We start from the raw sequence: 177,746 nt of genomic DNA, 5'->3' as shown, positions 1-177,746 counted from the left end.
TGGTCCCCGCCGGGGCCGTGGTTGTGGGGCGGGGGCCCGCGCGGGGGCGCGCCCGGCCCCCCCAACACCCGGGGGGGGGGCCTTCGGCCCCGCCCCCGGTCGATTCCGCGTGAGGCCGGCGCCGCGAAGGCGCCGGCTCCGACTCAGATCAGGCCCAGCTCGCGCACCGCGTCGCGCTCCTCGGCCAGCTCCTGCACCGAGGCGTCGATCCGCGCCCGGGAGAACTCGTTGACGTCCAGGCCCTGGACGATCTCCCACTTGCCGTCCTTGCAGACGACCGGGAAGGACGAGATCAGGCCCTCGGGCACACCGTAGGAGCCGTCCGAGACGACACCCATCGAGGTCCAGTCACCGTCGGCGGTGCCGTTGACCCAGGTGTGCACGTGGTCGATCGCCGCGTTGGCCGCGGACGCCGCCGAGGACGCGCCGCGCGCCTCGATGATCGCCGCGCCGCGCTTGGCGACGGTGGGGATGAAGGTGTCGGCGAGCCAGGTGCGGTCGTCGACCACCTCGGCGGCGTTCTTGCCGGCGATCTGCGCGTGGAAGATGTCCGGGTACTGGGTGGCCGAGTGGTTGCCCCAGATGGTCAGCTTCGCGATGTCGGTGACCGCGACGCCGGCCTTCTTCGCGAGCTGGGTCAGCGCGCGGTTGTGGTCCAGGCGGGTCATCGCGGTGAAGCGCTCGGCCGGTACGTCGGGCGCGTGCTGCTGCGCGATCAGCGCGTTGGTGTTGGCCGGGTTGCCGACCACGAGCACCTTGATGTCGTCCGCCGCGCCGGCGTTGATCGCCTCGCCCTGCGGCTTGAAGATGCCGCCGTTGGCGGCCAGCAGGTCGCCGCGCTCCATGCCCTTGGTGCGGGGGCGGGCGCCGACCAGCAGAGCCACGTTGGCGCCGGCGAAACCGTCGGTCGGGTTGTCGAAGATGTCGATCCCGGCGAGCAGCGGGAACGCGCAGTCGTCGAGCTCCATCGCGGTGCCCTCGGCGGCCTTGACCGCCTGGGGGATCTCCAGGAGGCGCAGGCGGACCGGGGTGTCGGGGCCGAGCAGGTGACCGGAGGCGATGCGGAACAGCAGCGCGTAGCCGATCTGACCGGCCGCGCCCGTGACGGTGACGTTGACGGGGGTACGGGACATTGCGCGCGGGTCTCCTCTGCTGCGGCGGGATCCGACGCCGATGGCAGTCCGCCGGTAGCTCGGCATCGAGATACTTTTCGCGGCCACACTACCCCCGCCTCCGGGGCGGCTCGGCCACCCACCGGTGTGAGGTTCGCCCCGGCCGCGCATCCGGGCTCACCCGCTCCGCCGGGGTGCGTCGGGTTCGCCGGTTTCCGTTTCGGCGGAATCGGCCGGTAGGTTCGTGACGGATCGAAGTCGCACGGCCTCGAAGGGTGATCCCGATGTGCATGTCACCGGACCGCGTCGCGTCGATCCCGGCGGCGGTGCCGGAACCCGCGCTCGCGCCGATCGCACCTGTGGTCGAGGGCGCGTCGGTCGACCCGATCGACGCGGTGGCGCTCGGCTGGGTCGACAACGCGGGCATCACCCGGGTCAAGACCGTCCCGTACTCCCGCCTGGACGCGGTCGCCGTGCACGGCGTGGGCTTCTCCCCCGTGTTCGACGTGTTCCTCGCCGACGACTCGATCACCGCGGGCAACCTGGTCGGCGGTCCGGCGGGCGATCTGCGCCTGGTCCCCGACCTGACGGCGCTGCGCCCGCTGGCCGCGCAGCCGGGCTGGGCCTGGGCGCCCGGCGACCGCTACACCCAGGACGGCGTGCCGTACGCGGGCTGCCAGCGCACCTTCGCCCGGCGGATGGCCGCCCGCGCCGGGTTGCGCGGGTTGTCGCTGCGGATGGGCTTCGAGGTCGAGTGGGTCACCGGCACCGAGGACGCGGCCGGCCGCTTCGTGCCCGCCTTCCACAAGGCCGCGTACGGGATGACCCGGGTGGTGCGGGTGTCCGCCCAGCTGCGCGAGCTGATCCGCGCGCTCGCCGCGCAGGACGTGCGCGTGTTGCAGGTGCATCCGGAATACGCGGCCGGCCAGCTGGAGGTGTCCGTCGCCCCGGAGGACCCGGTCGGCGCGGCGGACACCACGGTCCTGGTGCGCGAGACGATCCGGGCGGTGGCCGCCCGGCACGGGCACGCGGTCAGCTTCGCCCCGTGCGTGGTGCCCGGCGAGGTGGGCAACGGCGCGCATCTGCACTTCTCGCCGTGGCGCGACGGGACGAACCTGTGCCACGGGGGTGAGGGGCCGCAGGGGCTGACCCGCGAGGGCGAGGCGTTCCTGGCCGGTGTGCTGCGCGAGTTGCCCGCGCTGCTCGCGATCGGCGCGCCCGGCGCGGCCAGTCATCTGCGTCTGGTCCCGGCCCAGTGGGCGGGGGTGTACCGCTGCTGGGGCCTGGAGAACCGCGAGGCCGCGATGCGGCTGGTCACCGGGATGGCGGGCGAGCGGCAGCACACCGCGAACGCCGAACTCAAGTGTTTCGACGCGACCGCCAATCCGTATCTGGTGGTCGGCACGGTGATCGCGGCCGGTCTGGCCGGGCTCGAGGACGGACTGCGGCTGCCGGTGGAGGTGCCGGGCGACCCCTCGACGGCCGGCGACGTACCGCGCCTGCCCGGCTCCCCCGCGGCGGCGTTGGCCGCCCTGGAGGCGAGCACGGTGCTGCGCGAGGCCCTGGGCGAAACCCTGTTCGACGCGATCACCGCGGTCCGCCGAGCCGAGATCACCCGCTCCGCCGGGATGACCCCGAGCGAGATCGCCGCCGAGGCGCGCCGGTTGTATTAGACCCGACCCGGCCGCGCCCGGGTCCGACCCGGGCGCGCCGGTACGGCCGGCCCTAGCCGGTGCGCTTGGGCACCCACGGCAGGTCGACCAGCGGTTCCGGGATGCTCAGCCCCAGGAGCAGGACCGCGCCGCCGAAGAACAGCATCATGGCCACGTCGGTGAACCGGCTGCGGACCGCCAGTACCCCCACGTCGGACACGAACACCCGCAACAGCGCGGCGACCAGGAAGGTCCCGGCGACCATCATCGCGGCGGGACGGAACCCGCTCAGCGCCGCGGTCAGCAGCGCGGCGAACAGGCAGCCGAAGACCACCGTCGCGGGCCACTCGCGCAGCCGCCCGGGGCCGGTCGGCGAGCCGCCGCCCTCGGGCGGGAAGGTGCCCGGATCCTTCCTCCTGCCGTCCCTGCGTCGCCCCCGAGTCGTTGCCACCACGTCCACCTCTCATCGACAGGGCGAGCGATGCCGCGACCGGCCCGAAGCAGTGCGGCCCCGGGCCGGTCGCGGCCGGGTCACAGACCGGTGACCTGCCGCTCGGCGGCCTCGACGACGTTGGTGAGCAACATCGCGCGGGTCATCGGACCCACCCCGCCGGGCATCGGCGCGACCCACGCGGCCTTCTCGTACGCCTCCGGGTGCACGTCGCCGACCAGGCCGTGCTCGGTGCGGGTGATGCCCACGTCGAGCAGCACCGCGCCGGGCTTGACCATGTCGGCGCTGATCAGTCCGGGCACCCCGGCGGCGGCGATCACGATGTCGGCCTGGAGCACGTGGAACGGCAGCTCCTTGGTGCCGGTGTGGCACAGGGTCACCGTGGCGTTCTCGGTCCGGCGGGTGAGCAGCAGGCCGATCGGGCGGCCGACGGTGACCCCCCGGCCGATCACGCACACCTCGGCGCCGTTGATCTCGATGTCGTGCCGGCGCAGCAGTTCCACGATGCCGCGCGGCGTGCACGGCAGCGGCGCCTCCTGGCCGAGCACCAGCCGGCCGAGGTTGGTCGGGTGCAGGCCGTCGGCGTCCTTGTCCGGGTCCATCAGCTCCAGGACCCGGTTGGCGTCCAGGTGCCGGGGCAGCGGCAGCTGCACGATGTAGCCGGTACAGGCGGGGTCCGCGTTGAGTTCGCGGACCACGTCCTCGACCTGGTCCTGCGTCGCGTCGGCGGGCAGGTTGCGCTGGATGCTCGCGATGCCGACCTGGGCACAGTCGCGGTGCTTGCCGCGCACGTACGAGTGGCTGCCGGGGTCGTCGCCCACGAGCACGGTGCCCAGACCCGGCGTGATGCCGCGGGCCTTCAGGGCCTCGGCCCGTACGGCCAGTTCGGCTTTGATGGCGGCGGCGGTGGCCTTGCCGTCGAGGATCTGCGCCTTCAAGTTGTCTCTCCTGGTCCACGGTTCCGGGCCGGTCGTTGCGATTGTCCCGTATCCGGGCCGGCCGTGCGGCGGACCCCGTACAGCAGCCGCGCCGGCGGGGCCAGGATGCGCCGCCGGACGAACGCGGGCAGGGGTCGGGCCGCCACCGGTTCGTTCGCACGGGTGATCACCCGGCCGAGCCGCTTGAGGTGTTGCCGCAATACCGGATACCCCCACAGATCCGGGAGTTCGGGCAGGGTCGGGGGGCGGCGCTCCTCGGCGGCCGAGGCCAGTTCCTCGACGTAGGCGTCGAGTCGGGCCAGGTCGTCCTCGGGGATCGGCTCGGGCGGATCCGTGCGGTAGGTCTCGGGCGCGGTCATCAGCCGGTAGCCCAGCCGCTGGGCGGTGACGATGGCGGGCCACAGGCGTTCCGCGTCCAGGTGCCGGCCGGTGATCTCGCCGAGCGCGGACTCGTACACGCTCCACAGGTCGATCAGTTCGCGGCGCGCCGCCCGGCGGGTACTGCCCCAGGCCGGATCGTCGACGATCTGCCCGGTGACGGTGGCGCGCAGCAACATCGCCTCGGCGCGGATGGCCCGGCCCAGCTGCCGGGGCAGCCGGGTGGCCGAGGCGCGCGGCCACAACACCAGGCTCGCGACCAGGCCGACCGTCAGGCCGAGCACGGTGTCGATCATCCGGGTGGCGGCCAGGTCGCCCACGTGTGCGCCGGGGCTGCCGGCGGCGGCCAGGAACAGGCCGACGGGGGTCACACAGGCGGCGCCCACGGCGAGGTTGCGGGCGATCACCGTCTGGGTGGCGCCGAACAGCAGGGCGACGACGATCACCACCAGCCACTGGTCGGGCCGCAGGTCGTGGAAGAACAGCGCGATCACCGCGACGCCGAGCAGGGTCCCGATCGCCCGTTGCAGCACCCGGCCGAAGTCGAGCACGACATTGCCGCCCTGGAGCGCTGCACCGGCCGCGATGGCCACCCACACGGGGTGCACCACCGGCAGCAGCGCGGCGGCGAGCGCGGCCGAGCCGACGCCGAGTCCGGTGCGCAGCGCGGTCGGCGGCACCAGCGATGACCGGTCGAACGCGGCGCGCAGCCGCTCGCAGGCGCTGGGCCGCCGGCCGGGGATGATCTCGCCCTCCTTGACCGCGGGTTGCCCGGCCGCCGCGGCGGCGGCCCGCAGCGCGGTGCGCAGCGTGCGCTCGGCGTCGGTCTCGGTGTCGGCGAGCACCGCGGGCAGCACCGGGACGAGGGTGGGCCGCCCGACGGCGCCGGCCAGCGCGCGCACGGTCTCGGTGATCTCCGCCGGCAGCGGCCGGTCCCGCTCGACGGCGAGCAGTTGGGCGGCCTGGAACAGGTCGAGCGCGCGTCGGCACAACACCCGCAGGCGGCGGGCCTCACCGGTGCGCCGGTTGTGTCTGGTGTCGGCGCGCAGCACGGTCACCCACGCGCTGTGCACGGTCTCGGAGGCGCGGTGCCGGGCGGCGTCGCTCGGCTGGTCGCCGATCGCGGCGAAGAAGTCGGCCAGCGCCTCGAAGCAGGCGGCGAGCGCCAGGTGCTCGGGGTGGCGCGGGCGCACCAGCCAGCCGGACATCGACACCAGCCAGGCCCCGGCGGCGCCCGCGAGCACGAGGGCGCCGCGTTCGAGCACCCGGTCGGGCTGGTGCGGCAGGAACGCGCCCATCGCGCAGACCAGGGTGAACATGTACCCGCCGGGACGGTCCACCTGGAGCGCGCCGCACAGGAAGGTGGCGACGCCGGCCACCACGGTGATCACCGGGACGTACAACAGCGGCGTGCCGGCCGCGAGCGAGCCCAGCATCAGCGACACGGCCAGGCCCAGGCCGACCAGCGCGAGGGTGATACCGCGACGCGCGTAGGGCTCCTTGGCCGCGTACAGGACGGTGTAGCCGCCGAGCGCGGCGAAGGTGGCGTCGCCGAGGCCGAGGGTGGCGGTGACGATCGCGAAGGGGATGCCGACGCCGAGCGCGGCGCGGATCCCGGCGGCCCAGGTGAAACCCTTCCCGGTGAGCGTGACCAGCGGCCTGATCTGGTTCTGCGGGCCCAGCTCCGGCGGATGCACCGCCGGGAACGGAGGCAACGTCGGCGGCCCGTTCGGGTCCGCCGAGGGCCCGGGCGGCAACGCGAGGGGTGCACGTTCCGGATGGGGTCCCGGGGTCGCCTGATCCTGCATGCTCCCATGCAACGCACGTTTCGCCGGGAATGCCAAGTCCCACTCGCGCATGATCCCGCTCACCGAACCGGCGGGGACCTACCCGGCGCCAACCACTTCGGTATAAGGTGCCGCCTCCAATGGACTCTCGGGTCGTGGGGGCGACGCCGGGCTCGGATACGGCGCTCGCGCGTCGACATGCCCGGGGGTCACCGGCGTCGCGCACGGGTGTGCGCGCGTTCTCAGGGGAGAGTTCCACATGTCCCAACCTCCGGGTCCGTACGGCCCGCCGCCCGGGTACGGCGCCGAGGGCCAAGGCGCGGGCTACGGCCAACAGCCCGGTTACGGTCAACCTGCCTACGGCCAGCCCGGCTACGGCCAACCGGCCTACGGCCAGCCGGATTACGGTCAGCAGGCCGGCTACGCCCAGCCGTACGGCTACGGGCCGCCGCAGAATCTCGGCGACTACTGCGCGAGCTGGGGTCGGCGCGTCGGTGGGGCGCTCCTGGACTGGCTCGTCATGTTGCCGGTGATGATCCCGTACTACATCGGGTTCGGGATGTACATGGACAAGACCGAGACCACCAGCAACCTCGACGGCAGCGAGACGACCACCTACGACGGTGGGTCCGGGCCGATCGTGCTGATGGTCGTCGGCGGTGTGCTCTCGTTCCTGTTCGGTCTCTTCCAGCTCTACCGCCAGGGCAAGACCGGTCAGACGATCGGCAAGAAGGCGGTCGGGATCAAGGTGTTGCGCGAGCGGGACGGCATGCCGGTCGGCTTCGGGATGGCCATCGTCCGCGCCATCTCGCACTTCCTCGACATCATCACGTGTTTCCTCGGCTTGTTGTGGCCGCTGTGGGACGACAAGAAGCAGACCTTCGCCGACAAGGTCTGCTCGACGGTCGTGGTCAAGGTCTGAGCCCCCCACCGACGCGCGCGAGGCGCGGCCCCGTTCGGGGTCGCGCCTCGCGTGTGTCCGGGGCCGCCGGTCGATCGGACCGGATCAGTGGAAGAAGTGCCGGGTCCCGGTGAAGTACATGGTGATGCCGGCCGCGCGCGCGGCCTCGACCACCTGCTCGTCGCGGACCGAACCACCCGGCTGCACGACCGCCTTGACGCCGCCCTCGATCAGCACCTCCAGGCCGTCGGGGAACGGGAAGAACGCGTCGGACGCGCCCACCGAGCCGGCCGCCCGCTCACCGGCGCGCTGCACCGCGAGCCGGGCCGAGTCGACCCGGTTGACCTGGCCCATGCCCACCCCGACGGTCGCGCCGCCGGTCGCGAGCAGGATCGCGTTGGACTTGACCGCGCGTACCGCCCGCCAGGCGAACACCAGGTCGCGCAGCGTCTCGGCGTCGGCCGGCTCGCCGGTGGCCAGCGTCCAGGTGGCCGCGTCGTCGCCGGGCGCCTGGTAGCGGTCGGCGTTCTGAAGCAGCAGCCCGCCGTCGATCTGGCGGAACTCGACCGGCGTGGCGGGCGCCTCGGGCGCGCGCAGCACCCGGATGTTCTTCTTCCGGGCCAGCACCTCGACCGCGCCGTCCTCGTAGCCCGGCGCCACGATGACCTCGGTGAAGATCTCCGCGACCTGCTCGGCCATCGCCACGCTCACCGGCCGGTTGACCGCGATCACGCCGCCGAAGGCGGACAGCGGGTCGCTCGCGTGCGCCCGCAGGTGCGCCTCGGCGACGGTCTCGCCGATCGCGATGCCGCACGGGTTGGCGTGCTTGATGATCGCCACGCACGGCTGCTCGTGGTCGTAGGCGGCGCGGCGGGCCGCGTCGGTGTCCTGGTAGTTGTTGTAGGACATCTCCTTGCCGTGCAGCTGCTCGGCGCCGGCCAGGCCGCCGGTGCCGTCCACGTAGAGCGCGGCGGCCTGATGCGGGTTCTCGCCGTAGCGGAGCACGTTCTCGCGGCGCCGCACCGAGCCGAGGAAGGCCGGGAAGCCCTCGTCGTCGGCCGGGGCGTAGCTGCTCGAGAACCAGGACGCGACCGCGACGTCGTACGCGGCGGTGTGGCCGAACGCCTCGCCCGCGAGCCGCTTGCGCTGCGCGAGGTCGAAGCCGCCGGCCTCGATCGCGGCGAGCACGTCGGCGTAGCGGTCCGGGCTGGTCACCACGGCCACGGACGGGTGGTTCTTGGCCGCGGCACGCACCATCGAGGGCCCGCCGATGTCGATCTGCTCGACACACTCGTCCGGCGTGGCGCCCGACTCGACGGTCGCGGTGAACGGGTACAGGTTGACCACGACCAGGTCGAACGGCCGGATCTCCAGCTCGTCGAGCTGCGCGCGGTGCGACTCCAGGCGCAGGTCGGCGAGGATGCCGGCGTGCACACGCGGGTGCAGCGTCTTGACCCGGCCGTCCAGGCACTCGGGGAAGCCGGTCAGCTCCTCGACCTTGGTCACGGGCACGCCCGCGGCGGCGATCCGGCCGGCGGTGGAGCCGGTGGAGACCAGTTCGACCCCGGCGGCGTGCAGGCCGCGGGCCAGCTCCTCCAGGCCGGTCTTGTCGTACACGCTGATCAGCGCGCGACGGATCGGGCGCAGCCCGTCCTGGTCGGCGGGGGTGGGGGTGGGGGCGGCGGAAGTCATGCGGGGATCCGGACCTTTCTTCCTTCGATGCGGTAGCCCTCGCGGGCCAGCCGGCCCACGACCTCGACGAGCAGGGTGCGCTCGACAGTCTTGATGCGCTCGTGCAACGCCTCGCCGCCGTCGGCGTGATCGCCGTCCTCGACCGCGACGACGCCCTGAGCGATGATCGGCCCGGTGTCCACGCCGGCGTCCACGAGGTGCACCGTGCAGCCGGTCACCTTGGCGCCGTACGCGAGCGCGTCCCGGACGCCGTGCGCGCCGGGGAACGAGGGCAGCAGTGCGGGGTGGGTGTTGACGGTGCGTCCCTCGAAGCGGGCCAGAAAGCGCGGGCCCAGGATCTTCATGAAGCCGGCCGAGACGACCAGGTCGGGCTCGTACGCGGCGACCGCGGCGGCGAGCGCCGCGTCCCAGTCGGCCCGGGTGGGGTGGTCGGACACCCGCTCGACGAAGGTGGGTACACCGGCGCGTTCGGCGCGGGCCGGCCCCGCGATGTTGTCGCGGTCGGCGCCCACGGCCACCACGCGCGCCCCGTACGCGGGATCCGCGCACGCGTCGAGCAGGGCCTGCAGGTTGGTGCCGGAGCCGGAGACGAGGACGACGAGCCGGGCCGGCCCGGGGGTGCGCGGGGCGTGAACGGCCACTGCTTTCAAGCTCTTTCCGGAAGGGAAGGGCGGGAGGGGCACCCAAGGGATTCGGGCTCTCGCCGGGATCTCGCACGGGTCCGGCGGGCGTTCCCCGACAAGAGGCGGGAACACGGAGCGGCGCCCGTACGTCGGCAACGATAGCGTCAGGGGGTAGGCAGTACCGAACCGGCGGGGTGGGATGCCATCGGCGGTGCCGGCGTGATCCGGTCGACGGGCCCACGGGCCGCGGTCGACGGGGGCCTCCGGGCCCCGCGGACGCCGCCGCCCGGCTACGGTGCACCCCGCACACGTACGATCCTGGGAAGGGAATCCCGCGATCCGGCACGACGAGGGCAGGCAGAGGATGAGTACCGGCAACGAGACCGACGAGCGGGATCCCTACGCCCCGCCGCCGGAGGGTACGCCCGACCGCCCGCCGGCCGCCCCGTGGAACGTGCCCGGCAACGGGCGAGGGGACGGCAACGGAGGCAACCGGCAGGGCCGCGAGGACCGGCCGCAGCGGGCGCCGCGCGAGCCGCGCGAGCAGCCCGACCCGAAGGACGTCCGGGTCCGCAACGCGCGCCTGGCGCTGTGGGCGGGGGTGTGGGCGGTGTTCTTCGCCCTGTTCTTCCCGTCCGACCTGGGCCTGGTGCTCGGCGTGGTGCTGGGTGTGGTCGCTCTGGCACTCGGCATTCGCACCGTCCGCGGCACCACCCCGGCCACCGCCGGGCCGCGGATCGAGGAGGGCCCGGGCGGTACCGCCCGACACCCGGGGCACGCCCCCGGCGGCCCGGCCCACCGGCCGCGCGTGCGCCGGCCGGCCCGCGCCCGCTCGGGCGCCGCGCTCGCGGGTTTGGTCACCGGCGCGATCGCGGTGGTCTACGTGCTGGGCGTGTGGACCTTCGAGGCGGTCAACAAGGACTACTACGACTGCATGGACAGCGCGCTCACCAAGACGGGCGAGCAGCGCTGCCTGGACAAGCTGCCGGACCGGTACCACTGGGTCGTGGACGGCACGTTCTAGGGCTCCTGCCGGGTTCGGGGCTCGGCCCTTCGGGGGTCGGAGTCTCGGGGCTCGGAGTTGCGGGGCTCGGAGTTGCGAGGCTCGGCGTTTCGGGGCTTTGTGTTTCGGGGTTCCGCGGATTCGAGGAGCGGGTGCGCTCCCGCGTCGGTCGGGTCGGGATGGAACGAGGCGAGGGCCGTCTCCGCTGTGGCGGGGGCGGCCTTCGGGCTTTCCGGGGTCTGCGGGTTTGCCGGGCTCCCTGGGCTCCCTGGGCTCCCTGGGGTCGTCGCGTCGTCCGGGCCGGGCCGGTCCGCCGGGCCTCTCCGGGGCTCCCGGCCGCGCCACCACGTGGCGGCCAGGGCGGCGGGGGCGCCGACCAGGGCGATCTCGACGGTGAGCGCGGCGGCGGTGCGCCATACGTTCGGGCCCAGGTCGGCGAGGTTGGCCAGGCCGGCCGTGCCGGTGGCCAGGCGGGTCGAGGCGAGGGCGAGCAGGCCGACGCCCACACCGGCGCCGACCGCGTGCGCGGTGACCGGGAGCCAGGACCGGGGCGGCTCGGCACGGGCCGCGAAGCAGCCCGCCACGACGCCCGCGAGCACCGGAAGCACCGCGGGCGCCCATGCGGTGGAGGGCACCGTCGCGGGGCCCGGGAGGGCGGCGAGCAGCGGCAGCGTGGGCAGCGTGCCGAACGTGCTGCCGGTGGGCGCGATGGTGGTGGCCGCGCCCAGCACGAAGCCGGTGCCGGCCGCGTAGCACACCGCCCACACGATCGCGTTGGGCACCAGGGCCGCGCACAACACGGCCAGCGCCGCGAAGCCGACCGCGTCGTTCGTGGTCAGCTTCAGGGCCAGGCGGATCTGCCCCGCGTGGGCGAACAGACAGACCAGGACCAGCAGCGCCCCGCCCGCCGCGAGCACCGCGGCCGAGGCCAGACTCGCGCGGACCGCGGGCACCCGGACCAGGATCGGGCCGAACGCGCCCAGCACACCCGCCACCAGGACACCGATCCCGGCGACCGCGACCGTGTCCTGGACCGGCCGCACGCTCGCGGTGCCGACACCCGCGGCCACCGCGTACATCAGGCCCGTGTACACCGGCACCTGCGCCGCGAGCACGAGCACCGTCCCGGCGACGCCGTCGGCGAGCCGTCGGCCCATCCGACACAGCAGCCAGATCAGCGGGACGGTCAGGCCGAGCGGGGCGAGCCGCAGCGGCACCACGGTCACGATCGGCGCGACGGAGCCGGTGGCGGCGTGGCTGGTCTCCACGACCTCGAAGCCGACGTGATGCGCGGCGAGCCAGATCCCGCCGACCACGCGCAACAGCGCCTGGGGGTGGTCGAAGCTGCCCGAGCCGACGCCGCAGGTGGCCACGATCAGGACCAGCAGGGCGACCGTGCCGAGCCCGGCCGCGGCCACGAGCAGCGCGGACACCACGCCTCGGGCCAGCGCCTGGGCGATCCGGGCGGTGTCCGGACGGTACGCGGCGAGGGCGCTCAGGGCCGCCGCGCCGGGCAGCGTGGACCACGCGGGCAGCGTCGAACCGGTGGGCGCGGGCGGGCCCCAGGGGCGGGCGGGCGGCGGTTCGCAGGCGTCGGGGGTCTCGACCGGGGCGAGCGCGGGGAGGACGTCCGGAGGACGGTCGGGCCTGGGCGGAACGACCGGGGGCGGGGCGTCGGGGCGCGGGGGCGCCGCCGGGGGTTCGTAGGCCGTTTCCGGTGCCTCGGGTGCCGCCGAAGGCGCGTGCGCCGTGTCCGGTGCCGCCGAGGGTTGCCGAGGCGTCGGGGCCGGCGTGTCGTGGGTGTGTACCGCGTCGGCTGCGCGAGCCGGCTCCGCCGTCTCGTCGAGCGAGGTGGGGGGCGTGCTCGACGGCGCGGGCGGCTGCTCGAAGGCATGCTCGAAGGGCCCGGAGCGGCGCCCCAGCAGGCTCTCCACGCCGGCCCACGGGCCGGCTCGGACCACCGCCCAGGGCGCCGACGAGCCACGCTCGGTTTCCGGCATTTCGGTCACGATCCCCATGGTGCCCGCGCGACTGCGATCCGGGCCGCATATGCCTGCCGAGCGGGGCAAGACACCCCATTTGCTCGACCATAAGCATTTAATATGCATTTTCGGTCGACCCTCGGGTACCTCAGCCCCTCATGGGCATCGACGACGAGCACACGGTCCCGCGCGCGAGCGCCCCGGGGTTCGACGCCCTGGTCGCGGCGACCGCCCCCGACATCGCGCGCTACACGTTCTTGTTGACCGCGAGCCCCACACGAGCCGCGCACGTGACCCGGCACGCCTTCGCCCGGGTCTGGCGCGACCTGCCGGACGCGGCGGACACCCCGGCCGACGCCGCCTACGTACGCACGGTCGCCGGCGACCTCGCGCTGGGCCGCCGGTTCCTGGTCCGCCGGGCGCTGTGGCGGCTCGTACCGCACCCCGACCGCACCGCCCGGGTGGTTCCGCACGCCTACGACGACACGCGGCGCGACCAGGACATCGCGCTCCTGCGCGCGCTCCAGCGGGTGCCCGCGCACCGGCGCCGGGTCTTCGTCCTGCGGCACCTGTTCGGGTTGTCCCCGGAGCAGGTGGCGGCCGAGACCGAGGCGACCACCGAGGTGACCCGGATCCGGCTGATACACGCCCACGAGGACCTCGCCGACCGGATCCCGGCGATCACCGGCCCGTCGCCGAACTGCGCCGAGGCACACGCGTTCCTGAGCACGCTCACCCGCGACCTGGCCGCCCGCCACGCGCCGCAGGTCCCCCGGGCCCACGCCGCGCGCGTGGGCAGCCGGGCGCGGACCGCGACGCTGGTCACCGTGGTGGTCGCGGCGATCCTGGCGCTCTTCGTGGCCGCGCTTCCCCGGCTGCTCACCCCGGGCACCTCCCGCGACTCGCGCGCGGGCGACCGGGTACGGCCGCTCACCGGCCCGGGGGTGGCCCGCCCGGTGCCGCCGATGCCCGCGAAGGCCCCCGCGGCGGCGGACGAGACCCCGCCGGCGCCCGCCGCGGCCCCGCCCGCGCCCGCGGAGCGCACGGAGGCGCCGACCGCGGCACCGGCCACGCCCGAGGCTCCTGCGCCGCCGTCCCCCGCGCCGCCCGCGGACGGGCAACCGGCCCTCGGCGTGACGCCCGCCCCCGCCGCCCCGGAGCGGCTCGCGCCGCTGCTCCGACCGGCAACGCCCACCGGTGCCCGGACCACGGCCGACCTGCGGGCGGGCACGGGGGCCGCGGCGACCGGGCCGGGCCGGCTGCTGGCCCCGGAGCGGGCCTTCGTCCTCGACACGAGTTGCGTGAACAACGGGCTGCGCCGGCCGGCGTCGCCCTGACCGGCCGGGGAAGGCACGACGCCCCGCATCCCACCGGAAACGGCGGGGTGCGGGGCGTCGTCGGTGACCGGGTGGGTCAGCCGGCCATGATCTCGCGCATCAGGCGCGCCGTCTCGGACGGCGTCTTGCCGACCTTGACGCCGACGGCCTCGAGCGCGTCCTGCTTGGCCTGCGCGGTGCCCGAGGAGCCCGAGACGATGGCGCCGGCGTGGCCCATGGTCTTGCCCTCGGGGGCGGTGAAGCCCGCGACGTAGCCGACGACCGGCTTGGTGATGTGCTCGGCGATGTAGGCCGCGGCACGCTCCTCGGCGTCGCCGCCGATCTCGCCGATCATCACGATCGCGTCGGTGTCCGGGTCGTCCTGGAACGCCTGGAGGCAGTCGATGTGCGTGGTGCCGATGATCGGGTCGCCACCGATACCGACGGCGGTCGAGAAGCCGATGTCGGCCAGCTCGTACATCATCTGGTAGGTCAGCGTGCCCGACTTGGACACCAGACCGATCCGGCCCGGCTTGGTGATGCTGGCCGGGATGATGCCCGCGTTGGACTGACCGGGGGTGATCAGGCCGGGACAGTTCGGGCCGATGATCCGGGTCTTGTTGCCCTTGGCGCCGGCGAGCGCCCAGAACTGCGCGGTGTCGTGCACCGGCACGCCCTCGGTGATCACCACGGCGAGACCGATGCCGGCCTCGATCGCCTCGACCACGGCGTCCTTGGTGAACTTCGGCGGCACGAAGACCACGGTGACGTCGGCGCCGGTGGCCTCCATGGCCTCGGCCACGGTGCCGAATACCGGTACCTCGGTGCCGTCCACGTCGACCGTGGTGCCGGCCTTGCGCGGGTTCACGCCACCGACGATGTTCGTCCCGGAGGCGAGCATCCGGTGGGTGTGCTTCATCCCCTCGGAGCCGGTCATGCCCTGGACGATGACCTTGCTGTCCTTGGTCAGGAAGATAGCCATGCTGGGTCGGTCTCCCTTACTTCGCGGCAGCGAGCTCGGCGGCCCGCTCGGCCGCGCCATCCATGGTGTCCACCTGCTGGACCAGCGGGTGGTTCGCGTCGGTCAGGATCTGCCGACCCAGCTCCGCGTTGTTGCCGTCCAGTCGCACGACGAGCGGCTTGGTGACCGCCTCGCCCTTCTGCTTCAGCAGTTCGAGCGCCTGCACGATGCCGTTCGCGACCGCGTCACACGCGGTGATGCCGCCGAAGACGTTGACGAAGACCGACTTGACGTCGGCGTCGCCCAGGATGATCTCCAGGCCGTTCGCCATCACCTCGGCGGACGCGCCGCCGCCGATGTCGAGGAAGTTGGCGGGCTTGACTCCGCCGTGGTTCTCCCCGGCGTACGCGACCACGTCGAGCGTGGACATGACCAGGCCCGCGCCGTTGCCGATGATGCCGACCGAACCGTCGAGCTTGACGTAGTTCAGACCCTTGGCCTTGGCCGCCGCCTCCAGCGGGTCGGCCGCGTCCTTGTCCTCGAGCGCCTCGTGGTCGGGGTGGCGGAAGTCGGCGTTCTCGTCGAGCGAGACCTTGCCGTCCAGCGCGATGATCTTGCCCTCTTCGGACTTGATCAGCGGGTTCACCTCGACGAGCGTGGCGTCCTCTTCGACGAAGACGGTCCACAGCGTCTTGAGGGTCGCGACGATCTGGTCGTGCAGCTCGGCCGGGAACTTCGCCGCCTCGACGATCTCGCGGGCCTTGGCCTCGGTCACGCCCTCGATCGCGTCGACCGGGATCTTGGCGAGCGCGTCGGGGTTCTCCTCGGCGACGACCTCGATCTCGACGCCGCCCTCGACGGACGCCATCGCGAGGAAGGTGCGGTTGGTGCGGTCGAGCAGGAACGAGACGTAGTACTCGTCCACCGGCTTGGCCAGCCCGGCCAGCATGACCTTCTTGACGATGTGGCCCTTGATGTCGAGGCCGAGGATCTGCTCGGTCTTCTCGACGACCTCGTCGGTGCTGAAGGCCAGCTTCACGCCGCCGGCCTTGCCGCGGCCACCGACCTTCACCTGAGCCTTGACGACGGCCTTGCCGCCCATACGCTCGGCGGCGGCCCGTGCCTCCTCCGGCGTGAAGACGACTTCACCGGGCAGAACCGGCACACCGTGCTTAGCGAAGAGATCCCTCGCCTGGTACTCGAACAGGTCCACGCGGGTCCGTCCTTGTGATCGCGATCGGATATGCGGAACATGCGCAGCCGCGTCCGTCGTCGCGCAGGTCCGGCAGGCTCGCCCCCGGTTCCGGTGGACGGCGTCCGCACGCGTAGCTGATCCGCCTTGCAGGCTATCGGGCACGGGTACCAGGCCCGAATCAGGGTCTGGGTCCCGCTCCCGGTCTCTTCTCGACGACGGCGGCACCGCGCGTCGAGATCCGCCTGTTTGCGCCTGTTCCACCGTGACACAGGGAACACACCAAAACGGACAGTGACCACGCAATGTGGCCGACGCCACGCCGAACGCCGCGGCTGCCGATCACCCCCGGCCGAAACCCCGACGCCCGAGCGCACGGACGGTCGGACTTCCTACGGCTTCGGGATCGGGAGGGGCAGGCCCTGGATCGCGGCGGCCATCACCTCCGGGAACAGGTCGGGGGTGCAGGCGAAGGCGGGACTGCCGATCGCGGACAGGGCCGCGGCGTTGGTGTGGTCGTAGGCCGGGGCGCCCTCGTCGGACAGGGCCAGCAGGGTGACGAAGGTGGTGCCGGCGGCCTGCATGCTCGCCGCGCGGCGGACCATCTCGTCCCGCACACCGCCCTCGTACAGGTCGCTGATCAGCACGACGACCGTCTCCGTCGGCCGGGTGATCAGCGACTGGCAGTAGGTCAGCGCGCGGTTGATGTCGGTGCCGCCGCCGAGTCGGGTGCCGAAGAGTACGTCGACCGGGTCGCTCAGCCGGTCGGTCAGGTCGACCACGCTCGTGTCGAAGACCACCAGGGAGGTCCGCAGCGCGTGCATCGAGCCGAGCACGGCGCCGAACACCGACGCGTAGACCACCGAGGCCGCCATCGAGCCGGACTGGTCGACGCACAGGATCACGTCCTTGTGCACCCCGTGCCGCCGACGCCCGTAGCCGACCAGGCGCTCCGGCACGATCGTGCGGTGCTCGGGCTGGTAGTGGCCGAGGTTGGCCCGGATCGTGGCGTTCCAGTCGATGTCCCGCGGGCGCGGGCGGTGCACCCGGGTCGAGCGGTCGAGCGCGCCTCGGACCAGGCTCGTGGTGCGTTGCGCGACCCGGCGCTCCAGGTCGTCGACGACGCGGCGGACCACCGCGCGGGCGGCCTCCTTCGTCGCCTCGGGCATCAGCGCGGTGAGCGCGAGCAGGGTGGCGACCAGGTGCACGTCGGGTTCGACGGCGGCCAGCATCTCCGGCTCCAGGAGCAGCCGGGTCAGGTCGAGCCGCTCGATCGCGTCGTGCTGGAGGATGCTCACCACGCCCGCCGGGAAGTAGGCGCGGATGTCGCCGAGCCAGCGGGCCACCGACGGCGCGGAGGCGCCGAGGCCGGCGGCGCGCGGCCCGGTCGCCCGACGGCTGCCGCGCGGGGCCTGGGTCTCGGGGCGGTACAGCGCGCTCAGCGCCTGATCGATTCGGGCGTCGTCGCCGGTGAGCCCGTGGCCGGTGCCGTCGGGTTCGCCGCCGAGTATCAGGCGCCAGCGGCGCAGCCGTTCGTCGTCGGCCTTGCTCGTCACGGGGTCACCTCCCGGTGCTCCAGGCCCAGGATCCCGGCCAGCAGTGGCAGTACGGCGTCGGCGCGCGCGCCGTCGAAGTGCTCGGCGGTGGCGATCGGGACGGCGGCCCGCGCCGGGGTGCGGATGCGCTCGCCGAGCAGCCGGCGCTCGGGCGCGGCGAAGCCGGCGAAGGTGCGGCGCAGCAGCGGCAGGATCTCCACGAACAGGTCGTCGGGGGTGCCGGTGATCCAGGCGTCGACCAGGTCGAGGAGTCCTTCGTCGTGGATCAGCAGCATGCCGCCGCCGGCCAGGAATCCCTCGATCCAGGCCGCCGATTCGCGATGCGGGATGCCTCGGGTGAGGGCGCGGGCCAGGCGGGGCGCGGCGTCCTCCGGCGCGAGGCGGCCCCGGTCGAGCAGCAGGCGGGTGGCCCGTCCGGTGAGCAGGCCGGGCAGGTTCTCCCGGTCGGCGAGCCGCCGCAGGGTGGCGTACCACTCGTCCTGTCGGCGCTCCGGCAGCAGTTGTACGGCGGCGTGCACGTCGTCGAGGCGACGGCGCATCGCGGCGGCGCCGTCATGGTCCAGTCCGGCGCAGGCCGCGGGCAGCCCGACGCAGATCCGGACCACCAGGCCGGCCACGACGGTGTCGAGCGCCGAGGTGTCGGTGCCCCGGACGTCGCCGTAGCGCAGTGCCCGCACCAGTCCCGGCAGCGCTTCGGCGAGTCGGCCGACGTCGGCGTCCAGGGCGGCGCGCCGGTCGAGCACCCGCATGATCACCGGCAGCGCGTCGGGCAGGTCGGCGCGCAGGCAGCGTTCGGCGACCTCGGTGACGTCGGCGAGCGATTCGGCCCGGATCGCCAGGTCGCTCGCGCGCGCCTCGGCCGCGGCGACCACGGTGGTCCCCCACACGCCGGCCTCGGCCACCCGGATCGCCAACTCCGGCTGCCAGTCCAGGCGCCAGGTCTCGCGGAAGGTGCCCCGGCTCTCCCGGCCCGGGACCGGCACGCCCCACGGGACGTCGAGCAGGGCGAGCCGGTTGAGCAGTCGGCTGCGGTCGGCATGCGAGTCCTTGCGCAGGTCGAGTTCCAGTTCGCGGGCGGCGGGCTCGGGCCGGAGCCGCAGTCGGCGCTGCTCGCGGGTGAGGTCGCGCTGGAGCGGTACGGCGGGCACCGTCGGCGGCACCTCGCCGATCACGTCGCCGACCACGAGAGCGTCGTGCACCAGCGCGAGCGGCCCGGTGACGCCGTCGCACATCACCGCGCGGACCGCTTCGAGGGTCTCGTCCAGACCGGCCAGCGGTCGTCCGCGCAGCGCGGCGAGCGCGTCGGCGTGCCGGGTCGCCTCGATCACATGCGCGGAGGAGACCGGGTGGCCCGCCTCGCGAAGCAGCGTGGCGATCCGGACGAACCAGCGGGGCAGCGGGTCGGGCTCGGCGGCGGTGTCGAACAGGTGCCGGTACCAGCCCGGGGACGCGACGCCGGCCCCGTAGCCGGAGCTCTGCGCGAGGCGGTGGTGGGTCCACGGCACCCACGTGGTCTCGACCTTGACCGCTGCCCGGTGCGGCGCGAGCAGCGCGCGGTCGGCGGCGGCGGAGGGCGGGTCGGCGAGCGCGGGCACGTGCCAGGCGCCGCACACCACGGCGATCCGGCTGTGTCCGGCCCGGCGCGCGGAGCGGATGCACTGGCGCATGTACGCCTCGCGCAGTCGTTCGATGTCGGGTTCGGCGCTCGGGCCCGGGTCGACGGCGGGCCGCTCGTCCTCGCGCAGCGCGGCCATCGCCTCGGCGAGCGCCGCAAAGGGCCGCAGCGGGTCGTCGGCGGGCGGGCGGTGCTCGATCACGTCCTCCCACCAGTGCTCGGCGTCGTCCCGACCGGCCAGTCGGGCCAGCGCGGCGATCGGGTCCACCGGGGGCGGGACGGGCTCGCCCGGCTCGTCGCCCTCGCGGCGGGCCCGGTCGAGGGTGAAGGACACCGCGACCGGCAGGTCGATGAACCGGACCGGGACGCCGTGCCCGCTCGCGTGGGTGATGGCCACCCACTCGGGGCTGAAGTCGGCGTACGGCCAAAAGCCGGCCTGCGCCGGATCGTCGACCGCGTGCGCGAGCAGCGCGACGGGCGGACGCAGGCCCGGCTCGGCGGCGAAGGACAGCAGTGGGTCGGCCTCGGGCGGACCCTCGATCAGCACGATGTCGGGCCGCAGCCGGGCCAGCGCGGCGCCGACCGCGCGGGCCGAGCCGGGGCCGTGGTGCCGCACGCCGAGCAGGGTCGGTCGCGCGGCCGGGGTCCGCGCCATCAGGCCGGGTCCGCGTCGCGGCAGGCCCGGTAGAAGTCCTGCCAGTCGGCGCGCGGGCGCACCGCGGTCTCCAGGTATTCGCGCCAGACCAGGGTGTCGGCGGCCGGGTCCTTGACCACCGCGCCCAGGATCCCCGCCGCCACGTCGGCCGAGCGCAGCACACCGTCGCCGAAGTGCGCGGCGAGCGCGAGGCCGCCGGTGACCACGGAGATCGCCTCGGCGGTGGACAGCGGCCCGGACGGGGTCTTCAGCCTGGTCCGTCCGTCTTCGGTGAGGCCGGCGCGCAGTTCGCGAAACACCGTGACCACACGCCGCAGTTCGGCCTCGGCGCCGGCCACCGGCGGCAGTTCCAGGCCCGAGCCGAGCTGGGCCACCCGGCGGCTGACGATCTCCACCTCCGCGTCGGCGGTCGCGGGCAGCGGGAGCACCACGGTGTTGAATCGGCGGCGCAGGGCCGAGGAGAGTTCGTTGACCCCACGGTCGCGGTCGTTGGCGGTGGCGATCAGGTTGAACCCGCGCACCGCCTGCACCTCGTCGTTCAACTCCGGTACGGGCAGGGTCTTCTCGGACAAGATGGTGATCAGCGAGTCCTGCACGTCGGCCGGGATGCGGGTCAACTCCTCGACCCGGGCGAGCAATCCGCGGCTCATCGCGCGCATCACGGGGCCGGCCACCATGGCCGCGCGACTGGGCCCGTGCGCGAGCAGTCGGGCGTAGTTCCAGCCGTAGCGGATGGCCTCCTCGGGGGTGCCGGCGGTGCCCTGGACGAGCAGCGTGGAGTCACCGCACACGGCGGCGGCCAGATGCTCCGACACCCACGTCTTGGCCGTGCCCGGCACGCCGAGCAGCAGCAGCGCGCGGTCGGTGGCCAGCGTGGTGACGGCGACCTCGACGATCCGGCGCGGCCCGATGTACTTGGGCGAGATCACCGTGCCGTCGGGCAACGTGCCGCCGAGCAGGTAGGTGGCCACCGCCCACGGCGACAACCTCCACCGCGGCGGCCGGGGCCGCTCGTCGGCGGCGGCGAGCGCGGCCAACTCCCCGGCGAACGCGTCCTCCGCGTGCGCCCGAAGCACACCCTGATCGACCCGCGCACCCGATTCGGCAGACACGCCCACCACGGCTCCCCCAGCGCTCGAACAAACCCGAACAGGGACAAGTCTGCCGCCCGGGTCCGACACGCCGACGCGCCGAACGGGTCAGAGGTGATCGAGCAAAAACCCGGTCTCGACGGTCGCGTCGAACGGCTCGGGCAACATCCCGGTCGCCCCGGCCTTCACCCGTTCCGTGAAGGTGTAACGCCCGTCGACCGGCCCGAAGCGCACGATGACGTCGTGCTCCCGCCGGTCGACCGTCAGCATCACCGGCACGTCGGCCCGCGCGAACTCATGGGGCTTTCCCGCAGGTCGACACAACGTGTGCTGTTCGAGGTCACCTCGACGAACATCCAGACTTCTGGCGCGTCGAGCAGGACATGGGGGACCCGACCATCCACGTCCACCGGCTCGATCCCGCGACGCGTACCTCTGTCCCGACCGGCGTGCATCGTGCCGCCGTGAAACTCGATGTGCCGTTCACGGTCGTGGTGAATGTGGCCGCGTTGGCTCACTGAGCGGAACGGGGCTCACCATCAAGGATTTCCCGGCGCATCCGGGCGCGATAGCGGAGGGTTTCGGCGAGGGTGCGGAAGGCCTTGGGCCATTCGCCCTCGCCTTGGGCGAGGGTGTCGACGCGGGTGACCAGGGATGGGTCGAGGGCGCGGCCGGCCACGTCTCGGGCGCCGCTGAAGCTCCAGGGGTACGCGCCGGACTCGGCCGCCGTGGCGAAGGCGTCCAGGACCGCGTCGCCCAGGGGGAGCGGCCACGGGGTCGGGCAGTTGGTGAGCAGTTGCAGGGCCTCGGACAGGCCGTGCGCGGCGATGTGGCGGGCCACGTGATCGGCGCACTCGGCCGGCGGCAGCACGGTGAGCAGGCGGGTGGGCGCACCGCGGCCGGCCAGCGCCCGGGCCCAGTCGACGTCGCGCTGGAGCACCGCCGCGCGGGCCCACCCCTCGCGGACGTCCTCGGCGAACCGGCGTGGCAGCGCACGGGCCGCGATCTCCTCGGGGCTCGCCCCGAACACCTCCCGCCACACCGACAGCGGCGTGGCCGCGACGACCTCGCCCAGCCACCACGAGTGGTCCTCGCGTCCGGTCGGCGAGGACCGGTCGATGCCGTCCCGCACCATCGCCTCGTCGCACTCGCCCGGCGGCACCACCAGGATCCGCCCCGCGCCGTCGGGCCGCAGGCAGGCCCGGCCCCGTGCGCTCATCCGGGCCACGAACGCCGATCCGGGCAGCGCGCCGAGGCGTCGTGCCGCGGCCACCCGGACCACCTTGGCCCGATCATCCAACGCCGCCTCCAGGAACGCCTCGTCGCCCGCCGTCGCCCCGGTGGCCAGCGCCTCGACGAACACCGCGCGGTCCTCGGCCGGTTCGGCCCGCCAGGTCCGGGCCAGCAACTCCCTGGCGCCGTCCGGGTCCGCCGCCCGTAGCACCGCGAACGCGGCCAGCCGCTCGCCGAACCGGCCGTGCCGCCACAGGTCGATCGGGTCGTCGGGATCCCCGGCCGCGATCCGGGTCAGCCAGGCCCACTCCGGGTTGAGCCCGGCCAGCCAACGCCCCCTCGGACCGGCGAGTTCGGCCACGATCGGCCGCAGGTCGGTGCGCGAGCGGGCCGCGGTCAACAGGCCCGGCAGTTCGGACTCGGGCGCCCGCAGGCCGGCCGTCCGGGCCAGGGCGAGCCATTCCGGCAGGAAGTCCATCCCGTCGCCTTCGAGCAGGATCCGCAACCGCACCCGGGCCGGCTCCGGCACGGACGGTCGCGGGTCCACCTCTGCGCACGGCTCCGGCGGCGCGCCCGCGGGGGCGCGTCGGCCCGCCCGCCGATGCACCATCACGATCGCCGCCAAGTCGAGCAGGCGCACCGCCTCGTCGGTCCGGTCCACGCGCGCGGCCAACTCGCCCAGCGCGCCCTCGGCGGGCCATTCCGCGGCCCTGCGCCGCCCGGTGCCCACCAGTGCCGCCGACACCAGGTCGTCCCACACCGGATCCGCGACCCGCATCCGAACTCCCCTTCCACACATGGCGATCAGCCCGCCGAAGGTCGGCGACGGCGACGATCCTCCCGCCCGATCGGGCCGGTTGGCGGCGGACCGATGACAGCAAGGCGGCTACAGCGAGCCGTCGACAGCGGACCGGCTACCGCGGTCCGACTACAGCGGCACGGCTTGGCCCTCGTGCCACGCGGTCACCGGGACGAATCCGCGCGCGCCGTACTCGCCGAACACGGTCAGCCCCGTGCCACCGGACATCGCGGACAACCGCCACAGCGCCTGTTCGCCGGTCCGGGCCCGGTCCACCGGCAACCAGAACCCGTCCGCGCCGGCGATCCGCCACCCCATCGGCTCCGGCACCGCGACCACGTCGGCGAGCACCACCGGCCACGCCTCCAGCCAGGGCTCGCGGCGCAGCGCCTCGGCGTAGGCCAGGGTCGCCTCCTCGGGCCCCACGCCGGCCGGCTCCGCACCGGCGGCCGGCTCACCGGTCCGCTCGCCCAGTGCCACCCGCAGCGGCACCGCGTCGTCGTGGAAGGCCGCGTCGGCCTCGATGGTGCGCCCCACGGGCAGGGCCAACTGCGGCGCGCGCCCCTGCGGCCCGAAGGCCAGCACCAGTGCGGGCCGGCCCGACCCGGTGCCGCGCAACCAGATCCGCCGCTCGGTCAGTCCGCCGTCGACGCTGTCCCGACTGCCGAGCACCAGCCACCGATCGTGCACCGCGGTGCCCTGGGCCCGCGCCGCCCGCAGCACGTCCTCCGCGTCGACGGTCCAGCCGATGCGCGCCCGCAGTCCGGACACCAGGGACGGATCCAGGTCGTCGGCGTGTTCGTGGGCGCGCAGGAGCAGCCACAACTCGGCGTAGTCCTCCAGCAGTCGGCCCGGCCAGCCCTCCGCCCCGGACGCGGGTATCGCGCCCGCCGCGCGCAACCGGGCGGCCAGGCCCGGAGCCTTGGCGTCGACCATACGCTCCGCGATGCCGTCCCACATCGCGTATCCCTCACGCTCGGTGCCCGCCAGGCCCTGATGCACCCGATCGGCCAACCAACGGCGCAACCGCTCGGTGCCCTCGGCGACTTCGGCCGCCCGCCGCTCGGCCCGCCGTCGGGCCGCGGCGGGATCGGCCAGGCCGGCCCGCTCCCGCCGCCCGGCCGCCGGGGCGTCGACCCAGTCGGGCACGCTCGCCCCGACCGGCACCGCGGCCGGATCGTTCGCCCACAGGAGCAGCAGGCCGAGGGCGTGTACGCAGGGAAAGCCCGGTCCGGGACACGAACATCGCCCCGTGGGACCGGCGGGATCGACCACCGTGCGGTAGGCCGTCGTGCCGCCGCCCGACCCCCAGATCGGGCCGCCCGCGGCCGTCGAGGCACCGGTGGCCGACCACGACTCCGGTCTCGCGAGGGCGCTCCCGGCCGTGCGTGCTGCGGCGTCGGGGGCCAGTGCCAACACCCGTTCCGCGGTCCACCGTTGCTGCATGACGGCCACGGTACGGGCCCGCACCGACACGTGTGTGCGAGCCCGTCGAACCCGCGGAGAGCGGCGGGCCGAATGTCCGGATCCGAGCGAAGTACCCGGTCAGGCGGCGGTGGTCGCCACGTGTGCGCGTACCCAGTCGACGATGTCGGTGGTCGGCGCGCCCGGGGTGAACACCGCCGCGACACCGATCCGCCGCAGCTCGGGGACGTCCTCCTCCGGGATGATCCCGCCGCCGAACACCAGGATGTCCTCGGCCTCGCGCTCCTTGAGCAGTTCGATCACCTTGGCGAAGAGCGTCATGTGCGCGCCGGAGAGCACCGACAGACCGATCGCGTCGGCGTCCTCCTGGATGGCCGTCTCGACGATCTGCACCGGGGTCTGGTGCAGCCCGGTGTACACCACCTCGAAGCCCGCGTCGCGCAGTGCGCGCGCGACCACCTTGACCCCACGATCGTGTCCGTCGAGCCCGGGCTTGGCCACGACGATCCTGATCGGTCCGGGAACACCCATCACTGCCTCCATGTACATAGCGAAGCCCTCGCCCGGAGCGTAACCCCCGCTCGGTCGGCGCACGGGCGGCGGTCGACGGCGTCCGCCCGGACGGGTGCCGCCGAGGCGGACCGCATCACCCGCCCGGCCGTCTGACCTGCGGTTCCGATCGCGAGGATTGTCCTGTGAACGTCAAGAGAGCTACAGTCCGTTTCCGACCGGCCCCCGAGACGTAAGGCGACGTAGGTGACGGACGTTCGCTACCCGAGTGCGGAGCAGCAGGCTCGCCACGGGTCGGACACCGAGGGTGCGTATTCCCCCTACGGCTCGTCCGACCCGGCCCACGGCGGCTACGACCAGGGCTACGGGTACGGCGCGAACGCCTACTCGGCCGACCCGAGCGGCGGTTGGCCCGCGGTCGACGCATCGGGTGGCTGGGGTGTACCGGCACCCTCGTACGACGGATACGACACCGGCACCGGCTACCCCGCCGCGGCCGACTACGCATCCGGCGGGTACGCCGCCGTCGACCACTCCGGCACGCAGTACTCCGCCGTCGGCTACGACACGACGGGCCAGGCCTCGGGCGGCTACGACGCCTCGGGGTACCAACCCGCCTACGACGCCTCGGGATACGTCCAGGTGCCGGGCCACGACGGCTACGGCTCGTCGGACGGCTACACCGGGTCCTACGACGCCTCCGGTGACCATGCCGCGACCGGCGCCTACGGCTACCCCGCGGTCCAGGACACCGGCTACGGCACGCAGACGCAGACCTGGGCGGTCACCGACACCGCGGTGCAGGATCCGGCGCCGGCCCCGTACGTCGACCCCGCGTGGGACGGCGGCTCGAACACCGGTATGTGGTACGCCGCTTCGGACACCGCCGCGTGGGAGTCCGACACCTGGTACTCCCCCGTCCCGGTGCGCGACGACGCCGACAAGTGGTCGGGCGGCAATCGCTCGACGACGGACCTGTTCGACGACGGCGGCACGCGTGCGCCGGTCGAGCCCGCGTTCGATGTCGACGACCATGACCTCAGCGTGCCGGCCCGCACCGACACCGAGGCCGACGCGGACGACGCGCGCGACGAGCGGCGGGTCGAGTCGGCCGGGAAGCCGAAGGCCAAGGCTGCCAAGGAGGCCAAGGAGTCCGCCGACAAGGCCCGGGTGAAGCGCAAACGCGCGTTCCCGCTCACCGCCGGCGCCCCGCTCGCGGTGATGGGCGCGGCGGCGATGGCCGTCGCGGCGGTCGGCGGCCTGCACACCGCGGGCGCCGAGACCAAGGACGCGGACCCGGTGGCCGGCGGCGAGGACCTGCCGCTGATGTCGCCGATGGACAAACAACTGGTGGATCTCCAGGTCGGCGCCGAGGACTTCGCCGAGCGCGCCAGTCGCGCGCAGACCCGGGTCTCGCTCCAGGAGCGCCAGGAACAGGCCCAGCAGGACCAGGAAGCCGAGCGCAAGCGCCGGGAGTCCCTCAGGCCCAAGTACGTGCTCCCGGTCGCCCAGAAGGGCCTCAGCGCCTATTTCGGCTCCTCCGGCTCGCGCTGGGCGCACACCCACACCGGCATCGACTTCCCGGTGGACCTGGGCACCCCGGTGCTCGCGGTGATGGACGGCGTGGTGCGCACGCAGGTGAACACGGCGTACGGGAACATGGTGATCCTGACCGGCAAGGACGGCACCGAGACCTGGTACTGCCACCTGACCCGGGCCAAGATCCGCTCCGGTCCGGTCAAGGCGGGCGACGTGATCGCCTACAGCGGCGACACCGGCAACAGCACCGGCCCCCACCTGCACTTCGAGGTCCGCCCCGGCGGCGGCGCCCCGATCAACCCGCTGCCCTGGCTGCGGGCGAACGGCCTCGACCCGACCTGAGCCCGACGCGCGTCGCGGATCCGGGACCTATCGTGGACGGATGAGCTCATCCGAGGCGCAGTTCACCGCCGAGACCGGCAACCGTGGCGAATTCGTGCGACAGGCCAACCGGTTCACCGGGCAGCCGGAGCCGGAGCGCGGGCGATATCAGCTGGTGGTGTCCCTGGCCTGCCCGTGGGCGCATCGGGCGATCATCGTCCGTCGACTGCTCGGGCTCGACGACGCACTGGGCCTGTCCGTGGTGGACCCGATCCGGGACGAGCGCGGGTGGCGGTTCACCAACCACCCCGACGGACGCGACCCGGCGACGGGGCTGGCGTTCCTCGCCGACGCCTATCGGGCCAGTGACCCCACGTACGCCGGTCGGGTGACCGTACCCGCGATCATCGACCTGACCACCGGGCACGTGGTCACCAACGACTATCCGCAGATCACCCTCGACCTCTCCACCCGCTGGACCGCGCTGCACCGGGCCGGCGCGCCCGACCTGTACCCCGAGCACCTGCGCGCGGAGATCGACGCGATCAACGCGGACGTGTTCCGGGACGTGAACAACGGCGTGTACCGGTGCGGGTTCGCCACCTCGCAGGACGCCTACGAGGAGGCGTTCGACGCGTTGTTCGCCCGGCTGGACCTGCTGGAGAAGCGGCTCGGCGGGCAACGCTTCCTGGTCGGCGAGTCGATCACCGAGGCGGACATCCGGCTGTTCACCACGCTGGTCCGGTTCGACGCGGTCTACCACGGCCACTTCAAGACCAACCTGCGCAAGCTGACCGAGTACCCGGTCCTGTGGGCCTACGCCCGCGACCTGTTCCAGACCGAAGGCTTCGGGGACACGGTCGACTTCGACCACATCAAGCGCCACTACTACGTCACACACGACGCGATCAACCCGACCGGAATCGTCCCGAAGGGCCCCGACCCGGACCTGTGGCACACCCCACACGACCGCGGCTGAGCACACCCACGGACGCGGCGCGGCGCGGGCGCGTACGCGCGAGGGGGCGGGTGGGTTGACAGCCCACCCGCCCCCTTCGTCGTATCGGCCAACCGCGTCGGCTACTTGGCCGGGTCGACGGCCGGCGGGGTGTCGTCCGGGTCGTCGTCGGATGCGTCCGAGAAGGCAGCCGCCGGCGCGGCCGAGGATCCGGCCGGTGAGTCCGGCTCGGCCGGCGCTTCGATCACGGCCATGATCTCTGTCTCGTTTTCCGCCTCGACCTCGGCACGGCTCCCGGCCCCGGTACGGGACGTGGCCTCGACGCCGGTTCCGGTCTCGACGCCGGTCTCGACGTTGGACTCGATATCCGTCCCGAGGGCGGCCCCGGCCGCGATGTCGGAGTCGGCGTCGGTCCCGGACCGGGGGCCGATCTCGGCGCCGGTCCCGAGGTCGGCCCTGGTCTCGGCGTCGGTCACGGAGGCGGTTCCGGCCTTGGCGCCGGGCTCGACGTCCGTCCCCGGCACCGTGGCGGCCCCGGGGTCGGCTGCCGGCCCGGGCTCGGATCCGGTTTTCGGGGTCGGGTTCGTCCCGGTGTTCTCGCCGCGTGCGCCGACGTGTTCCTCGTGCCCGGCTCGGCCCACGAACGCCATGTCGCCCGACTCCGGCGGCGCCACCGGCGCGAAGAACCCGGCCGGCGGCGCGGGCGCGGGCGCAGCGGAGCGGCCGGTCGGCAACATCGACCACAGGGCCCCGGCGAGGCCCGCCAGGCCCACCCCGATCGCCGCGGTGGCCAGCGACCATTCGGGGCTCATCAGCGCGTGACCGCCCGCCCGCAGCAGATACGCGATCGCGATGCCGGTGAACACCACACCCGCGATCAGGGCCATCGGGTCGAAGCGCTGCCTGTTCGTCCTCATCGGGATTCGCCCTCCATCCGGGTCACGCCGTTCCTCGGTGTCGTGCTCATCGCGGCAGCCGTCCGTGGTCGTCGTACAGCAGTTCCACCTGGCCCACGCCGACCTTCAGGTCCAGCGTGATCGTGCCGCGCTCCGGCTGGGAGATCGGCTCCAGCGTCTCGCTCCGGTCCGGCCGCCAGCCGTCGTCGCGACCGCTCATCGTGCGCACGTCGCCGACGTCGGAGCGGCCCTTGAACACCACCCTGACGTCCTTGGGCACCCACACCTGGATCTGCCCGGCACCCACCGTGGCCTTGACCGTCGCCGCGCGGGCCGGCCCCAGGTCCAGGGTGCGCAGGTCCAGGTCCATGTCGCCGCCGCCGAGGTGGTACGACGCGGGCAGCGCCGCGACCGAGGTCGGGGTGTACGTGCGCTCCCCCCACGGCCCGGTCAGCGGCACGGTGATCGCGGTCAGCCCGGCAAGCAGCGCGGTGAGCGCGAGGGCGGGCAGGATCAGCAGCCGCGCCCGGCCGAACCAGGTACCCGCGAGCAGGCCCAGACCGACGACGCCGAGCACGATGGCCACCGCGACGGTGAACGTCACGTCGACCGCGTCGGTGCGGTTGAGCACCCACAGCAGGCCGCCGACCATCGTGGCCACGGACAGCGTGGCCAGCGCCACGTACGAGCGCGGACGCTTCACGGGCCTGCCCGGCTCGGCCGCGACCGGCTTCGCGGGCGGCCGCCCACCCTCCGGCGCCGAGCCGCCACCGGGCACCTGCCACCACATCGGCGGTCCCGGCGCGGTGTCGCCGGCGGGGGCGGTGTCGACCGGCGCGGGAGCGCTCGCCGTCGCCGCGACCCCCGCCGTCCGCGCGGCGGCCTCGGACCTGCGTTTCGTGTCGGTCCAGACCATGAACAGGACCACGGCGGTGATCATCATCAGCGGGACCGACGGGCCGAAGCCCGAGTCCAGGTACGTGAAGAACAAGGCGACCCCCATCACGGCGACCACGGTGGCGGCCGTCGCCCCGCGGTCGAACTTCCCGGAGAGCACCCGGCGCAGCACCGGCTGCTCCTCTCCACGGGCCGGGATCAACAGCCAGCCCAGGCTGTACACCAGTACGCCCACCCCGCCGAAGAGCGACAGCACCGCGAAGACGATGCGGAAGATCACCGGATCGAGGCCGAAATGCTCGCCGAGCCCGCCGCACACGCCGGAGACCATGCGGTCGTCGACGCTGCGCAGGAGCTGGGGTCGAGTGGTCGTCGTCGTGGGCGCCGCGGACGACCCCGGAGGGCCGCCCGGGACGTCGCCGGCCCGGTCGCCGGCCGAGACACCGGGTTTCATGTCGTCGTTCATGGGTCCATCGTGGCGTGCACGCGGCCCCGTTCCCATCGGGCTCCGCCCTGGTCGACCCCTGGTCCGACCCTGAGGGGGAATCAGGGTCGGGCCCTGATGCGCCCGGACTTGCCGGCGTGTGACGATCGGTCGTGTGACCGCCGTATATCCGCCCCCCGCCGCGCCGAACCGGCCCGCGTACCCGACGCCGAAGCTCCGCCGCGCCGCGTCCCACCGGTTCGCCGGCGGCGTCGCGCGCGGCCTGGCCGAGCACCTCGGCGTCGAGGTGGTGGTGCTGCGCGTCGCCTTCGTCGCGCTCGCGTTCTTCGCGGGCCTGGGCGTGGTCCTGTACGCGGCCTTTTGGATCTTCGTACCGCAGAGCGTGACCGACGCCGCCCCGCCGAGCCGCGAGCGCGGCCGGGAGCGGCATCAAGCGCTCGCGCTGATCATCGTGCTGATCGCGGCGACCATGCTCACCGGGCTCGGGACCGACACCGACACCGGTTCCGGCGACTGGTTGTGGCCGCTGCTCGTGGCCGGGCCCGGGGTGATCCTGCTGTGGCGTCAGGCCGACGAGTCGCAGCGGCAGCGCTGGTTCTCGCTGGACGGGCGCAGCCGGGTGGGGGGTTGGCTGCGCGCCCTGATCGGCGCCACGCTGGTGGTCGCGGGCCTGATCTTCTTCTCGCTCGGCCGCGGCGGTATCGGCGACGCGCTGGCCGCGATGCGCGGGGCGGGCCTGCTCCTGGTCGGCCTGCTGGTCATCTTCGGCCCGTATCTGCTGCGGCAGACCCGCGAGCTGGGCGCCGAGCGCCGGGCCCGCATCCGGGCCCAGGAGCGGGCGGAGGTGGCCGCGCACGTGCACGACTCGGTGCTGCACACGCTGACCCTGATCCAGCGCCAGGTGGAGGACCCGCGCGAGGTGGCCCGGCTGGCCCGGGCGCAGGAGCGCGAGTTGCGGGCCTGGTTGTACCGCCCCGACGGCGAGGAGCCGGACCGCACCTTCGCCGCCGCACTGCGCGGGGTCGCCGCCGAGGTGGAGGACGCGCACGGGGTGTCGATCGAGATCGTGTGCGTGGGCGACTGCCCGGTCGACGACCGGCTCTCCGCACTGATCGCCGCCGCGCGCGAGGCGATGGTGAACGCGGCGAAGTACGCGGGCGGCGCGGCGATCTCGGTGTTCGGCGAGGCCGACGAGGACACGGTCACGGTGTTCGTCCGCGACCGCGGACCCGGTTTCGACCCCGACTCCGTACCCGCCGACCGGCTGGGTGTGCGAGAGTCCGTGCTCGGGCGCATGCGCCGCAACGGGGGCGCCGCGAACATCCGCAGCGAACCCGGCGAGGGCACCGAGGTCGAGCTGGAGATGCGCCGCGCCGACGCCGGCCGGTCCGCTGTGGGAAGGACGAACACGTGAACACCACCGAGACGAGTAGCGCACCCGTCGAGGGCACGCCCCGCACCCGGGTGGTCCTCGTCGACGACCACCGGATGTTCCGCACCGGCGTGCGAGCCGAGATCGGCGAGGCGGTCGAGGTGGTCGGCGAGGCCGACGACGTGGCGAGCGCGGTGGCCGTGGTCACCGAGACCCGCCCCGAGGTGGTCCTGCTCGACGTGCACCTGCCCGGCGGCGGCGGGGTCGAGGTGTTGCGCCGGTGCGCGTCGCTGATCCCGGCGGTGCGCTTCCTGGCGCTGTCCGTGTCCGACGCCGCGGAGGACGTGATCGGGGTGATCCGGGGCGGCGCCCGGGGCTATGTGACCAAGTCGATCACCGGCGACGAACTGATCCGCGCGATCGGCCGGGTCGGCGAGGGCGACGCGGTGTTCTCGCCGCGCCTGGCGGGCTTCGTACTGGACGCGTTCGCGGCCACCGACGTGCCGCCGATCGACGAGGACCTGGACCGGCTCACCCAGCGCGAGCGCGAGGTGCTGCGGTTGATCGCGCGCGGCTACGCCTACAAGGAGATCGCCCGCCGATTGGTCATCTCGGTCAAGACGGTGGAGACCCATGTCTCCGCGGTGCTGCGCAAGTTGCAGTTGTCCAACCGGCACGAGCTGACCCGCTGGGCGACGGACCGGCGACTGGTCTGAGCCGGGCGACCGGCGACACGCGCGAAGGCGCCCTCCCGCGACGGGAGGGCGCCTTCGTACGTGTGACGGGGTCCGCCGGGCCTAGCCGGGTCGGATGGCCGCGTAGAACGGCATCGAGTCGACCGGCGCCTCGGTCACGGTCTTGCCGGGACGCGGGGCGTGGATGATCTTGCCGTTGCCGATGTACAGGCCCACGTGCCGGTTGTCCGAGTAGAAGAACACCAGGTCGCCCGGCTGGAGCGAGCCCTTGGCGACGCGCGGACCGTCGTTGACCTGGGTCCAGGTCGTCCGGGTCAGGCGCACGCCCGCGGCCTTCCAGGACGCCTGGGTCAGGCCCGAGCAGTCGTAGGAGCCGGGGCCCTCGGCGCCGGAGACGTACGGCTTGCCGATCTGGGACCGCGCGAACGCGATCGCCGCCGCGGCCCGGCCGGAGGCCGGCACGTTGGTCGTCGGCGTGGTGTCCTGCTTGTCCCGCGAACTGCGGTCGTTGGCACGCGTGTCGTTCGCGTGCTCGTCCGAGTCGAGGACTTCCTTCTGCTGCTGCGCGGTGAGCGTGTTCAGCAGGCGCTGTGCCTCGGTGAGCTTGGCCTGGATGTCGGTCTTGTTCTTGTTCAGGTCGGTGCGCAGCTTCTCCAGTTCCGCGAGCTGCGAGGAGGCCTCGGTGCGGTCCTGCTGGAGAACTCGGGCCTGCGCCGCGATCTGCTTCAGCTTGGCGGCCTGCTGGCCGTCGAGCTGGGACATCATCTGCGACTTCTGCAGGTATCCCTCGGGGTCGCCGCTGAGCGCGAGCGAGAGGGACGGCGGGAGGCCGCCGCTGCGGTACTGGTTGGCCGCCAGGACGCCGATCTGGTCGCGCAGGGCGTTCAGCGCGGCCTGTTCCTCGGTGATCCGGGCCTGGGTCTGGTTCGCGGTGCCCTGCTGCTTCTCGATCTGTTCCTCGACGCCGTTGGCGGCTTCGGTGGCCTTGATCACGTCGCTGTGCAGCTGGTTGACGCGGTCCTTGGTCTGCTGGAACGACTGCGCGGGGTCCGCGCTCGCGGTGCCGGCGAAGGTCATCACACCGGTCATCGTCGCGGCGGCCGTGACCACGGTCGCGGCGGTACGCACGGCGGTACGCGGCTTGGGCTTGCGGTGTTGCCCGGGTCGACGTTGGGACGCCACTGGTGGCGGGTCTCCTTCCTCGGCCGCCTACCGGGTTAGCTGACGGGTTCGGGCGGAAGAAGGCGCCCTACGGTGCCGGAGCACCGATTCACCCCAAGGGACTGCGAGGGTCCCCGGTTCCGGCTTCGCGTCGCGACGACCGTGGTTGCCCACCGTCACCGAAACCCGTCACCGAATTCGGCGGAGGCGATCGTGTCGACCGGGTGGCCGACCTCGAGCCGATCGCCTGCCGCAGAACACTAGTCACACGCGTGTCAGGACCATCACCATCGGCCTTCACATTGCCAAAACTTTACCAATGTCACCGTTTCCATCTCCGCGTATCACGGGAAAAGCGCCCGGATTCCCTAAAGTCGATCTTGATCCCTTTTGGCGATCTTTAATGGCATTCGACCGATGGAGAGGCGTGGATCGCCGCCGGCTAGGCTGCCGGACGGCGGCGGGGGTCCGGCATGGGCGCCGAGAACGCCGGCCGGGTGCCCGCCGGGGCGATGATCGACGAGGGGTTGTACGACGTGGACGTTCTGCGGCAGATCCTGCTGGTGCTGCACATCGTGGGCATCGCGGCCCTGCTCGGCGGCTTCCTCACCCAGATGTCCGCGCTGCGCACCGGCGACGTGCGGATCGTGCCGGCGATGACGCACGGCGCGCTGACCATGCTCGTCACCGGCCTGGCCCTGGTGGGCGTGGTGCAGTCCGGCCTGGACCGCGACGTGGACACCGCCAAGATCGGCACCAAGCTCGGGATCCTGCTGGTCATCCTGTTGCTGGTGTGGGGCAACCGCGCCGCGGACCGGGTGTCCGCACGCGTCCTCGGCGCGATCGGCCTGCTGACCGTGGCGAACATCGCCATCGCCGTGATGTGGACCTGAGCCGCCGGTCCCGCCGCTAGCGGGTGTCCACCACCCGGAACACCTCGGCCATACGCCCGGCGCCCAGTTCGAACCGCGCCGCGTTGCCCTCCAGCATCGACACCACGTGCTCGCGCAGCTCCGGCAGATGGCCCGTCTGGCTCTCGTGCGACAGCAGCGCCGCGATCTTGCGCTCGAACACCTCCGTCACGTCCACCGCGTGGTTCGGCGCCGCGGTCGGCGACAGCCAGGTCTCCGGCACCGTCCACTCCTTCAGCCCCTCCGCCTCCAGCAGCTCGGGGTGGGCGAACGGGTTGCGCGCGTCCGGATAGATCGCCCGCATCGCCGCCTCGCCGGCCTCCAGGTGATCGGGGTGGCTGGGCGCCAGCCGGGCCCAGTCCCGCTCCGGACTCGGGATCACCATGCGCTGCGGGCGTACCTGTCGGATCACCCGGCTGATGTCGCGCCGCAGTTCCATGGAGGCTGCCACGCGCCCGTCCGGATACCCCAGCCAGTACAGCTGCCGCACCCCCACATGCGCCGCCGCCGCGCTCTGCTCGGCCCGCCGGATCCCGCCGATCTCCGACCGGGGCACCGCCGGATCGAACCCGCCCGCGTCCCCGTCGGTGACCAGGCAGTAGCTCACCTCGATGCCCGCCTCGGTCCACGTGGCGACCGTCCCCGCCGCCCCGAAGTCGATGTCGTCCGGGTGCGCGGCCAGCACCAGGATCCGCTCCACGTCGCGATCGTCCAGCACGATGTACTCCCTTGACGGTCGACCCGATGTCCGACGGGGCGAAGATGGTTGTCGGCGCAATGATCCCTGCCCGCGACAACGGCCCGGGCACGACCCGCCCGACACCCACCTAGACTCGGGGAACGATGAGCAGCCTCTTCGACGACATCCCCCTGCCCGGTTTCGACACCGCGGCCAAGAAGTCCCCCGCCGGCTCCGCGGACGAGATCCCGCTGCCGCCCGAGCCGGACGAGAACCACGTGTACGGCCTGCCGGAGGACTATCCGGACGACCTGTACGAGGGGCAGTACGCACCGCCGCCCGAGCCACGCGACGCCTACTACCGCAACGGCGCCCCGCGCCCCGTGGTGGACCCGGCCCGGCTGCTCGACGGGATGAACCCGCAACAGCGCGCCGCGGTCGTGCACGAGGGGTCCCCGCTGCTCATCGTGGCGGGCGCGGGCTCCGGCAAGACCCGCGTGCTGACCCACCGCATCGCCCACCTGCTCGCCTCCCGCCACGTACACCCCGGCGAGATCCTGGCGATCACCTTCACCAACAAGGCCGCCGCCGAGATGCGCGAGCGGGTCGAGGCGCTGGTCGGGCCGCGCACCAAGGCGATGTGGGTGTCCACCTTCCACTCGGCCTGCGTACGCATCCTGCGGCAGCAGTACAAGAAGCTCGGCATGAGCTCCTCGTTCTCCATCTACGACTCCGCCGACCAGCAGCGGCTGATGGCAATGGTCTGCCGCGACCTGGATCTGGACCCGAAGAAGTTCCCGCCGCGCAAGTTCAACGCGCAGGTGTCCAACCTCAAGAACGAACTGATCGACCACGAGGACTTCGCGGCCAAGGCGATCAACGAGTCCGAGCGCATACTGGCGCAGGCCTACACGATGTACCAGGAGCGGCTGCGCCAGGCCAACGCGCTCGACTTCGACGACCTGATCATGACCACGGTGCACCTGCTCCAGGCGTTCCCGGACGTCGCGGAGCACTACCGGCGACGCTTCCGGCACGTGCTGGTGGACGAGTACCAGGACACCAACCACGCGCAGTACACGCTGGTGCGCGAACTGGTCGGCGGCGCGGCCGGCAGCGGCCCGCGCCTGACGGTGGACGGCGAGTTGGTCAACCCCGCCGAGGCCGGGCTCGTCGGGCTCGAACCGGCCGAGTTGTGCGTGGTCGGCGACGCGGACCAGTCGATCTACGCGTTCCGCGGCGCGACCATCCGCAACATCCTCGACTTCGAGGCCGACTACCCGAACGCCACCACGATCCTGCTGGAGCAGAACTACCGCTCCACGCAGACCATCCTGAGCGCGGCCAACGCGGTGATCGAGCGCAACAGCAACCGACGCGCGAAGAACCTGTGGACCGACGCCGGCGCCGGCACCCCCATCGTCGGCTACGTCGCGGACGACGAGCACGACGAGGCGCAGTTCGTCGCCGACGAGGTGGACCGCCTCACCGACGCGGGCCACACCAAGCCGGGACAGGTCGCGGTGTTCTACCGGACCAACGCCCAGTCCCGCGTCTTCGAGGAAGTCTTCATCCGGGTCGGCCTGCCGTACAAGGTCGTCGGCGGCGTGCGCTTCTACGAGCGCCGCGAGGTCCGCGACGTGCTCGCCTACCTGCGCCTGCTGGCCAACCCCGACGACACCGTCTCGCTGCGTCGGATCCTGAACGTGCCCAAGCGCGGCATCGGCGACCGGGCCGAAGCGTGCCTGGACGTGCTCGCGACCCGCGACCGCATCCCGTTCGCCCAGGCGCTGCGCCGCGCCGACGACGCGCCGGGCCTGGCCAAGCGCTCGGCCAACGCGGTCAAGGGATTCGTCCGGCTCCTGGACGACCTCACCGCGGTGGTGGACGGCGGCGCGGGTCCCGCGACCGTCCTGGAGGCGATCCTGGAACAAAGCGGCTACCTCGCCGAGTTGCAGGCATCCAGCGACCCGCAGGACGAGACCCGGATCGAGAACCTTCAGGAACTCGCGGCGGTGGCACTGGAGTTCGAGCAGGCCCAGGCGCAGGAGGGCGGCTCGGGCACGCTCGCCGACTTCCTGGAGCGGGTCTCGCTCGTGGCCGACTCCGACCAGATCCCCACCGACGCCGAGGACGGCGGCGTGGTCACCCTGATGACCCTGCACACCGCCAAGGGCCTGGAGTTCCCCACGGTGTTCCTCACCGGCCTGGAGGACGGCGTCTTCCCGCACATGCGCTCGCTCGGCGACGCAAAGGAGCTGGAGGAGGAGCGCCGGCTGGCCTACGTGGGCATCACCCGCGCCCGCGAGCGGCTCTACGTCACGCTGGCGAAGATGCGCAGCGCGTGGGGCGCGCCGTCGTACAACCCGCCGTCGCGCTTCCTGACCGAACTGCCGGAGAAGCTGGTCGACTGGCGCGGCACCTCGCCGTCGGCGGCCAAGGCGATGTCGGCGACGAAGTCGACGGTCGGCTCGCGCGGCGGCTTCGGCAAGGGCGCGCAGATCAAGGAACGCCCGGCCATCGCGCTGTCCCCGGGCGATCGGGTCACCCACGACAAGTTCGGCCTGGGCACGGTGGTGTCCACCGCCGAGACCGGTGACAAGGCGAAGGCCACCATCGATTTCGGCGCCGGCGGCGAGAAGACCCTGCTGCTGCGCTACGCGCCGGTGCAGAAGTTGTAGCGCCGCTCGCGTCCGGACGAGAGCGGGCCGGGTCGATTCCCTCGACCCGGCCCGCTTGCGTGTTCCGCTCCGCTCAGCCCGCGATCTGGATCTCGTACGGTGCCGACTCCACGCCGGAGGCGGACACCACGCACAACTCCACCCGGCCCGGCTCCACGTCGACCGGGACCGGGACGACCACGCACGCGTCGGAGGGGTTGGCGAAGCCGGTCTCGGCCGGGATCAGCGGGGCGTGCACGTGGACCGCGCCGAACTTGACCACCACGCGCGCCAGCAGGTCCGCCTCGTGCGAGCCGCCCGCCGCCAGGTTGATCCCGCGCACCTCGATGTCGTCGCCCTGGCGGACCGCGGAGTCCAGGTCGCCGCGTGTGCGCACGCGCACCACGGACAGGATCACCGGGCGGTCGTTCTCCGCCAGCTTGCCGGCGAGGTAGGTGACCACCGAGACCACCGCGAGCGCGACCAGCGTGGCCGGGATGTCCGGGAGCCGATCGGGGTCGCGGGCCAGACCGACCACGACGAAGCCGACCGCGACCAGGTTGACCAGGACGTACTGGGCGTCCACGAACGAGGCTCGGCCCGCGTCGTCGGTGACCAGGTCGCGCAGCGCCGCCTGGTCCGCGCGGAGCTTTTGCAGCACCCGACGGCCGACCTTGTCGCCGACGATCCGGCGTACCGCCACCGCGGCGAGCAGCGGCGCGGCCACCAGCGTGATCTGGTCGAGCGCGACGTCACCCAGCCGATCGAGCAGCCGGTCCCGCTGTCCGTCCCCGGAAGCCGCGGCGAGCCGCATGCCCAGGAAGGCGAAGCAGTACATCAGCGCCACCATCCACAACGCGGCGACCGCCTTGGAGGTGGACAGGCGCCCGTCCAGGCCCCGTACGGGCGCGAACACGCCGCCCTGCGCCCGGGCGGCCCAGCCGACCACGCTGAGCGCTCCGGCGACCACCACGGCCGCCACGATCCCGGCGGTGCGCGAGCCGGTCCAGCCCGCGCCGATCGCGGTCAGCGCCTGCACCAGGACGAGCACGGCGACCAGCAACCACAGCACGATCAGCGCACGACCGCCGAGCACCTGCAGCCAGGCCCGTCCCTGGGCCCGCCGTATGCCGGCCAAGTCCTGGGCCTTGCCCCGCAGTTCGTCGGAGATCCACTGGCGCGCGCCGCCGTCGGAGTGGGCGACCGCCGAGGGCACGCCCTCCTTGCGGGCGAGCGCCCGCCGCAGCGTCTCGAAATCGGCGACGGTCCTGCGGTATTCCTCCCGGACCACGCAATGACAGTCCGGTCCGTGCACACCGACACCGTGCGCCACTTCGCCACGCCCTCCCCACCACCACATACGAACGTGCTCGTTCAGCGGCACATTGTGCCGCATCCGAGAGGGCCGTACCGGCCCGGTCCGGCGATCGCGCGCAATCTCGATCGAAGACCCGCCGCGAGGCCAACCCCCGTGTCCCGCAAGGCGTCCCGCCGGCTCGTCGACCCGGCCGCGGCGGGCTCCGGGAACGCCGCCGGCCCCCGTCCGAAATCGGGCGGAGGCCGGCGAAAGCACGTGCGATCGAGGGGGTCGACCCGGATCGAGCGCGCCGAGCGGAAGGACGCGGGAGGCTACTCCCACTCGATGGTGCCCGGGGGCTTGCTCGTCACGTCGAGGGTGACCCGGTTGATCTCCCGGACCTCGTTGGTGATCCGGTTGGAGATCCGGGCCAGCAGGTCGTAGGGCAGGCGCGACCAGTCGGCGGTCATGGCGTCCTCCGAGGACACCGGACGCAGCACGATCGGGTGGCCGTAGGTGCGGCCGTCGCCCTGGACGCCGACCGAGCGCACGTCGGCGAGCAGCACCACGGGGCACTGCCAGATCTCCCGGTCGAGCCCGGCGCGGGACAACTCCTCGCGGGCGATCGCGTCCGCCTCGCGCAGGATCTCCAGCCGGTCGGCGGTGACCTCGCCGATGATCCGGATCCCCAGGCCGGGGCCCGGGAACGGCTGCCGCCACACGATCTGCGACGGCAGGCCCAACTGCTCGCCGACCGCGCGCACCTCGTCCTTGAACAACTTGCGCAGCGGCTCGATCAGCTTGAACTGGAGGTCTTCGGGCAGCCCGCCGACGTTGTGGTGCGACTTGATGTTCGCCGTGCCGGTGCCGCCGCCGGACTCGACCACGTCCGGGTAGAGCGTGCCCTGGACCAGGAACTCGACCTCCTCGCCGTGCGCGCCCGCCTCGGCGACCACCTCGGCGGCGGCCTGCTCGAAGACCCGGATGAACTCGCGCCCGATGATCTTCCGCTTCTCCTCGGGGTCGGTCACCCCGGCGAGCGCGGTCAGGAACCGTTCCTGGGCATTGACCACCTTCAGCGAGACCCCGGTGGCCGCCACGTAGTCCCGCTCGACCTGCTCGGGCTCGTCCTTGCGCAGCAGACCGTGGTCGACGAACACGCAGGTGAGCTTGTCGCCCACGGCGCGCTGGACCAGGGCCGCGGCGACCGCGGAGTCGACCCCGCCGGACAGGCCGCAGATCACGTGTTTGTCGCCGACCTGCTCACGGATCAGCTCGACCTGCTCCTCGACGATGTTGACCATCGTCCAGTTCGCCGCGAGCTTCGCGCCCACCTTCAGGAAGCGCTCCAGGATGGCCTGGCCGTGCTCGCTGTGCATCACCTCGGGGTGGTACTGCACGCCGTACAGCCGCGCCTCGTCGTTCTCGATCGCGGCGACCGGCGCGCCCGCGCTGGTCGCGGTGACCGCGAAGCCGGCCGGCGCGGCGGAGACCGAGTCGCCGTGCGACATCCACACCGACAGGTCGGTGGGCAGTCCGTCGAACAGGGTGCTTCCGGTGCCGGTCACAGTCAGCGGGGTGGCGCCGAACTCGGCGAGACCGGTCTTCTCGACCACCCCGCCCAGGGTCTGCGCCATGGCCTGGAAGCCGTAGCAGATGCCGAGCACCGGGACGCCGGCCGTGAACAGCGCCGGGTCGATGCTGGGCGCCTCGTCCGCGTACACCGAGGAGGGGCCGCCGGACAGGATGATCGCGGCCGGGCGCTTCGCGAGCATCTCCGGCACGGACATGCTGTGCGGCACGATCTCGCTGTATACGCGCGCCTCGCGCACCCGGCGGGCGATGAGCTGGGCGTACTGGGCGCCGAAGTCGACGACGAGGACGGTTTCGGTGCCGCCTCCGTCCGGGCTGGCAAAGGTCACGAGGGGCCTTCCGGCGAAGCGAAAAAGGGGTGTACGCCGATTCTACCGGCGTCGCGCGGGTGACCCCGGCTGGTGTCCGCTCCCGCCGTCGCGGCATACTGACGCCATGTCCTCGTTCGGCGTGACGCGCAGCTTTACCTATGGCACCGGGATCCCCGGCGCCGCCGTCACCGCCTGAACGCAGCACACCACAGGCAGACGAAGACGCCCCGGGTCCGGTACCCGGGGCGTCTTCGCGTTCGTGTCGAGGCCCCGGATCCGACCCCTTCCGGAGAGCAGGCCGCATGGACGACACCACCACCCCGCCGCAGGCACCCGAGGACGTGATCGGCGCGGGCCGCGCCCGCATCGACGACCTCGACCGGCGGATCATCGCGCTGATCACCGAGCGGGTGGACATCTCCGCCGAGATCCAGCGGGTCCGCGTCGCGTCGGGCGGCGCCCGCGTGCAACTGTCCCGCGAGATGGAGGTCATCGCCCGGTACCGCGAGGGACTGGGCAAGCCGGGCACCACCGTTGCGCTGACCCTTCTGGAGTTGTGCCGCGGTCGGGTCGGCCCCCGGGCGTAACCTCATCGCGCCGGCGGTCGTTGTGACTGATGGCCGGCCCGCTTCATGCGCGGGCCGGGCACCGCAAGGCCGCCGACGCGATGAGGCGCGCTCACCAGTGCGCCGTGGGACCTCGCGTTGGTGCCGTGACCGGGACGCAGGGGACAGCAACCGGTCACAACCCCGCCGGCGGCCGGTGTCGGGGACGCCCGACACCGGCCGCCGCGCCTTGGGTCGATCCACGGATCGACCCCGGCGCGTCGGGCCTCGGCGTGCCCCATTCACCACGAATCCCACGCACCGCGAAAGCTGCGCAACGCGGATCTTTCACACCAAAGCCGCCGGCAGCGCCAAGAGTAGCGGGATTCGGTGCCCCCATCGGTGGTTCCGGCGAAGTGCGCGACCGGCTCGGGGACGTCCGGTTAGCGCAAATGATGATCATTAACCGGTCGATAAATGTCATTTTGCCCCGACTTGGCAGCCCCTCGCTCGGCCGTGCCCGAGCAACGGAATTCACCCTTCCGCCGTCTCGCGCCCCGCGAGCCGCACACACGCCTGCCGATACCCGGCGCGCGCCGGGTGTCGGCAGGCGTGTGCCGGCCGTGGGCACCGGCCGCACGCGCGGGGTCAGCGCACGCGCAGGGTCTTCATGATGCGCAGGGACAACGTCAACGAGCGGGCCCACTGCTCGTCGGTCATGCCGAACGGGGCGGCGATCGGGAGGAGGCGCTGGGTGGCCACGGTCTGCGCCTCGGTGAACTTCATGATCCCCTCCGCGCCGTGCCGCCGACCCAGACCCGAGTCGCCCATGCCGCCCATCGGTGCGCCCGCGCTGCCGTACGCCGCCGCGTAGCCCTCGTTGACGTTCACCGTGCCCGCGCGCAACCGGCGCGCGAGCGCGCCGCCGTGCCGGGTGTCGCGGGTCCATACGCTGGCGTTGAGGCCGTACGCGGTCTCGTTGGCGCGGGTGACGACCTCTTCCTCCTCGGTGTAGCGGTACACCGACACCACCGGGCCGAACGTCTCCTCCGCGCACACCGCCATGTCGGGGGTGACGTCGGCGAGGACGGTGGGCTCGTAGAACAGCGGGCCCAGGTCGGGTCGGGCCTTGCCGCCGACCAGCACCGTCGCGCCCGCCTCGCGGGCCTCGTCCACGTGCCGGGTGACCGCGTCCAGCTGTCGGCGCGAGACCAGCGAGCCCATGTCGGTGTCCCACCCGTATCCGGGCGCGAGCCGCATCGCCTGGATCCGGCCCAGGAACCGGTCCACGAACGCGTCGTACACGGCCGCGTGCACATACATCCGCTCGATCGAGATGCACAGCTGGCCGGCGGAGGAGAAGCAGGCGCGCACCGCCCCCTCGGCGGCCCGGTCCAGGTCCGCGTCGGGCAGCACGATCATCGCGTTCTTGCCGCCCAACTCCAGCGACGCGCCGACCAGTCGCTCGGCCGCCCGCCGGGCCACCTCGCGGCCGGTGCGGGTGGAGCCGGTGAACCCGACGTAGTCCGCGCCCTCCACCACCGCCGTGCCGACCACCGGGCCGTCGCCGAGCACGATCTGCCACAGGTCCTCGGGCAGGCCGCACTCGATCAGTACGTCCTGGGCCCACAGCGCGGTCAGCGCGGTCTGCGTGTCGGGCTTCATCACCACCGCGTTGCCCGCGATGAACGCCGGGATCGCGTCGCCGATGGACAGCGCCAGCGGGTAGTTCCACGGCGACACCAGGCCGACCACTCCCTTGGGGTGGCGGACCTCGATCGCCTTGGTGAGCACCGGCAGCGCACCGGCCCGGCGGCGCTCGCGCAGGTAGCCCGCCGCCCGCCGGCCGTAGTGCCGCGAGCACAGCGCGACGTCCAGGACCTCCTCGAAGGCGTGCTTGCGCGCCTTGCCGGTCTCGGTCTGGACGATGTCCAGGATCTCCGACTGGCGCTCCAGCACCCGGTCGTGGAAACGCAGGAACACCGCGGCCCGCTCACGCACCGAACGCTTCGCCCACGCGGTCTGCGCGAGCCGCGCGCGGGCGAAGGCGGAGGTGACGTTCTCCGGGGTGGACTCGGGGAGTTCGGCGATCGGCGACCCGTCGAACGGACTACGGGTCGTCACCTTCGTCGGCACGGTGCCGGTCACCACGCGCCGCGCCAGTCGCTCGGCGGGCAGGTGGGGCACGGCGATGGAGGCTGCTGCGGGCGCTGCGATGTCCGTCATGGCACCAGCCTAGACAGCGCTACTTTCGGGTAACAAGAACCGTCCGGCGCGCGGACGGACCCGACCCGCCCGCACGCCGTTCCCGGGCCCGAATCAGTCCGTGTCGAGGTCGGCCAGCGCCGACTCGATGGTGCGGTGATACGTGGGATACGCGTACATCATGTCCCGCAGCGTGGCCACCGGGACCGCCGCGCGCACGGCCACCACGAGCGCACCCAGGATCTCGCCGCCGGCCGGGCCGGCGGTGGTCGCGCCGACCAGCACGCCCCGGTCGACATCCTCGATCACCTTCACGAAGCCGCGCGCGCCGGTGATGTGTCCGCGCGAGGAGGCGGCCAGGTCCGCGTGGCCGATCCGCACGGAGAGCCCGGCGGCGCGGGCCTGGTGCTCGGTCAGGCCGACCGCGCCGATCTCCGGGTCGACGAACGTCACCCGCGGCAGCGCGCTGTGGTCCGCGTCGGGTCCGGCGGTGCCCCGACCGGCCGCGTGCAGGACCGCCTTGGTCACGATGGCCGACTGGTACATCGCCACGTGGGTGAACGCGCCCTGCCCGGTCACGTCGCCGACCGCCCAGACCGCGGGGGCCGTGCCGCCGGGCTGCACCCGCAACTGCCCGTCCACCGGCAGCGCGTGCGCGTGCGGGTCGACGCCCAGCGCCTCGGCGCCCAGGCCCGGCAGGTCCACCCGGCGGCCGGTGGCCACCAGCAGCTTCTCCGCCTCGATCGAGCGCCCGTCGGAGAGTTCGACGGTGAACGTCTTGCCGTCGTGCGCGACCCGCTCGGCCCGCGCGCCCAGGTGGATCTCGACGCCGTCCTCGCCCAGCGCCCACGCGGCCAGGTCGGAGGATTCCGGTTCCTCGACGGCCAACACCCGCTCGCCGTTCTCCACGATCGTCACCCGGGTGCCGAACCGGGTGAACACCTGGGCGAGTTCGAGGCCGATCGCGCCGCCGCCGAGCACCGCGAGCGAAGCCGGCGCCTCGGCGGCCTCGATCGCCTCGCGGTTGGTCCACAGCGGGGTGCCCGCCAAGCCCTCGATCGGCGGGACGAATGCCTTGGTACCGGTGCCGACCACGATCGCGTGCCGGGCCCGGAAACGCCGCGGCCCGTCGGGGCCGGGCACCTCGACGGTGTCCACGCCGGTGATCCGGCCGGCGCCGCGTACGAACGTCATGCCCTTGTCGACCAGCCGGTCCACGGCCGCCGTGTCGTCCCAGTCGGCGGTCAACTCGCGGACCCGCGCGGCGAGCGGCGCCCAGTCGGGGTGCTCCTCGGTCCGGGCGCGGGCCGCCGCGTACACCATCGCCTTCGACGGGATGCAGCCCCAGTACGGACACTCGCCGCCGACGAGGCCGTCCTCGATGCCCACCACGTCCAGCCCGGCGGAGGCCAGGTTGCCGGCGACGGCCTCGCCGCCGACGCCGAGGCCGAGGACGATCACGTCGACGGTCGCGACGTCTTGGGGGTGCTGCGTGCTCACTGGTGTACCTCCGGGGATGGCTGGGCTCCCTCGGACCGTACCCCGGGACGGACTCGGACTCGCGCGTCACTTGCCCTGGAAGGACTCCGTCATCTTGTCGAAGCGCTCCCGCGAGAGCGGTTCCCAGTCGCTCTGGTACGACGCCACGTACAGCGCGTAGTCCACGTTGCCGGTGGTCACGACACCCAGATTCATCACGTGGCTGGGCACCCGATTGCCCGAGCCGTCACCGTTGATCGGGTCGCCGTCGAAGGTGTACTCCCACATTGCGGCCTTGCGCGCTCCCGGCGGAAGCGGGGTGTAGTCCCGGAGTTGGAGCCGCTTGTAGGCGGGCTTCGTCTTCGCGGTCGCCTCGACGACCTGCTCGAAGTTGCCCAGGGGGTCGTGGCCGACCGGCGTCGCGCCGATCAGATAGGCGGTCTTCCGATCCGCGGTCACGTACTTGATCTGGTCCTTGTTGACGCCGAAGACCGTACGGGTCCTGGCGCCCTTGGGCATGAACAGCGAGAACCCCAGCGGGTCCTTGACCAGTTCGTAGCCGGCGGGCGGGACGGACCCGTTCGGCGCGGAGGCGGACGGCGGCGTGGTGGGGGGAACGGCGGTCGCCGGCGGCGGGGTCTGCGGCTGCGTGCCCTGCCCGGATGTGGTCGGGTTCGGGCCCGCCTTGTCGCCCTTGTCGTCGTCCCGGGTGACCAGGAACCCCACCGCGGCGCCGCCCGCGATCAGCGCGACCACGAGCGCCACGACCGCGACGATCCGGCCGCGGCGGCGCGGCTCGGGGGTCGGCCCATGCGGCGGCGCGGGGATGTGCGGCGGTTGCGGGGGTACGCCCGTGCGGGTCGGCGACGCCTCGGCGGGCGAATACGCCGGTTGCGGCCAGGAGTTCGGCGGCGTGTTGCCGCCCGGGTGTCCGGTCGCGCCCGTGTCGTGGCCGGCCTGTGCGCGCCCGTGCGGGTCGTACGGCTGGGCCGGGGTGGTCGGCGCGCCGGGGTCGGCGACCGGGGTCGGTGGCGGCGGGACCGCGCCGTACTGCCGCGACGGCGTCGAGTTCGCCACCTCGCGCAGGATCCGGGCGCCGTCCTCCACGCCCATCCGCAGGTCGACGTCCTTGACCAGCCAGCCCGCGATCACCGGCTCCAGGCCACCCGCGTGCCGGGGCGGGTCGGCCTCGTCGTTCAGGATCGCGTTCAGCGTGCTGATCATGGTGCCCCGGCGGAACGGGTTGCGTCCCTCGACCGCCATGTACAGCACCACGGCGAGCGACCACAGGTCCGCGGCGAGCAGCGGACGTTTGCCCTCGGCCCGCTCCGGCGACAGGAAGTCCGGCGACCCGACCAGCATGCCGGTGGTGGTGAGCGTCGCGGTGCCGGTCGCGGTGGCGATCCCGAAGTCGGTCAGCACCACCCGCCCGTGCGGGGTGACGAGGATGTTCGCGGGTTTGACGTCGCGATGCAGCACACCCTTCTGGTCGGCGGCGATCAGCGCGTCGAGCACCTTCAGGCCCAGTTCGGCGGCGTCGGCCGGGGTCAGCGTGCCCTGCGTCTCCAGGATCTCGGCGAGCGACTGGGCCTCGACCAGCTCCATCACGATCCACGGGATGCCGCCGTCCTCGACCACGTCGTGGATGGTGACCACGTTCGGATGCCCGATCCGGGCCGCCGTGCGGGCCTCGCGCATCGTGCGCTCGCGGGCCAGCTCCTTCTCCTCGTCGTCGAGGTGGTCGGGCAGCCGCAGCTCCTTGATCGCGACGTCGCGGTGCAGCATCTCGTCCACGGCACGCCACACCGTGCCCATGCCGCCGCGGCCGAGCATGGTGCCCAACCGGTAACGCCCGCCGACCACCCGACCGCGCGTGCCCCCGGTCTGTGCCACGTACCCTCCCCGCATCGGCCGGCTGTACCGCCGGCCATCTTCGGTCTGCAACCCGCCACATTAGATGCGAGGCCCCGGGGTTCGGCGAGCGGATCCGCCGACCGGACCGTTCCGGGCCCGCCTCTCGCACCCCGCCGGCGGGCACGCCGACGGTCCACGTCACGGCCGTGACGTGGGGTTTCCGGCCTCGGGCGACCCGCGGCCGGTGCTCGATCGGGCGGGAGCGAACCCGATCAGGTCGACTTGCCCGCGCTGCCGGTCGACGGGGGGTCGGTGATCGGCGGGCGGGTGGTCGTGGTGGTCGTCGGCGGCCTGCTCGTGGTCGGCGGCCTCGTGGTGGGCGGGCGCGTCGTGGGCGGGCGGGTGGTCCAGGTCTCCGTGTTCGTCGGCCGCGAGGTGCGAGTCGAACCGGATCCCTGGCTGCCGCTGCCCGAGGTGCCGCTGTCGTTGTTCCCGGAGCCGGTGGAGGAACCGGTGGTGTGCAACATGTCGTTGCGGGTCCCGCTTCCCGGCGAGTTCGCGGCGCCCGAGCCGGCGGGCTGCGTGTTGGCGACCTTCTCGTTGCCCGAGCCGCCGTCGCCACCACCGCCACCGCCCTGTCCGCCCAGCGCGTTCGGCACGAAGATCGCCAGCGCGGCCACCGCGGCGGCGACCATGGTGCCGAAGACGACGGCCTTGCGGCGCTTCTTCTTCGTGGCGGCGTCGGCCGCGGCCGACGGGCCGCCGGAGGGGCCGCCGGCCGGGCCGATCAGCACCGGGTTGACCCGGTCGTCGGCGGTGGCCGAGCCGTGCACCGCGTCGGTGGGCGACCAGGCGTGCGCGCCGGTCGCCGGGTAGCCGCCGCCGGGGCTGTCCGGATCGGCGGAACCGGCCGCGCCGAACGGCGGCGCGGCGGCGGTCGGCGGCTGCTGCCGCCAGTCCGGCTCGGGTCCGGGCTGCGGCGTCGGCACCGGCGTCGACGGGGTCTGCGGGGTCGGCGGCGATGGGGCCGGCTGCCAGGACGAGCGGGTGGCGCCGCGGACGCCGCCCGGATCCTCGACGGTCGCGGTGCCCGGCGGGATCGGGCCGGCCGCGTTCCACGGGTCCTCGGGAAGCGGTTCGACGCCGACCAGCGCGGCGGTCAAGAGTCGTTCGGTGGTGTCCTCGTCGGCCCGCTCCAACGGGTCCTTGCGCAGCAGCGCCTCGATGGCCGGCCACAACGCGCCGGACTGCCGCGGCGGCGCGGGCTCGTCGGTGAGCACCGCGCTGAGCGTGTCCATCGCGCCCGACCGGCGAAACGGCGAGAACCCCTCCACCGCCTGGTACAGGGTCACCCCGAGCGACCACAGGTCGGAGGCCGGACCGGGCCGACGCCCGAGCACCCGCTCCGGCGCCAGGTATTCGGGAGAGCCGACCAGCATCCCGGTCGCGGTGAGGGTGACGGAGCCGGCCACGGTGGCGATGCCGAAGTCGGTCAGCACGATCCGGCCGCCGGGCGCCATCAGGATGTTGCTGGGCTTCACGTCGCGGTGCAGAACGTCGGCCGCGCGGGCGGCGCGCAGCGCGGCGAGCACCGCCAGGCCGACCTCGGCCGCCTCGTGCGGGGCCATCCGGCCCTCGTCGAGCACGTCGGTGAGCGAGGGCGCGCGGACCAGCTCCATCACGATCCACGGGCGCCCGTCGTCCTCGGCGACATCGAAGATGGTGACCACGTTGGGGTGGGTGATCCGGGCCGCCGCGCGGGCCTCGCGCAGCGCCCGCTCGCAGCGGCCCTGGGTCTCCATCTCGTCCAGGTCGTCCGGGATCCGGACCTCCTTGACCGCGACGTCGCGGCGCAGCAGCTCGTCGAAGGCGAGCCACACCGTGCCCATGCCACCTCGACCGAGCGGCTCGCCCAGGCGATAGCGCCCATCCACCAGGCGGCCGTGCGAGCCGCTGTCGTGTGCCACGTGGTCCTCCCCAAGACCGTGGACACCACCCGATCCGCCCCGTCGGCGCGTCTTTGGCGTCACGTATAGGACGTCCGGCGAGTGCCGAAGGTTCCGCTCCGGGCCGGGCTCAGCCGCCCGGCGTGAAACTCTCCCGCGCCGCGTCGAACGCCGAACGCACCAGCGCCGCGCCACCGTCGGGGCCGGAGACCCAGAAGTCCCAGGTCCGGCCGTCCTCGACGAAGCGCATGTTGATCGATCGGCGCACCGTGCCCCGGTCGTTCCAGGTGAACTCCCATAGCCCGGCGACCTGTCCGTGCACGCTCGTGCAGAGCAGCCGGATCAGGTGGTAGTCCGTGCCGTTTCCGATGAAGCTGCCCGGTCCCAGGCCCTTGGATGCCTGTACGGCCAATTCGCCGCACGGATCACCGTGCGCGTCGGACGCGTCGGGGCGCACGCCGAGGCGGTACAGGTCGTCCGTCGACCGGTAGTAGACCCGCTCGCCGGCCGCGTCGCGCACGGTCCAGCCGGCGGGCACGAGCACGGTGAACGCACCGCGCGCGGTCACCCGCCGAAACCCGCCCGCCGGATCGGCCGGGCCTGGGCCGCCGCTCGGGACCACGACGGCACCACTCGCCCGTACGTCGACCCCCGGCGGGCCGGAAGCGGTCGCCGAGGCCGCGCCCCGACGATCGGCCCGCTCCACCAACACCCCGACGACCACCCCGGCCACCACAAGCACCACCCCCACCACCGCACCCACCACGACCGGCACCCGCCGCGACGCCCAAGCAAACGCGGGCCGCCCCGAGCCCGAGGGCAGCGCGGCCGGGGTGGGCGACCCGGGCGGGGTCGCCGGCTCGGGCGGTTCGGGTGAGCCGAACGCGCCGGGCGGCCCCGGCGGCGTGGGCGACGCGAGCGCGACGGGCGGTCCGGGGGGCGTCGGCGGCGCGGGCGGCCCGGCCGGGGTGGCGGGCGCGAGCGGGGCAGCCGGTTCCGGGGGTGTGCGCGGGCCCGGCGGGTCGGGTGTCGGCGCCGGCTCGATGCCGGGGAGGGAGGTCGCGGACGGGGCCGGGTCGGGATGACCGGGCGCGTCGGGGGAAGCGAGGTGGGGACGCGCAAGGGGCGTGCCGGGCCCGCGCCGCTCCCCCGCTCCTCCCGCGCTCGCCGCGGCCAGCAGCGGGGCCGCGTCCGCCGCCGTCATCCGCGCCGCCGGATCCGGCGTGAGCAGCCCGAGCACCGCCTCGGCCAGCGGCCCGGCATGCGTGGGCGGCGGGCACCTGCCCAGCGCCACCGCCTGCAGCGTGGCCAGCGGATTGTCCCGGCGAAACGGCGAGAATCCCTCGACCATCTCGTACAACGTCACACCCAGCGACCACAGGTCGGCCGGCGCCCCGGACGGCCGCCCGCTCGCCCGCTCCGGCGCCATGTACTCCGGGGTGCCCGCGGTCGCGCCGGTCTCGGTGACCGCGGGCGCGTCCGGGTGCGTCGCGATGCCGAAGTCGGTGAGCACCACGCCGTCGTCCTCGTCCACGATCACGTTGGCGGGCTTCACGTCCCGGTGCTCGATGCAGACCCGGTGCACGGCGGCCAGCCCCGCGAGCATGCGCGCGCCGATCCGCGCCACCCGCTCCGGCGCCATCGCGCCCTCGGCGATCAGCGCGGTGAGCGGCCGGCCCGGCAGCAGCTGCATCACGATCCACGGCCGGCCGTCCTCGACCACGATGTCGAACACGGTGACCACGTTCGGGTGCCGCACCCGCCCCGCGGCCCGCACCTCGCGCTGCATCCGCGCCGAGCGCCGGGCCACCTCGTCGGCGTCGAGCCAGTCGGGCAGCCGCAACTCCTTGATCGCCACGTCCCGCCCGATCTCCGGGTCGTGGGACCGCCACACCACGCCCATGCCGCCCTGCCCCAGCACCTCCGTCAACAGGTACCGCCCCGCGAGTACGCGCCCACTCATCGCCGCCCCCGACCGGATCGTCTTCCGGGCCCGGTCAGCCGGCGATCGACAGGTGACGGCGGGCGTGCTCGTAATAGGCGCCGGCCGTGCCCCACAGGTCGTCGCGACCGCGCACGGTCAGCCAGTAGCGCAGGCCGGACGTGGTGCGCACGACCAGGTCCTTGCCGTGGTACGTGGTCAGGTCCTGGCCGCGCCAGACGTACTCCCACTCCGCGGCCTCGTGGCCCCGGTAGTCGATGGCCTGCAGGAGCAGCCGCTCGTAGTCCTCGCCGTCCAGCCGCTCCCGGCCGCCGACGCTGCCGTGCTCGCGGTGCGCGACCGACTCCTCGGGGGCCATCACGATGCCCCGGTCGACGGTGACGGTGACCGAGATCAGCCGGTCCGGGTCGGTCACCGTCAGCCCGCTCTGGCTGTCCGTACAGGTCCAGCCCTCCGGCACGGGCAGCGCGAAGCCCAGATCGGTGCGGCGCCGCCGGCGCAGTCGCGGTATCACCTTGTTGTCCACGAGCGGGCCGACCACCAGGCAGCCGCCGATCAGCGCGCCGACGATGATCGGATTCGGATTGATCTTCGCCACCTCCAGCGCGCCGCCGGCGATCACCCCGAGCAACATCGCGATCGGCACCGACCGGGGGATCCGCCGGTGCGGCAACACCAGCCACACGCTCAGCGCCAGCGCGAGCAGCACGATCGTGTACATCCCGGTCCAGTTGCCGAACGCGGCCAGCCAGCGCGCGCCGGCGGCGGTGGCGATGCCGACCGAGGTCAGGATGGTCGTCCAGTGCCGGAACCACCAGCGCGGCCAGCGCCGGTAGCGGGCCCGGAACGCGCCGCCCTCGCGGGGCAGGCGCACGTTGGTGAAGGTCTCGTCCAGGCTCCCCCGGGCGCCGCCCCGGCTGCCCGCGCCCGCCCGGGCCGGCGGACGCGGCGTGCCCGGCGCCCGCGGCGTGCCGGGGCGCAGCGGCGTGCCCGGGCGCAGCGGGGTGTGCGAATGGCCGGTCACCCGCACACCGTGCCGCCGCACCGCGCCGGGCCGGGTCCGGTCCGGCACAAAACGCTCGGAGGTCGATCCGCCGGCCGCGGTCGGCATGCGCTCGACGATCTCCAGGAGCAACTCGCGCACCTGGGTCACCGAGCCGCGCCGGGCCGGGTCCTTGACCAGCAGCGCCTTCAGTACCGGGGTCAGCGGGCCGGCCAAAAAGATCTCCGGGAAGCGGCCCGCGGCCACCGCGGCGAGGGTGGCCGCGTGGGTGTTGCGGCGAAACGCCGGTCGGCCCTCGACCGCCTCGAACAACGTCGCGCCGAGCGACCACAGGTCGGCGGGCGGCCCGGGCGGCTCGCCCGCGATCTGCTCCGGCGCCAGGTATTCGGGCGAGCCGACCATCGCGCCGGCCTGGGTGAGCGTGGCGCTGTCCTCGACCGAGGCGACCCCGAAGTCGGTGAGCACCACCCGGCCGTTGCGGGCCAAGAGCACGTTGGCGGGCTTGACGTCGCGGTGCAGCACGCCGACCTCGTGCGCGGCCTCCAGCGCGGCGAGCAGGCGCAGGCCCAATTCGGCGACCTGCTCGGGCGGGATCGGCCCCTCCTTGTCCAACTCCTGGGCCAGGGAGAGCCCGCGGACCAGTTCCATCACGATCCAGGGCCGCTCGTCCTGCTCGGCAACGTCGAAGATGGTCACCACGTTCGGGTGGTCGATCCGGGCCGCCGCCCGCGCCTCGCGCAACATCCGCGCGCTCAGCGTGCCGCGCTCGTCGTCGTCCTCGTAGCGGGGCAGCCGCATCTCCTTGACCGCCACGTCGCGATCCAACATGGTGTCCACCGCCCGCCACACGGTGCCCATCCCGCCCCGGCCCAGGTGATCACCCAGGCGGTATCGCCCCGCCAGCAGACGCTCGGGCGCTTCCGGGTCGGTCAAGTCTCTCGCTCCCCATACAGCCGCGGCCCCGCCGCGCGATCGGGTGGTTGCCTTCCCATACTCCTGTCCGGCGGCGCGCGGGGTCCACCGGTTCGCGGACGAACCTCGCCGACGACACCTGACCGGCCTATCGATGGAACGTGACGACGCCCGGGAAGGTGCCCACGACACTCCGGATCAACCGCCGGGATCGGGTGCCGCCGCCGGGCCGCGGCCGGAGACGATGTCCTCCGCCCCGAGCCGCATCGCGTCCGCCGTGTGATCGTCCATCTGCTCCTGCGAGGACCGCTCCGCCTCGATCCGCTTCAGGTAGTAGTCCACCTCCCGCCGCGACCGCTCCTCCTCCCATCCCAGCACCCGGGCCATCAAGGCGCCGCAGGCCCGGGCCGCCCGCGCACCCCGGTCGAACGTCTCGATCGACACCCGGGTGCGGCGATCCAGCACGTCGCCCAGGTGCAACGCGCCCTCGTGGGTGCACGCGTACACCACCTCGGCGGCCAGGTAGTCGTCCGCGCCGTCCAGCGGATACGCCAACTCCGGCTCCGCCGCGATCAGCGCCAGCGGCTCCTCGATCAGCGACCCGTACCGGTTCAACAGGTGCTCCACCCGGGCCACGTGCAGGCCGGTGCGCGCCGCCGTCGAGGCCCGCGCGTTCCACAGCGCCCGATACCCCTCCGCGCCCACCAGCGGCACCGTCGCGGTGCAACTCGGCGGCACCTTGCGATCCAGGCCGTGCACCGCGGCGTCCACCGCGTCCGCGGCCATCACCCGATACGTCGTGTACTTGCCACCCGCGACCACCACCAGGCCGGGCACCGGGTGCGCCACGGTGTGCTCGCGGGACAACTGCGAGGTGGCGTCCGACTCGCCCGCGAGCAGCGGACGCAGGCCCGCGTACACCCCCTCGACGTCCTCGCGGGTGAGCGGCACCGCGAGCACCTCGTTGACGTGGTCGAGCAGATACTCGATGTCCGCCCGACTCGCCGCGGGATGCACCTTGTCCAGATCCCAGCGGGTGTCGGTGGTGCCCACGATCCAGTGCCGGCCCCACGGGATCACGAACAGCACGCTCTTCTCGGTGCGCAGGATCAGCCCGGTCGAGGAGTGGATCCGATCCCTGGGCACCACCAGGTGGATGCCCTTGGAGGCGCGCACGTGGAACTGTCCGCGCTCGCCGACCATGGCCTGGGTCTCGTCCGTCCACACCCCGGTCGCGTTGACCACCTGCCCGGCCCGCACGTCGTACGTCGCGCCGGTCTCCACGTCGCGCACGTGCACCCCGACCACTCGCTCACCCTCGCGCAGGAAGCCGGTCACCGCCGCCCGCGAGGCCACGTGTGCGCCGTAGCCGGCCGCGGTGCGCACCAGGGTCATCGTGTATCGCGCGTCGTCCACCTGCGCGTCGTGGTACTGCACCGCACCCACCAGCGCGTCCTTGCGCAACGCCGGTGCCAGGCGCAGCGCCTGACGCCGCGTCAGCTGCCGATGCCGGGGCAGCCCCGGGTCCCGGCCGGCCGACATCGCCATCGTGTCGTAGAGCGTCACCCCGGCGGTGACGTAGGGCCGCTCCCAGCCGCGGTGGCGCAGCGGGTACAGGAACGGCACCGGCTTGACCAGGTGCGGCGCCAGCGTGCGCAGCAGCAGCCCGCGCTCGCGCAGCGCCTCACGCACCAGCGCGAAGTCCAGCATCTCCAGATAGCGCAGCCCGCCGTGGATCAGCTTGCTGGAGCGGCTGGAGGTGCCCGACGCCCAGTCGCGCGCCTCCACCAGACCCACCGACAGACCCCGGGTGACCGCGTCCAGGGCGGTGCCCGCGCCGACCACGCCGCCGCCCACCACGACGATGTCCAGTTCGCGCTCGGCCATCCGCCGCAGCGCCCGCGCGCGCTCCGCGGGCCCCATCGCCGTGGTCCGCATCCGCCACCTCCGACCTCGATCATCACGCAACGGACCACACGGACGGCGACGACGCGCCCCTCCTGCGTGTACCCATTGCCCCGCCGCCCGGACCCCGCATGCGCCGCACGACCCGCGCGCACCCCGCGGACGAGGTGCCCGAGCACCGCCCGCGAGCCACCCTTGAACCGCCCGGAAACGACGAACGGCCCCGAACACCAGGGTGTTCGGGGCCGGACGGGGGTTCGGGTCAGTGCGCGGGCGAGACCGTGACCTCGACCTGCTGGAACTTCTTCAGCTCCGAGTAGCCCGTGGTGGCCATCGCCCGACGCAGCGCGCCGAACAGGTTCATCGAACCGTCGGACACGTGCGAGGGGCCGAGCAGAATCTCCTCCAGGGTGCCCACCGCGCCCAGGTTCATCCGCCGGCCGCGCGGCAGTTCGGGGTGGTGCGCCTCCGAACCCCAGTGGTGGCCAGCGCCGGGGGCATCGCTCGCCCGGGCCAGCGCAGAGCCGATCATCACCGCGTCCGCACCGCACGCCACCGCCTTGGCGATGTCGCCGCTGCGGCCCACGCTGCCGTCGGCGACCACGTGCACGTAGCGGCCGCCCGACTCGTCGAGGTAGTCCCGCCGCGCCTCGGCCACGTCGGCCACCGCGGTCGCCATCGGCACCGCGACGCCGAGCACGCCGCGCGTGGTGTGCGCCGCGCCGCCGCCGAAGCCGACCAGGACGCCGGCCGCACCCGCCCGCATCAGGTGCAGCGCGCCCTGGTAGGTCGCGCACCCGCCGACGATCACCGGCACGTCGAGGTCGTAGATGAACTGCTTGAGGTTCAGCGGTTCGGCCCGACCGGACACGTGCTCCGCCGAGACGGTGGTGCCGCGGATGACGAACACGTCGACACCGGCGTCGATCACGGCCTTGTGGTACTGCGCGGTGCGCTGCGGCGACAGTGCCGCGGCGGTGACCACGCCCGAGTCGCGGATCTGCTTGATCCGCGCGCCGATCAGCTCCTCCTTGATCGGCTCGGCGTAGATCTCCTGCATCCGCCGGGTCGCCGCGTCCTCGTCGAGCGCGCCGATCTCCTCGATCAGCGGCGTCGGGTCCTCGTAGCGGGTCCACAACCCTTCGAGGTTGAGCACGCCGAGGCCGCCCATCCGGCCGACCTCGATCGCGGTCTGCGGCGACACGACGCTGTCCATCGGCGCGGTCAGGAACGGCAGCTCGAACCGGTACGCGTCGATCTGCCACGCGATCGAGACCTCTTCGGGGTCCCGGGTCCGCCGGCTGGGGACGATGGCGACGTCGTCGAAGTGATAGGCACGCCGGCCACGCTTGCCCCGGCCGATTTCGACCTCAGTCACGTTGCGCCTCTCCTGCTGGAATCGGTGGCTGGGAAAATCCCCGTATCCCAGGGTACGGGGCGAGTACGCAGGCGAGGGGCCCCGCCCGGCGTACGGACGGGGCCCCTCGGTGTAGTACGGATACCACGGCGCCCGCTAGCGCGAGTGGTAGTTCGGCGCTTCCTGCGTCATGTGGATGTCGTGCGGGTGCGACTCCTTGAGCCCGGCCGAGGTGATCCGCACGAAGCGGCCCTTGTCCTGGAGCTCGGCCACGGTCGCGGCGCCGGCGTAGCCCATCGACGCGCGCAGGCCGCCGATCAGCTGGTGCGCAACCGCGGACAGCGGGCCACGGTAGGGCACCTGGCCCTCGATGCCCTCGGGGACGAGCTTGTCCTCGGAGAGCACGTCGTCCTGGAAGTAGCGGTCCTTGGAGAAGGACTTGGCCTGGCCGCGCGACTGCATCGCGCCCAGTGAGCCCATGCCCCGGTAGGACTTGAACTGCTTGCCGTTGATGAAGATCAGGTCGCCGGGGCTCTCCTCGCAACCCGCGAGCAGGCTGCCCAGCATCACCGTGTCCGCGCCCGCCGCGATCGCCTTGGCGATGTCGCCGGAGTACTGCAGGCCACCGTCGCCGATCACCGGCACGCCCGCCGCCCGCGCCGCCTGCGCCGCCTCGTAGATCGCGGTGACCTGGGGCGCGCCGACGCCGGCGATCACCCGGGTGGTGCAGATCGAGCCGGGGCCCACGCCGACCTTGACGCCGTCCACGCCCGCGTCGATCAGCGCTTGGGCGCCGTCGCGGGTGGCCACGTTGCCGCCGATGACGTCGACCTTGGTGTTCGCCTTGACCTTGGCGATCATCTCCAGCACGTTGCGCGAGTGGCCGTGCGCGCTGTCCACCACGATGAAGTCGACGCCCGCCTCGACCAGCGCCTGGGCGCGGCGGTAGCTGTCGTCGCCGGTGCCGATCGCGGCGCCGACCACGAGCCGACCGTCGGCGTCCTTGGTCGCGTTCGGATACTGCTCGCTCTTGACGAAGTCCTTGACCGTGATCAGGCCGTGCAGCTTGCCGGCGTCGTCGATCAGCGGCAGCTTTTCCACCTTGTGCCGGCGCAGCAGCTCCATCGCCTGGTCGCCGGTGGTGCCGACCTTGCCGGTGACCAGCGGCATCGGGGTCATGATGTCGCGCACACGGCGCGAGTGGTCGACCTCGAAGCGCAGGTCGCGGTTGGTGACGATGCCGAGCAGTCGGCCCTTGTCGTCGGTGACCGGGACACCGCTGATCCGGAACCGCGCGCACAGCGCGTCGACTTCCTGCAGCGTGGCGTCGGCGCCGATGGTGATCGGGTCGAGCACCATGCCGGCCTCGGACCGCTTGACCGTGTCCGCCTGCGCGGCCTGGTCCTCCACCGACAGGTTGCGGTGCAGCACACCGACACCGCCCTGGCGGGCCATGGCGATCGCCATCCGCGCCTCGGTGACGGTGTCCATCGCCGACGACAGCAGCGGGATGCGGACGCGGATGTTGCGGGTGACCCGGGCGGAGGTGTCCACCTCGCTCGGCACGACGTCGGACGCGCCCGGCAGCAGCAGGACATCGTCGTACGTCAGCCCGAGCATCGCGAACTTCTCGGGTACGCCGTCGGCCGTGAGACTCATGACACCTTCCGAAGGTATTCCGATGGACCGCTCCGCCGGCCCCGCGAGGAACGGGGTCCCCGGGTAGCCGGGTAGGACGAGAACGCGCTCTCGGCAAGCGGATGGGTGGGTTGAGGGTTCATGCTACTGGCCCCGCGCGGTGCTTCGAGCCCGCTTGCCGACGGTGAGCACAACGGCACACTCGACCCCGACCATTCCCGGCCGGAATCGGCACCGGCCTCAGCACCGGTCCGGCACCACTCGACGGCGGTTCGCGGCGGTGCCGTCCACCTCGGCGAGCAGCGCGTCGAACAAGCCGACGATCCGGTCCTGGACGGGGAGCGGGCGCCGCCGGCGCAGCTGCTCCACGAGTTCGTCGTCCTGGCGCAGCAGACCCAGGTCGGCGGTGCCGGATCGGCCGCCGAACCGCACACCACCGCCGCTCACGCGGTCTTCTCCTCGCCCGCCAACGCCCGCAGGCGGGTCAACGCGCGATGTTGGGCGACCCGCACCGCGCCGGGCGACATGCCCATCGCCCGCCCGGTCTCCTCGGCGGACAACCCGACCGCGACCCGCAACACGAGCAGTTCGCGCAGGTTGTCGGGCAGCCTGCCGAGCAGGGCGCGCGCGTGTGCGGCGTCGCTGCGCCGCACCACTTGGTCCTCGGGCCCGGGGTGGTCGTCCACCGCCTCGGGCAGATCGCAGGTGGGCACCGCGCCGCGCATCGCGGCACGCTGCACGTCGACCACCTTGTGTGCCGCGATACCGAACACGAACGCCTCGAACGGGCGCCCCTCGTCGCGATATCGCGGCAGCGCGGAGAGCACCGCCAGGCACACCTCCTGCGCGGCGTCGTCGGCCGCGTGCTCGGCGCCGGAGACCCGGCCGAGCCGGGCCCGGCAGTAGCGCAACACCAGTGGTCGGACGTAGGCGAGCAGTTCGTCGGTCGCCTGCACATCCCCCTGGACCGCGCGGACCACGACGGCACGCATGCCGTCGTCGGCGTGCGCGTGTGCTTCGTACGACTCGTCCGGCATTCGCTCGGGGGTCCCACCCATGCCATTCAGTATGCAGGGATCGACGACCGAATCACGGCCATGCCGACCCGGGGGACTCATCCGGCCCCCCGGGCAACGGCATTCACCGCACGGACCCTCGCCCGTCGGGGGCCGTCGGCACCCGCCTCATCGCACAAGTCCCCACCGACCGTGGTCGCCCGGACGAACCCCCGGGCCCTCGCGGTCGGGGAGGTCCTCGCGGACGTTCGTCATCGCACGAGTCCCCACCGAAATCCCAGCGCGACCGCGTGCGCCCGGTCGGACGCGCCCAGCTTCTTGAACAGGCGTCGGGCGTGGGTCTTGACCGTGTCCTCCGACAGGAACAGCTCGCGCCCGATCTCGGCGTTGCTGCGCCCGTGGCTCATGCCCTCGAGCACCTGGATCTCACGTGCCGTCAGGGTCGGCGCCACGCCCATGTCGGGCGAGCGCAACCGCCGGGGCGCCAGCCGCCACGTCGGGTCGGCAAGCGCCTGGGAGACGGTCGCGCGCAATTCCGCGCGCGACGCGTCCTTGTGCAGATATCCCCGAGCCCCGGCGGCGACCGCGAGGGCCACCCCGTCCAGGTCCTCGGCCATCGTCAGCATGATCACCCGTGCGCCGGGGTCGCCGGCCAGGAGGCGGCGCACCGCCTCGACGCCGCCGAGCCCGGGCATCCGCACGTCCATGAGGACGAGGTCGGACCGCTCCGCGCCCCAGCGCCGCAGTACCTCCTCGCCACTCGTGGCCGTCGTCACCCTCTCGACGCCGGGGACCGTGGCCACCGCCCGCCGCAGGGTCTCCCGAACCAGCGGGGAATCGTCGCAGACCAGGACGGTCGTCATCGCCGGCCTCCGCAGTGGATCCGCGTCACGTTGAGCCTCCACGCCTGTACGTACCGTTTCCTTTGCGGCGGCCCCGAGGGTCGGTGGCTCGGGATCCAGCCCCGACCGCCCTCGTCGCCAACCGCTTCACCCACCCCAACGAGCATCACTCGAAAGGGTTACGGGGGGAGTTCCGCTCCGCCGCCACCACAACGAGGCGACCGTCCCGAAGGACACGCAAGGGTGAAGCCCGGCCGACCCACCCCACCCGGCAGCCGCCCCGCACACCCCCACTCCCCACTGCCCGAACCCCCGAACGCCCCTCCACCCACACCACACCCATTCGCACCACATCATCACGATTCACCCGATACCCCCGCCGCAGACCCCACCCTGGGTAATTTTTTCGGGATTCGATGCATAAGTGGGAATTAGGATTGGAACTGATCATTTCGTGACACAGTCGCACCTACTTCTGATCGCTTGATCACGACTGTTCTGCACGGTCCGCACCAGAGGTGGCATCCCTGCTCACCGATCACTCGTACGCGATAAGCAGAGGGACGAGTCATGGCTGATTTCTCGCGACTCCCCGGCCCCAACGCCGATCTGTGGGACTGGCAGCTGTCGGCAGCCTGTCGCGGAGTCGACAGCGCACTGTTCTTCCATCCCGAAGGCGAGCGAGGCGCCGCCAGGGTCGCCCGGGAGGCTTCGGCCAAGGAAGTCTGCATGCGGTGCCCGGTCCGTCGCCAGTGCGCCACGCACGCGCTCAAGGTGCGCGAGCCGTATGGCGTATGGGGCGGGCTCACCGAGGACGAACGGGTCGAACTCGACAGCGACCGCCGGCACGGGGTCGCCGCGGAACGGGCGGCCGCGGCGAGCGGCGCGCGTCCGTGACGCCCCGACCTCCACGATCTCCCACGCATCGACCCCCACGGGCGTCCACGCCTCGCCTCCCGCACCCATGGCGGAGCCCGACAACACCATCGTGAAACGTTCGGCGGCCCGCCCCCAAGCCAGGAGGCGGGCCGCCGAACGTCGACACGGGCGGGTCGCGCGACACGTGTCGGCACGGGACGTGAGGGAGGGTTCGGCCCGTTATTGGAAGGCGGACACGTCCATCTCCCACACCTTCGGCCAGTCCTTGCCCCGGAAGGAGGCGTCGGTGCCGCCGTCGCAGAAGACCACGGAGCCGACGAAGAAGCTCGACTCACCGCCGAGCAGGAACGCCACCAGCGCGGCGATCTCCTCGGGCCGGCCGCCGCGACCGGCCGGGATGGTGTTCAGGAACATCTCCATGCCCTCGGCGGTCAGCGGGTCGGTGCGCCCCTCGGCCGTCATCGGGGTCTCGATCAGGCCCGGCGCGATGGCGTTGAGCCGGATACCGTCGGCGATGTACTCGGCGCACCGGGTGCGGGCGTACCAGGCGAGCGCCGCCTTGGTCGCGGGGTAGGCCTGCAGCGCCGCGAACTCGCCGAACGCCTCGGCGGCCGCGCTCGCCCCCGCCTCGTCCCCGGACAGGCACAAGTCGGCCACCTCGACCGGCCAGTTCGGCTGCGCCGTCGTGGAGTTCGAGCTGATCAGCACGACCGAGGCGCCGTCGCCTGCGGCGAGCAGCGGACGCAGCCCCTCCAGGAGCACGATCGCGCCGAAGTAGTTCACCGACACCAGCAGGCCGCCCGACCGACCGGTGGCCGCGGCCAGGCCCGCGAACGGCACGAAGCCGTCGAGCACGCCGCCGGACAGCTCGGTGACCCGCGTGATCGCCTCGGCCCGACCCGCGGCCGTGCCCAGGTCCACGGTGACGTCGGCGTCGCGCAGATCGACGCCGATCACCCGGTGCCCGTCCGCCTCCAGCCGGGCCTTGGTCGCGGCGCCCAGGCCGGAGGCCGCGCCGGTGATCGCGTAGGTACCCATGTGTCTCCTTCGTGCTGCTCGACGGGATCGGCCGCACCCGGCGGCTGACGGTCCGTCAGTTATCGGGCTCGGGGCACTCTCGCAGATCGGGCCGGCGGCGAAAAGGCCGACGGGCCCGACCGCGGGGATGCGGTCGGGCCCGTCGGGGACGTGCGGGGTGGAACCGGTGCGCGGGGAGCCCGGGCACGCGGAACCGATGCGCGTGGAACTAGTGCGCGTGGCCGTGGCCGCCGTGGCTGTGCCCGGCGGGCTCTTCCTCGGCCGGCTTCTCGACGACCAGGGTCTCGGTCGTGAGCAGCAGCGACGCGATCGACGCGGCGTTCTGCAGCGCGGAGCGGGTCACCTTGACCGGGTCGATGACGCCCGAGTCGACCAGGTTGCCGTACTCGCCGGTCGCGGCGTTGAAGCCGTGCCCGACACCGAGCTCCTGCACCTTGTTGACGATCACGTAGCCCTCGAGGCCCGCGTTCTCGGCGATCCAGCGCAGCGGCTCGACCACGGCGCGACGCACGACCGCGACACCGGTCGCGATGTCGCCGGTCTGGCCCAGGTTCTCCGCGAGCACCGAGGCCGCGTGCACCAGGGCGGTGCCGCCGCCGGCGACGATGCCCTCCTCGATGGCCGCGCGGGTCGCGGAGACCGCGTCCTCGAGACGGTGCTTCTTCTCCTTGAGCTCGACCTCGGTGGCCGCGCCCACGCGGATCACGCACACGCCGCCGGCCAGCTTCGCGAGCCGCTCCTGCAGCTTCTCGCGGTCCCAGTCGGAGTCCGTGGACTCGATCTCACGCTTGATCTGCTTGACCCGGTCGGCGATCGCGGCACCGTCGCCGGCGCCGTCCACCAGGGTGGTGGCGTCCTTGGTGATGGTGATGCGACGGGCGCTGCCCAGCACCTCCAGGCCGACCTGGTCGAGCTTGAGGCCGACCTCGGGGGCGATGACCTGACCGCCGGTCAGGATCGCCATGTCCTCCAGCATCGCCTTGCGGCGGTCGCCGAAGCCCGGGGCCTTGACCGCGACCGCGTTGAAGGTGCCGCGGATCTTGTTCACGACCAGGGTGGACAGCGCCTCGCCGTCCACGTCCTCGGCCACGATCAGCAGCGGCTTCGACGCGCCGGCCTGGATGATCTTCTCCAGCAGCGGCAGCAGCTCGGCGATGGCCGAGATCTTGCCCTGGTGGATCAGGATGTACGGGTCGTCGAGGACGGCCTCCATACGCTCCTGGTCGGTGACCATGTACGGCGACAGGTAGCCCTTGTCGAACTGAAGGCCCTCGGCGAACTCCAGCTCCAGACCCATGGTCTGGGACTCCTCGACGGTGATCACACCGTCCTTGCCGACCTTGTCCATGGCCTCGGCGATCAGCTCGCCGATCTGCTTGTCCTGGGCGGACAGCGCGGCGACGGCGGCGATGTCCTCCTTGCCGTCGATCGCGCGGGCGGTGCCGAGCAGCTGCTCGGACACGGCGGCGACGGCCAGGTCGATGCCCTTCTTCAGGTCCATCGGGGCCGCGCCGGCGGCCACGTTGCGCAGACCCTCGCGCACCAGCGCCTGGGCGAGCACCGTCGCGGTGGTGGTGCCGTCACCCGCGATGTCGTTGGTCTTGGTCGCGACCTCCTTGGCGAGCTGCGCGCCAAGGTTCTCGTACGCGTCCTCGAGCTCCACCTCACGGGCGATGGTCACGCCGTCGTTGGTGATGGTCGGGGCACCGAACTTCTTGTCGATCACGACGTTGCGGCCCTTGGGGCCGAGCGTGACCTTGACGGTGTCGGCCAGCGCGTTGACGCCGCGCTCCAGCGACCGCCGGGCCTTCTCGTCGAACTGGAGGATCTTCGCCATGAGGGTCTTCGTCCTTAAAGGTTGCTTTTCGACGTCGTACAACCGACTCCGCCCCGGGTCCACCGGCCGCGAGGGCAGGGCGATCCGGGGCGGGGTCGTCGAACCGTCACCGGTTCCGGCGCGTCAGCGCGATGTCACTTCTCGATGATCGCGAGCACGTCGCGGGCCGAGAGAACGAGGTATTCCTCGCCGTTGTACTTCACCTCGGTGCCGCCGTACTTGCTGTACAGCACGGTGTCACCGACGGCGACGTCGAGCGGCAGACGCTGACCGTCCTCGAAACGACCCGGGCCCACGGCCAGGACGACGCCCTCCTGGGGCTTCTCCTTGGCGGTGTCCGGGATCACGAGACCCGACGCGGTGGTCTGCTCGGCCTCAAGCGTCTGAACCACGATGCGGTCCTCGAGCGGCTTGATGGCAACCTTGGTGTTGGCGGTCGTCACGATGCGACCTCCCCCTTCGGAGATCTCACGGAAAAATGTCTGTCGGCGAATGGGACAGATCCGTCGTCGCGGGTGCCGGACCTGCTCGTATCGCACTGGCACACTCATGGGGAGAGTGCCAGCACAGACACTAGGTGGCGGTTAGCACTCCGTCAACCAGAGTGCCAGATTCAGCGCGTCGCGAGCGTTCTTCATACCGATGGGCCACGGATCGATGGGGCCGGCTTCATGCCGATGGGCCACGGATCGAGGGGGCCGGCTTCATGCCGATGGGCCACGGATCGAGGGGGGCCGGGCGCTCGGCGAGAATGGCCGGGTGCACACCGACGCCATCGAAGCCCTCACCGCGCTGCGGACCGACGAGGGCCGCGCCCTGCTCGACCTGCTGGCCGAACACGACGCCGCGGACGAGTTGTCGCTGGCCACCCGGTTGCGTCGGGAACATCCGCCGGAGTTGATCGCCGCCGCGCTCACCCAGTCCCGGTTGCGGCAGCGTGGCCGGGCCAAGTTCGGGGCGGACGCGGACCGGATGTTCTTCACGGCCAACGGCCTGGAGCAGTCCACCCGGACCTCGGTGGCCGACCACCGGGCCGTCCGGCTGGCCGCGGCCGGCGTCCGCCGGGCGATCGACCTGTGCTGCGGCATCGGCGGCGACGCGCTCGCGCTGGCCCGCGCCGGGATCGCGGTGCACGCGGTCGACCTCGATCCGCCGACCTGCGCGGTGGCGCGGGCCAATGCGGAGGCGCTGGGCCTGGCCGACCTGATCACGGTCGAGTGCGCGGACGCGACCGCGGTGGATCCGTCCGGCTACGACGCGGCGTTGATCGACCCGGCCCGGCGCACCGCCCGCGGCCGCACCTTCGACCCCGAGTCGTACGCGCCGCCCTTCTCGTTCCTGACCACCCTCGCCGCCCGCGTCCCCGCCGGCGCGGCCAAGGTCGCCCCCGGCATCCCACACGAGATCGTGCCCGCCGGCATGGAGGCGGAGTGGGTCTCCGACCGCGGCGACGTCAAGGAGGCGGTGTTGTGGTGGGGCGGGCTCGCCCGGGCCGGCCTGCGTGCCACCCTGCTGCCCGGCGGCGCCGAGCTGACCTCGGGGGTCGTCCGGCAGGCGCCGGTGGGCCCGATGCGCCGCTACCTCTACGAGCCGGACGGCGCGGTGATCCGGGCCCATCTGGTGTCCGAGGTCGGCGAGTTGGTGGACGGCAACCTGGTGGACGAGACGATCGCCTACCTGACCTCGGACCGGCTGGTGCACACCGCGTTCGCGAGCGTGTACGAGATCACCGACGTGTTGCCGTTCAACCTCAAGCGGCTCAAGGCCCTGCTGCGCGAGCGCGGCGTCGGCACCCTGACGGTCAAGAAGCGCGGCTCGGCGGTCGAGCCGGAGGAGGTCCGCCGCCGGGTCCGCCCCACCGGCCCGAACGCGGCCACGGTGCTGCTGACCCGGGTGGCGGGCGCGCCCACGATGCTGATCGGTCACCCGGTGTCCGGCAGCGGGTGACCGGGGCCGAGGCGGTCCTCAGCCGATGTAGTCCTCCAGGCGCGCGATCGTGAAGCCCTGGGCCTGGATCTTGCGCAGCATGTTGCCGAACATCTCGGTCATCGTGGTGCCCTTGAGCTCACCGGGGCCGCGGAAGTGGGCCAGGATGATGTCGCCCGGGTGCAGCTTCTTCTCCCCCACGTACTGCATGTCGTTGATCTGCATCGACTCCTGCCACTTGACGATCGCGCCGATCCCGCCGCAACCGCCGGCCACCGTCTGCGTGGTCGCGTTCCAGTTGCCGTAGGGCGGGCGGAACAACGTCGGGCGTTTGCCGTACAGCTCGCCGAGCCGGTCCTGTTGGCCACAGATCTGGTGCTTTTGCGCGTCGGCGCCCAGGGTCTTCAGGTCGGGGTGGGAGAGCGTGTGGTTCTGCACGGTGGCGCCGAGGTCCTGGAGCTTGCGGAAGTATTCCGGGTCCTGGCGCACGTAGGTGTCGTTGAGGAACATCGCCACCGGGATGCGCAGGTCCCGCATCATGTCCAGGAACTTGGGATCCTTCTCCGCGCCGTCGTCGATCGTGATGAACACGATCTTCTCCTGCGTGGGGATCTTCTCCACCACCGGCGGCTTGGGCCCGCCCCCCTTGATCGGCTTGTCCGCGGGCGGGGCCGGCGGCGCGGCGAACGGCTTCAGGTTCCACTTCGCGGCGAGCGTGGCGGGGTCGGCGCCGGGGGTGTCCGGCTTGGCCGCGGGCGCCGGTTTGGCGGCTGCGGTCGAGGTGCCGCCGGAGGGTGCCCGGGTCGCCTTCACCGACGACGTGCCGTCGGATCCGCCGCCGCAGCCGGTCAGCGCGAGCAGCAGTACGCCGGCCAGGCCGACGCCGACCGAGGCGAATACGCCTCGCCGCTTTTGTACCGTTCCATGCACCACTGTCGCCGGCCCTTCCGTCGCCTGGACCGTTCGCCCGATCCACCCGCGCCCACGCTACGCGGCGCGGCGGCCTGTCACGGTCCGGACAAGCCCTGTTCAAGGGACTGTCGAAGGACTGTTGAGCGGCCGATGCGCTGGGCACACTCCCGGCAAGGCCAATGGCACGTGCGGCGGCACGCCGCCATCAGCCAAGGCACTCGACCCGCGTCCGGCTTGCGAATGGCCTCCTCGTCGGACGCGGGTCGAGTGTTGCGCCGACTCGGGCGGGGCGGGGGCAGGGGCGGCGCCGGGGCCTCAGGGGCCGACGCTGAGCCGTTCGAAGTTCCAGGTGTGCGGCGGCCTGGCGACCAGGGCGGCCGGCGGCTCGGGCAGCGCCACCGGCGGGCCGGTCCACAGCGCGATCACCACCACGCGGTCCCCGTCGGGTGCGTCCGGGGCGGCGAACACCTCGATCCGCTCCAGGCCGGGCGCGCCGGCCACGACGGGCAGCGCCACCTCGTGCACCCACGCGGCCAGCGCCGCACCGTCGCCGGACTCGGTCCTGGCCTCCCACATCGCCGCGATCGCCACGGTCAGGACACCGCCTGCGAGATCGTGACCGGCATCGACGAGTCGGCCGGGATGGACAACGTGGAGGGGGCCCGGTCGCGAGCGACCATCTCGGCGCCCAGCGCGGCGACCATCGCGCCGTTGTCGGTGCACAGGCCCGGCCGCGGCACGCGCAGCACGATCCCCGCCGCGTCGCAGCGCTCCTGCGCCAGCGCCCGCAGGCGGGTGTTGGCGGACACGCCACCGCCCATCATCAGGTGCCCGACGCCGTTCTCCTTGCAGGCCCGGATGGCCTTGCGGGTCAGCACGTCGACCACCGCCTCCTGGAAGGAGGCCGCCACGTCCGCCACCGGCACGCTCTCCCCGGCCCGCTGCCGGGCCTCGACCCAGCGCGCGACCGAGGTCTTGAGGCCGGAGAAGGAGAAGTCGAACGGCGCGTCGCGCGGACCGGTCAGCCCGCGCGGGAAGGCGATCGCGGCGCGGTCGCCCTCGCGTGCCCACCGGTCGATCACCGGTCCGCCCGGGAAGCCGAGTCCGAGCACGCGCGCGACCTTGTCGAACGCCTCGCCCGCCGCGTCGTCGATGGTCGACCCCAGCGGGCGCACATCGGAGGTGATGTCGGGCACGAGCAGCAGCGAGGAGTGCCCGCCGGAGACCAGCAACGCCATGCACGGCTCGGGCAGTTTGCCGTGCTCCAGCTGGTCAACGCACACGTGCGAGGCCAGGTGGTTGACGCCGTACAGCGGCTTGTCGAGGGCGACCGAGTAGCCCTTGGCCGCGGCGACGCCGACCAGCAGCGCGCCCGCCAGGCCCGGTCCCGAGGTGACCGCGATCGCGTCGATGTCGCGCATCGTGACACCCGCGTCGGCGAGCGCGCGCCGCACCGTCGGCACCATCGCCTCCAGGTGCGCGCGGCTGGCGACCTCGGGCACCACACCGCCGAACCGGGCGTGTTCGTCGACGCTGGAGGCGACCGCGTCGGCAAGCAGCGTGGTGCCGCGCACGATGCCGATGCCGGTCTCGTCGCACGAGGTCTCGATGCCCAGGACGAGTGGTTCGTCAGCCACCGGTGGCCGTTCCTTCCCGACGTTCCTTCAAATCGCAGCGCATCACCAACGCGTCCACGTTGGCGGGCTGGTAGTAGCCCCGGCGCACGCCGATCCCCTTGAAGCCGAAGCGCTCGTACAGCGCCTGCGCGCGGGCGTTGTCCACCCGCACCTCGAGCAGTACGTCCCGGCAGTCGCGTGCCACCGCCAGGTCGAGCAGTTCGGTCAACAGCAGCGCGCCCAGGCCCGTGCCCCAACGATCGCGGCGCACCCCGATGGTCTGCACGTCGCCCTCGTCGCCGATCACCGCGAGCCCGGCGTATCCCGCCAGGGCGCCGGTCTCGTCCTCGGCGACCACGTAGTGCCGCATCTCCGGTTCCGACAACTCGGACCAGAACATCCCCGCCGACCACGCGTCCTCGGCGAACAACTCGTGCTCGAGTCGCATCACGGCCTCGATGTCCCACCACCGCATCCGCCGCAGGCGAGACCCGAATTCCATGCCGGAAGTCTAGAGCCTGCCCGGTGTGGCCCGGCCGGGCTACGCCCCGGGCGGGGGCCCCGCGGGGGTGACGGCCTTGTAGCCGGCGGGGACCTGGGCGTCGGGGCGGCGCAGGTAGAGGGGCTCCGGCGGGAGCAGGTCGAGGCCGGCGGTCAGGCGTTCGACGGCGAACGCCGCTAGCGCGGCGGCGTCCGGGTGTTCGGGGCCGCGCACGTCCGCGAACGAGTCCGGGTACAGCGCGGCGCCCGCGCCGACGGCGGGCAGCGCGGTGACGCTCGCGGCCAGGTCGCCGGCGCGGTCCACCGACGGTCCCTCGACGCGCGTGTGGGCGTCGTCGTACCGCGCCCAGTAGACCTCCTTGCGGCGCGCGTCGGTCGCGGCCGTGAACGGCCCGGCGACCGTGGCCTCGCGCCCGGCCGCGTACGCGAGCGCGTCCAGGGTGCATACGCCGTGCACGGGGATGCCGAGCGCGTCGCCCAGCGCGAGCGCGGTCACGATGCCCACCCGCAGGCCGGTGTACGGCCCGGGGCCGACGCCGACCGCGATGTCGGTGAGCTCGGCGCGGGTGCGTCCCGCCGCCCGGAGCACGTCGACGATGCCGGGCGCGAGCAACTCGCCCTGCCGGCGCGCGTCGATGCGGGTGGAACCGGCGAGCACGCGGGAATCGTCGTGGAGGGCGACCGTGACGGCCGGGGTGGCGGTGTCGAAGGCGAGCAGCAGCACGGCACCAGGCTACCGACCGCGGAGCGCGGGCCCGCCCGCCGGCGCCTCCCGGGACGCGTTCGCGAGGAAAAGCCGACCCGGCTCCGACGCGGGGACACCGGCTGCCGGCACCATGGAGGCCGACACACGGCGGAAGAGGGACCCAAGGCAATGGCGAAGCGGCTCAACCCGGGCGTGGCCGTCGCGGGCATCACCATCGCCGCGCTGGTCGGCGTCGGCTTCCTCGCGGCCCAGGCCGCGAACTCCGCGCCGGACAATCGGGGGATAGCGCGGACGAGCACGCCGACCCCCTCCGGCGCCTCCGGCGCGCCCGTGGCGCCGGTCTACGTCCCACCGGCCGTGCCCGCCAACTCCGGCACCGGCAAGCGGGTCGTGTATTCGCTCAAGGACAACCACGTCTGGCTGGTCGACGAGGCCGAGCGCATGTTGCGCGAGTATCCGGTGGCCGCCGCGCCGATCAGGCCGCAGCCGGGCACGTTCCAGGTGACGCTGAAGAAGGAGGAGGCGCAGACCGGCAGCGACGGCCTGCGGATCACCTACTCCGTGCGCTTCGGCGCGGTCCAGGGCGTGCCGCTCGGCTTCGCGGCCACGGACACCCCGCTGGACCAGATCGACAGTGGCGGCAAAACCGGCCCCTCCCCCACCGGCACCGCCCGCCCGCGCACCTCGGCGCCGCCCGCCAAGCAGAGCGCGGGCATCCGCTCGAAGCCGGACGACGGCGTCGCGCTGTGGAACTTCGCCCCGGTCGGCACACCCGTCATCGTGGTGCCGTGAGCCCGGTCGCGATCCGCTGAGCCCCGGTCGCGACGCGCCGAGCGCCGCCGCGAGGCCCTGAGCCGATCGGGTCCGCCGCGCCACGCCCACCATTGTCCGATTCGGCAGCCTTTCTTTGGCTTTGCCCACATATCATCGGAATGATGATCCCTCTGGTCACACCGGCCCCACCGGGCACACGCGGGCGACCGGCAGGGCCCGTCAGGGCAATGGCACCGAGGAACAGGTGGGCGGCGTGGCGCACGACTCCTCCGGTCCGAGCGGTCCCGGCGACGTCCAAGGGCCGACTCCCCGGCGCAGGCTGTTCGACTATCCCCGGAGCAATCGCCGGGGTCCGCGCCGTTGGCTGCCCTCGTTCAAGCACCTGCTCACCCTGCTGCTCCTGGCCCTCTCCGGTCTGTTCGCCGCCGTGGGCCTGGTCTACGCGATCACCCCGGTTCCCGAGACGGTCAACGCGCAGGCCCGGCAGGAGAGCAACGTCTGGAACTGGAGCGACGGCACCGAGATCACCCGCACCGGCGCCACCAACCGGCAGGCGGTGCCGCTGGCCGCGATCCCGATCGACGTGCAACACGCGGTGCTCGCCGCCGAGGACCGCTCCTTCTACTCGAACTCCGGGGTCTCGATCACCGGCACCGTCCGCGCCCTGCTGAGCAATCTCGCGGGCGGCGGAGGCGGCCTCCAGGGCGGCTCGACGATCACCCAGCAGTACGTCAAGAACGTCTACCTCACCCAGGAACAGACCCTGGGCCGCAAGTTCAAGGAAGCCATCATCGCGGTCAAGCTCGACCGCACCGTGGCCAAGGACGACATCCTCACCGGCTACCTCAACAGCGTGTACTTCGGGCGCGGCGCCTACGGCGTCGAGGCCGCCGCACAGGCGTACTACGGCGTCGACGTCGGGCAACTCACCGTCGAACAGGGCGCCTACCTCGCGGTGTTGCTCAACGCGCCGAGCGCCAACGACGTGCGCAACGCGGGCGAGGCGGGGCGGCGGCGGATCCTCGCCCGGTGGAACTACGTGCTCGACGGCATGGTCAAGGAGAAGTGGCTGACCCCCGAGCGGCGCGCCGGCATGGTCTTCCCGGAGCCGGTCGATCCGCGCCCGGCGGCCAACCTGGCCGGGGTCAACGGCTATCTGGTCGAGATGGCCAAGCGCTACCTGCTCGACCACAAGGTGGTCGACGAGGACCGGCTCGACGCGGGCGGCTACGCGATCACCACCACGTTCGACAAGCGCAAGACCGAGACGCTGTACAAGACCGTGCAGGACCAACTCGCCCAGTCGCTCGACCCCACCGACCGCTCCGTCGACGTCGGGGTGCGGGTGGGCGCCGCGTCCGTGGAGCCCGGCACCGGGCGCATCGTCGCGGTCTACGGCGGCCCGAACTACGTCAAACAGTTCGTCAACGACGCCACCCGCCGCGACGTGCAGGTCGGCTCCACGTTCAAGCCGTTCGTACTCGCCGCCGGACTGCGCGACGGCGCCCAGGACCCGGACGGCAAACGGGTGCGGATCACCCCGGCCACGGTCTACAACGGCAACGACAACGTGGTGATCCACTACCCGAACGGCAAGCCGGTGATCCAGGACGGGGTGCCGTGGCAGCCCGGCAACGAGGACGGGGTGAGCTACGGGCAGATCACCCTGGCCCGGGCGATGGACCGGTCCGTCAACACCGCCTACGCCCAACTCGGCATGGACGTGGGCACCGATCGGGTGGTGCGGGCCGCGGTGGACGCGGGACTGCCCGCGACCACGCCTGGGCTGCGCCCCGTACCGTCCGTCTCGCTGGGCACCTCCACGCCCAGCGCCCTGGACATGGCCGCGGCCTACGCCACCTTCGCCGCCGAGGGCAAGCAGCGCGACGCGTACCCCGTGGACAAGCTCAGCCGCGGCGGCGACACGATCGACCTGCCGGACCACGACGCCAAGGACGCCTACGACAGCCGGCAGGCGGACGCGGTCACCCGGGTGTTGCGCGGCGTCGTGGACGACGGCACCGGATTTCGCGCGCAGGCGCTGAACCGCCCGGCGGCGGGCAAGACCGGCACCACCGACGACAACCGTTCGGCCTGGTTCGTCGGGTACACCCCGGACCTGGCCACCTCGATGGGCATGTTCCGCGAGGACGCCGACACGCACGCGTTCCTGTCCCTGTCCGGGGTCGCCGGGCTGGCCCGGGTGGACGGCGGCAACCTGCCGACCCGGATGTGGACGACCTACATGCGCGCCGCGCTCGCCGGCACCGGCGTCGCCGACTTCCCGGAGGACACCGAGGGTGGTCTCGGCGGTCCCGACACCGGTCTGGTGCCGCCGAGCACCGGTACGCCGCCGCCCGGCACGGCGCCCCCGACGACGGCGCCCGCGAGCAGCACGCCGCCGAACACCACCCCGCCGACCACGACGGCGCCGAGCGGCACCTCCTCGCCGGGTACGCCCACCGGCGGCGGAGCGAGCACCCGCCCGCCGAGCCGGTCCCCGAGCCCGCCCGAGACACCCGCCTCCCAGGCCCCGGCGGCGGGCACCTGACCGGCGCCCGTCCCGGCGGATCCCGATGGATCCGCCGAACCGGCCCGGGGCGTCAGCCCGCCAACCCGTCCAGGTCGGCGCCGGCCCAGCGGGCCCCGATCCCGGTCACCCGGATCGTGCGCACCTCGTCGCCGGCGAAGTCGCCCGCACTCGCGGCGAGCGGGTCCGCATCGGCGTGGTCGCGGTCGATGGCCACCTCCAGGCGGTCCTCGGTCAGGTCCTCGACCATGCCCTCGCCCCACTCCACGACGGTCACCGACTCGTCGAGCGAGGCTTCGAGGTCGAGGCCGTCGATCTCCGCGGTGACGTCGGCGGAGCCGCCGAGTCGATAGGCGTCGACGTGCACCAGGGCCGGACCGCCGACCTCGGACGGATGTACGCGGGCGATCACGAACGTCGGCGAGGTCACCGCGCCCCGCACGCCCAGGCCCACCCCGATGCCCTGGGTCAGCGTCGTCTTGCCCGCGCCCAGACCGCCGGACAACACGAGCAGGTCGCCCGCCCGCAACACCTTCGCCAACCGGGCGCCCAGCGCGCGCGTGTCCGCGCCGCCGGCGACCGTCACGGTCACACTTCGCACCACTTCAGCACTCCCACCACGCCGGTCCCGTCGGCCCGAACCGCCTTCGGACCCCACCGTCGTCCCGAATCCGCCCGCGGTCTCGGGACCCCTGCACGGGATCACTGTCCGTCAGGATCCCGACCCGCGTCGAATCCGACCTGTGCGGAGGATTCGCCGCGCCCGTGCCCACCGGATTTCCCGCCGGATTTCCCACCGCGCCGACCGGGCGCGCGCACGGCACGCGCGAGCAACCCGCGCAGCGCCGCGTTCACCACCTCCGGATGCTCCAGCGGGGTCAGGTGTCCGGAGTTCGGCACGATCAGCAACTCGGCGCCGGGCAGCGCCTCCTTGATCGCCTCGCTGTGCGAGGCGGGCGCGATCAGGTCGCCCTCCCCGGCCACCACCAGCGTCTCCACCGTCTCCAGCGCCGGCAGCGCGGCCAGCTTGTCGTGCGTCTCGAAGGCGGGGAAGAACTCGGCGATCACGTCGATCGGCGTGCCCGAGATCATCCGGTCGGTGAACCGCACCAGGGTGGGGTCCACCTCCGAGTCGAAGGCGTATCGCTCGGTGAACAGGTACACCAGGTCGCGGGCCGCGCGCCGCCCCGCCTCCACCAGCGCGGCGCGCCGGCCGAGGGTACGCAGCAGCCCCGGCGCTATCCGGTGCACCAGTCGGGCCCCGGCCGCCGGGATGCCCAGCGTCACCGTCGCCCAGCGGCCCGCCGACGTGTTCATCAGCGCGACGCCGATCACCCGCTCCCCGAACAGCTCGGGGTGCTGGTCGGCGAGCGCCATGATGGTCATCCCGCCCATCGAGTGGCCGAGCAGCACCAGCGGTCCCTCGGGCGCGAGTTCGCCGAGCACGGTGTACAGGTCCGCGCCGAGGTGGTCGATCGTCGAGGTCTCCGGCGCGCCGCGACCGGAGCGGCCGTGGCTGCGCTGGTCGTAGAGCACCAGCCGGTATTCCTCGCGCAACGCGGCCCGCTGGTAGTGCCAGCAGTCCATGTCGAGGCAGTAGCCGTGGCACAACACCACGGTCACCGGTGCGTCCCGGTCGCCGTCCACCTCGGCGTACAACTCGACGCCGTCCTCGGCGGTGATCAGGTGCGGCTCGCCGCGCAGCGTGCCGAACTCGGCGAGCGCGTCCAGTTGGGCCTCGGTACGGCGGCGGAAGGCGCGGCCGACCGTCATGCGCTCGATCGCCACGCCCGCGGCGGCGCCCGCCGCGAGCACGCCGACCGCGGCGCCGACGATGCCGGCCCGGCGGCCGAGCGCGCGGCCGGCGCCGGAGGAGGCGGGCACGGGGGTGGTCACGACGCGCCCGTCCCGGTGTACACCCTGGGCACGCGGGCACCGATGCGGGTGACGATCTCGTAGGAGATGGTGCCGATCGCCGCCGCCCAGTCCTCGGCGGTGGGCTCGCCCCGGTCGCCGGGGCCGAACAGGATCGCCTCGTCGCCCGCGCTCGCCTCGTCGTCGCCGAGGTCGACCACGAACTGGTCCATCGCGACGCGGCCCACGATCGTGCGCCGCCGTCCCGCCACCAGGACCGGGCCGACGTTGCTCGCGTGGCGGGGGATGCCGTCGGCGTAACCGGTGGGGATCAGCGCGAGGTTGGTGTCCCTCGGCGCGATCCAGGCGTGCCCGTACGAGACACCGTGGCCGGCCGGCACCCGCTTGACCCCGGCCAGGTTCGCCGCCAGCGTCATCGCGGGGCGCAGGCCGAAGTCGGCCGGGCCGCCGACCTCGGGCACGGGCGAGAGGCCGTAGCCGGCCACGCCGACCCGGACCAGGTCGAAGTGGGTGTCGGGCAGCAGCAGCGTGGCCGGCGAGTTGGCCATGTGCCGCACCTCGGGGGTGACCCCGCGGCCCTCGGCGTGGGCAAGCATCGCCACGAACTCGCCCAACTGGGCCGGTACGGACGGATGCCCGGGCTCGTCGGCGCATGCGAAGTGCGACCACAGGCCGACCACCTCGACCGTGCCGTCGGCCTGGGCCTTGAGCGCGGCGTCGACCAGGGCCGGCCAGTCGGCGGGCGTGCAGCCGTTGCGCCCCAGGCCGGTGTCCGCCTTCAGGTGCACGCGCGCCGGTCGCTCGGCCGCCCGGGCGGCCGCCACCACCTCGTGCAGCGCCCACGATCCGCTCACCGAGATGTCCACGTCGGCGCGCACCGCTTCCTCGAAGGCGTCGCCGGGGGCCCACAGCCAGGCGAGTACCCGGCCGGTGTCGCCCGCCGCGCGCAGCGCCAGCGCCTCCTCGACCACGGCGGTGCCCAGCCAGGTCGCGCCGCCCGCGCGGGCCGCCCGCGCGGAGGGGATCATGCCGTGTCCGTAGGCGTTCGACTTGACCACGCTCATCACCGCCGCCGATCCCACCCGGGCTCGAATGGCCGCGATGTTGTCCCGAATCGCATCCAGATCGATCCGCGCTTCGGCACGCATGGGGCAGGTGGTCCTTCCGACGACGATCATCGAACGCGAGTCCGGGGCGCGGTCCCGGCCGGCCGCCGGGCCCGGAGGATCCCCGAACTCAAGACTCCCAGTGTGGCAGGCCCGGGCCCGGGCGGCGTCCTCCTCATGTGCCGGCGACGTCCGCCCACACCCCGGGCAGCGCCCGGACCAGGTCCGGCGCGGTCACCGGGCCGGGCAGCGTCCGGGCGGCCAGTCCGTGCAGCCAGGCGGCCGCGGAGGCGGCGTCCAGCGCGTCCAGGCCGGCCGCGAGCAGCGCGCCGGCCAGGCCGGAGAGCACGTCGCCGCTGCCCGCGGTGGCCAGGCGCGGGGTGCCGGTGGGATTGACCCGGGTCCGGCCGTCGGGCGCGGCGATCACCGTGGTGGAGCCCTTGAGCAACACCACGCAGCGGTACAGCGCGGCGAGCCGGCGCGCGTGCTCCAGCCGCCCCGCCTCGATCCGCTCGCGGGTGACCTCGACGCCCGCGGCGGCGAACAGGCGCACCGCCTCGCCCGTGTGCGGGGTCAGCAGCGCCGGGGCGGGCCACGTGCCGGGGGCGGAGCGGGCGAGCAGGGTCAGGCCGTCCGCATCCACCAGTACGGGCACCTCCGCGTCCAGCACGCTCGCGAAGCGCGCCTCGGCATCCGGGTCGGTGTCCAGGCCGGGGCCCACCACCCACGCCTGCACCCGGCCCGCCTCGGCCGGAAGCGCCCGGCTCGCCAGCGCCTCGGGGTGGGCCGCGAGCACCGGGCCGAGCACGGCGGCCGGCCCCGTGCAGCGGACCGCGCCGACCCCGCCGCGCACCGCCGCGCCGACCACCAGGACCGCCGCGCCCGGGTAGCGGGGGGAGCCCGCGGCCACGCCCAGCACACCGCGCGAATACTTGTCGCTCTCGCCCGAGGGGGCGGGCAACAAGCGGGCCACGTCGTCGTGTTGCAGCACGGTCGAGTCCGGCTCCGGCAGGTGCGGGCCGAGGCCGATGTCGACGAGGTGCACCACTCCCGCGTGGGCGGCGCCGGGGTCGATCAGCAGGCCCGGTTTGTGCGTGCCGAAGGTGACCGTCACATCGGCGCGCACCGCCGCGCCCGCGACCTCGCCGGTGTCCGCGTCCACCCCGCTGGGCACGTCGACGGCGACCACGGTCGCCCCCGACACCCGGGCGAGCAGCGCGGCGGGGGTCGGGCGCAGTGCGCCCCGGCCGCCGATCCCGACGATCCCGTCCAGGACCAGGTCGGCCCGCCCGAGCAGGTCGGCGAGGCCGGGGCCCTCCGGGTCGACCGCGTCCCGTGCCCGGACGCCGGCCGCGCGGGCCCAGGCGAGGCCGGCCGGATGGGCCCGGTCCGGGGCGAGCAGCAGGGCGTCCACGCGCGCGCCGCGCCGGGCCAGCATGCCGCCCGCGTACAGCGCGTCGCCGCCGTTGTCGCCGCTGCCCACCAGGAGCACCACGCGCGCCCCGTAGACCCGGTCGAGCAGGCGCACGCAGGTGCCGGCCAGCCCGGCCGCGGCGCGGCGCATCAAGGTGCCCTCGGGCAGCGTCGCGAGCAGCGCGGCCTCCGCGGCGCGTACCTGCTCGACCGTGTGTGCGGCGCGCATGGGCGGCCCCCTAGCCCTCGGCGATGACGACAGCGGAAGCGATGCCCGCGTCGTGGCTGAGCGACACATGCCAGTGCGTCACACCCAACACGGCGGCGCGCGCGGCTACCGTGCCGGTGACGGCCAGCAGCGGGCGGCCGGAGTCCTCGGTGGTCACCTCGGCGTCCAGCCAGTGCAGTCCGCCGGGCGCGCCGAGCGCCTTGGCCAGCGCCTCCTTGGCGGCGAAGCGCGCGGCCAGCGAGGCGACTCCGCGGGGCTGTCCGGGGCGCACGTTCCGCTCCGCGTCGGTGAACAGCCGATCGGCCAGTCCGGGCGTGCGCTCCAGCGACTGCCCGAAGCGCGCGATGTCCGCCACGTCGATACCCACACCGATGATCACGGCCCGAGCCTATTGCCGGGCGCGGCGCCGAAGAACACACACCGGCCGCCCGCGCCGACCCACCCACCGACGACGCGCCGACAACGCGGCCGGGCCGCATCCCCGGTGGGGATGCGGCCCGATCGGCTCGCGAAACGGTCCTGCGCGGTGCTCGTGGCGGTGTGCTCCCGTCCGCTCAGGAGGCTTCGACGACCTCCGACCGACGGGTCTGCTTCGTGATGGTGACCGGCGCCTCGACCCGCACCTCGGGGGCGCGCCGGGGGGCCCGCTGGCCGAGCACCATCGCGCCCAGGGCGATCACCAGGCCGAGCACCTGGAGCGGGGTCAGCGTCTGGCCCAGCACGATCAGGCCGGCGAGCGTGGCGATCACCGGGTTGACCAGGCCGAGGAAGGAGGCCACCCCGGCGCCGAGCCGCTCGATGCCGCGGAACCACAGGACGTAGGCGAGCGCGGTGCCGATCAGCACGAGGTATCCGAAGCCGAGCAGGTTGCGGCCGGTGGGCACCGGCGGCATGCCCTCGACCGCGAACATCAGCGGGACGATGACCATGCCGCCGACGGTGAGCTGCCAACCGGTGGTGGCCAGGAGCGAGACACCCTCGGGACGACCCCAGCGGGCCGACATCACCACGCCGGTCGCCATCAGGGTGGTGGCCAGGAGCATCAGGCCGACCCCGATCGGGTCGATCCTCGCCTGCGAGCTGAGCACCAGCAGGCCGACCCCGATCACCCCGCCGACGCCGGCGAACAGCACCCGGGGCTGCGTGCGCACCTTCAGGATCAGGAAGGACAGGCCCGCGACGATCAGCGGCGACACCGCGCCGATCGTGGCGGCGACACCGCCGGGCAGGCGGTAGGCGCCGGCGAAGATCAGCGGGAAGAACAGTCCGACGTTGAGCATCCCCAGGACGAACGAGCGCCACCACCACACGCCGGTGGGCAGTCGGCGCGACAGGGCGACCAGGATCAGACCCGCGGGCAGCGCCCGCACGCCCGCCGCGAGCAGCGGCCGGTCCGCCGGAAGCATCTCCGTGGTCACGAGGTAGGTGGTCCCCCACGTGGCCGGGGCGACGGCCGTCGCCAGGAGCATCCCCAGGCGACCGAGTCCCTTGCTACCGCCCTGAACCGCCATGACTTTCACCTCAACGCTAGTTTTGCGAGCACTGACTATCTGAACGTTGAGATAAGTAAATACCTCGAATCTGCGAGCGTCAAGTAGATGAGCGTTGAGATAAATTGGAGCCATGACCGGACGTGACGCAATTGATGACGTATGGGACCAATGGCACCGTGAACGCCCCGAGATCGACACCGACCTGCTGGATGTGATGGCCGCCGTCGGACGCATGAACCGACTGCGCCGGTACATCGACCAGACGTTGCGGACCTACTTCGCCCGGTACGGGCTCGACTTCTCCGAGTTCGACGTGCTGGCCACGCTGCGCCGCTCCGGCGGCGTCGAGGGGGTCAGCGCGGGCACGCTGCTGCGCTCGGCGATGGTGACGTCGGGCGCGATCACCAACCGGGTGGACAAGCTCACCGCCAAGGGCCTGGTCGAGCGCTCGGTCAGCACCGAGGACCGCCGCTCGGTCCGGGTCAGGCTGACCCCGGAGGGCATCCGGCTCGTGGACGACATCCTGCTCGGCCACATCGAGAACGAGGCGCGCTTTTTGGCCGTGCTCGACGACGGCGAGCGCGACCTGCTCAACGGCCTGCTGCGCAAGCTCCTGATCGCCCAGGGAGACACCCACCTGGGCTGACCACACACCGCGCCGACGGCGCACACCCGACCGGAAAACCGTGCCGAAACCGCGAAAGGCCGCCCCTCGCCCCCTCGTTCGAGGAGGGCGCGGGGCGGCCGAAGAGCGGGACGGACTACTCGACCGTGACCGACTTCGCCAGGTTGCGCGGCTGGTCCACCTCGTGGCCCTTGGCCGTGGCCAGCTCACAGGCGAACACCTGGAGCGGCACCGTGGAAACCAGCGGCTGCAGCAGCACCGGCGTGGCCGGGATGCGCACCAGGTGGTCGGCGTACGGCACGACCGCCTCGTCGCCCTCCTCGGCGATCACGATGGTGCGCGCGCCCCGGGCCCGGATCTCCTGGATGTTGGACACGATCTTGTCGTGCAGCACCGAGCGCCCGCGGGGCGACGGGACCACCACGACCACCGGCAGGCCCTCCTCGATCAGCGCGATCGGGCCGTGCTTGAGCTCGCCCGCGGCGAAGCCCTCGGCGTGCATGTACGCCAGTTCCTTGAGCTTGAGCGCGCCTTCGAGGGCCACGGGGTAGCCCACGTGCCGGCCCAGGAACAACACCGAGCCCGCGTCCTTGAGCGATCGCGCCAGCTCGCGCACCGGCTCCATGGTGTCCAGGACCTTGTCCACCATCTCGGGCATCGCCGCGAGCTGCTCGATCACCTCGGTGATCTCGTCGCCCCACTTGGTGCCGCGCACCTGGCCCAGGTACAGCGCGACCAGGTAGCACGCGACCAGCTGGGTCAAGAACGCCTTCGTCGAGGCCACCGCGACCTCGGGGCCGGCGTGCGTGTACAGCACGGCGTCCGCCTCGCGCGGCATCGTCGAGCCGTTGGTGTTGCAGATCACCAGTACCTTGGCGCCCTGCTCGCGGGCGTGCCGCTGGGCCATCAGGGTGTCCATCGTCTCGCCGGACTGCGAGATGGTCACCACCAGCGTCTGCCGGTCCAGGATCGGGTCGCGGTAGCGGAACTCGCTGGCCAGCTCGACCTCGCAGGGCACCCGGGTCCAGTGCTCGATCGCGTACTTGGCGATCAGGCCCGCGTGGAACGAGGTACCGCAGGCGATGATCACCACCTTGTCGATCTCGCGCAGCACCTCGTCGGCGATCCGCACCTCGTCGAGCACCAGGCGCCCGTCGGTGCCGATCCGGCCGAGCAGGGTGTCGCCGACCGCCTTGGGCTGTTCGGCGATCTCCTTGAGCATGAAGTAGTCGTAGCCGTCCTTCTCCGCGGCCGACACGTCCCAGTCGACGTGGTACTCGCGAAAGGCCGCCGGCGCGCCGTGGAAGTCGGTCACCGTGACGCTGTCCCGGCGCAGCTCCACGACCTGGTCCTGGCCCAGCTCGATCGCCTCGCGCGTGTGCTCGATGAACGCGGCCACGTCCGAGGCGAGGAAGTTCTCGCCGACGCCGCGACCGACCACCAGCGGGGAGTTGCGGCGCGCGCCGACCACCACGTCGGGGGCGTCGGCATGCGTCGCGACCAGGGTGAACGCACCCTCCAGGCGGCGGCAGACCCGGCGCATCGCCTCGGCCAGGTCCTGCCCCGCGCCCGCGAACTCCTCGGCCAGCAGGTGCGCGACGACCTCGGTGTCCGTCTCGGAGGCCAGCTTGTGCCCGCGCTCGGCCAGCTCGGCCCGCAGCGCCGCGAAGTTCTCGATGATCCCGTTGTGCACGACGGCGACCCGACCCGCGTTGTCCAGGTGCGGATGCGCGTTCACGTCGTTGGGCGCGCCGTGTGTGGCCCACCGCGTATGACCGATGCCGCACGTCCCCACCGGAAGCGGCGACTGCGTCAGCGCGTCCACGAGGTTGGCCAGTTTCCCGGCCCGCTTCTCGCTTACCAGCGCACCGTCGACGAGCACGGCCACCCCGGCCGAGTCGTAGCCGCGATACTCCAGCCGCCTGAGCCCGCCGATGACCACATCCAGCGCCGATTGAGCGCCCACATATCCCACAATCCCGCACATGGGGGCCAGCCTACGGGGTCCGCATCGAGCCGGCGGAAACACGTTCGACGGCCCGGCGACGGGCGGCCCGCGCCCACTGGCGACAATGAGCGGGTGCATTCCTTCGCGGCTCAGGGACCGGCTCGCGACCTGTCCCCCTTCGTCGAACTCGACCGCGCCGCCTGGACCCGACTGCGGGCTGGGACGCCGCTGCCGCTGACCGCGGACGAACTCGAGCGCCTGCGCGGCCTGGGCGACGTGGTGGACCTGGACGAGGTCTCCGACGTCTACCTGCCGCTGTCGCGCCTGCTCAACCTCTACGTCGGCGCCACCCGGGGCCTGGGTCGCGCGCTGACCACGTTCCTGGGCAACGGCGAGAACCCGGGGATACCGTTCGTGATCGGCGTCGCCGGCAGCGTCGCCGTCGGCAAGAGCACCACCGCGCGCATCCTGCGCGAACTGCTCGCCCGCTGGCCCGACCACCCGCACGTGGAACTGCTGACCACCGACGGCTTCCTGTACCCCAACGAGGTGCTGGAACGCCGCGGCATCATGCACCGCAAGGGATTCCCCGAGTCCTACGACCGGCGGGCCCTGGTGCGCTTCGTGGCCGACGTCAAGGCGGGCAAGCCCGAGGTCACCGCGCCGGTCTACTCGCACCTGACCTACGACATCGTGCCGAACGAGCGGTTGACCATCCACCGGCCCGACATCCTGATCGTCGAAGGCCTCAACGTGCTGCAACCGGCGTCGCCGACCGCCGACGGGCGCCCCCGGCTCGCGCTGTCCGACTTCTTCGACTTCAGCGTGTACGTGGACGCGCGCACCCAGGACATCCGCCGCTGGTACCTGGAGCGCTTCCTCAAGCTGCGCCAGACCGCGTTCCGCGACCCGGCCTCGTACTTCCGCAAGTACGCGGTGATGACGCCCGACGACGCGCTGCGCTACGCGGAGAACACGTGGGCGACGATCAACGAGGTCAACCTCGTGCAGAACATCCGCCCCACCCGCGGGCGCGCCACGCTGGTGCTGCAAAAGGACGCGGAGCACGCGGTGAGCCGACTGCGGCTGCGCAAGTTGTGAACCCGGGTACCTTCACGGGATGTTTCATCTTCGTCTGATCGTCCCCGTGGAGCGCAGCGCCGCCGTGCGCGACCTGCTGCTCACCGAGCCCGGAGCCACCCACCTGGTGATCTGGCCGGGCGCCGCGGTGCAGCCCGCGGGCGACGTGATCTCCTGCGACCTCGCCCGTGAGGCCACCAGTTCGGTGCTCGCCGAACTGCGCGCGCTGGACCTGCACCGGGACGGCTCGATCGCGCTCGAGGACCTGGACGTGATGTTGTCCCGCTCCGCCGACGAGGCGGAGCGGGACGCGCCGGGCGAGAGCGCCGACTCCGTAGTCTGGGAGGAGATCGAGGAGGCCACCTCCGAGGAGTCGACCCTCTCGGTGACGTTCCTGGCCTTTTTGACGGTGGCCACCATGATCGCGGCGTGCGGTGTGCTGCTGGACAACGCGATCCTGATCGTCGGCGCGATGGTGGTCGGCCCCGAGTTCGGCCCGCTGGCCGGACTGTGCGTGGCGGCGGTACAACGTCGGCCCCGGCTCGCCGCCCGTTCCGGACTCGCCCTGCTGATCGGCTTCCCGGTCGCGATGCTGGCCACCATGGCCTTCACCGGGCTCCTGGGCGCGCTCGACCTGTTCGACCGGGACATGCTGGAGCGCCCGCGCCCGCTCACCGAGTTCATCTATCAACCGGACTGGTTGTCCTTCTGGGTCGCGCTGTTGGCCGGTGTCGCGGGCATGCTCTCGTTGACCAGCGCCAAATCCGGCGCGCTGATCGGTGTGCTGATCTCGGTCACCACCGTGCCCGCCGCCGCGAACGCCTCGGTCGCGATCTGGTACACCGACTACGCGCAGGCGGGCGGCTCGCTGGGCCAACTCGGCCTGAACCTGGGCGCCATCGTCATAGCCGGCACCCTGACCCTGCTCGTCCAGCGCGGCCTGTGGAACCTCCAGGCCGCACGCAGCAAGCGGCGGCCCCCGGCCATCGCGCCGGGAGCCGCCGAGTCGTCGTGAACTCGCGCGAGTTCGACCGCCGGACAGGACCTAGTCCAGCGCGAGCAACGTGCGTACCACCTCGGCCAGATGCGCGGCCTCCTCGTGCGCCTGGTCGTGGGTCTCGGCCTCGACCATCACCCGAACCAGCGGCTCGGTGCCCGACGGACGCAGCAGCACCCGGCCGGTGGCGCCCAGCCGCTCCTCCACCAGCGCGACGGCGCGGGCGAGTTCGGGGGTGGTGTGCACCCGGGTGCGGTCCACGCCGGCGACGTTGACCAACTGCTGCGGCAGGCGGGTCATCACCGACGCCAACTCGTGCAGCGGCTTGCCGGTCTCCGCGACGCGCGCGAGCAGGCGCAGCGCGGTCAGCGTGCCGTCGCCGGTGGTCGCGTGCTCCAACAGCACCACGTGGCCCGACTGTTCGCCGCCCAGCGAAAGCCCCGAGGCCTGCATGGCCTCCAGTACGTAGCGGTCGCCGACCGCGGTCTCGACCATCTTGATGCCCGCGGCCTGCATGGCCAGCCTGAGCCCGAGGTTGGACATGACGGTGGCCACCAACGTGTTGTCCACGAGATGCCCGCCGTCGCGCATGGCCAGCGCGAGCACCGCCAGGATCGCGTCGCCGTCGACCAACTCGCCGCGCGCGTCCACCGCCAGGCACCGGTCGGCGTCGCCGTCGTGTGCGATGCCCGCGTCGGCGCCGTGCTCGACCACGGCCGCCGCGAGCGCGTCCATGTGCGTGGAGCCGCAATTGTCGTTGATGTTCAGGCCGTCGGGCTCGGCGTGGATCGCGATCACCTCGGCGCCGGCCCGGCGCAGCGCGTCCGGCGCGACCGCCGAGGAGGCGCCGTTGGCGCAGTCCACGACCACCTTGAGCCCGTCCAGGCGGTGCGGCAGGGACGACAGCAGGTGCTCGACGTAGCGCTCGTGGCCCTCGGGGTGGTCCTGTACCCGGCCGACCGCGGAGCCGGTCGGCCGCTCCCACTCGGTGCCGAGCAGCGCCTCGATCCGGTCCTCCACCTCGTCGGGCAGCTTGTGCCCGCCGCGCGCGAAGAACTTGATCCCGTTGTCCGGCATCGCGTTGTGGCTCGCGGAGAGCATCACGCCCAGGTCCGCGCCGAGCAGTCCGGTCAGGTAGGCGATCGCCGGCGTCGGCAACACGCCGGCACGGTAGACGTCCACACCCGCGCCCGCGAGCCCGGCGACCACGGCGGCCTCCAGGAACTCCCCGGACGCCCGCGGGTCACGACCGACCACGGCGAACGGCCTGCGGCCGTGCCCTGATTGCGGAATCCCGTCCCGGCCGCGTGATCCGAGCACCCGCGCGGCGGCGACCGCCAAGTCGAGCGCCAGTTCCGCGGTCAGCCGGCCATTCGCCAGGCCACGCACGCCGTCCGTACCGAAGAGTCGTCCCACAGTTGGATCTCCCGCATACATTCCGGATGTCTCGGACACTACCTCTCGGCGCCGCTCCTCCAGGAGGGGCGCCGGAAAAAAGCATCAGGCCCCGGGGGCACGAACCGTGCCCCCGGGGCCTGAATGACGCTGCGAACAGCCGCAGAGGGTGCTGCGGGCTGTTTAGCGCTTGCTGTACTGAGGCGCCTTGCGCGCCTTCTTCAGACCGTACTTCTTGCGCTCCGTGGCACGCGGGTCACGGGTCAGGAAGCCGGCCTTCTTGAGCGCCGGGCGGTTCGCCTCGACGTCGGCCTCGTTCAGCGAACGGGCCACACCCAGACGCAGCGCGCCTGCCTGGCCGGAGACGCCGCCACCGTGGATGCGGGCGTGCACGTCGTAGCGGTCGTCCAGCTCGAGCACCTTGAAGGGCTCGTTGACCAGCTGCTGGTGCACCTTGTTCGGGAAGTATTCCTCGAGCGAACGCCCGTTGATCTTCCACTTGCCGGTGCCGGGCACGATGCGAACGCGCGCGACGGCCTCCTTGCGGCGGCCGGTGGCCGCGCCCGCCTGCGGCTCGCTGAAGCGCGACGCGAGCGACTCGGAGGTGTAGCTCTCGAGCGGAAGACCCTCGGTCTCCTCGATCGGGGTTTCTGCAATGGTCTCGGCCACTGTTCTCCTCAAACTATTCGTTCGTCAGGCGGTGGCCGTGACTACTGCGCGACCTGGGTGATCTCGAACGGAACCGGCTGCTGCGCCGAGTGCGGGTGCTCGGAACCGCGGTACACCTTGAGCTTCGACAACATCTGCCGACCCAGGGTGTTCTTCGGGAGCATGCCCTTGATGGCCTTTTCCACGGCCTTCTCGGGGTTCTTCTCCAGCAGCTCGTCGTAGCGGACGGCGCGGAGGCCACCCGGGTAGCCGGAGTGGCGGTACGCCATCTTCTGGCTGCGCTTGTTGCCCGACAGGTGAACCTTGTCGGCGTTCACAATGATGACGAAATCGCCGGTGTCGACGTGCGGCGCGTACACCGGCTTGTGCTTACCCCGGAGCAGGGCAGCAGCCTGGGTGGACAGACGGCCGAGCACGACATCGGTCGCGTCGATGACGTGCCACTGACGCTGGACGTCGCCGGGCTTGGGGCTGTACGTGCGCACGGTCGATAGCCTTCGCTTCTTCGTGAGTGTGTGCTGACGGATGCCGACTGGCTGTCCGGGAGATGATTCCGAACCATGCGGACTCCGGTGGCCGGCGGCCCGGCGTACCGACTCCACTCAAGCAAGCCAATACGCACAACGAACCGGCACAATACCGGGTCAAGGGGGTGCCGGTCAAAACGAGCAATGGGGCGATGATTTGCTCATGCCCCTCTCCAGCGTAAGCCATCGCCGGGGGTGCTCCGACCGTGCCACGCCGACGCTCATCACATCGATGGGTGGGTACGATGCGCCGAACGGCCGGGGCGTCGGCACATGGGGAGCCGGGGCGGGTCATTTCCTTGCAGGGGGCGGATGTGTCGGGGGTCGGAACACCCGGGGACGACGGGCAACGCCCATGGAGCGTACGCCCGGGCGGGCCCGGTACGCCGGGGCAGCCGCAACACGCGTGGGACCCGTTTCCCTCGCACGCGCACGGATCCCAGGGGCAACCCCCGCAACAGCAGCCCCAGCAGCCCTTCGCGCAACCCCCGTCGCAGGCCCAACAGCCCGCGGGACAACAGCAGTTCGGCGGGTCGAGCGGCCCGGACTGGAGCCGGTTGGCGGAGGAACGAGACTCGGCCGCCCGGCGCCGCAGGCTGCTGTTCGCCGTGGGCGGCACCGTGCTCGGACTTGCCCTGGTCGGCGGTGTGGTCGCCGCCGCGATGACGCTTTCCGGCGGTGACGACGACAAGAAGGCCGGCCCCGGCGCCTCCGGCGGCCCGTCCGCCGCGACGTTCGCCCCGGAGAAGCCGACGTTTCGCCCGGCGCCGACCGTACCCGCGCCGCCGGCCGCCCGCGCGGTGCTCGCCGACCCCACCCTGGACACCGCGCCCTTCACCGTCGAATCGTTGTTCCCCAACCAGAAGTTCACCGTCAACGGACGGCAGTACTCGGTGGCCGCGGGCAAGCTGGACAACACGTGCTCCGACGGCACCGACGCCAAGCTCGGCGCGGCGGCCCGCGACCAGCAGTGCACGCAGCTGATCCGACTCGCCGTGATCGGCCCGAACGGGGTGCTCTCCACCGCGGCGGTCGCCTCGTTCCCGTCCGAGGACAAGGCGAACGCGGTCAAGAACGGCAAGGACGGCGGCGAACTGCTGCCGCTGGCCGGTCCCGGGGTCAAGGTGTTGGACGCCAAGAAGCAAAAGCACGGCAAGCTGCGCAACTCGGTGGGCCGCTACGGCCTGTTCACCCTCGACTGGTACGCCGACGGCAAGGACCCGGTCGGCGACGACAAGACCATGGCACAGGCCCAGGACGACGTGGACAAGTTCCTGTGGAACTCGTTGACCGCGCGCGGCGAGGCGATCTCCAAGCAGATCGACGACGAGAACCGGCGCAAGGCGCTGGAGCAGATCCAGGGCTGAGCGACCTCGGGGGCGGCGCCGGGCCGCCCCCGCGCTCAGCTGCCGTCGCGGCGCCGCCGGGTGGCGTTCACCCGGTCCGCGAGCAGTGCGTCGGCCGGATACGCCACCTCCTCCAGGGTGAGCCCGTGCGCGGGCGCGACGTGCACGCCCGAATCGCGCACCGCGCGCCCCAGGACCTCCAGCGGCCAGGTCGGCGGCTTGCGCCCGGTGCCCACCGCGAACATCGCGCCGACCAGCGAGCGCACCATGTTGTGGCAGAACGCGTCGGCCCGCACGGTCGCCACGATCACCGGGCGGTACGCCGGACCCACGTCCGCACCGGTCGGCGTCTCGCGGGCCCAGGAGAAGTCCTGGAGGCAGCGCACCGTCGTGGCCCCCTCGCGCCGGCGGCAGAACGACGCGAAGTCGTGCTCGCCGATCAGCCGCCCGGCCGCCTCGTTCATCCGGTCCTCGTCCAGCGGCCGGTCGTGCCACACCACGTCGCCCCGGCGCAGCGGGTCCACCCCGCCCGGCGCGTCGCACACCCGGTACGCGTAGCGCCGCCAGATCGCGCCGAACCGCGCGTCGAACCCGGCCGGCGCCACGGTGATGTCGCGCACCCGCAGATCCCGCGGCAGCCGCCCCGTGACCCGACGCAGCGCCACCTCGCCCAGATCGGCCCACACCTCGTCGGGCACGTCCAGGTGCGCCACCTGGCCCCGCGCGTGCACCCCCGCGTCGGTCCGCCCGGCCACGGTCAGCTGCGCGGGCTCCGCCAGCCGCAGCACCGTGGTCAGCGCGCTCTCCAACGTCCCCTGCACGGTGCGCAGTTCGCGCTGACGGGCCCACCCGGCGAACTCGGCGCCGTCGTACGACAGATCGATGCGCAAGCGCACCACGTCATCCACCTCCGGACATGGCGCGAGCCCGCCCTCCGTACGGATACGGAGAACGGGCTCGCACGGTGATTCGGAACGCCTGGAGCGTCCGACCCGGCCTCAGGCCTTGTCGGCGTCCTTGCTCTCCGCGGCCTCGGCGGCCTCGGCGGCGGGCGCCTCCTCGGTCGGGGCGGCCTTCGCCGTCTCGACCTTGGCGGTCTCCTGCTCCTTGACCGAGCGCTTGGTGGCGGCCTCGGCCTCGCCGACCGCGGTCTGCGCCACGGTCAGCGCCTCGACCAGCTCGATGACCGCCATGGGCGCGTTGTCGCCCTTGCGGGTGCCGATCTTGGTGATGCGGGTGTAGCCGCCGGGACGGTTCGCGTAGCGCGGACCGATCTCCTCGAACAGCGTGTGCACGACGCCCTTGTCACGAACGACGGTGAGCACCTGGCGACGGTTGTGCAGGTCGCCCTTCTTCGCCTTGGTGATCAGTCGCTCGGCGACGGGACGCAGCCGGCGCGCCTTGGCCTCGGTCGTGGTGATGCGACCGTGCTCGAACAGCGCCGTCGCGAGACCGGCCAGGATCAGCCGCTCGTGGGACGGGCCGCCGCCGAGGCGCGGACCCTTGGTGGGCCTGGGCATGTTCTCTCCTTGATATTCCTGCGCCGGCCGTATCAGGTACCGGCGTCAGTCCACCCGGGCCGGTCGGCCCGGGTGGCGGCAGCTCCCGAAGGGGCTGCTCAGTACTGCTCGATCAGTACTGCTCGGTCTCCGCGAAGCCGTGGTCGTCCTCGTCGCCGAAGCTGTCCGCGGCGGCGGTCGGGTCGAACCCGGGCGGGCTGTCCTTGAGGGCCAGACCCATCCCGTTGAGCTTCGCCTTGACCTCGTCGATGGACTTCGCACCGAAGTTGCGGATGTCCAGCAGGTCGGCCTCGCTGCGCGCGACCAGTTCACCCACGGTGTGGATGCCCTCGCGCTTGAGGCAGTTGTAGGAGCGGACCGTGAGCTCGAGCTCCTCGATCGGCAGCGCCAGGTCGGCCGCGAGCGCGGCGTCGGTCGGCGACGGGCCCATGTCGATGCCCTCGGCGTCGATGTTCAGCTCGCGCGCGAGACCGAACAGCTCGACCAGGGTCTTGCCCGCGGAGGCCATCGCGTCACGCGGACGCATGGACTGCTTGGTCTCGACGTCGACGATCAGCTTGTCGAAGTCGGTGCGCTGCTCGACACGGGTCGCCTCGACCTTGTAGGTGACCTTGAGCACCGGCGAGTAGATCGAGTCGACCGGCACGCGGCCGATCTCCTGGCCCGCCTGCTTGTTCTGCACCGCGGAGACGTAGCCGCGACCGCGCTCGACGGTCAGCTCCATCTCCAGCTTGCCCTTGGCGTTCAGCGTGGCCAGGACCAGGTCGGGGTTGTGCACCTCGACACCGGCCGGCGGCGCGATGTCGCCGGCGGTGACCACACCCGGGCCCTGCTTGCGCAGGTACATCACGACCGGCTCGTCGTGCTCCGAGGAGACGACCAGCTGCTTGATGTTCAGGATGAGGTCGGTGACGTCCTCCTTGACGCCCGGCACGGTGGTGAACTCGTGCAGGACACCGTCGATCCGGATGCTGGTGACCGCAGCGCCCGGGATCGAGGAGAGGAGGGTACGACGGAGCGAGTTGCCGAGCGTGTAGCCGAAGCCGGGCTCGAGGGGCTCGATGACGAACCGCGAGCGGTATTCGTCGACGACGTCCTCGGTGAGGGTCGGCCGCTGGGCGATAAGCATGGGGTGCCTCCATGTCATTGGCGTCCGCTATATGACGCCAGTGAGAACAAGGATACGGGCGGACCGGCGTGTGCCCGGTCCGCCCGTTCCGAAGAGCCGCTACTTGGAGTAGAGCTCGACGATCAACTGCTCCTGCACCTGCGTGTCGATGACCTGACGCGCCGGGAGGGAGTGCACGAGGATGCGCATCTTGCCCGGGATGACCTCGAGCCAGGCCGGGACGGTGCGCTCGCCGGCCTCGGCACGGGCGACCACGAACGGGGTCAGCTCGACCGAGTCCTTGCGGACCTCGATGATGTCGTTGTCGGAGACCCGGAACGACGGGATGTCCGTCTTGACGCCGTTGACCACGATGTGGCCGTGGCGCACGAGCTGACGGGCGTGGTCACGCGACTTGGCGAAGCCCGCGCGGTAGACCACGTTGTCCAGGCGCGACTCGAGGATGCGAAGCAGGTTCTCGCCGGTCTTGCCCTGGCGACGGTTCGCTTCCTCGTAGTAGCCCTTGAACTGCTTCTCGAGAACGCCGTAGATGCGCGCGCACTTCTGCTTCTCGCGCATCTGCAGCAGGTACTCGCTGTCCTTGGTACGGCCACGACCGTGCTCGCCCGGCGGGTAGGGGCGGATCTCGATCGGGCACTTCGGGCCCTCGCACTTGCTGCCCTTGAGGAACAGCTTCATCTTCTCGCGACGGCAGCGCTTGCAGTCCGCGCCGGTGTAACGCGCCATTGTTCTTTAACTCCTAGTCAGCTGCTGGTCAGACGCGGCGGCGCTTGGGGGGGCGGCAGCCGTTGTGCGGCACGGGGGTGACGTCCTGAATGGAGCCCACCTCCAGGCCGGTGGCCTGCAGCGAACGAATGGCGGTCTCCCGACCGGAGCCCGGGCCCTTGACGAAAACGTCGACCTTGCGCATGCCGTGCTCCTGCGCACGACGCGCGGCGGACTCGGCGGCCATCTGCGCGGCGAAGGGGGTCGACTTGCGCGAGCCCTTGAAGCCGACGTGGCCCGCGGAGGCCCACGAGATCACGTTGCCGCTGGGGTCCGTGATCGAAACGATGGTGTTGTTGAACGTGCTCTTGATGTGGGCGTGCCCGTGAGCGACGTTCTTCTTTTCCTTGCGGCGCACCTTCTTGGCGCCCGCGCGGCTCTTGGGAGGCATCTGCTGAAAACTCCTGAGGTCGTCGGTCCGCTACGAATTGAGGACCGCGTGATCCGTCGTACGCGGACTACTTCTTGCCCGGCTTCTTCTTGCCGGCGATCGCGCGGCGCGGGCCCTTGCGGGTACGCGCGTTGGTGTGGGTGCGCTGACCGCGGACGGGAAGACCGCGACGGTGACGCAGACCTTCGTAGCAACCGATCTCGACCTTGCGGCGGATGTCGGCGGCGACTTCGCGGCGGAGGTCACCCTCGACGCGGTAGTTGCCCTCGATCCAGTCGCGAAGCTTGATCAGGTCGTCCTCGGCGAGATCGCGGACGCGGGTGTCGGGGTTGACACCGGTGTTCTTCAGCGTGTCCAGCGCACGAGTGCGCCCGACGCCGAAGATGTAGGTCAGAGCGACCTCGACCCGCTTGTCACGGGGGAGGTCGACGCCGACGAGGCGTGCCATATGTGTGGCTCCTGGTTTCAGTCGGAGGTCTGGCCCAGCACCGGTCCGGCAGATCCACGGGGGATGTGCTCGGTCCTCGGCCTCCGGCCGAGGGTGGCGTCCCGCACGGGGCGGGGGTCGGGTGCTGCGGCTCTTACGGGGTGCGTCGCGCGTCGATCGCTCGTTGTGCGAAGGGGGGTGGTGCCGCTCAGCCCTGGCGCTGCTTGTGGCGCAGGTTCTCGCAGATCACCATGACCCGGCCGTGACGGCGGATCACCTTGCACTTGTCGCAGATCTTCTTGACGCTCGGCTTGACCTTCATGATTTCTCCGGTACGTGTGACGAAGGCGTGCGGGCACGCCGCCGTCGCCGAGTCGGTTGTCGGTTTGCTGCCGGGCCCCACACACCACGCGTGGCGTGGGCGGGACCGGGGCTCGCCTACTTGTAGCGGTAGACGATCCGGCCGCGGGTCAGGTCGTAAGGGCTCAGCTCCACGACGACCCGGTCGTCCGGAAGAATCCGGATGTAGTGCATCCGCATCTTCCCACTGATGTGCGCGAGGACCTTGTGCCCGTTCTGAAGCTCGACGCGAAACATGGCGTTCGGGAGCGACTCGATGACGGTGCCCTCGATTTCGATGGCCCCTTGCTTCTTGGGCATGTCCTCCGCGCTTCGTGTCTCGGGATCAACTACCGTTACCCGGCGCACATGACGAAGCTCAAATTTTTGGCGCCCGTATGACGGGCGCGCCAAACCTGGCTACATGTGAGCCGACGAGTCAGTCTAAGCCACTGGACGGGTGAAAGCGAAACCGGCCCCGGAACCGCGGATTCCGCGCCCGGCGCCCCTACGGACACCCGCACCGGCGCACCGCCCGCGCACGAGCCGGCGCGTGGGTCAGCGCACGAAGTAGATCAGCGCCCACACCAGCACGCCGAGGGTCATCACGACCAACCACACCTTGTTCAACGTCGCGTTGGACACCCGCGACCGACGCTCCTCGGCCGGACCGTAGGCACCCGCGCGAAACGGCGCCTCGACGGGGCGGTCGTATCCCGGCGGCGGCGTCGTGCCCGCCGTCTCGGCCCGATCCTCGCGACCCGGCAGGTTCGCCGCGAGCGCGTCCAGCTCCCCCACCGTGACCGCCCGGCGCACCCCGTCCAGGCCGGCCCGGTAGTCGGACAGCGCCAGGCGACCCGACGCCAGATGCTCTCGCAGCTCGGCGGTCACACGTTCGCGGTCCGCCGGCGTCGCGGGGGCGTTCGGATCACGGTCCATGCTCCGAGCGTAGTCCCGGTCGGCCCACCGGCGCCCGGGTCACGGCGCGGCGCGGCCGTGTCGCCACACGATCATCTGGATCGAGCCCAGCACCGCGGCCGCCGGCCCGTAGACCCACACCGGCCAGAAGTACACGACGCCCGTGCCCGCGACCGCGACCAGCAGCCAGATCACCACGTTCAGCGCGGTGATCGCGTTCAACACCGTCCAGGCCGCGCGCAGGCCCCGCGCCGCGGTGGCCCACCCGTCGCCCGGGCGCCGCGCCGGGGCGGCCGACCACCGCACCTCGGCCGGCACCGGCGGCAGCGGCCGCGGCGGCGTGAGCGGCATCGCGGGCAGCACCGACGTCGCCGGCTCCGCACCCGACACCGCCGGCCGGGCGAGCGCCGCCCGGGTACGCGCCTCCTCGTAGGCCATCCGCGCGCGGATCACCTCGACGTCGGCCTCCAGATGCTCCGGGGGCGGCAGATCGGCGATCAACCGGGCCAGGTCCCCCAGGGTGACCGCCGCGAAGGCGGCGCCCATACGCTCGTTGAACTCTGCCAGCGTCAGCCGTCCGACCAGATGGTGCTCGCGCAGGAGCGTCACCGCCGCCTCGCGGTCCACGTCGGATGCCCGCATCGTCGGATGCCTCACCATGCCTTCGACACTAGGCAGGCACCGCGGTCTCGTACATGGGGCCAGCCCCACCATCGGCGGGGGTCTGTCCTCAGGGTGCGGTGAGCACCACGGGTCCGTCCGCGGTGATCGCGATCGAGTGCTCCCAGTGCGCCGCGTGGCCGCCGGCGGTGGTCTTGACCGTCCACTCGTCGGGCAGCGTGTACGTGTCCGGCTTGCCGAGGGTGACCATCGGCTCGATCGCCAGGCACACCCCGACCTCCAGGCGCGGACCCCGGCCGCCCGGGCCGTAGTTGAGCACGTGCGGGTCCTGGTGCATCTCGGTGCCGATGCCGTGGCCGCCGTAGTCCTCGACGATCCCGTACTTCGCGCCGCCCGGCAGCCGGTGCGACCGGATGGACTTCTCCACCGCGTGGCTGATGTCGGTCAGCCGACCGCCCGCCACCGCCGCCTCGATGCCCGCCCACATCGACTGCTCGCACACCCGGCTCAGTTCCAGCACCTCGGGCACCACCGTGCCGATCGGCACCGTGATCGCCGAGTCGCCGTGCCAGCCGTCCAGGATCGCGCCGCAGTCGATCGAGACGATGTCCCCGTCCCGCAGCGGCGTCTCGTCCGGGATCCCGTGCACCACCACGTCGTTGACCGACGCGCAGATCGACGCCGGGAAGCCGTGGTAGCCCTTGAACGAAGGGATCGCCCCGGCGCCGCGGATCGAGCGCTCGGCGAGCGTGTCCAGATCGGCGGTGGTCACCCCGGGCACCGCCGCCTCGCGCAGCAGGGCCAGCGTGTTCGCCACCACCGCGCCGGCACGACGCATCTTCTCGATCTGCTCGGGCGTCTTGCGTTCGATCCGCATGTGCCGCTTCCTGAACACCGGCATGGCCGTCCTCACCTGTCATCCACTGAAAGCACGATGGGCGATCCGGGGTTTCCCCGGATCGCCCATGTGTGATGTCTGTCGCGGCCGACGCCGATCAGGCGCCGAACTCCCGAAGCGCGGTCATCGCGCGCTCGGTGACCTCCTTGACCGGACCGGTCGCCTGGATCGGCAGCAGGAGGTTGCGCTCCGAGTAGTAGCCGACCAGGGGTTCGGTCTGCTCCTTGTAGACGTCCAGACGGTGCCGGACGGTCTCCTCACGGTCGTCGTCGCGCTGGTACAGCTCACTGCCGCACTCGTCGCAGATGCCGGCGACCTTCGGCGGGTCGGTCAGGATGTGACAGACGTGTCCGTTGGCCCGGCACTGCCGACGGCCCGAGATCCGCTGAATGATCTCCGAGTCGTCGACCTTGAGTTCGAGCACCACGTCCAGCTCGGTGTCGTTCTCGGCCAGGATCTCGTCGAGCACCTTGGCCTGCGCCGTGTTGCGCGGGAACCCGTCCAGGAGGAAACCTCCGGCGACGTCCGGCTGCGCCAAGCGCTCCCGGACCATGCCTATGGTCACCTCATCGGGTACGAGGTTGCCCGCGTCCATGTAGGTCTTCGCCTCGCGGCCGAGCGGAGTGCCCTGGCTCACGTTGGCGCGGAAGATGTCACCTGTCGAGACGGCGGGAATCGACAGGTTGGCGGCGATGTACTGGGCCTGGGTTCCCTTACCCGCGCCGGGAGGCCCCACGAGAACGATACGCATTTAGCGGAGGAAGCCTTCGTAGTTGCGCTGCTGGAGCTGACTCTCGATCTGCTTCACGGTTTCCAGACCCACTCCCACGATGATCAGGATGCTCGTGCCGCCGAACGGGAAGTTCTGGTTGGCGTTGAAGAGCACGAGCGCGATGCTGGGTACCAGCGCGATCATGCCCAGGTACAACGATCCGGGCCACGTGATCCTGGTGAGGATGTAGTTCAGGTATTCCGCGGTCGGTCTGCCGGCGCGGATCCCCGGAATGAAGCCACCATACTTCTTCATGTTGTCGGCTACTTCTTCGGGGTTGAACGTGATGGCCACGTAGAAGAACGCGAAGAAGACGATCAGCAGGAAGTACGTGATCATGTACAGCGGGTGGTCGCCCTTGACGAAGTGTCGTTCGATCCACACCGCCCAGTCCGACTTGCCACCGCTGAACTGCGCGATCAGAGCCGGAATGTAGAGCAGCGACGAGGCGAAGATGACGGGGATGATGCCCGCCTGGTTCACCTTGAGCGGGATGTAGGTCGAGGTCCCGCCGTAGGCGCGACGCCCGATCATGCGCTTGGCGTACTGCACCGGGATCCGGCGCTGCGCCTGTTCCACGAAGACCACCAGGCCGACCATCACGAGGCCGATGGCGATCACGGTGAAGAACGGGATCCAACCGTCGCCGATGGTGCCCTGCTCCTTGATCGTCCACAGCGCGGCCGGGAAGCCGGCGGCGACCGAGACGAACATCAGGATCGACATGCCGTTGCCGATGCCGCGGTCGGTGATCAGCTCACCGAGCCACATGATCGTCGAGGTGCCGGCCGTCATCACGACGACCATCACGATCACCCGGAAGAGCGAGTCGTCCGGAACGATGCCCTGCGGGTCGCAGGTGGCACTGCGGGCGCTGGAGAACAGCGCGCCGCTGCGGGCGGTGGCGATCAGCGCGGTCGCCTGGAGCACGGACAGCGCAATGGTGAGGTAGCGGGTGTACTGCGTGATCTTCGCGGTACCGGCCTGACCCTCCTTCTTGAGGGCCTCCAATCGCGGGATCACGACGGTGAGCAGCTGGAGGATGATGCTCGCCGTGATGTACGGCATGATCCCCAGCGCGAAGATCGTGAGTTGCAGCAGCGCACCACCGCTGAACATGTTCACGAGCCCGAACAGGCTGTTCTTGTTGGAGTCCTCTACGCAAGAGCGCACCATCTCGAACGAGACGCCGGGTACCGGGATGTGCGACCCGATCCGGAAAAGGACGATGATCGCCAACGTGAACAGCAGCTTCTTGCGCAGGTCGGGCGTGCGGAACGCCCTGGCGAACGCGGTGAGCACACTGCCTCCTGCGCCCCGCCCGTCTCAGGGGCGAGTCGATCGAGTCGTCGGTCCGGGAAGAGGACCACTGGTCAGGTCCCTCACAGGAACCTCACGGACAATAACAGCGCCGACGGCCCGGAAGTATCGCCCGGGGCCGACGTTCCTGCGTCATGACACAACACAAGTGAAATACGGAGCAAGTCATGTGAGGGGGTGGCGCAATGAACCCACCCCCACGGCACAGCAAACCACAGGGGCGCCACCACCTTACCGGCGTGACGCCCCTGAGCTATAGCCTCCAACGACGTCAAGGCCCGTTCGGTACCGATCCGAACGGGCCATGACGGTCATTCCTTGTCCGCGAGGGGTCAGACCGACAGTTCGTCGGCCGAACCACCCGCGGCGGCGATCTTGGTCTTGGCGGAGCCGGAGAAGGCGTGCGCCTTCACCTGAACGGCCACCGAGATCTCGCCGGTGCCCAGGACCTTGACGGGCAGGTTCTTGCGAACCGCGCCCTTCTCGATCAGACCCTCGACGGTGACCTCGCCACCGTTGGGGTACAGGGACTCGATCCTGTCCAGGTTCACGACCTGGAACTCGACCCGGAACGGGTTCTTGAAGCCCTTGAGCTTGGGCAGCCGCATGTGCAGCGGCATCTGCCCACCCTCGAAGCGGGCCGGCACCTGGTAACGAGCCTTGGTGCCCTTGGTACCACGACCGGCGGTCTTGCCCTTGGAGCCCTCACCACGACCCACGCGGGTCTTGGCGGTCTTGGCGCCCGGGGCGGGCCGCAGGTGGTGCACCTTCAGCGGGTTGTCAGCACCCATGTCAGTCGACCTCCTCGACGGTGACGAGGTGCGACACCGTCGCGATCATGCCGCGGATCTCCGGGCGGTCTTCCTTGACGACCACGTCGTGGACGCGCTTGAGACCGAGCGAACGGAGAGTGTCCCGCTGGTTCTGCCTGCCACCGATCTTGGATCGGGTCTGCGTGACCTTGAGACGTGCCATTACGCACCAACCCCCGCGCGGGCCCGCAGGAGCGCGGCCGGGGCCACGTCCTCCAGGGGCAGGCCACGACGAGCCGCGATCTCCTCGGGGCGAACGAGCCCCTGGAGCGCCGCGACGGTCGCGTGCACGATGTTGATCGGGTTCGACGAACCGAGCGACTTGCTCAGCACGTCGTGGATGCCGGCGCACTCGAGCACGGCGCGCACGGGGCCACCGGCGATGACACCGGTACCCGGCGAGGCCGGCTTCAGGAGCACGACGCCGGCAGCCTTCTCACCCTGGATCGGGTGCGGAATGGTGCCCTGGATACGGGGGACCTTGAAGAAGTGCTTCTTGGCCTCTTCAACACCCTTGGCGATCGCGGCCGGCACCTCCTTGGCCTTGCCGTAACCGACACCTACGGTGCCGTCGCCATCGCCCACCACGACCAGCGCGGTGAAGCTGAAGCGACGTCCACCCTTCACGACCTTGGCGACGCGATTGATCGCGACGACGCGCTCGACGTAAGCGGTCTTCTCGGCGGCTGCGCCACCATCACGTCGATCCCGCCGGTCCCGCCGCTCGCCGCCGCCGGCGCCGCCACCGCGGCGCTGGGGTCCAGCCATCAGAATGTCCTCATCTGTCGTTCGAAGCTTGTCCGGAGCAGCGGGCTCAGAAGGTGAGCCCGTTTCCGCGTGCGGCATCCGCGAGAGCGGCGATGCGACCGTGGTACCTGTTGCCACCGCGGTCGAACACGACGGCCTCGACACCAGCGGCCTTCGCGCGCTCGGCGACCAATTCGCCGACCTTGCGAGCCTGGGCGGTCTTGTCGCCCTCACCACCACGGATGGACGGGTCCATCGTGGAGGCGGACGCGAGAGTGTGGCCGGCGATGTCGTCGATAACCTGCGCCACCATGTGACGGGTGGAGCGGCTCACGACGAGACGGGGCCGCAGCGGGGTGCCGGAAACCTTCTTCCGCACCCGGATGTGCCGGCGCTTGCGTGCGACAGACTTCTTCGCAACGCCCTTGCCGGTCTTCACGCCGACAGCCATGCCTACTTACCAGCCTTTCCGACCTTGCGGCGGATGACCTCGCCCGCGTACTTGACGCCCTTGGCCTTGTACGGGTCGGGCTTCCGCAGCTTGCGGATGTTCGCGGCGATTTCACCGACCTTCTGCTTGTCGATGCCCTCGACCGAAAAACGGGTGGGGGCCTCGACCGCGAAGGTGATGCCTTCCGGGGCCTCGACGACCACGGGGTGGCTGAATCCGAGCGCGAACTCCAGCGAGGAGCCCTTCTGCTGGACACGGTAGCCGACACCGCTGATCTCGAGCTTCTTGATGTATCCCTGGGTCACACCAGTGATCATGTTCGCCACCAGCGTCCGGGACAGCCCGTGCAGGGCCTTCGAGCGACGCTCGTCGTCGGGGCGGGTCACCGCGAGGGTGCCGTCGTCCGACTTGGCGATCTCGATCGGGGCGGCGATGGTGTGCGACAGGGAACCCTTGGGGCCCTTCACGACAACCTCGCGGCCATTGATGGTGACGTCCACACCGGTGGGAACCGGGATGGGGAGACGTCCGATGCGCGACATTGCTCTCCTTCCCTTCCCTTACCAGACGAAGGCGAGGACTTCCCCGCCCACGCCCTTCTTGGCCGCCTGCTTGTCGGTGAGGAGACCGGTCGACGTCGAGATGATCGCGACGCCGAGGCCACCGAGTACCTTCGGCAGGTTCGTGGACTTTGCGTACACCCGCAGACCGGGCTTCGACACGCGGCGGACGCCGGCGATCGAGCGCTCGCGGTTCGGGCCGTACTTGAGGACGACGGTGAGCTTCTTGCCCACCTCCGCGTCCTCGACGCGCCAGCCCTGGATGTAACCCTCCTGCTGGAGGATCTCCGCGATGTGCGACTTGATCTTGCTGAACGGCATCACGACATCGTCGTGGTATGCCGAGTTGGCGTTCCGCAGACGGGTCAGCATGTCTGCGATGGGGTCGGTCATGGTCATGACGGCCTCAAGGCCTTTCTCGCCGTGGTTTCCCGGCGTGCGATCCCTCGTCCGCCGCCGACCCGAAGGACGGCGGCGGACGGCGACTGCGGTGCGGGACCTACGACGTCGTTACTGTTCTCGCTCGGCCCAGCGGGCGAACGATTTGTTGCGGTAGCGGTAGCTCTCGGCCGCCGGGGCGGCCGCGGACTACCAGCTGCTCTTGGTGACGCCCGGCAGCTCGCCGGCGTGCGCCATGGTGCGCAGGCACACACGGCACAGACCGAACTTGCGGTACACCGAGTGAGGACGGCCACAGCGCTGGCAGCGCGTGTAGCCGCGAACCTCGAACTTCGGCTTGCGGGCGGCCTTTGCGATCAGGGCCTTCTTCGCCACGTCTCAGTCTCCTTGTTGCGTTCCTCAGCCGCCGAGGCGACTGCTCACGCTTCCTTGAACGGGAAGCCGAGGAGACGCAGCAGAGCGCGGCCCTCGTCGTCGTTCTTGGCGGTGGTCACCACAGTGATGTCCATGCCACGAACGCGGTCGATCTTGTCCTGGTCGATCTCGTGGAACATCGACTGCTCCGTGAGACCGAAGGTGTAGTTGCCGCGCCCGTCGAACTGCTTGGGCGAAAGCCCGCGGAAGTCGCGGATACGCGGCAGGGCGATCGACAGCAGACGGTCCAGGAACTCCCACATGCGGTCGCCGCGCAGTGTAACGTGCGCGCCGATCGGCTGACCCTCGCGCAGCTTGAACTGCGCGATGGACTTGCGGGCCTTGGTGACCTGGGGCTTCTGGCCGGTGATGGCCATCAGGTCCTTGATCGCGCCGTCGATCAGCTTGGAGTCGCGGGCGGCGTCGCCCACACCCATGTTGACCACGATCTTGGTGACACCGGGAACCTGCATGATGTTCTCGAACGAGAACTCCTCACGCAGCTTGCCCAGGATCTCCTCGCGGTAACGCTGCTTCAGACGCGGCAGTTCACGCGCCTCGGTGGTGACCGTCATCAGATGTCCTCACCGGTCCGCTTGGCGTACCGGATCTTGTTGCCCTCGTCGTCGAACCGGAAGCCGGTCCGGGTCGGGACCTTCTTACCGTCCTTCTCCACGACCAGCATCACGTTGCTGATGTGGACGGACGCTTCCTGGGTGATGATGCCGCCGGTCTTGGCACCCTTGGCGGACTGACCCACCTTGGTGTGCTTCTTGATCCGGTTGACACCCTCGACCAGGACGCGCTCCTGCGTCGGGTAGGCCGCGATGACCTTGCCCTGCTTGCCCTTGTCCTTGCCGGTGATGACCTGTACCAGGTCACCCTTCTTGATCTTCATCGCCTTCGCCATTGGTTAGAGCACCTCCGGCGCGAGCGAGATGATCTTCATGAACTTCTTCTCGCGAAGCTCACGGCCGACCGGGCCGAAAATACGGGTGCCACGGGGTTCGCCATCGTTCTTCAGGACGACGGCGGCGTTCTCGTCGAAGCGGATGTAGGAGCCGTCGACACGCCGGCGCTCCTTGACCGTCCGCACGACGACCGCCTTGATGACGTCGCCCTTCTTCACGTTGCCACCGGGGATCGCGTCCTTGACGGTGGCAACGATGACGTCCCCGATGCCCGCGTAGCGCCGGCCGGAGCCACCGAGCACACGGATGCAGAGAATCTCCTTCGCACCCGTGTTGTCGGCGACTCGCAGTCGCGACTCCTGCTGGATCACGTCTAACTCCTGATCGTCACGTCGCGGTCACGACCCACGGATGGTGGGGCGACCGGCGCTCGCTACTTGGCCTTTTCGAGGATCTCGACGATGCGCCAGCGCTTGCTGGCGGACAGCGGCCGAGTCTCCATGAGGACGACACGGTCACCGACGCCACAGGCGTTCTGCTCGTCGTGAGCCTTCAGCTTGTTCGTGCGGCGGATGACCTTGCCGTACATCGGGTGCTTCACGCGGTCCTCGACGGCGACGACGACGGTCTTGTCCATCTTGTCGCTGACGACGAGGCCCTCACGGGTCTTGCGGAATCCCCGGGCTGCTTCAGTCATCTCAGTCTTCTCGCTCACGCCGCGCCTCCGGTCTCCTGCACGTCGATGCCCAGCTCGCGCTCGCGCATCAGCGTGTAGATCCGGGCGATGTCCTTACGGACAGCCTTGAGCCGCCCGTGGTTTTCGAGCTGCCCGGTCGCCGCCTGGAAACGGAGGTTGAACAGCTCCTCCTTGGCTTCGCGGAGCTTGGCGACGATCTCCTCGTCACCGAGTTCGCGGAGCTCGGACGCCTTGGTAACGGCCGCCATCACGCCTCACCAGCCTCGCGCCGGACGATCCGGCACTTCATCGGCAGCTTGTGCACGGCGCGGGTGAGCGCCTCACGAGCCACCTTCTCGTTCGGGTACGACAGTTCGAACATCACCCGACCGGGCTTGACGTTCGCGACCCACCACTCGGGCGAGCCCTTACCGGAACCCATGCGGGTCTCGGCAGGCTTCTTGGTCAGCGGACGGTCGGGGTAGATGTTGATCCACACCTTGCCACCACGGCGGATGTGCCGGGTGATGGCGATACGAGCGGACTCGATCTGACGGTTGGTGACGTACGCCTGGCCGAGGGCCTGGATGCCGTACTCGCCGAACGCCAGTTCCGTACCGCCCTTGGCGCGGCCACCACGCTTGGGGTGGTGCTGCTTGCGGTGCTTGACCCTGCGGGGGATCAGCATCGGGGTCAGGCCTCCGATCCGGATTCGGGCGCCGAGTTCACAGCCTCGGCCGCCGGCGCGGAACCGGTGTCCGAGGAACCGGTGGCCTGCGCGTCGTTCTGCTGCGGACGTCCGCCGCGGCCACCACGGCCACCGCGCTCGCCACCACGACCGCCGCCGCCACCCTCGCCGCGGCGGGGACGCTCGGGAGCGCCACCACGGGCGGGACGGTTGCTGGCACGCGCCGCGGCGTTCTCGGCACGGACCTCGGCGATGTTCTTCACGTCGCCCTTGTAGATCCACACCTTCACACCGATGCGACCGAACGTCGTACGGGCCTCGAAGAAGCCGTAGTCGACGTTGGCGCGCAGCGTGTGCAGCGGCACACGACCCTCGCGGTAGAACTCCGAGCGGGACATCTCTGCCCCACCCAGGCGACCACCGCACTGGATCTTGATGCCCTTGGCCCCGGCCTTCATGGAGCTCTGCATCGCCTTGCGCATCGCGCGGCGGAAGGACACGCGGCTCGAAAGCTGCTCGGCCACACCCTGCGCGACCAGCTGGGCGTCCACCTCGGGGTTCTTGACCTCAAGGATGTTCAGCTGGACCTGCTTGCCGGTGAGCTTCTCCAGCTCACCGCGGATGCGGTCGGCCTCCGCACCACGACGGCCGATGACGATGCCCGGCCGGGCGGTGTGGATGTCGACGCGGACGCGCTCACGGGTGCGCTCGATCTCGACCTTCGAGATCCCGGCGCGCTCCATGCCCTTCGTCATCATCTGACGAATCTTGACGTCCTCGCCGACGTAGTCCTTGTACAGCTTGTCGGCGTACCACCGGGACTTGAAGTCCGTGGTGATGCCGAGACGGAACCCGTGCGGGTTAACCTTCTGGCCCACTAGCGGGTCCTCTCCTTCTCGGCGACAACCACGGTGATGTGGCTGGTGCGCTTGCGGATGCGGTACGCCCGGCCCTGTGCCCGCGGACGGAAACGCTTGAGGGTCGGACCCTCGTCCACGTAGGCGGAGGACACGTACAGGTTGTTCGTGTCCAGGTTGTGGTTGTGACCGGCGTTGGCAATGGCGCTGTCCAGCACCTTGCCGACCGGCTCACTCGCGGCCTGCGGGGCGAATCGCAGGACCGCCTGGGCCTCCGCGGCGTTCATGCCACGGATGAGGTCCACCACACGGCGGGCCTTCATGGGCGTGACGCGGATGTACCGCGCCTGAGCCCTGGCTTCCATCGACGTCCCCTTGCTCATCTCGATATCCATGCGATTCGCCGCGTCAGCGACGACGCGACTTCCGGTCGTCCTTCTCGTGACCGCGGAAGGTCCGAGTCGGCGCGAACTCGCCGAGCTTGTGGCCGACCATCGACTCGGTCACGAACACCGGGACGTGCTTGCGGCCGTCGTGCACCGCGATCGTGTGGCCCAACATCGCCGGGACGATCATCGAGCGGCGGGACCAGGTCTTGATGACGTTCTTGGTTCCCTTGTCGTTCTGTACGTCCACCTTCTTGATGAGGTGGCCGTCGACGAAGGGTCCCTTCTTCAGACTGCGCGGCATCGAGACTGCTCCTAGCGCTTCTTGTTCGTCTTGCGGCGGCGGATGATGAGCTTGTCGCTGGCCTTCTTCGGCCGACGAGTACGACCCTCGGGCTTGCCCCAGGGGCTCACCGGGTGGCGACCACCGGAGGTCTTGCCCTCACCACCACCGTGCGGGTGGTCGATGGGGTTCATCGCCACACCGCGGACGGTCGGGCGCTTGCCCTTCCAGCGCATGCGACCGGCCTTGCCCCAGTTGATGTTCGACTGCTCGGCATTGCCGATCTCGCCGACCGTCGCCCGGCAGCGCACGTCCACCAGGCGAATCTCGCCCGAGGGCATGCGGAGGGTCGCGTGGGCGCCCTCCTTCGCCAGCAGCTGCACGCTGACACCCGCGGAACGGGCGATCTTCGCGCCGCCACCGGGCCGGAGCTCGATGGCGTGGATGACCGTACCGACCGGGATGTTCCGGAGCGGCATGTTGTTGCCCGGCTTGATGTCGGCGCCCGGACCGTTCTCGATCCGGTCGCCCTGCTTCAGCTTGTTCGGGCACAGGATGTAGCGCTTCTCGCCGTCCGCGTAGTGCAGCAGAGCGATGCGCGCGGTGCGGTTCGGGTCGTACTCGATGTGCGCGACCTTGGCCGGAACGCCGTCCTTGTCGTTGCGCCGGAAGTCGATCAGTCGGTACGCGCGCTTGTGTCCGCCACCCTGGTGGCGAGCGGTCACGCGGCCGTGGTTGTTACGACCACCCTTGCTGTGCAGAGGGCGGACCAGCGACTTCTCCGGCTCGGACCGCGTGATCTCGACGAAGTCGGCGACGCTGGCGCCACGACGGCCCGGCGTCGTCGGCTTGTACTTGCGGATGCCCATGGCTTCTCTTAGTCCTCGTCCGTATCAGCGGCCGTCAGCCGACGGGTCCACCGAAGATGTCGATCCGCTCGCCCTCTGCAAGGGTGACGATCGCGCGCTTCGTGTCCTTGCGCTTGCCGAAACCGGTCTTGGTGCGCTTGCGCTTACCGACGCGGTTGATCGTGTTGACGCTCTCGACCTTGACCCCGAAGACCGCGATGACGGCCTGCTTGATCTGGGTCTTGTTGGCGTCGGGGTGCACGATGAACGTGTACTTGTTCTCGTCGATGAGCCCGTAGCTCTTCTCCGAGATCACCGGCTTCAGCAGCACGTCGCGCGGGTCGGTGTAGGTCTTGCTGGTGACCTTCGTCGTGCTCTCGACGGTGTCGGTGCTCACGCGATGCTCCCTTCGAGCTCGTCGGAGCCCGCGACCGCCGAGGCGGCCTTCGCCGGTCCGGCGATGAAGCGCTCCAGAGCGGCCTTCGTGAAGACCACGTCGTCGGAGACGAGCACGTCGTAGGTGTTCAGCTGCCCGACCTCGAGCACGTGCACCTGCGGGAGGTTGCGAGCGCTCAGCCAGGCGGCGGTGTCGGACTTCTCGACGACCAGGAGCAGGTTCTTGCGCTCGCTGATCTTGCCGAGGAGGGTCTTCGCGGCCTTGACCGAAGGCGTCTCGCCCTCGACCAGCGCGGAGACGCAGTGGATGCGCTCGTGCCGAGCCCGGTCCGAGAGAGCGCCGCGCAGGGCGGACGCCTTCATCTTCTTCGGGGTCCGCTGCTCGTAGTCGCGCGGCACGGGACCGTGCACGACGCCACCACCGGCGAACTGCGGCGCGCGGGTCGAGCCCTGACGGGCGCGACCGGTGCCCTTCTGGCGGTACGGCTTGCGCCCACCGCCGCGGACCTCGCCACGAGTCTTGGTCTTGTGCGTGCCCTGACGGGCGGCGGCGAGCTGCGCCACGACGACCTGGTGGATCGTCGGGATGCTCACCTGGACGTCGAAGATCCCCGCGGGGAGCTCGATCGTCCCGGACTTGTCGCCGGCGGGCGAAAGAACGTCAATGCTGGTCATGAGATTCACACACCCTTCGCCGCAGTGCGCACCAGAACCAGGCCGCCGTTCGGACCGGGGACCGCACCCTTGATCAGGAGCAGGCCCTTCTCCGCGTCCACGGCGTGAACGGTCAGGTTCTGGGTGGAAACGCGCTCGTTGCCCATGCGGCCCGCCATGCGCACACCCTTGAACACACGACCCGGGGTGGCGCAGCCACCGATCGAGCCGGGCGAACGGTGCTTGCGCTGCGTACCGTGCGAGCTGCCGAGACCCTTGAAGCCGTGTCGCTTCATGACACCGGCCGTGCCCTTGCCCTTCGAGGTGCCCATGACGTCGACCTTCTGGCCGGCCTCGAACACATCGGCGGTGATCTCCTGGGCCGGCGTGTACTCGCCGGCGTCGGAGGTCCGGAGCTCGACCAGGTGGCGACGCGGGGTCACACCGGCCTTGGCGAAGTGGCCGGCGAGCGGCTTGTTCACCTTGCGCGGGTCGATCGCGCCGAACGCGATCTGGACGGCGGAGTAGCCGTCGACCTCGGCGGTGCGGACCTGGGTCACGACGCAGGGCCCGGCCTCGACCACAGTCACTGGAACGACGCGGTTGTTCTCGTCCCAGACCTGGGTCATGCCGAGCTTCTTGCCCAGGATGCCCTTCATCTGCTTCGTCATCGTCGGTGCGTCCTCAGAGCTTGATCTCGATGTCGACGCCGGCCGGCAGGTCGAGACGCATGAGCGAGTCGACCGTCTTCGGCGTGGGGTCGAGGATGTCGATGAGCCGCTTGTGAGTGCGCATCTCGAAGTGCTCGCGCGAGTCCTTGTACTTGTGCGGCGAGCGGATGACGCAGTACACGTTCTTCTCGGTCGGCAGCGGCACCGGTCCCGCAACCTGCGCACCAGTACGCGTCACCGTCTCGACGATCTTCTTCGCCGAGCTGTCGATGACCTCGTGGTCGTAGGCCTTGAGCCTGATGCGGATCTTCTGTCCCGCCATGGCTGCTTCGAATTCCTTCTCTCGTACCGCTGCGGATCACCCCCGCTGACACGGGGAGAAGACTTGGGCTGAAAACCCCTCGGGGTTTCCCTTCCCCGCCGACCCCCGCGGTCGGGCGTGTCGCCTTGTTGCTCACAAGCGCCCCTTGGAAACCCTTACGGGCGGCCTGGGGGCCTGGGCAACGTACGCTCGGCGTCACCTTCGCTGCGGCAAGCGAAAGGACGGCACGAGGTCACTAAGCGACGACGCCGGCTGCATGGGTGGCAGGACAGAAGTCCACCGATTGTTCGGAGCCAACGGGGGCCGCGCTACGTACCGTCTTCGCGACAGGCACGGCGCAGCCCGTTGTCCATCCGAGCAACTTGGCTAGTATGCCCCACCGATGGCGGGCTTGGCCAATCGAGCGGCTCCCCCGGGTTGGAGAGAGCCCCCGAGCAATGGATATCCGGTCCCACCTAGGGGGTGGAATCGATCCGGACAAAGCCCCGCCCGCCGACCCAGGTGGACCGGCGGGCGGGATTTCATCACTTCTTGATCTTGACGACCTGGCCGGCGCCCACGGTGCGACCACCCTCGCGGATGGCGAAACGCAGGCCCTCTTCCATGGCGATCGGCTGGATCAGCGCGACGTCCATGCCGGTGTTGTCACCCGGCATGACCATCTCGGTGCCCTCGGGGAGGGTCACCACGCCGGTCACGTCCGTCGTACGGAAGTAGAACTGCGGCCGGTAGTTGTTGAAGAAGGGGGTGTGACGGCCACCCTCGTCCTTCGACAGGATGTAGACCTGGGCCTCGAAGTCGGTGTGCGGCGTGACCGAACCCGGCTTGATGATGACCTGGCCGCGCTCGACGTCCTCGCGCTTGATGCCGCGGAGGAGCAGACCGACGTTCTCGCCCGCCTGGCCCTCGTCGAGCAGCTTGCGGAACATCTCGATGCCGGTGACCGTGGTGGTGGTCTTGGTCTCCTTGATGCCGACGATGTCGACAGTCTCGTTGACCTTGACGATGCCACGCTCGATGCGACCGGTGACGACGGTGCCACGACCGGTGATCGTGAAGACGTCCTCGACGGGCATGAGGAACGGCTTGTCGGTGTCACGCGGCGGGGTCGGGATCGCCTCGTCGACGGCGGCCATCAGCTCCAGGAGCTTGCCACCCCACTCCTTGTCGCCCTCGAGCGCCTTGAGCGCCGAGACCCGCACGACCGGAAGGTCGTCGCCCGGGAACTCGTACTCGGAGAGGAGCTCGCGCACCTCGAGCTCGACGAGCTCCAGGATCTCCTCGTCGTCCACCATGTCGGCCTTGTTCAGCGCGACCACGATGTACGGAACGCCGACCTGGCGGGCCAGGAGCACGTGCTCCTTGGTCTGCGGCATCGGGCCGTCGGTGGCGGCGACCACGAGGATCGCGCCGTCCATCTGCGCGGCACCGGTGATCATGTTCTTGATGTAGTCGGCGTGCCCGGGGCAGTCGACGTGCGCGTAGTGACGGTTCTCCGTCTGGTACTCGACGTGCGCGATCGAGATCGTGATACCGCGCTGCCGCTCCTCCGGCGCCTTGTCGATCTGGTCGAACGGCGTGAAGGGGTTCAGGTCCGGGTACGCGTCGTGCAGCACCTTGGTAATCGCCGCGGTCAGCGTCGTCTTACCGTGGTCGATGTGACCAATGGTGCCGATGTTGACGTGCGGCTTAGTCCGCTCGAACTTAGCCTTCGCCACTGGGGTCCTCCTGTGGACTGGTTCTTTACGCCGTACGACGTCGGGTATCGGGGGTGAGCCGGGGCGGAGGCCCCGGAGTCCGGTTTCGGACCCCGGGTCCCCCAGGTATCGCTGGTGCCGCGCCTGCGGTGATTACTCGCCGCGCGACTTGGCGATGATCTCCTCGGCGACGTTCCTCGGAACCTCGGCGTAGGAGTCGAACTGCATGGAGTAGCTCGCGCGACCCGAGGTCTTGCTGCGGAGGTCGCCGACATAGCCGAACATCTCCGACAGCGGGACCAAAGCCTTGACGACACGCGCACCGAAGCGCTCGTCCATGGCCTGGATCTGGCCGCGACGCGAGTTGAGGTCGCCGATCACATCGCCCATGTAGTCCTCGGGCGTGGTGACCTCGACGGCCATCATCGGCTCGAGAAGAGCCGGCGACGCCTGCCGAGCCGCTTCCTTGAACGCCTGCGAACCGGCGATCTTGAAGGCGAGTTCGGACGAGTCGACCTCGTGGTAGCCACCGTCGATCAGCGTCAGACGCACGCCGACCATCGGGTAGCCCGCGAGTACGCCGTACTGCATGGCCTCCTGCGCGCCCGCGTCGACCGAGGGGATGTACTCCCTCGGGATGCGGCCACCGGTGACCTTGTTGACGAACTCGTACGCGTCGCCCTCGAGCGGCTCGAGCGCGATCTGCACCTTGGCGAACTGACCGGTACCACCGGTCTGCTTCTTGTGCGTGTAGTCCACGCGCTCGACGACCTTGCGGATCGTCTCGCGGTAGGCCACCTGCGGCTTGCCGACGTTGGCCTCCACGCGGAACTCGCGCTTCATCCGGTCGACGAGCACTTCGAGGTGCAGCTCGCCCATGCCACCGATGATGGTCTGGCCGGTCTCCTCCTCGGTGTGCACCTGGAAGGAGGGGTCCTCGGCGGCGAGGGACTGGATGGCGACACCCAGCTTCTCCTGGTCGCCCTTGGACTTCGGCTCGATCGCGACCTCGATGACCGGGGCCGGGAACGTCATCGACTCCAGGATCACCGCGTTGGACGGGTCGCAGAGCGTCTCGCCGGTGGTGGTGTCCTTCAGACCCATCACCGCGATGATGTCGCCCGCGCCGACCGACGGGATCTCCTCACGCTTGTTCGCGTGCATCCGGTAGATCTTGCCGATGCGCTCCTTCTTGCCCTTCACCGAGTTCAGCACGGAGCTGCCGGCTTCCAGGACACCCGAGTAGACCCGGACGAAGGTGAGCTTGCCGAGGTGCGGGTCACGCATGATCTTGAACGCGAGGCCCGCGAAGGGCTCGTCGTCGCTCGGCTGGCGAACGATGACTTCCTCTTCGTTGTTGACCGCGTGACCCTGGATGCCCTCGATGTCGAGCGGCGACGGCAGGTAGCGCACGACCGCGTCGAGCAGGGGCTGGACGCCCTTGTTCTTGAACGCGGTGCCGCAGAACACGGGGGTGAACGTGGGCTTGCCCTTGTTCTCACCCTTGGTCGAGGCGATGGTCGCGCGACGGATCGCGGCGATCAGCTGCTCCGTGTCGGGCTCCTGGCCCTCCAGGTACAGCTCCATCATCTGGTCGTCGTATTCGGCGATCGTCTCGAGCAGCTTGCCGCGGTATTCGGCGGCCGCCTCGACGTGCGTGGCCGGGATGTCGACGACGTCGTACATCTCGCCCTTGGCCGCCTCGGCGGACCAGACCAGCGCCTTCATGGCGACCAGGTCGACAACGCCCTGGAAGTCCATCTCGGTGCCGATCGGCAGCTGCATGACCAGCGGAACCGCGCCCAGGCGCGCGTCGATCATGTCGACGCAGCGGTGGAACTCGGCGCCGGTGCGGTCGAGCTTGTTCACGAAGCAGATGCGCGGCACGCCGTACCGGTCGGCCTGACGCCAAACGGTCTCGGACTGCGGCTCCACGCCGGCGACACCGTCGAAGACGGTGACGGCGCCGTCGAGCACGCGCAGCGAACGCTCCACCTCGACGGTGAAGTCGACGTGGCCCGGGGTGTCGATGATGTTGATCGTGTGATCGACGTCGTCGAGCGTCCAGTGACAGGTCGTCGCGGCAGACGTGATGGTGATGCCGCGCTCCTGCTCCTGTTCCATCCAGTCCATGGTGGCAGCGCCCTCATGAACCTCACCGATCTTGTAGTTGACCCCGGTGTAGAACAGGATCCGCTCGGTGGTGGTGGTCTTGCCCGCGTCGATGTGGGCCATGATGCCGATGTTTCGGACCTTGGCCAGATCAAGAGCAGTGGTAGCCATCGTGGCTTGTCTTCTCTCGGCTTCTCGTCGTTGCGGGTGGAACTACCAGCGGTAGTGCGCGAAGGCCTTGTTGGACTCGGCCATCTTGTGGGTGTCCTCGCGGCGCTTGACCGCGGCACCCAGACCGTTGCTCGCGTCCAGCAGCTCGTTCATCAAACGCTCGGTCATCGTCTTCTCGCGACGGGCGCGGGAGTAGCCGACGAGCCAGCGGAGAGCGAGGGTCGTGGAGCGGCCCGGACGGACCTCGACCGGCACCTGGTAGGTCGCGCCACCGACACGGCGGCTGCGGACCTCGAGGGTCGGCTTCACGTTCTCGAGCGCGCGCTTGAGCGTGATGACCGGGTCGGTACCGGTCTTCTCGCGGCAGCCTTCGAGCGCGCCATAGACGATCTTCTCGGCGACGGAGCGCTTGCCGCTCATCAGGACCTTGTTCACCAGCGAGGTGACCAGCGGCGAGTTGTAAACCGGGTCGATGATGACCGGTCGCTTGGGGGCAGGGCCCTTACGCGGCATTAGCTCTTCTCCTTCTTCGCGCCGTAGCGGCTGCGCGCCTGCTTGCGGTTCTTGACACCCTGGGTGTCGAGCGAACCGCGGATGATCTTGTAGCGGACACCGGGGAGGTCCTTCACACGACCACCGCGAACGAGCACGATGGAGTGCTCCTGGAGGTTGTGACCCTCGCCGGGAATGTAGGCCGTCACCTCGATGCCACTCGTGAGGCGCACACGCGCGACCTTGCGAAGCGCAGAGTTCGGCTTCTTCGGCGTCGTCGTGTAAACACGGGTGCACACGCCGCGACGCTGCGGGCTCCCCTTGAGCGCCGGAGTCTTGGCCTTGTCGACCTTGTCCTGGCGGCCCTTTCGGACCAGCTGCTGGATCGTGGGCACCGCGTCTCCGTCTTCTTCGTGCCGAGCGGTCTTTTTGAAGCGACTGCAATGTCTGAATCGGCCTGCATCCCGGTCGACGCCGGAACCACCGGCAAGCCCGACCCCCGCGGTCGGGCGTGTCGCCCGGTCTTGGGAGTGTGCTTGCTCAGGAGGCTGCGGGTCGGTCTCCCGCGCCCTCTCACGCACGCATCCCGAGGGGATTGCGGTGAGCGCAGGCACAAGAGCCCGGGGACACCCCAGGCACAAGGAGAGAGACTACCTACCACAGCAGCAGAGGTCAAAGCGAAAAGAAAGACCCCCACCACGACACGGAATCCGGGGCTCTCACGCTGGTGGAGCACCGATTCGCTCGGGCCGATATGTCACTCTCCGGGCCCCACCGTACCCGGCATCGCGGAAAGAGGCGAACGAGCACCCGGGGCCGCTCCCCCGGGCGGGCCGGGCCTCGGGTCAGCGCACGCCGCACCCTCCGACGAGCAGGCCGAGGTAGTCGGAATACCCGTGGTCGTGCCCGGAATCCACGATGAGCGCCACGACCACCAGCGCGAGCACCGCCATGCCGATCCAGCCGAGCACCACACCGGCGATCGCCATGCCGCGGCCCTCCTGGCCGGTGCGGGCGGTCTGGGCCAGGGCTATGTGCCCGAAGATCACCGCGAGCAGGCTGCCGATCCAGTAGATCCAGACGATGCCCAGGATCATCGACGCGATGGCCAGGCCGTTGGTGCCCGGCTGGGGCAGGTAACCGCCGTAGCCGGGTTGTGGGTAGTAGCCGTAGCCGTAGGGCGGTTGGCCGTAGGGGGCGTTCGGGTCGTAGGGCTGCCCGTACGCCGCCTGGCCGTAGCCGTACGGCGCGGCGGGGTCGCCATACGACGGCTGCCCGCCGGGGGCGCCGTAGGGGCCCTCGGAGTCGTCGGCGGGTCGTTCGCCGAAGGGGCCGTACGGGCCGGGCCCGCCGGGGGTGCTCATGGGGTCCTCCCGGGGTACGACGGAGCGTTGGAAGCATCGTCGCACCCCCGGGGCCCTCGTGGAGAGTCCTTCGGGCACCCGGCCTCGAACACGCGACAGGGCCGCCACCCCGAAGGATGGCGGCCCTGTCCGGTACCGGGACGGATCAGCCCTGGTAGCCGCCGAAGTCGTACTCCTCCAGCGGGACGGCCTGGCCGGAGCCGGAACCGAACGCGGAGTAGTCGGCCTCGTCGTACCCGGACATCGAGTACATGGCGGCCTTGGCCTCCTCGGTCGGCTCGACCCGGATGTTGCGGTAGCGGGGCATGCCCGTACCGGCCGGGATGAGCTTGCCCAGGATCACGTTCTCCTTCAGGCCAAGGAGCGGGTCCGACTTGGCGTGGATCGCCGCGTCGGTGAGCACCCGGGTGGTCTCCTGGAAGGAGGCCGCCGACAGCCACGATTCGGTGGCCAGCGACGCCTTGGTGATGCCCATGAGCTGCGGACGGCCCGAGGCCGGGTGCCCGCTCTCCGACATGACCCGACGGTTCTCCGTCTCGAAGCGACCGCGCTCGACCAGCTCGCCCGGAAGCAGCTCGGCGTCGCCCGACTCGATGATCGTCACGCGGCGGAGCATCTGCCGAATGATGATCTCGATGTGCTTGTCGTGGATCGACACACCCTGCGAGCGGTAGACCTGCTGGACCTCCGCCACGAGGTGGATCTGCACCGCGCGCTGACCGAGGATGCGCAGCACGTCGTGCGGGTTGACCGCGCCGACGAGCATCTTCTGGCCGACGTCGACGTGGTCGCCCTCCTCGACCAGCAGGCGCGAGCGCTTGCTGACCGCGTACGCCAGTTCCTCGGAACCGTCGTCCGGCACCACGACGACCTTGCGGGTCTTCTCGGTGTCCTCGATGCGGACCCGACCGGCCGCCTCGCTGATCGGGGCGACACCCTTGGGGGTGCGCGCCTCGAACAGCTCGACGACACGGGGCAGACCCTGGGTGATGTCGTCACCGGCCACACCACCGGTGTGGAAGGTACGCATCGTCAGCTGGGTGCCGGGCTCACCGATCGACTGGGCGGCGATGATGCCGACCGCCTCGCCGATGTCCACCAGCTTGCCGGTGGCCAGCGAACGGCCGTAGCACATCGCGCAGGTGCCGACCTTGGACTCGCAGGTCAGCACCGACCGCGTCTTCACCGACTCGACGCCTTCGGCGACGAGGTGGTTGATGATCACGTCGCCGAGGTCGGCGTTGGCCGGGGCCAGCACCTTGCCGTCGACGACGACGTCCTCGGCCAGGTTGCGGGCGTAGACGCTGGTCTCGACGTCGTCGTCCTTGCGGAGCACGCCGTCGGCACCACGCGTGGCGATCGACAACACCAGACCGCGGTCGGTGCCGCAGTCCTCCTCGCGCACGATGACGTCCTGCGAGACGTCCACCAGACGACGGGTCAGGTAACCCGAGTCGGCGGTACGCAGCGCGGTGTCGGCCAGACCCTTACGGGCACCGTGCGTCGAGATGAAGTACTCGAGCACGGACAGGCCCTCGCGGAAGGACGCCTTGATGGGACGGGGGATCGTCTCGTTCTTGGCGTTCGACACCAGACCGCGCATACCCGCGATCTGCCGCATCTGCATCATGTTTCCGCGAGCACCCGAGTCGACCATCATGAAGATGGGGTTCGTCTTGGGGAAGTTCAGGTTCATCGCCTCGGCGACCTCGTTGGTCGCCTTGGTCCAGATCTGAATCTGCTCCTGCTGACGCTCGTCCTTGGTGATCAGGCCGCGCTCGTACTGCTTCTGGACCTTCTCGGCCTGGGCCTCGAAGCGCTCCAGGATCTCCTTCTTCGCCGGCGGGACGACGACGTCGGAGATCGAGACGGTGACACCGGAACGGGTGGCCCAGTGGAAGCCGGCCTCCTTCAGGTTGTCGAGCGTCGCCGCCACGACCACCTTCGGGTACCGCTCCGCCAGGTCGTTCACGATGACCGACAGCGTCTTCTTGCCGATCTCCTCGTCGACGAACGGGTAGTCCGCCGGCAGGAGCTCGTTGAACAACGCGCGACCGAGCGAGGTGCGCACGCGCAGCGGCGAACCGGGCTCCCAGCCCTCGGGCGCGACCCAGCCGCGCGACGGGACGGTGCCCGCCGGCAGCCGCAGCTCGATCTTCGCCTGCAGGTCGAGCTCACGGGCGTCGAACGCCATGATCGCCTCGGCCGTGGACGCGAAGACGCGCCCGTCACCCTTGGTGTTCTCCCGCTCGGAGGTCAGGAAGAACAGCCCGAGCACCATGTCCTGGGTCGGCATGGTGACGGGGCGACCGTCGGCCGGCTTCAGGATGTTGTTGCTGGACAACATCAGGATGCGGGCCTCGGCCTGCGCCTCCGCGGACAGCGGCAGGTGCACGGCCATCTGGTCACCGTCGAAGTCCGCGTTGAACGCGGTGCACACGAGCGGGTGAATCTGGATGGCCTTGCCCTCGACGAGCTGCGGCTCGAACGCCTGGATGCCCAGACGGTGCAGCGTCGGCGCGCGGTTGAGCAGCACCGGGTGCTCGGCGATGACCTCTTCGAGCACGTCCCACACCACCGGGCGGGCACGCTCGACCATGCGCTTGGCCGACTTGATGTTCTGCGCGTGGTTGAGGTCCACCAGGCGCTTCATCACGAACGGCTTGAACAGCTCGAGCGCCATGGCCTTCGGCAGACCGCACTGGTGCAGCTTGAGCTGCGGGCCGACGACGATGACCGAACGCGCGGAGTAGTCCACGCGCTTGCCGAGCAGGTTCTGCCGGAAACGACCCTGCTTGCCCTTGAGCATGTCGGACAGGGACTTCAGCGGCCGGTTGCCCGGACCCGTCACCGGACGACCGCGGCGGCCGTTGTCGAACAGCGCGTCGACGGCCTCCTGGAGCATGCGCTTCTCGTTGTTCACGATGATCTCGGGGGCACCGAGGTCGAGCAGGCGCTTCAGGCGGTTGTTGCGGTTGATCACGCGGCGGTACAGGTCGTTCAGGTCGGAGGTCGCGAAGCGGCCACCGTCCAGCTGCACCATCGGACGCAGGTCCGGCGGGATCACCGGGACGCAGTCCAGGACCATGCCGTTGGGGCTGTTCCGGGTCTGCTGGAACGCGGAGACGACCTTGAGGCGCTTGAGCGCGCGGGTCTTCTTCTGGCCCTTGCCGGTGCGGATGATCTCGCGCAGCTTCTCGGCCTCGGCGTCGAGGTCGAACGACTCCAGCCGACGCTGGAGCGCCTGCGCGCCCATGCCGCCCATGAAGTAGGTGCCGAAGCGGTCCCGCATCTCGCGGAACAGGATCTCGTCGCCTTCGAGGTCCTGGACCTTGAGGTTCTTGAACCGGGTCCACACGTCGTCGAGCCGGTCCAGCTCGCGCTGGTTGCGGTCGCGCAGCTGCTTCATCTCGCGCTCGGCGCCTTCGCGCACCTTGCGGCGCACGTCGGACTTGGCGCCCTCGGCCTCCAGCTCGGCGAGGTCGGCTTCGAGCTTCTTCTGCCGCTCCTCGACGCTGGCGTCACGGCGCTGCTCGATCTGCTGACGCTCGACCGAGATCTTGGCGTCGAGGGACGGCAGGTCGCGCTGGCGACGCTCGTCGTCGACGTACGTGATCATGTACGCCGCGAAGTAGATGACCTTTTCCAGGTCCTTCGGGGCGAGGTCGAGCAGGTAGCCGAGGCGGCTGGGCACACCCTTGAAGTACCAGATGTGCGTGACCGGCGCGGCGAGCTCGATGTGGCCCATGCGCTCACGACGCACCTTGGCGCGAGTGACCTCGACGCCGCAGCGCTCACAGATGATGCCCTTGAAGCGGACACGCTTGTACTTGCCGCAGTAGCACTCCCAGTCCCGGGTCGGACCGAAGATCTTCTCGCAGAAGAGCCCGTCCTTTTCCGGCTTCAGGGTGCGGTAGTTGATGGTCTCGGGCTTCTTGACCTCGCCGTGCGACCACTGGCGGATGTCGTCTGCGGTAGCGAGGCCGATACGCAGCTCGTCGAAGAAGTTGACGTCGAGCACTGTTTCGTCAATCCCTCTTTCGGGGTTTGGTCCCGGCGGTCACGGCGGGGGCTGTGCCGTGTCCACCAGTGTGTGTCTTCATCAGGACTGGGGTCGAAATCCCGGGTCCGGCCTCGCGGCCGGACCCGGGAGGGAGCCTCAGACCTCTTCGACGCTGCTCGGCTCGCGCCGCGACAGGTCGATTCCAAGCTCCTCCGCAGCGCGGAAGACGTCCTCGTCGGTGTCGCGCATCTCGATCGACATACCGTCGCTGGAGAGGACCTCCACGTTGAGGCAGAGCGACTGCATCTCCTTGATGAGCACCTTGAAGGACTCGGGGATGCCCGGCTCCGGGATGTTCTCGCCCTTGACGATCGCCTCGTACACCTTCACGCGGCCGAGGACGTCGTCGGACTTGATGGTCAGCAGTTCCTGGAGGGCGTAGGCGGCACCGTATGCCTCGAGCGCCCACACCTCCATCTCACCGAAGCGCTGGCCACCGAACTGGGCCTTACCACCCAGCGGCTGCTGGGTGATCATCGAGTAGGGACCGGTCGACCGGGCGTGCAGCTTGTCGTCGACCAGGTGGTGCAGCTTGAGGATGTACATGTAACCGACCGAGACCGGGTGCGGGAACGGCTCGCCGGAGCGGCCGTCGTACATCTTCGCCTTGCCGGTGCCGTCGATCAGCCGGACACCGTCACGGGTCTTGTTGGTCGAGTCGAGGAGACCGGTGATCTCCTCCTCGCGCGCGCCGTCGAAGACCGGGGTGGCGACGTTGGTGCCGGGGGCACCCTGGTCGGCCGCGATCGCCCGGAGGCGACCCTTCCAGTCCTCGTCGTCGCCCTCGACGCTCCAGCCGGTCTTGGCGATCCAGCCGAGGTGCGTCTCCAGGACCTGTCCCGGGTTCATCCGGGACGGGACACCGAGCGGGTTGAGGATGATGTCGACCGGGGTGCCGTCCTCCAGGAACGGCATGTCCTCGACCGGCAGGATCTTCGAGATGACGCCCTTGTTGCCGTGCCGGCCGGCGAGCTTGTCACCGTCGGTGATCTTGCGCTTCTGCGCGACGTAGACGCGGACCAGCTGGTTCACGCCCGGCGGCAGCTCGTCGCCGGCCTCGCGGTCGAACACGCGCACACCGATGACCTTGCCGGACTCGCCGTGCGGGACCTTGAGCGAGGTGTCGCGCACCTCGCGCGCCTTCTCGCCGAAGATCGCGCGGAGCAGGCGCTCCTCCGGGGTCAGCTCGGTCTCGCCCTTGGGCGTGACCTTGCCGACCAGGATGTCGCCCGGGACGACGTCGGCGCCGATCCGGATGATGCCGCGCTCGTCCAGGTCGGCGAGGACCTCTTCGGAGACGTTCGGGATGTCCCGGGTGATCTCCTCCGGGCCGAGCTTGGTGTCACGGGCGTCGACCTCGTGCTCCTCGATGTGGATCGAGGAGAGGACGTCGTCCTGCACCAGACGCTGCGACAGGATGATCGCGTCTTCGTAGTTGTGGCCCTCCCACGGCATGAACGCCACGAGGAGGTTCTTGCCGAGGGCCATCTCGCCCTCTTCGGTGCACGGACCGTCGGCCAGCACCTGGCCGGCCTCGACCCGCGCGCCCTCGTCGACGACGACCTTCTGGTTGAAGGACGTGCCCTGGTTGGAGCGCATGAACTTCTGCACGCGGTACGTGGTGTACGTCGCGTCGTCGTTCATCACGGTGATGTAGTCGGCCGAGACGTCCTGCACCACGCCGGGCTTCTCGGCGGTGATCACGTCGGCGGCGTCGACCGCGGCGCGGTACTCCATGCCGGTGCCCACCAGCGGCGACTCCGCCTTCAGCAGCGGCACCGCCTGGCGCATCATGTTCGAGCCCATCAGCGCGCGGTTCGCGTCGTCGTGCTCGAGGAACGGGATCATCGCGGTCGCGACCGACACCATCTGGCGCGGCGAGACGTCCATGTAGTCGACTTCGTCGCCGGGGATGTAGTCGATCTCGCCGCCGCGGCGACGCACGAGCACACGGGCCTCGGCGAACGAGTCGTCCTCGTTCAGCGGGGCGTTGGCCTGCGCGATGACGAAGCGGTCCTCTTCGTCGGCCGTCAGGTAGTCGATGCCGTCGGTGACCCGGCCCTCGACGACCTTGCGGTACGGCGTCTCGACGAAGCCGAATGCGTTGACCCGGCCGTAGGAGGCGAGCGAGCCGATCAGGCCGATGTTCGGGCCTTCGGGGGTCTCGATCGGGCACATGCGGCCGTAGTGCGAGGGGTGCACGTCGCGGACCTCGAAGCCGGCCCGCTCACGCGAGAGGCCACCGGGGCCGAGCGCGGACAGACGACGCTTGTGGGTCAGGCCCGACAGCGGGTTCGTCTGGTCCATGAACTGCGACAGCTGGCTGGTGCCGAAGAACTCCTTGATGGAGGCGACGACCGGCCGGATGTTGATCAGCGTCTGCGGCGTGATCGCCTCGACGTCCTGGGTGGTCATGCGCTCGCGGACGACGCGCTCCATCCGGGCCAGGCCGGTACGGACCTGGTTCTGGATGAGCTCGCCGACGTTGCGCAGGCGACGGTTGCCGAAGTGGTCGATGTCGTCGACCTCGACCACGATCTCCTGGCCCGACGCGCCTTCCATGGCCTCTTCGCCGGCGTGCAGCTTGACCAGGTACTTGATGGTCGCGATGACGTCTTCGACGGTCATGACGCCGGCGTCCAGCGCCTGCTCGACCCCGAGCTTCTTGTTCACCTTGTAGCGGCCGACCTTGGCGAGGTCGTAGCGCTTCGGGTTGAAGTAGAGGTTCTCGAGCAGGGTCTGCGCGGCCTCGCGGGTCGGCGGCTCCCCCGGACGCAGCTTGCGGTAGATGTCGAGCAGCGCGTCGTCCTGGCCCTGGGTGTGGTCCTTCTCCAGGGTCTGGCGCATCGACTCGTACTGGCCGAACTCCTCCAGGATCTGGGAGTCGGTCCAGCCGAGCGCCTTGAGCAGCACGGTGACGCTCTGCTTGCGCTTGCGGTCGATGCGGACACCGACGGTGTCGCGCTTGTCGATCTCCAGCTCCAACCAGGCACCACGCGAGGGGATGACCTTCGCGCTGAAGATGTCCTTGTCGGACGTCTTGTCGACCTGGCTGTCGAAGTAGACACCCGGCGAGCGGACCAGCTGGGACACCACGACACGCTCGGTGCCGTTGATGATGAAGGTGCCCTTGTTGGTCATGAGCGGGAAGTCGCCCATGAAGACCGTCTGGCTCTTGATCTCGCCGGTCTCGTTGTTGGTGAACTCGGCCGTGACGAACAGCGGCGCCGAGTAGGTGAAGTCGCGCTCCTTGCACTCCTCGATGGAGTTCTTCGGAGGCTCGAACCGGTGGTCCCGGAACGTCAGGGACATCGAACCGGAGAAGTCCTCGATCGGCGAGATCTCTTCGAAGATCTCTTCGAGTCCGGACTTGGTGGGCACATCCTGTCCGCCCGCGAGGGCGGCCTCGACCCGTGCCTTCCACGCACTGTTGCCGAGCAGCCAGTCGAAGCTCTCGGTCTGCAACGCGAGAAGGTTCGGAACCTCCAGGGGTTCCCTGATCTTGGCGAAGGAGATGCGGAGCGGGGCAGTGGCGGCGCCGGGGTTGGTAGCGGAGGCGGTGCGCGAGGCGGCCAAGAGGGGTCCTTCCGAGGGCTCGGACTCACTATGCGCATACTGGACGGCCCGGGTTCATACACCGGGGTAAGTCAATAGGCAGCGCAAAGGGTCAGTGTAGCCACAAGGCACACCGCTGTCCAGCCCCTATGAAGGGCCGGTCCACCACCCGGATTCGCGAACCATCCGGCAACCGTGCTTCAGGGGTGCGTCCGAAGAATTGCGCGCCCCGATCCGTTCGTCAAGGGGTTGCTTTCCCCCTGACAGCCGACGGAACCCTTCCGAGCGCCGAGAAAACCGGACCTCCGTCCCGAACTCGCGGCCTGCGGCGAGAGTCTCGTCACAGTGGCCGACCGAGTCGTCGAGAAGCCTCGGTAGGCCGGAAAAACACGGTAGACCGCCGGTCCGACAACGCCCGGACGGCGCGCTTCGAACCGGCCGCGCGCGCCGTGGCGCACGCCCTCGGCGAGGACACGACGACGCTGGTGCGCGGGGGTTCGGCAGCTGCTCAGGGTGTTGGGAGTATCACCCTTTCGGGCGAGGCCGATCGGGGCGGATCGGGCGCCGCGCGACCCCTTCCGATGACCCGTCGACGTCGGCGGACCGGGTGCGGGCGAGCCCGAAACCGGCCCCGAAAAGCCCGAAGGCGACCGCCCTGACGGACGATCGCCTTCGGTGATGCCGCCCGGGTGGGCGGCGTCGAATTACTTGACCTCGACCGAGGCGCCGGCGCCTTCGAGGGCGGCCTTCGCCTTCTCGGCGGCCTCCTTCGAGACCTTCTCCAGGAGCGCCTTGGGGGCGGAGTCCACGAGGTCCTTGGCCTCCTTCAGGCCGAGGCTCGTGAGCGCGCGCACCTCCTTGATGACCTGGATCTTCTTGTCGCCGGCACCCGTGAGGATGACGTCGAACTCGTCCTGCTCCTCGACGGCCTCGGCAGCGGCGCCGCCGCCGGCGGGGCCGGCGATGACGGCGGCCGGGGCGGCGGCCTTGACGTCGAAGGTGTCCTCGAACAGCTTCACGAAGTCCGCGAGCTGGATGAGGGGCATGGCCTTGAACTCTTCGATGAGCTCTTCGTGCGTGAGCGCCATGGTCGGCGTTCCTTCCTGATCAATTCGGCGGGTGCCGGGTGGTGTGGATGGGCGGGGGCGCTGCCCCCGGCGACGTCGGTCGCGACTGCCGAGCTACTCGGCGGTCTCGGCCTCCGCGGCGGGAGCCGGCTCGCCGGCACCGCCCTGCTCGACCTTGGCCCGGAGCGCGTCCGCGGTGCGGGCGAACTGCGAGAGCGGAGCCTGGAAGGTCGCCGCGGCCTTGGCCATGGAACCCTTCATGGCACCCGCCAGCTTGGCGAGCAGCACCTCGCGGGACTCGAGGTCCGCGAGCTTCTTGATCTCGTCGGCGCTGAGCGCCTTGCCCTCAAGGACGCCGCCCTTGATGACGAGAAGGGGGTTCGCCTTGGCGAAGTCACGCAGGCTCTTCGCGGCCTCCACGGGGTCACCCGTGACGAACGCGATCGCGGACGGGCCCTCGAGGAGGTCGTCCAGCTGATCGATGCCCGCCTCGTTGGCGGCGATCTTGGTCAGCGTGTTCTTCACCACGGCGTACTGCGCGTTCTCACCGAGCGAACGACGCAGCTCCTTGAGCTGCGCGACGGTGAGCCCGCGGTACTCGGTCAGCACTGCGGCGTTCGAGTCACGGAACTGGTCCGTGAGCTCGGCGACCGCGGCCGCCTTGTCGGGCCTCGCCATAGGGCTGGCCTCCTTCCGCGATGCGATTGCCGGTCGACCGTGGCGGTCGACCTGTGCCGGATGAATTCGCCGGTCCGCGGGGCGGAAGGGGTCCACACACGAAAAACGCCCCGGCGCAGGCGCACGGGGCGTACATCCTCGATCCACACGGCATCCGTATGTATCGGGGGTAACGTCTCACGTTCACACCTGCGCAGGCCGTCCGCGATGCGGAACCTTCGTTTGTCGACCCGCCTTGCGGCACGACGACAACGACCGACGGTCTTTGGCTTGAGGCAAAGGTACGCGACGGCACTCGTTCGGAGCAAATCGCTTCCGTCGGGCGGGCGGGGCGGGCTTCGCCGGCGCCCGGCGGCGCTTGGCAGAGCTTGGCGGCGCCGGGGCCGGACGTGCCGAGGCCCGGCACACCGTGTGGGGTGCCGGGCCTCGTTCGCGTGCGGGGCGGATCAGACCGCCTCTTCCTCCACCAGGAGGTTGCGGGTGCGGTTGGGGTCGACCTGGATGCCGGGGCCCATCGTGGTCGAGACGCCGACCTTCTTGATGTAGCGACCCTTGGCGGCCGACGGCTTCGCGCGGAGCACCTCTTCGAGGGCGGCGGCGTAGTTCTCGACGAGCTGGGCGTCGTCGAACGTCGTCTTGCCGATGATGAAGTGCAGGTTCGAGTGCTTGTCGACGCGGAACTCGATCTTGCCGCCCTTGATCTCGTTCACGGCCTTCGCCACGTCGGGCGTGACCGTGCCGGTCTTCGGGTTGGGCATCAGACCACGCGGGCCGAGCACGCGGCCCAGGCGGCCGACCTTGCCCATGAGGTCCGGGGTGGCGACGACGGCGTCGAAGTCGAGCCGACCCTTGGCGACCTCGTCGATGAGTTCGTCGGAGCCGACGATGTCGGCGCCGGCGGCCTTGGCAGCCTCGGCACGGTCACCGGTCGCGAAGACCAGGACCCGGGCGGTCTTGCCGGTGCCGTGCGGGAGGATGACCGTGCTGCGGACCATCTGGTCGGCCTTGCGCGGGTCGACGCCCAGGCGCATGGCCACCTCGACGGTGCCGGCGAACTTGGTGGGCGAGGTCTCCTTGGCCAGGCGAACGGCCTCGAGCGGCGAGTAGAGACGCTCGTGGTCGACCTTGGTGTCGGCCTCGCGGTAGGACTTGCTGCGCTTCACTGAAAGCTCCTGGAATTCTGAAAGGAGTTGTGGTGGGAGCGGGTCGCGCGGACCCTTCCACTCCGCGAGTCGGTGGGCGTACGCACACCTTCTCGCGCTGTTTCGGTACTGCCGGAGTGCTGCGGGGGCTGGATCAGCCCTCGACCGTGATGCCCATCGAACGCGCGGTGCCGGAGATGATCTTCTCGGCGGCGTCGAGGTCGTTGGCGTTCAGGTCGGCCATCTTGGTCTGCGCGATGCCGCGGACCTGCTCGCGAGAGATCTTCGCGACCTTGGTCTTGTGCGGCTCGCCCGAGCCCTTCTCGACACCGGCGGCCTTGAGGATCAGGCGCGCGGCCGGCGGCGTCTTCGTCACGAAGGTGAAGGAGCGGTCTTCGTAGACCGAGATCTCCACCGGGACGATGTCGCCACGCTGCGACTCGGTCGCCGCGTTGTAGGCCTTGCAGAACTCCATGATGTTGACGCCGTGCTGACCCAGCGCGGGGCCGACCGGCGGGGCCGGCGTGGCTGCGCCGGCCTTGATCTGCAGCTTGATGATCGCTGACAGCTTCTTCTTCTTGGGAGGCATTTTTTCCGGGTCCTTCGACGAGATGTACGTCCCGATCACCACGCGGAGCGCGGACGTGTTCGGGCCCGCCACGCGGTGCGGCGCCCACTCAACGATAACCACCGTTGTGAGGGCGCCTTGTCCACCACCCGGATGCGGCCCCGGCGAACCGGGGCCCCACCAGGGGGAAGTATCAGTTCTTCTGGATCTGGTTGAACGAGAGCTCGACCGGCGTCTCGCGCCCGAAGATCTCCACCAGGCCCTTGACCTTCTGCGAGTCGGCGTTGATCTCGTTGATCGTCGCCTGGAGCGTCGCGAAGGGGCCGTCGATAACGGTGACCGAGTCGCCGACCTCGAAGTCGAGCACCTTGACCTCGGTGGTGCTCTTGGCGCCGCTGCCGCCGCCGGTCGCCTTCTCCTCCTCGGGGGCGAGGATCTTGACGACCTCGTCGAGGGTGAGCGGGAAGGGCTCGTGCGCGTTGCCGACGAAGCCGGTGACACCGGGGGTGTTGCGCACGGCGCCCCACGACTCGTTGGTCAGGTCCATCCGGACCAGCACGTAGCCGGGGAACTTGTTGCGCTTGACGGTCTTGCGCTGACCGTTCTTGATCTCGACGACCTCTTCCTGCGGCACCTCGACCTGGAAGATGTAGTCCTCCATGTTGAGCGAGGTGGTGCGGGACTCGAGGTTGGCCTTCACCCGGTTCTCGTAGCCGGCGTACGAGTGGATGACGTACCACTCGCCCGGGGCGCGACGGAGGACTTCCTTGAAGTCCTCGACGGGGTCGCCCTCGGGGACGTCCTCGGCTGCCTCGGCGTCGTCGTCGGACTCGGACGCGTCGGCGAACTCGTCGTCGTCCTCGTCTTCGTCGTCGGCGAACTCGGCTTCCGCGCCCTCGGCGTCTTCCTCGCCGGCCTCGGCGTCTTCCACGTCGTCATCGGTGGAGACGGCCGGGGCCTCGGCCGCGTCCTCGAGGGCGATGTCCTCGAGAGCCGCGGCCTCCGCCTGCTCCGACAGGGTCCCCGTCTCATCGGCGGAGTTGTCGGCGGACAGGTTCGGGTCAGACACGTTGGGTGCTTCTTCCTGGCTGGGGGTCGAACGGTCGTTGCAGGCGCGCTGCGAGGGACGGGGCTCAGCCGAAGACGGCGAGCGCGGCCTTCGCGAAGGCGAGGTCGAGTCCGTAGACGATTCCGATGATCATCAGGCAGAACACGATGACCACGGTCGTGTACGTGCTCAGCTCGTTGCGGGTCGGCCAGACGACCTTGCGCAGCTCGGCAATGATCTGCCGGTAGAAGAGAGCCGCCCGCGCGAACAGGTTTTTCTTCTTCTGCTCCGGCTTGCCCGAGGAGCCCTTCGGGCGATTCGCCCGGCGACCGCCGGGGGGCACGTCGTCGGAGCCGTGGCCATCAGAGCTGCTGTGCTCAGGCGTAGCCGTGGAGCCGTGGGCCTCCGTCAACTCGTCCTCACCTGATCCGGTCCGACCGTGGATCACCGACGGGGTTGTCGGCGCCGACAGTTTGCGCTGACTGCGTGCACGTCACGGTCGATCCGAGGATCGACCGCTCTCGCACATCGCAGGGCACGAGGGACTTGAACCCCCAACCCCCGGTTTTGGAGACCGGTGCTCTGCCAATTGAGCTAGTGCCCTTCGTTTGGTCATCAACCTAGCGGAGTCACCGGCCCGAGAACACAGGATTTCGGGCGCGGCAGCACGCAGGTTGGGACCGCCAAGCGTCGAGTGTACGGGGTCGGGTGCGTCAGGTCGAACCCGTGCCGTGACGGTACCGAAGTTCGGGTGTGCTCGCGGCGCGGAATCGGCGTGCTCTCGGCGGGGGCGAATGCGACGATGGCCGGCATGACGGCTTCCACCCCCAGCTCCCCGTCCGCCGCGTCCGGGTCCGGGTCCGCCGCCGGGCGACGGGTCTCGGTCCGCGTCGGTGCCATCGCCGAGTCGGCGACGCTCGCGGTCGACGCCAAGGCCAAGGCGCTCAAGGCCGCCGGGCGTCCCGTGGTCGGCTTCGGCGCCGGCGAGCCGGACTTCCCGACGCCGGACTACATCGTGGACGCCGCGGTCGCGGCCTGTCGCGAACCGCGCTTCCACCGCTACACCCCGGCCGGCGGGCTGCCGGAGTTGAAGGCCGCGATCGTGGCCAAGACGCTGCGCGACTCGGGTCCGGCCGTGGATCCGGCACAGGTCCTGGTGACCAACGGCGGCAAGCAGGCCATCTACGAAGCCTTCGCGGCGCTGCTCGACCCGGGCGACGAGGTGTTGGTGCCGGCGCCGTACTGGACCACCTACCCCGAGTCGATCAAGCTCGCGGGCGGCGTCCCGGTGGCCGTGGTCGCCGACGAGACCACCGGCTACCTGGTGTCGGTCGAGCAGTTGGAGGCGGCCCGGACCGAGCGCACCAAGGTGCTGGTGTTCGTCTCGCCGTCGAACCCGACCGGCGCGGTGTACTCGCGGGCGCAGACCGAGGTGATCGGGCGCTGGGCGGTCGAGCACGGGTTGTGGGTGCTGACCGACGAGATCTATGAACACCTGGTCTACGACGACGCCGAGTTCGTCTCGATGCCGGTGGTGGTGCCGGAGCTGGCGGACCGCTGCGTGATCGTCAACGGGGTGGCCAAGACCTACGCGATGACGGGCTGGCGGGTCGGGTGGATCATCGGCCCCCGGGACGTGGTGTCGGCCGCCGCGAACCTGCAGTCGCACGCCACCTCCAACGTCTGCAACATCGCCCAGGCCGCCGCGCTGGCCGCGCTGAGCGGGGATCTGTCGGCGGTGGACACGATGCGGACGGCGTTCGACCGGCGCCGGCGCACCATCGTGCGGATGCTGAACGAGATCCCGGGCGTCGAGTGCCCCGAGCCCAAGGGCGCCTTCTACGCCTATCCGTCGGTGAAGGGGGTGCTCGGCCGGGAGATCCGGGGCGCGCGCCCCGCGACGTCGGCCGCGTTGGCGGGGCTGATCCTGGACGAGGTCGAGGTGGCGGTGGTACCGGGCGAGGCCTTCGGAACTCCGGGCTACCTGCGCCTGTCGTACGCGCTCGGCGACGAGGACCTGGTCGAGGGCGTACGCCGGATCGCGGAATTGCTGGCCGAGGCGAAGTAGCCGCACGTCGTCGTTCGTGTCGTCGTTCACGTCGGCGCCGCCGAAGTTTCCGCTCTCCTTCAGAGGGATCATCGGCGGTACCCCTCACGCGTGCGGGGCCGGTGGTCCATGATCTGTGGATGGATCGTCCCGCACGCGATGTCCGCACCCTCCCGAAGGCTCATCTCCACCTGCACTTCACGGGATCCATGCGGTCGGAAACCCTGTTGGAACTGGCGGACCTGCACGGTGTGCGGCTGCCCGACTCGCTGACCTCGGGCCGGCCGCCACGATTGCGGGCGACCGACGAACGCGGCTGGTTCCGCTTCCAGCGGCTGTACGACATCGCGCGCTCGTGCGTGCGCTCCGAGGACGACATGCATCGGCTGGTCCGCGAGGCGGCCGAGGACGATCGGGCCGAGGGGTCCGGGTGGCTGGAGATCCAGGTCGATCCGACCTCGTACGCGCCGCGGCTGGGTGGGCTGACCCCGGCGGTGGAGATCGTGCTGGACGCGGTGGAGGCGGCGCGGAAGGCTACCGGGATCGGGATCGCCGTGGTGATCGCGGCGAATCGGACCAAGCACCAGTTGGAGGCGCGTACGCTCGCGCGGCTCGCGGCGCAGTACACCGATCGTGGCGTGGTCGGGTTCGGGCTGTCCAACGACGAGCGGCGCGGGCGGGCGCCGGCGTTCGAGCGGGCCTTCGAAATCGCCCGGCACGCGGGGCTGTTCGCGAATCCGCACGGTGGCGAGTTGGACGGGCCGCGCAGCATCCGGGACTGCGTGGACGTGTTGGGGGCGCGGCGGCTCGGGCACGGGATCCGGGTGGTGGAGGATCCCGAGTTGATGGCGGTGTTGGCTCGGCGGCGGATCGTATGCGAGGTGTGTCCGGCCTCCAATGTCGCGCTCGGCGTCTACGACAAGGCGGCGGATGTGCCGTTGCGGACGTTGTTCGAGGCGGGAGTGCCGATTGCGCTGGGCGCGGACGACCCGCTGCTGTTCGGATCGCGGTTGGCCGCGCAGTATGAGCTGGCCCGGGACGAACACGAGTTCACCGACGCGGAGTTGGCGGAGTTGGCGCGGCAGTCGATCCTGGGCTCGGTGGCGCCGGCGGAGGTGCAGCGGGCGTTGCTGGACGGGGTGGAGGGGTGGCTGGCGGGGTCCGGTGCGGTGGTGGGGGCGGGGGTTGTGCCCACCCGCCCACCCGTTGCGTGAGGTGAAAGGCTGCGGGATTCGGGCAGGCGGCGAGCGAATCGGGCCCCGCGGCCGAGAGCATCGGGGTCGGGTCGAGCGCCGACGGCCGGGTGTGGGGTGTGGGTGGGCTGTGGGGTTTGGTGGGCGCGCCGGGGGTGGGGGCTCGTGGGGGTGGGTTAGAGCTTGGCGTTGATCAGGACCGGTTCGTTCGTGAGGGTGATGCCGAAGGTTGTTGCCACGCCGTCGCGGACCTCTCGGGCCAGGGTGAGGAGGTCTTCCGTGGTGGCTTTGCCGCGGTTGGTCAGGGCCAAAGTGTGTTTGGTGGAGATCCGGGCTCTGCCCTCGCCGTAGCCCTTGGTGAAGCCTGCCCGTTCGATCAGCCAGGCCGCGGAGGTCTTCACGTGGTCGGCGCCGGACGGGTAGCGGGGCGGGGTGACGTCGGGGCCCAGGTGTCGGGCGACGCGCGCGGTGAGGTCGGCGAAGGCGTCGTGGGTCAGGATCGGGTTGGTGAAGAAGGAGCCCGCGCTCCAGGTGTCGTGGTCGGCGGCGTCCAGGACCATGCCCTTGCCGCGGCGCACTTCGAGTACGGCGGCGCGGGCGGCGGCCGGCGCGACCCGCTCCCCCGGCTCGACGCCGAGCACGCGGGCCAGTTCGGCGTAGCGGATCGGGGCCGAGCGGCCGTCGTCGTCGTGCAGCCGGAAGTGCACCCGCAGCACCACGAAGCGGTCGTCGCCCTTGAACACGCTGTGCCGGTAGGTGAAGCGGCAGTCGGCGGCGGTGAGGGTGCGCGGGCGGCGTTCGGTGCGGTCGTAGACCTCGACGGAGGTGATCGTCTCGGCGACCTCCTGGCCGTACGCCCCGACGTTTTGCACCGGGGTGGCGCCCGCGCTGCCGGGGATGCCCGCGAGGCATTCGATGCCGGACAGGCCCGCGTCGACCGCGGCGGTGACCACGTCGTCCCACGGCACGCCGGCGTCCACGCTCAGCTCGGTGCCGTCGATGCGCAGGCCCGTGGTGGCGATCCGCAGCACGTCGCCGGCGAAGCCGTCGTCGCCGACGACCAGGTTGCTGCCGCCGCCGAGCACGAGCAGCGGGATGCCCTGCTCGTCGGTGGCGCGGACGATCGCCAGGACCGCATCGGTGGTCGTGGCCGTGTGGAGCCGACGGGCCGGTCCGCCGAGGCGGAGGGTGGTCAGGGCGGCGAGGGGCGCGTCGATTTCAGGCTGCACCGTTGGATTCTCGCATCACCCGCCCGGCACCGGGCTCGGGCCGGCCGCGCGGGGGGTCCGGGCACACCCGGCGCCTCGGGCCGAGGCCGGCCGCATCACGGCTGCCGGCACGCTCGGAGTCCGGGGCCGGGGCGGAGCGGGCCGCGGCTCCGGGCGCGCCCCGGCGCCTGGGCTCAGGCCAGTTGCACGATGGCTCTGGGTACGCCCAGGACCTTGGCGCCGGCGGCGGTGACCACGAGGTCCACGCGGGCCCGGCGGTCGTCCAGGAGCACCGCGACCTTGCCGGTGACCTCGATGGTCGCGCCCTCGACGGTGTCCGGGACCACGACCGGCTTGGTGAAGCGCACGCCGAATTCGACCAGCGCGCCCGGGTCGCCGAGCCAGTCGGTGACCACGCGGGCGGCCTCGGCCATGGTGAACATCCCGTGCGCGATCACGTCGGGCAGGCCGACGTCGGTCGCGAATCGGCCGTTCCAGTGGATCGGGTTGAAGTCGCCCGACGCGCCCGCGTAGCGGACCAGGGTCTCCCGGGTGACCGGGAAGCTGCGCGTGGGCAGTTGGGTGCCGACCGCGACGTCGTCGAAGGAGATCTTGGCGGTCATGGTCAGCCCTCCGATTCGTCGGCGGCGCGGGCCACCAGGCTCGACAGCGCGGTGACGATGTGCTCGCCCTCCACGGTCCTGACTTCGGCGCGGGTGGTGAGGACGTCGTTGCCCGCGAGGGACTTGATGTCGTCCACGGTGGTCACCACGGTCAGTCGGTCACCGGCGCGCACCGGTCGGGTGTACGTGAACTTCTGGTCGCGGTGCACCACACGCGAGTAGTCCAGGCCCAGTTCGGGGTCGTACACGACCTGGTCCGCGGCGCGCATCGTGACCACGATCGCGAAGGTCGGCGGCGCGATCACGTCGGGGTGGCCGAGCGCCTTGGCCGCCTCGGGGTCGTTGTACGCGGGATCGGGGTCACCGATCGCGGCGGCGAACTCGCGGATCTTCTCCCGACCCACCTCGTACGGCTCGGTGGGCGGGTAGGTCCGCCCGATGAACTTCGCGTCCAGCGGCATAAAAGCGGTTCTCCCTGGTGGAGGCGGCGGTGGCCGGCGAGCCGGCGGGGCAACGCTGCGGAGAATACGACAACGAGGCCACCCCCCTCGTGGGGAGTGGCCTCGTCGGTGTCGGAGTGCGAAACGCCTAGCGGGTTTCGCGGTGCGCGGTGTGCGCGTTGCAGCGGGGGCAGTGCTTCTTCATCTCAAGACGGTCCGGGTCGTTGCGCCGGTTCTTCTTGGTGATGTAGTTCCGCTCCTTGCACTCCACGCAGGCCAGCGTGATCTTCGGGCGGACGTCGGTGGCAGCCACTGGAGTGCCTTCCTTGCGGTCAGGGGTGAATACAGCAAAAGCAGCCGATGCGGAGTCTCCCCCGAATCGGCTCGCTTGGTAGCGGCGACCGGACTTGAACCGGTGACACAGCGATTATGAGCCGCTTGCTCTACCGTCTGAGCTACGCCGCCTCGACGAGGCCCCCACCTGTTGCCAGGTGGGGATCCCATCGTCTGAGCCCCAATACGGAATCGAACCGTAGACCTTCTCCTTACCATGGAGACGCTCTACCGACTGAGCTATTGGGGCGAGCAGGAAAACCATACACGCTGCCCGACACCGATCGGAAATCGATTGGCGCAACGCCCCCTGCCTCAGCCCTCGGTGGACCAAACAGCCCTGGTCAGAGCCCCTTCGACGGTTTGCGCGTACACGGCAGCGGCCAGCCACGCAGTGGACAAAAGGTCGTTGTCGCCCGCGCGAAGACGCCCGAAAACATCCCGTTCGCGGCCCGCCGCGACGTGCGTCAGACGCTCCACGAGCACGGCCCCCGTGGCCAGCCCCACCCGGCGCAGTCGGGCGGTGTCGCCGGCGGTGGAGCCGGCCAGGACCAGGACGGGACGGCCGCCGCTGATCGCGCGTTCCACGTGACGGTGCATCAGGTAGAGCGGGGCGGGCGGGGGTTCCTCGGCCGCGCCGAGTATGGACGGGGTCGGGTCGGCGGCGGGCAGGTCGGCGCGGTGCAGACGCTCCAGGCCCAGGTCGATCCGGCCCAGGCGGTCCTCGGCGAGGCGCAGGGTCGGGCCCTCGCCGGGCGCGACGCCGACCGCGAGCGCCCGGATCGCCCGGTCGGCGCCGGGTTCGAGGCGGCCGATCACGCGCAGGCGCAGTCCGGGACGGTCGGCGAGCAGGCGCAGGTTGTCCCGGTAGGCGAAGACGGGGTCGGCGTGCGCGACGAGCAGGTGTACGGACTGCCCGGCGCATTCGGCGAGCAGGCGGTCCCGGGCGCCGGGGGTGGTGCCGAGCACGGTGACGTCGAGGAAGAGCAGGTCGGCGCCTGCGGGGCGGTCGTCGGGGGGCAGGTCGCGGTGGCCCACGATCCGGTCGATCTGGGCGGACAGCGGCGTCTCCCACAGGGCGCGCAGCGGTTCGTCGGTCCAGGCCGCGCCGCTCGCGCGCGCGGCGCGGACGGCCTGGCCGGCGCCGAGCCGACCGTTGGCGGAGACGGTGGCACCGGAGACGACGAGGCCGGCGCGGGTGAGCGCGACCGGGTCGATCGAGGTGTCGCCGAGCCGGATCGCGCGGGTGGCGGCGCCGATCGCCCGGTCGGCGCCGCCGGGGGCGACGTCGCCGATGGTGCGCAGGGTGCCGGTGGGGTCGACCGTGGTGGTGACCGCGCCGGCGAACCCCCGGGCGGTCAGGACGGGTTCGGTGAACAGGCCGTACAGGCGCAGCGAGCCGGCCGGGGCGTAGGCGCGGCGGGAGGTGCCGCGCAGGAGGTCGAGGGACTGCGGGTAGGTCGCCGCCGGGGTGCGCAACGCGTGGGCCACGTCGAGCAGTTCGCGCATGGCGGCGACGAGGTCGGCGAGCCGGTACGCGGGGTCGCGGTCGCGGGCGGCGCGCAGGCCGGTGGCCACCGTGACGGCCGCGGCGGCGGCGCGGTGCAGGCCGGCAAGGCGGGCGGTGTGCGCGGCGCGCAGCAGGCCGGCCTGGAGTACGGCGCCGGCGCCGTCGACTCCGGCGTCGACGATCGCGGCGCCGGCGGTCCAGAGGGCGTCGGCGGCGGTGCGTTCGGCGGGGGTGGGCTCGGTGGGGGTGGCGGACTCGGCGGTTGCTTCCGCCGGTTGCGTGGGCTCGGTTGTGGTGGGCGCGTCGGGTGTGGCGGTTTCGTCGGGGGCTTGGGGCTCGGCCACCGGGGCCGCGGCGGCTGCTGCGGCGCGGTGTACGCAGGCGGGGGCCAGCAGGCAGCTGCAGCGCAGGTCGGCGGTGGTGGTGACGGCTCCGGTCGGGATGTACAGGGTCAGTTCGGCGTCCTCGCCGACGGTGATCCGCACCGTGTCGCCGTCGTGTTCGATCGGGCAGGCGGCGAGTTTGCCGATCGCGGCGTCGAGGCGTTTGCGCAGGCGCGGGGTGAGTGCCTCGACGATGTCGGCGGTGACGTCGGGGGCGACCGGTGGGAGGCCCTGCGTGCTCATCGGACCTTCTCTCCGACCCAGCGGGCCAGTTCGGTGGGGCTCAGCGCGGCGACCGGCATGCCGGCGGCGACCAGTCGGCCGGCGACGGCGGTCGAGTAGCGCGGTCGTCCGGCGTCGTCCAGGCTCGCGCAGCCGAGGATGTGGCAGCCCGAGGAGGCGAGCGCGCGGACCTCGGCGAGCAGGCCGCCGATCGGATAACCCTCCTCGAAGTCGCTGACCACGGCGATCAGGGTGCGCGAGGGCACGGTGACGAGGTCGCGGGCGGCGCGCAGGCCGGCGGCGATGTGGGTGCCGCCGCCGACCTTGACCTCCAGGAGCAGGCCGAGGGGGTCCTGGACGTGTCCGGTGAGGTCGATGACCTCGGTGGAGAAGGTCAGGAAGTGGGTGCTCAGGGACGGGACGCCGGCCATGATCGAGGCGGTGAGCGCGGACCAGATGGTCGACGCCTCCATCGAGCCGGACACGTCGACCACCAGGATCAGCCGCCAGTCGTTGCTGCGGCTCGCACGGGTGCGGAAGATCGGCTTCTCCGGCACCACGAGCACCGAGCCGTCGGCGGCGCGGCGGGCGGTGGTGAGGTTGGCCCGCAGGGTGCGCGGCAGGTCGAGCGCGCCGCCGGGGCGACGGGTGGGCCTGGGGGTGGTGATGCCGGTGAGCGCGGGGCGCAGCCGGGTGGCGAGTTCGCGGGCGAGTTCGGCGACGATGCGGGCGATCAGCGGGCGGAGGAGGGCGAGTTTGCTCTCCGGGAGGCCGCCGGCGTGGGTCAGGACGGTCTTGAGCAGGTCGACGGAGGGGCGGGCGGCGGCGGGGTCGAGGTGGGTGAGCACATCGGTGCGGCCCGCTGACGCGGCGGCGGCCAGGACCTCCTCGCGGACGGCCGGGCCGAAGAGGGCGATCAGGTCCTCGGACCATTCGCGGACGCCGGGGTAGGGGGCTTCGCGGCCGGCGCCCGGGGCGTCGCCGAGGTCGCTGCGGGAGCCTTCGCCGTGGCCGGTGCCGTATAGCTCGTCGAGCGCGCGGGCCATGCCGGATGCCTTTGGGGGGAGGCGGTCGGATTGGCGGCCGAGGATGAGTTTCCAGCGTTGGGCGGGGGGGAGGTCGTGGGTTTGTTCCCACCCGCCCACCCGTTCCGCGAGACCCGCAGGCTGCGGATTTACGGCATCGGCCGAGCCGGATTGGCCTCGCGGCCGCCCGTCGGGAGCGGAAAGCACGGCGACGGGCACGGGGTTCGCGGGCTGCGGAGCCACGGTGTTGGCCTGGGCGGATTGGTCCTGCGGGGCTCCGGTGGTGGGAGACGGGGCTAGGCCGGGGTTCGGAGGCTGCGGAAGGGTGGCGGCGGGGGTCGGGGGTTGCAGGTTTGGTGTGTCGGGCTGGGTTTGTGGGCTGCCGGTGGTGGGGGTGGGATGCGAGGGCTGGGGATTTGTGGCGTCGGCGAGGGGCGATGGGGCTCGTGCGCCGCTGGAAGCGGCTGGGGTGGGGTTCGTGGGCTGCGGGTTCGTCGTGCTCGTGGTTGGGACGGGGGGTGGGAGGAGGGCTCGTTGGAGTAGGGCTGATTTGGCTGTCAGGTCGGTGCTGGTCCATAGGGCCAGGGTGATGGGGTCCGCGTCGGTGTCGACTCGGTCGCCCAGGTGGTCGGCCAGGGTGGCCAGGACTCGGTCTCGGGCGGCGGGGGTCAAGGTGTCGAAGCCGCCTCTCAGGGCTGGGAGGCGGTCCAGGAAGGGGCGGTCGGGGAGGGTGTCGACGCGGTCCAGGAGGGGGGTGAGGATCGGGCCGCCCGCCTGGAGGAGGGGGCCGGCCGCGGTGAGCAGGCCGGTGAGGCGGCGGGTCAGTTCGGCTCGGGTCGCCGGGGTGGTCGCGGTGTCGATCCAGGAGCCGATCCGGTCGCCGAGGGTGGTCGGGTCCTCGTGCCCGAGCAGGACTCGGACGGCGCCCGCGGCGGCGGACATCAGCGGCGAGCCGTCGGCGGCCAGGCGGGCCAGCCCGGCGGTCAGCCGGACTCCGCCGAACACGTCGGCGCGTCCGGCGAGGTCGGCCAGCGCGCGGGCGTCGGCCGGGTCGTCGGATCCGGTCAGGCCGTCGAGGTGGCGGACGGCGGCGGTGAGGAGGATGCGGGTGATCTCCTCGCCCGATCCCAACCCCGATCCCAACGCCGATCCCGATCCCGATCCCGATCCCGATCCCGACTCCGGTCCCGAGGCCGTGGGGGCCTTTGGGTCGCCGGGCTCCGTGTACTCGTCGGCCGTGCCGTGGGGTGCCTCGTCGACCGTGGCCTTCGCCGAGGCGGTGTCGGGTACGGGGAGGCCCAGGTGGCCCTGGTGGATGCGGTCGGTGAGGGTCAGGGCCGCGAGGAGGTCGGGGAGGCCGGCGATCGTGGGGAGGGACTCGGCGGTTTCGGCCAGGCGGGTCGCGGTGAGGTCCGGCAGGCCGCAGGCCGCGGCGCGTTCGAGGCCGGTGAGGATCTGGGCGGCCGTGGGGCCGCCTTCGGCGAGTTCCTGGTGGTGTTGGGCGCGGAGGGTGCCCTCGGCGGCCTGTTCCGGGGTGACGCCACGCGTGCCGGCCGCGTCGAGCAGGGCCGCCACCGACGGCGTCCAGCGCACCCGCCAGCGGGTGGTGACCGCGTCCGCGCCGCCGGTGCCGACCACCGCGGTCGGCTCGGCGTAGGGGATGCGACAGGTCGTCAGCTGTTGCAGGAGCAGTTCCCGGCGCCGGTCGCGGTCGCTGCGCAGCGGGTCCAGGCGCAGGTCGCGCTCCGCCGGGTCGGTCGGTCCGGGCAGGCCCAGTTCGGTGATCCGGCGCTCCACCTCGGGCCCCAGGCCGCTGCGCGGCGCGGCCGGTGACGGGCGTCCGGCCCGCGTGCCGACCAGCACCCGTTCCAGGGCGCGGGCGACCGAGCGGCCCCGGCCCAGCGGCTCGCCGTGGGTGAGCACGGTCTGCGTCGCTTCGAGCAGTTCGCCGCGCCCCGCCGCCGGCAGGCCGCGCAGGTTCGCGAGGTCGCCGGCGATCCGGACGATCTCGCGCGCGTCGACCGGACCACTGGGGTGTCCCTGGCCGCGCAGATCGGTGCAGATCCGTACCGCCGCGCCGATCAGCGCCTCGCGCAGCGCGGCGGGGTCGCCGGCCGATTCCAGGACGGACTGCTGCCACTCGGGGTCGCGGATGCCGGCGGGGTAGCCGGAACGGGAGTCCAGGAGCGGGTAGGTGTACGGGATCAACGACATCGTCACGTCGGCGATGTCGCCGGCGGGCGGTTCCGCGTCGCCGTCGAGCAGGGCCGGTGCGTGGAACGCGCCGAGCACCACGGTGACCCGCGTCGCCCCGGCTTCCTCGGCCGCGCGCAGCGTGGACCGCATCCACGCCTCGCGACGCAGGTCGACCGGGTCGATGCCGCCCGTGTCGCGGCGCAGCGCCCAGCCGACGGTGAGCGCGGCGCGGCGGATCGCCTCGGCGGACGAGCCGGGCGCGGTGGCCTCGACCAGCCGGTCCCACAGGTCGTCCCCGGCCCGGCCGGTGAGCCGGTCGCGCAGCGCCGCGTGCAGCCCGCCGCCCCGCGCGTCGGTGTCGCCCGCGTCCGCCCCCGGGCCGGCCGCCCGGTCCCACCCGGGGTGGCCCAGCGGGAGGTCGCACGGGATCGCCGGCACGCCGTTGCGCGCGGCCCAGCGCAGCGCGGCCAGTTCCGGCGAGAAGTCGGCGAAGGGGTAGAAGCCGAGCCCGTGCGGTCCGGTCCCGGCCAGCGCGATCGGCGCCCGGGTGTCCTCGTGCGCGAGCCATTCCAACCAGGGCGCGGCCTCGTGCGGCAGTTCGACGAGCAGCACGTCGGGCCGGGCCTCGTCGAGCAGCGCGGGCACCGCGGCAGCGAGCGAGGGCGCGTGGTGGCGCACGCCGATCAGGTGGGGCCGCCGGGACGCGGCAAGGCGCGCGGCGGCCGGACGGGCCTCGTCGTTGGGCCCGTCCGTACGTATGGTCGACACCTCGTCAGCCCTCCAGGACTCCGCGCAGGTCCCACAGGGTGCGCCAGGTGGCCGAGCCGTGTTCGGCCCGTCGGCGCACCGCCGCGTCCCAGTAGGAGAGCAGCCGGGCCGCGTCGGCCGGGTCGTCCTTCTTCGCGACGCCGAGCAGGTGCCCCGGCAGCAGGCTCAGCACGTCCCGGTCGCCCGGGAAGTAGGCCGCGGCCAGCGCGAGCGAGGAGGCGACGGAGACCGCCTCGGCGGTGCTCAGCACGGTGGACGGGCGTTCGATCTCCCAGCCCTCGGCGGAGCGGCCGGTGCGCAGGTCGCGGAACGCGGTGACCAGCACCTCCAGGACCGTGTCGTCGACGGCGTACGCCGTCCCGGTGCGTTCCACCGCGGCCTTGGCCTGGCGGCGCACCAGCGCCGTCTCCGCGTCGTGGTCGCCGATCGGGCCGACCGTCTCGAAGTTGAACCGGCGCTTGAGCGCCGCGGACATCTCCGAGACGCCCCGGTCGCGCAGGTTCGCGGTGGCGATCAGGGTGAAGCCGGGCGCGGCGTGTACCTGCGCGTCGGGGCCGCCCGCGAGTTCGGGGACCGCGATCCGCCGTTCCGAGAGCAGCGACACCAGCGCGTCCTGTACCTCGGGCAGGCAGCGGGTGACCTCCTCGATCCGGGCCACCGCGCCCGTGGTCATCGCGGTGAGCACCGGCGAGGGCACCAGGGCGCCGCGGCTGGGGCCCTGGGCAAGCAGCAGCGCATAGTTCCAGCCGTACTTGAGCTGGTCCTCGGTGGTGCCCGCGGTGCCCTGCACGGTGAGCCCGCTGGTGCCGCAGACGGCGGCGGCGAGCAGTTCGGACAACATCGACTTCGCGGTGCCGGGCTCGCCCACCAGGAGCAGGCCGCGTTCGCCGGCGAGGGTGACCACGCAGCGCTCGACGAGGGCACGTTCCCCGACGAACTTGGCGCCGATGGTCAGGGCGCGGGGCAGGCCCTCGACCGGTTCGGGCAGCTTGAGTTCGTCGCCGCTGCCCATCACGAAGGTGACCACGGCGCGCGGGGTCAGCCGCCAGGCCGGCGGGCGCGGGCCCCGGTCGTAGGCGGCCAGGAACGCCAGTTCCCGGGCGTACAGGTCCTCGGGCGGGTGTATCTGGCGTGCCCCGGCGGCGGGTTCGGTTGCGGTTGCCATCAGCGGCGGCCCTTCCGGGTGGTGCGGGTGACGAGTTCCTCGAAGCCTGGCGCATCGCCGTCCTGCACGCGCCGCCAGGCCCGGTGGAACAGCTCGGGCACGGGCAGGTCGGGCACGATCATGCCCTGCCCGGGCTTCGGATAGAGCCCCTCCTTCCAGACCTCCAGGGGCAATGCGGGGCTCTTCAGCGCGTTCCAGCCGCCGGGCAGGAACAGGGAGCGGCCGGCTCGGGCCCGCTTGGCCTCCAGAACCAGGTCGGTGCCGGCGAGTTCGGTCCGGGCCTTCTTCAGCCGGGCGGGCTTCCAGCCGGTCCAGCGGGCGACCTGACGATCCGTCGGGTCCGGCAGGGCGAGCAACTGGAGGTACAGCACGGCGGCGTCCTCGCCGATGCCGTGCGTCTTGGCGACCTCGGCGACCAGCTCGGGCACCGAGTGGCTCGGGTCCTGCGGGACACCGGGCGGGCCGTCGGCGCGCAGGAGCGTCTCGAAGGCGGGGTCGAGGATGCGGCGGAAGGCGGCGAAGGCGACGGACTTCGCCTCGCCGCGCAGCGCGATCAGCCGATCGAACCACGGGTCGTCGGCGCCGGTGAAGCCGGCGGTGCGCACCAGGGTGAACTCGTTGTCGGTGTACCAGGGGCGCAGCCAGAAGCGGTCCTCGATCCGGAGCACGCCGTCGGGGTCGGTGCCGCCGGTGGCGGGTAGTCCGGCCGCCTCGCGCAACAGGGTGGAGGTGGCGCCGCGTTCGGCGTACTCGACGTCCAGGTCGACCACCAGGCCCGGGTCGGCCACCCGCTTGCGCAGCAGGTCGAGCACGCGCGGCAGCTGCGGGCGCAGCGGATCGCCGTAGGGCAGCCGGTAGGCCAGCCAGGCGAGCGCGGTCACGGTCTGGCCAAGGGTGTGGCCCGCGGGCACGGCCGCGGGGTCGGAGGCGACGAGGTTGCCGTCCTTGTCGACGCTGTGGGTGGAGGTGCCGGTGATCCACCGCTGGGATTCGGGGGTGAGGACGTACTCGAACGCGGCGGCGGCGATGCCCCGGACGTCCGCGGCGACCTCCTCGGGCAGCCGCAACACCCGCCCGAAGGCGGCCTCCCAGGCGCGGCTGCCGGCCGCGATGTCCCAGCCGCTCGTCCACAGGGCGGCGACGTCCTCGGGCCGCTCGGGCACCAGCGCGCCCTGGACGCCGGTGCGCGCCGCGCGGTCGAGCCGGTCCAACTGCTCGCGGGCGGTGGTCGCCTCGGCCGCCTTGAGGCCGAGCACCGCCCGGCGGTCCTTGTCCATGTCGCCCGCGACCAGCCCGGCGAGCAGCACGCTCGCCTCGGCGCGGCCCAATCCGGTGCCCTCGGTCAGGGCGGACACCGCTTCCGGTCGCCACGGGACCGGGCCGTGGGCACGAATGCCCTCGACGACGGCGGCGACCCGCTCGGGGGACATCGGCTCGCGGTAGCGGTGTTCCTCATGCGTGGTGAAGCCGTCGACCGCCTCGAACCGGCCCGACGGGTCGTGGTCGAGCGCGAGCCAGTGCTGCGTGTCGTTGCCGTAGGTGTACTGGCTGTCCAGGATGATCACGGTGCGGTCGGCGCGGCGCAGGACCTGTCCGATGCGCTTGCGTTCCTTCTTCTTGCCGGAGGGCTCGCACAACACGACCCGGCGCAGCGTCCCGGCGGGGGTGCCCAGCGGGCCGGCGGCGAGCGCCTCCAGGAGCAGCAGCAGCGAGGCGCGCTGTGTGTCGGGTGTGAGCGGCGACAGGGCCCGGGCGACCATCGCGGCGCGGTGGTCGAGCAGGTCGTGCCAGGCGGCCACGTGGGGTTCCCGCAGCTTCTCGGGTTCGGTGGTCCATTCGGCCGGGCCGTCGGTACGCGCCAGCGCGGCGGCCACCGCGGTGATGTGTTCGAACGTGGTCCAGGTGCCCTGGCCCTGGTTGCCGTAGTAGCGGCAGCCGACGCCCGCGATGCCGGCCACCGCCGCGCACAGTTCGTTGTCCCGGCCGTACGCGGGGCCGGTGGGCACGGCGCGGGGCTGCCGCTCCTTGCGGTTCACCTTGCCGAAGTCGCGCAGTCGTTCGGCGAGTCGGGCGGTCTCCCCGGCCAGCGAGGCGACGCCGCGGACCAGACCGGCGTGGGTGATCGCGGGCAGCAGGCGGCGCACCGGTTCGGTCCGGATCGTGGCCGGCTTGGCGGGCTTGTTCGCCGACCCCTTCTTGGCGGCCTCGTACGCGGCCCGGGCGCGCTCGCGGTCCGCGCGCACCTCCTCGACCAGTACGCCGGCCTGCTCGTGGGTGATCGCGCGCAGCGCCAGCGAGCCGGCCTCGTCGCGCGGTCGCAGCGCGTGCCAGAACGCGGGCGCCGGCACCACCCGGGTGCCGGCGGCCAGTCCGGAGCCGGACCCGCAGTGGCCGAGCAGCACGCCCTCGTGCCACAGCGTCACGGCGCCGTTGTGCGGGGCGACCGCGGTGGGGGCCGCGCCGCCGGGCAGGCGCAGCGCGCCGATCGGAATCTCCAGCGGCCGCTGGTCCCAGTGCCGCCGACCGCGCACGGGCGCGGTCACGGTGCGGCCGTCGACCGAGCCGGTGGTGAGGGTGTCACCGTCGATCCTGACCCAGCGGCCCAAGAGCGTGCCATCGGTGCCGAACGGGGTCTGCTCCAGGCCGGGCAGCAGCGGCAACAACTCGCACGCGTCGGGCACCAGCGAGCCGCCGTCGGCGACCGCCGCGGCGAACGGGGCGGGCAGCGAGGCGCGGCCGTGGGTGCCGGTGATCGGGTCGAACTCGGTCCACTTGCGGTCCGACCGCTCGTAGTCGAGCGACCAGTGGGTGGTGCCGTCGGTGAGCACGCCCCGGCGCGCGGGCAGCTTGGTGTCACCCGCGTACAGCGGCCGGCCGCCGGTGGTCACCCCGCCGCCGGGCAGCGCGAGGGAGAGCATGGTGCCGTCGGAGCCGTTGTTCGGCGGTCCGCCGAGCAGGAACGTCTCGGTCGGGCGCGCGGACCAGTAGCCCTCCCATTCGTAGTCGGTGTTGTACCAGGCGACCAGGAGTTGTCCGTCGACGTAGCGGTACTGGGTGCGCTGCCAGCTGGTGCGGTCCTTGGGCACGCGCGGTTCGTGGTCGAGCAGGATGCCCTCGGGGCCGACCACGAGCGCGCGCTTGTCGGTGGAGAGCACGAGCGCGGGCCAGGACTCGTCGATCCGGATGTCGCCCTTGCGGCCGAGCAGTTCGACGGCCTCGTCGAGCGCGGGCCAGCCGAGTTCGTCGTAGACGCCGGCACGCAGCGTGGTCGCGAGCAGCGCGACCGCGTCGAACGCGCGGACGCGGGCGACCAGGTCGGGGGTCACGTCCTCGACCACACCGCGGAAGCCGTCGAGCAGCGTGAGTTCGCGCTCGGCGTCGGGCAGGCCGGCGGCGGAGGCGAGTCGTTCGCCCATCTCGGTGAGTCGGCGGGCGAGCACGGGGCGCAGCACGGGGTGGGCGGCGGTGGCCGGCTGGTGCTTGGCGTTCAGGCCGCCGACGGCGATCAGGAGCAGGGCCCGGAATCGTTCGTCGGCGGCGACGGCGGCCAGCTCGCGCCGGCCCTCGGCCTCGTCGTCCCACCACTCGCCCAGGCCGAACGTGCACTTCGGGTCCGGGTCGGTCACGGGTATGCGCTCGGCCAGGGCCAGGTCCAGCAGGTCCAGGTCGACGCCGGAGCGGTAGCGGTTGCCGCCGAACAGGGTGACCGGTACCGCCTCGGCGCGCAGCGTGTCGGCCATCCGGGCGACCAGCGCGGCGGTGCGCGCGCTGCGTCCGGTGTAGCCCCAGCCGCGCTGACGGTGCGCGGCCCAGCGGGTGACCCACTGGGCCCGGACGCCGGGTTCGAGGTCGCCGCCGACGAGCAGGTCCAGGACGCCGGCGTCGTCGAGCAGGTCGAGCCAGAAGTCGTCGACCTCGGCGTCGGACGTCGAACCGCCGGGGGTGGGCAGGATGTCGAGGAGGCGGGCCCGCGACTCGGGTTCGGCGCCGGCCAGTGCCGCGATCGGGGCGCGGTTGACCTTCCAGAAGGACAGCGGCGCGCGGGCGATCGCGGGGGTGGCGAGCAGTTCGCGCAGCAGCGCGCGCTCCTCGGCGGTGTGGTCGCCGCCGGCCGCGCGGATCAGCGCGCGGGCGTCCTCGGCCAGGCCGGCGTACGGCGGCATGCCCGCGGTGCAGCGCTCGACCGCCAGTTGGCGGAACTGTACCCATGCCTCGGCGGGTCCGAGGCGGGCGGCGAGCGACTTGGCGTGCTCCTTGAGCGCCTTGGCGGTCAGCGCACCGGCGAAGGCGAACTCCAGGAAGACCGCGCGCAGCCGCTCCTCCTCGATCGCCAGGTTGTGCACCCGCTCGGCCTCGCGGGCCTTGCCGAAGAACGCGGACGCGTAGGTCTTGTTGTCGTGCTTGAGGAAGATCCGCGCGGCCTGCTCGTGGAAGGTGGGCAGGAAGTGCGGTACGGCCCGGCCGAGGCGGACCGCGAGCTGGTCGAAGCCGTCCTTGGCCGCGCCGGGCTTGGTCTTGGCCTGGCGGTCCAGGCGTTCGATGTCACGGACCAGGGCCAGTGCGTGGTGTCCGTTCGCCGGGTCGTTGACCAGTGCCCAGGCGGGGAAGCCGAGCGCCTCGCGGCGGACCTGGCCGACCTCGGGGGCGTCCGCCTCGCGGGTCAGCCCCAGGAAGCCGAGCGCCAGGTCCTCGGCCTCGCCCAGGGTGCCCGGGACCAGCCGGACGATCGGGCGGTCGCCGAACGCGGGGTGCAGGTAGGTGCGCACGGTGAGCGTGTCGATGTCGTCGCCGGCGAGGGTGCCGACGGGCAGGACGGCGCCGGCGTCCAGCAGGACGCGCGACGGGTCGGGGGTGGTGCCCGTGCCGGTGGTGTTCATGCCGCGTCCTCCGTGGTTTCGATCGTGCGGCCCGCGTACAGCGCGGCGCCCATCCGCATGCCCTCCGACCAGGCCACCGGCGGCACCCGGTCGAGGGTCAGCGTGGCGCCGTCCTCGGTCCAGGCGACCGAGCCGGTCTCGGTCGAGTCGTAGCCGTCGTAGTCGCCCAGCCACATCCGCGCCTCGATCTCGCGGCCGCCGTCGAGCACGGTGCACACGGCTTGGCCGCCGCGCACCTGGTAGCCCAGCTGGGTGGCCCGGCCGATCAGAAAGCGCAGCTGGTCGTAGCGTCCGCCGGCGAACTCATCCACGCCGGTGCGGGCGGCGTCCACGTCGGCGGGGCGGTGCCACACCTCGCGGTAGAGCTGCTGGACGCGCTGCTCGACGCCGAGTTCGACGGCGAATTCGCGCAGGTCGTCGAGGTCGTCGAGGAGCACGGGGTGCGGGATGCGGATGGTTTGCGCGTCGAGGTAGACGGTGTCGCCGTCGGGGTCGACGATGCCGACGCCGCGCTCGGGGTCCGCGCCGCGCAGGAATCCGGCCACCGCGCCGTCCTCGTCGGTGGTGACCACCAGGTCGCGCAGCACCCGCTGCCAGGCGGGATCCGGCCACACCCGGGCCAACACCGCGACCGGGACCGGAAGCGAGCCGATCATCCAGCGCTCCACCGCGTCCAGGCAGGCCCGATCGTGCCGATCCAGCCACTCGACGAGCTGGCGCAGGCCCACCACGGCCGGATCGTCGGCGAGTTTCCCGGGCACCGACTTCAGTTGCCGCCCCTTGGCGTTGCGGCACACCACCTTGCCGTCTTCCAAGGCGACCTCATAGTCGCCCGCCCGGATCCATCCCACGATCGTTCCCCTCCACGCATGTGTGCGAATGTCGGTGACAACCCGTCAACTGCCCAGCGGCACAAGGCGCTCGGCGCCCGTGATCAGGTTGGCGGGAACGTTAGCCGTCGATTCCGACAGCGCCGTCACCCGTCAGGATGAAACACCGCGCGAATCGACATTCGATGGCCGAAAAGTACGCCTCACAAGGAAATTCGCGGGGGCGGGTCGGCTAACTTGCGGGGAATGACCGTGCCCGTCGTGCCCCGTGGACTGCGCAGCCTGATTCCCGGCCCCGGCCCGGAGGGGATTCCGGACGACGCGGGGCGACCCGCGACCGGCCCCGCCGAGGCCGCCGGACCCCCGGCCGGGTCGCCGCCGATCGCGGCCAGGACCCGCTCGCTGCTGGACGGACTCGCGCCGGTGCCGGTACCGCGCGCGGTCGCCGAGGCGTCGGCGGACGTGTTGTGCGCGCTTGCCGCGAGCGCCCCGGCGGAGCTGGCACAGGTGGCCCACGAACTGGCCGGTCGACTGCGGGTCGCCGCCCGAACGGCCTAATCCCGCGGGGCCTGCACCGCTCGTTCGGACGTGTGCCGTATCCCCCGGCGCCCTGGCGCGTTGTTCAGGACCCACCCGCCGAGGGTGGGACCTGTACGCACCGAAAGGACCGACTCAACATGTCGCGTATCGCCAAGGCCGCTGTCCTGACCGCCACCGTGGGCGCTGCTCTCGCCGGCGCCGCCGGCCCCGCCATGGCCGGCGCCGAGGCCGACGGCGCGGCGGTCGGCTCGCCCGGCGTGCTGTCGGGCAACAACATCCAGATCCCGGTGCACATCCCGGTCAACCTGTGCGGCAACACCATCAACATCATCGCGGCGCTCAACCCGACGTTCGGCAACGTCTGCATCAACGGCGGCTGAGCCGACGCCTCGGCCCCGCCCGGCGCGCGTTTCGACGTGCCGGGCGGGGCCGTTCCGTGTGTGCCCGCGATCGGGGGGACCGTGGGCCGCGGCGCCCGCCGAGGGACCCGGACGGTGGGTGTGCTCGCGCTGGGGCGTGGTTCCGCTCCGCGGCGCCGGGAGGGTAGGAATGCGCGCATGACATCCTTCGCCCTGCACCACGTACAGCTCGCGATCCCCGCCGGCAGCGAGGACGCGTGTCGTGCCTTCTATCTCGGCGTGCTCGGCATGACCGAGGTGGCCAAGCCGCCGGTGCTCGCGGCACGCGGCGGACTGTGGGTGCGCGCCGGCACGCTGGAGATACACCTCGGCGTCGAGGCCGACTTCCGGCCCGCGCGCAAGGCCCATCCCGGCATCCTGGTCGACGACCTGGACGATGTGATGGCCCGGCTCGCGGCGCACGGCACCGAGGTCACGCCCGACGGCGAGTTCCCCGGCCACCGCCGGTGCTACGCGCACGACGCGGTGGGCAACCGGCTCGAATTCCTCCAGCCGCTGTGACCGCCCGCGCCGCCTCGGGTCACGGGCGGCGGGCCACCACGTCGATCTCGACCAGGATGTTCATCAGGTCCGAGCCGACGGTGGTACGCACCGGGTACGGCGCGGTGAAGTACTCGCGGTAGACCTCGTCGTAGCCGGCGAAGTCGCGCTTGAGGTGCTCCAAGTGCGTGGTCACCTTCACCACGTGGCTGAAGTCGAGCCCGGCCTCGGCCAGTACGGCCTTGAGGTTGTCCAGCACCTGGCGGGTCTGGGTCGCCACGTCGTCGCCGACGGTCGCGCCGGTGGCCGGGTCGACCGGGCCCATGCCCGCGGTGTAGACGAAGTCGCCGGTGTCGATGCCCTGCGAGTAGGTGCCGCCGGGCTTCGGTGCGGCGTCGGTGCGGATTTCCTTGTGGGCCATGGTGGTTCGCCTTCCCGATCGCGTGTGCGGATGCGTGGGAATGCTACGTGTGGCCCGGATTCAGCGGGTGACCGCGTCGTCCTGGGCGAGCAGCCGCAACTCGTCCCGGCGGGGCAGGCCCTCCCAGTCGCCGGGCACGGTCACCGCGAACGCCCCGGCCGCGGCGGCGGTGGCCAGGCGGGTCGCGACCGGGCCGCCCCCGACCAGTTCGGCCAGGTAGCCGGCGGCGAACGCGTCGCCCGCGCCGACCGGGTCGACCGCGTGCACCCGGTGCGGCGGCACCTCGTGCGGCCGGCCGTCGACGATCGCGACCGCGCCCAGCGCGCCGCGCTTGAGCAACACCTGGGCCGGCCCGAGCGCGGTCAACTCGCGGGCCAGGTCCACGAACGGGGTGTGGTCCGGCGCCTTGAGCACCAGGCGGGCCTCGTCCTCGGTGGCGAACAGGATGTCGGCGTGGCCGGCCAGGGCGCGCAGTTCGCCGGCGGCGTCCTCGGCCGACCACAACGCCCGCCGGTAGTTCAGGTCGAGCGAGACCGGGACGCCGGCCGCGTTCGCCTCGGCAACGGCCGCGCGCACCGCGGCGCGCGCGGTCGGGGACAGCGCGGGGGTGATGCCGGTGACGTGCAGGATCCGGGCGGAGCGCACCAGGGCGGGGTCCACGTCGTCCGGGCACAGCCGCGAACCGGCGCTGCCCGCGCGGTAGTAGCGCACGTCGGTGGCCGCGCTGGTGCGTCGGGCCTTGACCATCAGCCCGGTGGGCGCCTCCGGGTCGACCACCGCGGCGCGTGTGTCCAGTCCCTCGCCGCCGAGCACGGCCAGCACCAGCCGGCCGAACTCGTCGTCGCCGACCCGGCCGATCCACGCGGCCCGCCCACCGAGCCGGGTGATCCCGATCGCCAGGTTGCTCTCGGCGCCGCCGGTGGCGACGTCGAGCGTGCGGGCGTGCCGCAGCGGGCCGATGTGCGGCGCGCGGAGCAGCACCATGGTCTCGCCGAGCGTGACCACGTCCGGGGTTTCCCGGGGTTCGACGGTCATGATGTCCTCTCGCGGGGGTCGCGTCGTCGACGGCATCGGATGCGGGATCGGTTCGGGTGGGTCCGGTGGTTCGGGTGGTTTCGGTGCTTCGGGTGGTTCAGGCGGTTCAGGCGGTTCAGGCGGGGTGTACCGGTGCGCCGGGCCCGGATTGGGGCCGGGCCCGGCGCGGCTCCCCCGGTCAGAAGTGCGTGTTCAGCACGTCCACGATGCGGTGGTCGTCGTCCACCACCGGCACCACGCGCCACTTGTCGAAGGCCGTACAGGGGTGCGAGATGCCCAGGCAGACCAGCTCGCCGGGGGCCACCTCGGTGTCGCCGAGTTCGAGGTAGGCGTGCTGGTCGTCGAGCCTGGTCACCCGCGCGGCGCCCGGCTCGCGCAGCGTCCCGTCCAGCGCACGGATGCGCAGCGGCACCGGCAGGTCCTGGTCGAAGGGCACGTCGCGGCGACCCGCGCCGAGCAAAGCCAGGCCCGGCTCGGGCGCCGAGAGCACCTGCGCCCAGACCTCCAGGGCGCTCGCGAGCGAGCCCTCCTCGGGGTGCCGGACGAACGGGGTGCGCACCGCGTAGAAGCCGTCGTCGTGCGAGACGTAGGCGCCGCTGCGCAGGATGATCGTCCGGTCGGGCAGCGGCTTGCCGTCCGGTGCGAGCGTGTCCACGACCGCGTCGAACCAGGCGCTGCCGCCCGCCGAGACGATCGGCGACCCGGGCACCAGGTCGGCGATCTCGTCGGCCAGGGACGCGAGTTCGCCCATCCACGCGGACACCGCCGCGGCGTCGGGCAGGCCGCCCTCGTAGCCCGCCACACCCGCCACGGTCAGCCCCGGCACCGCCGCCGCGACCCGGGCCAGCTCGGCCGCCTCGGCGACACCGCGGCACCCGGTCCGCGCGCCGGCGCGGCCCAGTTCGACCAGCACCGACAACTTCCCCCCGGGCACCGCCGCGAGCGCCGCCGCCGCGACCTCGACGCCCGCCCGGGAGTCGACGTAGAACAGCAGGTCCGGCCGGGTGGCGGCCCAGCGCAGCACCTTCTCGTCCAGGATCTCGTTGGCGATCAGGATCCGTGGTACCCCGAACCGGTGCGCGGCGAGCGCCTGGTTCGCGGTGGCGACGGTGATCCCCCAGGCGCCCGCGTCCAGTTGCTCGGCGAACAGCTCGGGCGACATGGTGGTCTTGCCGTGCGGGGCGAACAACACGCCGTGCCGCTCGGTGTACGCGGCCATCGTGGCCACGTTCGCGAGCAGCGCGGATTTGCGCGCGACCATCACCGGCCACGTGAGCGGCCCGTCGAAGAGGCTGTGGCCGGCGGCGCCGAACTCGTCGTCGGTGAGTTCCTCGTAGGGCAGCCAGGTGCCCTTGGTGTACGAGTCGAGGGTCATCGGGTCGCTCCCAGGGTGCGCGATACACGGAGTGCCGCCGCCGCGACCGCGGGTCCCAGTTCGCGGACCCGCGCCGCGGTGACGCGCGACGTGAGACCGGAGACCGACAGGGCTCCGACCACGACGTCGTTGTGATCGAAGATAGGCGCCGCCACGCAGCGCACCTCGGGCTCGTTCTCGCGATCGTCCACCGAGTAGCCGCGGTTGCGGATCCGGGCCAGTTCGGTGCGCAGCAGGCCGGGGTCGGTCAGGGTGCGGGTGGTGACCGTGGGCAGGCCCGCGTCGACCACTTGGGCGAACACGTCCTCGGGCAGCCAGGCGAGCATCGCCTTGCCGACCGCCGTGCAGTACATCGGCGCGCGGCTGCCGATGCGCGAGGCCATCCGTACCGCGGTCTCGTTCTCGACCTTGTCGATGTAGACGATGTGCGGTGCGTCCGGCACGCACAGGTGCACCGTGCCGCCGGCCTCGCGCATCAGGCGGTGCGCCTCCTCGGCGGCGGCGGTGCGCAGGTCGATGCCGGCCAGGTACGCCTGGCCGAGGGCGAGCGCGCCGGGGCCGAGCCGGAAGTGGCCGTGCCGGCGGTCGCGGGAGAGCAGACCGGTGTCCAGGAGCGGCTGGGCCAGGCGCAGCACGGTGCTCTTGGACAGGCCGAGCGTGTCGGCCAGCTCCGTCAGGCTCAGGCCCTCGGCGGCGGCGTGGTCGCGAACCTGCTCCAGGACGGCGAGGGCGCGGCGCAGGGACGCGGACTGGTTGCGCGGCGGGGCCGGGGGGCGGCCGGCGCGGGCGTCGTCCGGCTCGTCGGGGCGGGTCGGCGCGACCGGGTGGGCCGCTCCGACCGGGCGGGTCGACGCGCCCGCGTGCGCCGGTCCGACCGCGCGGGTCGATTCGACCGGGCGGATCGGCTGGTCGACGCGGGTCGACGCGCTGCCGTCGACCGGTTCGGGGCCGTGCTCGGGAGTGCTCACTCGCATGTCCTCAGGACGGCCTGACCGGGTGCCCGGGCGGGTTGCCCGTCAGGGCTTCGAACGAGGGTACGGGGACACCCGCCACCGGCACATCGCCGCCGCCGGGCACCCGTCCGCCGCGCGGCGGTACGTCGTACATGCGAGCCCTCCCTGCCCTTTCACGCGTTTCTCGCCGCGCGCCGTGCGGCGTCGCTTCCCGCGTCCTCTTGCCTCGTCCGTACACCTCGCGTGACCCCGTGTGTCCGCCCGCCTGCGGTTCGGAACGCACGGTGTCCGGTGGATGACCGACGGGTCGACCGAGCACGGACGTTACGTGTCCGTAAGCGTCCGATACCACTTTCGCAGCACACAGTTTTGCAGTGCACAACGTTCGGCGGGACGCCTTGTCGGAACGACGCACCGCTTTCTAACGTCCCGCTCACGCCGCACCGGATTGTTTCCCCCTTGCGGCCCCGTTCGTGTCGATTGACGCGACGTCCAGACGTACAGGCCGACCCTCGGGTCGCGGCACCCCCCGCGATCGCTTCGGCCTGCCTCGCCGCAGGAGGAATTGTCGTGAAGATCCGGAGTTTGGCCGCCGTCGCAGTGGCCGGCATCGCGCTGGCGGCGTGCGCGCCCGGCACGGCGTCCAAGACGAAGTCCGCCGACGAACAGACCGGCACGCTCAAGGTGTGGCTGTACGACGAGGCCAACCGGGCGCCCAAGGAGAAGGTCGTGGGCGCGGCCGTCGCCGACTTCAAGGCGGCGCACCCCAAGGTGAACGTCGAGGTGGGCTACATCCCCACCGACGCGGGCCCGCGCGCGGAGAAGATGAAGGGCGCGTTCAACGACCCGAACAGCGCGCCGGACGTGGTCGAGTTCGGCAACACCGACCTGTTCGGCTACGTCCAGGCCGGCGGCCTCGCGGACATCTCCGGCGACCTGGCCAACTGGTCGGAGGCGGGCGACCTGCCCAAGGACCTCAAGGACACCACGCTGGTCGACGGCAAGATCTACGGCCTGCCGTGGTGGCTGGGCCTGCGCTCGCTGTACTACCGCACCGACGTGTTCACCGAGCTGGGCCTGAAGCCCCCCACCTCGTACGCCGAGCTGGTCGAGGCGGCGAAGAAGGTGCGCCAGGCCAAGCCGGACATGCTCGGCATCGCGGTCGGCGGCAAGTACACCTTCGGCGGCCTGCCCTTCCTGTGGGCCAACGGCGGCGAGATCGCCACCCAGCAGGGCGGCAAGTACGCGGCCGCGATCGACTCGCCGCAGTCGCAGGCGGGCGTCAAGGCCTACACCGACCTGTTCACCAAGGACATCTGTCCGCCCCAGCAGTGCGCCGACCTGACCGGCGGCAAGACGGTCGAGGCGTTCGCGGCCGGCACCGCCGGCATGGCGATCCTGCCCAACTCCTCGCGCAGCGCGGTCGAGGCGGGCACCGCCAAGGGCAAGTACGCGGTCGTGCCGCTGCCGGGCACCGCCCCGGGCTCGATCGCGCCGGCCTTCTCCGGCGGCAACGACCTCGGCGTGATGAAGTCCTCGCAGCACCGCTCGCTCGCGGTCGACTTCATGAAAATCCTGGGCGGCAAGAAGTACCAGCTCCAGATGTTCGACGCGATGGGCAACCTGCCCACGCTCGCCTCGGCGCGCGGCGACGTGGTGGCCAAGGACCCGTGGCTCAAGCCGTTCATCGACACCCTGAACGCGGGCACCAAGTTCGTGCCCAAGGACGCCGCGTGGGCCAAGATCGACTCGCAGTCCGTGGTGCCGACCATGTTCCAGAAGGTGATCACCGGCAAGTCGGACGTCTCCGGCGCCACCGGCGAGGCCAAGACCGTCATCGACAACGCGTTCGCCGGGAAGTAAGCCGGTGACCACGACCACCACGCCCGCGCGGGCGGACCGGCCGACCCCGGCCTCGGTCCGCCCGCGCGGCGGCGCGGGCAAGACGAAGACCGGACGGCGCCGCTCCTGGACGCCGTTCTGGCTGCTGCTGCCGTCGGCGGTCATTCTGATCCCGCTGTTCGGCTACCCGCTCTATCAGCTCGGCCTGCTCTCCTTCCTGAAGTTCGGTCAGCCGCAGGCGTCGGCGGGCGAGGTCGCGGAGTTCGTCGGGTTCGACAACTACTCGACCCTGCTGGGCGACGACCAGTTCTGGGACGTGCTGTTCCAGACCGTGGTGTTCGCCGCGGCGTGCGTGGTGGCGACCCTGGCGGTGGGCGCGGCGCTGGCGGTGCTGCTCACCCGGGTCGGCAAGTGGCCCCGGCTGTTGCTGCTGTTCGCCGCGCTCGGCGCCTGGGCGGCGCCGGCGATGACCGGCTCGACGGTGTGGATGTTCCTGTTCGACACCAACCTGGGCCTGGTCAACGAGGTCCTGGGGATGCAGGGCCACAACTGGTTCTACGACAAGTGGTCCGCATTCGCGCTGGTCGGCGTCGTGGTGGTGTGGCACTCGTTCCCGTTCGTGATGATCTCGCTGTACGCGGGCATCGAGTCGATCCCGGTCTCGGTGCTGGAGGCGGCCCGCCTGGACGGCGCGTCCACATGGACCGTCTTTCGACACGTGATGCTGCCGATGTTGCGGCCGATCCTGACCATCGTGGTGATCCAGTCGATCATCTGGGACTTCAAGGTCTTCACCCAGATCTACGTGATGACCGGCGGTGGCGGCATCGCCGGCCAGAACCTGGTGCTCAACGTGTACGCGTACCAGAAGGCCTTCGCGTCCTCGGACTACAGCCTGGGCGCGGCGATCGGCGTGCTGATGACGCTGATCCTGCTCGCGGTCACCATCTTCTACATCCGCGCGCTGCGTCGCTCCGGGGAGGAGCTGTGAACCGTACCTCCGCCGGCGCCGTCCGGCCGGCCGGCCCCCGTCGCTCGAAGGGCAATCGCACGGTGTCCCGAAGGATCGCCAACACCACGGCGATCGTGGTCGCGCTGCTCACCGTCTTCCCGCTGTACTGGATGGTGCTCTCCGCGTTCAAGCCGGACGGCGAGATCAACTCGGTCGACCCGCGCCCGTGGACGTGGCATCCGACGTTGTCCAACTTCCGGGACGCGTTCGGGGTCAGCGGCTTCGGCGGCTACTTCCTGAACAGCCTGATCGTGGCGAGCGTGGTGGTGGTGCTGTCCGGGCTCGTGGCGTTCCTGGCGGCGGTGGCGCTGACCCGGTTCAACTTCAAGTTCCGCACCACGATCCTGGTGATGTTCCTGGTCGCCCAGATGGTGCCGGTCGAGGCGCTGACCATCCCGCTGTTCTTCCTGGTCCGCGACATCGGTTCGGTGGCACCGCAGTTCGGGCTGAGCACGCTCGGCTCGCTGATGCTGGTGAACCTGGCCTTCTCGTTGCCGTTCGCCATCTGGATGTTGCGCGGCTTCGTCAAGGCGATCCCGGAGTCGCTGGAGGAGGCGGCGCGGATCGACGGGGCGAACCGGTTCACCATCCTGTGGCGGATCCTGTTCCCGCTGGTGGCGCCCGGGCTCGCGGCGACGTCGGTGTTCTCGTTCATCACCGCGTGGAACGACTTCGTGTTCGCGAAGACGTTCATCCTGGACACCGATCACCAGACGTTGCCGGCGGCGCTGATGGTGTTCTTCAAGCCGGACGAGAACGACTGGGGCGGGATCATGGCGGCCTCGACGCTGATGACCATTCCGGTGCTGATCTTCTTCGTGCTGGTGCAGCGGCACCTGGTGTCGGGGTTGGGCGGGGCGGTGAAGGACTGAGGGTTCGGGGTGTGCCGGCGTTCGGCTCGTCGTTGGTATCCGTGGTGACCTCCTCGTTGGTGAAGGGCTGATTCCGTGTCTTCGTCTTCCTCGTCCGTGGCGCCGGTGGCATCCGGGCCGTCCGTGGTTCCCCGACCGGCGCGCATGACACCCGGTGTGGGCGGGTTCGTACTGACGCCCACGACCGGGCTGAGCCATCCGCCGGAACTGGCGGGCGAGGCGGCGTGGTTGCGCGGCGTGCTCGGCCCGGCGACCGGGTGCCTGCTGCCGCCGGGGCCGGGGATCGAGTTGCGGCTCGATCCGGAGGCGCTGCCGGCGGAGGGATACCGACTGGAGGTCACCGCCGCCGGGGTGGACCTGTGCGGCGGTGCGCCGGCGGGGGTGTTCGCGGGCCTGCAGACGCTGCGGCAGTTGTTGCCGGTGGACGTGTTCCGGCGCGGACGGGTGCGAGACGGCGCGTGGTCGATGCCGGCGTGCCTGATCGAGGACGCGCCGGCGTTCGGGTGGCGCGGGGTGATGCTGGACGTGGCCCGGCACTTCGTGCCCAAGCAGGACGTGCTGCGCTTCGTCGACCTGCTGGCCGTGCATCGACTGAACGTGTTGCACCTGCATCTGACCGACGACCAGGGCTGGCGGATCGAGGTGCCGGGGTGGCCCCGGTTGACCTCGGTGGGCGCGTGGCGCACCGCCAGCATGCGCGGGGCCCGGCAACACGAGCGCTTCGACGAGAAGCCGCACGGCGGCTTCTACACGGGCGACGATCTGCGCGAGATCGTGGCGTACGCGGCCGATCGGCACATCACCGTGGTGCCCGAGATCGATCTGCCGGCGCATGTCCAGGCGGCGGTGGCGGCGTATCCGTCGCTGGGCGCGGTGCCGGTGGACGGCGTGCGCACCCGCTGGGGCGGGCTGTCCGACGGGGTGCTGGCGCCGACCGAGGAGGCGCTGGGCTTCTGTCGCGATGTGTTGGCCGAGGTGTGCGCGATCTTCCCCTCGCGGTATGTGTGCGTCGGCGGCGACGAGGTGCCGACCGGGCCGTGGGAGCGGATGGGGCACCCCGACCCCGGCTCGCTGGGCGGCTGGTTCGTGGCCGAGTTGGCGAAGATGTTGGCCGCGCACGGGCGGGTGGTGTTCGGCTGGGACGAGGTGCTGGCGGGCGGCGACGCGGTGCCGTCGGACGCGTTGATCGGGGGGTGGCGCGCCGAGCACGGGACGATCGTGGCGGCGCGGGCCGGGTTCGACGTGGTGGCGTGCCCCGACATGTCGGTGTACTTCGACTACCGCCAGGGCGAGGCGGCGGACGAGCCGATTCCGGTGGGGCCGTTGTTGACGTTGGCGGACGTGTACGCGTTCCGGCCGGTGCCTTCGGTGCTGACCGCCGAGGAGGGCGCGCGGATCCTGGGCGGGCAGGCGCAGATCTGGACCGAGCACATGGATTCGGTGCGGCGGATCGACTACATGGCCTTCCCGAGGATGTGCGCGTTCGCCGAGGCCGTGTGGTCGGGGCCGGGCGACTTCGCGGAATTCACCGAGCGGTTGACGTCGGCGCACCTGGCGCGGCTGGACGCGTTGGGCGTGGAGTACCGCCCGCTCGACGGGCCGCACCCGTGGCAGACCCGGCCGGACGCGCCGGGGTTCCCGAAGTCGCGGGCGGAGCGGGAGGCGGAGTTGTTGGAGCTGACGGAGAACATCAGGGGTGGGACGGTGGGGTGAGGCGGAGTGGGGTGCGGCCGGGCTTCGTAGGGGACACTGACATCTGACGCCGCGTCAGTTATGGTCGCCCGGATGGGGTCCGGGCGGCCTCGGCCCCCTCTCCCCTCCCCCACGAGAGGTTGGTCGGTGCCGTCATGCCATCCGGATACCACGCGATCCCGAACCTGATCGGGCTGTACGCCGAGCGCATCGACGCGGGCGATTTCGCGGGCGTGGGCGAGTTGTTCGCGCACGCCGTGATCACCTCGGAGGGCCAGGACCTGGAGGTGCGGGGCGCGGCCGGGGCGCGGGAGATGTACGAGGCGTGGACGCGCCGGTATCCGGACAACGGCACGCCGCACACGCGGCACGTGACCACGAACCTGATCGTGGACGTCGACGACGACGCGGGGACGGGCACGTGCCGCAGCTACGTCACGGTGTTCCAGGCGCTGCCCGACTTCCCCCTTCAGCCCATCTTCACCGGCCGCTACCACGACACCTTCGCCCGCCTCGACGGGGCGTGGCGCTTCACCCGCCGCCACATGATCACGGACTACGTGGGCGACCTGAGCCGACACCTGAACCGCCCGCTGTAGGTCGGGCGGTCGGGCGGTCAGGCGGTCGGGCGGTCGGGCGGTCGGGCGGTCGGGCGGTCAGGCGAAGGTGACGCCCTCCGGGGGGACGTCGACGCGACTGTCGTCGTCCAGGATCGGCACGCCCAGGCGCTCGTGCGCGATGCGCTGGGCGGCGAGGGCCTGCGACAGTCGGGTGTCGTAGCCGCCGCCGAGCAGAGCGGCGGCGCGGCGCGGGGTGACCAGGACCCGGCTCCACGACCAGCCTGTGGCCGGGTCGGGGGCGAGCGGGCCGAGTGCGGCGAGCCGAGCGGCGCTGCGGGAGCGCACGTCGCCGCCGTCCGGGTCGGACAGGTAGCCCACATGGGTGATCTTGCCCAGCACCGCGTTGGCCTCCTCGGCCACCTCGCGGGCCAGGGTCGCGAGCGCGTCCACGTCCTCCGGCTCGGCGCCGCCGCCGGGCAGCGCATACCCCCCGTCGGGGTCGCCCACAAGGAGCACCCGACCGTCCGGATCGAACAGCCACCCCGCCGCCCGGCCCACGGACGTACCGGCCGGGACCGGCTCGTCCTCGTGCCAGACCCGCTCCTTCGGTGGCCGATACTCGCGCCCGTCGACCACGTACAGACAGGACCCCGACGCCTCCGCCTCCAACGCGACCGAGACCCGCCGCCGGGTGCGTCCCGGAAAACGCGGCAGCGCCTCGTCGGGCGTGAGCACGTACACCGCGTGCAACTCGGCGTCGGCCGGGGCGAGTACGGCGACCTGCTCGTCGGTGAGCGTCGGCCCGGCGAAGACGAAGTCGAGCACGACCCGCCCGAACGTCGCGGCGGACGTGGTGCACACCGCGAGCAACCGCCCGACCGTGAGGTCGAGGCCCAATTCCTCGCGCACCTCGCGCCCGGCCGCCTCGTGCGGGGACTCCCCGGCCTCGGCCATTCCGCCGGGCAGGTCGAGGCCGGGCTTGTACCCGGGGTCGACCACCACGAGTCGACCGCGCCGATCGCGCAGCACCATCGAGGCGCCCACGACCACGCCCGGCAGGCCGGCGCAGTAGTCGATCAGCTCTCGGGATACCGGCTCGTCGATGCCATCCACGCTCATCCGCTCCCCCGTCACATCCGTCGTCGTCCCGGGCGCCGTGCTCGCCGCCCATCCTCGCGGACGGGGCGCCCGTACCGGTCAGGCGGGTGCATGGATCGCAACCTTTCGGGCCCCACGACAGATATAGGAGGTGTCAAGTCCGATCCCACACACCCAGAGGAGCACGATGTCGCACATCCGCCCGCGTCGGCTCGCCCAGGCTGCCCTGCTCACCGCCGTCGGCGTCATCCCGCTGTTCTCCGCCGGCGCCGCCCAGGCGGTCACCCCGACCCCACCCGGCCTGGCCGGCATCACCCGGCCGGACCCGGAGCACTACGGCATGCCCACCGTCCCCAACGTCCTCGAAGAACCCGCCTCCGACACGGTCGTGGCCCCGCTCAAGGACACCCTGGCCCCCGGCGTCGTCGGCGCCGCGCCCGCCACCGACCGCGGCCTCAACGCCCCGGTGGCCGCCGCCGACGCGGTGGAGGGGGTAACCACCCCCCTGCGCGAACTCCCCACCCAATTCTGACCCCGCCCGAGCACCCCGCCCGAGCACCCCGAAGGAACAGCCCCCGAGCCCGCCCCCGCCATCCCGGAGTTGGCCCGAATGGCCCGCCCGCGTTGCCGGTGATCACGGTTGGACTTCGCATGGAGAGGCACCGGACGGCACGCCGTCGCGCCAGCTTTCGAAAGGCATGAACCATGCAGGAGCCCATGTACGTCCGAACCACCTACGCGACCGGCGACCCGACCCGAATCGACGCCGCCCTCGACGGGATCGGCCGCGAAGCCCCCGGTCTGCTCCGCGGCCAGTCCGGCTACCGCCGCTTCGGGCTGTTCGCCGACCGCGAGCTCGGCAAGATCCTCATGGGCTCGTGGTGGGACAGCGAGAACGCCATGACGCAGAGCGACGGCAACCTCCGGGACCGCCGCACGGAGCTGCTGAAGCCGTTCGCCTCCACGGTGACCACCGAGGCGTGGACGGCGGTGTCGTACACCCCGGCACCAAAACTCGCACCGGGCGCAACCCTGCGCATGGGACGCCTGGAGTTCGCCCCATCCAACGGGTCGCTGTTCGTGGACACATTCGTGAACGTCGGCCGCCCGAAGCTGGAAGCCATCGACGGCCTCGTCGGCGCGACACTCTTCCTGAATGCCCCCGCGGGCCGAGCCCTGGTCGGCACCCTCTTCCGCGACAAGGCCGCCCTGACCGCCTCCCGCCGACCCCAGGCAGCCACGAGAGGCGAAACCCTCACCAAGGCACAAGCCACCCTGCTGAGCATCGAGGAATACACCCTGATCACCCTCGACCGCCCGACCTGACCCCCGCCAGGAACGAAGAAGACCCCTGTCTGCGTTTCCGCAGATCAGGGGCCCTCATCAAGGTGTGGCGGGTGTTGGGTTCGAACCAACGTAGGCGTACACCGGCAGATTTACAGTCTGCTCCCTTTGGCCACTCGGGCAACCCGCCTTGTGCGTCTTTCGGCGCGACGGGGACAACAATAGCGGACCACCCCGGGTGCTTCGCCACTCGGTATCGGTTCGGGTGGGGGCGGGTGCGGTCGGGGTCGGGGTTGTGGGGGACGCTCTAGGCTGGAGGGGTTGCCTTCCCTCCCTGTCAGATCCCACAGAAAGCGATTCCGAGCCTTGGCTGACTCCTCTTTCGACATCGTGTCCAAGGTCGACCGTCAGGAGGTCGACAACGCGCTGAACCAGACCTCGAAGGAGATCGCGCAGCGGTTCGACTTCAAGAACGTCGGCGCGCACATCGGCTGGACCGGCGAGCAGATCGAGATGCGCGCCAACTCCGAGGAGCGCGTGAACGCGATCCTCGACGTGTTCCAGGGCAAGCTGATCAAGCGCAGCATCTCGCTCAAGTCGCTCGACGCCGGTGAGCCGAAGGCGTCCGGCAAGGAGTACAAGATCTTCGCGTCGATCCAGGAGGGCATCTCCCAGGAGAACGCGAAGAAGGTCTCCAAGATCATCCGCGACGAGGGCCCCAAGGGCGTCAAGGCGCAGATCCAGGGCGACGAGCTGCGTGTGTCGTCGAAGAACCGGGACGACCTCCAGGAGGTCATCGCGCTGCTCAAGGGCAAGGACCTGGAGTTCGCGCTCCAGTTCGTGAACTACCGCTAGTCGCGGTCGTCGCCGCGCGGCGGCGCGGTGGCGATGTGGTGGCGACGACGTGGGCTCGATGGCCCGGCGTGGTCCGGGACGAAGGGCACGACGAGGGTCCGGGGAGGGGTCGCCTGCCGGCGGCCCCGCCCGCGGTTCCGGCCGTGCCCTTCGTGCGTGTCGGCGGCGGTGTGCCCGCGCCGCTAGGGCGCCGCCGCCTTGGGCCCGGTCGTGGTTCGGGTGGTCAGGACCTCGGTCAGGTGGGTGGGGACCCGGTCTTCTTCGAGGCGGCCCGTGAAGCCCGCATGGAGGACTCGGAGGGCCTCCTCGTATGCGAAGGGTGCCAGGTCCGCGCCCGTGGCCAGGTGTTCCTGGGCGATCGCGAACATCGTCAGCGCGTGGCGGCGGAACCTCGCGACGCGGCCCGTCGGCGGCACCGGCCAGCGGGCGATCACCGTGCGGTAGGTGTCCTCGTACTGGCTCAGCCACGCGACCCGGGCCGCCATACCGCCCGCCAGGCTCGCGTCGGCCGGTTCCCGGTGGTACACCACCCCCGGCTCGGACAACCGGGTGAACGACCAACCCCGGTCGTGCACCAGGCGCAGCCACAACGACCAGTCGACCAGGATCGGCAACTCCGGGTCGAAGCGGAACCACGACGCGGGCGCGGTGTGCGCCGGGTTGCGGGCGACCACGGACGTGGTCGGGACGAAGTTGGCCACCGAGAGCATGTCCGGGTCGTACGGGAAGTCGTAGCGGTACGGGCTGCCCGCCGGGATCTCACCCGGCACCGCCCGCGCCCCGCTCAGCACGCAGTCGGCGTACACGGCGTCCGTCCCGGAGTGCTCCAGCGCGGCCAGGGCCCGGTCGAGGTGGCCCGGCAGGTACAGGTCGTCGTCGTCCAGGAAGGCGACGAAGCGGCCGGTGGCGATCTCCAGGCCCGCGTTGCGCGCCGCGGCCGGCCCCCGCGAGCGCGGGAACGACAACAGCCGCACGGTCATCCCGCGCACCCCGAGCGGCAGCACCCCCGCCACGTCCGCGCCGCCGTCGTTGATCACCACCACCTCGATGCCGCGGATGCCCTGGAGGGCCACGCTGCGCAGGGCGTCGGCCAGTTGGACCGTGCGGTCCCGGGTGGGAACGATGACACTGACCGTCGCCGCCACGGCAACCTCCGCGCTTCCCGAGATGGGATCTACAGGGCTTACCGGTGGATATCGCCACACCGGTGTCTCGACCCATATCGACACACCGGATGCGCGACTACAGCAATCGGGTGCCCGTCTCCCTCGTACGAGACCTCCCGATTGGCCTGTCCGGGCTCAGACGCCGACGTGCATCGGGTCGCTCGTCGAGACGATCTCGCGGCCCAGCGGGGTGAGCGAGACCGGGATCAGCTTGAAGTTGGCCAGACCCAACGGGATGCCGATGATCGTGATGCACAGGAGCACCCCGGTGACCAGGTGCCCGAGCGCCAGCCACCAGCCGAACAGCACGATCCACAGGATGTTGCCGAGCATCGACCCTGCCCCGGCGTCTCGACGCCACTCCACCCGCCGCCCGAACGGCCACAGCGCGTACGCCGCGATCCGCCAGGCCGCGATGCCGAGCGGGATGGTCACCACAAGGAAGAAGAGCAGGAAGCAGACGAGGCCGGCGACCGCGTAGCCGATCGCGAGCCAGAAGCCGGCGAAGACGAGCCAGATGACGTTCAGGACAGTTTTCACGGGGTTGTTTCTACCCCGCCCCGGCCCGCCATGCCGTCCCCCACAAGGCTGACGGAGGACGACACGCGCGGCCCGACCCCTCGACCCCGCCTCTCTCCGCCCCTCACCGCCCCGCCATCTGCTCCAGCCGCGCGATCCGGTCCGCCATCGGCGGGTGGGTCGAGAACAGCTTGCTCATCCCGCCCGCGCCCCGCCGGAACGGGTTGGCGATCATCAGCGAGCTGGTGGTCTGCAACTTCGGCTCCGGCGGCAGCGGCAGCGCCTGGGTGCCCGCGTCCAGCTTGCGCAGCGCGCTCGCCAGCGCCAGCGGGTCGCCGGTGAGCCGGGCCCCGGAGGCGTCCGCCTGGTATTCACGCGATCGACTGACGGCCAACTGGATGACACTGGCCGCCAGCGGCCCCAGGATCATGATGGCCAGCATGCCGAACAGGCCGGGACCCTCGTCGTCGTTGCTGCGGCCGAACGGGATCAGCCAGGCGAAATTGACCAGGAACATGATCACGCTGGCCAGCGCACCGGCCACGGACGAGATCAGGATGTCCCGGTTGTACACGTGTGACAGCTCGTGCCCGATCACCCCGCGCAGCTCCCGCGCGTCCAGGATGCGCAGGATGCCGGTCGTACAACACACCGCCGCGTTGCGCGGGTTGCGGCCGGTGGCGAACGCGTTCGGCGCCTCGGTGGGCGAGATGTACAGGCGCGGCATCGGCTGGCGCGCGTCGTTGGAGAGTTCGCGCACGATCCGGTACAGCTCGGGGTTCTCCGCCTCGCTGACCGGACGCGCCCGCATCGAGCGCAGCGCGATCTTGTCGCTGTTGAAGTAGGCGTAGCCGTTCGTCGCGAGCGCCACGAACAGGGCGATGATCAACCCGGTGCGGCCGAAGAAGCTGCCGACGACCAGGATGAGCGCCGACATCCCACCGAGCAGTACGGCGGTCTTCAGTCCGTTGTGCTGGCCGTGCACGGCAGAGTCCTCTCGAAGCGTCAGCGTCCAGGGGTGACAATGCGGGCCCGTGCGGGGTATCCGCCGGCTTGTCGCCCTCTGCCCGTTGTCTCTTCTTTCGCAACGGGACAACGCCACGCAGAGTTCCCTTCCGAGGCCGGCGTAACCCCCCGCCTCGGGACGGAACCGCAGGTCAGCCGAGCAGCCCCGGCACGGTGAGCACCCGCAGGACCAGCTGCGGCGCGACCGAGAGCAGCACCCCGAGCGCCCCCGTGAGCACGAGCGCGGCGACCAGCGGAAGCGGCATCGGGGCCGTCCCGGTACGCACCCCGGCCGCCCCCTCCGAACCCGCGACCGGCGGCGTCCCCGGCGCCTCGACCGCGAACAGTTGCGCCGTCCACGCCAGGTAGTAGTACAGGCCGATCACCACGTTGACCGCCATCACCACGGCCAGCCATCCGGTGCCGGCCCCGATGACCGCCTGGAACACCGTCACCTTCGCGAACAGCCCGGCCAGACCCGGCGGGATACCGGCCAGGCACAGCAGGAAGAACGCCATCGCGAGCGCCGCGACCGGATGCGCGCGGAACAGGCCGCGATGGTCGGCGACCAGCCCGCCCCGCTCGCGCGCGACCAGCGTCACCACGGCAAACGCGCCCAGGTTCATCACCGCGTACACCGCCAGGTACGCCACCGCCGCGGGCAGCGTGTCGGCCAGGTCCTCGCCGTGCCCGGCGGCCGTGCCGAACGGCACCAGCACATAGCCCGACTGGGCGATCGAGGACCACGCGAGCAGCCGTACCGCGTCGGTCTGGCGCAGCGCGGCCACGTTGCCCGCGGTCATCGTCACCGCGGCGAGCACCGCGAGCGCCGGCCCCCACAGGTGCGCGTACGGGCGGAACGCGATGCCGGCCACGAGCAGCAGCCCGGCGAAGCCCGCGGTCTTCGAGACCACCGACAGGTACGCGGCGACCGGGATCGGCGCACCGCGATAGGTGTCCGGCGCCCAGGCGTGGAACGGCACCGCCGCGACCTTGAAGGCGAACCCGATCATGGTCAGCACCGCGCCGGTCGCGGCCACGTGGGTGAGCTTCGGATCGAGCCGGTCCAGCTCGCCCGCGATGCGGGCCAGATGCACGCTGCCGGTGCTCCCGTACACCAGGCTCACCCCGAACAGCAGCACCGCGGTGGCGCCGGCCGAGAGCAGGAAGAACTTCAGCGCCGCCTCGCCGCCCCGACCGTCCCGGCGCAGCCCGACCAGCGCGAACGCGGGCAGCGACAACGTCTCCAGCGCGACCACCAGGGTGAGCAGATCGCGGGCACCGGCCAGCGCCACCGCGCCGGTCACCGAGGACAGCAGCAGAAAGTGGTACTCACCGCCCGGCACCTCCGAAGAGTCGCCCGCCCCGTCGGCGCCGTCCGCCCGCATCATCGGCATCGACAACAGCACCACCACGACCGCCGAGCCGAGCAGGACCAGCTGTAGCACCAGCGTCAGATCGGTGACCACGTACGAACAGCCCGACGGCGAGCAGAACGTCCCGCGCGCGTCGTCCCCGTCCGCCCGCAGCGGCACCAACAGCACCAGGCCCGCGCCGAGCCCGGCCAGCGTCAGCCACGGCAACACCGCCTTGCGCGCACCCTCCAGGAACAGGTCCGCGAGCAGCACCACGAGCGCGGCGACCGCGACCGCAAGCACCGGCGAGATCGCGAGCCAGTCGATCGACTGGACGTCGAACGGCATGTCAGCTGCCTCCCATGAGGGCACGCACGGCCGGGTCGGTGATCGCGAGCAGGGTGGCCGGCCATAGCCCGGCGACCAGCGTCAGTGCGACGAGCGGGGTCCACACCACGAGTTCCGGACCGGTCACGTCCACCCCGGCGGCCGGCTCGCCGCCCGCCGGTCCCATGCAAAGCCGCCGGACCAGGCCGAGCAGATAGGCCGCGGTCAGCACGGTGCCCAGGCCGGCGATCGCCAGGAAGGTCCGGTAGCCGCCGACGGACAACCCGGCGCCCGGCTCGTACGCGCCGTACATCGCCAACAGCTCGCCCCAGAAGCCGGCCAGCCCCGGCAGCCCGAGCCCGGCCACCGCGCCGAACGCGACCAGCGCGCCCAGCCGGGGCGTACGCCCGTACATCCCGCCGCCCAGCCGGCCGAGCAGCGCCGTGCCGTGCCGGTCCTTGACCGCGCCCGCCAGGAAGAACAGCAGGCCGGTGACCAGCCCGTGGCCGATGTTGACGAACAGCGCGCCGTTGACGCCCTGCGGGGTGAGCGTGGCGATGCCAAGCAGCGCGAAGCCCATGTGGCCCACCGACGAGTAGGCGATGATGCGCTTCAGGTCCCCGTCCGGGTCGCGCAGCAGCGCCAGGCACACCAGCGACCCGTACACGATGCCGACCACGCCGAACGCGGCCAGATACGGCGCGAACGTCTCGGCACCCTCCGGCACCACCGGCACCGCGATCCGGATCAGGCCGTACGTGCCCATCTTGAGCAGGACGCCCGCCAAAAGCACCGAGCCCGCCGTCGGCGCGGCGGTGTGCGCGTCGGGCAGCCAGGTGTGCAGCGGCCACATCGGCACCTTGACCGCCAGGCCCAGGCCGATCGCCAGGAACGCGAGTACCTGTACGCCGTGCGACATGCCCTCGCCGTGCCGGTCGGCGAGTTCGACCATGTCGAAGGTGCCGGTCTTCGCCTGGATGAGCAGGAAGCCGAGCAACATCACGGCCGAGCCGAGCAGCGTGTACAGGATGAACTTGTACGACGCGGGGCCGCGCTCGCCCGGACTTCCCCACCGGTTGATCAGGAAGTACATCGGCACCAGTACGACCTCGAAGAACAGGAAGAACAGGATCAGGTCGAGGGCCGCGAAGGTACCGAGGGTGCCGGTCTCGAGGACCAGGAACAGCGCGACGAAGGCCCGCGAGGAGCCGCCCGGCGGAATGTTCCACAGGCTGTGGACGGCGACCAGCAGGGTCAGCAGCGCGGTGAGCACGAGCAGCGGCAGCGAGATGCCGTCGATGCCGAGGTGGAACCGCAACCCGAGCGAGGGCGCCCAGGACACGTCCGTCTCGAACCGCATCCCCCGCCCGCGCCGGAACGCGCAGGCCAGTGCGACGGCGCCGGCCAGGGTGGCCGCGGTGGCGCCGACGCCGATCAGCCGGGCCGCCCGATCACCGACCCCGGGCAGCAGGAGCAGGGCGGCACCGAGCAGCGGCGCGGCCACGACGAGGATCAGCACGACGCTCACCGCGGGGTCTCCTGGGCGTGAAGGGGCGTCGGGGGAAACGACCGGGGGCGGATCACGAGCCCACCGCCACCGCGAGGGCGAGCACGACCACGCCGGCGAACAGGCCGGTCAGATACAGCCGGGTGTTGCCGTTCTGGCCGCGACGGATCCCGCCGCCGAGCAGCCACGCGCTCTGCGCCGCGCCCTTGACGTAGGTGTCGATCACGGCCCCGTCGGTGAACCGGGCGGCCTTGGCGCCCGCTCGGACGGGGGTGAGCACCAGCGCCGCGTACAGCCCGTCCACATCGAACCCGCGCAACGCCGGGCCGCGCACCGGACCGAGCACCCGGGCCGGGTCGGCGGCCGGATCGCGCCGCCACGCCGCGGCGACCGTACCCACGCCCAGGACCAGCGCGACCAGCGCCAATCCCGTGGTCAGCGGATGCGGCGTCAGCTCGTCGTAGCCGAGTTCACCGCCCAGTGAGGGCAGCCCCGGGAAGGCCAGGAAGCCGAACAGCACGGTGGGCACGGCGAGGACCACCAGCGGCCACACCATCGCGCTCGGGGCCTCGCCGTGCCGGCCCCGCCCGGGTTCGCCGTAGTCCGCCGCGTCCGCGTGCGCCGGCACCTCCGCACCGGGCGCCGCCTCGCGCGTCGGCCCGAGGAACACCCGCAGCCAGACCCGGGTCGCGTAGGCCGCCGTCAACGCGGCCGTCAACAGCCCCGCCACCAGCACCAGCCAACCGGCGACGGCGGGCACCGAGTCGTGCCCGGCGGCGGTGTGCTCGGCCGCGCCGAGCACCGCCTCCTTGCTGAAGAAGCCGGAGAACGGCGGCACGCCGGCGAGTGCGGCCAGACCCGCCGTCATGGTCCAGAACGCGATCGGCGCGCGCCGGCGCAGGCCACCCATGCCGGCCAGCGCGCCGGTCCCGGCCACGTGGATCAGCACGCCCGCGCCGAGGAAGAGCAGCGCCTTGAACGCGCCGTGCGCGAGCAGGTGGAACACCGCCGCGTCCCGCCCGCCGACCGCCAGGCCGCCGGTCATGTAGGCGAGTTGGCCGACAGTGGACCACGCGAGCACCCGCTTCAGGTCCTCCTGGGCGAGCGCGGCGAGCGCCGAGCCGATCATCGTCACCGCGGCCATGACGGCGAGCACGATCAGCGTCGGGTGCGCGGCCAGGAACGCCGGGTAGAGCCGGGCCACCAGGTAGGCACCCGCGGCGACCATCGTGGCGGCGTGGATCAGCGCGGACACCGGAGTGGGGCCGGCCATCGCGTCGGGCAGCCAGGTCTGCAGCGGCACCTGGGCCGACTTGCCCGCGACGCCGCCCAGCATCAGCAGGGTGCCCGCGGTGACCCAGCCGGCGCCCCCCTCGGGCACCGCCGCGAGCACGTCGCGAATCCGGAACGAGTCGGCGCCGGCGGCCAGGACCAGGATGCCGATCAGGAACGGCACGTCGCCCAGCTTGGTGACCACGAACGCCTTGATCGAGGCCGAGCGGGCCGCCTCCGTCTCCCAGTGGTGGCCGATCAGGAAGTAGGAGCAGACGCCCATCACCTCCCAGCCGACGAGCAGCACGATCAGGTCGCCGGTGTAGACCACGAGCAACATCGCCGCAGTGAACAGCGAGACCAGCGCGGCGTAGGAGGAGTAGCGCGGGTCCGCGCGCAGGTAGGCCGCCGAGTAGACCTGCACGAGCAGCGCGACCACCGTGACGAGCACCGCGGACAGCGCGGCGAGGCCGTCCACGCGCAGCCCGAGGGTGATGTCGAGGGCGCCGGTGGGGGTCAACCGCACCGCCGAGTCGCGCACGTCGTCGCCGATGCCGGCGGCTACCACGATCGTGAGCACGGTCGCGGCCAGGCCGGCGGGTACGGCGATCAGGACCGGGCGCACCCGGCGCCCGAGCAGCAGCCCGAACAGGGCCGCGAGCGCGGGCAGTGCGGTGGCCGTCGCGGCGGCGACCGTCATACCGATCCCTCCTTGTGCTCGGCCAGCTCGCGCAGGTCGGGGATGTCGGCGGTGGCCCGGTTGCGGAACACCATCAGCACGATCGCCAGGCCCAGGCCGATCTCGGCGGCGGCGATGGTGATCACGAACAGGGTCAGCGCCTGTCCGGCGTGCAGCGTGTCGCGCAGGTACATGTCGAACGCGACCAGGTTGACGTTGACCGCGTTGAGCATCAGCTCGATCGACATCAGCACGAGGATCGCGTTGCGGCGCGCGAGCACCCCGTACAGTCCGATGCCGAACAGCAGGACGGCCAGGACGAGCGGATAGACCAGATGCATCGGGTCAGTCCTTCCGATCCGAGCGCGCGCGGGCCCGGGAGCGGGAGAGCACGACGGCGCCGATCAACGCGGCCAGGAGCAGCACGGACAACACCTCGAACGGCAGCACCCACACCTTGAACAGGCTCTCCCCGGTGACCTTCGTGGTGCCCACGGTGTCGTCGCCCAGGTGGAGGTAGGCGCTCCGGAACGCGTCCACGATCACGGTGACCAGGGTCGCGGCGGCGCCGAGCGCGACTGCGGCGGCCGGGATCCGGGCGGTGCGGTCGACCGGTTCCGAGTAGCCGATCGGCGCCTTGGTGAGCATCAGCCCGAACAGCAGCAGCACCACGACCGCGCCGACGTAGATCAGCACCTGGACCCAGGCGATGAACTCGGCGGTGAGCAGCAGGTACTCGGCGGCCAGACCGCCGAGGGTGACCACCAGCCACAGCGCGGCGTGCACGACCTGACGGGTGGTCACCACGAGCAGCGCGGAGCCGAGCACCACCAGGCCGATCAGCACGAATGCGATCTCCGCGCCGGTGGGCGAGAGGAATCCGTGCTCGGTGGCGGCGAGATTCACGGTGTCTCCTCCGCGTCCGACGCGGCGGCCCGGGCCGCCGCCGCGGCCTTCTCCGCCTTCTCCACGGCCTTGCGGGCCTGGGTCAGCTCCTTGGGGTCCTCGGCGCGCTCGTCGAGGGCGGGCGGCGGCGGGACCGTCCACATCCACTCGCGCAGCCGGTCCTTCTCGTGCGTGAGTTCGTGGATGTCGCCCGTCGCGTACTCGAACTCGGGCGACCAGAACAGCGCGTCGAACGGGCACACCTCGACGCAGATCCCGCAGTACATGCACAGTGCGAAGTCGATCGCGAAGCGGTCGAGCACGTTGCGGGTGCGGTCGCGCGCGCCGGGTTCGCGGGCGGGCACGACCTCCTTGTGCGAGTCGATGTAGATGCACCAGTCGGGGCATTCGCGCGCGCACAACATGCAGACCGTGCAGTTCTCCTCGAACAGCGCGATCACCCCGCGCGAGCGGGGCGGCAGTTCGGGGAGCACCTCCGGATAGGACTGGGTGGTGCTGCGTCGGGTGAGCGTCTTGAGGGTCACCGCGAGGCCCTTGGCCAGGCCCTTCATCAGGTCGCCACCTTTACCACGCCGGTCAGGACGAGTTGGCCGAGCGCGAGCGGGACGAGCGTCGTCCAGGCCAACTTCTGCAGCTGGTCCTCGCGCAGTCGCGGGTAGCTGACCCGCAGCCAGATCACCACGAACGCAAGCACGCCGATCTTGAGCAGGGTCCACAACCAGCCGACCGAGTCCGACCACGGCCCGTGCCAGCCGCCGAGGAAGAGCACGGTGGTCAGCGCGCAGACGACCAGGATCCCGGCGTACTCGGAGAGCAGGAAGAACGCGAAGCGCAGGCCGGTGTACTCGGTGTAGGCGCCGAAGATGATCTCCGAGTCGGCGACCGGCATGTCGAACGGCGGGCGCTGGATCTCGGCGAGACCGGCGGTGAAGAACACCACGCCGCCGATCGCCTGCCAGGGCAACCACCACCACTCGAAGCCCTCGACGATCCCGGGCAGCGACACGGTGCCGGCGGCCATCGCGACCGAGGCGGCGGCGAGCAGCATGGGCAGCTCGTACGCCATCAGCTGGGCCGCCGCGCGGATGCCGCCGAGCAGCGAGTACTTGTTGGCCGACGCCCAGCCGCCCATCAGCGAGCCGAGCACGCCGACGCCCATCACCGCGAGCACGAACACGATGCCGGCGTCGATGGTGCGGCCGACGAATCCGTTCGGGCCGATCGGGATGGCGATCAGCACCACGAAGTAGGGGATCAGCGCGACGGCCGGCGCGAGTTTGAAGACCCGGCGGTCGGCGCCGGCCGGGACGATGTCCTCCTTCTGGGCGAACTTGACGCCGTCGGCGACCAGTTGTGCCCAGCCGTGGAAGGCGCCGGCGTAGATCGGGCCGACCCGGGCCTGCATGTGCGCCATCACCTTGTGCTCGGTCTGACCGATCACCAGGGGCAGCACGAGGAAGGCCCCGAGCACGAGAACGAGCCGGAGGCACACGTCGAGGAGACTCACGGGGTGTCCCCTTCGGCGGGCTCGGCGGGCTCGGCCGGCTCCGCGGCGGGCGGCGTCGGGGGCGGCTGCGCCGCCGGCGGCGTCTGGCTCGCCGACCCCTGGGACGCGCTGCGGGTGCGCCGCGCCGGGGGCGTGCCCTCCGCCGCCTGGCTCGCCGATCCCGCCGAGGCACTGCGGGTCCGGCGCGGCGGCGCGCCCGTGCCCTCCGTCGTCCCCGTCCCGGCCTGGCTCGCCGACCCCGCCGACGCGCCGCGGGCGCGGCGTGGGCGCTCCTCGGCGGCGGCCGCGGCCTCGGCCGCCGCCTCCTCCTTGTGCGGACCCCACGTTGCCGGGTCCGGCACACCCGGCGGCAGCGTGCGCCGCCGGCCCGGCGAGCGCCCCGGCCCGCCGCCGTGGTCGGACTCGCCCGGCTCCTTGGCCCCCGGCCAGGGCTTGGCCACCCGCGCGGCCAGGACGAACTCCTTGCGCAGCGGATGCCCCTCGAAACCGTCCGGCAACAACAGCGGATCCAGGCCGGGGTGCCCGGTGAAATCGATCCCGAACATCTCGTGCGTCTCCCGCTCGTGCCAGCGGGCCCCCGCGTACACCCCGGTCGCGCTCGCCAGCACCGCGCCCTCGCGCGGCACGCGGGTACGCAGCAGCAGCCGGGGCCCGCGCGGGATCGCGCACACGTGGGCGACCACGCCGAACCCGTCCGCGAGTTCGTCCACCCCGGTGAGCCAGTCGAAGAACGCACAACCGAGCCGATCGCGCGCCGCGGTCAGCGCGTCGACCCAGTGCTCGGGCGCGACGTCGAGCGTGACGAGCCCGTAGGCGTCCGACACGGCGAGCACCAACTCCTCGCCCACCCCGGCGCGGATCTCCTCCGGGGTCATCCGGCACCCCCGGCCGGCGGCGTGGGCGGCGCGACCGGCGGCCGACTCAACGCGGCGGCGGGCAGCGTACGCCCGTACCGCGCGGCCGGGTTCTCCACCGCGATCCGCTCCTGGAGCTTGAGGATGCCCTGGAGCAGCGCCTCCGGCCGCGGCGGGCAGCCCGGCACGTACACGTCGACCGGCACGATCTGGTCCACGCCCTTGGTGACGCAGTACGAATCCCAGTACGGCCCACCACAGTTGGCGCACGACCCGAACGAGATGACGTACTTGGGCTCGGGCATCTGCTCGTACAGACGCTTGATCGCGGGCGCCATCTTGTCGCTGACCGTGCCCGACACGACCATCAGGTCGGCCTGGCGCGGTCCGGGCGCGAACGGGATCACGCCGAGGCGGATGAAGTCGTGCCTGGCCATCGACGACGCGATGAACTCGATCGCGCAGCAGGCCAGGCCGAAGTTGAACACCCAGAGGGAGTAGCGCCGCCCCCAGTTGAGCACCAACCGCACCGGGTCGGGCGCCAGCCGGGAGAGCACCCCGAGCCGGGGTGTCGGCAGATCGACCGGCGGTCGATCCGCGGGAGCGGGTGTCACGTCCATGCGAGCACGCCCTTCCGCCACGCGTACAGCAGTCCGGTGGCCAGGAAGCCGACGAACACGAACATCTCCACCAGGGTCGTGGCGCCGAAGCCGGGCGCGTCGAAGACCGTCGCCCAGGGGAACAGGTAGATCGCGTCGACCGCGAAGATGACGTAGAGATAGGCGTAGAGGTAGTAGCGGATGTGCACCTGCGCCCAGCCCACCCCCACGGGATCGACACCGCACTCGTACGTGGTCAGCTTCTCGTGCGTGGGTACGCTCGGTCGCAGCAGTCGCCCGCCGACGAACGCCACCGCGACGAAGGCGGACGCGACCAGCAGCACCAGACCCACGAGCGCGTACGTTCCGTAGTAGCCCTCCACCCGGCGCCTGCCTCCCGATCGACATTGCCTCGACGTTGCGTGGACGTTGCGTATCTTTGTGGCACGGGAGTCTAGGGGGGTTGCGCCGGACCTGTCCCCGGTGTCCGGTCCGGTCGACCCCGCCGGACCGGTGACATCCGCCCCGGCCCCAGGTGGTAGGGACAACCCCACCCCCAAGACACCGACCCGCGCCATGGGACCCGTCCGGGCCTCCAGGCAGAGTTGACCCAACGGATCGGCTTCTCTCCCAGCGAGGCAACTCCATGTCCATGCCCTCACCCGTGACTGCCTACGACGGGTCCACAGGTGATGCCCCGGCTCGAACCCGGCCGGGCATCCTGCGCGCGCCGTTCACCGTGCGCACGTGGACCGACACCATCCATCTGGTGCTGAATCTGCCCGTCGGCATCGTCGGCTTCACCTACGCGGTGGTGTTCATCGCGCTCGGCATCGGGCTGACCCCGCTGTTCCTGCTCGGGTTGCCGCTGATCGTGCTGACCCTGCTCGGCGCTCGCGCGCTCGGGCGGATGGAGCGGGCTCGGGCGAGCGCGCTGCTCGACGAGCACGTCCGCGCTCCGGCACCGCTGCGGCACCCGCCCGGCTGGACGGGCTGGATCAGGGGGGGATTGACCGACCGTACGGGGTGGCGGGCCTGTCTCTACCTGTTCCTGCAACTGCCCTGGGGTGTCTTCACCTTCGTGGTCACCACGGTGTTGTGGGCGACCTCGCTGAGCGCGATCGCCTATCCGCTCATCCAGCCGCTGTACCGCCGGGCCGACATGCCGGGCGCGATGATCTCCGGCGACGGGCCGAACGAGCCGGGCGTGGACCACTACCTCGCCGGGCCGGGCCCGGTCTCGCTGACCGTGGTGGCCGGGGTGGTGCTGTTCTTCGCCACCCCGTGGCTGGTGCGCGGGATGGCCAACGTGGACCGGGTGATGGTGCGCGGGCTGCTCGGCCCGGCCTTCCTGTCCGAGCAGGTGCGCGACCTGACCGTCTCGCGCGGCGCGGCGGTCGACACGGCCGCCTCGGACCTGCGGCGGATCGAGCGCGACCTGCACGACGGCGCCCAGGCACGGCTCGTGGCGCTGGCGATGGACCTGGGCATGGCGAAGGAGAACCTGAACGCGAGTCAGGACACCGAGACCGCGCGGATGGTGTCCTCCGCGCACGACGAGGTCAAGCTCGCCCTCCAGGAGCTGCGCGACCTCGCCCGGGGCATCCACCCGGCGGTACTCACCGACCGGGGTCTGGACGCGGCGCTGTCCTCGATCGCGGCCCGCTGCACCGTTCCGGTCCGGGTCGAGGTGGATCTGCCGGAGCGCCCGCCCGCGCCGATCGAGTCGGTCGCCTACTTCTGCGCGTCGGAGTTGCTGACCAACGTCTCCAAGCACGCCCGCGCCACGCACGCATGGGTGACGGTGGGCCACGAGGACGGCCGGATGTACCTGATCGTCGCCGACGACGGCGCGGGTGGTGCCGCCACCGGCAAGGGTTCCGGTCTGGCCGGCCTCACCGAGCGGGTGCGCGGTGTGGACGGCACGCTGCATGTGGACAGCCCCGAGGGCGGGCCGACCCGGGTCACCGTGTGGTTGCCGCTGTGAGGTTTTGTCGAGGGTGACCCCCACCCTCCCGATCGGGACGGCCGGCCGCGGTTTCGGCCGGAGTACGCCGCATCCGTTCGAATCCGGAAGACTGTAGGCCGCACCCGCCGTCCGGGTGCGGCCTACCGGATTTGGGGGATGTGAACGCAGTGCGCGTCGTCATCGCTGAGGATTCCGTACTACTTCGGGACGGTTTGTCCCGATTGTTGACCGCTCGTGGCCACGAGATCGTGGGGGCGGTCGGCGACGCCGAACAACTGGTCGCGGTCGCGACCGAGCTGCGTCCCGATGTCTGCGTGGTGGATGTGCGCATGCCGCCGACGCACACCGACGAGGGCATCCGCGCGGCGGTGAAGATGCGCGCGACGCTGCCCGAGGTCGGGGTGCTTGTCCTGTCACAGTACGTCGAGGAGCAGTACGCGACGGAACTGCTCGCGGGCAACACCAGTGGCGTCGGCTATCTGCTCAAGGACCGGGTCGCCGACGTCGGCGAGTTCGTCGCCGCGGTCGAGCGGGTGGCCGGCGGCGGTACCGCCCTCGACCCCGAGGTGGTCTCGCAACTGCTCGGCCGCTCGCGCAAACGGGATGTGGTGGAAAAGCTCACACCGCGCGAGCGCGAAGTACTCGGTTTGATGGCCGAAGGGCGTACCAACGCGGCCGTGGCGCAGGCTTTGGTGGTGTCGGACGGAGCGGTGGAGAAGCACGTCAGCAACATCTTCGGCAAGCTCGGCCTGGCGCCCAGTGACACCGATCACAGACGCGTGCTCGCAGTACTCGCCTATCTCGGATCCTGACATCGTAGGGATCGAATTACTGGACCCATGCAATCATCCGGTCGATCGCAGGCGCCGTCCCAGCCGGGGACGGGCCTTTGTTTTGCTCGGAAACCGCAGCGTTTTGCTCGGAAACCGCAGCGCTTCACCTGGATCCAGCTGTGGTTTGCTCGGATTCAGCCGGATTTGTACCGCTTGCGGGCCATGTCCGGAGCGTGACGCCGCTCACGTCGCGCGCCAGGGCGGATCCCCGCCCGTTCACGGGGGGCACCACGGTGTCCCTCCGTGCCGCCGTACGATGAAAACTGCGACATCCGCGCGGTGCGCGGACCAACCGCCGCAGCGCCGAGGAGGTCCTTCCCCGTGACCAAGCAGGTCAAGCAGCTCGACCGGGTCGTGATCCGGTTCGCCGGCGATTCCGGTGACGGAATGCAGCTGACGGGCGACCGTTTCACGTCCGAGACGGCGACGTTCGGAAACGATCTGTCGACCCTTCCCAACTTCCCCGCCGAGATCCGGGCGCCCGCAGGCACCCTGCCGGGCGTGTCGAGCTTCCAACTCCACTTCGCCGACCACGACATCCTGACCCCGGGCGACGCGCCGACCGTCCTGGTCGCGATGAACCCGGCCGCGCTCAAGGCCAACATCCGCGACCTGCCGCGCGGGGCCGAGATCATCGTCAACACCGACGAGTTCTCCAAGCGCGCGATGGCCAAGGTCGGCTACCCGACCAGTCCGCTGGAGGACGGGTCGCTCGACGCCTACAACGTGCACGCGATCCCGCTGACCACGCTGACGGTCGGCGCGCTCGCCGAGTTCGAGATCTCCAAGAAGGACGCCGAGCGGGCGAAGAACATGTTCGCGCTCGGGCTGCTGTCCTGGCTGTACCACCGCCCGACCGAGGCGACCATCGACTTCCTGCGGCGCAAGTTCGCCAAGCTGCCGGTGATCGCCGAGGCGAACGTGGCGGCGTTCAAGGCGGGTTGGAACTTCGGCGAGACCACGGACGACTTCGCGGTCTCCTACGAGGTGGCACCGGCGAAGCTGCCCTCGGGCACGTATCGCAACATCACCGGCAACCTCGCGCTGTCCTACGGCCTGGTGGCCGCCGGACAACTGGCCGAGCTGCCGGTCTACCTGGGTTCGTACCCGATCACCCCGGCCTCGGACATCCTGCACGAGCTGGCCAAGCACAAGAACTTCGGCGTGCGCACCTTCCAGGCCGAGGACGAGATCGCGGGCATCGGCGCCGCGCTCGGCGCCTCGTTCGGCGGCGCGCTCGGGGTGACCACCACCTCCGGTCCCGGTGTCGCGCTCAAGTCCGAGACGATCGGGCTCGCCGTCTCACTGGAGCTGCCGCTGCTGATCGTCGACGTGCAGCGCGGCGGGCCCTCCACCGGGCTGCCCACCAAGACCGAGCAGTCCGACCTGCTCCAGGCCATGTTCGGCCGCAACGGCGAGGCGCCGGTGCCGATCGTGGCCCCGCAGACCCCGTCCGACTGCTTCGCCGCCGCCGTCGAGGCGGCCCGGATCGCGCTGAAGTACCGCACCCCGGTCTTCCTGCTCTCCGACGGCTACCTGGCCAACGGCTCCGAGCCGTGGCGCCTGCCCGAGACGTCGGAACTGCCGGACCTGCGGGTCGCGTTCGCCACCGAGCCGAACCAGGAGAACGCGGACGGAACCAAGGAGTTCTGGCCGTACAAGCGCGACCCCGAGACGCTGGCCCGCCCGTGGGCGGTGCCCGGCACCCCGGGTCTGGAACACCGCATCGGCGGCATCGAGAAGGCCGACGGCATCGGGTCGATCTCCTACGACCCGGCCAACCACGACCTGATGGTGCGCACCCGCCAGGCCAAGGTGGACGGCATCGCGAAGGACATCGACCCGCTGTGGGTCGACGACGCGACCGGCGACGCCGACGTCCTGGTGATCGGCTGGGGCTCCACCTACGGCCCGATCGCCGCGGCGGTGCGCCGGGTGCGGGCCGCGGGCGGCAAGGTCGCGCAGGCCCACCTGCGCCACCTCAACCCGTTCCCGGCCAACACGGCCGAGGTGCTGCGGTCGTACGACAAGGTGATCGTCCCGGAGATGAACCTGGGTCAGCTCGCCCTGCTCCTGCGCGGCAGGTTCCTCGTGGACGCCATGTCGTACAACCAGGTTCGCGGGCTGCCCTTCAAGTCCGAGGAACTGGCCCACGTGATCCGGGAAGTGATCGAGAGTGTCTGAGTCCGCGAACGGCGCCGGCGGTTTCCCCTCGCTGGCGCTGATCCCGAAGGCCGATGCCAAGCAGTCCATGAAGGACTTCAAGTCGGACCAGGAGGTGCGCTGGTGCCCGGGTTGCGGCGACTACGCCATCCTGGCCGCCGTGCAGGGCTTCCTGCCCGAACTCGGGCTCCGCAAGGAGAACGTGGTGTGGATCTCGGGCATCGGCTGCTCCAGCCGTTTCCCGTACTACCTCAACACCTACGGCATGCACTCGATCCACGGGCGCGCGCCGGCCATCGCGACGGGTCTGGCCACCTCGCGCGAGGACCTGTCGGTGTGGGTGGTCACCGGTGACGGCGACGCGCTGTCCATCGGCGGCAACCACCTGATCCACGCGCTGCGCCGCAACGTCAACCTGAAGATCCTGCTGTTCAACAACCGGATCTACGGTCTGACCAAGGGTCAGTACTCGCCCACCTCGGAGACCGGCAAGATCACCAAGTCCACCCCGATGGGCTCGCTCGACCACCCGTTCAACCCGCTGTCGGTGGCCATCGGCGCCGAGGCGTCGTTCGTGGCCCGGTCGATCGACTCCGACCGCAAGCACCTGACCTCGGTGCTGCGCGCGGCGGCGGCGCACGAGGGCACGGCCCTCGTGGAGATCTACCAGAACTGCAACATCTTCAACGACGGCGCGTTCGAGCAGCTCAAGGACCCCGCGCAGCGCGACGACGTGACCATCCGGCTCGAACACGGGCAGCCGATCCGGTTCGGCGCACAGGGCCAGTACGGCGTCATCCGCGGCGCGCACGGTGCGCTGGACGTGGCCGAGGTGGCCAAGGTCGGCGAGGACGCGGTGCTCGTGCACGACGCGCACGCGGACAACCCGGAGCTGGCCTTCGCGCTGACCCGGCTCGGCGATCTGACGAGCAACACGCACACCCCGATCGGGGTGTTCCGCGACATCGCGCGTCCGGTCTACGACCGGCTGATGTCGGCCCAGATGGCCGAGGCGGCGACGAAGCAGGGCCCGGGCGACCTGGCCTCGCTGATCCGCGGCAACGACACCTGGACGATCGCCTAGCGAACGACGCGAGACCCGCGCGGGCCCGGCACGAGCGTGTGCCGAGCCCGCGCGCTTTTGCGTCCGGCCCCCTGTTCGGCGGAGCACCCGCATGCACGGCCCGGGACCCGGGAAGCCATGCGGGTATGCAGTCGCCCCCGGGACCGGGCGGCCGGGCCGGGGTGCCGGCGGTCGGCGGCCCACCCGCTCCGCTCAGCGTGGACGTCCACATCCCCGAGACGATCGGGTATCGGCTCAAGAAGCGACTGCTCGGCCCGCCCCTGGTGAGTTCGCGGCTGCGCGGCGAGAAGTTGTCCAACCCGACCGCGCTGGGCGTGCTGGCCTCGGACTGCATCTCCTCGTCCGCGTACGGCACCGAGCAGATGTTGCGCGCCTTGGTGCCCTACGTCGGCGTCGCCGCCTTCACCCTGCTGCTGCCGGTCACCTACGCGATCCTCGCGGTGCTGCTCCTGCTCACCCTGTCCTACTGGGACGTGGTGAGCCTGTATACGAAGGCCGGCGGCTCCTACATCGTGGCCCGGGACAACTTCGGGCCGCGGGTCGCACAGGTCGCCTCGGTCGCGCTGCTGATCGACTACGTGGTCACCGTCGCGGTGCAGACCGCGGCCGGCACCGACGCGATCGCCTCGCTGCTGCACCTGATGTGGGACACCGACATCAGCCGGTGGAAGCCGGAGGTGTGCGTGGCGGTGGTCGGCGTGCTGTTCTACGGCAACCTGCGCGGAGTCCGGGAGGCCGGGCGGGCGTTCGCGCTGCCCGCGTACCTGTTCATCGGCGCGCTGGCGATCGTCTTCGCGGTGGCGCTGATCCGCTGGACGACGCACGGATCGCTGCCCCAGGCGGACGTACACGCCGCGGGTGCGGTCCCGCTGGGCACCTCGGGCAACGGACTGCTCTACGGCGCCTCGCTGTTCGTGGTGCTGCGGGCGTTCGCCAACGGCGGGTCCTCGCTGACCGGCCTGGAGGCGCTGTCCAACAGCGTCTCCACCTTCCGCGAACCGCAGGGGCGCAACGCGCGCAAGACGCTGGTGGCGATGTCGCTGGTGCTGGCCACGCTCGTGCTCGGCATCTCGCTGCTCGCGCACGCCACCCACGCGATCCCCTATGTGGACGGCGACCCCACGGTGATCGCGCAGGAGGCGCACCTGGTGCTCGGCGGCGGGGTGCTCGGTCGGGCCGGGCTGGTCTTCGTACAGCTCGCCACCGCGCTGATCCTGTACACCGGCGCGAACACGCCGTTCAACGGCTTCCCGTTCCTGGCCGACTTCGTCGCCGAGGACGCCTTCCTGCCGAAGATGTTGCGCAAGCGCGGACACCGGTTGGCCTTCTCCAACGGCATCATCCTGCTCGCGGTGCCGGCCGTGGCCCTGCTCCTGGCCACCCGGGCGAGCGTGGACTCGCTGGTCGCGCTGTACGCGATCGGCGTGTTCACCGGGTTCATGATGGCGGGCGCGGGGCTGACCAAACACCACTGGACGCATCGCACCGGCCACTGGTGGGTCGGATGTGTGGTGAACGCGCTCGCGGCCGTGGTGTCCGGCACGGTCGTACTGATCTTCGCGATCACCAAGTTCACCGAGGGCGCGTGGCTGGTGGTCGTGCTCTTCCCGCTCGGCGTGTGGGCGTTGATCGGGGTCAACCGGCGTTATCGCGAGGAGGCGGCGGCCCTGGAGGCGGCGCCGGCCACCGCGGACTTCGGGCTCCGCGACCGGTCGGTGGTGGTGGTACTGGTCGACTCGCTCGACGTCGCGGTGCTCCAGGCGCTGCGCTACGCCCGCTCGTTGCGCGCCGACGACCTGCACGCGGCGCACTTCGTGCTGGACAACCGGCATGCCCGCAAGCTGAGCACCCGCTGGGACGCCAGTCGCGCGGCCGACATCCCGCTGGAGCTGATCGAGTGCCCGGACCGGCGGCTGGCCCGCGCGGTCGTCGAACTGGCCGCGCGGGAGGTGGCGGACGGCGCTTCGGGAATCATGCTGCTGCTGCCCCGTCGCACGTATCCGCCGCTGATCGGTCGGCTGCTGCACGGGCGGACCACCGAGTCGATCGCGTCCGCGCTGACCCGGGTACCGCACGCGGTCGCCACCATCGTGCCGTACGACGTCGGCGCGGCGATGGCCCACCGACCGGAGCCGGATCGCGAAGCGGCCGCGAAGTGTGTTCCCCGGTTGCTGCCGATCCTGGACGCGGAGCCGGAGCCGGCCGGCGGACCGGTCGCGACGGTCTCGGTGGCCGCGCTGAAGTGGCGACAACACGCGGACGTGGTCGGTCGGATCCGGGCGGTGTCGCCCTCGCCGGAGACCGCGCGACCGGCCCTGGAGGTCCAGCTGTACGACGACACGGGCGGCATCCGGCTGCTCTTCCACGGCCGGCGCCGACTCGCGGGCGTGGAACCGGGCCGCCGACTGCGCGTGCGCGGGGTGGTCGGCGAGGCGGAGGGCCATCTGGCGATGTCCGATCCGACGTACGAACTGCTGCCCGAGGACGAGGAGGAGTAGCCGGGGGCACGGGCCGCTCCGGGCGTCGCGGCCGACCGGCTCAGCCGACCCGGCGCAGCAGACCCAGCCGGCTCGCGGTGCGCACGATGTCGGTCGGCAGGTCGTCGCCGGCGAGCAGTTCCGACAGCGGGCGGTCGCTGCCCAGGAAGAGCCGGACGTCGGCGTCGCAGCACACGTCGATCAGGTTCACGAAACGTTGCCGGGCCTCGGCGCTCGCGGTCTTCAGCGGCGGCAGGTCGCGGATCACCCACGTGGGGTACGTCTCGGCCAGCACGAGGTAGTCGAGCGGCGAGGTCCGCCCCTCGCACAGCGCCTCGAACCCGGCCCACAACTCGTCGGGCCGGGCCGCGTCGACCAGCAACGCGCGGTTGTTCACGGTCAGCGTCGCCGCCTCGGCCGGCGTGGGCGGCACCAGGCCCTGTGCGCGCAGTTGCCCGGGA

General features: G+C 71.5%; 164 protein-coding genes, 4 tRNA genes, 1 pseudogene and 1 riboswitch (1 of these 170 only partly in view). Of the genes and pseudogenes, 37 read left to right on the top strand and 132 right to left on the bottom strand.

Annotated features, from left to right (window positions below; genetic code table 11):
- Window positions 1–143: 143 nt before the first annotated feature.
- Window positions 144–1,133, bottom strand: coding sequence for a malate dehydrogenase (locus ACWGR4_RS17205; protein ID WP_380005277.1), 990 nt, complete (start codon window positions 1,131–1,133; stop codon window positions 144–146).
- A gap of 263 nt (window positions 1,134–1,396) precedes the next feature.
- Between ACWGR4_RS17205 and ACWGR4_RS17200 the strand changes: the two genes are divergently transcribed.
- Window positions 1,397–2,785: a type I glutamate--ammonia ligase gene (locus tag ACWGR4_RS17200; protein WP_380005279.1), complete on the top strand. Its 1,389-nt coding sequence runs from the start codon at window positions 1,397–1,399 to the stop codon at window positions 2,783–2,785.
- A gap of 52 nt (window positions 2,786–2,837) precedes the next feature.
- Here the strand turns inward: ACWGR4_RS17200 and ACWGR4_RS17195 are convergent, their stop codons facing one another.
- The 3 genes from ACWGR4_RS17195 to ACWGR4_RS17185 form a co-directional block, all read right to left on the bottom strand.
- Window positions 2,838–3,215, bottom strand: coding sequence for a DUF3017 domain-containing protein (locus ACWGR4_RS17195; protein ID WP_380005281.1), 378 nt, complete (start codon window positions 3,213–3,215; stop codon window positions 2,838–2,840).
- Between the two features lie 80 nt (window positions 3,216–3,295).
- Window positions 3,296–4,153: a bifunctional methylenetetrahydrofolate dehydrogenase/methenyltetrahydrofolate cyclohydrolase gene (locus ACWGR4_RS17190; protein WP_380005283.1), complete on the bottom strand. Its 858-nt coding sequence runs from the start codon at window positions 4,151–4,153 to the stop codon at window positions 3,296–3,298.
- Window positions 4,150–6,339 carry an FUSC family protein gene (locus ACWGR4_RS17185; protein WP_452133628.1) on the bottom strand — a complete coding sequence of 730 codons (2,190 nt, stop codon included), beginning with the start codon at window positions 6,337–6,339 and terminating at the stop codon, window positions 4,150–4,152. Before ACWGR4_RS17185 ends, ACWGR4_RS17190 begins: the two co-directional genes overlap by 4 nt.
- A gap of 238 nt (window positions 6,340–6,577) precedes the next feature.
- Between ACWGR4_RS17185 and ACWGR4_RS17180 the strand changes: the two genes are divergently transcribed.
- Entirely contained in the window at window positions 6,578–7,240 is a 663-nt protein-coding gene (locus ACWGR4_RS17180; protein ID WP_452133629.1) for an RDD family protein, read from the top strand.
- An 84-nt stretch (window positions 7,241–7,324) separates the two neighbouring features.
- On the opposite strand, the gene purH is transcribed toward ACWGR4_RS17180, so the two are convergent.
- Window positions 7,325–8,911 (bottom strand): bifunctional phosphoribosylaminoimidazolecarboxamide formyltransferase/IMP cyclohydrolase, encoded by a 1,587-nt coding sequence (gene purH / locus ACWGR4_RS17175; RefSeq protein ID WP_452133630.1) that lies wholly within the window; start codon window positions 8,909–8,911, stop codon window positions 7,325–7,327.
- Entirely contained in the window at window positions 8,908–9,552 is a 645-nt protein-coding gene (gene purN, locus ACWGR4_RS17170) for a phosphoribosylglycinamide formyltransferase (protein WP_380005291.1), read from the bottom strand. Before purN ends, purH begins: the two co-directional genes overlap by 4 nt.
- 346 nt (window positions 9,553–9,898) lie before the next feature.
- Between purN and ACWGR4_RS17165 the strand changes: the two genes are divergently transcribed.
- Window positions 9,899–10,558, top strand: a complete 660-nt coding sequence (locus tag ACWGR4_RS17165; RefSeq protein ID WP_380005293.1) for a hypothetical protein — start codon at window positions 9,899–9,901, stop codon at window positions 10,556–10,558.
- On the opposite strand, the gene ACWGR4_RS17160 is transcribed toward ACWGR4_RS17165, so the two are convergent.
- The gene (locus ACWGR4_RS17160) at window positions 10,555–12,537 is read right to left on the bottom strand and encodes a cell division protein PerM (RefSeq protein WP_452133632.1); all 1,983 of its coding nucleotides are present in this window, start codon (window positions 12,535–12,537) and stop codon (window positions 10,555–10,557) included. The two genes, ACWGR4_RS17165 and ACWGR4_RS17160, sit on opposite strands and share 4 nt — an antisense overlap.
- 140 nt (window positions 12,538–12,677) lie before the next feature.
- On the opposite strand from ACWGR4_RS17160, the gene ACWGR4_RS17155 reads away from it, so the two are divergent.
- The gene (locus tag ACWGR4_RS17155; protein ID WP_452133631.1) at window positions 12,678–13,856 is read left to right on the top strand and encodes an RNA polymerase sigma factor; all 1,179 of its coding nucleotides are present in this window, start codon (window positions 12,678–12,680) and stop codon (window positions 13,854–13,856) included.
- Between the two features lie 76 nt (window positions 13,857–13,932).
- On the opposite strand, the gene sucD is transcribed toward ACWGR4_RS17155, so the two are convergent.
- The 9 genes from sucD to ACWGR4_RS17110 form a co-directional block, all read right to left on the bottom strand.
- Window positions 13,933–14,817: a succinate--CoA ligase subunit alpha gene (sucD, locus tag ACWGR4_RS17150; protein ID WP_126637535.1), complete on the bottom strand. Its 885-nt coding sequence runs from the start codon at window positions 14,815–14,817 to the stop codon at window positions 13,933–13,935.
- A 16-nt stretch (window positions 14,818–14,833) separates the two neighbouring features.
- Entirely contained in the window at window positions 14,834–16,009 is a 1,176-nt protein-coding gene (sucC, locus tag ACWGR4_RS17145) for an ADP-forming succinate--CoA ligase subunit beta (RefSeq protein WP_078975664.1), read from the bottom strand.
- A gap of 371 nt (window positions 16,010–16,380) precedes the next feature.
- Entirely contained in the window at window positions 16,381–17,544 is a 1,164-nt protein-coding gene (locus ACWGR4_RS17140; protein WP_380005298.1) for a VWA domain-containing protein, read from the bottom strand.
- The gene (locus tag ACWGR4_RS17135) at window positions 17,541–19,814 is read right to left on the bottom strand and encodes a DUF5682 family protein (RefSeq protein WP_452132434.1); all 2,274 of its coding nucleotides are present in this window, start codon (window positions 19,812–19,814) and stop codon (window positions 17,541–17,543) included. The genes ACWGR4_RS17140 and ACWGR4_RS17135 overlap by 4 nt, the downstream gene beginning before the upstream one ends.
- Window positions 19,814–20,926, bottom strand: a complete 1,113-nt coding sequence (locus ACWGR4_RS17130) for an ATP-binding protein (protein WP_380005302.1) — start codon at window positions 20,924–20,926, stop codon at window positions 19,814–19,816. Before ACWGR4_RS17130 ends, ACWGR4_RS17135 begins: the two co-directional genes overlap by 1 nt.
- 87 nt (window positions 20,927–21,013) lie before the next feature.
- The gene (locus tag ACWGR4_RS17125; protein ID WP_452132433.1) at window positions 21,014–21,175 is read right to left on the bottom strand and encodes a hypothetical protein; all 162 of its coding nucleotides are present in this window, start codon (window positions 21,173–21,175) and stop codon (window positions 21,014–21,016) included.
- A gap of 244 nt (window positions 21,176–21,419) precedes the next feature.
- The gene (locus ACWGR4_RS17120) at window positions 21,420–22,916 is read right to left on the bottom strand and encodes a DUF5691 domain-containing protein (protein ID WP_452132432.1); all 1,497 of its coding nucleotides are present in this window, start codon (window positions 22,914–22,916) and stop codon (window positions 21,420–21,422) included.
- A 150-nt stretch (window positions 22,917–23,066) separates the two neighbouring features.
- Complete coding sequence (locus ACWGR4_RS17115; RefSeq protein WP_380005310.1) at window positions 23,067–24,383, bottom strand: SWIM zinc finger family protein; 1,317 nt, start codon at window positions 24,381–24,383, stop codon at window positions 23,067–23,069.
- Window positions 24,384–24,482: 99 nt separating this feature from the next.
- A complete protein-coding gene (locus tag ACWGR4_RS17110; RefSeq protein ID WP_078975670.1) occupies window positions 24,483–24,893 on the bottom strand; it encodes a cobalamin B12-binding domain-containing protein in 411 nt (136 codons plus the stop codon).
- A 225-nt stretch (window positions 24,894–25,118) separates the two neighbouring features.
- On the opposite strand from ACWGR4_RS17110, the gene ACWGR4_RS17105 reads away from it, so the two are divergent.
- The gene (locus ACWGR4_RS17105; protein ID WP_452132431.1) at window positions 25,119–26,753 is read left to right on the top strand and encodes a peptidoglycan DD-metalloendopeptidase family protein; all 1,635 of its coding nucleotides are present in this window, start codon (window positions 25,119–25,121) and stop codon (window positions 26,751–26,753) included.
- Window positions 26,754–26,793: 40 nt separating this feature from the next.
- Window positions 26,794–27,711: a glutathione S-transferase family protein gene (locus ACWGR4_RS17100; RefSeq protein ID WP_380005315.1), complete on the top strand. Its 918-nt coding sequence runs from the start codon at window positions 26,794–26,796 to the stop codon at window positions 27,709–27,711.
- Window positions 27,712–27,812: 101 nt separating this feature from the next.
- On the opposite strand, the gene ACWGR4_RS17095 is transcribed toward ACWGR4_RS17100, so the two are convergent.
- Together ACWGR4_RS17095 and ACWGR4_RS17090 are read right to left on the bottom strand one after the other, a co-directional pair.
- Window positions 27,813–28,607: a hypothetical protein gene (locus ACWGR4_RS17095; RefSeq protein ID WP_452132430.1), complete on the bottom strand. Its 795-nt coding sequence runs from the start codon at window positions 28,605–28,607 to the stop codon at window positions 27,813–27,815.
- A gap of 46 nt (window positions 28,608–28,653) precedes the next feature.
- The gene (locus ACWGR4_RS17090; protein ID WP_452132429.1) at window positions 28,654–29,949 is read right to left on the bottom strand and encodes a PspC domain-containing protein; all 1,296 of its coding nucleotides are present in this window, start codon (window positions 29,947–29,949) and stop codon (window positions 28,654–28,656) included.
- A 133-nt stretch (window positions 29,950–30,082) separates the two neighbouring features.
- Here ACWGR4_RS17090 and ACWGR4_RS17085 point away from each other — a divergent pair, with 133 nt between their 5' ends.
- Window positions 30,083–31,342: an ATP-binding protein gene (locus tag ACWGR4_RS17085; protein ID WP_380005321.1), complete on the top strand. Its 1,260-nt coding sequence runs from the start codon at window positions 30,083–30,085 to the stop codon at window positions 31,340–31,342.
- Window positions 31,339–32,016 carry a LuxR C-terminal-related transcriptional regulator gene (locus ACWGR4_RS17080; RefSeq protein ID WP_380005324.1) on the top strand — a complete coding sequence of 226 codons (678 nt, stop codon included), beginning with the start codon at window positions 31,339–31,341 and terminating at the stop codon, window positions 32,014–32,016. Before ACWGR4_RS17085 ends, ACWGR4_RS17080 begins: the two co-directional genes overlap by 4 nt.
- 81 nt (window positions 32,017–32,097) lie before the next feature.
- Here the strand turns inward: ACWGR4_RS17080 and ACWGR4_RS17075 are convergent, their stop codons facing one another.
- A complete protein-coding gene (locus ACWGR4_RS17075; protein ID WP_452132428.1) occupies window positions 32,098–33,177 on the bottom strand; it encodes an NlpC/P60 family protein in 1,080 nt (359 codons plus the stop codon).
- A gap of 9 nt (window positions 33,178–33,186) precedes the next feature.
- A riboswitch (cyclic di-AMP (ydaO/yuaA leader) is annotated at window positions 33,187–33,317 on the bottom strand.
- Between the two features lie 375 nt (window positions 33,318–33,692).
- Here ACWGR4_RS17075 and ACWGR4_RS17070 point away from each other — a divergent pair.
- Window positions 33,693–34,049 (top strand): hypothetical protein, encoded by a 357-nt coding sequence (locus ACWGR4_RS17070; protein WP_380005585.1) that lies wholly within the window; start codon window positions 33,693–33,695, stop codon window positions 34,047–34,049.
- Window positions 34,050–34,065: 16 nt separating this feature from the next.
- Here ACWGR4_RS17070 and ACWGR4_RS17065 read toward each other — a convergent pair whose 3' ends face one another.
- Entirely contained in the window at window positions 34,066–34,785 is a 720-nt protein-coding gene (locus tag ACWGR4_RS17065) for a PIG-L deacetylase family protein (RefSeq protein ID WP_380005328.1), read from the bottom strand.
- Between the two features lie 125 nt (window positions 34,786–34,910).
- On the opposite strand from ACWGR4_RS17065, the gene pcrA reads away from it, so the two are divergent.
- Window positions 34,911–37,427 (top strand): DNA helicase PcrA, encoded by a 2,517-nt coding sequence (gene pcrA, locus ACWGR4_RS17060; protein ID WP_452132427.1) that lies wholly within the window; start codon window positions 34,911–34,913, stop codon window positions 37,425–37,427.
- A 73-nt stretch (window positions 37,428–37,500) separates the two neighbouring features.
- On the opposite strand, the gene ACWGR4_RS17055 is transcribed toward pcrA, so the two are convergent.
- Entirely contained in the window at window positions 37,501–38,697 is a 1,197-nt protein-coding gene (locus tag ACWGR4_RS17055) for a hypothetical protein (protein WP_452132426.1), read from the bottom strand.
- A gap of 338 nt (window positions 38,698–39,035) precedes the next feature.
- Entirely contained in the window at window positions 39,036–40,625 is a 1,590-nt protein-coding gene (guaA, locus tag ACWGR4_RS17050; protein ID WP_452132425.1) for a glutamine-hydrolyzing GMP synthase, read from the bottom strand.
- A 284-nt stretch (window positions 40,626–40,909) separates the two neighbouring features.
- Between guaA and ACWGR4_RS17045 the strand changes: the two genes are divergently transcribed.
- Window positions 40,910–41,194, top strand: a complete 285-nt coding sequence (locus ACWGR4_RS17045) for a chorismate mutase (RefSeq protein ID WP_452132424.1) — start codon at window positions 40,910–40,912, stop codon at window positions 41,192–41,194.
- Window positions 41,195–41,800: 606 nt separating this feature from the next.
- Here the strand turns inward: ACWGR4_RS17045 and ACWGR4_RS17040 are convergent.
- The 12 genes from ACWGR4_RS17040 to ACWGR4_RS16985 all read right to left on the bottom strand — a co-directional run bounded on the left by ACWGR4_RS17040 (window position 41,801) and on the right by ACWGR4_RS16985 (window position 59,272).
- Complete coding sequence (locus ACWGR4_RS17040) at window positions 41,801–43,378, bottom strand: succinic semialdehyde dehydrogenase (protein ID WP_452133282.1); 1,578 nt, start codon at window positions 43,376–43,378, stop codon at window positions 41,801–41,803.
- 93 nt (window positions 43,379–43,471) lie between these two features.
- The gene (locus tag ACWGR4_RS17035) at window positions 43,472–44,857 is read right to left on the bottom strand and encodes a dihydrolipoyl dehydrogenase family protein (RefSeq protein WP_452133281.1); all 1,386 of its coding nucleotides are present in this window, start codon (window positions 44,855–44,857) and stop codon (window positions 43,472–43,474) included.
- A gap of 66 nt (window positions 44,858–44,923) precedes the next feature.
- The gene (locus ACWGR4_RS17030) at window positions 44,924–46,729 is read right to left on the bottom strand and encodes a serine/threonine-protein kinase (RefSeq protein WP_452133280.1); all 1,806 of its coding nucleotides are present in this window, start codon (window positions 46,727–46,729) and stop codon (window positions 44,924–44,926) included.
- 233 nt (window positions 46,730–46,962) lie between these two features.
- Window positions 46,963–48,657 (bottom strand): serine/threonine-protein kinase, encoded by a 1,695-nt coding sequence (locus tag ACWGR4_RS17025; protein WP_452133279.1) that lies wholly within the window; start codon window positions 48,655–48,657, stop codon window positions 46,963–46,965.
- A gap of 109 nt (window positions 48,658–48,766) precedes the next feature.
- Complete coding sequence (locus tag ACWGR4_RS17020) at window positions 48,767–50,599, bottom strand: serine/threonine-protein kinase (RefSeq protein WP_452133278.1); 1,833 nt, start codon at window positions 50,597–50,599, stop codon at window positions 48,767–48,769.
- A 34-nt stretch (window positions 50,600–50,633) separates the two neighbouring features.
- Window positions 50,634–52,514: a protein kinase domain-containing protein gene (locus tag ACWGR4_RS17015; RefSeq protein ID WP_452133277.1), complete on the bottom strand. Its 1,881-nt coding sequence runs from the start codon at window positions 52,512–52,514 to the stop codon at window positions 50,634–50,636.
- Between the two features lie 177 nt (window positions 52,515–52,691).
- A complete protein-coding gene (locus ACWGR4_RS17010) occupies window positions 52,692–54,431 on the bottom strand; it encodes a glycerol-3-phosphate dehydrogenase/oxidase (RefSeq protein WP_452133276.1) in 1,740 nt (579 codons plus the stop codon).
- Between the two features lie 229 nt (window positions 54,432–54,660).
- Window positions 54,661–55,776: a GuaB3 family IMP dehydrogenase-related protein gene (locus tag ACWGR4_RS17005; RefSeq protein WP_078975688.1), complete on the bottom strand. Its 1,116-nt coding sequence runs from the start codon at window positions 55,774–55,776 to the stop codon at window positions 54,661–54,663.
- Between the two features lie 135 nt (window positions 55,777–55,911).
- Entirely contained in the window at window positions 55,912–57,414 is a 1,503-nt protein-coding gene (gene guaB / locus ACWGR4_RS17000) for an IMP dehydrogenase (protein WP_380005356.1), read from the bottom strand.
- Window positions 57,415–57,633: 219 nt separating this feature from the next.
- Complete coding sequence (locus tag ACWGR4_RS16995) at window positions 57,634–57,840, bottom strand: hypothetical protein (RefSeq protein ID WP_078975690.1); 207 nt, start codon at window positions 57,838–57,840, stop codon at window positions 57,634–57,636.
- Window positions 57,837–58,430: an RNA polymerase sigma factor ShbA gene (shbA, locus tag ACWGR4_RS16990; RefSeq protein ID WP_078979276.1), complete on the bottom strand. Its 594-nt coding sequence runs from the start codon at window positions 58,428–58,430 to the stop codon at window positions 57,837–57,839. The genes ACWGR4_RS16995 and shbA overlap by 4 nt, the downstream gene beginning before the upstream one ends.
- A 230-nt stretch (window positions 58,431–58,660) precedes the next feature.
- On the bottom strand, window positions 58,661–59,272 hold the full coding sequence (locus tag ACWGR4_RS16985) for a response regulator transcription factor (RefSeq protein ID WP_020549179.1): 612 nt from the start codon (window positions 59,270–59,272) through the stop codon (window positions 58,661–58,663).
- Window positions 59,273–59,821: 549 nt separating this feature from the next.
- Between ACWGR4_RS16985 and ACWGR4_RS16980 the strand changes: the two genes are divergently transcribed.
- Window positions 59,822–60,148, top strand: coding sequence for a WhiB family transcriptional regulator (locus ACWGR4_RS16980; RefSeq protein WP_380005358.1), 327 nt, complete (start codon window positions 59,822–59,824; stop codon window positions 60,146–60,148).
- Between the two features lie 201 nt (window positions 60,149–60,349).
- Here ACWGR4_RS16980 and ACWGR4_RS16975 read toward each other — a convergent pair whose 3' ends face one another.
- The 3 genes from ACWGR4_RS16975 to groES form a co-directional block, all read right to left on the bottom strand.
- Entirely contained in the window at window positions 60,350–61,168 is an 819-nt protein-coding gene (locus tag ACWGR4_RS16975) for an SDR family oxidoreductase (RefSeq protein ID WP_380005360.1), read from the bottom strand.
- Window positions 61,169–61,376: 208 nt separating this feature from the next.
- Window positions 61,377–63,005, bottom strand: a complete 1,629-nt coding sequence (gene groL / locus ACWGR4_RS16970; protein WP_380005587.1) for a chaperonin GroEL — start codon at window positions 63,003–63,005, stop codon at window positions 61,377–61,379.
- Window positions 63,006–63,139: 134 nt separating this feature from the next.
- On the bottom strand, window positions 63,140–63,448 hold the full coding sequence (groES, locus tag ACWGR4_RS16965; protein WP_078975694.1) for a co-chaperone GroES: 309 nt from the start codon (window positions 63,446–63,448) through the stop codon (window positions 63,140–63,142).
- A gap of 316 nt (window positions 63,449–63,764) precedes the next feature.
- Here groES and ACWGR4_RS16960 point away from each other — a divergent pair, with 316 nt between their 5' ends.
- Window positions 63,765–64,952 carry a class I SAM-dependent methyltransferase gene (locus ACWGR4_RS16960; protein WP_452132815.1) on the top strand — a complete coding sequence of 396 codons (1,188 nt, stop codon included), beginning with the start codon at window positions 63,765–63,767 and terminating at the stop codon, window positions 64,950–64,952.
- Between the two features lie 18 nt (window positions 64,953–64,970).
- On the opposite strand, the gene ACWGR4_RS16955 is transcribed toward ACWGR4_RS16960, so the two are convergent.
- From ACWGR4_RS16955 to tsaB, 5 genes are all read right to left on the bottom strand, one after another.
- Window positions 64,971–65,864, bottom strand: coding sequence for a polysaccharide deacetylase family protein (locus tag ACWGR4_RS16955; RefSeq protein WP_380005364.1), 894 nt, complete (start codon window positions 65,862–65,864; stop codon window positions 64,971–64,973).
- Between the two features lie 294 nt (window positions 65,865–66,158).
- Window positions 66,159–66,434, bottom strand: a complete 276-nt coding sequence (locus tag ACWGR4_RS16950; RefSeq protein ID WP_380005366.1) for a hypothetical protein — start codon at window positions 66,432–66,434, stop codon at window positions 66,159–66,161.
- Between the two features lie 2 nt (window positions 66,435–66,436).
- The gene (gene tsaD / locus ACWGR4_RS16945; protein ID WP_452132814.1) at window positions 66,437–67,480 is read right to left on the bottom strand and encodes a tRNA (adenosine(37)-N6)-threonylcarbamoyltransferase complex transferase subunit TsaD; all 1,044 of its coding nucleotides are present in this window, start codon (window positions 67,478–67,480) and stop codon (window positions 66,437–66,439) included.
- Window positions 67,473–67,961 carry a ribosomal protein S18-alanine N-acetyltransferase gene (gene rimI / locus ACWGR4_RS16940; RefSeq protein ID WP_380005370.1) on the bottom strand — a complete coding sequence of 163 codons (489 nt, stop codon included), beginning with the start codon at window positions 67,959–67,961 and terminating at the stop codon, window positions 67,473–67,475. Before rimI ends, tsaD begins: the two co-directional genes overlap by 8 nt.
- Window positions 67,962–68,000: 39 nt before the next feature.
- Entirely contained in the window at window positions 68,001–68,684 is a 684-nt protein-coding gene (tsaB, locus tag ACWGR4_RS16935; RefSeq protein ID WP_452132813.1) for a tRNA (adenosine(37)-N6)-threonylcarbamoyltransferase complex dimerization subunit type 1 TsaB, read from the bottom strand.
- Window positions 68,685–68,834: 150 nt separating this feature from the next.
- Between tsaB and ACWGR4_RS16930 the strand changes: the two genes are divergently transcribed.
- Window positions 68,835–69,458, top strand: a complete 624-nt coding sequence (locus ACWGR4_RS16930; protein WP_380005374.1) for a L,D-transpeptidase family protein — start codon at window positions 68,835–68,837, stop codon at window positions 69,456–69,458.
- A 235-nt stretch (window positions 69,459–69,693) separates the two neighbouring features.
- Window positions 69,694–71,991, top strand: coding sequence for a transglycosylase domain-containing protein (locus ACWGR4_RS16925; RefSeq protein ID WP_380005376.1), 2,298 nt, complete (start codon window positions 69,694–69,696; stop codon window positions 71,989–71,991).
- A gap of 52 nt (window positions 71,992–72,043) precedes the next feature.
- Here the strand turns inward: ACWGR4_RS16925 and tsaE are convergent, their stop codons facing one another.
- The 6 genes from tsaE to ACWGR4_RS16895 all read right to left on the bottom strand — a co-directional run bounded on the left by tsaE (window position 72,044) and on the right by ACWGR4_RS16895 (window position 78,104).
- Complete coding sequence (tsaE, locus tag ACWGR4_RS16920) at window positions 72,044–72,562, bottom strand: tRNA (adenosine(37)-N6)-threonylcarbamoyltransferase complex ATPase subunit type 1 TsaE (protein ID WP_452132812.1); 519 nt, start codon at window positions 72,560–72,562, stop codon at window positions 72,044–72,046.
- A 110-nt stretch (window positions 72,563–72,672) separates the two neighbouring features.
- The gene (locus tag ACWGR4_RS16915) at window positions 72,673–73,866 is read right to left on the bottom strand and encodes an alpha/beta fold hydrolase (protein WP_452132811.1); all 1,194 of its coding nucleotides are present in this window, start codon (window positions 73,864–73,866) and stop codon (window positions 72,673–72,675) included.
- Window positions 73,863–74,993, bottom strand: coding sequence for an alanine racemase (gene alr, locus ACWGR4_RS16910; protein ID WP_380005382.1), 1,131 nt, complete (start codon window positions 74,991–74,993; stop codon window positions 73,863–73,865). The genes ACWGR4_RS16915 and alr overlap by 4 nt, the downstream gene beginning before the upstream one ends.
- A gap of 133 nt (window positions 74,994–75,126) precedes the next feature.
- Complete coding sequence (locus ACWGR4_RS16905; protein ID WP_452132810.1) at window positions 75,127–76,593, bottom strand: NAD(P)H-hydrate dehydratase; 1,467 nt, start codon at window positions 76,591–76,593, stop codon at window positions 75,127–75,129.
- A 10-nt stretch (window positions 76,594–76,603) separates the two neighbouring features.
- Complete coding sequence (locus ACWGR4_RS16900) at window positions 76,604–76,972, bottom strand: holo-ACP synthase (protein WP_380005386.1); 369 nt, start codon at window positions 76,970–76,972, stop codon at window positions 76,604–76,606.
- 175 nt (window positions 76,973–77,147) lie between these two features.
- Entirely contained in the window at window positions 77,148–78,104 is a 957-nt protein-coding gene (locus ACWGR4_RS16895) for an EamA family transporter (protein WP_380005388.1), read from the bottom strand.
- A 112-nt stretch (window positions 78,105–78,216) separates the two neighbouring features.
- Between ACWGR4_RS16895 and ACWGR4_RS16890 the strand changes: the two genes are divergently transcribed.
- Window positions 78,217–78,732 carry a MarR family winged helix-turn-helix transcriptional regulator gene (locus tag ACWGR4_RS16890; RefSeq protein WP_380005390.1) on the top strand — a complete coding sequence of 172 codons (516 nt, stop codon included), beginning with the start codon at window positions 78,217–78,219 and terminating at the stop codon, window positions 78,730–78,732.
- 115 nt (window positions 78,733–78,847) lie between these two features.
- Here ACWGR4_RS16890 and glmS read toward each other — a convergent pair whose 3' ends face one another.
- Entirely contained in the window at window positions 78,848–80,698 is a 1,851-nt protein-coding gene (glmS, locus tag ACWGR4_RS16885) for a glutamine--fructose-6-phosphate transaminase (isomerizing) (RefSeq protein ID WP_380005392.1), read from the bottom strand.
- 93 nt (window positions 80,699–80,791) lie between these two features.
- Here glmS and coaA point away from each other — a divergent pair, with 93 nt between their 5' ends.
- Window positions 80,792–81,760 carry a type I pantothenate kinase gene (gene coaA / locus ACWGR4_RS16880; RefSeq protein WP_380005394.1) on the top strand — a complete coding sequence of 323 codons (969 nt, stop codon included), beginning with the start codon at window positions 80,792–80,794 and terminating at the stop codon, window positions 81,758–81,760.
- Between the two features lie 19 nt (window positions 81,761–81,779).
- Entirely contained in the window at window positions 81,780–82,754 is a 975-nt protein-coding gene (locus ACWGR4_RS16875; protein WP_380005396.1) for a DUF389 domain-containing protein, read from the top strand.
- 30 nt (window positions 82,755–82,784) lie between these two features.
- On the opposite strand, the gene glmM is transcribed toward ACWGR4_RS16875, so the two are convergent.
- The 3 genes from glmM to rplM form a co-directional block, all read right to left on the bottom strand.
- Window positions 82,785–84,152: a phosphoglucosamine mutase gene (gene glmM / locus ACWGR4_RS16870; RefSeq protein WP_380005398.1), complete on the bottom strand. Its 1,368-nt coding sequence runs from the start codon at window positions 84,150–84,152 to the stop codon at window positions 82,785–82,787.
- Window positions 84,153–84,314: 162 nt separating this feature from the next.
- Window positions 84,315–84,800 carry a 30S ribosomal protein S9 gene (gene rpsI, locus ACWGR4_RS16865; RefSeq protein WP_078975713.1) on the bottom strand — a complete coding sequence of 162 codons (486 nt, stop codon included), beginning with the start codon at window positions 84,798–84,800 and terminating at the stop codon, window positions 84,315–84,317.
- Window positions 84,801–84,841: 41 nt separating this feature from the next.
- Entirely contained in the window at window positions 84,842–85,285 is a 444-nt protein-coding gene (gene rplM / locus ACWGR4_RS16860) for a 50S ribosomal protein L13 (protein WP_020549205.1), read from the bottom strand.
- 599 nt (window positions 85,286–85,884) lie between these two features.
- Between rplM and ACWGR4_RS16855 the strand changes: the two genes are divergently transcribed.
- Entirely contained in the window at window positions 85,885–86,694 is an 810-nt protein-coding gene (locus ACWGR4_RS16855; RefSeq protein ID WP_452132021.1) for a hypothetical protein, read from the top strand.
- A 35-nt stretch (window positions 86,695–86,729) separates the two neighbouring features.
- Here ACWGR4_RS16855 and truA read toward each other — a convergent pair whose 3' ends face one another.
- From truA to ACWGR4_RS16615, 48 genes are all read right to left on the bottom strand, one after another.
- The gene (gene truA, locus ACWGR4_RS16850; RefSeq protein ID WP_452132020.1) at window positions 86,730–87,572 is read right to left on the bottom strand and encodes a tRNA pseudouridine(38-40) synthase TruA; all 843 of its coding nucleotides are present in this window, start codon (window positions 87,570–87,572) and stop codon (window positions 86,730–86,732) included.
- A 99-nt stretch (window positions 87,573–87,671) separates the two neighbouring features.
- Complete coding sequence (gene rplQ, locus ACWGR4_RS16845) at window positions 87,672–88,193, bottom strand: 50S ribosomal protein L17 (protein WP_452132019.1); 522 nt, start codon at window positions 88,191–88,193, stop codon at window positions 87,672–87,674.
- Window positions 88,194–88,305: 112 nt separating this feature from the next.
- Entirely contained in the window at window positions 88,306–89,322 is a 1,017-nt protein-coding gene (locus ACWGR4_RS16840; RefSeq protein ID WP_020549209.1) for a DNA-directed RNA polymerase subunit alpha, read from the bottom strand.
- Between the two features lie 99 nt (window positions 89,323–89,421).
- Window positions 89,422–90,048: a 30S ribosomal protein S4 gene (gene rpsD / locus ACWGR4_RS16835; RefSeq protein WP_020549210.1), complete on the bottom strand. Its 627-nt coding sequence runs from the start codon at window positions 90,046–90,048 to the stop codon at window positions 89,422–89,424.
- A 28-nt stretch (window positions 90,049–90,076) separates the two neighbouring features.
- Window positions 90,077–90,478 (bottom strand): 30S ribosomal protein S11, encoded by a 402-nt coding sequence (rpsK, locus tag ACWGR4_RS16830; protein ID WP_020549211.1) that lies wholly within the window; start codon window positions 90,476–90,478, stop codon window positions 90,077–90,079.
- A 67-nt stretch (window positions 90,479–90,545) separates the two neighbouring features.
- Window positions 90,546–90,926, bottom strand: a complete 381-nt coding sequence (gene rpsM / locus ACWGR4_RS16825) for a 30S ribosomal protein S13 (RefSeq protein ID WP_078975718.1) — start codon at window positions 90,924–90,926, stop codon at window positions 90,546–90,548.
- A gap of 187 nt (window positions 90,927–91,113) precedes the next feature.
- Window positions 91,114–91,227 (bottom strand): 50S ribosomal protein L36, encoded by a 114-nt coding sequence (gene rpmJ / locus ACWGR4_RS16820; protein ID WP_009740505.1) that lies wholly within the window; start codon window positions 91,225–91,227, stop codon window positions 91,114–91,116.
- Window positions 91,228–91,343: 116 nt separating this feature from the next.
- A complete protein-coding gene (gene infA / locus ACWGR4_RS16815) occupies window positions 91,344–91,565 on the bottom strand; it encodes a translation initiation factor IF-1 (RefSeq protein ID WP_018382544.1) in 222 nt (73 codons plus the stop codon).
- A gap of 237 nt (window positions 91,566–91,802) precedes the next feature.
- On the bottom strand, window positions 91,803–92,183 hold the full coding sequence (locus ACWGR4_RS16810; RefSeq protein WP_380005407.1) for a DUF1707 SHOCT-like domain-containing protein: 381 nt from the start codon (window positions 92,181–92,183) through the stop codon (window positions 91,803–91,805).
- A gap of 39 nt (window positions 92,184–92,222) precedes the next feature.
- Complete coding sequence (locus ACWGR4_RS16805; protein WP_452132018.1) at window positions 92,223–92,822, bottom strand: DUF1707 SHOCT-like domain-containing protein; 600 nt, start codon at window positions 92,820–92,822, stop codon at window positions 92,223–92,225.
- Window positions 92,823–92,892: 70 nt separating this feature from the next.
- Window positions 92,893–93,684 (bottom strand): type I methionyl aminopeptidase, encoded by a 792-nt coding sequence (gene map / locus ACWGR4_RS16800; RefSeq protein WP_380005411.1) that lies wholly within the window; start codon window positions 93,682–93,684, stop codon window positions 92,893–92,895.
- A 94-nt stretch (window positions 93,685–93,778) separates the two neighbouring features.
- A complete protein-coding gene (locus tag ACWGR4_RS16795) occupies window positions 93,779–94,432 on the bottom strand; it encodes an adenylate kinase (RefSeq protein ID WP_452132017.1) in 654 nt (217 codons plus the stop codon).
- Window positions 94,433–95,755, bottom strand: a complete 1,323-nt coding sequence (gene secY, locus ACWGR4_RS16790) for a preprotein translocase subunit SecY (protein WP_078975723.1) — start codon at window positions 95,753–95,755, stop codon at window positions 94,433–94,435.
- A 350-nt stretch (window positions 95,756–96,105) separates the two neighbouring features.
- A complete protein-coding gene (gene rplO, locus ACWGR4_RS16785; protein ID WP_380005415.1) occupies window positions 96,106–96,564 on the bottom strand; it encodes a 50S ribosomal protein L15 in 459 nt (152 codons plus the stop codon).
- A gap of 1 nt (window position 96,565) precedes the next feature.
- Window positions 96,566–96,748: a 50S ribosomal protein L30 gene (rpmD, locus tag ACWGR4_RS16780; RefSeq protein ID WP_020549219.1), complete on the bottom strand. Its 183-nt coding sequence runs from the start codon at window positions 96,746–96,748 to the stop codon at window positions 96,566–96,568.
- Entirely contained in the window at window positions 96,748–97,353 is a 606-nt protein-coding gene (gene rpsE, locus ACWGR4_RS16775) for a 30S ribosomal protein S5 (RefSeq protein WP_020549220.1), read from the bottom strand. The genes rpmD and rpsE overlap by 1 nt, the downstream gene beginning before the upstream one ends.
- A gap of 46 nt (window positions 97,354–97,399) precedes the next feature.
- Window positions 97,400–97,783 (bottom strand): 50S ribosomal protein L18, encoded by a 384-nt coding sequence (gene rplR, locus ACWGR4_RS16770; protein ID WP_380005417.1) that lies wholly within the window; start codon window positions 97,781–97,783, stop codon window positions 97,400–97,402.
- A gap of 2 nt (window positions 97,784–97,785) precedes the next feature.
- Complete coding sequence (gene rplF, locus ACWGR4_RS16765) at window positions 97,786–98,325, bottom strand: 50S ribosomal protein L6 (protein WP_078975726.1); 540 nt, start codon at window positions 98,323–98,325, stop codon at window positions 97,786–97,788.
- A gap of 18 nt (window positions 98,326–98,343) precedes the next feature.
- Window positions 98,344–98,742 carry a 30S ribosomal protein S8 gene (gene rpsH / locus ACWGR4_RS16760; RefSeq protein WP_020549223.1) on the bottom strand — a complete coding sequence of 133 codons (399 nt, stop codon included), beginning with the start codon at window positions 98,740–98,742 and terminating at the stop codon, window positions 98,344–98,346.
- 189 nt (window positions 98,743–98,931) lie between these two features.
- The gene (locus ACWGR4_RS16755) at window positions 98,932–99,117 is read right to left on the bottom strand and encodes a type Z 30S ribosomal protein S14 (RefSeq protein WP_020549224.1); all 186 of its coding nucleotides are present in this window, start codon (window positions 99,115–99,117) and stop codon (window positions 98,932–98,934) included.
- A gap of 44 nt (window positions 99,118–99,161) precedes the next feature.
- Window positions 99,162–99,731, bottom strand: a complete 570-nt coding sequence (rplE, locus tag ACWGR4_RS16750) for a 50S ribosomal protein L5 (protein WP_078975727.1) — start codon at window positions 99,729–99,731, stop codon at window positions 99,162–99,164.
- Window positions 99,731–100,054 carry a 50S ribosomal protein L24 gene (rplX, locus tag ACWGR4_RS16745; RefSeq protein ID WP_078979278.1) on the bottom strand — a complete coding sequence of 108 codons (324 nt, stop codon included), beginning with the start codon at window positions 100,052–100,054 and terminating at the stop codon, window positions 99,731–99,733. The genes rplE and rplX overlap by 1 nt, the downstream gene beginning before the upstream one ends.
- A gap of 15 nt (window positions 100,055–100,069) precedes the next feature.
- A complete protein-coding gene (gene rplN / locus ACWGR4_RS16740) occupies window positions 100,070–100,438 on the bottom strand; it encodes a 50S ribosomal protein L14 (RefSeq protein WP_078975728.1) in 369 nt (122 codons plus the stop codon).
- 62 nt (window positions 100,439–100,500) lie between these two features.
- The gene (gene rpsQ / locus ACWGR4_RS16735; protein WP_020549228.1) at window positions 100,501–100,782 is read right to left on the bottom strand and encodes a 30S ribosomal protein S17; all 282 of its coding nucleotides are present in this window, start codon (window positions 100,780–100,782) and stop codon (window positions 100,501–100,503) included.
- Complete coding sequence (rpmC, locus tag ACWGR4_RS16730) at window positions 100,779–101,012, bottom strand: 50S ribosomal protein L29 (RefSeq protein WP_020549229.1); 234 nt, start codon at window positions 101,010–101,012, stop codon at window positions 100,779–100,781. Before rpmC ends, rpsQ begins: the two co-directional genes overlap by 4 nt.
- The gene (gene rplP / locus ACWGR4_RS16725) at window positions 101,012–101,431 is read right to left on the bottom strand and encodes a 50S ribosomal protein L16 (protein WP_020549230.1); all 420 of its coding nucleotides are present in this window, start codon (window positions 101,429–101,431) and stop codon (window positions 101,012–101,014) included. Before rplP ends, rpmC begins: the two co-directional genes overlap by 1 nt.
- 5 nt (window positions 101,432–101,436) lie before the next feature.
- On the bottom strand, window positions 101,437–102,309 hold the full coding sequence (rpsC, locus tag ACWGR4_RS16720; protein ID WP_078975729.1) for a 30S ribosomal protein S3: 873 nt from the start codon (window positions 102,307–102,309) through the stop codon (window positions 101,437–101,439).
- A complete protein-coding gene (gene rplV, locus ACWGR4_RS16715; protein WP_078979279.1) occupies window positions 102,309–102,653 on the bottom strand; it encodes a 50S ribosomal protein L22 in 345 nt (114 codons plus the stop codon). Before rplV ends, rpsC begins: the two co-directional genes overlap by 1 nt.
- Before the next feature lie 43 nt (window positions 102,654–102,696).
- Complete coding sequence (gene rpsS, locus ACWGR4_RS16710) at window positions 102,697–102,978, bottom strand: 30S ribosomal protein S19 (RefSeq protein ID WP_020549233.1); 282 nt, start codon at window positions 102,976–102,978, stop codon at window positions 102,697–102,699.
- 11 nt (window positions 102,979–102,989) lie between these two features.
- Window positions 102,990–103,826 (bottom strand): 50S ribosomal protein L2, encoded by an 837-nt coding sequence (rplB, locus tag ACWGR4_RS16705; protein ID WP_020549234.1) that lies wholly within the window; start codon window positions 103,824–103,826, stop codon window positions 102,990–102,992.
- A gap of 34 nt (window positions 103,827–103,860) precedes the next feature.
- Window positions 103,861–104,202, bottom strand: a complete 342-nt coding sequence (rplW, locus tag ACWGR4_RS16700; RefSeq protein WP_020549235.1) for a 50S ribosomal protein L23 — start codon at window positions 104,200–104,202, stop codon at window positions 103,861–103,863.
- Complete coding sequence (rplD, locus tag ACWGR4_RS16695) at window positions 104,199–104,876, bottom strand: 50S ribosomal protein L4 (RefSeq protein WP_078975730.1); 678 nt, start codon at window positions 104,874–104,876, stop codon at window positions 104,199–104,201. The genes rplW and rplD overlap by 4 nt, the downstream gene beginning before the upstream one ends.
- A 5-nt stretch (window positions 104,877–104,881) precedes the next feature.
- On the bottom strand, window positions 104,882–105,526 hold the full coding sequence (rplC, locus tag ACWGR4_RS16690) for a 50S ribosomal protein L3 (RefSeq protein WP_380005421.1): 645 nt from the start codon (window positions 105,524–105,526) through the stop codon (window positions 104,882–104,884).
- A 13-nt stretch (window positions 105,527–105,539) separates the two neighbouring features.
- A complete protein-coding gene (gene rpsJ / locus ACWGR4_RS16685; protein WP_020549238.1) occupies window positions 105,540–105,848 on the bottom strand; it encodes a 30S ribosomal protein S10 in 309 nt (102 codons plus the stop codon).
- A 524-nt stretch (window positions 105,849–106,372) separates the two neighbouring features.
- Window positions 106,373–107,566: an elongation factor Tu gene (tuf, locus tag ACWGR4_RS16680; protein WP_078975732.1), complete on the bottom strand. Its 1,194-nt coding sequence runs from the start codon at window positions 107,564–107,566 to the stop codon at window positions 106,373–106,375.
- A 132-nt stretch (window positions 107,567–107,698) separates the two neighbouring features.
- Window positions 107,699–109,828, bottom strand: a complete 2,130-nt coding sequence (gene fusA / locus ACWGR4_RS16675) for an elongation factor G (RefSeq protein ID WP_078975733.1) — start codon at window positions 109,826–109,828, stop codon at window positions 107,699–107,701.
- A gap of 42 nt (window positions 109,829–109,870) precedes the next feature.
- Entirely contained in the window at window positions 109,871–110,341 is a 471-nt protein-coding gene (rpsG, locus tag ACWGR4_RS16670; RefSeq protein ID WP_020549241.1) for a 30S ribosomal protein S7, read from the bottom strand.
- Window positions 110,341–110,715: a 30S ribosomal protein S12 gene (rpsL, locus tag ACWGR4_RS16665; protein ID WP_020549242.1), complete on the bottom strand. Its 375-nt coding sequence runs from the start codon at window positions 110,713–110,715 to the stop codon at window positions 110,341–110,343. Before rpsL ends, rpsG begins: the two co-directional genes overlap by 1 nt.
- 450 nt (window positions 110,716–111,165) lie before the next feature.
- Entirely contained in the window at window positions 111,166–111,684 is a 519-nt protein-coding gene (locus ACWGR4_RS16660; protein ID WP_380005424.1) for a DUF4190 domain-containing protein, read from the bottom strand.
- Between the two features lie 145 nt (window positions 111,685–111,829).
- Window positions 111,830–115,705 carry a DNA-directed RNA polymerase subunit beta' gene (locus tag ACWGR4_RS16655; protein WP_126636172.1) on the bottom strand — a complete coding sequence of 1,292 codons (3,876 nt, stop codon included), beginning with the start codon at window positions 115,703–115,705 and terminating at the stop codon, window positions 111,830–111,832.
- 138 nt (window positions 115,706–115,843) lie between these two features.
- Complete coding sequence (gene rpoB / locus ACWGR4_RS16650; RefSeq protein ID WP_126636173.1) at window positions 115,844–119,323, bottom strand: DNA-directed RNA polymerase subunit beta; 3,480 nt, start codon at window positions 119,321–119,323, stop codon at window positions 115,844–115,846.
- Between the two features lie 683 nt (window positions 119,324–120,006).
- A complete protein-coding gene (rplL, locus tag ACWGR4_RS16645; protein ID WP_380005427.1) occupies window positions 120,007–120,390 on the bottom strand; it encodes a 50S ribosomal protein L7/L12 in 384 nt (127 codons plus the stop codon).
- 93 nt (window positions 120,391–120,483) lie between these two features.
- Window positions 120,484–121,047 (bottom strand): 50S ribosomal protein L10, encoded by a 564-nt coding sequence (rplJ, locus tag ACWGR4_RS16640; RefSeq protein WP_380005429.1) that lies wholly within the window; start codon window positions 121,045–121,047, stop codon window positions 120,484–120,486.
- A gap of 446 nt (window positions 121,048–121,493) precedes the next feature.
- The gene (rplA, locus tag ACWGR4_RS16635) at window positions 121,494–122,210 is read right to left on the bottom strand and encodes a 50S ribosomal protein L1 (protein ID WP_126636177.1); all 717 of its coding nucleotides are present in this window, start codon (window positions 122,208–122,210) and stop codon (window positions 121,494–121,496) included.
- Between the two features lie 133 nt (window positions 122,211–122,343).
- Window positions 122,344–122,778, bottom strand: coding sequence for a 50S ribosomal protein L11 (gene rplK, locus ACWGR4_RS16630; protein WP_078975739.1), 435 nt, complete (start codon window positions 122,776–122,778; stop codon window positions 122,344–122,346).
- Window positions 122,779–122,950: 172 nt separating this feature from the next.
- Window positions 122,951–123,826 carry a transcription termination/antitermination protein NusG gene (gene nusG / locus ACWGR4_RS16625; protein ID WP_452132412.1) on the bottom strand — a complete coding sequence of 292 codons (876 nt, stop codon included), beginning with the start codon at window positions 123,824–123,826 and terminating at the stop codon, window positions 122,951–122,953.
- A gap of 64 nt (window positions 123,827–123,890) precedes the next feature.
- Window positions 123,891–124,217: a preprotein translocase subunit SecE gene (gene secE, locus ACWGR4_RS16620; RefSeq protein WP_078979280.1), complete on the bottom strand. Its 327-nt coding sequence runs from the start codon at window positions 124,215–124,217 to the stop codon at window positions 123,891–123,893.
- Between the two features lie 119 nt (window positions 124,218–124,336).
- Window positions 124,337–124,409: transfer RNA gene (locus tag ACWGR4_RS16615), tRNA-Trp, on the bottom strand.
- Window positions 124,410–124,616: 207 nt separating this feature from the next.
- Here ACWGR4_RS16615 and ACWGR4_RS16610 point away from each other — a divergent pair.
- Both ACWGR4_RS16610 and ACWGR4_RS16605 read left to right on the top strand, forming a co-directional pair.
- Window positions 124,617–125,873 carry a pyridoxal phosphate-dependent aminotransferase gene (locus tag ACWGR4_RS16610; protein WP_452132411.1) on the top strand — a complete coding sequence of 419 codons (1,257 nt, stop codon included), beginning with the start codon at window positions 124,617–124,619 and terminating at the stop codon, window positions 125,871–125,873.
- Window positions 125,874–125,992: 119 nt separating this feature from the next.
- Complete coding sequence (locus ACWGR4_RS16605) at window positions 125,993–127,066, top strand: adenosine deaminase (protein WP_452132410.1); 1,074 nt, start codon at window positions 125,993–125,995, stop codon at window positions 127,064–127,066.
- A gap of 155 nt (window positions 127,067–127,221) precedes the next feature.
- Here ACWGR4_RS16605 and ACWGR4_RS16600 read toward each other — a convergent pair whose 3' ends face one another.
- The 11 genes from ACWGR4_RS16600 to ACWGR4_RS16550 all read right to left on the bottom strand — a co-directional run bounded on the left by ACWGR4_RS16600 (window position 127,222) and on the right by ACWGR4_RS16550 (window position 142,646).
- On the bottom strand, window positions 127,222–128,274 hold the full coding sequence (locus ACWGR4_RS16600; protein WP_452132409.1) for a UDP-N-acetylmuramate dehydrogenase: 1,053 nt from the start codon (window positions 128,272–128,274) through the stop codon (window positions 127,222–127,224).
- Window positions 128,275–128,447: 173 nt separating this feature from the next.
- The gene (locus ACWGR4_RS16595; protein WP_380005438.1) at window positions 128,448–128,876 is read right to left on the bottom strand and encodes a MaoC family dehydratase; all 429 of its coding nucleotides are present in this window, start codon (window positions 128,874–128,876) and stop codon (window positions 128,448–128,450) included.
- Between the two features lie 2 nt (window positions 128,877–128,878).
- Window positions 128,879–129,337 (bottom strand): FAS1-like dehydratase domain-containing protein, encoded by a 459-nt coding sequence (locus tag ACWGR4_RS16590; protein ID WP_380005440.1) that lies wholly within the window; start codon window positions 129,335–129,337, stop codon window positions 128,879–128,881.
- Window positions 129,338–129,464: 127 nt separating this feature from the next.
- The gene (rpmG, locus tag ACWGR4_RS16585; RefSeq protein WP_004571794.1) at window positions 129,465–129,629 is read right to left on the bottom strand and encodes a 50S ribosomal protein L33; all 165 of its coding nucleotides are present in this window, start codon (window positions 129,627–129,629) and stop codon (window positions 129,465–129,467) included.
- Between the two features lie 76 nt (window positions 129,630–129,705).
- A tRNA-Met gene (locus ACWGR4_RS16580) sits at window positions 129,706–129,781 on the bottom strand.
- Window positions 129,782–129,826: 45 nt separating this feature from the next.
- Window positions 129,827–129,899: transfer RNA gene (locus ACWGR4_RS16575), tRNA-Thr, on the bottom strand.
- 65 nt (window positions 129,900–129,964) lie between these two features.
- Window positions 129,965–131,785 carry a hypothetical protein gene (locus ACWGR4_RS16570; protein ID WP_452132408.1) on the bottom strand — a complete coding sequence of 607 codons (1,821 nt, stop codon included), beginning with the start codon at window positions 131,783–131,785 and terminating at the stop codon, window positions 129,965–129,967.
- A complete protein-coding gene (locus ACWGR4_RS16565; RefSeq protein ID WP_452132407.1) occupies window positions 131,782–135,753 on the bottom strand; it encodes a DUF5682 family protein in 3,972 nt (1,323 codons plus the stop codon). Before ACWGR4_RS16565 ends, ACWGR4_RS16570 begins: the two co-directional genes overlap by 4 nt.
- A gap of 4 nt (window positions 135,754–135,757) precedes the next feature.
- Complete coding sequence (locus ACWGR4_RS16560; protein WP_380005446.1) at window positions 135,758–136,918, bottom strand: ATP-binding protein; 1,161 nt, start codon at window positions 136,916–136,918, stop codon at window positions 135,758–135,760.
- Window positions 136,918–141,795, bottom strand: a complete 4,878-nt coding sequence (locus ACWGR4_RS16555; protein WP_452132406.1) for a hypothetical protein — start codon at window positions 141,793–141,795, stop codon at window positions 136,918–136,920. The genes ACWGR4_RS16560 and ACWGR4_RS16555 overlap by 1 nt, the downstream gene beginning before the upstream one ends.
- Window positions 141,792–142,646, bottom strand: coding sequence for a DUF4132 domain-containing protein (locus ACWGR4_RS16550; RefSeq protein ID WP_380005450.1), 855 nt, complete (start codon window positions 142,644–142,646; stop codon window positions 141,792–141,794). The genes ACWGR4_RS16555 and ACWGR4_RS16550 overlap by 4 nt, the downstream gene beginning before the upstream one ends.
- Before the next feature lie 225 nt (window positions 142,647–142,871).
- Here ACWGR4_RS16550 and ACWGR4_RS16545 point away from each other — a divergent pair, with 225 nt between their 5' ends.
- From ACWGR4_RS16545 to ACWGR4_RS16535, 3 genes are all read left to right on the top strand, one after another.
- Complete coding sequence (locus ACWGR4_RS16545) at window positions 142,872–143,183, top strand: hypothetical protein (RefSeq protein WP_380005452.1); 312 nt, start codon at window positions 142,872–142,874, stop codon at window positions 143,181–143,183.
- Between the two features lie 119 nt (window positions 143,184–143,302).
- Window positions 143,303–143,545 carry a chaplin gene (locus ACWGR4_RS16540; RefSeq protein ID WP_380005454.1) on the top strand — a complete coding sequence of 81 codons (243 nt, stop codon included), beginning with the start codon at window positions 143,303–143,305 and terminating at the stop codon, window positions 143,543–143,545.
- A 177-nt stretch (window positions 143,546–143,722) separates the two neighbouring features.
- A complete protein-coding gene (locus ACWGR4_RS16535) occupies window positions 143,723–144,085 on the top strand; it encodes a VOC family protein (RefSeq protein ID WP_380005456.1) in 363 nt (120 codons plus the stop codon).
- A 19-nt stretch (window positions 144,086–144,104) separates the two neighbouring features.
- Here the strand turns inward: ACWGR4_RS16535 and ACWGR4_RS16530 are convergent, their stop codons facing one another.
- The 5 genes from ACWGR4_RS16530 to ACWGR4_RS16510 all read right to left on the bottom strand — a co-directional run bounded on the left by ACWGR4_RS16530 (window position 144,105) and on the right by ACWGR4_RS16510 (window position 148,002).
- Complete coding sequence (locus ACWGR4_RS16530) at window positions 144,105–144,485, bottom strand: RidA family protein (RefSeq protein WP_380005458.1); 381 nt, start codon at window positions 144,483–144,485, stop codon at window positions 144,105–144,107.
- A gap of 60 nt (window positions 144,486–144,545) precedes the next feature.
- Window positions 144,546–145,520: a sugar kinase gene (locus ACWGR4_RS16525; RefSeq protein WP_452133991.1), complete on the bottom strand. Its 975-nt coding sequence runs from the start codon at window positions 145,518–145,520 to the stop codon at window positions 144,546–144,548.
- A 178-nt stretch (window positions 145,521–145,698) separates the two neighbouring features.
- Window positions 145,699–146,895 carry an alanine racemase gene (locus ACWGR4_RS16520; RefSeq protein WP_452133990.1) on the bottom strand — a complete coding sequence of 399 codons (1,197 nt, stop codon included), beginning with the start codon at window positions 146,893–146,895 and terminating at the stop codon, window positions 145,699–145,701.
- Entirely contained in the window at window positions 146,892–147,863 is a 972-nt protein-coding gene (locus ACWGR4_RS16515; protein WP_452133989.1) for an IclR family transcriptional regulator domain-containing protein, read from the bottom strand. The genes ACWGR4_RS16520 and ACWGR4_RS16515 overlap by 4 nt, the downstream gene beginning before the upstream one ends.
- Window positions 147,864–147,873: 10 nt before the next feature.
- Window positions 147,874–148,002, bottom strand: a complete 129-nt coding sequence (locus ACWGR4_RS16510; protein ID WP_452133988.1) for a hypothetical protein — start codon at window positions 148,000–148,002, stop codon at window positions 147,874–147,876.
- A gap of 416 nt (window positions 148,003–148,418) precedes the next feature.
- Between ACWGR4_RS16510 and ACWGR4_RS16505 the strand changes: the two genes are divergently transcribed.
- The 5 genes from ACWGR4_RS16505 (at window position 148,419) to ACWGR4_RS16485 (ending at window position 153,865) form a co-directional block, all read left to right on the top strand.
- Window positions 148,419–149,711 (top strand): extracellular solute-binding protein, encoded by a 1,293-nt coding sequence (locus ACWGR4_RS16505; RefSeq protein WP_380005466.1) that lies wholly within the window; start codon window positions 148,419–148,421, stop codon window positions 149,709–149,711.
- A gap of 4 nt (window positions 149,712–149,715) precedes the next feature.
- Window positions 149,716–150,681, top strand: coding sequence for a carbohydrate ABC transporter permease (locus ACWGR4_RS16500; protein WP_380005468.1), 966 nt, complete (start codon window positions 149,716–149,718; stop codon window positions 150,679–150,681).
- 62 nt (window positions 150,682–150,743) lie between these two features.
- Window positions 150,744–151,574 (top strand): carbohydrate ABC transporter permease, encoded by an 831-nt coding sequence (locus ACWGR4_RS16495; protein ID WP_380005590.1) that lies wholly within the window; start codon window positions 150,744–150,746, stop codon window positions 151,572–151,574.
- A gap of 75 nt (window positions 151,575–151,649) precedes the next feature.
- The gene (locus tag ACWGR4_RS16490; protein ID WP_452134208.1) at window positions 151,650–153,287 is read left to right on the top strand and encodes a beta-N-acetylhexosaminidase; all 1,638 of its coding nucleotides are present in this window, start codon (window positions 151,650–151,652) and stop codon (window positions 153,285–153,287) included.
- Window positions 153,288–153,421: 134 nt separating this feature from the next.
- Window positions 153,422–153,865, top strand: a complete 444-nt coding sequence (locus tag ACWGR4_RS16485; protein ID WP_452133339.1) for a nuclear transport factor 2 family protein — start codon at window positions 153,422–153,424, stop codon at window positions 153,863–153,865.
- Between the two features lie 57 nt (window positions 153,866–153,922).
- Here ACWGR4_RS16485 and ACWGR4_RS16480 read toward each other — a convergent pair whose 3' ends face one another.
- Window positions 153,923–154,945: an NUDIX hydrolase gene (locus ACWGR4_RS16480; protein WP_452133340.1), complete on the bottom strand. Its 1,023-nt coding sequence runs from the start codon at window positions 154,943–154,945 to the stop codon at window positions 153,923–153,925.
- A gap of 166 nt (window positions 154,946–155,111) precedes the next feature.
- Here ACWGR4_RS16480 and ACWGR4_RS16475 point away from each other — a divergent pair, with 166 nt between their 5' ends.
- Together ACWGR4_RS16475 and ACWGR4_RS16470 are read left to right on the top strand one after the other, a co-directional pair.
- Window positions 155,112–155,456, top strand: a complete 345-nt coding sequence (locus tag ACWGR4_RS16475) for a hypothetical protein (RefSeq protein WP_452133341.1) — start codon at window positions 155,112–155,114, stop codon at window positions 155,454–155,456.
- 173 nt (window positions 155,457–155,629) lie between these two features.
- The gene (locus ACWGR4_RS16470; protein WP_452133342.1) at window positions 155,630–156,250 is read left to right on the top strand and encodes a hypothetical protein; all 621 of its coding nucleotides are present in this window, start codon (window positions 155,630–155,632) and stop codon (window positions 156,248–156,250) included.
- 65 nt (window positions 156,251–156,315) lie between these two features.
- Here ACWGR4_RS16470 and ACWGR4_RS16465 read toward each other — a convergent pair.
- Window positions 156,316–156,398, bottom strand: a tRNA-Tyr gene (locus tag ACWGR4_RS16465).
- Between the two features lie 176 nt (window positions 156,399–156,574).
- On the opposite strand from ACWGR4_RS16465, the gene ACWGR4_RS16460 reads away from it, so the two are divergent.
- Window positions 156,575–157,063, top strand: a complete 489-nt coding sequence (locus ACWGR4_RS16460; RefSeq protein ID WP_078975776.1) for a YajQ family cyclic di-GMP-binding protein — start codon at window positions 156,575–156,577, stop codon at window positions 157,061–157,063.
- A gap of 182 nt (window positions 157,064–157,245) precedes the next feature.
- Here the strand turns inward: ACWGR4_RS16460 and ACWGR4_RS16455 are convergent, their stop codons facing one another.
- The 13 genes from ACWGR4_RS16455 to ACWGR4_RS16395 all read right to left on the bottom strand — a co-directional run bounded on the left by ACWGR4_RS16455 (window position 157,246) and on the right by ACWGR4_RS16395 (window position 169,142).
- A complete protein-coding gene (locus ACWGR4_RS16455) occupies window positions 157,246–158,208 on the bottom strand; it encodes a glycosyltransferase family 2 protein (RefSeq protein WP_380005513.1) in 963 nt (320 codons plus the stop codon).
- Window positions 158,209–158,364: 156 nt separating this feature from the next.
- Complete coding sequence (locus ACWGR4_RS16450) at window positions 158,365–158,769, bottom strand: YccF domain-containing protein (RefSeq protein WP_380005515.1); 405 nt, start codon at window positions 158,767–158,769, stop codon at window positions 158,365–158,367.
- Window positions 158,770–158,872: 103 nt separating this feature from the next.
- Window positions 158,873–159,733, bottom strand: coding sequence for a zinc metalloprotease HtpX (htpX, locus tag ACWGR4_RS16445; protein ID WP_380005517.1), 861 nt, complete (start codon window positions 159,731–159,733; stop codon window positions 158,873–158,875).
- 172 nt (window positions 159,734–159,905) lie between these two features.
- Entirely contained in the window at window positions 159,906–161,456 is a 1,551-nt protein-coding gene (locus tag ACWGR4_RS16440) for an NADH-quinone oxidoreductase subunit N (protein WP_452133343.1), read from the bottom strand.
- 1 nt (window position 161,457) lies between these two features.
- Window positions 161,458–162,963 (bottom strand): complex I subunit 4 family protein, encoded by a 1,506-nt coding sequence (locus ACWGR4_RS16435; RefSeq protein ID WP_380005521.1) that lies wholly within the window; start codon window positions 162,961–162,963, stop codon window positions 161,458–161,460.
- A 52-nt stretch (window positions 162,964–163,015) separates the two neighbouring features.
- Entirely contained in the window at window positions 163,016–164,920 is a 1,905-nt protein-coding gene (locus ACWGR4_RS16430; RefSeq protein ID WP_452133344.1) for an NADH-quinone oxidoreductase subunit 5 family protein, read from the bottom strand.
- Complete coding sequence (gene nuoK, locus ACWGR4_RS16425) at window positions 164,911–165,234, bottom strand: NADH-quinone oxidoreductase subunit NuoK (RefSeq protein WP_078975783.1); 324 nt, start codon at window positions 165,232–165,234, stop codon at window positions 164,911–164,913. Before nuoK ends, ACWGR4_RS16430 begins: the two co-directional genes overlap by 10 nt.
- A gap of 4 nt (window positions 165,235–165,238) precedes the next feature.
- On the bottom strand, window positions 165,239–165,799 hold the full coding sequence (locus ACWGR4_RS16420; RefSeq protein ID WP_380005523.1) for an NADH-quinone oxidoreductase subunit J family protein: 561 nt from the start codon (window positions 165,797–165,799) through the stop codon (window positions 165,239–165,241).
- Complete coding sequence (locus tag ACWGR4_RS16415; protein ID WP_380005525.1) at window positions 165,796–166,350, bottom strand: NuoI/complex I 23 kDa subunit family protein; 555 nt, start codon at window positions 166,348–166,350, stop codon at window positions 165,796–165,798. The genes ACWGR4_RS16420 and ACWGR4_RS16415 overlap by 4 nt, the downstream gene beginning before the upstream one ends.
- Entirely contained in the window at window positions 166,350–167,306 is a 957-nt protein-coding gene (locus ACWGR4_RS16410; RefSeq protein ID WP_380005527.1) for a complex I subunit 1/NuoH family protein, read from the bottom strand. Before ACWGR4_RS16410 ends, ACWGR4_RS16415 begins: the two co-directional genes overlap by 1 nt.
- Window positions 167,303–168,181: an NADH-quinone oxidoreductase subunit C gene (locus ACWGR4_RS16405; protein WP_452134207.1), complete on the bottom strand. Its 879-nt coding sequence runs from the start codon at window positions 168,179–168,181 to the stop codon at window positions 167,303–167,305. The genes ACWGR4_RS16410 and ACWGR4_RS16405 overlap by 4 nt, the downstream gene beginning before the upstream one ends.
- Window positions 168,178–168,780, bottom strand: coding sequence for an NADH-quinone oxidoreductase subunit B (locus ACWGR4_RS16400; RefSeq protein ID WP_380005531.1), 603 nt, complete (start codon window positions 168,778–168,780; stop codon window positions 168,178–168,180). Before ACWGR4_RS16400 ends, ACWGR4_RS16405 begins: the two co-directional genes overlap by 4 nt.
- Complete coding sequence (locus ACWGR4_RS16395; protein ID WP_078975789.1) at window positions 168,771–169,142, bottom strand: NADH-quinone oxidoreductase subunit A; 372 nt, start codon at window positions 169,140–169,142, stop codon at window positions 168,771–168,773. The genes ACWGR4_RS16400 and ACWGR4_RS16395 overlap by 10 nt, the downstream gene beginning before the upstream one ends.
- Before the next feature lie 269 nt (window positions 169,143–169,411).
- Between ACWGR4_RS16395 and ACWGR4_RS16390 the strand changes: the two genes are divergently transcribed.
- The 5 genes and pseudogenes from ACWGR4_RS16390 to ACWGR4_RS16370 all read left to right on the top strand — a co-directional run.
- Window positions 169,412–170,746 carry a sensor histidine kinase gene (locus tag ACWGR4_RS16390; protein WP_452129951.1) on the top strand — a complete coding sequence of 445 codons (1,335 nt, stop codon included), beginning with the start codon at window positions 169,412–169,414 and terminating at the stop codon, window positions 170,744–170,746.
- A 149-nt stretch (window positions 170,747–170,895) separates the two neighbouring features.
- Window positions 170,896–171,540, top strand: coding sequence for a response regulator (locus tag ACWGR4_RS16385; protein ID WP_380005535.1), 645 nt, complete (start codon window positions 170,896–170,898; stop codon window positions 171,538–171,540).
- 342 nt (window positions 171,541–171,882) lie between these two features.
- Window positions 171,883–173,745: a 2-oxoacid:acceptor oxidoreductase subunit alpha gene (locus tag ACWGR4_RS16380; protein WP_380005537.1), complete on the top strand. Its 1,863-nt coding sequence runs from the start codon at window positions 171,883–171,885 to the stop codon at window positions 173,743–173,745.
- A 67-nt stretch (window positions 173,746–173,812) separates the two neighbouring features.
- Entirely contained in the window at window positions 173,813–174,808 is a 996-nt protein-coding gene (locus ACWGR4_RS16375; RefSeq protein ID WP_380005598.1) for a 2-oxoacid:ferredoxin oxidoreductase subunit beta, read from the top strand.
- Between the two features lie 125 nt (window positions 174,809–174,933).
- Window positions 174,934–176,946, top strand: a pseudogene (locus ACWGR4_RS16370) (APC family permease); the annotation flags it as partial.
- Window positions 176,947–177,346: 400 nt separating this feature from the next.
- Here the strand turns inward: ACWGR4_RS16370 and zapE are convergent.
- A protein-coding gene (gene zapE / locus ACWGR4_RS16365; protein WP_380005539.1) for a cell division protein ZapE crosses the window boundary here: on the bottom strand, window positions 177,347–177,746 show its 3' end. 677 nt of this gene lie beyond the right edge of the window; the window shows 400 of its 1,077 coding nt (coding positions 678–1,077); the start codon falls outside the window, past its right edge; the stop codon is at window positions 177,347–177,349.

It is taken from the genome of Embleya sp. NPDC055664 (assembly GCF_053618075.1).
This window is presented reverse-complemented; position numbering and strand designations above follow the sequence as displayed.

Coding starts and splice junctions, on each gene's coding strand:
- ACWGR4_RS17205 (WP_380005277.1), bottom strand. CDS start 1,133: ATGTCCCGTACCCCCGTCAACGTCACCGTCACGGGCGCGGCCGGTCAG.
- ACWGR4_RS17200 (WP_380005279.1), top strand. CDS start 1,397: ATGTGCATGTCACCGGACCGCGTCGCGTCGATCCCGGCGGCGGTGCCG.
- ACWGR4_RS17185 (WP_452133628.1), bottom strand. CDS start 6,339: ATGCAGGATCAGGCGACCCCGGGACCCCATCCGGAACGTGCACCCCTC.
- ACWGR4_RS17180 (WP_452133629.1), top strand. CDS start 6,578: ATGTCCCAACCTCCGGGTCCGTACGGCCCGCCGCCCGGGTACGGCGCC.
- purH (WP_452133630.1), bottom strand. CDS start 8,911: ATGACTTCCGCCGCCCCCACCCCCACCCCCGCCGACCAGGACGGGCTG.
- ACWGR4_RS17165 (WP_380005293.1), top strand. CDS start 9,899: ATGAGTACCGGCAACGAGACCGACGAGCGGGATCCCTACGCCCCGCCG.
- ACWGR4_RS17160 (WP_452133632.1), bottom strand. CDS start 12,537: ATGCCGGAAACCGAGCGTGGCTCGTCGGCGCCCTGGGCGGTGGTCCGA.
- ACWGR4_RS17155 (WP_452133631.1), top strand. CDS start 12,678: ATGGGCATCGACGACGAGCACACGGTCCCGCGCGCGAGCGCCCCGGGG.
- sucD (WP_126637535.1), bottom strand. CDS start 14,817: ATGGCTATCTTCCTGACCAAGGACAGCAAGGTCATCGTCCAGGGCATG.
- ACWGR4_RS17135 (WP_452132434.1), bottom strand. CDS start 19,814: ATGGCGCGGACCCCGGCCGCGCGACCGACCCTGCTCGGCGTGCGGCAC.
- ACWGR4_RS17125 (WP_452132433.1), bottom strand. CDS start 21,175: ATGCTGACGGTCGACCGGCGGGAGCACGACGTCATCGTGCGCTTCGGG.
- ACWGR4_RS17120 (WP_452132432.1), bottom strand. CDS start 22,916: ATGCGGGTCGCGGATCCGGTGTGGGACGACCTGGTGTCGGCGGCACTG.
- ACWGR4_RS17115 (WP_380005310.1), bottom strand. CDS start 24,383: ATGCAGCAACGGTGGACCGCGGAACGGGTGTTGGCACTGGCCCCCGAC.
- ACWGR4_RS17110 (WP_078975670.1), bottom strand. CDS start 24,893: ATGGGTGTTCCCGGACCGATCAGGATCGTCGTGGCCAAGCCCGGGCTC.
- ACWGR4_RS17100 (WP_380005315.1), top strand. CDS start 26,794: ATGAGCTCATCCGAGGCGCAGTTCACCGCCGAGACCGGCAACCGTGGC.
- ACWGR4_RS17095 (WP_452132430.1), bottom strand. CDS start 28,607: ATGAGGACGAACAGGCAGCGCTTCGACCCGATGGCCCTGATCGCGGGT.
- ACWGR4_RS17090 (WP_452132429.1), bottom strand. CDS start 29,949: ATGAACGACGACATGAAACCCGGTGTCTCGGCCGGCGACCGGGCCGGC.
- pcrA (WP_452132427.1), top strand. CDS start 34,911: ATGAGCAGCCTCTTCGACGACATCCCCCTGCCCGGTTTCGACACCGCG.
- ACWGR4_RS17045 (WP_452132424.1), top strand. CDS start 40,910: ATGGACGACACCACCACCCCGCCGCAGGCACCCGAGGACGTGATCGGC.
- ACWGR4_RS17040 (WP_452133282.1), bottom strand. CDS start 43,378: ATGACGGACATCGCAGCGCCCGCAGCAGCCTCCATCGCCGTGCCCCAC.
- ACWGR4_RS17020 (WP_452133278.1), bottom strand. CDS start 50,599: ATGAGTGGGCGCGTACTCGCGGGGCGGTACCTGTTGACGGAGGTGCTG.
- ACWGR4_RS17010 (WP_452133276.1), bottom strand. CDS start 54,431: ATGCGGACCACGGCGATGGGGCCCGCGGAGCGCGCGCGGGCGCTGCGG.
- guaB (WP_380005356.1), bottom strand. CDS start 57,414: ATGAGTCTCACGGCCGACGGCGTACCCGAGAAGTTCGCGATGCTCGGG.
- shbA (WP_078979276.1), bottom strand. CDS start 58,430: ATGCCGGACGAGTCGTACGAAGCACACGCGCACGCCGACGACGGCATG.
- ACWGR4_RS16985 (WP_020549179.1), bottom strand. CDS start 59,272: ATGACGACCGTCCTGGTCTGCGACGATTCCCCGCTGGTTCGGGAGACC.
- ACWGR4_RS16980 (WP_380005358.1), top strand. CDS start 59,822: ATGGCTGATTTCTCGCGACTCCCCGGCCCCAACGCCGATCTGTGGGAC.
- ACWGR4_RS16975 (WP_380005360.1), bottom strand. CDS start 61,168: ATGGGTACCTACGCGATCACCGGCGCGGCCTCCGGCCTGGGCGCCGCG.
- groL (WP_380005587.1), bottom strand. CDS start 63,005: ATGGCGAAGATCCTCCAGTTCGACGAGAAGGCCCGGCGGTCGCTGGAG.
- rimI (WP_380005370.1), bottom strand. CDS start 67,961: ATGGAATTCGGGTCTCGCCTGCGGCGGATGCGGTGGTGGGACATCGAG.
- ACWGR4_RS16930 (WP_380005374.1), top strand. CDS start 68,835: ATGGCGAAGCGGCTCAACCCGGGCGTGGCCGTCGCGGGCATCACCATC.
- alr (WP_380005382.1), bottom strand. CDS start 74,993: ATGCGTGCCGAAGCGCGGATCGATCTGGATGCGATTCGGGACAACATC.
- ACWGR4_RS16905 (WP_452132810.1), bottom strand. CDS start 76,593: ATGCGCGCCGCACACACGGTCGAGCAGGTACGCGCCGCGGAGGCCGCG.
- ACWGR4_RS16895 (WP_380005388.1), bottom strand. CDS start 78,104: ATGGCGGTTCAGGGCGGTAGCAAGGGACTCGGTCGCCTGGGGATGCTC.
- ACWGR4_RS16890 (WP_380005390.1), top strand. CDS start 78,217: ATGACCGGACGTGACGCAATTGATGACGTATGGGACCAATGGCACCGT.
- glmS (WP_380005392.1), bottom strand. CDS start 80,698: ATGTGCGGGATTGTGGGATATGTGGGCGCTCAATCGGCGCTGGATGTG.
- ACWGR4_RS16875 (WP_380005396.1), top strand. CDS start 81,780: ATGTTTCATCTTCGTCTGATCGTCCCCGTGGAGCGCAGCGCCGCCGTG.
- rplQ (WP_452132019.1), bottom strand. CDS start 88,193: ATGCCCAGGCCCACCAAGGGTCCGCGCCTCGGCGGCGGCCCGTCCCAC.
- ACWGR4_RS16840 (WP_020549209.1), bottom strand. CDS start 89,322: ATGCTTATCGCCCAGCGGCCGACCCTCACCGAGGACGTCGTCGACGAA.
- rpsD (WP_020549210.1), bottom strand. CDS start 90,048: ATGGCGCGTTACACCGGCGCGGACTGCAAGCGCTGCCGTCGCGAGAAG.
- rpsK (WP_020549211.1), bottom strand. CDS start 90,478: ATGCCTCCCAAGAGCCGCGCGGGCGCCAAGAAGGTGCGCCGCAAGGAA.
- rpsM (WP_078975718.1), bottom strand. CDS start 90,926: ATGGCACGCCTCGTCGGCGTCGACCTCCCCCGTGACAAGCGGGTCGAG.
- rpmJ (WP_009740505.1), bottom strand. CDS start 91,227: ATGAAGGTCAAGCCGAGCGTCAAGAAGATCTGCGACAAGTGCAAGGTG.
- infA (WP_018382544.1), bottom strand. CDS start 91,565: ATGCCCAAGAAGCAAGGGGCCATCGAAATCGAGGGCACCGTCATCGAG.
- ACWGR4_RS16810 (WP_380005407.1), bottom strand. CDS start 92,183: ATGGACCGTGATCCGAACGCCCCCGCGACGCCGGCGGACCGCGAACGT.
- ACWGR4_RS16805 (WP_452132018.1), bottom strand. CDS start 92,822: ATGGTGAGGCATCCGACGATGCGGGCATCCGACGTGGACCGCGAGGCG.
- map (WP_380005411.1), bottom strand. CDS start 93,684: ATGCCGGTGTTCAGGAAGCGGCACATGCGGATCGAACGCAAGACGCCC.
- ACWGR4_RS16795 (WP_452132017.1), bottom strand. CDS start 94,432: ATGCGTATCGTTCTCGTGGGGCCTCCCGGCGCGGGTAAGGGAACCCAG.
- rplO (WP_380005415.1), bottom strand. CDS start 96,564: ATGGGTGCTGACAACCCGCTGAAGGTGCACCACCTGCGGCCCGCCCCG.
- rpmD (WP_020549219.1), bottom strand. CDS start 96,748: ATGGCACGTCTCAAGGTCACGCAGACCCGATCCAAGATCGGTGGCAGG.
- rpsE (WP_020549220.1), bottom strand. CDS start 97,353: ATGGCTGGACCCCAGCGCCGCGGTGGCGGCGCCGGCGGCGGCGAGCGG.
- rplR (WP_380005417.1), bottom strand. CDS start 97,783: ATGGCTGTCGGCGTGAAGACCGGCAAGGGCGTTGCGAAGAAGTCTGTC.
- rplF (WP_078975726.1), bottom strand. CDS start 98,325: ATGTCGCGCATCGGACGTCTCCCCATCCCGGTTCCCACCGGTGTGGAC.
- rpsH (WP_020549223.1), bottom strand. CDS start 98,742: ATGACCATGACCGACCCCATCGCAGACATGCTGACCCGTCTGCGGAAC.
- rplE (WP_078975727.1), bottom strand. CDS start 99,731: ATGACGGTCACCACCGAGGCGCGTGAACTGCCGCGTCTGAAGCAGCGT.
- rplX (WP_078979278.1), bottom strand. CDS start 100,054: ATGAAGATCAAGAAGGGTGACCTGGTACAGGTCATCACCGGCAAGGAC.
- rpmC (WP_020549229.1), bottom strand. CDS start 101,012: ATGGCGGCCGTTACCAAGGCGTCCGAGCTCCGCGAACTCGGTGACGAG.
- rplP (WP_020549230.1), bottom strand. CDS start 101,431: ATGCTGATCCCCCGCAGGGTCAAGCACCGCAAGCAGCACCACCCCAAG.
- rplV (WP_078979279.1), bottom strand. CDS start 102,653: ATGGAAGCCAGGGCTCAGGCGCGGTACATCCGCGTCACGCCCATGAAG.
- rpsS (WP_020549233.1), bottom strand. CDS start 102,978: ATGCCGCGCAGTCTGAAGAAGGGACCCTTCGTCGACGGCCACCTCATC.
- rplB (WP_020549234.1), bottom strand. CDS start 103,826: ATGGGCATCCGCAAGTACAAGCCGACGACGCCGGGCCGTCGTGGCGCC.
- rplD (WP_078975730.1), bottom strand. CDS start 104,876: ATGACCAGCATTGACGTTCTTTCGCCCGCCGGCGACAAGTCCGGGACG.
- rplC (WP_380005421.1), bottom strand. CDS start 105,526: ATGACGAAGCAGATGAAGGGCATCCTGGGCAAGAAGCTCGGCATGACC.
- rpsJ (WP_020549238.1), bottom strand. CDS start 105,848: ATGGCGGGACAGAAGATCCGCATCAGGCTCAAGGCCTACGACCACGAG.
- fusA (WP_078975733.1), bottom strand. CDS start 109,828: ATGGCTACCACTGCTCTTGATCTGGCCAAGGTCCGAAACATCGGCATC.
- rpsG (WP_020549241.1), bottom strand. CDS start 110,341: ATGCCGCGTAAGGGCCCTGCCCCCAAGCGACCGGTCATCATCGACCCG.
- ACWGR4_RS16660 (WP_380005424.1), bottom strand. CDS start 111,684: ATGAGCACCCCCGGCGGGCCCGGCCCGTACGGCCCCTTCGGCGAACGA.
- rplL (WP_380005427.1), bottom strand. CDS start 120,390: ATGGCGCTCACGCACGAAGAGCTCATCGAAGAGTTCAAGGCCATGCCC.
- rplJ (WP_380005429.1), bottom strand. CDS start 121,047: ATGGCGAGGCCCGACAAGGCGGCCGCGGTCGCCGAGCTCACGGACCAG.
- rplK (WP_078975739.1), bottom strand. CDS start 122,778: ATGCCTCCCAAGAAGAAGAAGCTGTCAGCGATCATCAAGCTGCAGATC.
- ACWGR4_RS16610 (WP_452132411.1), top strand. CDS start 124,617: ATGACGGCTTCCACCCCCAGCTCCCCGTCCGCCGCGTCCGGGTCCGGG.
- ACWGR4_RS16605 (WP_452132410.1), top strand. CDS start 125,993: ATGGATCGTCCCGCACGCGATGTCCGCACCCTCCCGAAGGCTCATCTC.
- ACWGR4_RS16595 (WP_380005438.1), bottom strand. CDS start 128,876: ATGACCGCCAAGATCTCCTTCGACGACGTCGCGGTCGGCACCCAACTG.
- ACWGR4_RS16590 (WP_380005440.1), bottom strand. CDS start 129,337: ATGCCGCTGGACGCGAAGTTCATCGGGCGGACCTACCCGCCCACCGAG.
- ACWGR4_RS16570 (WP_452132408.1), bottom strand. CDS start 131,785: ATGAGCACGCAGGGCCTCCCACCGGTCGCCCCCGACGTCACCGCCGAC.
- ACWGR4_RS16560 (WP_380005446.1), bottom strand. CDS start 136,918: ATGGCAACCGCAACCGAACCCGCCGCCGGGGCACGCCAGATACACCCG.
- ACWGR4_RS16555 (WP_452132406.1), bottom strand. CDS start 141,795: ATGAACACCACCGGCACGGGCACCACCCCCGACCCGTCGCGCGTCCTG.
- ACWGR4_RS16545 (WP_380005452.1), top strand. CDS start 142,872: ATGACCGTGCCCGTCGTGCCCCGTGGACTGCGCAGCCTGATTCCCGGC.
- ACWGR4_RS16540 (WP_380005454.1), top strand. CDS start 143,303: ATGTCGCGTATCGCCAAGGCCGCTGTCCTGACCGCCACCGTGGGCGCT.
- ACWGR4_RS16535 (WP_380005456.1), top strand. CDS start 143,723: ATGACATCCTTCGCCCTGCACCACGTACAGCTCGCGATCCCCGCCGGC.
- ACWGR4_RS16530 (WP_380005458.1), bottom strand. CDS start 144,485: ATGGCCCACAAGGAAATCCGCACCGACGCCGCACCGAAGCCCGGCGGC.
- ACWGR4_RS16525 (WP_452133991.1), bottom strand. CDS start 145,520: ATGACCGTCGAACCCCGGGAAACCCCGGACGTGGTCACGCTCGGCGAG.
- ACWGR4_RS16520 (WP_452133990.1), bottom strand. CDS start 146,895: ATGACCCTCGACTCGTACACCAAGGGCACCTGGCTGCCCTACGAGGAA.
- ACWGR4_RS16510 (WP_452133988.1), bottom strand. CDS start 148,002: ATGTACGACGTACCGCCGCGCGGCGGACGGGTGCCCGGCGGCGGCGAT.
- ACWGR4_RS16485 (WP_452133339.1), top strand. CDS start 153,422: ATGCCATCCGGATACCACGCGATCCCGAACCTGATCGGGCTGTACGCC.
- ACWGR4_RS16480 (WP_452133340.1), bottom strand. CDS start 154,945: ATGAGCGTGGATGGCATCGACGAGCCGGTATCCCGAGAGCTGATCGAC.
- ACWGR4_RS16475 (WP_452133341.1), top strand. CDS start 155,112: ATGTCGCACATCCGCCCGCGTCGGCTCGCCCAGGCTGCCCTGCTCACC.
- ACWGR4_RS16470 (WP_452133342.1), top strand. CDS start 155,630: ATGCAGGAGCCCATGTACGTCCGAACCACCTACGCGACCGGCGACCCG.
- ACWGR4_RS16440 (WP_452133343.1), bottom strand. CDS start 161,456: ATGCCGTTCGACGTCCAGTCGATCGACTGGCTCGCGATCTCGCCGGTG.
- nuoK (WP_078975783.1), bottom strand. CDS start 165,234: ATGCATCTGGTCTATCCGCTCGTCCTGGCCGTCCTGCTGTTCGGCATC.
- ACWGR4_RS16415 (WP_380005525.1), bottom strand. CDS start 166,350: ATGAAGGGCCTGGCCAAGGGCCTCGCGGTGACCCTCAAGACGCTCACC.
- ACWGR4_RS16405 (WP_452134207.1), bottom strand. CDS start 168,181: ATGACCCCGGAGGAGATCCGCGCCGGGGTGGGCGAGGAGTTGGTGCTC.
- ACWGR4_RS16400 (WP_380005531.1), bottom strand. CDS start 168,780: ATGGACGTGACACCCGCTCCCGCGGATCGACCGCCGGTCGATCTGCCG.
- ACWGR4_RS16390 (WP_452129951.1), top strand. CDS start 169,412: ATGCCCTCACCCGTGACTGCCTACGACGGGTCCACAGGTGATGCCCCG.
- ACWGR4_RS16375 (WP_380005598.1), top strand. CDS start 173,813: ATGAAGGACTTCAAGTCGGACCAGGAGGTGCGCTGGTGCCCGGGTTGC.